The following is a 228,927-nucleotide window of genomic DNA, read 5'->3' on the forward strand; positions in this document are numbered from 1 at the left end:
CACCGTATGGTCCAGCACCGACTGGAAGGTGAGCACCGGCGCCAGCCCGGTGAGGCGGCCGGCGCGGGAATGGCGCTCGATATTGGCCTGAAGCACCTGCGTCAGTTGGAAGGATTCGCGCGCGGCGTGGACCGGGAATGAATTGTACTTGAAGGGGTTGAACTCGGGCGTGATGTTCAGCCACGCCGCCTTGGCGAAGGCCGGGAAGATGGCCGGCAGGCCCGCGAGGCCGGCGAAGCGGGCGAATTCCGTCACCCCCACCATGGGCGACATGAGCACGATGCGCGACGGCGCCACGAGGCTGGGATCGTCCAGCGCGTCGAGCGCGTGCATCAGCGCCAGCGCGCCACCGTTGGAATAGCCGACGATATGCACCGGTTTGCCCGGCCCCACCCGCTTGCGGGCCTCGCGCATGGCGAGGCGGGTGGCGGCGATCCAGTCCTCGTGGCCGATCTCGGTCAGCGACCCCGGCACCGTGCCGTGGCCGGGCAGGCGCAGCACGATGGCGATGAAGCCATGGTCCGCATAGAGCCGCGCCAGATGGCGGTGGCTGTAGGGCGAATCGGTAAGCCCGTGCAGGAACACCGCCGCTCCGGCCGGCTCGCCTTTCGGCTGAAGCACGTAGGTGCGGTTGAAATCCTGCGCGAAGCTCGGCGGATAGATGGGGCTGGCGGCGAAATAGCGGTTGAAGCGGACGCGGTCCTCCGGGTCCACCTTGTCGGTCACATTGGCCTTCACGCCGGCGAAGGCCTTGTCCTCGGCGGCCATGTAGGCGGCAAGGTCCGCGCTCGCCATGGCGCTGCGGCTCATCTCCGGGGGATGGTAGGTGTGCCAGCGCTCCAGCGGCGGGCCGCGCTGGGAATCCACCGCCCGCACCACGAAGATGGTGGCGACCACGGCGAAGATCAGCAGCGCCAGGATTTTCACCGTGCGCTTCGTCCCCCGCCACATGAACCCGAACGCCCCCATTCCCCGTCTCCCCCATCGCGCGGCGAACCTACAGGGCAAAGCCTTGCCGGCAAAGCCGGGACGCCGGAGGCGTGGGGAACAGCTCTCGCGTCCCGGACGCATGCAGCGCCAGCGGAGGGGAGGTATTAACCGTCATCGCCCGGACAAGCCGGGCGATGACGGTGGAGAGCCTGGAGCCCGCAGCCCCGGGATGGCACGGTGGGGTTGCGCTTCGTCCCGCCACGGGACCACCTTCATCCCCCCAACCCCTTGCGGCGGGCGGGTGGCGTCGCTATCTGCGGTTCACGCCCAAAAGAGGCTGCATCGCCATGGAAAACCTGAAGCTCATCGCCCTCGACGAGGAAGACCTCGCCATTTTTTCCGCCCATCTGCAGGATGCGGTGGTGAAGATGGTGGACATGGGCTTCCTGCCCCGGCTGCAGCGCTTCGCCCTGGTGCTGAACCGCTTCGACTGGGACCAGAAGGTCGTCGCCAACGAGACGGTCCGCCGCCGCACCGGCCTGCATTTCGAGCGGGTGCGCGACGTGAAGTGCCGCGGCATGGAGGAGGGGCAGCGCACCGGCGTGCTCAATCTGCTCGCCGTCACCTTCATGCCCGGCGACCTGCCCTCGGGCTTCGTCTATCTCACCTTCTCCGGCGGCGCCGAGGTGCGGCTCGAAGTCGAGTGCATCGAGGCGGGCCTGCGCGATCTCGGCCCCGCATGGGGGTGCACCCATGCCCCCAAGCATCCGGAAGTTGCCGTGCCCCCCGCCGGCGTCGGCGGGAGCGCCGGGCAGGGCTGAACGCCGCCCATTAACCAGGATCGCGACCGCCCGAGGCCGCCCCTATCCGGCGGCCTTTCCGCGTTGTATCGCAATCTGAATCGCCCGTTTGGGACGCGTCCGCATGGCAGAGCGGATCCGATCCTTCTTTCCGGACGTAATAACGTCGCAAAAATCGGTTAGAGGGCCGGATTCCCCCCCGGCAGAGGATTGCAGTTCGCGCCGCCATGTCGTTTCGATCTTTCAATACAGCGTCGGTTTCGACATTGCCGCGGCGTTGGATCCTGATCTACGGAAGTATCATAGTAACGGCCATCGCAGTCTTTGTCGCGATCCTGCAGGCCGATCTCATCCACTCCGTCTTTTTCATCGGCGAGGCGCATGACGCCTGGCATCTCGATGAGCTGTTCGCCGCGTGGATCGTTGCGACCGGCGCGCTCATCGCGATCCTGATCGTCCGCGAAAGTGAGCTGCGCAAGCTCATCGTCCAGCAGCGCGAAACCCTGAAGCTGGTGGACGACGCCTCCGCCTTCGACGGCCTGACCGGCATCGCCAACCGCCTGCAATTCCAGTCGGAATTCGGCCGCGAGCTGAAAGAAGCCTGGCACAAAAGCTCGCGCCTCGCCCTCCTCGTGGTCGATGTGGACCTGCTGCGTTCGGTCAACGAGACACACGGGCATGGCGCCGGCGACGATCTCCTGCGCCAGCTGGCGGCGCGGCTGGTCTCGGTGCCGCACCGGGGCGGCATGGTCGCCCGGCTCGGCAGCGGCGAGTTCGCCATCCTGTTCCCCATGGGGTCGGACGAGACCGAAGAGCTGTTCCGGCTGGCGAGCCGCATCCTGTCGCGGCTGCGCGAGCCGTTCGACTGCAACGGTACCCAGGTGGACATCACCGCCAGCATCGGCATCAGCAAGTATCCGCGCGACGGATCGTCGGCGACGGTGCTCCTGCAATCGGCGGAAAAGGCGCTGCGGCAGGCCAAGGCGGCGGGCAAGGACTGCTATGCGCTCTACGATTCCGGCCTCGACGCCCGCGGCCGGGAGCGCCGGAGCCTGGAAACCGAGTTCCGGCACGGCCTCGAGGCCGGCGAGATCGTGGCCCAGTACCAGCCCGTGGTCTGCCTCAAGACGGGCGAGACGGTGGGGTTCGAGGCGCTGGCGCGCTGGCAGCACCCCACGCGCGGCCTCCTCGGCCCCGCCGAGTTCATCCCCATCGCCGAGGACGAGGGCCTCATCGACCCGCTCTTCACCGCCATGCTGCGCCGGGCGGGCGATGACCTCGCCACCTGGAAAACGCCGCGGACGGTGGCCGTGAACCTGTCTCCGGTTCAACTGGTGGACCCGCACCTGCCGGACCGCACCCTGGCCCTTCTGGAGGAGATGAACATCCCGCCGGGGCAGATCGAGCTGGAAATCACCGAGACGGGCCTGCTGGCGGACTTCGAGGCGGCCCGCAAGACGCTGGTCGCGCTCAAGGAGGCGGGGGTGCGCATCTCCCTCGACGATTTCGGCACCGGCTTCTCCAGCCTGCGCCACCTCAACGAGCTGCCCATCGACAAGATCAAGATCGACCGCTCCTTCACGCGGCGCATCGCCACAGAGGCCCAGAGCTGCAAGATCATCGCCTCCATGCTCAGCCTCGGCCGGGCGCTGGAGCTGACCACCGTCGCCGAGGGCGTCGAAACCCGCGAGGAGGCCGATTTCCTGTTGAGCGAGGGCTGCGAGCTGGGACAGGGCTACCTGTTCGCCCGCCCGCTCTGGCCGCAGGAGGCGTTCGCCAGCGTCAACCCCTCGGGCGCCTGACGTTCAAGGCCGGCGCGGACGGCGGGCGGTTGCGCGGCAAAGGCTGCCGCACCGCTTGGGGCTTCCCTCGCGCGCGAACCTGCTCTAGCAAGGCGGCATGCCGATCCGCCTCACCATCAGCCAGCCCGACTTTCCCGAGCGCTTCATCGAATTCCTCGGCTCCAAGCGCGAGGCGTCCGTGGACGTGCAGGACAAGGTGTCCGCCATCATCGCCGACGTCCGCGCCCGCGGCGACCGGGCGCTGGTGGACCTCTCCCGCACCTTCGACCGGGTGGACCTCGACGCGCTGGGCATCAAGGTGAGCGACGCCGAGCTGGACGCCGCGCTCGCCTCCATCCCGGACGAGACCCGCGCGGCGCTGGAATTCGCCAAGGCCCGCATCGAATCGCACCACGCCCGCCAGAAGCCGGCGGACGAGACCTATGTGGACGCGGCCGGCGTCACCCTCGGCCATCGCTGGACCAGCGTGGATGCGGTGGGCCTCTACGTGCCCGGCGGCACCGCGGCCTATCCCTCCTCCGTGCTCATGAATGCGGTGCCCGCGCAGGTGGCCGGCGTGCCGCGCATCGTCATGGTGGTGCCAGCCCCGGACGGCGTGATCGCGCCGCTGGTGCTCGCGGCCGCGCGGCTGGCCGGCGTGCACGAGGTCTATCGCGTGGGCGGGGCCCAGGCGGTGGCCGCGCTGGCCTATGGCACGGAAACCATCCGGCCGGTGGACAAGATCGTCGGCCCCGGCAACGCCTTCGTCGCGGCGGCCAAGCGGCAGGTGTTCGGCAAGGTCGGCATCGACATGGTGGCCGGCCCCTCCGAGGTGCTGATCCTCGCCGATGGCGACGCCAGCGCGGACTTCATCGCCGCCGACCTCCTCGCCCAGGCGGAGCACGACACCGCCGCGCAATCCATCCTCATCACCTCCTCGCCGGAGCTGGCGGATCGGGTGGAGAAGGCGGTGGAGGGGATGCTCGCCACCCTGCCGCGCGCCGAGATCGCCTCCGCCTCCTGGCGCGACCATGGCGCCATCTTCCTGGTGGACAGCCTCGCCGACGCCATCCCGCTGGTGGACCGCATCGCGCCCGAGCATCTGGAAATCCATGCGGCGAATGCTGATGCGCTGGCCGCGCAGGTGCGGCACGCCGGCGCCATCTTCATCGGCGCCTGGACCCCGGAAGCCATCGGCGACTATGTGGGCGGCACCAACCACGTGCTCCCCACCGCCCGCTCGGCCCGCTTCTCCTCCGGCCTCGGCGTGCTGGACTTCATGAAGCGCACGTCGATCCTCAAGCTCGACGCCGACGCGCTGGAAAAGCTCGGGCCGGCCGCCGTGCGCCTTGCCGCCGTGGAGCGGCTCGACGCGCACGGGCGGTCCGTCTCCATCCGCACCAACAGATGACGGGGAAATAGCGATGAGCAACAAGGCGGAGACAAAGCCCTCGGCCCGGCTCAGCGCCGTGACCCTCGACGAAGCCTCCATCGGCCACGGCGGCAGCCCGGACATCGAGCACGAGCGCGCCACGGCCATCTGGGACCTCATCGAAGACAACAGCTTCATGCCCTGCGGCGATCCCGGCGAGGGCCCCTACCAGCTCTTCATCTCGCTGGCCGACAACCGTCTCGTGCTGGACATCAAGCGCGAGAGCGGCGAGCAGGTGGTGCAGCACCATCTCTCCCTGACCCCCCTGCGCAAGGTGGTGAAGGACTATTTCCTGATCTGCGAGAGCTATTACAACGCCATCCGCACCGCCTCGCCGAGCCAGATCGAGGCCATCGACATGGGCCGGCGCGGCCTTCACAACGAGGGATCGACGCTGCTTCAGGAACGCCTCAGCGGCAAGGTGGTGGTGGATTTCGACACCGCCCGCCGCCTGTTCACCCTCGTCTGCGCCCTGCACTGGAAAGGCTGACCGGCGATGGAGCCCCCTGCGGCGTCCCAGCGCTCAGCGCGGCCGCAATCGGTTCTCTTCATGTGCGGGCAGAACGTGGTGCGCTCGGTGATGGCGTCCGCGCTCGCCCGGCATCTGTTCGGCAAATCCATCTATGTGGGCTCGGCCGGGGTGATCGCGGGTGATCCCGACCCCTTCGTCACGGCGGTGATGGACGAGATCGGCCTCGACGTGAAGAAGCACCGGCCGCAGAGCGTCGAAGACCTCGAGGAATACGAGGGGCTCAATTTCGACCTCGCCATCTCGCTATCGCCCGACGCCCACCACCGCGCGCTGGAGCTGACCCGCACCAACGCCCTCAAGGTGGAATACTGGCCCACCCCCGACCCCACCGGCGAAGGCGGCAACCGTGAGCAGCGGCTGGAGGCCTACCGGAACGTGCGCGACGAGCTGGAGCGCCGCATCCGCGCGCGCTTCCGGCAGCCCTAGGACACCCCGCGCCTCCCCTGCCCCGGCGCCCCCCCGAAAGGTCACGCCTGCCCCGCCTCCTCGGTCGCCACCCGGCCGGAGAACAGCTCCGCCACGAAGCGCGTGTCGGGATGGTGGGCGCACAAGGTGAGGCCGGCGATCAGGATCGGCACGCCGATGAAGGCGCCGGCAATGCCCCACAGGAAAGCGAAGAAGAACACCGCCAGCAGCACCAGCACCGGCGACACCGACAGCGCCTTCCCGGCGAGGCGCGGCTCCAGATAGCTGCCCGACAGGAACTGGATGATGTTGAGGCACACGAACACGAACACCGCCATCTCCCAGCTCTCGAACTGGGCAAGGGCGAAGAGCGTGGGCAGCAGCGTCGCCACGAACGGGCCGATGAAGGGGATGTAGTTCAGCGCGAAGGCGATGGCGCCCCAGGCCAGCGCCAGTTCCAGCCCGGCGGTGAGGGTGAAGGCCCACACCACCGCGCCGGTGGCGATGCTCATGAGCGTGCGCACCGCCATGTAGGTCTGCATCTTGCGGGCGATGTCGGCGAGCGCCGGGGCGAGGAAGGGCGCGCGGCCGGAGCGGGAGAGGCGCTTGACCTGGCTCTTCATGGCGTCCACTTCGAGCAGGCCCAGCAGCACGTAGATGAAGGTGAAGACGAGGAAGCTCGCCATGCCCTGCAGGCGGCCGGACAGGTCCTGGAACAGGCGCAGCAGCCAGCGCACGTCGAAATGCTCGGCCCACAGGCCCGCCAGCACGAAGCCGTGGCCTTCCAGCCAGACCGCCGCCTGGCCATAGAGCGTCTGGAAGCGGGCGGCGTTCTGGAACACCCAGGCGGCCACATGGCTGAAGCCCCACACCACCACCGAGGACACCGCCCCCACCACCGCCAGCGTGATGAGGAGCGTGCCCAGCACGGCCACCATCTTGGGCAGCTTCGCCTCCAGCCGCGCCAGCAGCGGATGCACCACGGCGATGACGAACAGCGCGAAGACAACAGGCGCCAGCAGCGCGCCCGTCACGTAGAGCGCCGCGAACACGACCACCGCCGCCGCCAGCCCCACCAATCCCCGCATCATCCCGCCTCCGGTTTCCCCATGGCGATTACCTGAGGCCGAGACGATTGGCGAGCCTCACGCGGCAAGCGTCACGCGACAAGGATGCGCCGCATGGCCCGAAGCCCGAGGCCGGCGGCGCCTGGCCCGTTGACCAGCGAGAACACGCCGAAGGGCGACGGCGCGTCCGTGCCCTGCCAGGCGAGGAAGCCCATCCATGCCGTGAAGCCCGCCACCGCCCCGTCCTTGGTGACGAGGGCGAGGGGGCCGGAGGCATCGGTCACGTCATGCATGATCCAGCCATAGGCCGTGCGCGGCGCCTTCCCGCCGCCGCAGCGGGGGGAGGAGGAGATGTTGCCCTGCTGGTAGGCGAGGGCCGGGCTCTCCATGCCGCCGTCGCCATGGCCCATGCTGGTCCTGAGGAAGGCCAGCATGTCGGTGCCGGTGGAGACGATGCCGCCCGCGCCGACGCCGGTGAGGCGGGTGGGCGCATAGTCCGCGCGCGGCGGCAGAGGCTGCCAGTTTTTCCGGTAGCCGATGGGCAGGCGGGGCTTCATCCCGGGCCGGAAGATGCCGGTGGCCGACATGCCCATGCCGGCGGCGTAGGCCTTCAGCGCACGCTCGTAGCGCTCGGCGGCCTCTCCCATGCCGCCCTGCCCCGCGCCTGATCCGGCCAGCGCCAGCAGCGACCAGCTGAGGTTGGAATAGGAGTAGCAGCTTCCCGGCGGGAACGGCGGCTGGAGCGTCGCGAGATAGGGGAACATCGTTCCGAAGCTCGCCATCACGCCGGGCGGATGCACCCCGCCCTGATTGTCCTGCGCCAGGCCGGACTGGTAGCGCGCGATATCGGCGAGCGGAATGCGCGCGAGGCCCGGCGAGAGCGCGCGCGGGGCGAGCCAGTCGCCGAGATTACCCTTGAACGGCCCATGCGCCTGATAATGCAGGCAGGCGGTGAACACCTTGGAGATGGAGCCGATGGCGAACGGCGTTCCGCCATGGAGCGTCAGGGGCCGCCCGCCGGGATGGGTGAGGTCCGGCGCGGCGGCGAGGAAGAGCTGGCCGTTGCCGCGCGGATTGACCACGCCCAGCACCACCGCGAGCCGGGCCCCATGCTGCGCACGGGCATTCGCCACCTCGGCGTCCGCCATCTGCTGCAGCGCCTCGAACGGCAGGCGCGGATAGCCCGCGGCGAAGGCCGGGCGGGCCAGCATCCCCGCCGCGAGGGCTCCCTTCAGAAATGCGCGCCGGTCCAGCATCTCCCGCCTCCCTGCCCCCGGAGAATGGCGCGGGGCGCCGCGGATGGCGAGCCTTCGCGTGTATGCAATGCGCATCAGAACCGACGCATCTGCACAAAATTTCGGCCGCAAATGCCCAGCCGAGGCGCAGGCCTTTGCCGGGCGATTCTGGCAAGCCGTTGAAAACAAATGCGCGACGGCTTGGCACGCGGGTTGCTTTTAGAGATGTCGAGTTGGTGGCTAGGGTTCCGGCATCCAAAAGATGCGCTGGTCCGAGAGCTGCCACCGCGACGGGAGACATCCGGCGCGGGTGCACGGCGGGATAAAAGCCCGGGAGACCTCAGTGGCCAAGGAATTGGCGGCACTGGTCTCGCCAATTCCCAATTCGTCGAAGCGAAGGGGAATTTGAATGCGCACTCCGGTTTCGTCCAAACTTCATCGTCTGAAATCCGCGCTCGCGGGGGCTTTCGGCCTCGCCTCGGTCGCCGGCCTCGCGCTCGGCGCCGGCCCGGCCGAAGCCGCGCCGAAGAAGGAATTCAAGGTCGCCTGGTCGATCTATGTGGGCTGGATGCCCTGGGGCTACGCCAACGACACCGGCATCGTGAAGAAGTGGGCCGACAAGTACGGCATCAAGATCGATGTGGTGCAGTTCAACGATTATGTGGAGAGCATCAACCAGTACACGGCCGGCGCCTTCGATGCCCTCACCGTGACCAACATGGATGCCCTCTCCGTGCCCGCCGCCGGCGGCGTGGACACCACCGCCGTCATCGTGGGCGACTTCTCCAACGGCAATGACGCCGTGATCCTGAAGGGCAAGAAGGACCTCGCCGCCATCAAGGGCCAGAAGGTCAACCTCGTCGAATTCTCGGTCTCCCACTATCTGCTCGCCCGCGCGCTTGAGAGCATCAAGCTCAAGGAGCGCGACGTGAAGGTGGTGAACACCTCGGATGCCGACATGGTCGCCGCCTACAAGACCAAGGCGGTCACGGCGGTCGTCACCTGGAACCCGCTGGTGTCGGAAATCCTCACCGACAAGAACGCCCACGCGGTGTTCGACAGCTCCAAGATCCCCGGCGAGATCATGGACCTCCTCGTCGCCAACACCGCCGTGCTGAAGGACAATCCGGACTTCGCCAAGGCGCTGGTGGGCATCTGGTACGACACGACCACCCTCTTCACCGCCGACACGCCGGAAGGCAAGGCGGCGCGCGAGGCCATGGGCAAGGCCTCCGGCACCGACCTCGCCGGCTTCGACAGCCAGCTCGCCGCCACCCGCCTCTTCGCCAAGGCGCCCGAGGCGGTGGCCTTCGTCCGCTCGCCGGATGTGGGCACCACCATGGACCGCGTGCGCAAGTTCCTGTTCGAGAAGGAGCTGCTCGGCTCCGGCGCCAAGTCTGCCGACGCCATCGGCATCGAGCTGCCCGGCGGCAAGGTGCTGGGCGACGCCAAGAACGTGAAGCTGCGCTTCACCGACACCTGGATGGCGATGGTCGCCGACGGGAAGCTGTGAGGCTTTCCACCCCTCTCCCCTTGCGGGAGAGGGGCCGGGGGTGAGGGGTAGGGATCGCTCCGCAGGTGCCGAAGCCGGTTCTCGCGGCACCACACCCCTCACCCCAACCCTCTCCCGCAAGGGGAGAGGGAGCCCGGCGGGGAGCAACACGAGCAATTCCCCACACGTCGCCCGCCGGCTTGACCGGAGGGTCCGTCTCCAGGCCGGGCGGCCATCCCTCCGCCCCGCCGTCTTCCCACCCTTCAGGAGCAGCGCTGATGCGCCTCATCAATGTCAGGCCGGATCGGGGAACGGCGCTGTTCCTTGCCGTCCTCCCGTTCGCCCTGGTCGTTCTCGCCTACATCCTCGGCTCGGCGCAGCGCCTTGCGGAGAACCCGGACGACAAGCTGCTGCCGAGCCTGCCCTCCCTCGGCAATGCCATCGTGAAGATGGCCTTCACCGCCGATGCCCGCACCGGCGACTACCTGCTGTGGACCGACACGTTCGCCAGCATGGAGCGGCTGCTCTCGGCGCTGGCCATCGCCACAATCATCGCCCTCGTCATCGGCGTGCTGGTGGGGATGCTGCCCCTCGTGCGGGCGCTGCTGGCGCCGTTCGTCGCCATGGTGTCCATGGTGCCGCCGCTGGCGCTCCTGCCCATCCTGTTCATCGTCATGGGGCTGGGCGAGGAATCCAAGATCGCCCTCATCACCATCGGCATCACGCCCTATCTGGTGCGCGACCTCGCCATGCGGGTGGAGGAGCTGCCGCGCGAGCAGATGATCAAGGCGCAGACGCTCGGCGCGTCCACCTGGCAGATGATGGTGCGGGTGGTGCTGCCACAGATATTGCCCCGCCTGATGGACGGCCTGCGCCTCTCCCTCGGCCCGGCCTTCCTCTTCCTCATCGCGGCGGAAGCCATCGCCTCGGATTCGGGCCTCGGCTATCGCATCTTCCTGGTGCGGCGCTATCTCGCCATGGATGTGATCCTGCCTTACGTGGCCTGGATCACGCTCATCGCGGTGGCCATGGATTTCGGCCTCGCCCGCGCCCGCCGCGCCCTCTTCCCTTGGTTCGGAGGCGCGAAATGACCGCCATTTCCGTGCGCCATCTCTGGAAGGAATATGGCGAGCAGATCGTGCTCGAGGACATCAGCCTCGAATTCGCGCCGCGCTCCTTCATCGCCCTCGTCGGCCCCTCCGGCTGCGGCAAGACCACCTTCCTGCGCATCCTGCTCTCCGAGGAGACCGCGACGCGGGGCGAGGTGCTGATCGAGGGCCAGCCCATCGCCCGCGAGCCGGGTGCCGACCGGGGCGTCGTCTTCCAGCGCTACTCGGTGTTCCCGCATCTGACCGTGCTGGGCAACGTGCTGCTCTCCGCCGAGATGGCGGAAGCGCCCCTCACCGGCCGCCTGTTCGGCGCCCGCCGCCGGCAGGCGCAGGACGAGGCCCGCGCCCTCATCGAGGAGGTGGGCCTCAAGGGAGCCGAGGACAAATATCCCGCCGCCCTCTCCGGCGGCATGCAGCAGCGCCTCGCGCTGGCGCAGGCCATCATGCGCAAGCCCAAGATCCTGCTCTTGGACGAGCCGTTCGGCGCGCTCGATCCCGGCATCCGCGCCGACATCCACCAGCTCATGCTGAAGCTGTGGAACACCTGCGAGATGACGGTGGTGATGGTGACCCACGACCTCAAGGAGGCCTTCACCCTCGCCACCCGCATCATCGCCTTCGAGCGCCGCCGCAACCGGCCGGAGGAAAAGGCCCGCTACGGCGCCACCATCGCCAAGGACATCGAGGTCTGGCCCAAGAGGATCGCGGGCCAGCTGAAGCTCAAATCCACCGCCCCCGGCCGGGACGACCCGGCCATTTCCTCGGGCACCGGCCGGGACGACCCGGCGCTGAAGACGGCTTGAGGAGACAGCCATGACCGTCAGCGTCGAAACCCAGAAGTTCATCGAAGAGAACAAGCGCCGCTATGAGGAGCTGAAGGCGGCCGGCCAGCAGCACGCCCCCAAGGCCCTGCCCGGCCCCACCCTGCGCGGCTCGGCGTCCATCATGCCCGGCGCGGTGCTGCACACGGAGACCATTCCCGGCGGCTGGTACTGGTCCACGCCGCTGAAGGCGGGCGAGGCCCTGCGCATCCATCTGGCGCACGGGCCGGCGGCGGTCTCCATGATCGCGTGGTCGGCGGCGGACGCCTCCGAGCGGCTGAACTATGCGGACACGGTGAAGGTGCAGTGGACCTCCGCCCTCGGGAAGGGCCGCGTGCTGTTCTCCGACATGGGGCGGGTGATGTTCTCCCTCATCGAGGACACCACCGGCATGCACGATGCGCTGGTGGGCGGCTCCACCCCCGCCTCCAACCGCGCCCGCTACGGCGAGAAAGTGCTGCGCAACACGCGCGACAACTTCATTCTGGAGGCGCTGAAGCTCGGCCTCGACAAGCGGGACATTCCACCCGCCTTGACCTTCTTCGCTCCCGTGCGCACGGATGCGGACGGCGCGTTCCGCTGGATCGACGATGCCCGCCAGACCGGCGATTTCGTGGATTTGCGCGCGGAGATGGACCTCATCGTCGCCCTCTCCAACTGCCCGCATCCCATGGACCCGGCGCCGGACTACGCCCCGCCCCCGGTGGAGGCCATCCGCCACCAGCCGCCCGCCCCCGCCGCGGACGATCTGTGCCGCACCGCCACCATCGAGGCCGTCCGCGGCTTCGAGAACAACGCGCGCTGAGGGAGGACGACATGACCCGGTTCTTTGCTTCTCCCGTCCGCGATGCGTCTTCTGCCCTGCGCGATTACTTCGTCCCCGCCAACGCCCCCTTCTCCTGCCTCGTGAAGGCCGGCGAGAGCGTGCGCATCGTCGATCTGGAAGGCCAGCAGGCTGTCGATACTTTGTTCTACAAGGCCGATGACTTCGCCGAGCGCTATTCCTCGCAAGATACGCTGCGCGTGCAGGGCTCGGCCTATGTCTCCACCGGCACCAAGCTCATCTCCACCGAAGGCAATGTGATGCTGACCGTGACGGCCGACACCTGCGGCCGGCACGACACCTCGGCGGGCGCGTGCTCGTGCGAGGCGAACACGGTGCGCTTCGGCCATCAGGTGAATTATCTGCACGCCTGCCGCGAGAATTTCGTGCTCGAAGTGGCGAAGCACGGCATGACGAAGCGGGACATCGTGCCCAACATCAACTTCTTCATGAACGTGCCGGTGGAGCCTACGGGCGAACTCGCCATCGTGGACGGCATTTCCGGCCCCGGCGACTATGTGGAGCTGCGCGCGGAGATGGATGTGCTCCTCGTCATCTCCAACTGCCCGCAGATCAACAATCCCTGCAACGGCTTCAACCCGACGCCCATTCAGGTGCTCGTGTTCGGCGCGGAGGATTGAGATGTTCTCGAAAATCCTCATCGCCAACCGCGGCGAGATCGCGCGGCGGGTGATCCGCACCGCGCGGGCCATGGGCATCAGGTCCGTGGCCGTGCATTCGGATGCCGACCGCTTCACCCGCGGCGTGCTGGAGGCCGACGAGGCGGTGCGTCTCGGCCCCGCCCCGGCCGCCGAGAGCTATCTGAACGTCGATGCCGTCATCGCCGCCTGCAAGGCGACGGGGGCGCAGGCCGTGCATCCCGGCTACGGCTTCCTGTCGGAGAACGTTCGCTTCGCCAAGCGCCTCGCGGAGGAGGGCATCGCCTTCATCGGCCCGAAGCCGGAGCATCTGGAAGCCTTCGGCCTCAAGCACACAGCGCGCGAGCTGGCCAAGGCGAGCGGCGTGCCCCTGCTGCCCGGCACCGACCTGCTCGACAGCGCCGAGGCTGCCCTCGCTGCGGCCGAGGCCATCACCTATCCGGTGATGCTGAAATCCACCGCCGGCGGCGGCGGCATCGGCATGCAGCTCTGCCACACGCCGGACGAGCTGAAGGACGTGTTCGAGCGCGTCCAGCGCACGGCCCGCGCCTCCTTCGGCGATGCCCGCGTCTATCTGGAGCGTTTCGTCTCCGAGGCGCGCCATGTGGAAGTGCAGATCTTCGGCGACGGCAAGGGCAAGGTCGTGGCGCTGGGCGAGCGCGACTGCTCGCTCCAGCGGCGGAACCAGAAGGTGGTGGAGGAAACCCCCGCCCCCCTCCTCTCCGACATTGTGCGCGCACGCCTGCACGCCGCCGCCGTCCAGCTCGGCGAGAGCGTGAAGTATGAGAGCGCCGGCACGGTGGAATTCATCTACGACCCGGCGCGGCAGGAGTTCTATTTCCTCGAAGTGAACACCCGCCTGCAGGTGGAGCACCCCGTCACCGAGGCGGTGTTCGGCATCGATCTCGTGGCATGGATGATCCGGCAGGCGGCCGGCGAAGACCCCATCGCTTCCGCCGGCCCGCTCTCCCCAAAGGGCGCGGCCATGGAGGTGCGCGTCTATGCGGAAATCCCCCACGCCAATTTCCAGCCCTCCGCCGGCCTCCTCACCGAGGTGAAATTCCCCGCGTGGGCGCGCATCGACGGCTGGATCGAGACCGGCACGGAGGTGACGCCCTTTTACGATCCCATGCTCGCCAAGGTGATCGTCAAAGCGGACGACCGCCCCGGCGCCATCGCGGCGTTGCAAAAGGCGCTCGCCGAGACCTCCATCTGCGGCATCGAGACGAACCTTCAGTATCTCACCGCCATCGCCGCGTCCGACCTCCTCGCCTCCGGCAAGGTGGCGACCACCGCGCTGAAGGACTTCGCCTTCCGCCCCACCAGCGTGGAAGTGGTCGTGCCCGGCGCCCAGTCCAGCCTTCAGGAACTGCCGGGGCGGCTGAATTTGTGGCACGTGGGCGTGCCGCCCTCCGGCCCCATGGACGAACACTCCTTCCGCCGCGCCAATGCCCTCGTGGGCAATGCCGAGACCGCCTGCGCGCTGGAAATGACCGTCAACGGCCCCACCCTGCGCTTCCATGACGATGCCACCGTCGCGCTCTCCGGCGCCCTGATGCCGGCCAAGCTCGACGGCGCGCCGGTGCCGCACGATGCGGCCTTCCCGGTGAAGGCGGGCCAGATGCTCGCCATCGGCACCATCGAGGGTGCCGGCCAACGGGCCTATCTGGCGGTGGCCGGGGCCTTCCAGGCGCCGGTGGTGCTGGGCTCGCGGGCGACCTTCGCGCTGGGCCAGTTCGGCGGCCATGCCACCGGCACGCTGAAGGCCGGCGATGCGCTGCACCTTGCCCCCGCCGCCGCACGCCCCACGGCGCCCGCTGCCGAGGTACCCGCCCCCGCCCCGCTCACCCGCGACTGGCAGATCGGCGTGCTCTACGGCCCCCACGGCGCGCCGGACTTCTTCCAGCCGGACGACATCGCGGACCTGTTCTCGGCCACCTACGAGGTGCATTTCAACAGCGCCCGCACCGGCGTCCGCCTCATGGGGCCGACGCCCCGCTGGGCGCGCACGGACGGCGGAGAGGCGGGGCTCCACCCCTCGAACCTCCACGACAACGCCTATGCCATCGGCGCCATCGATTTCACCGGCGACATGCCCATCATCCTCGGTCCGGACGGCCCCTCGCTGGGCGGCTTCGTCTGCCCGGCGGTGATCGCGCGGGATGAGCAGTGGAAGATGGGCCAGCTGAAGCCCGGCGACCGCGTGCGCTTCCTCCCCCTGCCCCGGCCGGAAGACCCCATCGCCGGCCCGGCTATCATCGGCGCGCCGGAGGAGACCGCCTCCCCCATCCTCGCCATCCACGAGGATGGACCGGTGCGCGTGGTCTACCGCCGGCAGGGCGACGACAATCTGCTGGTCGAGTTCGGCGACATGCATCTCGATGTCGCCCTGCGCCTGCGCGCGCATCTGATGGCCGAGGCGGTGCAGCAGGCGAAGCTGCCGGGCCTCATCGACCTCACCCCCGGCATCCGCTCGCTCCAGATCCATTATGACGGCGCGAGCCTGCCCCGCACCAAGCTGCTCGATGCCCTCGCGGAGATCGAGAAAGGCCTGCCGGCGGCTGAGGACGTGGTGGTGCCGAGCCGCATCGTCCACCTGCCGCTGTCCTGGAACGACCCGCAGGCGGAACTCGCCATGCGCAAGTATCAGGAGCTGGTGCGGCCCAACGCGCCGTGGTGCCCGGACAACATCGAGTTCATCCGCCGCATCAACGGGCTCGAGAACGAGCAGGCGGTGAAGGACATCATCTTCGGCGCCAGTTATCAGGTGCTCGGCCTCGGCGATGTCTATCTCGGTGCGCCGGTCGCCACCCCCATCGATCCGCGCCACCGCCTCGTCACCACCAAATACAACCCGGCCCGCACCTGGACGCCGGAAAACGCGGTGGGCATCGGCGGTGCCTACATGTGCATCTATGGCATGGAGGGGCCGGGCGGCTACCAGCTGTTCGGCCGCACCATCCAGATGTGGAACACCTGGCGGCGCACGCCTGCGTTCAAAGACAACCCGTGGCTGCTGCGCTTCTTCGACGAGATCCGCTTCTTCTACGTCTCCCATCAGGAACTCATGGAGGCGCGCGCCGCCTTCCCGCACGGCGCCTATCCCGTGCGCATCGAGGACAGCCGCTTCTCCTATGCGGACTACGCCGCGAACCTTGCCGCCAATTCCGGCGCCATCGCCGCCGGCAAGGCTCGTCAGCAGGCCGCCTTCGAGGCGGAGCGCGCGCGCTGGAAGGCGGAGGGGCTGGATAGTTTCGTGGTGGAGGACGGCGCCGGGATGCTCGGCGAGGGCGAGATGCCGGACGGCTGCTTCGGGGTTTCCGCCAACGTGCCGGGCAATGTCTGGAAGGTGCTGGTGGAAGAGGAAGCGGTGGTCGCTGCAGGCGACACCATCGCCATCATCGAGAGCATGAAGATGGAGATTTCCATCACCGCCCACGCCGCTGGCCGCGTCCGCGAGATCCGCGCCGCGCCGGGCCGCACCGTCCGCTCGGGCGATGTGGTCTGCGTGCTCGAAACCGTGTGAGGACCAAGATGACCAACGAGACCCCGCTCAGCGGCGCTCGCGCCTCTCTCCCGCCGGATGTGGTGCCCATCGCCGTGGTGGGCGCGCACCTCACGGGAATGCCCCTCAACGGCGAATTGACCGGTGCCGGCGGCGTGCTGGTGAAGAGCTGCCGCACCGCGCCGGACTATCGCCTCTTCGTCCTGCCCGACACCACGCCCCGCAAGCCCGGCGTGGTGCGCGCCCCCGGCTTCACCGGGCCGGGGCTGGAGGTGGAGGTGTGGGCGCTGGACCCCGCCGCCTTCGGCCGCTTCGTCGCCGCCATCCCCGCCCCGCTGGGAGTGGGCAAGCTGCGGCTGGAGGACGGCTCGGAAGTGCCCGGCTTCCTCTGCGAGGCCCATGCGGTGGAAGAGGCGGAGGAGATCACCGCGCTGGGCGGCTGGCGCGCGTATGTGAGCGGAGGGAGGGGTCTGTCTCCGGCCTGAGAACCGCGGGGGGGGGGGGGGGGGCGGCCCTCACCGCCCTCGCGCCCCGGACGCATGCCGCGAAAGCGGAATGCGAGCCGGGGCCCAGCGCAAGGGTCCGCCGAAGGCGCTTCCTGCCCCCCACCGCTCTCAGGCTTTGCCCCGCTACGCGGGAGTCCTGCGCTGGACCCCGGATCGGCGCTCCACCTTCGGTGTCGCTTGTCCGGGGAGCTTAAGGCCCGTTCCCCGAAGGTGAGAAAATCCGTGCTGCGGCGCACGCACCGCCCCCGCCGACGCCCAATCATTACTTCGTGATCCATTAAGACAGCTGAACAAGTGCTGAATCGCCGGCGTCTCCCCACACCGGCGATGCACTGCGGCCACGCCCGAGCCGCCTTTCTTTTCAACATCATGCCCCGAAAACCGGCCCGCCTCGCAAATTGCGAAAGCGTGGCCGCATGTTTACGCTTCGGGAACGTCTTGTTCAGCCCCCATTAAGACAAGTAAAAATCCTTTTATTTCCGTGCTTTAGCAAAGTCTTCATTGGCACCTGCCATCTTCATCGAAGTTGGTTTGAGTAGCAGGTGCGTAGATATGACCGATGCCTATCGGCCGAGGGTCAAATATGTGATCGGGCCGGACGGGGGACCCCTGACCATCGCCGACCTGCCGCCGCCGGATACGCGGCGCTGGGTCATCCGCCGCAAGGCGGAGGTGGTGGCCGCCGTGCGCGGAGGGCTTCTCTCTCTCGAGGAAGCCTGCAAGCGCTACACCCTCACCGTGGACGAATTCCTCTCGTGGCAGGCCTCCATCGACCGCCACGGCCTGCCCGGCCTGCGCACCACGCGCATCCAGCACTACAGGCAGTAAAACCAGCGGCGCCGGTCGATGACCGGCGCCGTGTGGTTTTTGCGTTGCTTTCGCTCAGGCGCCGCGCGGGCTTTTTGCGTGTTTTCGCTCAGGCGCCGCGCGGGCTTTTTGCGTGTTTTCGCTCAAACGCCGCGCGGGCTTCGCCGGGAAGGCGCGAAACGCGCTCCCGCGACGGGGACGCCCTGCCTCAGCCGTGCATCAGCGCGGTGACGTGGGCGGCGGCAGAGGTGGCGAGGCCTTCGAGGTCGTAGCCGCCTTCCAGCAGCGAGACCACGCGGCCCTCGCACTTCTTGTCGGCGATCTCCATCAGCCGGCGCGTGATCCAGCCGAAATCGGTGTCCACGAGGCGCAGCGAGGCGAGCGGATCGCGTACGTGCGCGTCGAAGCCGGCCGAGATCAGGATCAGGTCCGGCGCGAACGAGGTGATGCGCGGCAGGATGCGCGTCTCCATCGCCTCCTTGAACACCGCGCCGTCGTCGCCCGAGCGCAGCGGGGCGTTGACGATGGTGTTCACCGCGCCCGTCTCGCCCTGCGCCCCGGTGCCGGGATAGAGCGGCATCTCGTGGGTGGAGCAGTAGAGCACGCTGTCGTCGGCCCAGAAGATCTCCTGCGTGCCGTTGCCGTGGTGGACGTCGAAATCCACGATGGCGACGCGCTGGAGGCCATATTTCGCCTGCGCGTGCCGCGCCGCGATGGCCACCTGGTTCATCAGGCAGAAGCCCATGGGCTTGCGCGTCTCGCAATGGTGGCCGGGCGGGCGCATGGCGACGAAGGCGTTGGTGACCTTGCCTTCCATCACCTCATCCACGGCGAAGCAGGCGCCGCCCACCGCGCGCAGGGCCGCTTCCCAGCTGCCGGGCGAGAGGATGGTGTCGGAATCGATGCGCACCAGCCCGTCCTGCGGCACGGCCTCGCCCATGGCGTCCACGAAGTCGGCCGGATGCACGCGGATGATGTCCTCCCGCTCGCCGCGCGGCGCGAGATCGCGCACGAGATGGGCGAACTTTTCCTGCTCGAAGATGCGATCCAGCACGCGGAGCCGGTCAGCGCGCTCGGGGTGACCGGCAGGCGTTGCGTGGCTGAGACCAGCAGGATGGGTGACGAGCAGCGTGGACATGGATGGGAACGCCCTCCCTTGGCGCAATCTTTACGTTCTTTATTTTGCCATACCATATTCCAGCAGCACCGGGAGGATGTTGCGCCGGATCAAGACTATTGCCGCCGCACGCCCCAATGGCCTCATCCCTTTGGGTGCGGCGTGGGCCGGATGCGCCCCCCAAAGCCCGCGCGGCGCTTGAGCGAAGACAGCGCAAAACCCCGCGCGGCGCTTGAGCGAAAGCAGCGAAAAACTCAATTCCCGTCCAGGCGGCGAGAAAACACGATGCGCGGCTCCTCCACATAGCCCTCGGCGGCATAGAAGCCGCGCACCTTCTCGTTGTCCGGGCGCACGAGGAGCATGAGCTTGGGGACGGCGCGGGCGCGCAGCCAATCCTCCACCGCGCGCAGCAGCGCCCGGCCGAGGCCCCGGCCCTGCAGGTCCGGCTCCACCGCGAGGTAATAGACCCAGCCCCGGTGCCCGTCGTGGCCCACCATGGCGGAGCCGAGAATGCGACCGCCGTCCCGCGCCACCAGGATGGTGGAATGCGGCCCGCGCCGGGCGAGCGCGATGTCGGCATGGGGATCGTTCCACGGCCGGGTCAGGCCCGCCCGCTCCCACAGCGCGGCCAGCGCCTCGGTGTCGGCGTCGGAGGCATGGCCGATGGCGATGGTGAGGCCGTCGACATCGAGCGTCTGGGTGGTCATTGCGGCAACTCGCTCTGGGAGGGACGGGGGGCGGCGGCGCGGGCGAGGCGGTCGGCGATGGCTTCGCCGAGACCTTCCCGCGGCAGGGGAACGACGGCGATGGCGGGAACGCCCGCCGCATCGAGGCTGCGCAGGGCGCCATAGAGCCGGGCGGCGGCCTCGGTGAGGCTGCCCGAGGGGCTGAGGTCGAGGACAACAGCCGCGCGCGCGATGCCCGGCGGACGGGCACCGGCGAAGGTCAGGAGCGCTTCGCCGGCCATCACCTCGCCGGCGTCGAGCCGCAGCGCCGCGCGCGGGGCGTAATGGGAGGCGAGGCGGCCGGGGGCGGAGGGCGCGGCATCGCTGTGCGAGACGGGGAGCAGCAAGGGCCGGCCCAGCGCCGCCTCGATCTCCTCCCGCGCGAGCCCGCCGGGGCGCAGCAGCACGGGATCGGCGCCGGTGCAGTCCACGATGGTCGATTCGACGCCCACCGGCGTCGGCCCGCCGTCCAGCACCGCATGGATGCGGCCGGAGAGGTCGTCCATCACATGGCCGGCCTCGGTGGGGGAGACATGGCCGGAGCGGTTGGCGCTGGGGGCCACCACCGCACCGCCGAAGGCCGCGAGCAGCGCCCGCGCATGGGGATGGGACGGCACCCGGAGCGCCACCGTGTCGAGCCCGGCGCGGGCGAGGTCGCAGACGCCGGCCCCGCCGGCGAACGGCACCACCAGAGTCAGCGGTCCGGGCCAGAAGCGCGCGGCCAGAAGCGCCGCGTCCGCGTTGAAGGCGCCGAGGCGGCGCGCGGCTTCGGCATCCGCGGTGTGGGCGATGAGCGGGTTGAAGGCCGGGCGACCCTTGGCGGCGTAGAGGGCGGCCACCGCATCCGGGTTCGTGGCATCGGCGCCGAGGCCGTAGACCGTCTCGGTCGGGAAGGCCACCAGCCCGCCCGCCACCAGAAGCCGCGCGGCCGCCTCCACGTCGCCCGGCATATGGGCGTCGAGGAGCCGGGTGGAGCCTTCGGGAGCGGTCACGGCCATGGCTTGAAACCCGCGCCCCCCGACCAATGGGTCAGGGCACGCCTCTTGACGTAAGAGGCCGGCGCCGCGATGTGGGAGACCGGCAATCGCCGTGCTTAGAGCGCGCCCGCCGGGAGCGGTCAAGCCGGCGCCCCAAAACCTCAAGGGAGGGTTCCGTGAGCTATCGCGCGCCGGTGGAAGAGATCTCCTATTTCCTCAAGACCTCCACCTCGCTCCCCGAGCTGATGGCCCAGGGGGTCGTCGACCTCTCCTTCGACGTGGTGGACGCCGTGCTGGACGAGGCCGGCAAGTTCGCCGGCTCCGTCGTCGCCCCCTTCGACCGCGTGGCTGACAAACAGGGCTGCACCATCAAGGACGGCGCCGTGACGACGCCGGAAGGCATGCGCGCCGCCTATGAGGCCTGGACCGAGGCCGGCTGGTGCGGCGTCGCGGCCGAGGAGGAATTCGGCGGCCAGAACCTGCCCACCTCCGTCACCTCCGCGCTCACCGAATTCTGGAATGCCGCCTCCCCCGCTTTCGGCATCTGCGGGGTGCTGACGCTTGGCGCCATCGAGGCGCTGACCGCCCATGGCGCGCCGCAGCTTCAGCACATCTTCCTGCCGAAGATGGTGGCCGGCACCTGGACCGGCACCATGAACCTCACCGAGCCGCAGGCGGGCTCGGACCTTGCCGCATTGCGCAGCAAGGCGGTGAAGCAGGCGGACGGCACCTACCGCATCTTCGGCACCAAGATCTTCATCACCTACGGCGAGCACGACATCGCCGAGAACATCGTCCACCTCGTGCTCGCCCGCTTGCCGGACGCGCCCGCCGGCACGCGCGGCATCTCCCTGTTCGTGGTGCCGAAGTTCCTGGTGAACGAAGACGGCAGCCTCGGCGCGCACAACGACGTGGTCTGCGCCGGCATCGAGCACAAGCTGGGCCTGCACGGCTCGCCCACCTGCACCATGACCTTCGGCGAGAAGGGCGAAGGCGCCATCGGCTACCTCGTGGGCGAGGAGAACCGGGGCCTCGCCTGCATGTTCACCATGATGAACAACGCCCGCCTCGCGGTGGGCGTGCAGGGCGTGGCGGTGGCCGAGCGCGCCACCCAGCGCGCCTTTGCCTATGCGAAGGATCGCAAGCAGGGCAAGGCCCCGGGCGTGGAGGGCTCCGCCCCCATCATCGCCCATCCGGACGTGAAGCGCATGCTGCTGACCATGCGCGCCGAGACCGACGCCGCCCGCGCGCTGTGCCTGAAGACCGCCGACGCGCTGGACCGCTCGCGCCTGCTGCCCGACCCCATCGCCCGCGCCGCCGCGCTGGCCGAGGCGAGCCTGCTGACCCCGGTGGCCAAGGCCTTCTCCACCGATGCCGGCATCGAGGTGTCGTCGCTGGGCATCCAGGTGCATGGCGGCATGGGCTATGTGGAGGAGACGGGCGCCGCCCAGCACCTGCGAGATGCCCGCATCTTCGCCATCTACGAGGGCACCAACGGCATCCAGGCCATCGATCTCGTCACCCGCAAGCTGACCCAGGAGGGCGGCGACGTGGTGAACGCGCTCATCGCCGACTATCGCGAGACGGCGGAGGAGGTCTCCGCCCTCAACGCGCCCGACTTCGGCCATGCCGGCCCGCGCCTCGCCGAGGCGGTGGATGCGCTCGGCCGGGCGACGCGGGTGATGCTGGATCGCGTCGCCGACGAGCCGGCCAAGGCGCTGGCCGCCGCGACCCCCTATCTCAGGCTCTATGCCCGTGCGGCCGGCGGCGCCTTCCTCGCGCGCACCGCCCTCGCCGCCTATGCCGAGCGCGCCGGCGGCGCCACCGATCCCCGCCTCGCCGCCCGCATAGCGGTGGCCCGCTTCTTCGCGGAGAACCTGGCGGTGGAGGCGAAGGGGCTGGAAGAGGCCGTCACCGGCGGCGCCGGCGGCGTGCTGGAAGCGGAAGCGGTGCTGGCGATCGGCTGAGCCCGGCCTCTACTCCGGCGGGCGGCTGTCGGAGCGCAGGCCGGAGCGCGGCAGCATCTGGCGGCGTGGGGTCTCGTGGGCGGCGTCCTCGGCATTGCGGGGGGCAATGCCCACCGCACGCCAGGTGCCGCGTCCCGCGTCCTTCGCCGCATAAAGGGCCGTGTCGGCCTCGGCGATGAGGGCGGCGGCATCCAGCGTGCGGTCGTCCGCCACGGCCATGCCGAGGGAGAACGACGCGGGCAGCACCAGCCCTTCCACCTCCACCGGCCGCGAGAGGTGCTTGTGGAGGCGGTCCGCCATGGCGGCGAATTCTTCCCGGCTCTTGCCCGCGGCGATGATGGCGAACTCGTCGCCGCCATAGCGGGCCACGAGATCGCCGGCGCGAATGGCCGATTGCAGCCGCCGCGCCGCGGTGGTCAGCAGCAGGTCGCCGGCCATGTGGCCGTGCTGGTCGTTGACCGACTTGAAATAATCAATGTCGATGAGAACCACGGCGAACAGCGCGCCGTCGCGCACGAGGCGGCGGCGCGCCTGCTCCAGCGCCCGGTCGAAGCCGGCGCGGTTGGAGAGGCCGGTGAGCGGATCGTGGGAGGCCGCGTGCTCCAGCGCGGCTTCCAGGTGCTTGCGCTGGGAGATGTCGGTGACGGTGCCCACCGCCCGCGTCGGCCGGCCCGCCGGATCACGCTCGACGATCTTGCCGCGCACCAGCACCCACAGCCAGCTGCCATTGCGGTGCCGCGCCCGCATCTCCGCCTGGAACAGGAGGTGGCGCCCCTCGGCATGGTCCTTCAGCGACTTGGCGACGGCGGGCAGGTCCTCCGGATGGACCATCTGGCTGTAGTCCGAGAGCCGCGTCGTCACGTGGTCGGGCTCGAGGCCGAGCATCCGGTGGGCGCGGGCGCTGAAGAACGCGGCGTCGGACGGCAGGTGCCAGTCCCAGATGCCGTCATTGGCGCCTTCCAGCGCATAAGCGAGGCGGCGGCGATCCTCCTGCACCTCGCGCTGCTGGCGGCTGCGCTGGGCCATGATGGCGGCGATCAGCAGCGCCGGCAGCATCACCAGCACGAGCCGCGCCTGCAGGCGCAGCATGGTGACAACGAGATCGGCCGAGGCCTGCGGCGGCGAGACCGGCTGCGGCCACACCTGGGCCATGCCCAGCCCCAGCACCGCGAGGGCATAGGCGCTGGAGGCCACCGCGGTGGCGAACAGGCCGAGGCGGAAGGCGAACCACAGGAGGATGGCACCGCCGAGGTCGCGCAGCAGCGACTCGCCATAATAGGCGCTCGCGGCCAGCGTCGCGGCCAGCGTGAGGCTGGCGAAGGCCAGTTCCTCCTCGCGGGAGAATTTCGGGCGGTTGCCCTCGGAGCCCCGCAGCCCCTCGTCCTCCGCGCGGCCGTGCCACAGCAGGAAGGGCGGCAGCAGCAGCAGCACGCTCGCCATCTCGGGAATCCACCAGCGCAGCAGCAGCGGTCCGAACGTGCCGTTGGTCTCGAGGAATTCGACGAAGGCGGTGATGATGGCGCCCGGCAGCGTGCCGGCCACGGCGACCACGCCGAGGCTCACCACCATGGGCACGCTGCGCAGCGCGCCGCGCTCCATACCCGCGCGCACGCAGCCCCAGCCCACCAGAGCGAAGGTCAGCGCGTTGGCGCAGCCGGTGGCCAGCGCCGAGCCGATGTCCTGCCCCTGCATCGACAGGTGGACGACCATGGAGACGAGGGCGACCACCGTCGCGAGCCGCCCCACCGCATCCCGGAACATGAGGAAATAGACACCCACCGCCAGCGCATTGGTGGGCCAGACCGCCGGATAGACGCCGAGCCGGCGCCCCAGCTCGGTGAAGGCGATGACGAGGCCGCCATAGAACAAGGCGAACAGGACGAGGTCGGTGAGAAGATCGACGACGGAGCCGCGCGGCTCAGGCGGACCGTTGGTCGCCGCCGCATCCAGGGGGGCAGCCGTTTCCTGCGGCGTTGACGGCAGGCCGTCCGCTCCGGTGGGGCTGTCCTTGGCCTCGGGGACCGGCGGCTTCATCGTCGGCGGCCCCACAGGCTGCATGATGTACGGGCGCATCTCACCCTGATGAGGGCTGCCGGCCTTTCGAGCCGGCGCTGGATCACGGCGGAGGATCCCTCCTCTCCCCGTCGCGTGCACGACTTACGCGTCGGCCACTCTGCGTTTCAAGTGACATCGTGGCTTATGGGTTTCGCACGAATCGCAAAATGCAACAAACCGCGGTATCATGCGGTAGGTTCAACGGCCCGAGAAGCCGTCGAAGATGAAATCCGGCGCGCTGGTGTTGTGACGCGAGGGCACGAGGCGGCCGGCCCACAGCATGGAAACGTTCTGCGCATCGGCGAAGGAGAGCACCGGCGCCTCGCCCATGAGGCCGCCGGCTCCGCCCTTGCCGGTGCCGAGGCTGCGCCACGCGACGCGGGCGACATCCGCATTCCCTTCCGTCACATACATGGAGCGCAGGGCGGCGAAGGTGCCGGGCGGGGTGCCGTCGAGCTGGACCTCGAGGCGCAGCTCATCCGAGCCCACCTTGACCACCTGCATCCGCGCCTTGCCGCCGGCCGCGTAATGGAGCGTGAAGGTGCGGGTCTGCGGGGTGAAGCCCACCTCCTTCAGCCGCACGATGGGCCGTTCCGCCTGCTCCACCGGCCCGACGAGGAAGGAGGAGCCATAGGCGGTATCGCGCATGTGGGCCGGCGACATGGGGCGGGCGCGCATGTAGCCGTCCGGCGGGTAGATCACCAGCACCTCCTCGGCCTTGCCGTCCACGCGCATCCAGAGCTGCACCATGTGCAGGCCCTGCGTCACGTCTCCGCCGATGCGGACGGGCACCGTCGCAGCGCGCCAGAAGGAGGGAAAGATGAAGCCGGTCAGCCACATGTCCGGCGTCTCGAAGATGGTGATTCGCTTCGGCGCGGCGGGGGAGGCGGCGGCGGGATTGGGACCCGGCTTGGCACCGGGGGCGGCGGCGGAGGGCGGCAGCGGCGCCTTCGCATCGGCCGGCACCACCGGGTCGCCGGACATGTCGCAGGTTTCCCAGTCCGGCGCGGTGTTGTCGGCCAGGAGCATGCCCACATAGGCGGGGTGCCGGACACTGATGTTGAACTTCTGCACGTCGTCCGACACCAGCTTCAGCGTCACATTGTCGGTCTCGGCGCAGGTGGCGTTCACGCTCTCGTTGCGCACCGTGACGCCGAGGGGTTCCGCGCCTGCCGATGCGACCGCCAGAACGGTGGCGGCGAAGCCGGCAAGAAGCGCGGCGGCCAGCTTGGCGCGGGCGGGCATGGAGGTGCCGCGCGAAACGCTGGGATCGAAGGCAGGCATCACGTTCTCCGCAACTCGGTCGGCCGGGGCTGCGCGGACCTTAGCAGCGCGATCCACCGGCGGGAAAGCGCGACCTCTCCCCGCGGCAGCATTCTGGCCGGCGGCGCAGGCGCGAGGTGACGTAAGGGAAATTCTATTGCGCCCACCCCTCGCAAATCCCGCCGCCCCTCCCATATGTCCGTCGGCACACGCAGCGGTGCGCAAGTCACCGCGCGGGAGGATCGAGGACAGATGTCTAGATTTCGCAAGGGTTCGTGGATGGGTTCGCGCAAGGCTTCCGGGATGGTGGCGGTGGCCGTGGCGCTGGGGCTGAGCCTCGTCGTCGCCGATCAGGCAGACGCCCGGCAGGGGGGCTCCTTCGGCAGCCGCGGCACCCGGACCTACACGACGCCGGCCCCGACCCAGACCGCGCCGAGCACCGCGGCGCCCATCCAGCGCTCCACCACGCCCCAGCCCGGCCCGCAGGCCACCAATCCCGGTGCCCGGCCGCAGACGGCGGCGCGCCCCTCCATGTTCGGCAACGGCTTCGGCGGCGCGCTCATGCGCGGCCTGCTCATCGGCGGCCTCGTGGGCATGCTGTTCGGCGGCGGCCTCGGTGGCATGGCCGGCATTCTGGGCCTGCTGCTGCAGGTGGCCCTCATCGGCGGCGCCATCTATCTCGTGATGCGCTTCCTGCGCAGCCGGAACCCCACCCCCGCCGCCGCCGGCTACGGCCGTTCCATGGCGGGCGGACCGATGCCCGGCGGGCCCAACAACGGCCCCATGAACAACGGCTCCATGAACAGCGGCCCGATTCCGGGCTACGGCGTGGGTGGCGGAATGGGCGGAGGAATGGCCGGTGGCCCGGTTCCGCCCCAGCCGTCCGCGCCCCCGGCCCGTGGCGGCAAGACCGACGAGATCAGTGTTCTGCCGGCGGACCTCGACACGTTCGAGCGCCTGCTCGCCACCATCCAGACCGCCTTCTCCCGCGAGGACCAGGGCGAGCTGAAGGCCAACACCACGCCGGAGATGTTCGGCTTCTTGGGCGACGAGTTGCGCGCCAATGCGGAGAAGGGCCTGCGCAACCAGGTCTCCGACGTGAAGCTGCTGCAGGGCGACGTGGCCGAGGCCTGGCGCGAGGGCATGCGCGACTACGCCACCGTGGCCATGCGCTACGCCATCAAGGACCAGATGGTGGACCGCACCAGCGGCCGCGTCGTCTCCGGCAACCCCGGCGTCGGCGAGACCACGGAGATCTGGACCTTCGTGCGCGAGCGCGGTCCTTTCGGCGCCGGCCCGTGGCTGCTCAGCGCCATTCAGGAGACCTGAGCCGAGCCGCTTCACCGGAGCCGCTTCCGCCCTCCCCGCGAATTCAGAATTTACATCCGCCCGGGTCCACCCCCGGGCGGAACGCGCTATAAGGCGCCCATGCCGAACGTCATCACCGTCTCAGGCCTCAGTAAGACCTACGCCACGGGTCACACGGCCCTGAACAATGTCTCGCTGGACATCCGGCGCGGCGAGATCTTCGCCCTTCTCGGCCCCAACGGCGCGGGCAAGACCACCCTCATCTCCATCGTCTGCGGCCTCGTGAAGCCCACCGCCGGCACGGTCACGGTGTCCGGCTTCGACATCGTCTCCCAGTATCGCGAGACCCGCTCGCGCATCGGCCTCGTGCCGCAGGAGCTGACCGCCGAAGCCTTCGAGAGCGTGTTCGCGACGGTGAGCTTCTCGCGCGGCCTGTTCGGCAAGAAGCCCGACCCCGCCTATGTGGAGAAGGTCATCCGCAGCCTCTCCCTCTGGGAGAAGCGGGACTCCCGCATCATGACCCTCTCGGGCGGCATGAAGCGGCGCGTGCTCATCGCCAAGGCGCTGGCCCATGAACCGGAGGTGCTGTTCCTCGATGAACCCTCCGCCGGCGTGGATGTGGAACTGCGCCGCGACATGTGGCGCCTCGTGCGCGAGCTGCGCGATTCCGGCGTCACCATCATCCTCACCACCCATTATCTGGAAGAGGCCGAGGAGATGGCCGACCGGGTAGGCGTCATCAATCGCGGCGAGCTGATCCTCGTGGAGGAGAAGGCCGCGCTGATGAAGACGCTGGGCAAGAAGAAGCTCTCCGTGGAGCTCAACGCGCCGCTGGCCACCGTCCCGGCGCGCCTCGCCCCGTTCAACCTGACGCTCTCCGACGGCGGCGGCTGCCTGACCTACACCTATGCCACGACCCCCGACGGCGCCGAGGGCCGCGACCACGGCATCGCCGACGTGCTGGAGGCGCTGGCCGCCGAGGGCATCGCCTTCCGCGATCTCCACACCCAGCAAAGCTCGCTCGAGGACATCTTCGTCAGCCTGGTGAGGCGCTCGTGAATCTTCAAGCCATCCGCGCCATCTACACCTACGAGATGAACCGCACGCGCCGCACCATCGGCCAGAGCATCGTCTCGCCCGTGCTGTCCACCTCGCTCTATTTCGTGGTGTTCGGCTCGGCCATCGGCTCGCGCATGTCGGAGGTGGGGGGCGTGCCCTACGGCGCCTTCATCGTGCCCGGCCTGATGATGCTGACGCTGCTGACCCAATCCATCAGCAACGCGGCCTTCGCCATCTACTTCCCGCGCTTCACCGGCACCATCTACGAGCTGCTCTCCGCCCCGGTCTCGCCGTTCGAGATCGTGGCCGGCTATGTGGGCGCGGCGGCGACGAAATCCGTGCTGCTCGGGCTCATCATCCTCGCCACGGCCGCGCTGTTCGTGCCCATGGAGGTGCGGCACCCGTTCTGGATGCTCACCTTCCTGGTGCTCACCGCCGTCACCTTCTCGCTGTTCGGCTTCATCATCGGCATCTGGGCGGACGGGTTCGAGCGCTTGCAGCTCATCCCCATGCTGGTCATCACGCCCCTCACCTTCCTCGGCGGCACCTTCTATTCGCTGGAAATGCTGCCGCCGGTGTGGCGCACCATCACCTTGTTCAACCCGGTGGTCTATCTGGTCGCCGGCTTCCGCTGGAGCTTCTTCGGCACGTCCGACGTGCGGGTGGAGGTGAGCGCGGCCATGACCCTCGCCTTCCTCATCGCCTGCCTCCTCATCGTGCGCTGGATGTTCCGCACCGGCTACCGGCTGAAGAGCTGATCCCCAAGAGGCCCCCATGTCCGAAGACTTTGCCCGCCCCACCTACAAGGCGTTCACCGAGCGCGCGCCGGATATCTATGCCGGCCTCGCCGCGCTAACCAAGGGCGTGGACGCCACCGGCCTCGACAAGGGGCTGACCGAGCTGGTGAAAGTGCGCGCCTCGCAGCTCAACGGCTGCGCCTTCTGCCTGAAGTTCCATCTCGGGGTCGCCCGCAAGGCCGGCGTCGCGCAGGAGAAGCTGGACCTGCTCGCAGCGTGGGAGGAGGCCTCCGCCTTCTCCGCCCGTGAAAAGGCGGCGCTGGCCTGGACCGAGGAGCTGACGCTGCTCGGCACCGGAGCCGCCTCGCAGGACGCCTGGGAGGCGGTGCTGGAGGAATTCTCGGCGGACGAGGCCATGTTCCTCACCGTTGCGATCGCCACCATCAACGCCTGGAACCGGATCGGCATCGCCTTCAATTTCGAGGCGTGAGGGGAAGAATCTGCCAGGGCTGACAGAGCGCCGGTCGATACCCTCACTTCCGTCATGGCCGGGCTTGTCCCGGCCATCCACGTCGGGCCGCAGGGGACCAAGTCAGCGATTCACTCCCGGCCGGACCACGTGGATGCCCGGCACGAGGCCGGGCATGACGCTTGTTGGGGCCGTGAGCGCTGTTCAGAAGCTCTCCCCTCACATCCCGCCCATGCAGACGTACTTGATGTTCAGGTAATCGTCGCAGCCGTACTTGGAGCCCTCGCGGCCGACGCCGCTCTCCTTCACGCCGCCGAAGGGCGCCACCTCGGTGGTGATGACGCCGGCATTCACGCCCACCTGCCCGTACTGCAACTGCTCGGAGACGCGGAAGGCGCGGCCGAGGTCCTTGGTGAAGAAGTAGCAGGCGAGGCCGTATTCGGTGTCGTTGGCGTAGGAGACGGCCTGTTCCTCCGTCTCGAACTTGAACAGCGGCGCCAGCGGGCCGAAGATCTCGTCGCGGGCGAAGGCCATGTCCTGCGTGGCATTGGCGAGCACGGTGGGCTCGAAGAAGGTGCCGCCCAGCGCCGGCTGCTTGCCGCCGGTGAGCACGGTGGCGCCCTTGTCGAGCGCGTCCTTCAGCAGCCGCTCCACCTTGGCCAGCGCCCGCGTGTCGATCAGCGGGCCGGCGACCACGCCCGCGTCCACGCCATTACCCACCTTCAGCTGCTTCGAGGCCTCGGCGAACTTCGCGGCGAAGGCGTCATAGATGCCCGCCTGCACATAGAAGCGGTTGGCGCAGACGCAGGTCTGGCCCACGTTGCGATACTTGGAGGCGATGGCCTGCTCCACCGCGAGGTCGAGGTCGGCGTCGTCGAACACGAGGAAGGGCGCGTTGCCGCCCAGCTCCAGCGACACCTTCTTCATGGTCTCGGCGGACTGCTTCATCAGCAGCTTGCCCACGGGGGTCGAGCCGGTGAACGTCACCTTCTTGACCGCCGGGTTGGAGGTCATCTCGCCGCCGATGGCCGGGGCATCGCCCACCACGATGTTGACCACGCCGGCCGGAATGCCGGCCATCTCCGCCAGTACGCCCCAGGCGAGGCCCGAATAGGGGGTCAGTTCGGAGGGCTTGCACACCACGGTGCAGCCGGCCGCCAGCGCCGCGCCGATCTTGCGCGAGAGCATGGAGGAGGGGAAATTCCACGGCGTCACCGCCGCGCACACGCCCACCGGCTCCTTGGTGACGAGGATGCGGCGGTTGGGCCACGGCGAGGGGATCACGTCGCCATAGAGGCGGCGGGCCTCCTCGGCGAACCAGCGCACATAGGCGGCGGAGCCACCGACCTCGCCCTTGGCCTCGGCCAGCGGCTTGCCCTGCTCGGTGGTGAGGATGAGCGCCAGCTCGTCGGCATTCTGGGTGATGAGGTCGGCGAGCTTGTGCAGCTTGGCCGCGCGCTCGGCGGCGGTGGTGGCGCGCCAGGTCTTGAAGGCCTCGGCGGCGGCCTCGATGGCGCGGCGCGTCTCGGCGGCGCCGGCCTTCGGAATGGTGCCGATGATCGCGCCCGTGGCCGGATTGTTGACCTCGATGGTCTCGCCGCCATCGGCATCCACCCACGCCCCGCCGATCAGCATCTTGTCGCGCAACAGGGTGAAATGGTGGGGCTCGGAGGTGAAGGCGGGCTGGGTGGCGGCCATGGACATGCTCCTTGGGTCTTGCTGCCTCCGGCCGTGGCATGCCGGAGGGCGCGCGCTCGTACCGGGCGCGGCGGCGCCCGTGGGATATACGATCAGCCGGGACCGGACCAGAGGGTCGGTATCAGCGCACGCAGATGTTCAGCGCACGCAGGTGATGGAGTGGAAGGGCACGATCTGCTCCTTCTGCCCGATCCCCACAGCCACCTGGCAGCGCAGATAATCCTTGCCGACGCTCAAAGGGGCAAAGCCGGTGATGGTGTTGCCGCCGACCACCTGGATGATGATGGCCTGACCTTCCTTGTGGCCGACGATGTCGAGCACGGCCTGGCGGAAATCGTCTTCCTTGTTCTGGCACTGCATCGCGTCCCTCCCGTGGGGAACCGGGCGTGCATGCGGCCCGGCGGACCGGCGCGCCTCTGGGAACTATAACGCCGCTTCGGCCGATCCGGTCATGCTCTAAACGCATGCGACATGCGGCGGCCATCTCCCGTTGATCCGCGTCAAGGGCGCCGTTGGGGAAGGGGCTAGAAGTTGAGCGTCTGCCCGCGGGAGCTTTGTCATGCTCAAGATCGCGATTCTCGTTTGGCTCGTGCTTGCCACCACTTTTGCGGGTGCTGCGGTGCTGGCCGTCCTGTCCATCCCTTCGCTGGCCGGGCAGGACATGCGCCTCATCCCCATCGCGGCCGGTGTCGGCGCGGTCGTGGCCATTCCGTTCGCGCTCATCATCGCCAAGCGCATCCTGGCGCTGACGGCGACAAAGGCCTGAGCGGCGCCGGGCGGCGATTCACACCGCGGAGGCGGCGGTTGACCGCCTCCTCCGGCCGCGGCCATTCTTTGCGTTTCCGTGAGGGGCGCAAAGGAAACGGCCGTGGGTTTTGATGTCATGTTGGGTTCGATGACGCTTGAGACCTGGGCGGCGTTCGCCGGGGCCTCGGCCGTCCTCCTCGTCATTCCCGGCCCCACCGTGCTGCTGGTGGTGTCCTATGCCCTCGGGCAGGGATGGCGGACGGCGCTGCCCATGGCGGTGGGTGTCGCGCTCGGCGATTTCACGGCCATGACCCTGTCCATGCTCGGCGTGGGCGCGCTGCTGTCCGCCTCGGCGAGCGTGTTCCTCGCGGTGAAATGGGCGGGTGCGGCCTATCTCGTCTATCTCGGCATCAAGCTCTGGCGCGCGGGCGGGACGCTCGATGCGGCGCCGCGCACGGAACGCTCCGCGCCGCTGAAGATGATGGCCCACGCTTGGCTGGTGACGGCGCTGAACCCCAAGAGCATCACCTTCTTCGTGGCTTTCCTGCCCCAGTTCCTCGACCCGCACGCGGCTTTCCTGCCGCAGTTGCTGGTGTTCCAGGCGACGTTCCTCACCCTCGCCTTCCTCAATGCGCTCGCCTATGCGCTCGCCGCCTCCCGCGCCCGCCGCGCGGTGCGCAGCCCGCGCGTGCTCGGCGCCATCAACAAGGCGGGCGGCTCCCTGCTCATCGGCGCGGGGATCGCCACCGTGGCGGTGCGCAGCGGCAATTCGTGAGGCTCACCCCCGCGCGATGGCGTGGAAGAAGCTGCCGGTGACGCTGCCTCGGCGGCTGCCAGCCAGCCCGAGGGGGCGGCCTTCGGCGTCCGAGAGGTCGGCGAGGGGTTGGTCCTCTCCACGCGAGAGCACGGTTGCATAATGGAATTCGTGGCCGCGCACCCACGCTCCCTCCGGCCCCAGCGGCGAGGGGGCGATGAGGCGCGCCTGCCGGTAGCCCAGATTCATGCGGCGCTTGGCGAAGCTGGTTTCCAGTTCCAGCAGGCCGAGCATGGCATGGCGCACGCCCTCCGCATCCACGAGGCCGGCGCCCAGCGCCATATAGCCCCCGCACTCCCCATGCACCGGCTTTCCCGCCGCCGCAAAGGCATGGACGCCGGCGCGGAAGCACTCCGCCGCCGCCAGCCGTCCGGCATGCAGCTCGGGATAGCCGCCGGGCAGCCAGAGCGCGTCGCAGGAGGCATCTGGCGCCTCGTCCGCCAGCGGAGAGAAGGGCACGATTTCCGCCCCCTGCCCGCGCCAGCCGGCGAGCATGTGGGCATAGACGAAGCCGAAGGCCGCATCCTGCGCCAGCGCGATCCGCTGGCCCGGCGGCGGCAGCAGCGCCTTGCCGTCCCCCTGCCCCTCCCCCACCCCGGCCTGAAGCGGCGCGGCGGCGGCGATGATGCCGTCGAGGTCGAGATGGGCCTCGGCGAGATCGGCCAGCGCCGCGAGGCGGGCCGGCAGGTCGTCCGTCTCCCCCGCCTGCACGAGGCCGAGATGGCGCTCGGGCAGCACGATGTCCGCCGCGCGCGGCACCGTGCCGAGCACCGGCACGCCGAGCGGGGCGACCGCATCCCGGATCATCCGCTCGTGCCGCTCGCTGCCCAATTTGTTCAGCACCACCCCGGCGATGCGCACCGCCGGATCATGCCCGATGAAGCCGCGCAGCACCGCCGCCGCCGTCTGCGACTGGCCGGAGACATCCAGCACCAGCAGCACCGGCAGGCCGAGCCGGGCCGCCACATCCGCCCCCGCGCCGGTGCGGCCCTTTTCCACCGCCACCCCGTCGAACAGGCCCATGGCCCCCTCGCCGATGACGATCTGAGCCCCCTCCCCCGCCAGCCCAGCGAGATAGTCGAGCAGCGCCGGGGGCATGGCCCAGCTGTCGAGGTTCAGCCCCGGCCGGCCGGTGGCGGCGGCATGGAAGGCGGGGTCGATGTAATCCGGCCCGGACTTGATGGCCCGCACCGCCTTGCCCCGCCGACGCAGCGCCGCCAGCAAGGCGAGGGTCACGGTCGTCTTGCCCGAGCCCGAGCGCGGGGCGGCGATGAGAAGGCCGCGGGGCGCATCACTCATGACGCGCACCCTTCCTTGCCGGCACCCGGACGGCTATCACGGAGCCCATGAACACGGGCGACACCGCCGACGACGCATCCGACAGGCCGCTCAAGCGTGGCTGGACCACCGGCACCTGCGCGGCCGGCGCAGCCAAGGCGGCGTTCGCGGCGCTGGTCACGGGCGACTTTCCCGATCCGATCGAGGTGGAGCTGCCCTCCGGCGCCCGCCCGGCCTTCGCCCTCGCCATGCATGATCGCGGCAGTGAGGCGGCCACCGCCGGCATCGTGAAGGATGCGGGCGATGATCCGGACGTGACCCACGGCGCCCTCGTTCGCGCCACCGTGCGGCGCGGCGCTCCGGGTGCGGGCGTGACCTTCGCGGCGGGCGCGGGTGTCGGCACGGTCACGCGGCCGGGCCTGCCCATTCCGCCCGGCGAGCCGGCCATCAATCCCGTGCCCCGCCGCATGATCGCCGCCGGCATCGCGGAGGTCGCCGCCGCCCATGGCGTCGCGGGCGATGCGGAGGTGGAGATTTCCATCGAGGACGGCGCCGCGCTGGCGCTGAAGACGCTCAACCCGCGCCTCGGCATCGTCGGCGGCCTGTCGGTGCTGGGCACCACGGGCATCGTCGTGCCCTATTCCTGCGCGGCGTGGATCCACTCCATCCATCGCGGCATCGATGTGGCCCGCGCCATGGGGCTCGACCACGTGGCCGGCGCCACCGGCTCCGCTTCCGAGGCGGCGGTGGCGAAGCTGCACGGGCTCGACGAGGTGGCGCTCATCGACATGGGCGATTTCGTCGGCGGCATGCTGAAATATGTTCACGCTCACCCCGTGCCCAAGGTGACGGTGGCCGGTGGCGTGGCCAAGATGACGAAGCTGGCGCAGGGTTTCCTCGATCTGCATTCCAAGCGCGGCAGCGCCGATTTGCCCGCCCTCGCCCGCCTCGCTGCCGAAGCCGGTGCGGATGCCGATCTGTGCGCCCGCATCGCCGGGGCGAACATGGTGGCGGAGGCCTTCCAGATCGCGGCGACCGCCGGCTTCCCGCTGGGGGATTGCGTCGCCCGCGCCGCCTGGACCACCGCCGCCCGCGCCCTCGACCGGGCGGATGTGCTGCTGGAAATCACCGTCTTCGACCGCGACGGTGCCCTCATGGGCCGCGCGCCGCTCCTGCCCGCCAAAGGACCCGCAAGGCGCTGAGCGGCGGATCATTCACCACCCCCGCGAAAGCGGCGGACATAGGCGGTGTCATAGAGCGCACTCTCGCGGAAATCCTCCGCAGCCAGCGCCCGCCCCACGAGGATCAGCGCCGTACGCGGGATGGGATCAGCGGCGAGCTTGTCCGCGATATCGCCGAGCGTGCCCCGCACCACCCGCTCGTTGGGCCATGTCGCCCGCGCCACCACCGCCACCGGGCAGTCCGCGCCCAGCACGGGCACCAACTCCGCCACCACAAGATCCAGCGCGTGGATGGCGAGATGGATGGCGAGCGTCGCCCCGGTCTGCGCGAAGGTCGCGAGCTTCTCCGCCTCCGGCATGGCCGAGGCGCGGCCGGAGACGCGGGTGATGACGAGGCTTTGCGCCACTTCCGGCACGGTCAGCTCGCGGCCCAGCACCGCGGCCGCCGCCGCGAAGGCCGGCACGCCGGGCGTCAGCGTATAGGGAATGCCCCGCCGCTCCAGGCGGCGGATCTGCTCGGCCACCGCGCTGTAGACGGAGAGATCGCCCGAATGCAGCCGCGCCACGTCCTCCCCGGCCTCGAAGGCGCGGACATATTCCGCTTCGATCCGGTCGAGATCGAGCGGCGCCGTATCGACGATGCGCGCCCCCGGCGGGCACCAGCCGAGCATTTCGGCCGGCACGATAGAGCCGGCATAGAGGCACACCGGGCAGCGGGCGATGAGATCGCGCCCGCGCACGGTGATGAGATCCGCCGCGCCGGGGCCGGCGCCGATGAAATGGACGGTCAAACCACACCCTCCCGCCGCGCCAGCGCGCAAGTGACGGGGCCGAGCGCGAGGCGCGGACCGAGCAGCCGGCCATGGGCCCCCGCCGCCGCCAGCGCGGCCGTTTCTGCGGCGGAGGGCACGCGCAGCAGCGCCACCACCCGCTCCGAATGGGTCTTGGCCCGGCTGGAGGCGGCTTCCAGCTGACTCTGCGGCACCAGCACCAGAGGCAGGCCGAGCAGCGCCGCCGCCTCGCTGATGCCGGCCTCCCCGCCCTTGATCGCCGGGGTGGCGACGAGGGATACGTCGTCCCGCCCAAGCTCGGCGCGCGCGAGGGCGGCGTCGAAGGCGGCGATCACCTCCTCCACCGACACGCCCCGCTTCGAGCCGATCCCGGCCACGATCATACGCCCTCTCCCGCGTCTGTCGTCTCTCTGGGCTTCTCCCAGCGCCATTGCGTCACCGGCATGGCGGGCCGCCAGCCGGTCATGCCCTTCACCGCCACCGAGCGCGCCAGCGAAATGCGCGTGAGCGTCCCGCCGAGGCGGGCATGGGCGGCGATCAGCAGGGCCTCGGTCTCCAGCGTCACCGCATTGGCCACCATCCGCCCGCCCGGCTTGAGCGCTTCAAGCGCCATGTCGAACACACCGGGCTCGCTGGCCCCGCCGCCGATGAAGATCACATCCGGCGTGGGCAATCCGGCAAGGGCGCCCGGTGCCGCACCCTCCACCACCTTCAGGTGCGGCACGCCCAGCTTATGTGCATTGCGGCCGATGCGGGCGGCGCGCTCGGCATTGCCCTCGATGGCTATGGCCGCGAGGGAGGGATGCGCCAGCAGCCATTCGATGGCGATGGAGCCCGCCCCCGCGCCGATGTCCCACAGCAATTCGCCCCGTCGCGGCGCGAGGGAGGAAAGGGTCAGCGCGCGCACCTCGCGCTTGGTGATCTGCCCGTCATGCTCGAACAGATCGTCCGCGAGGCCGGCAGCGAGCGGCAGGATGGGCGCATCGGGCGCGGCCCGCACCTCTAGCGCCACCACATTGAGGGCGGCCACGTCGCCGAGATCAAAACCCTCGGCCGTGGCGCTGCGGATGCGTTCCGCTGGCCCGCCCAGCGCTTCCAGCACCGTCAGGCGGGAGGCGCCGCAGCCATGAGCCGTGGCGAAGGCCGCCACCTGCGCCGGGCCCTCCCCGTCCGAAGTCAGCAGCAGCAGCCGCGCGCCGTCCTGCAGGAACGACCGCAACCGCGCCAGCGGGCGGCCGTGGAGGGAGACCATGTCCACCTCCTGCTGCGCCCAGCCGAGCCGGGCGGCGGCCAGCGCGAAGGCGGAGGGGGCGGGAAAGGAGGACATTTCGTCCGCCGGCACATGGCGCGCAAGGCTCGCACCGACGCCGTAGAGAAACGGATCGCCCGAGGCCAGCACGCACACCCGCTGCCCGCGCGCCGCCAAGACCCCATCGAGGCTGAAGGGGCTCGGCCACACCCGCGCCTCGCCTTTCACCAGATCCCCGGCCAGCGCCAGATGCCGCGCGCCCCCGATCACGATTTCAGCGGCGGAAACGGCGGCGCGGGCGGCGGGGGAGAGGCCCTGCGCCCCATCCTCGCCAATGCCGACGATGGACAGCCAGCGCCCGGCCGGGGCAGTGTCGGCGGCGATGGAAACCCCTGCCTCAGCCATGACACCCCACATCCTTCTCCTCGGCGGCACCGGCGATGCCCGCGCGCTGGCGACAAGGCTCGCACCGCGCGCCGACATCCGCGTCACGCTCTCGCTTGCCGGCCGGACCGAAAACCCGGCGCCCCAGCCGGTGCCGGTGCGCGTCGGCGGCTTCGGCGGGCCGGCCGGGCTGGAAGACTATCTCAAGGCGGAGGGCATCGCCGCCGTCATCGATGCGACGCATCCCTATGCGGCGCGCATGTCTTTCAACGCCGCGCTCGCCTGCGCGGCGGCGGGCGTGCCGCTCCTCGCGCTGCGCCGCGCGCCATGGCAGGCGCAGCCGGGTGATCGCTGGCGCGAGGTGGCGGATGTGCCGGCCGCCGTGGGGGCGCTGGGGGAGGAACCCCGCCGCGTCTTCCTCGCGCTCGGCCGCAACGAGGTGCGCGCCTTCGAGGCCGCGCCGCAGCACGCCTATCTGGTGCGCAGCGTCGATCCCGTCACGCCGCCGCTCGCCGTGCCGCAGGCAGACTACGTGCTCGGACGCGGGCCGTTCGGCGAAGCGGAGGACCATGCTTTGCTCAAGGCCCATGGCATCGACACCATCGTCGCCAAGAACAGCGGCGGCAGCGCCACCTATGGCAAGATGGCGGCGGCGCGGGCGCTGGACATCGAGGTGATCCTGATCGCCCGCCCGCCGGTGCCGGACGTGCCCGCCGTGGAGCGCCCGGCCGAGGCCGAGGCCTGGCTCGACGGCATCCTCGCTCACGGCGCGGGCGCCGAGCGCGGCGCATAGACGAGGGGCGACTTCCCCTCGCGCGCCACGATGCGAGTCTCGGCGGTGCCGATGAGGACGCAGGTCGCCATGTCCGCCCGCGCGGGATCGGCCTCGGCCAGCGTCGCAAGCGCGATGCGCTCGTCGTCCCGCCCCGCCGCACGGCCGAACACCACGGGCACGGAGCCCGGCAGCTTTTCCCGCAGCAGCTCGAACGCGCGGCCGAGCTGCCAGGGCCGCGCCTTGCTGATGGGATTGTAGAGGGCGATCACGAAACCGGCCTCGGCGGCGAGGGCGAGGCGCTTTTCCACCAGCGGCCAGGGCTTGAGATTGTCCGAGAGGGAGATGGCGCAGAAATCGTGGCCCAACGGCGCGCCGCAGCGCGCGGCCACCGCCAGCATGGCGGTGACGCCGGGGACGATCTCGACGTCCAGCGCCCGCCACTCCGCCGGCCCATGCTCGATGGCCTCGCACACCGCCGCCGCCATGGCGAACACGCCGGGATCGCCGCCCGACACCATCACCACCTTCGCCCCGGCCACGGCCGCCTCAAGGGCGGCAGAGGCGCGGGCGATCTCCTCGCGATTGTCCGAAGGCCGCCGCTCCTGCCCCGGCCGTTCCGGCAGGCGGGCGAGATAGGGCACGTAGCCGAACAGGATGTCCGCCGCCGCCACCGCCTCGGCGGCTTCCGGCGTCATCTGCCGCGCCGCGCCGGGGCCGACGCCGACAACGGTGAGCCGCCCGCTCACGCCGCGCGCTCCCAGCCGGGCACCAGCACGATGGCGAAATAGGGCGCCGGCCCCTCCGCCCGCTCGGCGAGGGGAATGAGCGCGCAATCGGCCATGGTGCCGCGCTCCACATAGACGGCGCGATCGAGCCGGCCGGCAGCGGCCAGCGCGCGGCGGATCTTCGGCAGGTTGCGCCCCACCTTCATGATGACCGCCGCATCCGCCTCGGCGAGGCGGCGGGCGAGTTCGGCCTCATCCAGCGTGCCGGGCAGCACCATGAGCACATCGTCGCCCTGCGCGATGGGGGCGCCGGCTTCCGACCAGCAGCCGGACATGCCGGTGACGCCGGGGATCACCTGGGTCTGGAACCGTCCGGCGAGACGCACATGGATGTGCATGTAGGAGCCGTAGAAGAGCGGATCGCCCTCGCTCAGCACCGCCACCGTGCGGCCGGCCATGAGATGCTCGGCCACCGCGGCGGCGGAGGCGTCGTAGAAGGCGCCGATGGCCGTGCGATAGGCCTCGTCGTGCCGGTGGATTTCGGTGGTGACGGGATAGAGCAGCGGCAGCTCCACCGCGCCCGGCGGGAAGTGCGCGGCGGCCACCGTGCGGGCGTGGCTGACATTGCCGGCCTTGGCGAAATAGCCCACCACATCAGTGCTTTGCAGCGCCTTCACCGCCTTGAGGGTGAGAAGATCGGGATCGCCCGGGCCGACGCCCACGCCGATGAGATGTCCCTTCACAGCCCGGCCCTCGCAAGCGCGTTCACAGCGGCCGACGTGATGGCGCTGCCGCCCAGCCGCCCGCGCACGATGGCGAAGGGCACGCCGCGCGGATCGTCCGCCAGCGCATCCTTGGATTCCGCCGCGCCCACGAAGCCCACCGGCATGCCGAGGATGGCCGCCGGCTTGGGCGCACCGCGATCCAGCATTTCCAGAAGGTGGAAGAGCGCGGTGGGCGCATTGCCGATGGCGACCACCGACCCGGCGAGGTGTTCGCCCCACAGTTCCAGCGCGGCGGCGGAACGGGTGGTGCCGAGCTTTTCCGCCAGCGCCGGCACCGCCGGATCGCGCAGGGTGCAGATGACGTCATTGCCAGCCGGAAGCCGCGCGCGGGTGATGCCGTGGGCCACCATCTGCGCATCGCACAGGATGGGTGCGCCGGCCTGGAGCGCCGCGCGCGCGGCGGCAACCGAGCCGGGGCCGAACACGAAGTCCCGCGCCGCCTCCACGAGGCCGCAGGCGTGGATCATCCGCACCGCCACGTCCTCCTCCTCCGCCGAGAAGCGGGAGAGGTCGGCTTCCGCGCGGATGATGGCGAAGGATCGCTCGTAGATGGCCGTGCCGTCGCGCACGTAATCGAGGGGAAGGGTCATTCTGCGCGGCTCGTCACGTCGTCTTTTCCGGCCCGTCTGTTGTCGCCGTGCCCGCCCACAGGCCCGCCAGATCCAGGCGGGCAAGGAGCGCACGTGTCGTTTCACCCGGATTTCGCCGGGCCGCCAGCGTCGCGGCGAGGGATGCGACAGCGGCGGGAAGGTCCGCCGCCGGCCGCACCGGGCGCGCCGCGCCGGAGGCAGGGCCGTCATGCACCAGTGCGGCGCCGCCGTCCATGCCCACGAAGGCGAGGGTCGTCGGCGCGGGGTGGGCGCAGCCCTTGGTACAGGCGGAGAGGTGCAGAGACACCGTCCCATCCAGCAGCGGCGCGAATGCCTGCGCCAGCACCGGCGCGAGCGCACGGGCCGGGATGTGGGCGGAGGCGCAGGCCGGCGCCCCGGCACAGGCGGCGACGGCGGCGCGGGAATCGTTCGCGGCGGTGATGCAGCCGAGGGCGGCGATGCGCGCGGCGAAGGCATCGACACCGGCTGGCGAAAGCCCGGTGGCGAGGAGCGTGCGCTCGGGTGCCGGGCGCAGGTCCCGCGCGCCGGTCGCTTCCGCCGCTTCGGCAAGGGCCTCGAACTGCGCGGCATCACCCGCCCCGAAGGGCAGGCCAAAGCCGAAGGCCAATGTGCCATCGGCCAGCGGAATGCGCCCCAGCGGCGGCGCGGCTTCGGCCACGCGCGCCCGGCCGCCACATCCTGGCAGATCGGTGGCGCGGGCCGCACGACCCAAGGCGGCGATGGACGCGAGCGCGGCCAATGCCTCGGCCACCGCGTCGCCCTCGGACAGCACGCGGGCCGGCCCATTGCCGATGGTGAGCGCCCAGTGTCCCGGCCAAGCTGCGACGAGGCGCACATCCGCCTTCTGCGCGGCGAGGCTGACGGCGCCGCCGCCCTCCACCACCACCGACACCTTCGGCCCCAGCTTCCCCGCCAGAGGCTGCGCCCCGGCGATGATCGCGGCGGCGAGTGGATGCCCGTCCGCGATCTCGGTCGGGTCCATCCCGCCCAGCGGCGAGACATCCACCGCGAGGCCGAGGCGCGGCGTGATGCCGAGCGCGACCACCGCATCCTGAAGCAGCGGAACGGTCTCGGCGGTCAGCCCGCGCACCTGAAGGCTGCCGCGCGCCGTCACCTCCATCATCCCGTTGCCGAGGCGGCGGGCAGCGTCGGCCAGCCCACGCAGTTGCACTGGCGAGAGCCGGCCATCGGAGGGGACGAGGCGCAGGATGAGGCCGTCGCCGGTCTCCATGGGCGCAAGGAAGGCCGGGCAGGCGCCGCGACGGGTGGGGGGGATCGGCGTCATTCCGCGGCCTCCCGGCCGGCTTCGGCGCGGAGGGCGTCGAGATCGCTGTCGAGATCGTTGCGCCGTGCATGCCACAGGCCGCGCCGCCGCGCATCGGCGAAGCGGCGGGCAATCGCGCGGGCGGCGGCGGGGTTCTGCGCGAGCAGGAAGGCGCGCACCTCAGGGTCCATCACATAGGCCGCGTGGAGGCGGTCCAGCAGCGCGGCGGGCACCTGCTCCGTGGTCTCGGCGAAGGCGACGAGGCGGTCCACCGTCTCCGCCAGCTCCGATGCGCCGCGGGGGCCGTGTCGCATCTGCCCGGCGATGAAGCGGGCGGAGACGCGCCCGTGCACCAGCCGCGCCAGCGCTTCCTTGAGCGGTCGGGCGCGGGGGCGGTCGGGATCGGTCGTGTCGAGCACGACGAGATGGGCCGAGCGCCCCAGCGCCGCGCCGGCCGCCGCGAAGCCGCCCATGAAGGCGGCATCCTCGCTGCCGTCGAGGAGGTCGCGGGCGGCATCGTCAGCGCCATGCACCAGCGCATCCGCTTCGGCGAGCCGCGCCGCGAACAGGCCGGGCGCCGGGCGCGCGGTGCCGTCCGCGCCGCCATAAGCATGGGAGGCGGCGGCGAGATAGGCGTGGCCCAGCTCTTCCCGCGTCTCGAACGCCCCGCGCTGCAAGGTCGCCTCGATGCCCGCGCCATAGGCGCCGGGCGCGGAGCCGAACAGGCGGGACAGGTCCTCCCCCTTGCGGCGGGCCTCGGCGAGGGGGTTTTCCGAAGCGTCCTCGTCGCGCTCCGCCACCGCGCGCACGGCGGCATCCAGCAAGGCGATCTGGGCGGGGAAGATGTCTCGGAACAGGCCGGAGATGCGGAAGGTCACGTCGATGCGCGGGCGGCCGAGCACAGCGGGCGGCAGCACCTCCACCCCCGTGACGCGGCCGGTCGCGGCCTCCCACACCGGCCGGCAGCCGAGGAAGGCGAGGCCCTGGGCGATCTCCTCGCCCCCCGTGCGCAGGCTGGCGCTGCCCCACAAGTCCAGCACCAGCGCGCGGGGCCAGTCGCCCTGTTCCTGAAGAATGAGGCGCACCGCCTCGTCCGCCGCCTTGCGGGCGAGGTCGCAGGCGGTGGGGGTGGGCAGCGTGCGCGGATCAGCGGTGAAGAGATTGCGCCCGGTGGGCAGCACATCCCGCCGCCCCCGCGCCGGAGCACCGGCCGGGCCGGCGGGCACGAAGCGGCCGTCGAGGGCAGTCAGCAGCGCGCGGGTTTCCGCCTCCGCCGAGGCGGCGCGCAGCGGGTCGGCCTCGCCCTCGGCCGTGGCGCCGAAGATGTGGAGGCCGTCCTTCACCGCGAGGTCCTTCAGGTCGCACAGCCACGCATCGATGCGGCGCAGCGCCTCGTCCGGATCGGCGCCTGCGGAAACGCCGGCGGTGGCGGCAAGGCCGGTCTCGGCGGCGGTCTCGACGATGAGGGCGGCGAGGCGCTCGCGGCGGCGGCGGTCGAGGCCGTCGGCCTGCGCATATTCATCCACCAGCCGCTCCAGCCGCTGCTCGGCCTCGCTGAGGCCTGCGGCAGCCAGCGGCGGTGGCAGGTGGCCGATGGTGACGGCGGCGAGCCGGCGCTTGGCCTGCGCCGCCTCGCCGGGATTGGAGACGATGAAGGGATAGACCACCGGCAGCGCCCCCATCACCACCTGCGGAAAGCAGGCCGGGGTGAGCGCCACCGCCTTGCCCGGCAGCCATTCCAGCGTGCCATGGGCGCCGAGATGGACCACGGCGTGGGCATCCAGCCCTTCCCGCAGCCACAGGCCGAAGGCGAGGAGCCCGTGGCGGGGCGGCAGGCTGGCGTCGTGATAATCCGCCCGCCGATCGAGGCTCGCACCACGATCGGGGGCGAAGGCGAGCGTGATAGTGCCGGAACGGGCGTGGCGGAAGCGGAAGGCGCCATCGACGACATCCGCATCGTCCTCCGGAGCGCGCCAGGCGGCGGTGACGGCGGCCTGCGCGGCCTCCGGCAGGGTGGCGAAGAGGCCCCGGTAGGTGTCCAGCGTCAGCGCCGGTTCGGGCTGGAACGCGGCAAGGAGCGCCTTTGCATCGTCGGGCACGGGGCCGGCGCCGTAGCCGGCCGCCGCGAGCGTCCCAAGCATCCGCCGCGCGCTCTCGGGCACGTCGAGGCCCACCGCATAGCCGGCGCGGCCTTCCGCGCCGGGATAGTCCGGCAGGATCAGCGCCAGCCTCCGCTCCGCGCGGGGCGTGGCGGCGAGGCGCACCAGCGCCGCCGCGCGATCGGCCACATGGGCCACCGCCTCCGGCTCGGGCCGGTTGATGGCGGCGGTGAAGGCGAGGTCGGCGTCGGGCGGGGCGAAATCCTTGAAGGAGAGGGCGCCGGCCAGCACGCGCCCGTCCAACTCCGGCAGCACCACGTGCATGGCGAGGTCCGCCGCCGAGAAGCCGCGTGGGCTCCCCGCCCACGCCTCCCGCGCCGTGGTGGCGGGCGCCGCCTGTAGCACCGGCGGGCCGCCTTCCGGGAACAGCTCGGCCGCATCGCCGGCCGCGAAGGCGGTGGTGGTGAGGAGGATGGCGGGGTCCAGCGCCGCCGTCGCCGCCCGCACGGCCGCGCGGGCCTCCGGCGCCTTGAGGCTGGGGACGAACAGGCAATGGGCGGCGATGCCCCGCGCTTCCAGCGCTACAGCCAGCGCATCCACGGCGGCGGTGTCGGCGGCGAGCCATTGGGAGCGGTAGAAGAGGATGAGCGCGTTCGGCCGCCCCTCCCCTTCCCTGCCCTTGTCCCGCCCACGCACCTCCTCCAGCGTCGCGAGGCCGGCGCCGGGGCGGTGGAAGGCGGTGGCCGGCACGGGGTGCGGCACGGGGATGGCATGGGGCGCGGGAAAGCCCGCCGCCTCGCCCATGGCGGCGAGCAGGGCCGCCATGTTCGCCGGCCCACCCGCACGGAAATAGCCGAGCCAGCGGGCGAGCGTATCCTGCGGCAGCGTGGAGAGGGCGGCGAGGCGCGGGTCGTCCTGGTCCTCGCCGGGCAGCAGCGCAAGGGCGATGCCACGGGCGCGGGCCGTGGCGGCCAATTGCTCGGCGCCGTAACGCCACCAATCCAGCCCGCCGAGCTGGCGCACCAGCACCACCTTCGCCTTGGCCGCGATCTTCTCCACCCACAGGTCCACGGACATGGGGTGGCGCAGATCCTTCAGCCGCGCGAGGCGCAGGCTAGGCACCGCACCGCCGCGCGCCCGCCAGGCGGCGGCGAGGGCGATGAGATCGCTGTCGGTGAAGGAGAGGGCCACCATGTCGCCGGGCGGCTGGGCGAGGTCGACCGGCTCGGCCAACTCCTCCATGCTCGTCGATGTGGTGGCGAGGATGTGCATGGGCTAGCCGAGGATGGCCTGTTCCACCGCCGCGCGGTCGAAGCCCTTGAGGCCGATGACCACCAGCGCCCCGCGCCGCGCCTCGCCCGCGCCCCACGCGCGATCGAAATGGTGCGACACGCGCGGGCCGACGCCCTGCACCAGCAGGCGCAGCGGCTTGCCTTCCACAGCGGCGAAGCCCTTCACGCGCAGCACGTCCGGCGTCTCCGCCGCCTTCACCACGCGGGCGGCCAGCGCGGCGGGATCGGCGATCTCGGGCAAGGCGAGGACGATGCTCTCGAACTCGTCGTGGTCGTGGTCTTCCTCGTCGTCGTGATGGGTGCGGCGGGTGTCGATCAGGTCTTCCGCGCCGACGCCGAGGCCGAGCAGCACGGCCAGATCCACCTTGCCGCCGGAGGATCGCACCAGCTTCACCGCGCGCGGCAGGGCGCCGGCCACCGCCTTCTCGGCGGCGATGAATCCGGCCGCATCGAGCAGATCGGACTTGGAGAGGATGACGAGATCGGCACAGGCGATCTGGTCCTCGAACACTTCTTCCACGGGATCGTCATGGTCGAGGCTTTCGTCCCCGGCCCGCTGCGCGTCCAGCGCGGCGAGATCAGGGGCGACGCGGCCTTCCGCCAGCGCCGGGCCGTCCACCACCGCGATCACGCCGTCCACCGTCACCCGGCCCTTGATGGCCGGCCACTGGAAGGCCTGCACCAGCGGCTTCGGCAGCGCGAGGCCGGAGGTCTCGATGAGGATATGATCCACCTTCGGCGCGCGGGCGAGGATCTGGTCCAGCGCCGGCACGAAATCATCCGCCACGGTGCAGCACAGGCAGCCGTTGGCCAGTTCCACGATGGAGCCCTCGTCGCAGCTCTCGATGCCGCAGCCCTTCAGGATCTCGCCGTCGATGCCCACGTCGCCAAACTCGTTGACGATCACCGCGAGGCGCTTGCCGCCGGCATTCTCCAGCACATGGCGGATCAGCGTCGTCTTTCCGGCACCGAGGAAGCCGGTGACGATGGTGCAGGGCACGCGGGCGAGGGAGGTCATCGGGTCTCCTTGGGGAAAAGCGGGGGAATGCGCGCGACCATGCCGCGCTTGAGAGCATCCGGCCGGCCGCGCCAGGGCATCAGGCCGTCTGGCGAGCCTGCGAGAAGCGCGGCGCCGGTGAGAAGGTCAGCGGCGCTGTCGGGGGAGAGGTCGCCGAACACATAGGTCCAGCCATCGCGGCGAACCATGGCGGCGGAGAGCGCGCGCTTGCAATTGGCGAGACAGGAAACGCCTTCGACCGCGACGCCTTCCACCGCGACGCCTTCGGGGAGGGATGCGGCGCAGGCGGAGGCGAGGAGGCGGGCGCCGTCACGCTGGGCGTCGGGTGGGGCGTCATTGCCGGGGGCGCGGCAGGTGGTGCAGATGAGGAGGGTGACGGCGGGGGCGGTTTCGCGCGCGGCTTCTGGCGCAGCTTGGGGCGCGCAGCCGGCTTCCGCGCTGTCGCCGCCCGGCTCGGGTGCTGTGCTGTCGGGAATCGCGCCGCGCTCCACCGAAACGTCCACGGGTGCGAGCGCCCGCGCGCACGGGCTCGAAGGGACGCAATACCGGAGCACCCCGCCCGGCGCGGACCTCGTCGAAGGCAGGTCTCCTGGCTCGCGGTTCACCGCCCCCGCCGCCTTCCCGGATTGCTCCAGTGGCGTCTGGCAGGGGCTCACCGCCGACAGTTGCGGGGGCAGCCGCGGCATTGGGGGGTCTCCCCGCACCGCATTCCCTTTTACGCCCGTGTGGGACCACGGGACCTTCGACGCCGCCACTAAAGGCAGTGGCGGGCGGGATTGTCAAATGAGGGCGTAGAACCCCGGACCAGCGACGGCGAAGCCGGAGCGCCGAGCCGGGGCCCAGCGCAAGGCACCGCCGCAGGCGCTTCAATATCCGGCGGTCTCGGGCTTTGCCCGCTGCGCGGAGGCTCCTTGCGCTGGCCCCCGGCTCTCCTTCCACTCCGCTGCGCTGCGTTGCAGTCGGCCGGGGCGCCCTACCCCTCGATGCGGTCGAAATCGGCGATGCCGCGGGTGGCGGCGCGGATTTCGTCGAGCAGCTTCAGGCGGTTCTCGCGCAGCGCGGGATCGGCGTCGTTCACCGTCACGGCGTCGAAGAAGGCATCCACCGGCTGGCGCAGGTCCGACAGCGCGGTCATGGCGGCCTCGAAATCCTCGGCCGCGACGGCCCTGGAGACGCGGGCCTTCACGTCCTCGATGGCGGCGGCGAGGTGCTCCTCGGCCGGCTCCTTGAGCAGCGCGGCGGAGGTGGGGCCGGCGAAGGCGCGGCCGTCCTTCTTCTCCTCGATGCGCAGGATGTTCACCGCGCGGCGATAGCCGGCGAGCAGGTTCCTGCCATCCTCGGTGGCGAGGAAGGCGGCCAGCGCCTCCACGCGGCGGACGACGAGGAGGAGGTCGTCCTGCCCTTCGAGGGCGAAGACGGCATCGACGAGATCGTGACGGGCGCCGCGGTCGCGGAGGTAGACTTTCAGGCGGTCGGCGAAGAAGGCGAGGAGGTCGGCGCTCTGAAATGAGAGGAGGTCTGCAATCGTTCGGGGATTTGAAGGACCGCTCACTTGATAGATCGGACGTTCGTTGTCTATTTCGCCCTCAGAAACGATTCCTAGATAAAGCTCTTTGTTTGAGGGAGTGGAACGGATGATAGAGATGGCCTCGGACATAGGCGGCAATGTCCCTCCCATAATTTCATCCGGCCAAATCATCTCCATCGCATCGCCCAAACCGACTCTTGAAAAAATCGCCTTGTACCCAGCGTTCTCAGCTCGTTTTACGTAGGTTTGAGTTCGAAAAGCTCGAGCCTGGAATTCAACCGCATCAACCAACCTCAACCGAATCCCATTCTCCAGCACAATCCTAATCACCCCCAGCGCCGCCCGCCGCAGCGCATAGGGGTCCTTGCTCCCGGTCGGCTTCTCATCGATCGCCCAGAAGCCCACCAGCGTGTCGATCTTGTCCGCCAGCGCCACGGCCACGGAGACCGGCGCGGTCGGCACACGGTCGTTCGGACCCTGCGGCTTGTAGTGCTCCTCGCAGGCGGCGGCGACCTCAGCCGGCAGGTTCTCGCCCTGCGCGTAATAGCGGCCCATGAGGCCCTGAAGCTCGGGGAATTCGCCCACCACCTCGGTGAGCAAATCCGCCTTCGCCACCAGCGCGGCCTCCTCGGCCAGCGCCACCGGCGCACCCACCTTGGGGGCCAGCTCCTTGGCGAGGCGGACGATGCGCTCAATGCGCTCGGCCTGGGAGCCCAGCTTCTCGTGGAAGGTGATGGACTGGAACTTGGGCATGCGGCTGGCGAGGCCGTTCAGCCGGTCCGTGTCCCAGAAGAATTTCGCGTCCGACAGCCGGGCGCGGATGACCCGCTCGTTGCCGGCGACGATGGCCGCGCCGCCGTCCGAGGCGACGAGGTTGGAGATGAGGATGAAGCGGTTGGCGAGGCGCCCGGTCTTGGGGTCCTTCAGCACGAAGCACTTCTGGTTGGCGCGGATGGTGGCGCGGATCACCTCGTCCGGAATGTCGAGGAAGCGTTCCTCGAACGATCCCATGAGCACCACGGGCCATTCCACCAGCCCGCACACCTCGTCCAGCAGGCCCTCGTCCTCCACCAGCTCAAGGCCGGCGGCGAGCGCGAGGTCCTTGGCGTCGTTGAGGATGATTTCCTTGCGGCGGTCGCGGTCGGCCACCACCCTGGCGGCCTCCAGCTTCGCCATCCAGTCGTCCAGCCGCTTCACGGTGAAAGGCTCGGGCGCCATGAAGCGGTGGCCGCGGGTGACGTTGGAGGCCTCGATGCCGTCCACCGAGAAATGCACCACCTCCGGCTCATCCCCCTCGGCGCCGAAGGTGGCGACGATGGAATGGAGCGGGCGCACCCAGCGCAGCGTGCCGGCCCCCCAGCGCATGGACTTCGGCCAGGGGAACTTGCGGATGATGTCCGGCACGATCTCGGCCACCACCTCGGTTGTGGCGCGGCCGGGCTTTTCCACCACGGCCACGTAGAAATCGCCCTTCTTGGGGTCGGACTGGATGGTCGCCTGATCGAGGGAGGCCAGACCCGCGCTTTTAAGGAAGCCGGCCACCGCCTGCTCGGGCGCGCCCACGCGCGGCCCCTTCTTCTCCTCCCGCTGGTCGGCCTGACGGCCGGGCAGGCCGTGCACGGCCAGCGCGAGGCGGCGCGGCGTCACGAAGGCCTTCGCGCCCTCGTAGAGCAGGCCGCGCTCCACCAGTGCGTCGGTGACGAGCTTCTTCAGCGCGTCGGCCGCCTGGGCCTGCATGCGGGCGGGGATTTCCTCGGAGAAAAGTTCGAGCAGAAGATCGGGCATCGGTTCGGGCTCGTCCTCCCCATGCGGGGAGGCTGGCGCTTGCGCGCGGCGGGTGAATTTCGCGGCCTGTGCTAGAGCGCGATCCGGGCGGATTGAAACAATCCGCCCGGATCGCGCTCTAAACTCAGGGAAGAGAACGCGTGATCCAATCAGATTGCGATGCAATCTGATTGGCGCGTGCTCTAGTGCCTTTCGGCCGCCGCGTCGAGGGGGCGGGCTCAGTCGAGGGAGCGGCCACGCATCTCCGTGAGCCCCAGCGCGGCGAGGAAGGCCACCACGCCGCCGGCGATCATGAAGAAGGCCGGGGCCATGGCATCACCGGTGAGACTCACCAGCAAGACCGCCACCATGGGCGCCGTGCCGCCGCCGAGGCCGAGGCCGAGATTCCAGCTCAGCCCCACCGCCGTGCAGCGGGTGTGGCGGGGAAACATCTCCACCAGCGCCACCGCCATGGGTCCACCATAGATGGAGACGATCACCGCAAAACCGAGCTGCCCCAGCAGCGCCAGCCCGGCCGAGCCGGAACCCAGCAGCAGGAACAGCGGCCAGGTGAACACGGCAAGGCACAGGAATCCGCCGACGATGAGCGGCTTGCGGCCGATGCGATCGGACAGCGCGGCGAAGCCGAAGCACCCCGCCATCACCACCGCCATGCTCACGGCGTTCAGCTCCAGCGCCACATGGGGGGTGAAATGGTCCTGCTGCTGCAGCCAGGTCGCGAGATAGACGAAGGAGAGGTAATAGGCGATGCCCAGCACGATGTTGATGAGCGTCGCCCTGAGGATGCCGCCGCCACTCTCGCGGAAGGCCTCCACCACCGGCAGGGTCGGCCGGTGCACCGGCTTCACGTCGCGCGCCACCGTCCGGCGCAGGATGAGGGCAAAGCCGCCGAGCAGGCAGCCGAGCAGGAAGGGAATGCGCCAGCCCCAGGCGGCGAGGTCGTCCGCCGACATGAGGCCGGAGACGAGCGCCCCCACCGCCGAGCCCAGCAGCATCCCGCCATTGCAGCCGACGATGACCAGCGAGGTCACCGCCCCACGCCAGCGCAGCTGCGCATTTTCCGCCAGGAAGACGGCGGAGGTCATGTATTCCCCGCCCACCGACAGCCCCTGCGCGAGGCGCAGCATCAGCAGCAGCACGGCGGAGAGCACGCCCGCCGTCTCATAGGTGGGCAGGAGGCCGACGCAGAAGGTTGAGATGCTCATGAGCGCGGCGGAGGACATGAGCGCCGCGCGCCGGCCCAGCCTGTCGCCGATATGGCCGAACAGCACCGAGCCCAAAGGCCGCATGAGGAAGGAGGCCGCGAACACGCCGAACACCGAGAGCATGGCTGCCGTGGGGCTCGACTCGGGGAAGAAGTTGCGGGCGAAGATGCTGGCGAGGAAGCCGTAGACGGCGAAATCGTACCATTCCAGCACGTTGCCGAGCATGCCAGCGGCCATCAGCCGGCGCGAGAGGACGGGCGCGCCGTCGGGCGCCATCCCGCCGGAGACGTCTTCGGCCTCGTTGTGCGCAATGCTGCTCATCAATCCCGTTCCTGCTCCGCTCAAGCGTTAGGGCCATTGGGAAGGTGCGTCCAGCACCCGGCCCCGGCGTTCGGCAAGGGCCACGACGCCCACCAGCGCGACGGCCGCCAGCCCCATCAGATGGACCGCCGGCGCCATGGAGAGGCCGAGGCCGCTCACGAAATAGGTGGCCAGCATGGGCGCGAAGCCGCCGGAGACGCCGATGCCGAGATTCCACGCAAAGCCCATGGCGCTGCACCGCACCGGCGTCTCGAACAATTCCACCAGCAGCGCCGGCAGCGGGCTCGTGACCGCCGCGGCCATCACCGAGAAGACGAGCTGCGCCGCCAGCACTTCCGCCGGGCTGCCGCCGCGCAGCAGCAGGAACAGCGGCCAGGAGAGAAAGACGAAGCCGGAAAGCCCCGCCGCCACGATCCGGCGCCGGCCGATGCGGTCCGACAGCGCGGCGAACAGCAGGCAGCAGATCACCGACACGATCAGCGCGAGGGTGGTGAAGGCAAGGGCGGTCGCGGGGGCAAGGCCGGCCTCCTGCTCCATATAGGTCGGCAGGTAGACAAACAGGAGATAGGTGTCGGCGCCGACGAACACGGTCACCAGCATCGCGGCGACGATGGAGCCGCCCGCCTCCCGGAAGGCCCGCGTCAGCGGCAGGCCCCTGGCCTTGCTGCCCCCGCGATCGCCGGGTCGGCGCCGGCGCAGCACCAGCGCCGTGATGCCGAGCACCGCGCCGAGCAGGAACGGCAGCCGCCAGCCGAAGGCCTGCATCGCCTCCGCCGACAGAAGCGCGCTCAGCAGCGCGCAAACGCCGGAGCCGATGAGCGTTCCGGTCTGCCCTCCTGCCGTGGAGAAGGCGGCGGTGAGGCCGCGATGGCGGGGCACGGCATGCTCGGCGAGATAGATGGAGGAGGTGGTGTATTCCCCACCGATGGACAGCCCCTGCAACAGCCGCAGGATGAGGAGCAGCAAGGGGGCGAGGACGCCGGCGGTCGCATAGGTGGGCAACAGGCCGATACCCACCGTGGCGCAGCTCATGACCGAGACCGAAGCAATGAGCGCGATGCGGGGGCCGAACCGGTCGCCCACATGGCCGAACAGGATCGCCCCCAAGGGCCGCATCAGGAAGGCCGCGCCGAACAGGCCGAAGGCGGAGATGAGCCCCACCAGCGCATCCTCGGCCGGAAAGAAGGTGCGGGCGAAGATGGGCGCGAGGAAGCCGTAGGAGGCGAAGTCGTACCACTCCAAGAGATTGCCGATGGCGCCTGCCGCGAGCAGGCGCGGCGACGCGCCGCCCGGATGGGACGCGCCCGGCGGCCGGATGCCGGACAGGTCACGGGTGCCGACATCGGTGGCGGTCATGGCGGGTCCGGACGGCGGGCGGGTGCGGCTCCGTTTCAGCTACCACCCGAATGGAGGCCGGGGCAATCCCTTACCGCTGACCCTCAGGCCGCGGCGCCGCCGCCCTCTGTCTTCAGCCATGCGGCGCCGCAGGCCTTGGCGAGTTCCCGCACCCGCAGAATGTAGCTCTGCCGCTCGGTGACGGAGATCACGCCGCGCGCGTCGAGCAGGTTGAAGACGTGGGAGGCCTTGATGCACTGGTCATAGGCCGGCAGGGCCATGTCGTGCTTTTCGCCCTTGTCGCCGAAGGCCAGATACTTGTGGCAGGCGGCCTCGGCCATGCGGAACTGCTCGAACAGCATGTCCGTGTCGGCGGCCTCGAAATTGTGCCGGGAATATTCCCGCTCGGCCTGAAGGAACACGTCGCCGTAGGTTGTCTTCTCGGCGCCCTCTCGGCCGTTGAAATTGAGGTCGTAGACGTTCTCCACGCCCTGCACATACATGGCGAGGCGCTCGAGGCCGTAGGTGAGCTCACCGGACACCGGCGCGCACTCGAAGCCCGCGACCTGCTGGAAATAGGTGAACTGCGACACCTCCATGCCGTCGCACCAGCATTCCCAGCCGAGGCCCCAGGCGCCCAGCGTCGGGCTCTCCCAGTCGTCTTCCACGAAGCGCACGTCGTGCAGCTTCAGGTCCACGCCGATGGCCGCCAGCGATTGCAGGTACAGCTCCTGCAGGTTCTCCGGCGAGGGCTTCAGGATGACCTGGAACTGGTAATAGTGCTGGAGCCGGTTGGGGTTCTCGCCATAGCGGCCGTCCTTGGGGCGGCGCGAGGGCTGCACATAGGCCGCCTTCCAGTGCTTCGGCCCCAGCGCGCGGAGCGTGGTCGCGGGGTGGAAGGTGCCGGCACCCACTTCCATGTCGTAGGGCTGGAGCACCACGCAGCCCTGGTCCGCCCAGAATCGCTGAAGGGTCAGGAGCAGCGCCTGGAACGAGCGGTCGGGGCGCATGTGGGCGGGAAGGCTCTCGTCGATCATTTCGGAACAGCTCGCAGCAACGTGACCCCGGCGCGCCCTCCCCGGCAGCGCGGGACAGGGGGCCTCAGGCGCGCGGACACTAGGCAGTGGCTGGGGCGATTGCAACGTGGGCGGGGCAACTTCGCTTTGGCCGGCTGAAAATCGGCACTGAACCGAAATGCGGTCTCCGCGGTTGTCCTGCCGTGCAGTCAATTGGAGGGAGACCCCGCATGAACATCGCAAAGTATGCCATTCCCGTCGCCGCCGCCCTCATCGCCATGACCGGCGCCGCCAGCGCCCAGTCCGGCACCGCGCCCGGCCAGAACCCCCAGCGCGGCCCCGCGCAGGAAGGCGGACGCACCCAGGCGACCCCCGGCCCCAGCGGCAGCGGCATGACCGCGCCCGGCCCCGGCGTGCCGTCCACCCCGCATTCCGGCATGTCCGCGGGCCAGGATACCCACAAGGGACCGGCGCAGGAGGCCGGCCGCACGCAGGCGACGCCCGGCGGCTCGTCCAGCGGCAACGCGCCGGCGATGGACACCACCGGCACGGTGACGCCGCGGTCCGGCACCACGCCGGGCCAGGACACGCACAAGGGTCCGGCGCAGGAAGGCGGCCGCACCCAGGCGACCCCCGGCGGCACGCGCTGAGCGTACTGAGCAAAGAAAAAGCCCCGGAGCCATGCTCCGGGGCTTTGACTTGACGCGCGGCGGCTTCGGTCAGCCGCGGCTGCGGGCGCGGACCATGAAGTCGTCGTAGGTGAACTCGACGATCTGCCACCACAGATAGGCGTTGTTGCGGAACGTCTTCATGTCCTCGTAGATCTTCTTGAAGTCCTCGTTCTTGCCGCCGATTTCCTCGTAAAGCTGCTGCGAGGCCTTGTAGGCGGCGTCCATCACGTCGCTGGGATAGCGGCGCAGCTGGGTGCCGGCCTTCACGAGGCTCTGCACCGACACCGGGTTCTTGGCGTCGTAGCTTGCGAGCATGCTCTCGTTGGCCTGCGCCATGGCGGCGGTGAGGATGGACTTGTAGTTCTTCGGCAGCTCGGCGAGCTTGTCCTGGTTGACGAAGAAGTTGAGGGCGGCGGAGCCCTCCCACCAGCCCGGGAAGTAGTAATACTGGGCGACCTTGTAGAGGCCGAGCTTCTCGTCGTCATACGGGCCGACCCACTCGGCCGCGTCGATGGTGCCCTTCTCCAGCGCGGGATAGATGTCGCCGCCGGCGAGCTGCTGCGGCACCACGCCGAGCTTGGCGAGCACCTGGCCGCCGATGCCGGCGATGCGCATCTTGAGGCCCTTGAGGTCCTCGACAGTCTTGATTTCCTTGCGGAACCAGCCGCCCATCTGGCCGCCGGTGTTGCCACCGGGGAACATCACGACGCCGTACTTCTTGTAGAATTCGTTGAGCAGGTTCATGCCGTTGCCGAACAGGAACCACGCGTTGATCTGGCGGGCATTGAGGCCGAACGGCACGGCGGTGCCGAGGCCGAAGGTCGGGTCCTTGCCCACGTAGTAATACGACGCCGAGTGGCACATCTCGACGGTCTTGTTGGTGGTGGCGTCGAGCGCCTGCAGGCCGGGGACGATTTCACCCGCCGCGAACACCTGGATCTGGAACTTGCCGTCGGTCGCGTCGGCCACCTGCTTCGCCATCAGCTCGGCGGCGCCGTAGATGGTGTCGAGGGACTTGGGGAAGGACGACGTGCAGCGCCACTTCACTTCCGGCGCCGTCTGGGCGATCGCCGGCATGGCCACGGCTGCGGAAGCGGCGACACCCGCGCTGGCGGCGGTGAGGAACTCACGGCGTTTCATGGAGAACTCCCTGGGGCTCTTTCACATCGCAGCGCCGCTTCTATGGGCGGGCCGTCGTACCGCTTTTAGAGCACGCGCCGTTCGGGCTCAACGCGGAGGAAGGTATGAATCGCCGCGCGCCGGGGAAAAAATGCCCCGGCGGCTCAAATTCGCGGCACCGGATCGACCGATGCCGTCGGTGCGTCACTCGATGACGATGCGCGGCGCCTGCCGGGTCTGGGCGGTGGCCTTGTCGAGGGCCGCCTTCACGCCGGTCGCCACATGCCGGTAGGCCGCCGCCTGCGGGCTGTCGGGATCGGAGATCAGGATCGGCAGGCCGGCATCCGACATCTCGCGGATGCGCATGTGCAGCGGGATTTCGCCGAGGAACGGCACGCCCAGCTTGTCCGCCTCCGCATGGGCGCCGCCGTGGCCGAAGATGTCGGACCGGCCGCCGCAATGCGGGCAGATGAAGTGGGACATGTTCTCCACAACGCCGAGGATCGGCACGTTCACCCGCTCGAACATGGCGACGCCGCGTCGCGCATCGATGAGCGCCAGATCCTGCGGGGTGGAGACGATGACGGCGCCGGCGAGGTTCACCTGCTGCGCCATGGTGAGCTGGGCATCGCCCGTGCCGGGGGGCATGTCCACCACCAGTACGTCGAGGGGACCCCACTTCACGTCCTTCAGCATCTGCGAGATGGCGGACATGACCATCGGCCCGCGCCAGATCATCGGCGTGTCTTCCTCCACGAGGAAGCCGATGGACATCAGCTGCAGGCCGAAATTCTCCAGCGGCAGCATGGTCTTGCCGTCCGCCGTGGTCTCCGGCTTCTGGGCGACGCCGGTGAGGCGCGGCACCGAGGGGCCGTAGATGTCGGCATCGAGCAGGCCGACCTTCAGGCCGAGATCCCGAAGCGCGATGGCGAGGTTGATGGAGGTGGTGGACTTGCCCACGCCGCCCTTGCCCGAAGCCACCGCGATGATGGAGGCGACGCCCGGCACGGCGATGCCGCGCGGCGCCGGCGCTCCTCCATGCGCACCGCCATGGGCATGGCCGTGGCCATGGCTATGCGCGGCCGGGGCTGCCGGCGCCTGCTTGCGCTCGGCGGTAAGGGTGACGAGGGCCGAGGCGACGCCCGGCAGCGCCTTCACCGCGTTTTCGGCGGCGATGCGCACATCCTCCCACGCCCGTGCCTGGGCCGGATCGATGTTGATGGAGAGATAGACCTTGCCCGACGTGACCACGACGCCGGACAAGGCCGGCGAGACGGAAAGCGCCACGCCTTCGGGCGTGCGCACCTTCGCGAGAGTGGAACGGACGGTGTCCTCGGAAAGCTCGGCCGTGTGGCTCATCATGTCACTCAACTCCCCGGCCGGGCGGCGCGCATCTGGGGCAGGCGCGGAGGCCGGGCTGGAATGATTTGAAATCATCTTCTGATTCGCACGAGAGGCGGCGGCTGCAAAGCCCGACATATGAGCGCTGCTTAAACGCTAGGCAGAGCTGACGCCGATCTCCCATGCGCATTCTTTTAATCCGGCTGTTGCGGCAGGGCTATATTTCCATTATTCACGAAATATGGAATTGAATCAGGCCGTCCCCGTCTTCTCCGCCCTCGCCCATGAAGGGCGCCTGAGTGCGCTGCGCCTTCTGGTCGAAGCAGGGCCGGAAGGGCTTGCGGCCGGGGAGATGGCGCGGCGGCTCGGCATTCCCCCGAATACGCTGTCGGCCAGCCTCTCCGTGCTCGCCCACGCCGGGCTTGTGACATCGCGCCGCGATGGCCGCTCCATCATCTATGCCGCTCAGTACGAGACGGTGAGCGATCTCATCGCCTTTCTCACCGACAAGTGCTGCGGGGGCCAGCCCGAGCTGTGCGCTCCGGCGGGGCCGGACGCCGGTGCGTGTGCCCCGAAGACCGCGCAGGAACGGCAGCCATCATGAACCAGATCAGCCCGCCCGCCGCCGCGCTCACGGAGGCCCGGCCCGTCGCGGCGTCTCCCGCCTTCGATCTGTCCCGGCGTCTCGCCGCCGAAACCCTCGGAACCGCGCTGCTGCTCGCCATTGTCATCGGCTCGGGCATCATGGGCGAGCGGCTGGCGGGCGGGAACACGGCGATCGCCCTGCTGGGCAACACGCTGGCCACCGGCGCGGGGCTCGTCGTGCTGATCGCCGCCTTCGGCCCGGTGTCCGGGGCACACTTCAATCCGGCGGTGACGCTGGTGTTCGCGCTGCGGCGGGAGATCGGCTGGCCCACGGCCGGCGCCTATGTGGCCGCCCAGCTTGCCGGGGCCGTCGCGGGCGTCCTCGCCGCCCACGCCATGTTCGCCGAGCCCATGGTGCAGATTTCCGGCAAGCTCCGGGACGGCCCGGCACAGGGCTTTTCGGAGGCGGTGGCGACCTTCGGCCTCGTGACGGCGATCCTCGCCACCGTGCGCGTGCGCCCGCAGATGGTGCCGGCCGTGGTCGGCCTCTACATCACCTCGGCCTACTGGTTCACGGCCTCCACCTCGTTCGCCAACCCTGCTGTGACGCTGGCGCGGAGCCTCAGCGATACCTTCGCCGGCATCGCGCCCCAGTCCGTTCCCCTGTTCCTGCTCGCCCAATCGGCGGGCGCCCTCGCCGCCGCAGTCCTGTGCGGCTGGCTTTTCCGCGAGAGATCCCGCCCATGAGCGATTTTCCCGTCACCATCTTCCACAACCCGCGCTGCGGCACGTCGCGCAACACCCTGGCGATGATCCGCGCCTCCGGCGTGGAGCCCACCGTGGTCGAGTATCTGAAGACCGGATGGACCAAGGCGCAGCTCACGGACCTCGCCGCCGCCACCGGCGCGCCCCTGCGCGATCTCCTGCGCGCCAAGGAGCCGCTCGTCGCCGAGCTGAAGCTGGCCGAGCCGGGCGTGACGGATGCGCATTTGCTCGACGCCATGGTCGAGCATCCCATCCTGGTGAACCGGCCCATCGTGGTGACGCCCAAGGGCACCCGCCTGTGCCGGCCTTCGGAGGTCGTGCTCGACCTGCTGGAGACGCCGCCGGAGAGCTTCACCAAGGAGGACGGCGAGGTGGTGACGACCGGTCACTAGGAAGACGGCGGGGCGGGCCGCGACTGGTACGGGAAATGCTTCGCTCAGGTCCCTTGTCGTGAACCCGCCCAAGATCGTCACGCCGACCATGACCGTCACGCCCGCCCATGAAATTCCCCTCGGCATCCGCCGGAAGGCCATCGCGGTTCACGAGGCCGGACACGCTTTGGTGGCCATCCTGCTCAAGCGGGACGTGACCGAAGCGCTGCTGCGTCCGCCGGACGGATTGAGCGGGGAAACGCGGTTCGCCCATGGGGAAAGCGCCCCGCTCGACCTCTCGCAGGAAGCCGATCGGCGCCGGGCGGCCGACGCCATCGTCGTGCTCATGGCCGGGCAGGTCGCGGAGGCGGAATACTGGCGGCGGCACGCCTCGCTCTATTCGCCGAAGGTGAATTCCCATCGCAGCGACGCTGCGGAAGTCCTCACGCTCAAGTCCGGCCTCGCCCTCGGCCCGGAGCAGGATGCGCTGTTCACCGGCTACTGCATCGAGAAGGCGAAGAAGCTGGTGCTTGAGGATGCCGCCCAGGCGGCCATCCAGGAAATCGCCATGCGGCTGTCCGAAACCATGTCGATCCTGCGGACGGAGATGGACGAGATCATCACCCGCCACCGGGTGGAGCTGCGGCAGCCGTCGAGAGCGCACCGCTACTGACCCGAGGCGCAGGGTCAGAACCCCTTGATGCGCTGCACAAATCGCCCCGACCCGATGGTGCGGCGCGTCCGAAAGCGAAAATGCCGTGGGCAAGCCCCGCGCGGCGGGCCTGATCGCGCCCCATCGGTTGCCTTTCCCCTTGAGCCCGGAGCGAGTTTCGCAGACCGTTCAGCGCGCCAGCGAGTCGACGCGCTGGCCTGCATCAGGGCAAGAGGTCTCCATGTCACTACACACCCATGACCCTTCGGACGTGATCGGACGCGCCTGGGCGGTCAAGGCCAGCGCCGTCCTCGGATGGCTGACGGAGATCCCCGCCGCAGTGCTGGTGGTGGCCGAAATCCTCGTGCTGCTGGCGGGCGTCATCTTCCGCTATGCCCTGCACAAGCCGCTCATCTGGTCGGATGAGCTGGCCTCCATGCTCTTTCTCTGGCTGTCCCTGTTCGGCTCGGTGATCGCGCTCAATCGCGGCGAGCACATGCGCATGACGGCCATCGTCGGCATGATGAAGCCGCGCGCCCGCGCCTTCTTCGACATGATCGCCATCGCCGCCGCCGTGGCCTTCCTGCTGATGATCCTCCATCCGGCCATCGAATATGCGCAGGAGGAAGCCTATGTGGTGATGCCGGCGTTGGAGATCCCCAACACCTGGCGCGCCGCCGCCATTCCGGTGGGCACGGCGCTGATGCTGATGGTGGGGCTGCTGAAGCTCGCCCAGCACGCCACCGGCCGCGACGCGGTCATCGCCATCCTCGTGGTCGCCGCCATCGTCGGCGGCTTCTATGCGCTCGGCCCGGTGTTCCGGACGCTGGGCAACTACAACCTCTTGATCTTCTTCCTGTTCGGCGTGGGCGTGATGGTGCTGATGGCGGTGCCCATCGCCTTCTCCTTCGGCCTTGCCACCTTCGCCTACATCTCGCTCGCCACCCACACGCCGAGCATGGTGGTGATCGGCCGCTTCGACGAGGGCATGGGCCACCTGATCCTGCTCGCCGTGCCGCTTTTCGTGTTCCTCGGCCAGCTCATCGAGATGACCGGCATGGCGAAGGCGATGGTCGCCTTCCTCGCCAGCCTGCTCGGCCATGTGCGCGGCGGCCTGCATTATGTGCTGGTGGGCGCCATGTATCTCGTCTCCGGCATCTCCGGCTCGAAGGCGGCGGACATGGCGGCCGTCGCCCCGGTGCTGTTTCCGGAGATGACCAAGCGCGGCGCCAAGCCTGGCGACCTCGTGGCGCTGCTGTCGGCCACCGGCGCGCAGACCGAGACGATCCCGCCCTCCATCGTGCTCATCACCATCGGCTCGGTCACGGGCGTGTCCATCGCCGCCTTGTTCACCGGCGGCCTGCTGCCGGCGCTGGTGCTCGCCATCGCCTTGTGCTCGGTGGTGTGGTGGCGCTATCGCCACGAGGATCTGAGCGGCGTCACCAAGGCGAGCTGGGGCGAGGTCGGGCGCGCCTTCATCATCTCCGTGCCGGCCATCGCCTTGCCGTTCGTCATCCGCGCGGCGGTGATCGAGGGCGTCGCCACCGCCACCGAGGTGTCCACCATCGGCATCGTCTATTCGGTGGTGGCGGGCCTGCTCATCTATCGCCGGTTCGATTTCCGCCGCCTGTTCCCCATGCTGGTGGATACGGCGGCGCTCTCCGGCGCCATCCTGTTCATCATCGGCGCCGCCACCGGCATGGCCTGGGCGCTCACCCAGTCCGGCTTTTCCAACGCCTTGGCCGAGGCCATGCGCGCCCTGCCGGGCGGGTCGGCGAGCTTCCTCGCGGTGTCCATCGTCGCCTTCGTGGTGCTGGGCTCGGTGCTGGAGGGCATCCCCGCCATCGTGCTGTTCGGCCCCCTGCTCTTCCCCATCGCCAAGCAGGTGGGGGTGAACGAGGTGCACTATTCCATGGTGGTCATCCTCGCCATGGGCATGGGCCTGTTCGCGCCGCCCTTCGGCGTCGGCTATTACGCCGCCTGCGCCATCAGCCGCATCAGCCCGGACGCGGGCATGAAGCCCATCGTGGGCTACATGATCGCGCTGCTCATCGGCCTCATCATCGTCGCCGCCGTGCCGTGGATCTCCACCGGCTTCCTGTGACCAGACGGGCTGAGCCACCAACACCCCAAACGCAAACCGGCCGGATCGCAGGGCGATCCGGCCGGTTTTTCATGAGAGGCTAGAGCACGCGCCGATCAGATTGATTCAATTTGATCGGATCGCACTCTAGGACGTCAGCCCTTCACCATCGGGCACTTGCCATCGGCCATGGGGCGGAAGGCGTCCTTGGCGGGGATGGTCTCGACGAGGTTGTAATAATCCCACGGCCCCTTGGACTGGTCCGGCGTCTTCACCTGGAACAGGTACATGTTGTGGATGTGCCGGCCGTCGGCACGCACCTCGCCCTTGCCGAACAGCGGATCGTCGGAGGGCATCTCCTTCATCTTCGCCACCACCTTCTGGCCCTCGGTGGTGTTGGCCGCAGCGGCGGCGCGCAGATAATGGAGCGCGCCGGAATAGACGCCCGCCTGGTTGGCAGTCGGGCGACGGCCGTTCATCTGCGCCGCGAAGCGGTCGGCATAAGCGCGGGTGCCGTCATTCATGTTCCAGTAGAAGCCTTCGGTGAGGAACAGGCCCTTGGCCACCGGAAGCCCGAGAGAATGCACGTCGGTGACCTGCATCAGCAGCGCGGCGAGGCTCTGCTTCTGGGTGAGGCCGAACTCGGCCGCCGCCTTCACCGAGTTGATGGTGTCGCCCACCGCATTGGCGAGGGCCACCACCTGCGCGCCGCTGGCCTGCGCCTGCAGGATGAAGGAGGAGAAGTCCGACGCATTCGGCGGATGGCGGACGGAGCCGAGCACCTTGCCGTCGGGCGACGCCTTCACCACGGCCATGGCATCGGCCTCCAGCGCGTGGCCGAAGGCGTAGTCAGCCGTCACGAAGAACCAGGTGTCCTTCTTCGCCTTCAAGAGCGCAGCGGCCGTGCCGTGGGCGAGCGCCCAGGTATCGTAGGTCCAGTGGACGGTGTTGGGCGAGCACTTCTCGCCGGTGAGCAGCGCCGTGCCGGGGCCGGAGGCGATGAACGCGACGTTGGTGCCGCGCACCACCTCCTGCACCGCCAGCGCCACCGAGGAGAAGGGCACGTCGAGAATGGCATCCACGGTGCCGTCCGCCACCCACTTGCGGGCGGCGGCGGAGCCGACATCCGGCTTGTTCTGGTGATCGAGGGAGATCACCTCCACCTCGATGCCGGGATGCGCCTTCTTGAAATCTTCCGCGGCCAGGCGAGCCGACACGACGGAGCCGGTGCCGGTGGAATCGGCGCCGTTTCCGTTCAGGTCGGTGAGCACGCCGAGGCGGATCTTGTTGCCGGGGATTTCCGCGCGGGCGGGCGTCGGCGCGGCGAAGTGCGCCGCGGCGAGGAATGCGGCGCCCGCGACGAGCGCGAGCCGGGTTTTCCTGAGCATAGTTTTCTCCCTGTGTGTTCTTCTGGCTGTTCTTGAAACCCGCGCGGTCAGTTGCCGCGCACCTCTTCGAGCACCTTCTGCGCCACGTCCATGCGCACGCTGGCCCGCTCCACGAGCAGGCGGGCCACGCGGTCGATCTCCTCGCCCACGGCCCCCGCCATCATGGCGATGTTCTGGGCATGAAGGGCCATGTGACCCTTCTGGATGCCGGTGGTGGCCAGCGCCTTCAGCGCCGAGAAATTCTGCGCCAGTCCCACCGCCGCGATGATGCGGGCCAGCCGCTCGGCGGTGGTGACGCCGAGGATGGCGAGGCACGCGCGTGCCGTGGGATGCACCTTTGTGGCGCCGCCGATGAGCCCCACCGCCAGCGGCAACTCGATGGAGGCGGAAAGGTTGCCGTCCTTGTCCACCTCATAGGTGGTGAGCGATGAATAGCGGCCCGAGCGGGCGGCGTAGGCATGGGCGCCGGCCTCCACCGCGCGGGTGTCGTTGCCGGTGGCGAGCACCACGGCGGAGATGCCGTTCATGATGCCCTTGTTGTGGGTGGCGGCGCGATAGGGGTCGGCGGCGGCGAACTCATAGGCGGAAACGATGCCGTCGCGCACCGCCTCGCCGCCGATGTCGGCCGCCTTCCACACCGCCCGGGCGCGGGCGAGGCGACGGTCGGCGAGATTGGAGAGGATGCGCAGATAGACCCGCCCGCCGCTCCACGCCGCGATGGACGGCGCGAGCTTCTCCGCCATGGTGTTCACCGCATTGGCGCCCATGGCATCGCGGGTATCCACGATGAGATGGGTGACGACCATGGTGCCCGACGGCGTGTCCAGCAGGCGCACCTCAAGATCGCGGAAGCCGCCGCCCAGCGACACCAGCACCGGGTCGCAGGCATCGCACGCGGCCTTGATCTCGTCGCGCTTCTCCAGGATGCGGATGCGCGCGCCGGCCGGGTCCGCCACGTCCACCGCCTGCACCTGCGCGATCATCAGATTGCCGGAGACCGAGGTGAAGAAGCCCGTTTCGTAAACCTGCTTCGCCGCATTGCAGACGGCGGCGACCACGGAGGATTCCTCCGTCGCCATGGGGACCAGCACGTCCTCGCCATCGATCTTCATGTTGGTGGCGACGCCCACTGGAATGTTCATGGTGCCGATGACGTTCTCGATCAGCTTGTCGGCGAGCATCGGATCGAGATTGCCCATGTTGGCGAGGTGCGCGACCTGCGCCTCGTCCAGCCCGGCGAAACCGGCGACGAGATCGAGCCGGTCGCGCGGGCTCAGCTTGTGGAAGCCGGCAATGCGGGAGGAGCGGTTGGAGCCGGCGGCGCTGGTCATCTTGGGGCCTTCCTGTGGTCGCGCGACATCGCCGGGTGGCGGACGCGAGGCAGGCGCGAAGGCAAGCCCGCCGCACCCTTTTCGGGTGGCGCGGTTCCGGCGTTCCGTCCCTGTCTCTTGTCGGCCGCGCGTGGCGTGCCTGTTGGGGCGGACTTTCCGCTGAGGCGAGGGGTACGGCAAGGAACACTTTGCGTTGGAAACGATGCAGCCGTACCCTTCATTTCATGGGTACGGTCGAGCAACTTCTTGAGGACGACGAAAGCCTGACGCGGGTGGACGCGGTAGTCCGCCTCCTGTCGCGCCGCATCGATGCCGGCCAGTTGCGGCCGGGGGAGAAGCTCCCCTCCATCCGCGCCGCCTTCGCGGCCTATGGCGTCTCGCGCAACACGCTGGTGGAAGCCTATGAGCGGCTCGCCGCCTCCGGCCGGATCGAGGCGCGGCCGGGCTCCGGCTTCTATGTGATGCGGACCCGCGCCGCCCCGGTGCGTCCGCCCGCCCCGCCCGCCGTCATCGAGGCGGTGGACAGCGTGTGGCTGCTGCGCGAGCAGCTGGAGCAGCATTACGACGTGCGCGTGGGCGACGGCCGCCCGCCCCCGTCCTGGATGGAAGGCTCGGAGGTGGGGCGCTATCTCAAGCCCATCAACCGCCCCGGCCGCCGCCCCTTTCCGGCGAGCTATGGCAGCCCCTTCGGCTTCCCCCTGTTGCGCGAGGCCATCGCCGCCCTCCTCGCCGAGCGGGCCATCGCCGCCGATCCCGCGCGGGTGCTGCTGACGCAGGGCGCCAATCACGCGCTGGACCTGATCGTGCGCATGCTGGTGGAGCCGGGCGATACGGTGCTGGTGGATTCGCCCGGCTATTATCCCCTCTTCGGCAAGCTGCGCCTCGCCAAGGCGCGCACGCTGGGCGTCCGCCGCACGCCCGAGGGGCCAGACGTAGCGGACCTCGCCGAGAAGGCGGCGCAATCGGGCGCCAAGCTGTTCTTCACCCAGTCGCTGGCTCACAACCCCACCGGCTCGTCCCTGACGCCGGCGGTGGCCTACCGGCTGTTGCAGGTGGCCACCCGCTATGGCCTGCTGGTGGTGGAGAGCGACCCGTTCGCGGACATCCTGCCCGCCTCCCACCCGCGCCTCGCCTCGCTGGACCAGTTGGAGCGGGTGATCCATGTGGGTACCTTCGCAAAGACCCTCTCGGCAAGCCTGCGCTGCGGCTATGTGGTGGCCTCCGCCGATCTCATCGAGCGGCTGGGGGCGCTCAAGATGGTGACGAGCGTGAACTCCTCCGGCTATGTGGAGCGCATCGTCCACGATCTCATCACGTCCGGCCAATATCGCCGCCACCTCAAGCGGCTGCGCGGCCGCGTCTCGGCGGCGACCGATCAGGCGCAGGCGACGCTGGGCCGCCTCGGCCTGCCCATCTTCGGCCCACCGGGCGGCGGCTTCTATCTCTGGTGCGAACTGCCCGACGGGCTAGACGACAGCGCCCTCTCCCGCCGCGCCGCCGAGCGCGGCATCCTGCTGGCACCGGGCGCGGTGTTCCATCCCGACGCGGAGCCGCGCCGGCCATCGCTGCGGATAAACGTGGCCTATGCGGACGACCCGCGCTTCGAGAAATTCATGGGCGAAATCCTCGCCGGGGCCTGATCTCAATCGAAGCCGTAGAGCGCGGATGGATTGTCGATGAAGATGCGGAGGCGGGTGTCCGCATCGGCGCGGTCGAGGCCGAGCAGAAGGGCGGGGTCGAGGTCGTCGGGCATGCCCTCGAACAGCTCCGTGTGCGGCCAATCGCTGGCCCAGAGCAGCCGGTCGGTGCGACAGGCGAGGAGTGCCGCCACATAAGGCGCGAGCGCGCCGTAGCCGTTCGGCCCCCGGCGACACAGGCGGTAGGGCGCGGAAAGCTTCACCCAGAGATTGCCTTCGGCAACAAGCTCCATCACCTCGCCGAAGGGGCCGCCCTCCAGCGGCAGGCCGGGGGCGAGGAAGCCCATGTGGTCCAGCACCACCGGCACCGGGCAGGCGCGCACGATGGGCGCGAGGCTGAAGCCTTCGCCGATGACCGCCTGAAGCTGGATATGCCAGCCGAACGCCCCGATCCGCGCGGCGAGGCGCGCCAGATCTGCAAGGGAAAGCCCGCCGGGATTGCGCCGGTTGATGCGGATGCCGCGCACGCCCGACGCATGGAGCGCGGCGAGTTCAGTATCGCTCACCTCCGGCGCCACCACGACCACCCCGCGCAGACGCTTCGGATCACGCCGCAGCGTGTCGAGCAGGGCCGAATTGTCCGTGCCGTAGACGCTCGGCTGCACCAGCACGGCGCGATCGATGCCCAGCGCCGTCATCACCGGCCGGTAGGTGTCGAACGTCACCGGCTGCGGCGTGTAGTTGCGCCCGGCGACCAGCGGATAGTGCTCGGGCGGGCCAAACACGTGCATGTGCGTGTCGCACGTGCCGGGCGGCAGCACGCGCGCGGCCGACGCCTCCGTGAAGGGGCGCGGCGGCAGGCAGAGCGGGGCGTCGGCACTCATGCGCTCCCCCTCAGCGCGGGACCATGAAGTCGAAATCGCAGCCCTCGTCGGCCTGCAGCACGGTCTGCTGGAACAGCCGGGCATAGCCGCGCTCCGGCAGCGGCCGTTCGGGCACGTCCGCGAGGATGGCGCGGCGGCGGGCGAGTTCGTCTTCCGCCACCAGAAGGTCGATGCGCCGGCCTTCCACGTCGAGGCGGATCATGTCGCCGCTCTCAACCAGCGCCAGCGGCCCGCCCACCGCCGATTCCGGCGTGATGTGCAGCACGATGGTGCCGAAGGCCGTACCGCTCATGCGGGCATCGGAGATGCGCACCATGTCCTTCACCCCCTGCCGTCCGAGCTTTTTCGGAATGGGCAGATAGCCCGCCTCGGGCATGCCCGGCGCGCCCTTGGGGCCGGTGTTGCGCAGCACCAGCACGTCGTCGGCGGTGACGTCGAGGTCGGGATCATCGATGCGCGCGGCCATGTCGGCCACAGAATCGAACACCACCGCCCGGCCGGTGTGCTGCAACAGCCGATCGCTTGCGGCCGCCTGCTTGAGCACGGCGCCGCCTGGCGCGAGATTGCCGCGCAGCACCACCATGGAGCCCTGCGCCTTGATGGGATGGGAGCGCGGCCGGATGACATCCTGCCCGGGCACCTCCTCGGCGTTCGCGACCACCTCGCGCAGGGTGCCGCCGCCCACGGTGGGCGCATCGAGGTCGACGAGATCACCGAGCTGCTTCAGCAGCTTGGGCACGCCACCGGCGTGGTGGAAATGCTCCATGTAGTGCGCGCCGGAGGGCTTCAGATCCACCAGCACCGGCACGTCGCGGCCGATGGCATCCAGCGTCTCCAGCTCCAGCCGCACGCCGGCGCGGTTGGCGATGGCGGTGAGGTGGATGATGCCGTTGGTTGAGCCGCCGATGGCCTGCATCACCACCAGCGCATTGTGGAAGGCTGCCGGGGTGAGCAGCGCGCTCGGCTTCGGACCACCCTCCACCGCGAGCCGCGCGGCGACCTTGCCGCTCTGTTCCGCCAGCCGCACCCGCTCGGCATGGGGCGCGGGGATGGATGCGCTCATGGGTAAAGAGAGGCCGAGCGTCTCGGTGATGCAGGCCATAGTCGAGGCGGTGCCCATGACCATGCAGGTGCCCACGGACGGCGCGAGACGACCGTTCACCGTATCGATCTCGACCTCGTCGATCTCGCCGGCGCGGTGCGCGCTCCACAGCCGCCGGCAATCGGTGCAGGCGCCCAGCACCTCGCCGCGATGATGGCCCACCACCATGGGGCCCACCGGGACCACCACGGTGGGCAGGTCCACGCTCGCCGCGGCCATGATCTGCGCCGGCAGGGTCTTGTCGCAGCCGCCGATCACCACCACCGCGTCCATGGGCTGGGCGCGGATCATCTCCTCCGTGTCCATGGCCATCAGATTGCGCAGGAACATGGAGGTGGGATGGGCGAAGCTCTCGTGGATGGAGATGGTGGGAAACACCATGGGCATGGCCCCGGCCAGCATCACGCCGCGCTTCACCGCCTCGATGAGCTGGGGCGCGTTGCCGTGGCAGGGGTTGTAATCGCTGTAGGTGTTGGTGATGCCGACGATGGGCCGGTCCAGCGCGTCGTCCGAATAGCCCATGGCCTTGATGAAGGCCTTTCGCAGGAACAGCGCGAACCCGTCGTCGCCGTAGCTCGTCAATCCTTTTCGCAATCCCCGCGCCATCCTCGCCTTCCCCGTGCCGATCATCGCCGACCTGAAGGCGGAGAATTTCCCCACCTGATCTGATTGTCAATAATAGATGCCCACAAACGCGACATAAGACGAAAAATGCGCCGTCATTCGGAATCATTATTGACAATAATCCAACCTCCGCCCAGTCTCCCCGCAAACCCCGGGCATAACGGGACTAAGCGGGAGGAACGCGGATGACGAGCATTCGAGGCGTTGGAAAAGCTTCGGGGTGGGGATTGGGGCGAGGCCTGTGCGCGGCGGTTGCCGTTGCCGCGGCGATGGGCGGGGGCCACGCCTTCGCGCAGACCGAAATCACCATGTGGAGCAACTGGCCAGACGAGCCCGCCAAGAAGGAATGGGTGACGGCCCGGGTGAAGGACTTCGAGGCCGCCAACAAGCAGTGCACGGTGAAGCTCAGCTTCATCCCGAAGGCCGACATCTACACCCAGGCGAAGTCCGCCGTGCGCACCGGGCAGGCGCCCGACATCTTCTACATGGAGCCCGACCAGCCGGAATTCCTCGCCGGCGGCTTCCTTGAGCCCCTCGACGGCTACATCGACCTCAACGGCCTCGAAGACTGGGCCAAGCCCGCCTGGACCTCCAAGGGCAAGGTCTATGGCGTGCCGGTGGAGGCCTATACGGTCGAGCTCTACTACAACAAGGATCTGGTGAAGAAGGTGGGCGTGGACGTGCCGGCCTCCTTCCAGCTCACGCAGGCGCAGTTCACCGATCTGGTGAAGAAGGGCGTCGCCGCCGGCATCACGCCGGTGTCGCAGGGCGTGGGCGACCGCCCCTTCCCCGGCGGCCAGCTGCTGTTTGAATCGCTGCTGCGCAAGCTCGGCCCGGACGACTACAAGAAGCTTCTGAACGGCGAACTGTCGTTCAAGGATCCGCGCGTGCAGGAGGTGATGACCTGGGTGAAGGAGCTGGTGGATGCCGGCGCCTATCCCAAGAGCTTCTCGACGCTGAAGCTCGGCGAGTCCCACTTTTACTTCTACAATTCTCCTGGCTCCCTCACCTTCCCCGACCCCAGCTGGTTCACCGGCCGCGCCTTCGCCGCGCCGGAGAAGGGCGGCATGCCGGCGAACTTCCCGCTCGGCATCATGAAGTTCCCGGCCATGGACAAGGGCGCCTGCCCGAACTGCAAGACGCTGGCGGTGGCCGGCAGCTTCGTCATGTATTCCAAGGGCAAGAACAAGGATTGCGCCGGCGCGCTACTCAAATCCATGGCCAATGCCGAGAATGGCACCAAGTGGATCAGCGAGGTGTCGCTGCAGAGCGGGCTCAAGTCCGATCCGGCAAAGATCGTCAGCCCGCACAAGGCCTATTTCGACGAGCTGAACGCCCGCAACAAGGACGTGACCTACTTCTTCGGCACGCCCCTGCTCTACTACCGGGCCAAGTGCGCCGAGACCTATATCCAGGTCATGAACAACGCCTTCCCCGCCGGCCTCATCAGCGTTGCGGATGCGGCGGAGAAGATGGACGCCGCCTGCCTGAAGAAGTGAGCGATGCCCGACGCCATTTCCCTTCGAACCGCGGCCAAGAGCGGGGAGGCGAAAGCCTCCTCGCGGGCCACCCTCGCCGACCCCAGGCGCGCCACGCGGCTGGTCCTCGCCATCTTTCTCGGGCCGGCTTTGCTGGTCTATTGCGGGCTCACGGCCTATCCGGCCTTCCGCACCATCTTTGACAGCTTCTTCACCATCGAGGGCATGGACGCGACCTTCGTGGGCTTCGCCAACTATCGCGAGCTGATGGGCGACGAGACCTTCTGGGTCGCCGTGCGCAACACCTTCATCTGGTCCTTCGTCGCCCCCGTCATCGATGTCGCCACCGGCCTCCTGCTCGCCCTCGCGCTCTATGCCGGCGTGCCGTTCGCGCGCTTCCTGCGCGTCGCCTGGTTCACGCCGGTGCTGCTCTCCTACGTGGTCGTCGCGATCCTGTGGATGTGGATCTACAATTACGACTGGGGCGTGCTGAACGTGATGCTGCGGGCCGTGGGCCTCGGCGATCTCGCCTCATCCTGGCTCGGCGATCCCAATCTCGCCCTCGCCGCTGTCATCGTCACCCATGCGTGGAAGTGGGCGGGCTTCAACATGGTGGTGTGCCTCGCCGCCATCCACTCTTTGCCCAAGGAAGTATTGGAAGCCTCCGACCTCGACAATTGCGGCTGGGGCGCCAAGCTGCGCTACATCATCATCCCCATGCTGCGGCCGACGCTGCTGTCGCTCTACATCCTGTCGTTCATCGGCAAGATGAAGGTGTTCGACCTCGTCTGGATCATGACCCAGGGCGGGCCTTTGTGGGCGACGGAGACGGTCTCCACCTACGTCTACAAGCGCGCCTTCAACTGGAACACTTTCGACCTCGGCTATCCCTCCGCCATCGCCACCGTGTGGTTCCTGGTGGTGTGCGCCGCGGTCATCATCCTCAACCGCGTGCTCGGCTCGCGCGAGCGGCTGGAGTATTGAGATGGCCGCAACCCTCGCCGCCGCCTCCGGCCGCGCGCCGCTGCCGCGCCTGTTCTCGCGGGGCATCCTCGCGCTGGTGCTGGGCGTCTACACCATCTACCAGCTCGGCCCGTTCCTGTGGCTCGCCACCATGTCGGTGCGCACCACGGCGGAGATCAGCGCCGATCCCTATGCCTGGCCGAGCCCCCTGCACCTCGACCAGTTCCGCACCGCCTGGGTGGATTCCGACTTCGCCACCTACTTCTGGAACTCCACCCTGGTGGTGGTCGGCGCGGTGGCGGTGCTCACCTTCATCGGCGCCGCGGCGGCCCATGCGCTGGCGCGCTATCGCTTCCGCGGCAACCGGCTGATCTACGGCATCCTGTTCTCGTCCATCATCTTCCCACCGCAGATCACCCTGATCTCGCTGTACCAGATCCTGGTGGACTACAATCTCTACAACAGTCTGTTCGGGCTGGCGCTGGTCTATATCTCGCTCCAGCTGCCATTGACTGTGTATCTCTTGGAAGGCTTCTTCGCCCGCATCCCGCAGGACCTGTTCGACGCCGCCAAGATGGACGGCTATGGCGACCTCGAGATCTTCTGGCGCATCGTGCTGCCGGTGGGCATGCCGGCCATCGCCACCACGCTGATCCTGAACTTCATCCAGCTCTGGAACGAGTTCCTGTTCGCCGTGGTGCTCATCACCGATCCGGACAAGCGCACGCTGCCCATCGGCATCCGCGCCTTCATGGGCGACCATTTCCAGGACATCGGCATGATCGCCACCGGCGTCATGATCTCGGTCATCCCAGTCATCGTCGTCTACGTCTTCTTCTCCGAAAAGCTGATCCGCGGCATGACCGCCGGCGCGATCAAGTGAGGCTGAATCCAGTGAGGCTGCCATGGCAGTGGTGAAACTCGACAAGATCGTGAAGCGCTATGGCGGCGGCGGGCCCGTCGTGGTGGAGGACGTGGACCTCACCATCGACGACGGGGAGTTCATGGTGCTGCTCGGCCCCTCGGGCTGTGGCAAGTCCACGACGCTGCGCATGATCGCGGGGCTGGAGACCATCTCCGGCGGCACCCTCTCCATCGACGGGCGGGTGGTGAACGACGTGCCGGCCAAGGACCGCGACATCGCCATGGTGTTCCAGTCCTACGCGCTCTATCCGCACATGAGCGTCGCCGACAACCTCGCCTTCGGCCTGCGCCGCCGCGCCATCCCCAACGCCGAGATCGAGCGGCGGGTGAAGGAGGTGGCGGCGCTCCTCGGCCTCGCACCGCTGCTGACGCGCAAGCCCAGCGCCCTCTCCGGCGGCCAGCGCCAGCGCGTGGCGCTGGGCCGGGCCATGGTGCGCGAGCCGCAGGTGTTCCTGTTCGACGAGCCGCTGTCGAACCTCGATGCGGCGCTGCGCGTGAACACCCGCAGCGAGATCATCAAGCAGCACCACCGCCTCGGCTCCACCATGATCTACGTCACCCACGACCAGGTGGAGGCGATGACCATGGGCACCCGCATCTGCGTGATGAACGCCGGCAAGGTGGCGCAGATCGGTGCGCCGCTGGATGTGTATTGGCAGCCGGCCAACACTTTCGTCGCCCGATTCCTCGGCTCGCCGCCCATGAATCTGATGGACGCGACGCTCGCAGCCGCCACGCGCCGCGCGGCGAGCCCGGCGCTCGATGCGCCGCTCGCCCGCTGGAGCGACGGCGTGCTTCAGGCGCGGGACGGCCGCAAGGTGACGCTCGGCGTGCGTGCGGAGGACATGGCGATCGATCCCGCTGCCCTCGGCGGCGCGCCGGGCGGGCGCGTCACCGGGCGCACAATCGCGGTGGAGCCGCTGGGCGCCGAGACGCTGCTTCTGCTGGAACTGCCCGGCGGCGGCGAGATCACCGCCCGACTGCCCCGCCACGTCACAGCGACGCCCGATCAGGAGGTGGTGCTCTTCTTCCGGGCCGACGCCGCCTATCTGTTCGATGCCGAGACGGGCGACGCCATCGCCCCGCTGGAGACCGGCGCTGCCGCCGTTCGCGCCGCCGTGCAGCGGAGGACGCACTGATGGCCGCGCCGCTCCGCGTCGGGCTCATCGGCGCCGGCTGGGTCACCCAGCATCACCTGAAGGGCTGGGCGGCGCTGGGCGAGGCGGCGAAAGTCGTGGCCATCGCCGATCCCTCGCCCGAGCGCGCCGCCGAGCGGGCGGGCGCTTTCGGCATCCCCGCCGTCTTCACCGGCGCCGAGGAGATGCTGGCGACCGGCGGCCTCGATGCGGTGGACATCGCCGCGCCCCGCGCCGTCCATGCCGAACTCGCCCGCCTCGCGGCGCGCCACGGCCTGCCCATTCTGTGCCAGAAGCCCCTCGCCCCCACCCTGCCGGAGGCCGAGCAACTGGTGGCCGACATCGGCGGACAGGTGCGCCTGATGGTGCATGAGAACTGGCGTTTCCGCGCTTATTACCGGCAGGCCGCCGCATGGCTCCGCGCCGGGCGCATCGGCACGGTGCGCGCCGCCCACCTCTCCCTCGTCACGTCGGGCACGGTGCCGGATGCGGAGGGGCGTTTCCAGGCGCTGGAGCGCCAGCCCTTCATGCGCGAGGAACGGCGCATGCTGGTGGCGGAAGTGCTCATCCATCACCTCGATACCCTGCGCATGCTGCTCGGCCCGCTGAAGGTGGAGGCCGCCGCCCTCAGCCGCACCTGCAACGCCATGGCGGGCGAGGATGGCGCCGTCATCCAGCTCTCCACCGCGCACGGTGCCGGCGTCTCCATCTTCGCGAGCTTTGCGGCCTATGGCGTGCCGCCGCAGCAGGCGGACCGTCTGACCATTCTCGGCGACGCCGGCACGCTCAAGCTCGACGGCTCCACCCTCTCCCTCGCCGGCCCCGAGCCGGAGCGGCTGGACTATGATCCTGAGGCGACCTATCTCGGCTCCTATGCTGCGACGATTGCCCATTTCGTCGCGTGCCTTCAGAGCGGCGCGCCTTTCGAGACTTCGCCGCAGGACAATCTGGAGACCTTGCGGCTGGTGGAAGACTGCTACAGGCTTTCCGGATTCGAGACGGCGAACAGGAGCGCCGCATGAGCGAAGCGTCCCTTCCCGCATCGCGGGCCGACGAGCAGGCCGAGGTGCAGCGTCGGCTGGAGGATGACATCATCTTCGGCCGTTTCGCGCCCGGCTCCCGGCTGGTGGAAGACACGCTGATGGCGCGCTACGGCGCCTCGCGGCACTACATCCGGCAGGCGCTGGTGCAGCTGGAGCGCACCGGCGTCGTGCGGCGCGAGAAGAATGTGGGCGCCACCGTCTGCTCTTACTCCGCCGAGGAGGTACAGCAGATCTATGCGGTGCGCGAGATGCTCACCCGGCAGGCCGCACTGATGATCCCCCTGCCCGCCCCGCCGGAGCTGATCGTCCGCCTCAAGGAGATCCAGGCCGATTATTGCCGCCATGCCGATGCCGGCAACCTGCGCGGCATCCACGAGACCAATGACCTGTTCCACCTGACCCTGTTCTCGGGCTGCGGAAACCCCTATCTGGTGCGCACGCTGCAGGACTACATGGGCTATACCCTGCCCATGCGCGCCAAGAATCTCGCCGATCACGCCGGGCTCCAGCTCTCCCGCCGCCAGCACGATATCATGATCGAGCTGCTCGGAGGCACGGACAGCTGGGCGCTGGCGCAGCTCTGCGTCGATCACATGCAATACAGCAAGGCAGACTACCTTGCGCGCACCGCCGGCACGGCGGCCTCGGGTCGATTGGCGATCGCCGACTGACCTCCCCCCTGCCGACATGACGAAGGATGGACCATGGATCTCGGACTGAAAGGCAAGACGGCCCTCGTGCTCGGCGCGGGCGGCGGGCTCGGCAGCGCCATCGCGGCGACGCTGGCGGCGGAGGGCGCGAAGGTGGCGCTGGGCGACATCGACCTCGCCGCAGCCGGTGCAGTGGCGGAGCGCATCGCGGCCGTGGGCGGCGAGGCGATGGCGCTCAAGTTCGACCTTTCCGACCTCGCCGGCATCGATGCGCGCATCGCCGAGATCGAGGCGAAGCTCGGCCCGGTGGACGTGCTGGTGAACAACACGGGCGGCCCGCCCCCCACCCCGGCCGCCGGGCAGGACCCGGCGCTGTGGGCCAAGAGCTTCAACGACATGGTGCTCTCGGTGATCGCCATCGCCGATCGGGTGCTGCCCGGCATGCGCGCACGCAAATGGGGCCGCATTATCACCTCCACTTCCTCCGGCGTGGTGGCTCCCATTCCCAATCTTGCCATCTCCAACGCGCTGCGCCTGTCGCTGGTGGGCTGGTCGAAGACGCTCTCCCGCGAGGTGGCGCGCGACGGCATCACCGCCAACATCATCCTGCCCGGCCGCATCGCCACCGACCGCATCAAGTTCCTCGATGCCAAGAAGGCCGAGCGCGAGAACCGCACCGTGGAAGAGGTGGCTGCGGAAAGCACGGCCTCCATCCCCGTCGGCCGCTATGGCGACCCGCAGGAATATGCCAACGTGGTGGCCTTCCTCGCCGGCACGCCCTCGTCCTATGTCAACGGCTCGGTCATCCGCGTGGATGGCGGCCTCATCGCCAGCATCTGATCGGGTTCATCATGCTTCTCGACGCCAGCGCCTCCGGCCTGTTCCCCATCGCCCCCACCCCGTTCACGCCGGACGGGAAGATCGACGAGGGCTCCCTCGACACACTGATCGCCCGCTATCTCGCGGCCGGTGCCACCGGCGTGACGGTGCTCGGCATCATGGGCGAGGCGCCCAAGCTGGAGCCGGAGGAATCCCTCGCCATCACCGCGCGCTTCATCGCCGGCTTCGGCCGGCTGCCGGTCATCGTCGGCGTCTCAGCGCCGGGCCTCGCCGCCATGCGCTGGCTGGCGCGCGCCGCCATTGACAAGGGCGCGGCGGGCGTCATGATCGCCCCGCCCCCGGCCCTGCGCACGGACGACCAGATCACCGGCTATTACCGGCAGGCCATCGAGGCCATCGGTGCCGACATCCCCTTCGTCATCCAGGACTATCCGCTCACCCTCACCGTGCAGATGACGCCCAAGGTCATCCGCCAGATCGTTGAGGAGAACCCCTCCTGCGTGATGCTGAAGCACGAGGACTGGCCGGGGCTGGAGAAGATCTCGGCGCTGCGCGCCTTCCAGAAGGAAGGCTCCATGCGCCCCATCTCCATCCTCACCGGCAATGGCGGCCTGTTCCTCGATTTCGAGATGGAGCGCGGGGCGGACGGCGCCATGACCGGCTACGCCTTCCCCGAGATGCTGGGCGAGGTGGTGAAGCTGCAGAAGGCCGGCGAGCGGGACAAGGCGCATGACCTGTTCGATGCCCACCTCCCGCTCATGCGCTACGAGCAGCAGCAGGGCGTCGGCCTCGCGGTGCGCAAATATGTGATGATGAAGCGCGGCTTCATCGCCTCCGACGCCCAGCGCAAGCCTGGCTCGGCTCTCTCCGCCACCGCGCGGGCGGAAGTGGACTACCTGCTCTCCCGCCTCGCCCGGCACGATCCGCGCGCGGCGATCTGAGCGCCGAGGCCTGACGTTCTCGATCGCGGCGGCTCCGGCAGACGGGGCCGCTGCGGTTCGTTTTCAAAGCCCCCCAATCACCGCGCCACCCACGTGCCGCTGCCGGCGATCTCCTCGGAAATCCGCCGCCCCGCCTCGATGACCGCGGCGCGGATGGCCGGCGACGCGCCGGCGAGATCCTCCGCCGCCAGCACGAGGCTGACCCCGGCGATGACCTGCTTGTTGACGAGGACCGGCGCCGCGATGCCCGCGCGCCCCTCGGCGACCTCCGAGACCGTCTCCACCACGCCGTCGCGGCGGATGGCGCGCACCTCGGCCTTGAACGCTTTCCAGTCGCCGTGTCCGAGACGGGCGCGGATGGTGTCTTCGTTGTCGAGATAGATGCGCTTCAGCGAGCGGTCATCAAGATGGGCCAGCACCACCTTCGAGGAGGCGCCGGCGAAGAGCGGCATGGCCACGCCCCGCTCATAGGTGGTGATGGGATGGGGGGCGGTGCCATGCTCCTGATGCACGCACATCACCGTGTCACGATAGCGCCGGCAGAGGATCGCCGTCGCGCGCTGGGTGGTCTGGTCAAGCAGTTCGTGCATCACCCGTGAGGCGATGGGGATCAGCGTGTCCCCCTGCCGCAGCAGCCGATCATACTCGATGAAGGCGGGGCCGAGCACATAGCCGGCGCCGATGACGGGATCGAGAAAGCCGGCCCGGCAAAGCTCCTGCACGTCGCGATAGGCGGAACTCTGGGACACGCCCGTTTCCTGGGCGATGTCCTCCACCGTCAGCGGCCAGGGGCGTCCGCGAAACAAACCCATGACCTGAAGAATCCTGCTGGCCAACCTCGCCCTCCCGAAGAATGATACTTTATATCATTCAGTAAGAATTTCGCAAAATTCCTACATGTTGCGAATTATGCTTGAAGGAGATGGAAAGTTCGAGCACTCTTTCGGCAGATGACGCGCGGCAAGACGCGTCCCCCTTCCGGAGAGAGATGATGAAGCGCGTCCTTCCCCGCCTCGTTGCCGCCGCCCTCGCCCTCAGCCTTCCGCTCGCCGGGGCTCATGCACAGGCGCCCAAAACCGAAGTGAAGCTCGCCGTTCTGGCGCCGAGTGCGCTGTTGTGGCTGCACGCCATCGCCGTGGACAAGGGCTTCTACGACAAGCGAAACATCACCGTGCGCGAGCTGCGCGCATCGGACAGCCCGGCGCTGCTTCAGGCGGTCGCCTCCGGCAGCGCGGATGCGGGCATCGCCCTCGGCGATCTCGCGGTGCGGGCCATCGACAAGGGCGCTCCGGTCATCATCGCCGGCGCGGTGCTCGACAAGACCATCCTGCGCCTCTACGGCGCCAAGGGCACCGGCTCCATGAAGGATCTCGCCGGCAAGCCGCTCACCGCGGGCGCGGTCAAGGGTGGCACCGCCAACCTCCTGAAGTATCAGCTGAAGCAGGCGGGCGTGGACCCGGCCGGCGCGCAGATGGTGTCCATCGCCAATTCCCGCGACCGCATCATCGCCATGGGCAACGGTCAGGTGGCCGGCGCGCTGCTCATCGCTCCCTTCGACACCCTCGCCGGGCGCGAGGGCGCCGTGCTGCTCGATGTCTATCGCGAGCCCTATGTCCAGACCCCCCTCGTGCTGAACAAGTCCTGGGGTGAAGCGCCCGCCACGCGCCCTGCCGCCATCGCGCTGACACAGGCGCTGAAGGAGGCGGCCGCCTTCATCGACAATCCGGCCAACAAGGATGCGGCCATCGACGTGCTCGCCGCCTACACCAAGACGCCGCGCGACGTGGTGGAGGATTCCTATGCCTTCATCGTGAAGGAGCAGAAGGCCATCCCCGCCGATCTCTCCGTCCCCGCGGCGGGCCTTGAAAACCTCTACAAGATCGACGCCGCGGTGGGTGGCGATCCCGCGTCACAGGCCTTCGACCTCAAGCGCTACTACGACCCGAGCTACATCGCCGGCAAGTGAGCGGAGCGCAGCGAGAGGAGCCGACACCATGGCCCATTTTCGCGACATGCGGACGCCGGTGACGCTGCTCACGGGCTTCCTCGGATCGGGCAAGACCACCCTGCTCAACGGGTGGCTGCGCGACCCGGCGCTGAGCGACGCGGCCGTCATCGTTAACGAGTTCGGCGAGATCGGCATCGACCATGCGCTGATCGCCGCCAGCTCCGACAACACCATCGAGCTGTCCACCGGCTGCCTGTGCTGCACGGTGAAGGGCGACCTCGTGGAGACCCTGCGCGACCTCACCGAGAAGCGCGCGCGGGGCGAGGTGAAGGCGTTCGCGCGGGTCATCATCGAGACCACCGGGATGGCCGATCCCGGCCCTGTCATCCAGGCCCTCATCACCTTCCCCGTGGCGCGCACCTATCGCCTCGGGCGGGTGGTGACGGCGGTGGATGCGGTGCAGGGCATGGGCACGCTCGACCGCCACGCGGAAGCGCGCAAGCAGGTGGGCGTTGCCGACGAGGTGGTGCTGACCAAGGCGGACCTCGCGGGCGCCGACTTAGCCCCGCTGGAAGCCCGCATCGCCGGCCTTTCGCCCGGCGCGCGGCTGCATCTGTCCTCGCTCACCCACCTCGCCCAGCCCACCCTGCTCGACGGCATCGACCCCGCCGACCCGAACACCCGTCCGAGTGAAGTGCGCGCCTGGCTGCGCGCGGAGGCTTTCGAGGCCGCGGACCCCGTCCAGCACCGCGAGGATATCGGCTCCTTCTGCCTCGCCTTCGAGGATCCCCTCCATTGGGAACACGTCTCGGCGTGGCTCGATGCATTGGCCATCGCCCATGGCGATGACCTGCTGCGGGTAAAGGGCATTCTCGCCATCGCCGGCCGCAGCAAGCCGGTGGTGGTGCAGGCGGTGCAGCGGCTGTTCTCACCGCCGGTGGAGCTGTCCGCCTGGCCGGAGGGGATGGCGGGCTCGCGCATCGTCTTCATCACGCGCGGGCTGTCGCAGGCCTACGTGACCGAGGTGCTGGACGTGATCCGCACCCGCCCGGTGGCGCTCGATCTCGCATCCTGACGCGCCACGGGCCGCATCCTTTTCATATTGGCCCGTGCGGGCCTCGTCCTCGGGAGAGTAGCTTGGATACCATCATCAAGAACGGCCTCGTCGTGACTGCGGACGGCCGCTTCGAGGCCTCCATCGGCATCAAGGACGGGGCCATCGCCGGCATCTTCGAGCCGGGGCTGGAGCCGGCCGCCGCCGAGATCATCGACGCCAAGGGCCTCGCCATCCTGCCCGGCGTCATCGACATGCACTCGCACCACCGCGAGGGTTCGCTGCCGGGCTTCGAATACAAGGACACCATCTACACCTCGACGCTCCAGTGCGCCGCCGGCGGCGTGACCACCTCGGTCGCCATGCCCAACGTGACCCCGCCGCCCAACACCATGGACCTGCTGGAGAAGCAGTTCGCCATCTATGAGCGCGACGCGGTGGTGGACTGGAATTTCAATCCCGCCCCCACCATCCTGGAGGAAGTGCCGGCGATGGCCGCGACGGGCATCGCCGCCTTCAAGTTCTTCATGGTGGTGGACACCGGCCGCTCCTATCCGCACATGCCGGGCATCGGCGTGCATGACCATGGCAAGATCCTGGAGATCATGCAGGCGGCGGCCGCCCACGACGTGCCGCTCATGATCCATCCCCACGACCAGGCGCTGATGGACGTGATCGAGCAGGAATTCTGGGCGCGCGGCGAGCGCGACGCCCTCGCCTACGCCAAGGCCTACGCCGCCCATGACGGCGTGATCTGGGAGACCGCCATCGCCACCCTGCTGCGCCTGCAGAAGGCGGCGGGCTGCCATCTCCACATCCTGCACACCCAGACCGCCGGCTCTGTCCAGCTCATCCGCGAGGCCAAGGCGCGCGGGCAGAAGGTGACGTGCGAGCTGAACCCCTGGGCGCTGTTCCTCGGCTGCGAGTGGGCTGCCATCCAGCGCCTCGGGTCCTATGCCCTGTCCTACTGGGTGCCGGAGAAGAACGTGCCCGGCCTGTGGGAGGGCGTGCGCGACGGCACCATCGACATCATCGCCACCGATCACGCTCCACACACCCGCGAGGAAAAGGAGATCGGCTGGACCGATGGCTGGAAGGCCCATACCGGCACGCCCTCGACCCAGTTCTACCTCTCCATGTTCCTCACCGCCGCCACCGAGGGCAAGCTGCCCCTGGAGCGCGTGGTGGAAGCCACCTCCACCCGCCCGGCGCGCCTGTTCCGGCTCGATCGCAAGGGCGAGATCAAGCCCGGCTTCGACGCCGACCTCGTGCTGGTCGACCTCGAGACAGAATATGAGGTGCGCGACGAGGACGTGCTCTCCCTCGTCGGCTGGAGCCCCTATGCCGGCCGCCGCTTCAAGGGCAAGCCGGTGCGCACCATCCTGCGCGGCCGCACCATCTATCTGGACGGCAAGGTGGTGGGCGAGAAGGGATACGGCAGGCAGGCCGTCTCCACCGCCCGCCACGCGCACAAGGCGGCGGCGGAATGACCGCAGCCGCTCCCTTCTGGCGCAGCGTCTACGACTTCCTCGAAGGGCGCTCGCGCGCCGCAGGTCTCCTGCGGATGCTGATCTCGCTCGCCTTCGTGCTGGTGATCTGGCAGGTGCTGGCGACCTATGTGGTCACCAACAAGCTCCTGCTGGTGCCCCCGGCGGAGGTGTTCCGCGCGCTCGCCAAGGAGAGCGGCAACGGCGCGCTGTGGACCAACGCGCTCGCCACCGTGAGCGCGGTGGCGGCGTCCTTCCCGGTGGCGGTGCTGATCGGCGTCGCCATCGGCCTCGCGCTGGCGTCCAGCCGGCTGCTGGCCCTCACCGCCGGGCCCATGCTGACGGCGCTGAACTCGGTGCCGCTGGTGGCGCTGGCGCCACTGTTCATCGCGTGGCTGGGGCTGGGCTTCGCCTCCAAGTTCGTGCTCGTCACCATCTTCACCATCTTCCCGGTGCTGGTGACGACGGAGACCGGCCTCAAGGCCACCGACAAAGTCCTCATCGAGGCGGCGCGCTCCTTCAACGCCTCGCGCTGGCAGGTGTTCACCACCGTATCGCTGCCCTTCGCGCTCCCCTTCATCGTCTCCGGCATCCGCGTCGCCTGGGCGCGGGCGCTGGTGGCCATCATCATCGCCGAATTCTTCGGCTCCTTCGCCGGCTTCGGCTTCGCCATCCTGGCCGCCGGGCAGAGCTTCGATACCGCGACGCTGCTCGCCTACGTCATCATGCTCGGCATGCTCGGCCTCATGGGCAGTATCTTCTTCGAGTGGCTGGAACGCCGGCTCGCGCCGTGGCGGCAAGAATGAACCAGGGAGTGACCCCCGTGAACCAGATGGCACAGGCTCTCTCCATCGAAGGCATCAACAAGGTCTTCGAGCGCACGGGCAAGCCCTCCGTGGAGGCGCTGCGCGACATCAACCTCACCATCCGGGAAGGGGAGTTCGTCTCCATCGTGGGAGCGAGCGGCTCGGGCAAGTCGACGCTGCTGCGCATCATCGACGGTCTGCTCCCGGCCTCCTCCGGCGTGGTGAAAGTCTCGGGGCACACGGTGACCCGGCCGGGCGCCGACCGCGCCATGGTGTTCCAGCAGGATGCGCTCCTGCCCTGGAAGCCGGTGATCGAGAATGTCGCTTACGGCCTGACCATCGCCGGCACGCCGAAGCGCGATGCCCACGCCACCGCCCAGCGCTTCATCGACATGGCGGGATTGAAGGGCTTCGAGCAGCACTATCCGCACCAGCTCTCCGGCGGCATGCGCCAGCGGGTGAACGTCGCCCGCGCGCTGGCGGTGAACCCGAAGATCCTGCTGCTGGACGAGCCGTTCGCGGCCCTCGATGCCCAGACGCGGGAGATCATGCAGACGGAGCTGCTCAACATCTGGCAGAAGAGCGGCACCACCGTGCTCCTCATCACCCACCAGATCGACGAGGCGGTGTTTCTCTCCGACCGCGTGATCGTCTTCTCCGCCCGGCCCGGCTCGGTGCGCGAGGAAATCCCGATCCCCCTGCCGCGACCGCGCGCGCTGGAGGTGAAGCGCCACGAGGCCTTCGGCGCGCTCGTGGACCGGATCTGGCACCTCATCGAGCACGAGGTGAGGAGCGCGGTCGCCGACAACCGCGCCTGACCCTCCGGCCCGTTGCTCACGCCGCCGGGGCGGCGTCTTCGCGGAAGGCCGCCGCCTGGCGCGCAGGGGCCGACATGCCGGCCCCTGCCTGACACAGATCGAGCGCGCGGGCGAGGCTGCGCTCGATCTCGGCCTTGCGGATGCCGCGCGCGATGAAGACGAGGAAGGACGGCCCGCCGTCGTCCGCGCTCAGATGCGTCGGCGGGTGCATCACATGCTGCACGCCGTGGATGGCCAGCGGCCTGTCCGAGGATGTGGTCCGCAACAGCCCCTTCACCCGCAGGATGCGGTCGCCGTGGGCGTGGAGCAGCGCGGACAGCCAGAGCGTGAAGGCTGGCCAGTCCAGCGCCCCCTCGATGGGCAGCGTGAAAGACGAAACCTCGGAATCATGGTCCGGGGCGTCGGCCAGGAACGGCGACGGCGGGGCATGGAGGCTTTCGCGCCCGGCCAGCACGTCGCCCAGGCGGAACGTCTCGTCCTGAATGTCGAGGATGCGCGCGTCGGGGGAGATGGCACGCACCGCGGCGGCGAGGCGGGCCGTCGGCTCGGCGGCGCGCATGTCGCCCTTGGTGATGACCACCGTATCGGCGATGGCCACTTGCCGGCGCGCCTCAGGCCGATGCTCCAGATTGCGCAGGCCCGCCACCGCATCCACCACCGCCACGACGGAGGCGAGGCGCACATGCGCCTTCAGCCAGGGGTCGCGCGCGAGGGTCGCGATGACGGGCGCGGGATCGGCCAGACCCGACGTTTCGAGGATGGCGCGGCGCAGGCCCCCGCCGGCTCTGGAACCGTCCTTCGCCATGCGCACCAGATCGTGCATCGCCTTGGCGACATCGGCGCGGCGCGCGCAGCACAGGCAGCCGCCGTCGATCAGCTCCACCGCCTCGCTGGCATGCACCAGCAGGCGGTGATCCACGCCCGCCTCGCCGAACTCGTTGACCATGAGGCCGGAATCGCCGCCCTCCGCGGTCTCGATGAAGCGGCGGATGAGCGTCGTCTTGCCCGAGCCGAGGAAGCCCGTCACGACGATCAGGGGCAGGCGCTCATCCATGGGCCGGGGCCTCCCGCCTGGGCGCGATGAAATCCTCGGACAAGGGATCGATGCCGCGACCGGAAAGGCTTTCCGCGATGGGCCAGACATCGCCCAGCGTCGGGGCGATCTTGGTGCGGCCGCGCGCATCGGTGAGCGCCAGCGCCTCCCCGTCCCAATCCTCGCAGACGAGGCCGAGGGGCTGAACCAGCGCATTCAGCATGGCGATGCGCCGCCGGCGCTCCGCGCGATAGTGCAGAATATCCTCGAACGGAAAGCGATCGTCGCGCTGCCGGGCGAAGTCGCTCCAGTGTTCTCCCGCGCCGAAGATGGCGCACACCTCGCACATGCGGCTGCTCCTTCTCGAAGTCAGGCGAGGCTGTCGGGCGCGCCGCCGAGCGGCAGTTCCATGTCCGACAGCATGCTCTGGGTGAGGCATTCGGAAACGCGCTTGCGGGCGAGCCCGGCGTGGGAGCTGCCGAGGGCATCCGCCCGGTCGGCGTCGCGCGCGCGGATCGCCTCCACCATCTCGCGGTGCTCGCGGATGATGTTGCCGATGTGCGCGTCATACGCCTCCTCGGTCGCGAAGCAGTCGTAGGTCATGGCGAGGCGGGAGATGCGCAGATTGGTGGTGAGCAGCTGGAGATAGAAGCGCTCGACCACGCCATTGCGGCAGCAGGCGGCGATGGCGGCATGGAAGCGCCAGTTGATCTCCAGCATGGCCTCGGAATCCCGCCGCGCCGTCGCCGCCTCGAAGGCCTCCCGCTGGGCGTCGATGGCGGCGATCTGCGCCTCCGTCCGCCGCAGCGCTGCCCATCGCGTGACGAGGCGCTGGGAGAGGTCGAAGGCCTCCAGATGCTCGCGAATGTCGTTCCAGCCCATGGGCGCGACCCGCGTCCCCCGGTTGGGCAGGATCTGGACCAGCCCCTCGCCGGCAAGGCGGACGAGGGCCTCGCGCAACGGCGTGCGTGACAGGCCGAGGCGGCTCACCAGCGCCGCCTCGTCGAGGTCCGAGCCGGGCGCGAGGGCCAGCGAGACGATCTCGGCGCGGATCACCTGATAGGCGAACTCGCTCGATCCCCCCTTGGAGATCCCGGCCTTGGGTGCGGTGGGCACCTCGAGAGTGCTGCGTCCGGCGGCACGGGTGCGGCTTCTTTGTGCGTTTCGTTCAGACATCGTTGTTGCATGACTCAATTTATTTTGCATAAGATATGTATAAATAAGCCTTCCGTCAAGCATATAACATCGTGATATCAACGATTTGGAGGGGTAACGGTGCTTTGGCAAGCCACCGCCAACGGGCTGCTTCTGGGCGGCCTCTATGGCATCGCCACCATCGGATTTTCGATGGTCTGGGGCGTCATGGGGGTCATCAACCTGGCCCACACCGGCTTCATCATGCTGGGCGCCTACATCACCTACGGCCTGTTCCGGTTCGCCGGGCTTGATCCGATCGCCTCCATTCCGGTCTCCATGATCGCCATGTTCGCGCTGGGCTATGCGCTGCAGGTGCTGGTGCTGAACCGCATCATCCGCACCAGCCTGCTGCTGTCGCTGGTGGTGACCTTCGGCATCGAGCTGGTGATGGTGGATGCGGTCTCCATCGCCTTCACCTCCGACGTGCGCTCGGTGAATTCGTCCTATGCGGCGAGTTCCATCGAGGTGTTCGGCATCCTCGTGCCGGTGGTGCGCCTCATCGCGGCGGGCTTCTCCGTCACCCTCGGCATCGCCTTCTTCGCCTTCCTGCGCTTCACCCGTGCCGGGCAGATGATCCTCGCCACGGCGCTGGACCGGGAGGTCTCCTCCCTCATGGGCATCAATCCCGAGCGCATCTACGCGCTGACGGCGGGTGCCGGCGCGGCGCTGGCGGGGGCGACCGGCTCGCTCGCCTCCATGCTGTTTCCGGTGATGCCGGGCATGGGCGTCACCTTCCTGAGCGCGGTGTTCGTCATCACCGTTTTGGGCGGCATCGGCTCGGTGGAGGGGTGCATCGTCGCCGGCTTCATCTACGGCCTCGTGCAGGCCTGGGCCGGCTATTTCCTCGGTGCCAATTATCAGGAGATCGTCGGCTTCGGCCTGTTCCTGCTGGTGCTGGCCCTGAGGCCGCAAGGCCTGTTCGGCCGCGCTTTCTTCGGGGAGCACGCATGAGCGCGCCAGCCTCTCCCGCGGGCGCGCGGCGCCGCGCGCTTCTCTTCTGGGCGTTCTTCGCCGCGGGCGCGGTCGTCCTCGCGCTCGCGCCCCTCGCCCTCAACAATTACTGGCTGAGGGTGCTGACCACGGTGTTCATGTACGCCACGGTCACGCAGGGGCTGAACGTCATCGTCGGCCTCACCGGCTATCACGCCTTCGGCAATGCAGTGTTCTTCGGCTTCGGCGCCTATGCCTGCGGCGTCGCCATGACGCTCGGGGCGCCCTTTCCCGTCGCGCTCGTCGCGGCCGTCGCCTTCTCGGCGCTGGTGGCGGGCATCGTCGGCTGGCCCATCCTGCGGCTGCGGGGGCACTACTTCGCCATCGCCACGGTGGCGCTGAACCTTGCCGCCATCCAGCTGGTGATCCAGGTGGGCGGCGTCACCGGCGGTGCCGAAGGCCTGCCGCTGCCGCTTTCGGACCTGCCACCGGGGCCGCTCTACCGCGCCATCTATCTGGTGATGCTGGCCGGCATGGTCGTCTCCACTTTGCTGGTGGCGTTCATCCTCACCCGCCCCTTCGGCTATGCGCTCCGCGCCATCCGCGACGGCGAGCGCGCGGCCGGCGTGATGGGCATCGACACCACCGCCACCAAGGTCGCGGCCTGGGCCATCTCCGCCGGCATCACCGGATTTGCCGGCGGCGTGTGGGCCTATTGGATCACCTTCATCGAGCCGGCGAGCGCGTTCGATCCCGCCATCGGCGTGAAGGCCTACATGATGCTCATCCTCGGCGGCATGGGCACGGTGATCGGGCCGGTGCTGGGCGCCTTCGTGCTGGAATTCCTCTCCACTTTGGTGTGGGGCGGCTTCCTGCAGGCGCACCAGATCGTGTTCGGCGTGCTCATCGTCGTCATCTGCCTCGTCGCCCCCAATGGGATGCTGGTGGCGGGGCGCTCCCTGATCCAGCGGTGGAGGTCGCGCCATGGCGCTGCTTGAGGCGAACGACCTCGAAATCCGCTTCGGCGGCGTGAAGGCGCTGGCCGGCGTCTCCTTCCGCGTGGAGGAGGGCGAAGTGTTCGGCGTCATCGGCCCCAACGGTGCCGGCAAGACCACGCTGCTGAACGCCATTTCCGCCGTCTACAAGCTCAATGGCGGCTCCATCCGCTTCGCCGGGGAGGATGTCACCGGCCTGCCGCCGCATCGCCTTTCCCGCCTCGGCATCGCCCGCACCTTCCAGATCGTGCAGCCGTTCAAGGCCATGAGCGTGCGGGAGAATGTCGCCATCGGCGCCATGTTCGGCCATGCGCGGCTGCGCACCCGCGACGCCTGGCTCGCCGCGGCCGATGCCGCGCTGGAGCGCACCGGCCTTGCGCCCAAGGCCGCCTTCATGCCGCCGCAGCTCACCCTTGCCGACAGAAAGCGCCTGGAGGTGGCCCGCGCGCTCGCCATGGGGCCGCGCATCATCCTGTTCGACGAGGTGATGGCGGGCCTCAACCACACGGAGATCGAACGCATGATCGACCTCGTGAAGAGCCTCAAGCAGGCCGGCCTCACCGTGGTCGTCATTGAGCATGTGATGAAGGCGGTGCTGGCACTCTGCGACCGCATCATGGTGCTGAATTTCGGCGCCAAGCTCGCCGAGGGGGTGCCGGACGACGTGGTGTCCGACCCCAAGGTGGTGGAGGCCTATCTCGGCCAGCGCTTCGCCAAGGCGCACGCCGCAGCGGGAGGAGCACGATGAGCCTTCTCTCGGTCGAAGGCCTCGCGGTGGCCTATGGCGACAGCCGCGTCCTGTGGGACGTGGGCTTCGACATGGCGGAAGGCGAGATTGTCGCCCTGGTGGGCGCGAACGGCGCGGGCAAGACCACCCTACTGCGCGCCCTCACCGGCCTCGTGCCGGTGAGGGCGGGCCAGATGCGCTTCGCCGGCGCGGACCTTAATCCGCTGAAGCCCTATGAGCGCGCCCGGCGCGGCATCGCCATGGTGCCGGAGGGCCGTCGCCTGTTCGCCGGCCTCACCGTGCGCCAGAATTTGAAGCTCGGCGCCACCGCACGCCCGGACCGCACGGGCGAGGACGACGACCTCGCTTTCGTCTTCAAGCTTTTCCCCGAACTGGTTCGGCTGGAAGGCCGGCTCGCCGGGCTCATGTCCGGCGGCGAGCAGCAGATGTGCGCCATCGGCCGGGCCCTGATGGCGCGGCCGAGCCTTCTGCTCGTGGATGAGATGTCGCTGGGCCTCGCCCCGGTCATCGTCGATCGCATCGCGGAGGCCGTGCGCCTCGTGAACCGCGAGCGCGGCATCACCGTGCTGCTGGTGGAGCAGGACGTGGGCCTCGCGCTGGAGATCGCCACCCGCGGCTACGTGCTGGACACCGGCCGCATCACCATCGACGGCCCGGCGGACGACCTTCTGCGGCGCGAGGACATCCGCGCCGCCTATCTCGGCCTCAACTGACGTGCCTCAACCGATCCTTCTGGAGAGCGTGACGTGTCCCGACCCTATGACCTCGTGATCGAAAACGGCACGATCCACACCCCGACCTCCTCCTTCAAGGCGGACATCGCCGTCACCGACGGCAAGATCTCCGCCATCGGCGGCCCCTTCACGGAGGCGGCGAAGCGCGTGGATGCCAAGGGGCTCGCCGTGCTGCCGGGCCTGTGGCACGTCCACTGCCACTTCCGCGAGCCGGGCCACACCTACAAGGAAGACTTCCAGACCGGCTCTGCGGCGGCGGCGGTCGGCGGCGTGACCATGTGCATCGACATGACCAACAACACGCCGCACCCGACCACGCTCGAAGACTACGAGATGAAGAAGGCGCTGGTCGCGCCCAAGGCCCATGTGGACTACGCGCTCTATGGCGGCGGGCTCTATCCCCGCACCGTGGAGGCGCTGGCCAAGGCGGGTGCCATCGGCATCAAGATCTTCAACACGCGCCACATCAAGGAAGTCTATCCCTACATCTCGGAACTCGGCGTGCTCGACCACGGCATCCTGTTCGAGCTGTATGAGGCGACGCGGGACATGGGGCTCGTCGCCTCGGTGCACCATGACGATCCCGAGTGGTGCAAGCGGCTCACCTTCCGCGATTACATCGACAAGGGCCGCACCGATGCCATGGCCTATCACGAGAGCTTCTCGAAGGGCTACATGTACGGCCACGGCATGGTCGCCGGCCTTGCCGCCTCGCTCTATTACGCCCGCATCTGCGGGGTGAAGCTACACGTGCTGCATCTCGGCGTCATGCCCAAGGGCGCCAACGAGATGATCCACCATGCCAAGTTCGACCTCGGCCAGGACGTGTCGTGCGAGCTGGAGCTCGGCACCATGTTCATGAACCGGGCGCAGATGGAGAAGGTGGGTCCGCGCACCTACAACTGGGCCTATGATCCCGAGGCCGGCTGGGACGCCATCAAGGACGGCACGGCCGATATGATCGTGCTGGAGCACGCCCCCCATTCCAAGGAGGACGTGGACCCGGGCTGGAAAGACCTGTTCTCGGTGCCGCTGGGCGTCACCGGCGCGCAGGAATACATCCCGCTGCTCATGAACGCCGTCAACGAGGGGCGCCTCACCCTCAACGACGTGGCCCGCCTCGCCGCCGAGGCACCGGCGCGGCGCTTCGGCATCTTCCCGCGAAAGGGCGTGATCCAGCCCGGCGCGGATGCCGACTTCACCATCGTCGACATGAGCCGCGAGGGCGTGTTCCGCAACGAGGACATGCTCTCGCGCACCGGCTTCTCAAGCTGGGAGGGCATGGCCACGAAGGGCGCGGCCACCCACACCATCGTGCGCGGCACCATCGTCGCGCAGGACGGCAAGCTGGTGGGCGCGCCGGGCTTCGGGCGCTTCGTGCCCGGCACCGCGGCATCCGCCTGACAAACTTAAGAAAACCAAACCTTCCGGGACCAGCAGGAGCGAGATGATGCACAGACGAACTCTGGTGAAGAGCGTGGCCGCCCTCGGCCTCGCCGCCCTTTTCGGCGCCGGTACCGCCGCCGCGCAGGAGAAGATCAAGATCGGCGCCGCCGTCAGCCTCACCGGCAACTTCGCCCGCGAAGGCCATTTGCTGAAGAACGGCTACGCCTATTGGGAAAAGCTGGTGAACGACGCCGGCGGCATCAAGGTCGGCGACAAGAAGGTGCCCGTCGAGGTCATCTATTACGACGACGAGAGCAAGCCGCAGACTTCTGCCCGCCTCACCGAGAAGCTGATTACCGAGGACGGCGTGGGCTTCATCCTCGGCCCCTACTCCTCCGGCATCGCCACCGCCACGGCGGCGATCAGCGAGAAGTACAAGGTCATCACCATGACCCCCATGGCGACGGCCGACAGCCTCTACCAGCGCGGCTACAAATACATCTTCTGTCCCGCGCCGCTGGCCTCGACCACGCTCGACCCCATGCTGGCGCTGCTGAAGACGGTGAAGGACTCGCCCAAGACCATCGCCATCGCCGGCCCCGATGACCTCTTCCCCAACGTGTTCGCCGGCGCCGCGCAGAAGAAGGCGGAGGCCGAGGGGCTGAAGGTGGTCTATTCCACCAAGTATCCGAAGGGCTCGGCTGATCTCTCCTCCGTCGCCACGGCGCTGAAGGAGAGCAATCCTGACGTGCTGATCCTCACCGGCTACGTCCAGGATTCCATCCTGCTCATCAAGACGCTGCAGACGCTGAAGGTGAACCCCAAGCTCATCGGCTTCGCCTTCGCGGTGGGCATCCCGGACTTCCTCAACGCCCTCGGCCCGGCGGCGGAAGACCTCTTCGGCGTGCAGATCTGGGATCCGGCGCTGACCTACAAGGGCCCGGTGGTCGCCGACAGCGCGGCCTATGTGGACGGCTTCAAGAAGCAGTTCGGCGGCGAGGTGCCCACCTACATCACCGCCGCCGGCACGGCGGGCGCGCTGTCGCTCCAGCTCGCCATCGAGAAGGCCGGCAGCATCGATCCCGTCAAAGTGCGCGAGGCCATGCTCCAGCTCGACACCGACACCTTCTTCGGCCCGGTCAAGTACAACGACGCCGGCGTGGACGTGAAGGCCTCCGCGGTGGTGGCGCAGGTGCAGGGCGGCAAGGCCGTGCCGGTCTATCCCGCGGCCATCGCGGCGGCGCCGGTGGTCTATCCGCGCAAGCCCTTCCCGTGATCGTCGACGTTCACGCCCATGCCCTCTCGCGCGATTTCCTCGGCGAACTCGCGCGAGAGGGTGCCTTCGGCATCGAGACGTGTCCCGAAGGCTTCCGCTTCGCCGGCTACGGCCCCCTCGATCCGCTGCTGTTCGACACGACGGGTCGGCTCGAAAGCCTGACGCGGCGCGAGATCGGCCTCCAGCTCGTCTCGCCGCCCCCGCGCGTGGTATCCCATGCCGGCTGGGCGGCGGACGGCGCGTTCGCACGGCGGCTCAATGCCCAGACGCTCGCCGCCGCACGGGAGGGTGGCAAAAGGCTCGGCAGCCTCGCCGTGCCCCCCATCGCGGAGCCGGAGCGCTGCGTGGACGCCATCCGCCGCGCGCTGGACGAGGGACATTTGGGGGTTGCCCTGCCGACCTCTGCGGCGGGGCGCCCGCTCGATGATCCGGCGTTTGAGCCCATGTGGGCGGAGTGCGCGCGGCAGGGCTGCATTGTCTTCATGCACCCCACGTCCGGCGTGGACCGGCCGGCCTTCGGCAGCTTCACCATGCTCCAGCTCGTCGGCTGGCCGTCCGAGACCGCGCTGTGCGTGGCCCGCCTCATCTTCTCCGGAGTGCTGGAGCGCCATCCGGGACTGAAGCTGGTGCTGGCCCATGGCGGCGGCACGCTGCCCATGCTCGCCGGCCGGCTGGACCTTGCCTATGAGGCGCCGCTCTATGAGGCGAACCCGGCGTGCCGTGCCCACATCAGCCGGCCGCCATCCCATTATCTCGGCCAGCTCTATTACGACACGGTGGTGGCGCACCCGACCGTGCTGGACTTCCTGCTGAAGCTGGTCGGCCCCGAGCGGGTTGTCTTCGGCACCGATTTTCCGTTCGAGATCGGCGATGCGGAAGGCGCAAAAGCCCTCGCCGCGCTGGACCGGCAAAGCGAGGAGGTGCGCGCCCGCGTGCTCTCCAACGGCGCACGACTCATGGGCCTCGCCTAAGACTGCCGAGCCGAGGGGCGGGGCTCCGTCTTCGCCGGCCCCGCCCCCGTCTGGGTTGAGATCCACAGGCCGGCGAGGATGGCTGCCCCGCCCACCATCTGCAGCGGCGTGATCGTCTCGCCCAGGAGCGTCGCGGACAGAGCGACCGTCGCCAGCGGCGAGAAATAGAGGAAGGGGCCGGCGCGCGCCGCGCCCACCCGCGCGGCGCCATAGATCCAGAAGAGGTTGCCGAGCAGCGTCGGTCCCGCCGCGATGTAGAGCACCGTCAGCGTGACGGGCTCCACCCTTAGCCCGCTCGTGAAGAGATCCTGCCCGCCGAGAAGGAGAAAGACCGCGTAGACAGGACAGAAGACCAGCACGAAGCCGGCGAGCGCCGTGAGCGCCGTCAGGCTCAGGGCCGAGATGCCGATGGGGTTCTGCCCCAGGCTGTAGGTGTAGAAGGCGAACAGCACGGCGGCGGTGATCGAGCAGAGATTGCCCGCGCCGAAATGGAAGACCGCGAGGCCCGTCGGGAGCCCCTTCATCAAAACCAGTGTGACCCCGGCCATGGCGATGAGGATGCCGACGATCTGCGCGAGCCGCGGGCGCATGCGCCCGACGAAGGTGGCGATCAGCAGCACCCAGATGGGGGTCGTCGCATTCAGGAGGCCGACTTCCAGCGCCGGGCTGAGATAGGCGCCGGCATAGAGGCTGACCGAGAAGAGGCCGACACCCACCAATCCCAGCACCGCGATCCGCCCGGCGTTGCGGCGGATCGCGGCACGCTCGCGCAGCAGCCCAGGCAGAGCGATGGGCAACAGCAGGACGAGCGCGATCGCCCAGCGCCAGAAGACGAGGGAAGGCAGCGGCAGGGCATCATGGATCGCCCGCGCCGCTGCGTGGTTGCTGCCCCACAAAAGGGCCGTGGCCAGCAAGGCGAGGATGGCGGAGACGGGCGCCTTCGCCTCGACCGCCACCTCAGTGACCGGAGCCGCCACCGCCGCGCTGCGACACGTGCCAGGGCAGCAGCAGGCGCTCGCACGCCTCGACGACGAAGAACAGCGCCGTGCCCAGCAGGCCGAGCAGCATGAGGCAGACGAACACCCGCGGGGTGTCGAACTGCCCCTGCGCAGTCAGGATGGCGAAGCCCAACCCCTCCGACCCCGCCACGAACTCGCCCACGATGGCCCCCACCAGCGCGAAGGAGATCGCCACCTTCAGGCCCGCGAAGATGCTCGGCAGGGCGTTGGGAAAGCGGATCTTGCGCAGGATGGCGAAGGACGAGGCGCGGCTGGCGCGGGCAAGGTTCACCATGTCCGGATCCACCGACCTCAGGCCCAGCACCGCGTCGATGACGACGGAAAACAGCGCGAGCATGAGCGCGATGGCGATCTTCGGCTCCACGCCCGTGCCCATCCAGATCACGAACAGCGGGGCCAGCGCCACCTTCGGCACGCTGTTGAGCGCGACGAGGAGCGTATAGACCGTGCGCTCGATGAATTTCGAATGGACGATGCCCACCGCCAGCGCGAGCCCCAGCACCACTGCGAGGCCGAAGCCCGCGAGGGTTGTGTAGAGCGTGAAGGCGGACATCTGGAGGAAATAGCCCGGCGACAGCAGGAATTCCTGCCAGATGACGCTGGGCGCCGGCAGGATGATGGGCGCCGGCTTGAAGACGTAGACCGCCGCCTCCCACAGGACGAGCACGGCGATGAGCAGGCCCACCACCATGCCCACTTCCACCAGCGAGGTGGGCAGGCGCTGGGGCATGGGCGGATCGAGAGTCTCGGTGGCGCCATTCTGGGTGGCGCTGTTTCCAGAACCGCTCATGGGGCATCGTCCTTCAGCACGCCGAGGCTGGCGAAGAGGTGGCGGACACGGGCGACATAGCGGCCGAACTCCGGGCTTTCCCGCATGGCGAGATGCCGGGGCCGGGGAAGATCGATGTCGATGACCTCGACGATCCGGCCCGGATTGCGGTCCATGATGACCACCCGGTCGGAGAGGAAGATGGCCTCGGTGATGCCATGGGTCACGAACACCACGGTCTTGCGCGTGTCCTGCCAGATGCGCGCGAGTTCGAGGTTGAGGTCGTCGCGCGTCATGGCATCGAGGGCGCCGAACGGCTCATCCATCAGCAGCAGTTTGGGATCGCAGAGCAAGGCCCGGCAGATGGCGGCGCGCTGGCGCATGCCGCCGGAGAGTTCCCAGGGATGGCGGCTCTCAAATCCGCCGAGCCCGAAGCGCCCCAGCAACGCCAGCGCGCGCTCGCGCACCGCCGGCCCCTTGAGGCCGGCGAATTCCGCGGTGATGAGCACGTTGTCCAGGATGGTCCGCCAGTCCAGCAGCACGTCCCGCTGGAACACGATGCCCATGTCCCGGGGCGGGGCCGTGAGGACGTCGCCGCCCACGCGGATCGTCCCGGCGCTCGTGCCTTCAAGTCCGGCGATACACTTGAGCAGCGTGGACTTCCCGCAGCCGCTCGGCCCGAGGATGGAGACGAACTCCCCCTCGTTGACCTCAAGGTCGATGCCTTTCAGCGCGGTGACGGCGCCGCGCGGCGAGCCGTAGGTTTTGCGCACGCCGGAGATGGAGAGATAGGCCATGGCATTGGCGTCCGTCATCGAGGCGACGTGCGCGTTCACTGGATGAACTCGTTGGTGAAGTAGGTGGCGGGGTCCGTGCCGGGCTTGATCGCGCCCGCGTCCACCGCCGACTTCGCCGCCTTCGCCCAATCGTCCGGCGACTGGTAGCCGATGGGCTTGCCCTTGGTGTTGGGCGTGTCGAAGAAGTCGATGGTGAGCTTGATCTGGTCGGCCAGCACCTTCTTGTCCAGCTTGGCGTTGGGGCGCTGCTTGATGATGGCGTCGGCCGCCTCGTCGATATGGCCGTCGCGGATGTAGGCCCACGCCTTCTGCTGCACCTGGACCAGCTTCTTCAGCGCATCCTTGCGGGTGTCGATGGTCTTCTCGGTGGCGATGAGGCCGTAGCTCGGGAAGGTGATGCCCACGTCTTCGGCAAGGATGGCCTTGGAGGGCCGGTTGGCGGCGGCCACGGGAATGGCGGAGGGCTCGGTGGACATCAGGCCGTCGGCGCGCTTGGCGGTGTAGGTGCCCCACACGGCAGACGGATCGACGAACATCACATTGACGGTGGTGCGGTCGAGGCCGCCCTGCTTGAGCCAGTAGTCGATGAAGGGCGCCCAGGGGCTGGCGGCGAAGACCACGAGGCTCTTGCCCTTGAAGTCGGCGACCTTGGCGACCGGCGAATCCTGATCGACGAGGACCGCAAGGTCGGTCCGCTTGTCGAAGCCGGCGAAGGCCTTGGCGGTGGAGCCGTTCTCCCGCGCCTGCGGCAGCAGGCCGACCTGGATCTGGCCGACATCCGCCTGCCCCGCATTCACCAGCTGAAGCGTGTTGCCGGAGCCGCGACCGTCCTGAATGTCCACGTCGAGGCCGGCATCCTTGAACCACCCCTTTTCCTTGGCGAGGTGCATGCCCGCATGCACGCCCCAGGGCGAGAAATCGAGACGGATCGTCATCTTCTCCTCCGCCGCGGCAGGGCCGGCGGCGAGCGGGCCGGCGAGCAGGGCGGTGGCGGCGGCAGCCCGGACGAGGCGGGCGGCGATGGACGTCATCTTCATTATTGCGATCCCCTCTTCGGCATCGAAATGAGACTATATGGTCCAATATGCCTTGCAAGAGGATTTATGCACCAATCGCAGCAAATGGTTTGTGCAGTTCGTCTCTTGACGCGAATGAGGATCCTAACTAACCATTTGGTCCAATAACGAAGGAGATATGTCGTGGGGACACTCACCGGCCTGGAGCGCACCTCGACCGGCGCCCGCATCGGCGTCGATATCGGCGGCACCTTCACGGACCTCGTGCTCGCGGATGGACGCGGCGCAGTGTTCCACCGCAAGGTCGCCTCGACCCCCGCGGCGCCCGAGGAAGCGGTTCTGGAGGGCGTCGCCGCCATCATCGCCGATGCCCGGCTGACGCCCGGCGAGGTGACGGAGGTGGTGCACGGCACCACCGTGGGCTCCAACACCCTGCTGCAGAAGGTCGGCGCCCCCACCGGCCTCATTACCACCAAGGGCTTTCGCGACGTGCTGGAGATCGGCCGGCTGCGCACGCCGTCCATGTTCGATCTTCAATGGGAAAAGCCGGTTCCGCTGGTTGCCCGCCGCCATCGCAAGGAGGTGTCCGAGCGCATCGCGGCCGACGGCACCATCCTCGTGCCGTTGGATGAGGCAGCCGTGCTCGAAGCCGCGCAAGAGCTGGTGGATGCGGGCATCTTCTCCTTTGCCGTCTGCTTCCTCAACAGCTACCGCAATCCCGCCCACGAGCAGCGCGCCGCCACCCTGATCGCCGAGCACTTCCCGCAGGTGCGCGTCACGAGTTCCATCTCGGTGCTGCCCGAAGCCAAGGAATATGAGCGCACCAGCACCACCGTCGTGAACGCCTACGTGCGGCCGGTGCTCGAGGCCTATCTCACGCGCCTGGAGCGCGGCCTTGCCGATGCCGGCATCGATGCGCCCCTGCTGGTGTGCAACTCCAACGGCGCCCTCGCCTCCTCTGGCACCGCGCGGGAAAAGCCGGTGTTCTTCATCTCGTCCGGCCGGGCGGCCGGCGTGGTCGGGGGCTCGCGCCTCGGCGCGGCGCTGGACATCAAGGATCTCGTGGTCTTCGACATGGGCGGCACCACCGCCTCCGCCTCGCTGGTGCAGAACGGCGAGCTGACGCGCGTGAGCGAATACGAATTCCGCGCTGGCATCTCCACGCCCAGCCGCTTCATCAAGGCCGGCGGCTACATGATGAGCGTGCCCACCGTGGACGTGGCCGAGGTCGGTTCCGGCGCCGGCTCTATCGCCTATGTGGACCAGGGCGGGCTGATGCGCGTGGGCCCCGTCTCGGCCGGCGCCGACCCTGGCCCCGCCTGTTACGGCATCGGCGGCTCGCGGCCCACGGTGACGGACGCCAATCTCCTGCTGGGATACCTTCCCGCCCAGCTCGCCGGCGGCTCGCGCGCCCTGTCAGTGGAGGCGGCTCGCACGGCCATCGCCCGCGATCTCGCCGACCCGTTCGGCCTCACGCCGGAGGATGCCGCCTGCGGCGTGCGCGACGTGGTGAACGCCAACATGGCCCGCGCCATCCGCGCCGTGACGGTGGAGCGCGGCGTCGATCCGCGCGACTTCACGCTGGTGGCCATCGGCGGCTCCGGCCCCGTCCATGCGGCGGACATCGCGCGCCTTTTGTCCATGCCCCGCGTGCTAGTGCCCGCCTCGCCCGGCGTGTTCACCGCCATGGGCATGCTGGCGGGGGATGTGGAGCGCTATTTCATCCGCCCGTTCGCCGTGAAACTCGCCGATTTCCAGCCGGCCGAGGCCGAGACGGCCTTCGCTACGCTGGAAGCGGATGCCCGTGCCGCCCTCGCCAGCGAGGACGTGGCCGAGCACCTGATTAGTGTGACGCGCGAGGTGGACATGCGCTTCCGTGGCCAGGAAATGTCCCTCTCCGTGCCCTATCTGGCGGACCGGGATGCGCTGCACGCGGCCTTCAAGGCGGCCTATGAGGCCATCTACAGCTACTCCTCCTCCGACACCATCGAGGTGGTGAGTCTGCGGGTGATCGGCCGAGGCCTCAGGCCCGGCAAGATCGACTTCCGCGCCGCCCAGGCTCGTGGGGAAGGTTCGAGCGAACCGGAGAGCATCCGCAAGGTCTATTACGGCGCGGAGCAGGGCCACATCGACACGCCGGTCTATGTGCGCACGCGCTGCCCCGCCCGCATCGTCGGCCCCGCCGTCATCGAGGGGGCGGACAGCACCGTGGTGGTGCCCCCCGGCGCCACCGCCGAGGCGGATGCCCACGCCAATCTCCTGATCACCCTCGCCTGACGGGATCGCGCCATGCTCGACCAGACCGACAAGACCATCGATCCCGTCACCTTCGCGGTGCTCAAGAGCGCGTTCGAATCCATCGTGGACGACATGGCCTACACGGTCATGCGCACCGCCCGCTCCCCTATCGTGCGCGACGTGCTCGATTATTCCGCCACCATGTGCGACGCAAAGGGGCGCATCCTCGCCCAGGCGAAGACGGTGGCGCTGCATCTCGGCGCCGTGCCGGACGCCATGGAGGCGATCCAGCGCCACTATGGCGACGACCTCAATCCCGGCGACGTCATCATCCTGAACGACCCCTATGACGGCGGAATGCACCTGCCGGATATCTTCATGTTCAAGCCCATCTTCGATGGCGCGCAGCACATCGGCTATGCCGTCGTGATCTGCCACCATTGCGACGTGGGCGGCCGCGTGCCGGGTTCCAACGCCTCGGATTCCACCGAGATCTTCCAGGAGGGGCTGCGCATTCCGCCCTTGAAGCTGCTCGACAAGGGCGTGCGCAACAAGACCCTCTTCGACATCATCTCGAAGAATGTGCGCCTGCCCGATCTCGTCATCGGCGACCTTGAGGCACAGCTGGCCACGTGCGCCCTGGGTGAGCGCGAGTTCCTGCGGCTCACCGAGAAGTACGGCATTCCGCTGGTGGAGAAATTCCTTGCGGAGTTCCTGGACTATGGCGAGCGCCTCGTGCGCAAGGCCTTCGCCGCCTGGCCGGACGGCGACTATTCCTTCACCGACTACATCGATGGCGACGGCTTCGACGAGAGCGAAATCCCGATCCATGTGACCATCACGGTCAAGGGCGACCACATCGGCGTGGATTTCGAAGGCTCGTCGCCGCAGGTGAAGGGCGCGATCAATTCGACGCTCTCGTTCGTGAAGTCAGCCACCTACCTCGCCGTGCGCTGCGTGCTGGACCCCGATGTGCCGAACAATGCGGGTCTCTATCGCTGCATCGACGTGAGCGCGCCGAAGGGCAGCGTGCTCAATCCCGAATTCCCCGCGCCCGTCGCCGCCCGCGCCCTCACCGGCTACCGCGTGGTGGACACGGTGCTCGGCGCCCTGGCCGGCATCGTTCCCGAGCGGGTGTGCGCCGCAGGCGAAGGCGGCAACACGGTGGTCTGCCTCGGCGGCTACGACACCGAAACCCGCGAGCCCTTCATCGTGGTCGACATGATCAACGGAGCGCTCGGAGCGCGGGCGACACGGGACGGCATCGACGCGGTGACGAACCCCTCGCAGAACATGTCGAACATGCCGGTCGAGATCATGGAGGCGACCTATCCGCTCATGATCGAGGAATATGCGCTGCGCGACGATTCCTGCGGCGCCGGCCGCACGCGGGGCGGGCTTGGCGTGGTCCGTCAGTATCGCCTGCTGGCCGATGAGGCGGTGATGCAGCTGCGGGCGGACCGCTACGCCCATGCGCCCTACGGCCTGTTCGGCGGCAAGCCGGGCGCGCTCTCGCGAAACCTCCTGTCCGAGGCCGGCAATTTCGAGCTGCTGGCCAGCAAGGTCACGCGCAACGTGACCAAGGGCACAGTGATCCGCCACGAGCAGGCCGGAGGCGGCGGCTATGGCGATCCCCTGACGCGCCCGCCTGAAGCCGTGCTGGAGGATGTGCTGGACGGCAAGATCAGCCCCGCCTATGCCCGCGACGGCTTCGGCGTGCTGGTGGTGAACGGTGCCGTCGATGCCCACGCGACAGCCGCGCTGCGCAGCGCCATGGCAGGGAACGGATCATGAGCATCGTGCCCGGCGATTTTTCCCGCTTCGCCATCAACCAGATCACCACGCCCTCCCTCTCCCTCGCGGAGGCGGTGGACACCTATGCGCGGCATGGGGCTCGCGGCATCGGGGTCTGGAACCAGTATCTGGACGGCATCGCCCCGGCCGCCGCCGGCCGGCTGATCCGCGACGCCGGGCTGTTCGTCCCCTGCCTGTGCACGACGGCGTGGGTCAATCTGGCCGATCCCCTCGCCCATGCAGCGGCCATCGACGAAAACCGCAGGCGACTCGACGCGGCGCACGATCTCGGCGCAGCGTGCCTCGTCGTGGTGCCCGGCGGCCTCGCCACCGGCGAGAAGGACATCGGCGCGGCCCGCAGCCGGGTGGCGGACGCGCTGGCCGAGCTTCTGCCCCATGCCCGCGCCGCTGGCGTCGCCCTCGGCCTCGAACCCCTGCATCCCATGTTCGCGGCCGATCGCTCTTGCCTCAACACCTTCCGCCATTGCCTCGACCTGGTCGAGGTCATGGGCGCGGGTACCGGCATCGTGGCCGACGTGTACCATTGCTGGTGGGATCCGGACTTCGCGGCGGGCCTGAAGGCAGCCGGCGCCGCGCGCATCCTCACCTTCCACCTGTGCGACTGGCTGGTGCCGACGCGCGATGTCTATCAGGACCGCGGCATGGTGGGCGAAGGCGTCATCGACATCGCCTTCTATCGCCGTCTCCTGGACGAGCTCGCATATGACGGCCCGTTCGAGATCGAGATCTTCTCGAAGCTCGACTGGTGGACCCGTGATGCCGCCGAAACGACGCGCATCAGCCTGGAACGGTGCGAGCCGTTCGTCGCACCACGCGCCCAAGCGGCAGTTTGCGGTTGACGGAGCCGATGTCGCGCATCCTCATGACATCATGGTCGAAAAGGAAGGCTCGGTCGTGAGCGAGAAGCCCCGCAAGCGCGATTCCATCGGAACGCAGGACAAGATCCTCGCGGCTGCGCAGATGGAGTTTGCCCGGCGGGGTTACGATGGGGCGCGGGTGGACGCCATCATCGCCCGCGCCAAGATCAGCAAGAACCTGCTTTATCATCACTTCAGCTCCAAGGAGGAGCTGTATGTGAAGGTGCTGGAGCGCACCTACGAGGCCATGCGCCGCCGGCAGGAGGAAATCCCCCTCACCGGCCTCGAACCCGTGGCTGCGATCCGCCGCCTGTGCGACGCGACGTTCCAGACCTTCATCGAGGAGCCCGAGGTCATCGTGATGATGAACTCGGAGAACATCCATCGCGGGCGCCATGTCGCCAAGTCGCCGATCATCCGCCAGCTTTACAGCCGTCTCGCCGGCGCCGTGGACGCCATCCTGCGGGAGGGTGAGCGCAAGGGGGTGTTCCGGCCGGGCGTGGACGCCATCGATCTCTACATCTCCATCTCGGCGATGGGCTATTTCTACATCTCGAACCGATTCACTTTGTCCATGATCTTTGACCGCGACCTGATGCGCCCGGACTTTCTGGAGCAGCACAGGAAGACCATCATCGACATGACCCTCGCCTATCTCACCGAGGGCGCCCCCAACCCGCCTGCGGACGGCGGCGAGGCGCCGCAAGGGGCTTCGGGGAACGCGATGCCCAAACCCGAAATCGCGGCGCCCGGCCGCAGGAAGCGCGTGATCGCCAAGGTCTGACGCCCGCCCGCCGACGCAACAGAGCGACACCGCCCCCGAGGAAGCACGACACGACATGCCGACCCCGCCTTTCACCGCGCCCGATAGCCTTCTCATGGCCGGAGGGCTGGCCACCGCCTTCCGCTCCATTCCGCAGGAGGAGGCGGTCGCCGTCCTCACCCGCCACTTCGGCGTGGCGGGGACTTTGACGCGGCTCGATACCGAGAAGGACGATACCTTCCTCGTGAACGGCGCGCGGGGCCGCCACATCGCCAAATTCTCCAATCCGGACGAGGACCCACGCGAGATCTCGCTGCAAGCCGAACTGCTCGACCACGTGGCCAAGGCCGATCCTCTCCTGCCGGTGCCGCGGGTGGTGCAGACGCAGGCGGGCGAAGCGTTCCTGTCCCACGAAGACGGACACGGGCAGGTGCGGCTGGTGCGGGTGCTGACCTATCTCGAGGGCACGCCGCTCGACCGGCTCGAGGCGACCGGAGAAGAGCGCGAGAAGCTGGGGGCCATCCTCGCCCGCCTGCGTCTGGCCATGGCCCGCTTCTCCCACCCCCACGACACCCGCGAGATCGCCTGGGACGTGCAGCATCTGCCCAAGCTTGCCTTCCTGGTGGAACGGATGGAGGACAGGGACCGCCGTCGCCAGCTCGAACGCGGGCTCGATCGCTTCATCACGCTGCAAGGCCGGCTCGCGGCCTGCCGCACGCAGGTCCTGCACAATGATTTCAGCCGCTCCAACGTGGTGGTGGATCGCGGACGGCCGCAGTTCATCTCCGGCATCATCGATTTCGGCGACGTCGTGCGCACCGCCATCGTCATCGACCTCTCGACCGCGCTTCTCAACCAGCTCAGCCCGGTGGGATCGGACGGCATGTTCGACGCCGGCCGCGACCTGTTGCGCGGCTACCTCGGCGTGGCCGACCTGACGCCGGACGAACTGCAGCTTCTGCCGCACATGATCATGGCCCGCGTGGTGGCCCGCGCGCTCATCACCACCTGGCGGGCGGAGCAGTTCCCCGACAACGCGACCTATATCCTGCGCAACACGCACCAGAGCTGGTCGCAGCTGGACCATTTCCTCAGCCGCTCCATCGAGGAGGTCAGCGAGACCTTTCTCAGCGTTCGACCCCGCATTCAGTCCGCCACGTGAAGGAGGCGTTTCCGACATGACCCAAGTGAAGGAACGCAAGACCAACGTCGGGATGGTGAACGGCTTCGATCCGTCCAACATCTCCGCCCTCGATCCCGCGACACGGGACATGGTGGCGCGCCGTCAGGCGCTGCTCGGCCCGGCCTACCGCCTCATGTACGCCCATCCGGTGGAGATCAAGCGCGCAAAGGGCACCCTTCTCTGGGACAGCGCGGGCAACGAATATCTCGACGCCTACAACAACGTCGTGTCCGTTGGCCACTGCCATCCCCGGGTGGTGGAGGCGGTTTACGAACAGATGCAGACCCTGTGCACGCATACGCGCTATCTGCAGGACGGCATCCTCGATTTCGCGGACGAGATCGTGCCGACCTTCGGCGACCCCATCCGCCACATCATGTTCACCTGCACCGGGTCGGAGGCCAACGACCTCGCGCTGCGGATCGCCATGCACCACACCGGGCGTAAGGGCATCGTCATCACGTCCGAAGCCTATACGGGCAATTCCTTCCTCACCGCCGGCCTGTCGCCGTCGCTCGGGAAGAAGTCGCCGCTCGGTGAATGGGTGCGGCGGATTCCGGGGCCGGATTCCTACCGCATGAGCCACGCGGAGATCGCGGCGACGCTCATCCGCCAGCTGAAATACGAGATCGAGGAACTGGAGCGGCGGGGCGAGGGGCTGGCCGCCTTCATCGCCGATTCCCTGTTTTCGTCGGACGGCATCTATGCCGATCCGACCGACATTCTCGGACCCATCGCGGAGGTGGTGCGCGCCGCCGGCGGCGTGGTGATCGCCGATGAGGTGCAGGCGGGCTTCGGCCGTTCCGGAGACACGTTCTGGGGCTTCCAGCGCCACGGCCTTCAGCCGGATATCGTCACCATGGGCAAGCCCATGGGCAACGGCTTCCCCGTCGCCGCGGTAGCCGTCGCGCCGCACGTCATCGAGCGTTTCGGCAACGAGATGCGCTATTTCAACACCTTCGGCGGCAATACCGTGGCCATCGCCGCCGCGCGGGCGACCTTCGATGTGCTGAAGTCGGAGGGGTTGCAGGAGAATGCGGCCCGCATCGGACAGATGATCCGGGAGGGCATCCGGGAGATCGCCAAATCCGATGAGCGGATCGGCGATATCAGGGGCGCGGGCCTCTATATCGGCGTGGAATTCGTGAAGGACCGATCCACCAAGGAGCCAGACTCAGCGACCGCCCTCGCGGTGGTGGACGGGCTGCGCCAGCGCCGGGTGCTGATCTCGGCGACCGGGTATCATGCGAACACGCTGAAGATCCGGCCGCCGCTCGTGTTCTCGGCGGCGGATGCCGATCGCCTCCTCACCACCCTGGCCGAGACCCTGAAGGCCTTTTGATCGGGCCAGCCGCCGCAAAATCCTTGCGGTGGCTGGGCTTCACCGTCAGGCGGCGGTCTTCAGCGTGTCGGCGATGATCGAGACGATGGTGTCGATCTGCTCCTTCTCGACGATCAGGGGCGGCGACAAGGCGATGATATCGCCGGTGACGCGGATGAGGAGCCCCTTACGGAAGCACTCAACGAAGACGTCATAGGCCCGCGCACCCGGTGCGCCGTCACGCGAGCGAAGCTCGATGGCGCCGACGAGGCCGAGGTTGCGGATATCCGCCACATGCGGCAGGCCCTTCAGGGAATGCAGGGCCTCCTGCCAATAGTCCGCAAGCGCCGCACCGCGGGTCAGGAGCCCTTCCTCGGCATAGATGCCCAGCGTCGCAAGCCCGGCCGCGCACGCCACCGGATGGCCGGAATAGGTGTAGCCGTGGAACAGCTCGATCTGGCTTTCCGGGCCGGTCATGAGGCCATCGTGGACCTTCCGCGAGGCGAAGACGGCGCCCATGGGAATGGCGCCGTTGGTCAGGCCCTTGGCGGTGGTCACGATATCCGGTGTCACGCCGAAATAGTCCGTCGCGAACGGCGTGCCGAGGCGGCCGAAGCCGGTGATGACCTCATCGAAAATCAGCAGGATGCCGTACTTGTCGGCGATGGCCCGCAGGCGCTCCAGATACCCCTTCGGCGGCAGGATGACGCCGGCCGACCCGGCCATGGGCTCGACGATGACCGCCGCGATGGTCTCGGCGCCGTGCAGGGCGACCAGCCGCTCCAGATCCTCGGCCAGTTCGATGCCATGGGCCGGCAGGCCCTTCGAGAAGGCGTTGCGCTCGGTGTCAAGCGTGTGGCGCATATGGTCGGCGGGGATCTGCGGGAAAACCCTGCGGTTGTTGACGAGGCCGCCCACCGAAATGCCGCCGAATCCGACGCCGTGGTAGCCCTTCTCACGGCCGATGACGCGGGTGCGGGTGCCCTGCCCGATGGCCCTCTGATAGGCGATGGCGATCTTGAGCGCCGTATCCACCGATTCCGAACCCGAGCCGGTGAAGAACACGCGGTCGAGACCGCCCTCCTTCCCGCCCGGCGCGATGGCGGCGAGCTTCTCGGCGAAGGCGAAGACGATGGGATGGCCCATCTGGAAAGTGGGCGCGAAATCGAGTTCGCCCAGCTGGCGTGCAACCGCCTCCGCAATCTCCTTGCGGCCATGGCCGGCATTGACGCACCAAAGCCCGGCGGTACCGTCCAGAACCGTGTTTCCGTCGATATCGGTGTAGTACATGCCCTGAGCGCCCGACAGCAGCCGGGGTGCGGCCTTGAACTGGCGGTTCGCCGTGAACGGCATCCAGAAATTCTCGAGATTGGGCTGGTTGGTCCGGACGTGAAGGGTCATGCCGCTCTCCTCATGGCTGCCTTCACATCGGCCAATTGGCGAGACTGAACAAGTCGTTTTCTGAAGCCATCTATCTCATTGAAAATATGTACATCTGATGGCATTGTTTTCGATACTCGCAACACCCGAAACGGGGACCTCCGCCATGGACATCGGGGACCGGCTGCGCCAGCTGCGGCTCCTGCACGGCATCTCCCAGCGCGAACTGGCCAAGCGGACGGGCGTGACGAACTCGACCATCTCGCTGATCGAGTCGAACACCTCGAACCCCTCGGTCGGCGCCTTGAAGCGGATTCTGGAGGGCATCCCCATCGGCCTCGCCGAGTTCTTCGCGTTCGAGCCGGAGGCGCCGAAGCAGACATTCTATGCCGCCGAGGAACTCACCGAGATCGGCAAGGGCGCGATCTCCTATCGCCAAGTGGGCGAGCGCCTGTTCGGCCGCAAGCTGCAGATTCTCAAGGAATGCTATCAGCCGGGAGCCGACACCGGCGTCGTCCCGCTGGTCCACGAGGGCGAGGAAGGCGGCATTGTCCTGTCCGGCCGGCTGGAGGTGACGGTCGACGCCGTGCGGCGCATCCTGGGTCCCGGCGACGCCTATTATTTCGAGAGCCGCCGCCCGCACCGCTTCCGCTGCATCGGCCCGCGCCCCTGCGAGGTCATCAGCGCCTGCACGCCGCCGAGCTTCTGACGGCCTATCCGGCGTGCGCGAGCCAGGCCGGGAAGAGGTGGGCCAGCGCGGCGCTCAGCATCTCCATGGCGATAGCGGCGAGAACGATGCCCATCAAGCGCTTGGAAATGCTCAGCGCGGTCGGAGAGAGGATGGAAGAGAGGGCGGGTGCCGCAGCCATTGCGATGCCGAAGAACACCACGTAGCCGATGAGCCCGAGATAGAACCCCGCCTGCCCGCCCGCGGTGGTGCTGGAGCCGGAGAAGATGATGATTGTCGTCATCGTTCCCGGCCCGATGGAAAGGGGAATGCCCAGCGGGTAGACGCCGAGGCTGGAAGCGGAGCTGAAGGTCTTCTTTTCCGCCTCCGTGCCGGCGTGCGCACTGTGTTCCTCGCCGCTGAGCATGGAGAGCGCGAGGAGCAGCACGATGAGGCCGCCCGCCAGCTGGAAGTGGGTGACATCGATGCCGAACATGCCCAGCACGAACCGTCCGCCCAATGCGCAGACAAGGCAGCCGAGCGCCACCGTCGCGTTCAGCACCAGCATGGTGCTGCGCCGCTCGGCCGGCGAGCGGTCCGCCGTCAGGCTGAGGAACACCGGGATGATCGTCAGCGGATTCATGATGGCGAAGAGCGCCGCGAACAGCTTGGCGGACAGCGTCAGATCGATACCGGCAAAGTTCACGTCGCAAGCCCCCTGCGGCGGACGAGTCAGGATGCCACCGTCCCTAGGTGTTTAATCCCGGCATGTGGTGGGTTGGAGTGAGCGTGAAACATTCTGGCTCTGAAGTCCATCGTTTGGAAACCGGAACGGAGGATCGTCCCCTCGGAAGGCAGGTTGAGGCGTTCCGCCGATGCCGCAGGACAGAGACCACGCGGGACAGCTTCGACGGGAAGCGCCCAACAACCGGCCCTCGCCCCAGAAATATTGCGGCGCAATATTGAATAAATCATGCAGGACAACCATGCGGTGTCGCACCTGTTACATACTCAATAAGTATCGAAACATACCCAGTTGATCTTAGAGAATGCGCCTCCGCGCGTATAGCTTCACGCTGCGGCCATACCCGGGCTGGAAGCGCTCACCTCCCTCCCGGAACACTATGGCGGTGCCTCGTCTCCATCCGGGCCCGCACCATGCCACTTCCCGCGTCGGCGGGGCGACGGCATGCCGAGACCGGGACTCTTCCTGTCGCTGACGGCGCCTCGTTCGCGAACGACGCCACGGCGATGAGCAACAAGCAAAACCATTGAGGAAAGCCCGATGCCAAACCGCCTTCCGCTCACGCGGGATGTCAAGGAGATCATCGACGCTGGGTCAATGACCGGTGCCCGGTGGGCCGTGGTCGGACTGTGTTTCGTCATTGCCCTGCTCGACGGCTTCGACACCCAGTCGATCGCCTTCATCGGGCCGGCCATCGCGCAGGATTTCAAGATGAATCCTGCTGACATGACCTGGGTCATCACGGCCAGCATCATCGGCATGGCGATCGGCGCCATCGGGCTCGGCAGCTTCGGCGACCGATTCGGCCGCCGCAAGGCGATCATGATCGCCATCGCCCTGTTCGGTGCCTTCTCGCTGGCCGGCGCCTATGCGACCTCTCCCACCCAGATCATCGTGCTGCGCTTCCTGATCGGCCTCGGCATGGGCGGAGCGACGCCCTCCGTGCTCGCGCTCACCGGCGAGTACAGCACCGCACCGAAGCGCGGGCTCATGATTACGGCCGTGCTGCTCGGCCTGCCCGCCGGTGCGATGCTGGGCGGCCTCATCGCGGCGAGCTGGCTGCCCTTGCTCGGCTGGCGGGGCATCTTCCTGCTCGGCGGCGCGCTTCCGCTCGCCTTGCTGGTCGTCATCTACGCCCTCCTGCCGGAATCCCCTGCCTTCCTCGTGTCCCGCAACAAGGCCGGCGACCAGGATCAGGCGCGGCGCCTGCTGGCGCGGATGACCGGCCAGATCGTGCCCGCCGACGTGCAGATCATCAGCCCGGTCAAGGTGGAGAACGGCGCATCCATCGCCGGCCTGTTCGAGGCGCGCTATCGCAGTGTCACGCTCGCGATTTCCGCGATCTACCTGTTCAACTGGATTGCGTGGTTCCTGCTGTTGCAGTGGCTGCCCACCGCGTTGACCACGCTGGGCCTCGAGAAGGCGCAGGCGGCGTATGGCACGGTCACGGTCAATGCCGCTTTCATCGCCATGGCGCTGCCGCTGTCGGCGCTCCTGCCCAAGGTTGATCCGCGCAAGCTGTTGACTGTGATGTTCATGGTCGGCATTGCCGTGGCGATCGGCCTCGGTTTTGCGGGCGACCGCTGGCCCGTGGTCTTCGTCCTGATCGCCCTTGCGGGCTTCGGCATCGGCGGCCAGCAGCTCGTGCTGAACTACCTGATCGCCAACGCCTATCCGACGCAGCTGCGGGCCACGGCCACCGGCTGGGGCATCGGCATCGGGCGTTCGGGCGCCATCGTCGGCTCGGCCGTCGGCGGGCAGCTCCTGTCCGGCGCCGGTCCGTCGGGATACTTCATGGCGCTGGCGATCCCCCTCGCACTCGCCGCGTTCGCCACCCTCACGGTGCGCCGGACGTCCAGCGAGGGCGCAGCTGTTCCTGCCGCCTCGCACTGAGTGCGCTCCCGCGGGGCCTCCAGCGGCCCCGCGGGTCTCCGCCCGAGATCCAGCCGCACAGAAGGGGAAAACCCGTGTCGGACCAGACCACCCGCCCTCAACGCTTCGCAGGCAAGAGCCTTGTCGTCACCGGCGCCGCCCAGGGTGTCGGCAAGCAGGTCGCGCTGGACGCCGCCGCCGAGGGAGGCCGCGTGCTGGTGGTGGATCGCTCGCCCATCGTCGCCGAGGTGGCCGCCGAGATCGAGGCAGCCCATGGCGCGGGCCGCGCCGTGGCGATGGTGGAGGATCTTGAGACCTACGCGGGCAACGACCGGGTGATGGCCAAGGCCGATGCCGCGTTCGGCAAGATCGACGTGCTGGTGACCAATGTGGGCGGCGCCATCTGGATGCGGCCGTTCCAGGAGTTCGACGAGCGCCAGATCACGGCCGAGATCAGCCGCTCCCTGTTTCCCACCCTGTGGGGCTGCCGCACCGCTTTGCCCTACATGCTGCGCGAGGGGCGCGGGGCGATCGTGAACGTGTCGTCCATCGCCACCAAGGGCATCAACCGCATTCCCTATTCGGCGGCCAAGGGCGGCGTGAACGCCCTCACCGCCTCCCTTTCGTTCGAACTCGCGGGCACCGGCATCCGTGTGAACGCGGTCGCGCCGGGCGGGGTTTCGGCACCGCCCCGCCGCGTGCCGCGCGGCACCGATCCCATCTCCGAGCAGGACAAGGCGTGGATGCAGGAGGTGGTGGACCAGACCCTGCGCGCCACCCATCTCGGCCGCTATGGCGAGCTTCAGGAGATCGCCGCCGCGATCCTGTTCCTCGCCTCCGACGAGGCCTCCTACATTACCGGGACCGTGCTGCCCGCGGGCGGCGGCGACCAGGGCTGACAGGCGGCGGCCCCGAGCCTATTCGGCGAAGGACGGCCGCGTCGGCAGATTGTGCTCGGCGCTGAGCCAGGGCGGATTTTCCGCATACATCTCCTTGATGACCTCCTTCACCAGATCGATGTAGGGCGAGGTATCGCCCACCCGGTGATAGAGGATGACGGGAGATGTGGCGCGTTCCCCCTCGAGCAACCGGTAATGCACGTCGCTGCGCATCTGCCGCGCCGATGAGGGGATGACGCACAGACCGGTTTCGGCTGCGACGAGGCCGAGCGCGGTCTGAATTTCGCGCACCTCCTGCACCTCCGCCGGCCGGACATCGTGCCCGTGCAGCAGATTGAGCACCTGATCGGCATAGCCCGGGCGCGGCTCTTTCGGATAGACGATGAGCTTCTGGCCGGTCAGCGCACTGATGGGCAGGGGCGCGCTGTCCTGGGCCAGCGGCGTATCCTTGGGGATGGCGACGGTCAGGCGCTCCTCGCGCAGCACGATCTCCACCACACCGGAATCGCTGTGGTGCAGGCGCCCGAAGCCGATGTCGATGCGCCCTTCCTTCAGGGCCGGAATCTGCTGAACGGACATCATCTCCAGCACCTGGATCTCGATATCCGGCGTCCGGTGGCGCAGCTTGCGCACCAGCGAGGGCAGCCCGCCATAGAGGGTGGACGCCACGAAGCCGATGGACAGCACGCTGTTCTGGTTCAGCCCCACGCGCCGCGTCGCCGCGCGCATCTGTTCGACCCGCCCCAGCACCTGCAAGGCCTGCTCGTAGAACAGCCGGCCCGCCTCCGTCAGCCGCACCGGACGGCTGTTGCGGATGAGGAGGGCGACGCCCAGTTCGTCCTCCAGCGCCTGAATCTGACGGCTCAAGGGCGGCTGGGCGATGTTGAGCTGCTCGGCGGCGCGGGTGAAATTGCGCTCCCGCGCAACCCCAACGAAATACCGAAGCTGGCGAAGATCCATCCCACGCCCCCTCCGCGGGCACAATTTTTATGGTCATTTGCGGTATGTTGCGGCGCGGCAAGCTGCCGTTCCATTACATTTTTTCCGACATAATACCCCCTGAGTATAATTGTAAACACAAAAGGTTTTGGACGGCGGCGCCCGTCGTCCGCAAGGTGTCGCCATGAACGCGACCTTTGCACATCCCATCCCGACCTCTGCTCCTGCCCGCGCCGTCATCGAGCGGGTGGAGACGGCGCTGATCGACCTTCCGACCATCCGGCCGCACAAGCTCTCGGTCGCGACCATGAACGGCCAGACGCTGATGCTGGTGCGCGTTCTGTGCAGCGACGGGGTGGTGGGCATCGGCGAGGGAACCACCATCGGCGGCCTCGCCTATGGCGGTGAGAGCCCGGAGAGCATGAAGCTCGCGGTCGATACCTATTTCGCGCCCCTGATGGTGGGCCAGGACCCCACCGCCGTGCGCGCGCTGATGCTGCGCATCGGCAAGATGGTGAAGGACAACCGATTCGCGAAGAGCGCCGTCGAGACGGCACTACTCGACGCGCAGGGCAAGCGCCTCGGCCAGCCGGTGAGCGAACTCCTGGGCGGTCGCCTGCGCTCCCGCCTGCCGGTGGCCTGGACCCTCGCATCGGGCGATACAGCCAAAGACATCGCCGAGGCGGAGAAAATGCTGGAGCTGCGGCGCCACCGCATCTTCAAACTGAAGATCGGCGCGCGGACGCCGGCGGCCGACGTCGCCCATGTCGCGACCATCAAGCGCGCGCTTGGAGACCGCGGCGCGGTGCGGGTGGACGTCAACATGGCGTGGAGCGAGACAGAGGCTGCCTACGGCATGGCCGCCCTCGCCGACGCCGGCTGCGAGCTGGTCGAGCAGCCCGTCGCCACGGCCGCGGGACTGGCTCGGCTGGTGCGCCGCTTCCCGGTGGCGCTGATGGCCGACGAGTCGCTGCAGGGGCCGGAGAGCGCCTTCGAGATCGCGAAAAACGCCGGCGCCGACGTGTTCGCCATCAAGATCGAGCAGAGCGGCGGCCTGTTCCAGGCCCAGCGCGTGGCCGCCATCGCCGATGCGGCCGGCATCGGCCTTTATGGCGGCACCATGCTGGAAGGCGCGGTGGGCACCATCGCCTCGGCCCAGCTGTTCTCCACGTTCGTCAACCTCCAGTGGGGCACCGAACTGTTCGGCCCCCTGCTGCTGACCGAAGAAATTCTCGCCACGCCCCTCACCTACGCGGACTTCGAGCTGGCCGTGCCTGCCGGGCCGGGCCTCGGGATCGCGCTCGATGAGGATCGCGTGGACTTCTTCACCCGGGGCAGGCCCCGCAAGACCACGAGCGTCGCCGTGTAGGGCGCGCCGCACCCGGTTCAACAATTTGCACGAACGCGCAGCCGACCCGGGGCGAATTCAGCCCTGCCGCCGACGAAGCGCAGCATCTCGAGGGAGGATAGCCATGCCAGCGACTGCCGAAAGGACCCCTGATCTCGATCTCCTGCTCGCGACCGCGGTGCAGGACGACAAGGAGGCCGGCGTCTTCCGCTGCCGCCGCGACATCTTCACCAACGAAGAGCTCTTCGAGCTGGAGATGAAGCATATCTTCGAGAGCAACTGGGTGTATCTGGCCCATGAGAGCCAGATCCCCGAGAACAACGATTACTACACCACGTCCATCGGCCGCCAGCCGGTGGTGGTGACGCGGGACAAGGCGGGCGAACTCCACGCCGTCATCAATGCCTGCGCCCATCGCGGCGCGCTCCTGTGCCGGCGCAAGCACGGCAACAAGGGCAGCTTCACCTGCCCCTTCCACGGCTGGACTTTCTCCAACACCGGCAAGCTGCTCAAGGTGAAGGACGAGAAGACCACCCAGTATCCGCCCCAGTTCGCCAAGAACGGCTCCCACGATCTGAAGCGCGTGCCACGCTTCGAGAGCTACCGCGGCTTCCTGTTCGGCAGCCTGAAGGAAGATGTGGCGCCGCTCGCCGACTATCTCGGCGAGACCAAGGCCATCATCGACCTGATCGTGGACCAGGCGCCGAACGGCCTTGAAGTGCTGCGGGGGAACTCGTCCTACATCTATGACGGCAACTGGAAGCTCCAGATGGAGAACGGCTGCGACGGCTATCACGTCAGCTCCGTTCACTGGAACTATGCCGCGACCATGGGCCGCCGCAAGGTGGAAGGCACCAAGGCTGTCGACGCCAACGGCTGGAGCCGGTCCGTGGCGGGCGTCTACGGCTTCGACAACGGCCACATCCTGCTGTGGACCAACACGATGAACCCCGAGGTGCGCCCAGTCTATGGCCACCGGGAAGAGATCGCCGCCCGTGTCGGCCAGGAGCGGGCGGACCTCATCGTCAACCAGACGCGCAATCTCTGCCTCTATCCCAACGTGTTCCTGATGGACCAGTTCAGCACGCAGATCCGCGTCGCGCGGCCCATCAGCGTGGACAAGACGGAGATCAGCATCTTCTGCTTCGCCCCCAAGGGCGAAAGCGCCGAGGACCGCGCGCTGCGCATCCGCCAGTATGAGGACTTCTTCAACGTCTCCGGCATGGGCACGTCGGACGACCTCGAAGAGTTCCGCGCCTGCCAGGTGGGCTATGCCGGCATCTCCGCGCTGTGGAACGACCTGTCGCGCGGCGCGCCCCTGTGGATCGAAGGTCCCGACGAGAACGCAATGCGCCTGGGCATTCGTCCTCTGCTCTCCGGCGAGCGCAGCGAGGACGAAGGGTTGTTCGTGCGCCAGCACGAATACTGGGCGAAGGTGATGCGCCAGGCCGTGTCGCCCCGCGAGACGGGAGTTGCGGCATGAGCATCTCCCTCGAAGCCGCCCGCGCCTTCCTCTATCGCGAGGCGCGCCTGCTGGATGACCGCGCCTGGGACGAATGGCTCACCTGCTACGCGCCCGATGTCACCTATTGGATGCCCGCCTGGGATGACGACGACCGGCTCACCGAAGACCCGCAGTCGCAGATCTCGCTGATCTACTACCCCGATCGCGACGGGCTGGAAGACCGCATCTTCCGCATCAAGACCGAACGCTCCGGCGCCTCCACGCCGGAGCCGCGCACGAGCCACAACGTGACCAATGTCGAACTCATGGCGACGCGGCCGGGCGAGCTCGACGTCAGGTACAATTTCCACACCCTCAGCCATCGCTACAAGGTCACGGACCAGTTCTTCGGAACCATGTTCGTCACCCTGCGCGAGGATGAGGGGCAGATCATCATCGCGGCCAAGAAGATCGTTCTGAAGAACGACTACATCCGCCAGGTCATCGACGTCTATCACGTCTGACAGGCATCGATATCCGACCCAGGGAGGGTTCCATGTCCAGCCATACCATCGCGCTCAATTTCGAGGATGGCGTCACGCGCATCATCGACTGCAAGGCGGGCGAAAAGGTGCTCGACGCGGCGTTCCGCAACAAGATCAACCTGCCCATGGACTGCTCGGACGGGGTCTGCGGAACCTGCAAATGCCGCGCCGAAAGCGGCGCGTATGACCTCGGCGAGGACTATATCGAGGACGCCCTGACCGCCGACGAGGCGGCGCAGGGGCTGGTGTTGACCTGCCAGATGGTGCCGTCCAGCGACTGCATCATTGCCGTGCCGGTCAGCTCGCTCTCCTGCAAGACGGGGCTTCAGAAATTCGCCGCGACGGTGGCGCAGGTGAGCCTCCACAACGACGCCGCGGTGGTCCTGGAACTGGACGTGGACGGCCCGGCGCCCGCCTTCCTGCCGGGGCAGTACGTCAACATCGACGTGCCGGGCACGGGGCTCAGCCGCGCCTATTCCTTCTCCTCCGCGCCGGGCGAGACGCGCATCTCCTTCCTCATCAAGAGGATTCCCGGCGGCCTCATGAGCTCCTGGCTGGCGCGGGCGAAGCCGGGCGAGAGGCTCACGCTCAACGGTCCGCTGGGCAGCTTCTATCTGCGCGACACAAGCGCGCCGCTGCTCTTCCTCGCCGGTGGCACGGGCCTCGCGCCCTTCCTCTCCATGCTGGAAGTGCTCGCCCGCGCCGGCGCGCAGCAGCAGATCCATCTCGTCTATGGCGTCACACGCGATCTCGATCTCGTGCAGGTGGAGACGCTCGAAGCCTACACCGCGCGCCTGCCGGGATTCGGCTTCACCACCGTGGTGGCCGACGAGGCTTCGGCCCATCCGCGCAAGGGATGGGTCACCCAGCACATGCCCGACGACATGCTCCGCGCGGCGCCGGACGTCTATCTGTGCGGCCCCCCGCCCATGGTCGATGCCGTACGCCGGCATTTCGAGGCTACGGGCGTGACGCCCAACTGCTTCCACTACGAGAAATTCACGCCCAACGCGCCGCTGAAGGAAAGCGCCTAGGGCGCGTGCCAGCGAACAAGATCAAACGTGCAAAAGCACTCCGGGGAGGAAACACATGCGAAATATCGATATCACGGATGCCATCGACAAGGCGCCGTTCGGGCGCTTCCAATGGACGGTGGCCGCGCTCTGCGGGCTGCTGCTGGTGGTGGATGGCTATGACGTCTTCGTGGCCGGCACGGTGCTGCCCGCGCTGATGAAGGAGTGGGGCCTCAGCAAGCCGCAGGCCGGCACCCTTCAGGCCTGGGCGCTGTTCGGCATGATGTTCGGCGCCCTCGTCTTCGGCCCCCTCGCGGACAGGATCGGCCGCAAGAAGGGCATCGCCATCTGCTTCCTCCTGTTCACCACGTCCACGCTGCTTGCCGGCTTTGCCAATTCGCCGACCCAGTTCGGCATCTTCCGGTTCATCGCCGGTCTCGGCTGCGGCGGCCTGATGCCGAACACGGTCGCGCTGATGAACGAATATGCGCCCAAGCGCCTGCGCAGCACCATGGTGGCCGTGATGTTCTCCGGCTATTCGGTGGGCGGAATGGTGGCCGCCGGCTTCGGTATCGGGCTCATCCCGCAGTTCGGCTGGAAACCCATGTTCTTCATCGCCGCCGTGCCCCTGCTCCTGCTGCCGCTGGTGCTGTGGAAGCTGCCGGAATCCCTCGGCTTCCTCCTCCGCCAGGGCAAGGAGGCAGAAGCCCGCACGATCTGGGCGAAGGTCGCCCCCTCCGCCCGGCTCGATGCCTCCGACAGGCTGGTGTTCATCGAGAGCAAGAGCGCGTCCGCTTCGGTCATCGAGCTGTTCCGCGACCAGCGGGCGGTGAGCACCGTGATGCTGTGGGCCGCCTTCTTCTGCTGCCTGCTGCTGGTCTATCTGCTGTCGTCCTGGCTGCCCAAGGTTCTGCAGGAAGTCGGCTATGCCGAGACTGCCAGCCTCCTGAGCCTCTTCTCGCTCAATTTCGGCGGCATGCTGGGGGCGATCCTCGGCGGACGGCTCGGCGACCGCTTCGGCCTGCCGCGGGTGGTGGTCGGCTTCTTCACCGCAGCCGCGGTGTCCATCGCGCTCATCGGCTTCGGCCTTCCGGCGCCCCTGCTGTTCGTGATGGTCTTCATCGCCGGCGCCACCACCATCGGCACGCAGATCCTGCTCTATGCCAGCGTGGCGCAGCTCTACAACCTATCTATCCGGTCCACCGGCCTCGGCTGGGCCTCGGGCGTGGGCCGCATCGGCGCAATCGTCGGGCCGACGCTGGGGGGCGTGCTGCTGGCCCAGGAGCTGCCGCTGCAACAGAATTTCCTGATCTTCGCGGTGCCCGCGGCGCTCTCGGCCCTCGCCATGCTGGTGTTCGCGGTGAACGCCGCGCGCCGCACCGCGACGGTCACGGCTGTCGCGACGGCCTAGGGAGCCGCTTCCGCGGCCCGTCATCGATCGGGCATGACGACACCTGAACAAGATCAACCGGCGCAAGGGGCGAACGGAAGCCCTCGCCACCAGACACGTGGAGGACACAAGGATGGGTGTGAAGATTTTCAACGGCAAGGATGTGCAGGACTTCCTGCGGGTCATCGCCAACCTGGACGGGACCGGCGGCAACGAGCGGGCCAAGCAGGTGGTGCACCGCATCGTCTCCGATTTGTTCAAGACCATCGAGGATTTCGACCTGACCCCGGACGAGGTCTGGCTCGGCATCAACTACCTCAACAAGCTCGGCTCGGAGGGCGAGGCGGCGCTGCTGGCGGCCGGCATCGGCCTTGAGCACTACATCGACATGCGCCTCGACGCCGAGGATGCCGAGCTGGGCATCACCGGCGGCACGCCGCGCACCATCGAGGGGCCGCTCTATGTGGCCGGCGCCCCCGAGCAGAAGAGCAAGGCGCGCCTCGACAAGAATCCCGATGCCGACGCCGGCCCCCTGCGGATCCACGGCATCGTCACCGGTCCAGACGGCGCACCGGTGGCGGACGCCCTGGTGGAAGTCTGGCATTCGGATTCCAAGGGCTTCTATTCCCATTTCGACCCGACGGGCCGGCAGAGCGAGTTCAATCTGCGCGGCGCGATCCGCACCGGAGCGGACGGGCGCTATGAGGTGCTCACCCGGATGCCGGCCTCTTATGGCTGCCCGCCCTCGGGCGCGACGCAGACCCTGCTGAACCAGCTCAACCGCCACGGCAACCGCCCGGCTCATGTGCACTTCTTCGTCACCACGGATGCCTTCCGCAAGCTGACGACGCAGTTCAACATCGAGGGCGACCCGCTGATCTGGGACGACTTCGCCTTCGCCACCCGTGAAGGTCTCATCCCCCATGTGGCGGAGCGCACCGGCGGCGCGGCGGTCGGCTTCGAGGAGGACGTCTACCGGGACATCGAGTTCAACATCGAACTCACCCCGAAGGTCGCCGGCAAGGACAACCAGATCGTCGAGCGCGCCCGCGCCGCGGCCTGAGCGAAAGAACCGGCGGCAGCGCGAATGCTGCCGCCGGACACGCACGGGAAGCCACGAATGCCCGAGGACGCCTCTCTTCGACAGCCGCCGACAAGCGCCCACCCGGCGCGGTGGCGCGACGTGCTCTGCGTGCTGCCGCATCGGGACGGCGACCTCGCGCGCCTCGACGAACTGGCGGCGGCGGATGCGCCCGTCGTCACCGTCATCGGCAAGTACAATCACGGCAAGAGCCGGCTCCTCAACGAGCTGATGCGCCGGGACGCCTTCGCCGTGGCCGACCGGCGCCAGACCATCCAGCTGGCCGAGTGCCGGCACGCGGGCGTGCGCTGGCTCGATGCTCCGGGGCTGGATGCGGACGTGGCCGGGGAAGACGACCGGCAAGCGCTCCGCGCCATCTGGCTTGCCTCCGACATTCGCCTGTTCGTCCATGCCGCGCGCGAAGGCGAGCTGGACACTGCGGAACAGGCTCTTGTCGAAACCCTGCGCGCCGACAGCCGCCGCACCCGTTGCGAGACGCTGATCGTGGTCACGCAAGCGGACCAGATGGAAGACGACGACGCGCTCGGTCGCGTGGTGTCCGCCATCGCGGATCAGGTGCCGGGCGCGGGCCTTCACGTCGTCTCCTCCACCCGGCATCGCCGGGGACTGGAAGACGCCAAGACCCTCCTCATTCAGCGCAGCGGGTTTCCCGAGCTGGAGCGCGCTCTGGCGGACGCGCTTGCGCGGGTGCCGGCCGCGCGGGCTCATGAGGCGCGCCTGTTACGGGGCGAAATCCGCGCGGAACTTGAAACTGTCCGGAACGCCGAGGCTGAGACGCTGGCGTCCCTCCGGCAGCAACAGACGGCCCAGCGGCACGCCTTCGACGACGGGCTTGAGACCCTGCTCGCGGTGATCGGCGGGGACATGGAGGAGCTCGTGTCACGCGCCGGCCCGGACCTCGCGCTGGTGGCGGACACCGGCCGTGAGCGCTACGCCACGACCGCGGCGAAGCTGGAGCGCGCGCGCATCCAGGTGGCTTATTCGAGGGCGTGCATCCGCCTTGACGGCTTCCTCGCGGGCCATGGCGTCTCCGGCCTGCCGCAGGAGCAGCAGACCGCCGCCGGCAGCCTCAACACGGTCATGGTGGCGGTCATGGGCGTCTCGGTAAAATTCCGGGCGGACCTGCGCCGCGTGTTCTGCGAGGAAGCTGGGCGGGCGCGTCTGCTGGCGGCCTTCGCCCACTATTTCGAGCTGTCGCGATCCCGGGCGGCGCTGCGGGACAGGATCGGCGAATCCTCCGTTGCACTGGATGCGACCGACCGTGCCCGCGCCACCCTGCCGCCGGACGCCGCGCCATGACGGCGGAGACGATGGACCGCAGCGCCCCCTCGCCGGCGCTCCATGCTCCAGCCACACGCGCGGCGCTGTCCGAGGAACACCATTTCATCGCCGAAGCCGAGGCGATCGCGCTCGGCTCGGACGACCTTCGACCTGCGCTCGCACGTTTGGACGACTGGCTTTCAAGTCTCGGCGCGCGCCTGGCCGGTGCCCGCCTCTCCAGCGCAGCATTGCGGGAGGACAGCGAAATCGCCCGCCGCATCGCGACAGCGAATGCCGTGATCGAGGCCTGCATCTCGGACTGGCCCCGGCAACGCGACGCGCTGCGGCCCGCCGAAGCGCTGGCGCGGAGCCTGGATCAGGCCGTAGTCCTGCTGGTGTTCGGCAAGTTCAATGCGGGCAAGAGTTCGCTCTGCAATCTCATGGCCGACCGCTTCGCGGCCCACGGCTTGGAAGTGAACTCCTTTCAGCTCGATGCCGACGGACGCCTGGAGCCCTGCGCCCGCTTCACGGAAGGCGCGACCGAGACCACATCGCGCATCCAGGGCATCCGGCTGGGCCAGCGGCTGGTGCTGCTCGATACGCCCGGCCTCCATTCCGCCACCGGCGAGCACGCGGCACTCACCCGCCGCTTCGTCGACTGCGCCGACGCCGTGCTCTGGCTCACCAGTTCCTCAACGCCGGGACAGGTGCAGGAACTGGAGGAGCTTGCCGGCGAATTGCGCCGCGCCAAGCCCCTGCTGCCGGTCATCACCCGCAGCGACCGCTATGAAGAAGACGAGATCGACGGCGCGCTGGTGAAGCTCATCCGCAACAAGACCACGGCCGACCGCAGCGGGCAGGAGGCGGACGTGGCGGAGCGTGCGCGCGACAAGCTCGCAGCGCTGGGGCTGGACGTGGCGCTGCTGCGGCCGCCCCTGTCTGTCTCCGTCCATATGGCCCGGGCGGAGGAAGAGAGTCCCGCGGCCATGGCGTCGGCGGGCATGGATCGTCTCTATGCTGCCCTGCGGGCCCTCGTTTCGCCAGCACTGGCCTATCGGAGCCGCAAGCCGGCTGAGGTGCGGCTGCGCCATCTGGACGAAACCGTCCTGGGCAGCCTGCACGTGCTGCTGCGGCCCGCGCTGGAACAGCTGAATGCCGCGCTGGACGACGCGGCAGCCCAACTCGACCTCCGGGGCACGCAGATGCAGGACGATGTATGGCGCGCCATCGCCCCCCTTCTGCCGGACCTGCTCGACGCCCACGCTCCTGAGCGGGATGCAGCTGGCGTCCGCCGCAGCCTATCGCAGGCGCTGCAATCGGCATGGGGCGAGGCGCGGGACGCCCACTTCCGCGACTATCGGCTCGGCCGCGATGGGCAACCTGCCCCATTCGAACCCGCCCCGGACATCGGCTTCGAGGAGATCGTGATCGAGGTGGAGGGGACCCGCCAGTCCGTCGGCGTGGACGCCACGCGCCTGCACGCGGCCCTGGAGCGGGAGATCGAGAATTGGGTGGCCGGGGCGGGCAGCCACGCACGGGAAGAAGGCGCCGCGTGCCTCCGCGATGTGATGGCGGACGCCGCGCGCCTCGATGCCGTCCTTCGCGCCCACGAGGCGAGCCTTCGCGACATCAGGAACGACCTGCGCGCACCGGCTTGAGCGGGCCTTGATTCATCCGGGATGAACGCAAGCCCCGGCAAACGCGCGGCCGGCCGGGCGCATCCATGAACCAGCTTCACCAATCGGTGTGTTTTTCGCGTTACCGGCCTTCGGCGGCTTTCGGCATCATCGCGCCCCTAAAAGACCAAGGCACGATGAGGAGACGACCGTTGAGCGCCCAAGCCCCTGCCACCACTGGCGATATTGCCATTTCCGCCCACCATGGAGCCGCCCAGTCGGCAGCACTCCAGCCCATGGCGCATGCCATCCGCTTCCTCGCGGTGGATGCCATTCTCGCGGCGGGCGAAGGACATCAGGGCGTTCCCCTCGGAATGGCCGAGATCGCGACGGTGCTCTACAGCCGTCACCTCAAGTTCGATCCTGCCGACCCCACCTGGCCCGACCGCGACCGGGTGGTGCTCTCCAACGGGCACGGCTCCACCCTGCTCTATTCCCTGCTGCACCTCACCGGCTATCACCACATCTCGCTGGACGCTGTGAAGAGCTTCCGTGAACTCGGCTCGACCTGCGCCGGCCATCCGGAATACGAGCCCGCCGCCGGCATCGAGACCACCACCGGCCCGCTCGGACAGGGCATCGCCAACGCGCTGGGCATGGCCATCGCCGAAGCCCATCTCAACGCGCGCTTCGGCGACGACCTTATCGATCACCGCACCTGGGCCTTCGTCGGCGACGGCTGCCTGCAGGAGGGCGTGGGGCAGGAGGTGATCCAGCTTGCCGGCCACCTCAAGCTCGGCAAGCTCACATTCTTCTGGGACGACAATGCCATCACCGACGATGGCTCCACCGAGCTGTCCATCTCCGAGAATGTGGCCGAGCGCTTCCGCGTGGCCGGCTGGCACGTGGTGGAGATCGACGGCCACGACATCGAGGCCGTGGACGCCGCCATCCGCGCCGCCAAGGCCGATCCCCGTCCCTCCATGATCGCCTGCAAGACGACCATCGCCCGCGGCATCCCGCGCCTCGAAGGCCAGCGCGGCGGCCACTCCGGCAAGCTGTTCCCGGATGATCGCGCCGCCATGGCGGAGCGCTTCGGCTGGACCGGCGGCAGCTTCGACATTCCCGCGGACATCGGCGCCGACTGGCGCGCCACGGGCAAGCCGGGTGCCGAGACGCGGGCCGCATGGCGCAAGCGGCTCGCCGCCGCCGGCAATGCGGTGCAGGACGAGTTCCAGCGCACCATTTCCGGCATCCTCAGTGAAGGCGCGCGCGAGGCCATCCACGCCTACAAGGCGAAGGCGGCGGCTGAGGAGAAGGCGGATTTCTCCATCGCCACGTCGGGTGACATCGCGGCGGCGCTCTATGAGGCGCTGCCCGACATCATGACCGCCTGCGCGGATCTGGAGGCGCCCACCAACCACAAGCGCCAGCTTTCCGCCTTCACGGCGAAGGACCGGGCCGGCCGCTACATCCATTGCGGCGTGCGCGAGCATGCCATGGGCTCGCTGGCCAACGGCATGGCGGCCCACGGCGGCATCATCCCGCTCGCCGTCACCTACCTGCCCTTCTCGGACTATGAGCGGCCCGCGCTGCGCATGGCCGCGCTCATGGGGCTGCCGGTGAAGTTCGTGTTCAGCCACGATTCCATCGGCATCGGCAAGAATGGCCCCACCCACCAGCCGGTGGAGATCATCGCCTCGCTGCGGGCCATGCCCAACATGACGGTGCTGCGCCCCTGCGACGCCATCGAGGCGGCCGAAGCGTGGGAGATCGCGCTGGAGCACCGCACCGGCCCGGTGGCGCTCATCTTCGCGCGCCAGTCCCTGCCGGCCCTGCGTCGCGATGGCGGCGCGGAGAACCGCTCGGCCCGCGGTGCCTACGTGCTTCAGGAGGCAGAGGGCGGCCCGCGCCGCGTCACGCTCATCTCCACCGGCTCGGAGGTGCAGATCGCCGTGGAGGCCCGTGTGCTGCTCCAGGCGCAGGGCATTCCCACCGCCGTTGTCTCCATGCCCTGCTGGAGCCTGTTCGAGGCTCAGGATGCCGCCTATCGCAAGGCGGTGCTGGGCGAAGGCACGGTGCGCGTCGCCGTGGAAGCGGCGGTGAAGTTCGGCTGGGAGCGCTGGATCGGCGAGGACGGCGGCTTCGTGGGCATGACCGGCTTTGGAGCCTCCGGCCCGGCGGATGCGTTGTACCGGCACTTCGGCATCACCGCAGAGGCCGTGTCCGAGGCAGCCCGCGTGCGCCTCTGAGCCCGTCGCGACAATCAGAAAGAACAACACCATGCACAAGATCGTCGTTCTCGACCGCGACACCATCGCGCCCGAGGTTCAGGTCCGCCGCCCGTCCTTCCCCCACGAATGGGTGGAACATGCCCGCACCAGCGCAAGCGAGGTGATGGAACGGGCGAAGGATGCCACCATCATCATCAACAACAAGGTGGATCTGCGGGCCGACACGCTGGCCCAGCTGCCCAACCTCAAGCTCATCGCCATTGCTGCCACCGGCACCGATTGCGTGGACAAGAAGGCGGCGGCCGCGCAGGGCATCCCCACGGTGAACATCCGGGGCTATGCCAAGGCCACCGTGCCGGAGCACACCTTCGCGCTGCTGCTCTCCCTCGCCCGCTCCATCGTGCCCTACCGGGCCGAGGTGCTGGAGGGAGCGTGGCAGGCGGCGCAGCAATTCTGCTTCTTCACCAACCCCATCGTGGACCTGGCGGGCCGGCGGCTCGGCATCGTCGGCGCCGGCGTGCTGGGCTCGCAGGTGGCCGGCATCGCGCGGGCCTTCGGCATGGACGTGGTGTTCTACGATCCCATGGCGAAGCCGGGCACGGCGGGCGTCGTGAGCCTCGACGAGCTGATCGAGACCTCCCACGCCATCACCCTGCACTGCCCGCTCACCGACGAGACGCGCGGCATGCTCGACATGGCCGCCTTCCGGCGCATGAAGAACCGGCCGATCATCATCAATACCGCGCGCGGCGGGCTGATCATGGAGGAAGACCTGGAGGTCGCCCTCGACGAAGGGCTGGTGAGCGCCGCCGGCCTCGATGTCACCCTGCCGGAGCCCCCGGCCCCCGACAGCGCCTTCATGCGGCTCGCACGGCGGCGCAACGTCATCTGCACCCCGCACATCGCCTGGGCCTCGCTGGAGGCGCAGCAGGCGCTGGCCGACCAGCTCATCGACAACATCGAGAACTTCGTCGCCGGCCGCCCCTCCAACGTGGTTTCGCCGGACTGAGGCGGCTCGCAACGTTTCAGTCTCGCGCGATGCGCCGGCCGGAATCCTTTCCGGCCGGCGTTTTCTTGTGCCCGCACGGACAGGACAAAAAAAGGCCCACCGGCGAACCGGCGGGCCTTCAGGCTAGGGAGCTTGTAACCCCGAGGCGGGGCCCGGTCTGCGCCGGGCTCGCTCTTCAGGGCAGGAAGCCGATGGAGATCCACGGCACCGCGGCCACCACCGCCAGTCCGATGAGCAGCACCAGCATGTAGCCGACGATGGGTTTCATGCCCTCGTCCGGGTTCACGTTGCCGATGGCGGTCGCGCAGTAGTAGCCGACGCCGAAGGGCGGCGCGAAGAGGCCGATGCCCATGGCGAGGATGACCACCATGGCATAGTGCACCTCGTGGATGCCCATCTGCCGCGCGATCGGGAACAGCAGCGGCCCGAACAGCACGATGGACGGGATGCCCTCCAGCACCGAGCCGAGGATGATGAAGGCGAGGATGGAGACCACCATGAAGGTGGCCGCGCCGCCCGGCAGGCCGGACATCACATGGGCGAGGGCCTGCGAAAAGCCGGACTGGGTGAGCGCCCAGGCCATGCCCGTCGCCGCGCCGATGATGAGCAGGATCGCGCCGGAGAGCGCGGCCGTGCTGATCATCATCGGGATGACCCGGCTCCAGTCGAACTGCCGGTAGACGAGCAGGCCCACCACCACGGAATAGATGATGCCGATGGTGGAGACTTCCGTCGCCGTGGCGATGCCCTCCATCACCGCGCCGCGGATGACGAACGGCAGGGCGATGGCCGGCAGCGCGATGCCAGCGGACCACAGGATGTCCTTGGCCGAGACGCGCTTGACGTTGGAGAGGTCGTCGTTGCGGTAGCGGTAGCGCACGAGGAGGCACAGCGCGAGGCCGAGCACCAGAGCGGGCAGAAGTCCGCCGGTGAACAGCGCCGCGATGGACACGCCCGTGACCGAGCCGATGGTGAGCAGCACGAGGGAGGGCGGGATCGTCTCCGTCTGCGCGCCGGTGGCGGCGAGCAGGGCCACGAGATCGCCCTTCTTGGCGCCGCGCTTCACCATTTCCGGGAACAGCACCGGCGTCACCGCCGCCATGTCCGCCGCCTTCGAGCCGGAGATGCCCGAGACGAGATACATGGCGCCGATCAGCACGTAGGAGAGGCCGCCGCGCACATGCCCGAGGAGGCTGGCGAGGAAACCCACCAGCGCCCGCGCCATGCCGGTCATCTCGATGAGCAGGCCGAGGAACACGAACAGCGGCACCGACAGCAGAATGAGGTGGCTCATGCCCTCGTCCATGCGCCCCACCACCACCGCGAGCGGCGTCGTGGTCGTGAAGGTGAGATAGCCCACTGTCGCGAGGCCGAACGAGAAGGCGATGGGCACGCCGGCGAACACCGACGCCGCCACGAGGCCCACGAGGAAGATGAGCAGGTTGTAGTTGCCCAGCGTCTTCAGCCAGGGCGAGGCCACATGGCCGAGACCGACCGCCAGCAGGAGGCAGACGCACACCACGGCCACCTGCTTGGGATTGGCCGCGCGCACCACTTTCAGGAAGCTCACCAGCGCCATGAGGCCAATGCCGATGGGCAACGCAGCCGCCTTCCATGTGTTGGGCACGTCGAGGGCCGGCAGCGTGACGAACATCTCGTCTTCGGCATACTCGATGGCGGGATGCAGCACCGCCACGAGGAACACCAGGGGCGCGGCCAGGGCCAGCGTCTCCAGCACCGATCGAACGCGCGGCGAGGCCATGCTCACCAGCGCGGTCATGCGCATGTGGCTATCGCGCTGGAGCGCCAGCACGGCGCCGAACATGGCGAGCCAGATGAAGAGGACGGACGCAAGCTCGTCCGACCACACGATGGGGCTGTGCAGCGCATAGCGCTTCACCACGCCGACGAAGAGCACGGTGATCTCCGCCAGCACAAGGGCTGCGGCGAGATATTCCACCACGCGGCAGATGGCGGTTTCCACACCGAATACGGCGCGGCGCCAGCCGGTGGGAAGCGCCGGGGGCGGCGCTTCCTCTGTGGCGTAGGCTTCGTGCAGCGCGTGGCTCTCGTCCAGCGCGTGGGCTTCCCCCAGCGCGTGTTTCGGCGGGGGCATGGAGTGGGATACGTGCTGGGACATGTTCACCCCCCGAGCTTGCCGACGGCGGCCTCGAGCAGGCCCCACGCTTCATCGCCATACTTGGCCTTCCACTCGCCGTAGAAGGGGGTGGAGGCCAGCGCCTTGCGGAACTGCTCGCGGTCCACGTCGATGAAGGTGATGCCCTTGGCGGTGAGGTCCGCGCGCAGGCTCTGGTTGAGCGAGGCGATGTCGGCGCGCTGGTCGACCGCAGACTTGTCCAGTTCGCGGGTGATGACGGCGCGGACGTCCTCAGGCAGCGTGCCCCAGGCGCGGCGGTTGCCGAGGATGACGTAGCCGTCCCACACGTGGCCGGTCATGGAGCAGGACTTCTGCACCTCGTAGAGACGGGTGGAAGCGATGATCGCGAGCGGGTTCTCCTGGCCCTCGACCACCTTGGTCTGGAGCGCGGAATAAAGCTCGTTGAAGTTGATGGGCGTGGCGCCAGCATTCAGCGACTTGAACACCGAGGTCAGCATGGGCGCGGGCGGGACACGGATCTTGAAGCCGTTCAGATCCTGCGGGGTGCGGATCTCGCGGGTGGACGAGGTGATCTGGCGGAAGCCGTTGTCCCAGAACTTGGCGGGAGCGACGAGGCCGGTCTTCTCGATCTGCGTCCGGATGTACTTGCCGAGATCGCCGTCCACCGCCTTCCACACGGTCGCGTAGTCGGGGAAGGCGAAGCCGGTGTTGACGATGCCGGAGACCGGAACCAGCGTCGCGAGGATCGAGGTGGAGAGGTTGAAGAACTCCACGCCGCCCGAGCGCACCTGGGCGAGCAGATCGGTGTCGGAGCCGAGCTGGTTGGCCGGGAACAGCTTGATCTCGACGCGGCCGGAAGTGGCCTCGCGGATGCGGTCGAGGGCTTCCTGCGCGCGCTTGTTCACCGGGTGGGTGGGGTCCTGGCCGGTGGCGTACTTGTAGGTGAATTCGGCGGCCTCGCCCCGGCGGGTGAGGATGCTGAACAGCGGCAGCGCGGCGCCTGCGGCCAGCACATGACGGCGGGTCAGGCCGTTTTTGGTCGGTGTCATGGTGTTTTCTCCCTAGTGTGCCGCTTTCGGCGGCTTGGTCGTTTGGAAAGAGGGGACTAGGCCCGGCCCTGGAGGGCGCGGTAGGCGTCGATGACCTTGCTGTCGTCCTTTGTGCCCTTGCCCTGGCCGGAGACGGCGAGGAACATCTGGTGGGCGGTTGCCGCCAGCGGCAGCGCGGTCTTCGCACCGGCACCGGCTTCCATCACGATGCCGAGATCCTTCACGAAGATGTCCACCGCGCTGGTCACGCGCGGTTCGCTCTCCAGCATGCGCGGGCCGCGGTCCCGCAGCATCCAGCTGGAGGCGGCGGAGCCGGAGACGATGTCGAGCATGGCGTTCATGTCGAGGCCGAGGGTCTCGGCCAGCGACAGGGCCTCGCCGGCGACCGCCAGATGCACGCCGCACAGGAGCTGGTTCACCGCCTTGGCGGTGGCGCCCTGCCCGGCCTTGTCGCCCAGCAGGACGACCTTGGAGCCCATGGCGTCCAGCACCGGCTTCACCTGCGTGAACAGGTCGGACGGTGCCGCCACCATGATGGTGAGGCTGCCCGCCTCGGCCCCGACCACACCGCCGGAGACGGGGGCGTCGACGAGGCGGCGGCCTTCGGCCTCCACACGTCTGGCAAGGGCCGCGACGGCGGCCGGCGGGCAGGTGGCCATCAGGATGACCGTGCCCCCCTCGGGCAGATGCGCCAATGCGCCCGCGCCGAACAGGATATCCTCGGCCTGGGTGGCATTCACCACCATCAGCACCGCGGCATCCTGGCCGGCGAAGGCGTCTGCGAGGCTGGCCGCGGCCGCGCCCCCGGCGTCGGCGAGTTTCGCCCCGGCTTCGGGCCGGATGTCGAAACCCGTCACGGCGAAGCCGGCGCGGGCGAGGTTGACCGCCATCGGCAGGCCCATGGAGCCGAGCCCCACAAAGCCGATCTTCTTCATCTTTTCCTCCCGCTCGGCCCGCCCCTCTTGCCGGGGGCTGGAGCCGTATGGATGACTTGAACCCTTCGACTACTTGAGCCAGCCCTTCACCTGCGCGCAGAGCGCGTCGGTGGAGATGCCGTAGCGATCGTGCAGGGTCGGCAGCGCGCCGGCCGCCAGGAATTCGTCGGGCAGGCCGATCATGCGGAACGCGGGGTGGACACCCGCGCGCATCAGGAGCCCCGCCACCGCCTCGCCGAGGCCGCCGATGACGGTGTGGTTCTCAACCACCACCACGAGGCGGCCGGGCTTGGCGCAGGCCTCCAGGATGGTCGCGGTGTCGAGCGGCTTGATGGTGGGCACATGCAGCACGCCCACGTCCACGCGGTCCGCCTCGAGCGCCTTGGCAGCTTCCAGCGCGCGCATGGTCATGATGCCGGACGAGACGAACAGCACCTCGTAGCCGTCGCGCAGCATCTTCGCCTTGCCCAGCTCGAAGGTGTAGCCGTACTCGTCGAGCACGAGCGGCACCTGGCCGCGCAGCAGGCGCATGTAGACCGGGCCCTTGTGGGCGACGATGGCCGGCACCGCCTGCTCGATCTCATGCGCGTCGCACGGGTCGATCACGGTCATGTTCGGGATGGCGCGCATGAGCGCCAAATCCTCGGCCGCCTGATGCGAGGGGCCGTAGCCGGAGGTGAGGCCCGGCAGGGCGCAGACGATCTTCACGTTGCGGTCTTCTTCCGCGATCGTCTGGTGGATGAAGTCATAGGCCCGGCGCGAGGCGAACACCGCATAGGTGGTGGCGAAGGGTGTGAAGCCTTCCGCCGCAAGGCCGGAGGCCGCGCCGAACAGGAGCTGCTCGGCCATGCCCATCTGGTAGTAGCGATCCGGGAAGGCCTGCTGGAAGATGTGCAGGTCCGTATACTTGCCGAGATCCGCCGTCATGCCGACGATGGAGGGATCGTTCTGTGCGGCCGTCACCAGCGCGTGGCCGAAGGGGGCCGGCTTGGTGCGCTGCCCTTCGCCCGCGATGGACGCGATCATGGCGGAGGTGGTCAGGCGCGGCTTGGCGGGGGCGTCCGTCTTGGCGGCGGGAGCGGGGTGAGCCGAAGCGGGTTTCATGCGGGCTTCCTCTCGTCGAGGGCGGCCAGGGCCAGCTGCCACTCATGGGCATCCACACGGATGAAATGGTTCTTGTCGCGCGCCTCGAGGAAGGGGATACCCTTGCCCATGAGCGTGTCGGCGATGATCATGCTGGGCCGGCCGCCATTGGCGGTCTTGGCGGCATCGAAGGCGGCGCGCACGGCGTCGAGGTCGTTGCCGTCCACCCGCTGAACGAACCAGTTGAAGGCCGCGAGTTTCTCCGGCAGCGGCTCGAAGCCGAGCATGGAGGTGGAGGGGCCGTCCGCCTGCTGGTTGTTCACGTCGACGATGGCGATGAGGTTGTCGAGCTTGTAGTGGGCGGCCGACATGATGGCCTCCCACACCGAGCCCTCGTCCAGCTCGCCGTCGGAGAACAGGGTGTAGACCCGGCTGTCCGAACCCTTGCGCTTGAGGCCGAGACACTTGCCCACCGCGATTGACAGGCCGAGACCGAGCGAGCCGCCGGACATTTCCATGCCCGGAGTGTAGGCCGCCATGCCCGACATGGGCAGGCGGCTGTCGTCGAAGCCGTAGGTCTCCAGCTCGTCCTCGGGGACGATGCCGGCCTCGATCAGCGCCGCATAGAGCGCGATCGCATAATGGCCGTTGGAGAGCAGGAAGCGGTCGCGCCCCTCCCATTCGGGGTTCTGGGGCTCGTAGCGCATGGCGTGGAAATAGGCGGTGGCCAGCACATCGGCGATGTCGAGGGCCTGGGCGATATAGCCCTGCCCCTGCACCTCGCCCATGCGGATGGCATGACGCCGGATGTTCCAGGCGCGCCGCTCCAGCGAGACGTTTGAAGGTGAAATGGTCATGTCCCTGTTCCTGTAGAGGAGCGCCCGCGCCGGGACGGCCCCGATCGCCCTGCGACCAGCCGTCCCCAACGCGCCGTGGCGGACCGGGATTGGAGCATTTTCAAGCGAAGCGGTTTCCGGTTCGCGTGAAGAAAAGGCGTAGCGCCAAAAGCCTAGGGTATTTCCGGCGGACCTGAGTTCGCCGGGAATGCCTTAGTGGATCAGCATGCCGCCGTTGACGTCGATCACCGCGCCGGTGACGTAGGCGGACAGGTCGCTGGCGAGGAAGAGATAGATGCCGGCCACGTCGCTCGCATCGCCGAGGCGGTTGAGCGGGATGCCCTTCAGGATGTCCTTGCGCATCTCGTCGGTCAGCTTGCCGCCGGTGATGTCGGTCTGGATCAGGCCGGGGGTGACGCAGTTCACGCGGATGCCGTCCACGCCGAACTCGCGGGCCATCGCCTTGGCGAGGCCGAGCACGCCCGCCTTCGCGGACGAATAATGCGGGCCACCGAAGATGCCGCCGCCGCGCTGCGCGGACACCGACGACATGCAGGCGATGGAGCCGGACTTGCGCTCACGCATGTGCGGGATGAACACCTGGCTGAGGAACAGGACGCCCTTGCAGTTGATGTCCTGGATGCGGTCCCAGCTCGCCTCGTCGATGTCGAGGGTCTTCACCGGCTGGGTCACGCCGGCGTTGTTGACGAGGATGTCCACATGGCCGAACGCCGCGATCACCGCATCGGCGGCCGCCTGGCACGAAGCCTTGTTGGCGACGTCGCAGCCGACGCCGATGTGCTGGGGGCCGAGCTCGGCGGCGGCGGCCTTGGCGGCGGCCTCGTCGATGTCGAGAATGGCGATGCGCGCGCCATGGGCGGCGAACAGCTTCGCCGTGGCAAGACCAATGCCGCGGGCGCTGGCGGCGCCGGAAATGGCGGCGGTCTTGTTCTGAAGCAACATGGTTTCCTCCACGAGGGGCCTCTTTTTGTATGAATGATACTGGCTCCTCTTTCCCCGGCTGAAAAACGCAAAAATTGCGCGAATGGATGAACCATGTTCATCTAAAGCCGTGGGCCGTCCGGACTGCCGTGGCGGCCGCTGTCATGAGGGCTCATCATGAAGCGCCTTCCCCTGTCCGCCTTGCAGGCTTTCGAGTCGGCCGCGCGCCGCGGCTCGTTCCGCGTCGCCGGGGAGGAGCTGGGCATCTCGCCCAGCGCCATCAGCCACGCCGTGCGCAAGCTGGAGGACCTGATGGGCGCCGCCCTGTTCGAGCGGGAAGGCCGGGCGGTGCGGCTCAATCCCGCCGGCGAGGCGCTGATGCGCCATGTGGCGGCGGGATTCGACGAGATGCGGCAGGGCATCGAGATGGTCGGCGCCCGCTCGGTGAACCTGCTGCGCCTGCATTGCGCGCCGTCACTGGCGGCGCAATGGCTGCTCCCCCGGTTGCGCACGCTGCTGGCCAAGCAGCCGGGGTTGGAGGTGCGGCTCGCGGCGGGCGTGGACTACCCGCGCTTCGAGCATGACGAGTTCGACGCCGACATCTGCTACGGCCCGCCGCGGCAGGAAGGGCTGATCGTGGTGCCCCTCGGCGAGGAGACGGTGACGCCCCTGTGCGCGCCGGAAATGGCCGCCCGCATTTCAGGACCGCTGGACCTGCTCGAACACGACCTCATCGAGAGCGACAACAAGCGCGTGCGCTGGAACCACTGGTTCGAATCCAACGGCGTGGCCCCGCCTGGCCCGCGCGGCTCGCGCTTCGACCGCTCCTTCATGGCCATCGCCGCGGCGGTGGACGGGCTCGGGATCGCGCTTGAATCCACCCGCCTTGCCGAGCGCGAGATCGCGCGCGGGCAATTGGTGGCGCCGCTCGCCGGCAAGGCGAACGACGTCATTTATGTCGGCCACTATCTGGTCTTCCCCCGCGCCGCGAAAGCACGTCGGGCGGTGCGCATGTTCGCCAGCTGGATCACGCAGGAACTCGATTTGCCCACGCCCCGCATCTGAGAGCGCAGGCGACGGCAACCGTGGCGTCGGGCGATGTCCGGACATCGCCCGAACATCGCTTCGCAACACAGATTCGAGCTGTCCGACCTCAGGCAATCCTCGGGAGATGCAGCGCGAGGGTTTCTCCCCCACTGCCTTCCACTGCCGGATAGAGCACGCGGACCCGTGGATCGTGGCCGGGCACGATCATCTCCTCCCGGCCCTCTGCCAGCACGCGCGCGCCCCCCCAACCGGCGGCCATGTCGCCGAGGTTGAAGACGATCGGGAAGGGCAGGCCTTCCTGCATGTTGGCGTAGAAGTGGCTGGCATCGCTGGCGAGGACGAGGGGGCCGCGCGCGGTCTCCACACGCACCATCTGCAATCCGTCCGTGTGGCCGCCCACATGGTGGACACTGACGCCGGGCGCCACCTCCCCGTCGCCGGCGTGGAAGCGCACCCGGCCCGCATAGAGGGCGCGCACCATCTTCACCACGTCCTCCACATCGAAGGCGTGGCGCATGCAGGCCACGCACATATGCCGCCCCGTGGCGAAGCCCATCTCCCGTTCCTGCAGGTGGAAGGTGGCGTTCGGGAAGAGATCGAGGTTGCCGGCGTGGTCGTAGTGGAGGTGGGTGATGATGACGTCCCCGACGTCCGCCGGATCGCAGCCGAGATCGGCATAGGCCGTCGCGACATCGCGCAGGATGCGCCGCCCCCGCGGCGGCGTGCCGACCTTCGCAAAGCCGGTGTCCACGGCGATCAGGCGGCTGCCGCTGCGCAGAAGCCAGACGTAGAAGTCGAGCGGCATCGGCGTGTCGTGCGGGTCTCCCGCGCCGATGAAGTTCATGCCGCGCGTGCGCTGCTGGTCGCCGTAGCGCAGGGCGTAGACCTCCCACTCCATCGTTACCTCCCTGTGACCCGCTCTCGTTCAAGCCACTTGCCAGCGGTCTACCCCTCTGTATATTCGACTTCGAAAAAAGAACAGATGTTCTGTCTAGAAGAACGATAGTCGGGAGGAAGCCGGTGGACTCAGAAGACGACGTGGTGGCGCGGCTCCTCCGCCTGCCCGACCTGCTCGAACGCGCGCCGGCCCTTCAGGAGCGCGGCCGCTTCCTCTCGGTTGACTGGCTCGTGGGCATCCCCAGCCGGCCCTTTCGAGTCCGGATCGAGCAGGGACGCATCGTCCGCATGGACGAGGCGCCGAAGGTGATGGCGAACTGGCGTTTCGCCTATCGCGCGCGCCCCGAGGCGTGGATGGAGTTCTGGCAGCCCATGCCGAAGGCGGGCTGGCACGACCTTCTGGCCCTCACCAAGCGGGGAGCGGCGACGCTGGAGGGCGACCTCCACCCCTTCATCGCCAACCTTCAGTATTTCAAGGACCTTCTGGCGCTGCCGCGGGAGGTGCGGGCATGAGCACGACCGTTCCCGCGCGCATCGAGCCCCAAATCGAGCCGATGATCGGCCGCTATGTGACCTTCCCCATCGAAGGCCGGCCGCATCGCGTCTATTTCGAAGAAGCCGGCAGCGGCATCCCGCTCGTCTGCCTGCACACCGCAGGCTCGGACGGACGCCAGTGGCGCCACCTTCTGACCGATCCCGAGATCACGCAGCACTTCCGCGTCATCGCCTTCGATCTGCCGTTCCACGGCAAGTCCAATCCGCCCGAGGACTGGGACGGCACCGAATATCGCCTCACCACGGCGGCCTACACCGCCACCATCCGCGCCTTCTGCGGCGCGCTGGGTCTGGCCCGGCCGGTGGTGATGGGTTGCTCCATCGGCGGGCGCATCGTGCTCAACCTCGCCATTGATCACGCCGCGGAGTTTTCCGCGCTGATCGGCCTCGAGGCGGCGGATTTCCAGCAGCCCTGGTACGACACGGAATGGCTCAACCGGCCCGATGTCCACGGCGGCGAAGCCTGCGCGGCGCTGGTCTCCGGCCTGATGTCGCCCGACCTCCCCCCTGCGCGGCGCATGGAAACGCTGTGGCACTACAAGCAGAGCGGGCCGGGCGTGTTCAAGGGCGACCTGTATTTCTACCGCGTCGATGGCGACCTGCGCGGTCGCACCGCCGCCATCGACACCAAGGTCTGCCCGCTCTACCTGCTCACGGGCGAATACGACTATTCCTGCTCGCCCGACGACACGCTCCGCACCGCCCGCTCCATCTCCGGGGCGCAGGTGACGGTGATGGAGCGTCTCGGCCACTTCCCCATGAGCGAGAACCCCGAGCAGTTCCGCCGCTACATCGCGCCCGTGCTGGACGACGTCCGGCGGCGCGCCAGCCAACCATAACCCAAGAAAGAAAACCGAGGAGGAAACCCAGAATGAAGACAACGAAGAGGCTCGCCGCGGCCGCCCTTGGCATGGCCCTCGCCACCGCCCCCGTCGCGGTACGGGCCGCCGATGACGTGATCCGCATCGGCATCCTGAACGACCAGTCCGGCGTGTTCGCCGACAACGGCGGGCGCGGTTCCGTCATCGCCGCCAAGCTGGCGGCGGAAGACTTCGCCAACGAAGTGATCGGCCAGCGCATCGAGATCATCGATGCCGACCACCAGAACAAGGCGGACATCGCCTCCGCCACCGCCCGCAAGTGGTTCGATACCCAGGGCGTGGATCTGATCGCGGACGGCGCGGCCTCCTCGGCCGGCTTCGCGATCCTGGAGGCGGCCAAGGAGCGCAAGAAGATCTTCATCGTGAACGGCCCGGCCTCGTCGGACTTCACGGGCAAGGCCTGCTCGCCCTACTCCTTCCACTTCACCTACGACACCTACGCTCTGGCCAAGATCACCAGCCAGGCCATCACCAAGGCCGGCGGCAAGAGCTGGTATTTCATCACGGCGGACTACGCCTTCGGCCACGCGCTCCAGCGCGACGCCACCAAGTTCATCGAGGCGGCGGGGGGCAAGGTGGTCGGCCAGGCGGCGCATCCGCTCGGCACCAACGACTTCTCCTCCTTCCTCCTTCAGGCGCAGGCCTCGAAGGCGAACGTGGTGGGCCTCGCCACCTCGGGCCGCGACGTGCAGACCGCCATCAAGCAGGCGGGCGAATTCGGCATCGTCGAGGGCGGGCAGCAGCTCGCCGGCCTCCTCGTCTTCATCACCGACGTGAAGGCGCTGGGCGTGAAGGCCGCGCAGGGCCTGAAGGTGACCACCTCCTTCTACTGGGACCTCACCGACGAGACCCGCGCCTGGACCAAGCGCTTCGAGGCCCAGATGGGCGGGCGTGTCCCCTCCATGATCCATGCCGGCGTCTATAGCGGCGTGAAGCACTATCTGGCGGCGGTGAAGGCGCTCGGCACCAAGGACGGCGAGAAGGTCGCGGCCAAGATGCACGAGATGAAGGTGAACGACATGTACAACAAGGATGTCGTCATCCGCGCCGATGGCCGCGTGCTGCACGACATGTACCTGATGCAGGTGAAGACGCCGGCGGAGTCGAAGTACGAGTTCGACTATTACAAGACGGTCGAGCGCTTCCCCGGCTCCGAATCCTTCCGCCCCCTGAGCGAGAGCGAGTGCCCGCTCGTCAAGCGCTGATCCGCCTTGCCGCGCCCGCGCACGACGCGGGCCGGCTCCCCTGCGAGGATCTCATGAGCCCATTGCCTTTCTTCGTCTCCGGAAAGCCCGTCACGGGCACCGGCCCCACCTTCGTCTCCCGCAACCCGGCGACCGGCGAGGTGAACTATGAACTCTCCGCCGCCTCCGCCGCCGATGTGGACGCCGCCGTCGCCTCGGCGCAGCAGGCCGTGCGGTCCGCCGCGTGGCGCAACATGCGGCCCCACGAACGCGCCCGCATCATCGCCCGCATCGCTGACGGCATGGCCGCCAACGCCGATGAGCTTGCCGCCATCCAGATGCGCGAGAACGGCAAGGTCATCGCCGAGTGCCGCACCCAGGTGGCGAGCGCCATCGCCACCTTCCGCTACTTCGCGGCGGTCTGCGAGACGCTCGGCTCCGAGGTGACACCGGCGCGCGGCGACTACCTGTCCATGACGGTCTATGAGCCCATGGGCGTCATCGCCGCCATCACCCCCTGGAATTCGCCGCTCACCATGGAGGCCCAGAAGGTGGCCCCGGCGCTCGCCGCCGGCAACGCCATCATCGTGAAGCCGTCCGAGGTGACGCCCACCGCCGCCATTCTCGTCGCCCGCATCGCCGCGGAAGCGGGCCTGCCCCCCGGCATCCTCAATGTGGTGACGGGCCTCGGCGGCGATACCGGCGTCGCGCTGGTGCAGCATCCGGGCGTGCGCATGGTGTCGTTCACCGGCGGCACCGGCACCGGGCGCGCCATCGGCCGCATCTGCGCCGACCGGCTCATTCCCACCGCGCTGGAACTCGGCGGCAAGTCGCCGAACATCGTGTTCGAGGACGCCGATCTCGATGCGGCGGTGGCCGGTGTCATGGGCGGCATCTTCGAGGGCTCCGGCCAGTCCTGCGTCGCCGGCTCGCGTCTGTTCGTGCAGAAGTCCGTCTACAACGCCTTCGTCGATCGCCTGAAGGCGAAGACCGAGGCGCTGGCGGTGGGAATGCCCACGGAGCCGGCCTCGAAGATGGGGCCCCTCGCCTCCTTCCCCCACCGCGACCGGGTGGAAGGCATGGTGGACATCGCCCGCAAGGAGGGCGGCGACATTATCGCCGGCGGCCGCCGGCCCGAACAGGCTGCGCTCGCCAACGGCGCCTTCTATCTGCCCACCCTCATCGGCGGGCTGACCAATGCGGCGCGGGTGGCACAGGAAGAGATCTTCGGCCCCGTTCTGGTGATCCTGCCCTTCTCCGACGAGGCGGACCTCGTCGCCCAGGCCAACGACAGCGTCTACGGCCTCGCCTGCGGCATCTGGACGGCCGACTACCGGCGCGCGTGGCGCGTGGCGCGGGCCATCGAGGCCGGCACCATCTGGATCAACACCTACAAGCAGCTCTCCGTGGCGACGCCGTTCGGCGGCTTCAAGGAAAGCGGCATCGGCCGCGAGAAGGGCATTTCCGGCGTCCGCCTCTACCAGCAGGCGAAGGGCATCTATTGGGACATGGGCAAGCTGGTGCCCGAGGAAGGCATGGGACAATGAGCGGCAGCGTCGGTTTCATCGGGCTCGGCGTCATGGGCGAGCCCATGTGCCGCAACCTCGCACAGAAGAGCGGGCGGCCGGTCCTCGGCTTCGACCGGGCGGACGCGCCGCTGGAGCGGCTCGCCGCTTCCGGGGTGACCCGCGCGGCCAGCCTCTCCGCGCTGTCCGAGGCGTGCGACGTGATCTTCATGGCGCTCCCGAGTGGCGCCCATGTGGAGGCCGTGACCCTCGGCGCGGACGGCCTTCTCGCCCATACCCGTCCGGGGCAGGTGATCGTGGACCTCGGCACCTCGCCGGTGGAGCTGACGCGGGACATCGCGGCGAAGTTCGTCGCGGCCGGCGCGCACTATGCGGATGCGCCCATCGCGCGCACCCGTCAGGCGGCCGAGGAAGGCACGCTCTCCATCATGGTGGGCGCGGACCAGCCGACCTTCGACGTCGTTCGCCCGCTGCTCGCCACCTTCGCCAGCGACATCACCCATTGCGGGCCGATCGGAGCGGGGCAGATCGTCAAGATCCTGAACAACATGGTGCTGGTGGAGACGGTGGTGGCGCTGAGCGAGGCGATGGCCACGGCCACGCGCGCCGGGGTCGACGGCAAGCTGCTGTTCGAGACCCTGATGAAGGGATCGGCCGACAGCTTCGCCCTGCGCAACCATGGCATGAAGGCGGTGGTGGCGGAGACCTTCCCGGAGCGCGCCTTCTCCACCACTTATGCCCGCAAGGACATCGGCTACGCGCTGTCCCTCGCGCAGTCCGTGGGGCTGCGGCTGCAAGGCGCGGAACTCGCCGACCAGTTGCTGGAGAAGACGCAGGCCGAGGGGTTTGGCGATCTCTATTGGCCGGTGGTCAGCCGCATCGTCGCCAAATCGAACTGAGGCCCGAGCCGGGGCCGAGACCAGACCGCTCCCTGCGGGCCGTCTCGCACCGCAGGAAGCGTTCCAATTGCCGGCCGCTTCTGCGATCATCCATCGCCCGTTCGGCTCAGGCCGGCGGGCGTACTGGAGATTCGTGTGTCCGAGTCCAAGACCCTCAGTGCGCCTGACGGCGGCGGTGTCGCCGCCGTGGAGCGGGCGCTTACTATCGTCAGCGCGCTGGAGCGCGCGAACGGTCCCGTCAGCCTGGCGGATCTCTCCCGCCTGACGGGGTTCTACAAAAGCACCATCCTCCGCCTCATGGCCTCGCTGGAAGGCAACGGCTACGTCACGCGCCTGCGCGATGGCGGGTATGACCTCGGGCCGGCCGCCTTCCGCCTCGGCATCGCCTATGAGCGGCGCAACGGGCTGCGTGGCCATGTGATGCCGGTTCTGCAGGATCTGGTGGAGCGCGGGACGGAAAGCTCGTCCTTCCATGTCCGGCAGGATGCCGGCCACCGCCTGTGCCTATTCCGGGTGGATTCGCGCCATGCGACGCTCGACAGGGTGGCGGCGGGCGATGTCTATCCCATACGGGTCGGCGCCGGCGGGCATGTCCTGCTGGCCTTCGACGGTGAACCGGGGCCGCGCTACGACGCAATCCGCACCGAAGGCTTGGCGGTATCCCTGGGCGAACGCGATCCCGCCTGCGCGGCGGTTGCCGCGCCCGTATTCGGCCCCGCGGGGCTATTTGGCACGCTCTCCTTGTCAGGCCCACGCGAGCGCTTTTCGCCGGAGCAGGTCGCCATCATGCGCGCCGAGCTTCTGCCGCAGGCGGAGCGGCTGACGCGCACGCTCGGTGGCACCTGGCCCCATTTCCAGCGTCCCACCGGACAGGTCGAGCGCGGCGCCGCCTGAGGGACGGCGACACCGCGCCCGACACCCGCATCCCGGCCTGCGCCGAACGCGAACCGGGACAGGGAGCCCTACTTGAGCGAAGCGCCGGACGCCTTCACCGCGGCGGCCCACTTGCCGCTCTCCTCTTTCATGAAGGTCGCGAATTCGGCGGGCGTGCTGTTGACCACGTCGCCGCCGAGCTGCTCGATGCGGCGGCGCATGTCCGGCTCCGCGACGATCTTCGACACGTCGGCGTAGATCTTCTCCACCAGCTCCGGCTTGATCTTCGCCGGCGCCAGCAGGCCGAACCAGGTGGCGGCCTCGAAGTCCTTGACGCCGGCCTCGGCGAAGGTCGGCACCTGCGGCAGCGCGCCGAGGCGGCGGTTGTGGGCGACGGCGATCGCCTTCACCTTGCCGCTCTCGATGAGCGGAATGACGGCAGTGGCGGTGGCGAGCATCATCTGCACCTGCCCGCCCATGAGATCGGTGAGGGCCGGCGCGTCGCCCTTGTAGGGCACGTGGGTGATGCCGCTCTTGGTCGCGATCTTGAACAGCTCGCCGGAGAGATGCTGCGCGGTGCCGATGCCCGGGGAGGCGTAGTTCACCTTGTCCCCCTCCTTGGCCAGCCAGGCGAGGAACTCGGCCATGTTGGAAGCCGGCACCTGCGGGCTGACAACCAGAACCAGCGGCACCTTGGTGATGAGGGTGATGGGCGCGAAGTCCTTCAGCGCGTCGAAGGTCAGGCCGGGATAGAGGTGCCCCGAAATCGTGTGGGCGGAGGTCGTCATGTACAGCAGGTAGCCGTCCCCCGGCGCCTGCGCCACCGTCCGGGCGGCGATGGTGGTGCCGGCACCCGCGCGATTGTCCACCACGACCGCCTGGCCCCACGCCCCGGTGAGCTTTTCGGCCACGGCACGGGCCACGACGTCGGTGGCGCCGCCGGCGGCATAGGGCACGATCATCGTCACCGGCCGCGCCGGGTAAGTCTCCGCCGAGGCGGGGCCGGCAAGGGCGATGCAACTCGCGAGGCAGCCGGCGACGGCAGCCATCATGCTTCGGAACGACATGTTTCCTCCTGAGCCGCTCTGTGCGGCCTTTTTGTTCTGTTAGACAGAATGATTATTCTTTTTTATAACCGTCGCGAATTCGGGCCGGTACGTCAAGGGGTCGCTTGACGCGGACGGGAAACGCGCGCAGAAATCTGCGCACGACTGTATACAATAGAATGCAACCATGACCGGGCGTATGGCGAGACGGGTGGAGGAGCGGATGACGCGAGAGGGAGCCGAGGCGCAGACGGCAGCTGAAGCCTCCGCCGTGCTGGGCCGGCGCTGGGATGTGCTGGTGGTGGGCGGGGGCAACGCGGCCCTCTGCGCCGCCATCGCCGCGCGGCGGGACGGCGCGTCGGTTCTGGTGCTGGAGATGGCCCCGCGCTTCTATCGCGGCGGCAACACGCGCCACACCCGCAACATGCGCTGCGCCCACGACACCGCCACCGACACCCTGACCGGCCCCTACACCGAGGATGAGTTCTGGGACGACCTGAAGCGCGTCACCCAGGGCCATACGGACGAGGAACTCGCCCGCTTCATGATCGCCCAGTCCAAGGACATGCTGGGCTGGATCACCGAGCAGGGCGTCCGGTTCCAGCCCTCCCTCGGCGGTACGCTGAGCCTCGGGCGCACCAATTCCTTCTTCCTCGGCGGTGGCCGCTCCATGCTGAATGCCCTCTACCAGACCGCCGAGCGGCTGGGGGTTGAGGTGCTGTACGACGCCGAGGTGGTGGACCTCGACATCGCCGACGGCTTCTTCCTCGGCGCCCAGGTGAAGCATGGCGGGCAGCGCCACATGGTGCGCGCGGGGGCTCTGGTGGCGGCCGCCGGCGGGTTCGAGGCCAACATCGACTGGCTCAAGGAATATTGGGGGCCCCCAGCGGAGAACTTCCTCATCCGCGGCACGCCCTACAACCGCGGCACCATGCTGCGGATGTTGCTGGACAAGGGTGTGAAGCCGGTGGGCGATCCCACCCAGTGCCACGCGGTGGCCATCGATGCGCGCGCCCCCAAGTTCGACGGCGGCATCATCACCCGGCTCGACTGCGTCGTGTTCGGCATCGTGATGAACAACAAGGCCGAGCGCTTCTACGACGAGGGCGAGGACTTCTGGCCCAAGCGCTACGCCATCTGGGGCCGGCTCGTGGCCCAGCAGCCGGACCAGATCGCCTACATCGTGTTCGACGCCAAGTCGCTCACCTCCTTCATGCCCTCGCTTTACCCCCCCATCAGCGCGGCGACGCCGGAGGAACTGGCGGGCAAGCTCGGGCTCGACCCGCAGGCCTTCGCCGCCACCGTCGCGAACTTCAATGCGTCCATCGTGCCCGGCGGCAGCTTCGACCACACCGTGCTGGACGACTGCCGCACGGAAGGCCTTACCCCGCCCAAGACCCACTGGGCGCGGCCGATCGATACCGCGCCGTTCTATGCCTATCCGGTGCGCCCCGGCATCACCTTCACCTATCTCGGCGTGCGCGTGGACCGTGAGGCGCGGATGCAGATGGCGGACGGCTCAGCGGCGGCCAACATGTTCGCCGCGGGCGAGATCATGGCCGGCAACGTGCTCGGCCGAGGATATGCGGCGGGCATCGGCATGACCATCGGCAGTGTGTTCGGCCGCTGCGCCGGCACCGGGGCGGCCCGCAGTGTGCGCAACTAGCCGGAGCGCCTCAGTCGAGCTGCAACAGCGACAGCCGCGCCTCCTGCGCGCGCTGGATGTGCAGCCGCGCCGCACGCTCGGCCGCGTCCGGATCACGGGCGGCGATGGCGGCGACGATGGCGGCATGTTCGCTCACCGCCAGCGGCCCGCGCTCGGCGAGCTGGAAGGTGGTGCCCGGCAGCAGGGCCAGGGCATCGCTCAGCTCGTCCAGCATCCGCACGAGGTAGCGGTTGTGGGCGGCGTCCACGATGGCCGAATGGAAACGGCGGTTCAGCTCCGCCAGCCGGCCCGCATCACCGAACGCCGTCTCGAAGGCGGACGAGAGGCGATCGAGCATGGCGATTTCGCTCGGTGCGGCATGCTGGGCGGCGAAGCGGGCGGCCGAACCCTCCAGCACCTCGCGCATGGCGTAGAGTTCGAGCGTCTGGGGACGGGAGATGGTGGCCACCACGAGCCCGGCCGGCGTCGCCTCGATCAGCCCGCGCGCGGTGAGCCGCGCCAGCGCCTCGCGCACCGGCGTGCGGCTGACGCCCAGCGCCCGCGCCACCTGCTCCTCGCGCACGCGCTCGCCGCGCCTGAGGGCACCGGCCCGGATATCCTCCTTCAGGCGCTCGTAGACGCGCTGTGCGCGGGAGAGGCCATCGTCTCCTCCAGCCGTCGCGTCCGCCATTGCGCTCCTCCCCGCTTTCCGACGCGCTCCGCGCGCTGGTCCCTCAAGGGAGTACGGCTGTGCGCAGCTGTATGCAAGACAACTCACACAACAAGGAAGAATTCCAGATGAACGCGCACAGCTCGCCGCTGGAAGAAGCGGCCCGGCTCATGACGGTCTGCAATTCGTGCCGCTATTGCGAGGGCCTGTGCGCCGTGTTTCCGGCCATGGAGATGCGTCGCGCGTTCTCGGCCGGAGATCTCAACTACCTGTCCAACCTCTGCCACTCCTGCGGCGCGTGCTATTTCGACTGCCAGTTCTCGCCACCGCACGAGTTCAATGTGAACGTGCCGCGCACGCTCGCCGAAGTGCGCAACGATTCCTACGCCCATTATGCCTGGCCGCGCCCGCTGGCCGGCCTGTTCCGGCGCAACGGACTCGTCATCGCCCTCATCACGGCGGCATCGGTGGCCGCCTTCCTCGGCGGCTTCATGGCCTTCAATGACCCGACCGTCATGTTCGGCGCCCATGCGGGGCCGGGCGCCTTCTTCCGCCTCATGCCGCACAATGCCATGGTGGCGCTGTTCGGCGGCGTGTTCATCTATGCCCTTCTGGCCCTGTTCATGGGGCTGCGCGCCTTCTGGCGGGACATGGAGAACGGCAAGCCCCTGCCGCCCGATGCGCCCTCCCTCTGGCAGGCCATGAAGGACGCCGGCCAGCTGCGCTATCTCGATGGCGGCGGCGTCGGTTGCATGAATGCGGACGAGAAGCCCACCGACAACCGCCGGCTGTTCCACCATTTCACCTTCTACGGCTTCGCTTTGTGCTTCGCCGCGACCTCGGTGGCGACGCTCTATCACTACCTGCTCGGCCGCATGTCGCCCTATCCGTGGTGGGATCTGCCGGTGGTGCTCGGCACCCTCGGCGGCATCGGCCTCGTGATCGGCCCGGCCGGCCTGTTCATGGCCAAGAAGGCGCGCGATCCCATGATGATGGACGACACGCGCCGGGGCATGGACGCGGCCTTCCTCGCCATGCTCTTCGGCACCGCGCTCACCGGGCTTGCGCTTCTTGTCGTGCGTGCGACGCCGGCCATGGGAACCATGCTGGCCATTCACCTCGGCTTCGTATTCGGCTTCTTCCTGACCATGCCCTACGGCAAGTTCGTCCACGGCCTCTACCGCTTCGCCGCGCTGGTGCGCTACGCCAAGGAGCGGCAGCAGGAAGCCCACGCCACGGGGGAGTGAAGCGGCTCGGCGGCGGGGGCGCACGCCCTCCCCCGCCCACTGGATGCGAAGCATGCGATCGGCGTTGCGATGGCAGACCTTGGCGCCACCTCATCGCCGATCGGGGCAACCTCGATGAAGTCGCACGCGCCCACTATCCATCGCGAAACTGCGGCGGGCGCTTCTCCACGAAGGCGGCCATGCCCTCCTTCTGATCCTGGGTGGCGAAGAGGGCGTGGAAGGTCCGGCGCTCGAACAGGAGCCCCTCGGACAGCGAGGTCTCGAAGGCACGGTTGACGGCCTCCTTGATCGCCATGGTGCTGATGCGGGATTTGGTGGCGATCCCCTCCGCCACGGCCTGGGCTTCGGCGAGCAGCGCCGAGGCCGGGACGACGCGTGAAACAAGGCCCAGACGCTCCGCCTCCGCAGCGTCCATCATCCGGCCGGTGAGACACAGATCCATGGTCTTTGCCTTGCCGATGGCGCGCGCGAGGCGCTGGGTGCCGCCCGCGCCGGGCATCACGCCGATCTTCACCTCCGGCAAGGCGAACCGCGCCGTTTCCGCTGCGATGATGACATCGCACATCATCATGATCTCGCAGCCCCCGCCGAGGGCATAGCCGGCCACAGCGGCGACCAGAGGCTTGCGCAGGTGCGCGATCGCATCCCAGGAGGCGAGAAAGTCCTCGAGGAAGGTCTCGGGATAGCTGCGCCCCGCCGCCTCCTTGATATCCGCTCCGGCGGCGAAGGCGCGGTCCGAGCCGGTGAGAACCACGCAGCCGATGCCGGGATCGGCGCCGAACCCGGCGAGGGCGCGCACAATCTCGCCCACCATCGCCGCGTTCAGGGCATTGAGCGCGTCTGGCCGGTCCAGCGTGATCCAGCCCACTCGGCCGGCGACGCGGGTCTGAATGAAGTCGTATGCCATCGGTTTTCCCATTACTTGCGGTCCGCCCCGATCTGCGCGCGGAAGTCCCGCCAGATGTCGGGGAACCGCTCGGAGAAACTGGCGGCGACCGGTGCGACGGCCTCCCGCCAGGGCTTGAGATCGGTCACGGTGACGATGGCGGCGCCTTTGGCGGCCATGTCCTTGAGGATGGCCGCGTCGTCCGCCTCCATGCGCGCCCAGCCTTCGGTGATGTTGGCGCGGGCCGCCGCGAGCAGCGCGTCGCGATCGGCGGTGGAGAGGCGATCGATCGCGTCCTTCCGCGCCACCAGCACGTAAGTGATCATCATCAGCCCCGGCGCATGGGTGGCCTTGGGCGCGGTCATGCCGAGCTGCGAGGTCCAGGCGCCGGGCGAGGTGAAGACCCCGTCGAGGGCGCCACGCTCGAACGCGGGCTTCATCTCGGGGATGGGCAGCACCACCGGCTCCGCCGAGAGGCGGCGCATGATGTCCTCGTAGGTGCCGGCCCCGGCCACGCGGATCTTCAGTCCCTTGAGGTCCGCCGGGGTGGTGACGCGCTTGTCGCGGAAGACGAAGAGCTGGTCCGCGCCGCGCATCAGGCCGATCACCCGCAGGTCCTGCTTCTGGGCGAGCGTGTCGAGGAGGTCCACCACGCCACGGCGCGCGGCCGGCTGGGCCATGGCGGTGTCGTCGAGGGCGAAAGGCAGGTTGACGAAGCCGAAGCGCGGATCGAGGCGCTCCAGATTGGCCGCATTGACGAAGGTGAGTTCCGCCTTTCCGGCCTTCAACGCCTCGATGGAGGCGAAACCCGGATAGATGGTGCCGCCCGGATTGGCGGCGATCGTCAGCCGGCCCGAACTCGTCCGGGCCACATCCTCCGCCATGGCCGTGAAGTAGGGCACGCGCGGATGATTGGTCGGGATGTCGAAGACGAGCCTCAGCTCCTCCGCCATGGCGACGGCGGGAAGCGCGGCGAGGGGCGCGAGCGTCATCATCGCCGCCACGACAAGGCGGCCGACAGTCGTGGTCATGGCGTGTTCCTCCGGTCTTTGCGCGCGTTGGTGCGCGTCGTTCATCCGCGGCGCGGATTTCAGTAGGGCAGCGGCCAGCGGCGCAGGCGGTCCTTCGCCTTGACGGCGAGGCGGGCGAGGCCGTTCGGCTCGATGATGAGGAAGGCGACGATGAGCGCCCCGAAGATCATCAGCTCCAGATTGGCCAGAACATCCGGCTTCAGGGCCTCGCCGAACAAGCTCGCGGCGTTGGCGATGGCCACGGGCAGGAGCACGATGAAGGCCGCGCCCAGGAAGGAGCCGAGGATGGAGCCGAGGCCGCCGATGATGACCATGAACAGGATCTGGAACGAGCGATGCAGCGAGAAGGCCTCGATCTCCACGTTGCCGAGATAGAGGAACGCCCACAGCGCGCCGGCCACCCCGCAATAGAAGCCGGAGACCGCGAACGCGGTGAGCTTGGCGCGGGTGGTGTCGACCCCGGTCAGTTCCGCGGCCGTCTCGTGGTCCCGCACCGCCATCAGGGCGCGGCCGGCGGAAGAGCGGATGAGGTTTTTCGCCACGAAAGCGAGGGCGACGACCGTCACGAAGGCGACGAGGTAGCGCGACGGCACGGACGAGAAGCCGAAGCCGAATAAAAAGAGCGTCGGGGTGGAGACGACGCCGGAGGGGGTGTTCAGCACGAGCCACGGAATGTGGGTGCAGATCCATTCGATGAAGAACTGGGCGGCGAGCGTCGCCACCGCCACGTAGAAGCTGCGGATGCGCAGGCTCAAGAGGCCGAAGGCGAGCCCCACGGCGCCCGCCACCATCCCCGCCAGCACGAAGGAGACCGGGAACGGCAGCCACGGCAGACGGATGACGAGGTTCACCGCCGCATAGGCCCCCACCGCCATGAAGGCGCCGGAGCCCAGCGAGAGCTGGCCCGCATAGCCGGTGAGGATGTTGAGCCCGATCGCCGCGAGCGACAGGACTAGGCATGGCAGGAGGATGGAGCCGAGCCAGTAGGGTCCGGCCACGAACGGCACCACGAGCGCCCCCGCGGCCACCAGGGCCACCACCGCCCAGCGGTCGAGGGCCACGGGGAAGATGGCCTGCTCCTCGCCATAGGACGTCTTCAGCGCGCCGGCGTCACGGTGGAACATGGGTCAGACCCTCGCGATGCGCGCCGCGCCGAACAGGCCGGCGGGGCGGATGAGCAGGACGGCGATGGCGAGTGCGTACGGAAACCAGTTCTCGATGCCACCGCCGACGAAGGGCCCGAGATAGATCTCGGCGAGCTTCTCGCTGACGCCGATGACGAGCCCCGCCACGATGGCGCCGGCGATGGAGTTGAACCCGCCGAGGATCATCACCGGCAGCGCCTTGAGCGCCACCAGCGTCAGAGCGAACTGCACGCCCAGCCGCGCGCCCCAGACCAGGCCCGCGACGAGCGCGATGAAGCCCGCGGCGCCCCACACCACGGCCCAGATGAAGCCGAGCGGCACGCCCGCCACCTGTGCCGCCTGGGTGTCGTCGGCCACCGCCCGCAGGGCACGCCCGACCTTGGTGTAGGAGAAGAAGGCGGACAGCACCGCCACCAGCACCGCGGCCATGAGCGCGGCGGAGAGGTCGAACTGCGAGATCAAGATGCCGCCGATCTCGATGGGCTCGTCGGAGATGCCGAGGTCGAGCCCGCGCACCTTGGTGCCCCAGATGAGCTGGGCGAAGCCCTCCAGGAAGATGGAGAGGCCAATGGTGGCCATGAACAGGATCATGTGGTCCTGCCCCACGAGGGGGCGCAGCACCGTGCGCTCGATGGCTACCGCCAGCGCCAGCATGGCGGCGAGCGCGAGGAGGAAGGCGACCCACATGGGCAGGCCGAATTCCAGGAAGCCGACGAAGGTGAGCGCGGCGAACAGCACCATGGCGCCCTGGGCGAAGTTGAACACGCCCGAGGCCTTGAAGATGAGCACGAAGCCCAAGGCCACCAGCGTATACATCACGCCCGACAGGAGGCCGCCCACCACCACTTCGAGAAAGAAGGAAAAGTCGCCCATGGTGTTCTCCCTCAGGCGGCTTCGCCGAGGGCGGCGGAGCCGAGATAGGCGGCGATGACTTGGGGATCGGCACGAACCACGTCGGGCGTGCCGTCGGCGATCTTGCGGCCGTAATTGAGGACCGCGACGCGGTCGGACAGGCCCATCACCACGCCGATGTCGTGCTCGATGATGAGGATGGTGGTGCCGAAGCTCTCGTTGACCCGGCGGATGAAGCCGCACATGTCGCGCTTCTCCTCGTGGGTCATGCCGGCCATGGGTTCGTCGAGCAGCAGGAGCCTCGGCTCGGTGGCGAGCGCGCGGGCCAGTTCCACCCGCTTCTGGATGCCGTAGGGCAGGCTGGCCACCGGCGCCTTGCGCAGATACTCCAGCTCCAGGAAGGCGAGGATGCGCTCCGCCGCCTCCCGCTCGCGCCGCTCTTCCGCCGATGTGGAGGAGAGGCGCAGGAGCTTGCCGAGCAGCGAGCCCTCGAAGCGCGCGGCGCGGCCCACCAGAACGTTGTCGATCACGTTCATGCCCTTGAAGAGGGAAACGTGCTGGAAGGTGCGGCCGATGCCCGAGCGTGCGGCGAAGGCCGGGCGCATGCGGGCGCGTTCCTTGCCGGCGAAGGTGATGGTTCCCGAGCGCGGGTGGTAGACGCCGTTGATGACGTTGAGCAGCGAGGTCTTCCCCGCGCCGTTCGGCCCGATGATGGAGAGGATTTCTCCTTCATGGATGGCGAGGGACACGTCGGTGAGCGCCTTCACCCCGCCGAAGGCGACGGCGACGCCGCTGACCTGCATGAGCACGGGGCCGCGCGAGCGGGCTGCGCGCTCCCTCGGCCTTGCCTGCGTCTCGCGTCCAACCGGCGCGAACGGGGCGTCGCGCACCTCGCCCTCCAACGTCAGCTCTTGTGGACCGAAACCATCGGCGGCCAGTTCAAAGGCGCGGATGGCCAGGGACGATCCGGGGAATTCCGCAGCCAGCCGTGCATTCACCCGCTCCACCGCGGCCGATGCCCGGCTCTTTGCGGTGGCCGTGTCCTCTGCGTCAGCAGCAGACGGCGCGAGCGCGATCCGGGTGCTGAGGCCGCCGGGAACGCGGGTGACGCGGGCGCGATCAATGACAGCCTCGCCCCGGAGCACGGCTTCCACGGACCTCAGCAGATGGGCATCGTCGGCCGGGGCACCGGCGCGGGACTGGGGGCTGCCGTCGTCGGCGAGGGCAAGGTCCGCATCGAGCGGCAGACCGTAGGCCGCGAGGCGGCTGGTGGTGGTGGGGTCCAGGATGCCGGAGGAGACGAAGGCCAGACGACAGGCGCCGACACCGAGGGTGTTGCGCAGCGGCGCTCCGAAGGCGAGACCGGTGCCCGGCAGACCCTTCTCACTCGCCCGCGCGAGGGCGCGCACCAGCGGCCCGCCTGCGGACAGGCGAACGCCGGCGTCCCTCACCAGAAGCTCGAACACGCGCGCCGGCGCGGCCAGCACCGTGGGGGCCACTTCCCTCAGATCGTTGGGGAAACTCGCCGGTCCCTCCACGCAATGGACAGAGCAGCCCGAGAGAAGCGGCTGCACCAGGCTGCCGGCGGCGTCGGCAATGCCCGAAACGGGCAAAAACGCCATGAGCCGGTCGGAGGGCGAAAGTTGCAGCCGGGACATGGCCGCCGCGCCGGCGTCGAGGAGGCGCCGGTGGGTGAGAACCAGCGGGCGGGGCGGCCCGTCCACACCGGCGGTGTGGAGAATGAGAGCGGTTCGGCTCCCGTCGACCGTGGCGGCCCGCCAGGCGTACCAGGCCACGGCCTCGTCCTGGGCGGCCTCCGGCGATGGCGCGCATTCGTCGAGACGCAGCACGATGGCGGGCGAGCAGCTGGCGGCCCGCCACGCGCGGGCTGCCTCTTCATTCTCGCAGAGGACGAGGGCGGGATCGACCGCAGGCGCGCCGAAGCGGCGCAGGAATTCCGGACCCACCGGCATCACCGCGGCGCCGAGGCCCTGCGCGGCGAGGGCAGCGGCGTAGAGCTCCGGCCGGTTCTCGCCAACGGTCACGAGCAGGCCTTCGCCGGTGAAGCCTGCGCCATCGAGAAGTCGGGTCATGGCGGCGGTGCGGGCGAGATACTCGGCGAACGTCCAGGTGCGCCAGATGCCGCCGACCTTGTGGCGCAAGGCCGGGCGCGCGGCATGGCGCCGGGCGGTGGCGATCAGGGCGCCGGGCAGCGTGTCCGCGGCGCAAGGATCGGCCCGTTCCGCGGCGCCGGAGGCATGGTCGAAGGCGCGGTTCATGGCAGGAGGAATCCCTTCGTCCATGGAGGATCAGGAGAGCCAGCGCGGGCGACGGCGGGCGGCAAGGCTCGCCCCATCCGCTTCGGCGGAGGCATCGAGCCCGAGATAGGAGGCGCGGATTTCGGGATCGGCGGCGAGCGCGCGCGCCGGCCCCTCGCGCACCACCCGGCCGCCCTCCACGAGATAGCCGTAGGTGGCGTAGCGCAGCGCCACGGCGGCGTTCTGCTCGGCGAGGAGGAAGGTCACCCCGGCTTCGGCATTCAGCTGCTGCATGATGGAGAAGATCTCCTCCACCAGCAGCGGCGCGAGGCCCATGGAGGGCTCGTCGAGCAGGATCATGCGCGGCCGGGCCATGAGGGCGCGGCCGATGACGCACATCTGCTGCTCGCCGCCAGAGAGGAGGCCGGCCGGCTGATGCCGCCGCTCCTTCAGGCGGGGGAAGGTGGCGTAGACGCGTTCGAGACTCTCGGCGACCGCGCCGTCGCTGCGGGAGTAGGCACCGACCTTCAGATTGTCCTCGACCGACAGGGTGGGGAAGGCATGGCGGCCCTCCATCACCAGGGAAAGGCCACGGCGGGCGAGGTCGGACGGGTCGAGCCCGTCGATGCGCGCACCGTCATAGTGGATGGCGCCTTTCGTCACCTCGCCGCGCTCGGAACGCAGGAGGTTGGCGATAGCCTTCATGGTGGTGGTCTTGCCCGCCCCGTTGGCGCCCAGCAGGGCGACGATGCCGCCCCGCGGGACGCTGAGCGTGAGGCCGCGCAGCACGAGGGCCAGACGGGAATACATCACCTCGATGCCGGCGACGGACAGCAAGGGGCCTTGCGCGCTCATGGCGTGCTTCTCCCAAGGGATGGCTCGGGCGCCGGGCGGGCTTGGCAGCCCGGCGCGCGGCAGGTCACGGATCAGGGCTGAACGGGGCCTGCGAGGTCAGTTCGTCTCGCCGGCGCAGTCGCGGGGCGTGATGCCCTTTTCCTTGGCGAACTGGGCGGCGGACGCCTCGATGAGCGGCCGGACCATGGACTGGTCGGACTTGATCCAGTCGGAGATCATCACCCACTTGGCGCCGTCCCATTGCTGGAAGCGGATGGCGCCGTCGCCCTCGTGGTCGGCGCAGGTGACCTTGATCTCCGGCATCAGGCCCTCGAGGCCGAGCTGCTTGATGCGATCGCTGGTCATCACCAGATGCTCGAGCCCCCAGCGCACCTCGTCACCAGTGAGCGGACGGTTGCCGAACTTCTTCATGGCGGTGCGCATGGCTTCCGTCACCGCCACGCCGTGAAGCACGCCGCGGACATAGTAGACCGAGCCGATGCGGTTCTCCTCCACATTGCCCTGGCCCTTGGCGTAGACGTATTTCTTGATGTCCTCGAACACCGGATAGTTTGGCCCGGTGGCGTGGAACTGGGCGGTGATGAAGCCCTTGGCCGCGTCGCCGGCGGGCGTCACGTCCTCCTCCGAGCCCGACCACCACCAGCCGATGATCCGGTCGCGGGCGATGCCGGCGCGGGCGGCTTCCTTGATGCCGGTGGGCGTCGCCGCGCCCCAGCCGCGGAACAGCACCCAGTCCGGCCGATACTGGCGCACCTGCAGCCACACGGCGCGCTGGTCGAGACCGGGCGGCGTGATGGGGAAGGTCGTCACCTCGAAGCCGTAGCGCTTGGCCTGGGCATCGAGGATGGCCTGGGTCTCGCGGCCGGCGGCGAAGTCCATCACCACATTGGCGATCTTCTTGCCCTTCAGCTTCTCCAGCCCGCCCTCGCGCTCGGCCATGTAGCGGATGGTGGCGGTGTTCTCGCTCCAGTAATTGGAGATGAGCGGGAAGAAATAGGGGAAGACCCGGCCATCGGAGGAATCGGTCCGCCCGTAGCCGATGGTGACGGAGGGAATCTTGTCCGCCGTCATGCGGTCGATGAGGGCATAGACGCCGCCCGTGCCGGAGGGCGTGAAGGCCGCGGCGCCGGTCGGCCCCTTCGCCTTCTGGCGCTCATAGCACTCGATCATGCGGTCGGGCTGATAGCCGGTCTCGCACTCCTCATAGACGAGCTTCACGCCGTTCACGCCGCCGTCGCGGGCGTTCACCAGCGCAAGATAGTCCGCATAGGCACCGTAGATGCCCGAGCCGCCCGGCGCGTAGGGGCCGGTGCGATAGATGGCGATAGGCACGAACTGCTCCATCGCTGCACCGGCCGTCGCCACGGGAGCCGCCTGCTGGGCGGCCGCCGGCACGGCGAAACCAAGCGTCGCGACGAGGGCAAGGAGACAGGCCGGCGCGACGGATTTCCGGCGCCGCGGGCTGAAGCATTGAGGCATGGCGTCATCCTCCAGGCCGGAATTCTGGTCCGGCATCTTTATCTGATGATCGGACCATAAATCCAAATTTGCCGCGCCGTCAATCTCCGTATCAAGACGACGTAATTTCCAACCAATACACTGATTATCATATAAATTATCGCAATTTCCTCCACCTGAGGCGGGCAGCTGGTGGAAAATTTTCGCTTGACCGCACGATTTCAGTCGGACAATTTTAGTCCGACAAAAACGAGGCGACGCGTCCATGGTCGAGGCTATTCACGTGCTGGAAGGCGGGGGCACCGCAGAGGGGGACGTCGGCGCGTCCGTGCTGGACCTGGCTGCGCCGGCCGGTGTCGCCCTGCGCAGCGCAGCCGAAAGCCGGGGGCTCGACTGGGCGGCGATCGGGCGTCATCTGGCGGCCCACGGCATTGGTCTCGATCCCGCCTTCGTGCCCCGTCAGTTCACAGGCGGCCTTGCCAATTTGAACTTTCTCGTGCGCGTGTCGGACGGCTGGGCCGTGCTGCGGCGGCCGCCCGATGGCCCCCTGCCCCCAGGCGCGCACGACATGGCGCGCGAGCACCGCATCCTTTCAAATCTCTGGCGGGAGCTGCCGCTCGCCCCGCGCAGCCTGCATCTGTGTGCCGACGCCAGCGTTGCTGGCGCGCCGTTCCAGCTCATGGAATTCCGCCCCGGCGTCGCCCTGCGCGGTGACAGCCTCGCCCCTTTTCCGGCCACCGTGGAGACCGGTGCCGGGCTCTCGCGCATGCTGGTCGAAACGCTTGCCGCCATCCATCGGGTGGACCCGGCCCGCGTGGGGCTCGGCGACCTCGGGCTGCCAGCCGGCTTCTTCGCCCGCACCGCCGCGGGATGGATCGGCCGGGCCGAGCGGGTGGCGCAGGGCGCCCTCTCTCCCGCCGCCCGGGCCGTGGCCGACTGGCTCGCTGCTGCGGACGTTGAGGATGCGCAGGCGCCGACCCTTCTCCATAACGATTTCAAGCTCGACAACGTGCTGCTGGCCCCCGCCACCCGCGCACCCGTCGCCGTGGTGGACTGGGACATGGGCACCCGGGGCGACCCGTTGTTCGATCTCGCGACGCTGCTCAGCTACTGGACCGAGGCCGGCGACCCGCCTTGCATGCACGAGCTGGCGCAGATGCCCACGGCCCGCCCCGGCTTCCTGACACGGGCCGAAGCGGCGGACGCGTACGCCCGCGCCACCGGCCGCGACCTGTCCCAGCTCAAGGTCTACCGCGTGCTCACCATGCTGAAGCTCGGCGTGGTGTTCCACCAGCTCCACGCGCGGCACCTCGCCGGCGAGACGGCGGACCCGCGCTATGCCGGCTTCGGCTCGCTCGCCGAGGCGCTGTTCGATTTCACCCTCGACATCATCAACGACAAGACCTTCTGAAGGCGAGGCCCATGGATTTCGTGCTCCCCCCCGATCTCGCCGCGCTGGAGGCCCGCACCGCGGCCTTCGTGCGCGAGGAGGTGCTGCCCTTCGAGGCCGACCCGCGCCGCACCGCCCACGGCCCCACCGACGATTTGCGGCGTGATCTGGTGGCGAAGGCCCACGCGGCCGGGCTGCTGAGCCCGCACGTGCCGAAGGCCTGGGGCGGGCTCGGCCTCTCCCACCTCGGCAAGGCCGTGGTGTTCGAGGCGGCGGGCTATTCCATGCTCGGCCCCATCGCGCTTGCCATTGCCGCGCCGGACGAGGGCAACATGCACCTTCTCGCCGAGGTGGCAAGCGAGGCGCAGAAGGCCCGCTACCTCGCGCCCATGGCGGCGGGCGAGACGCGCTCCTGCTTCCTGATGACCGAGCCGCATCCCGGCGCCGGAGCGGACCCCTCGTTGCTCAAGACCACCGCGGTGAAGGACGGCGACGACTTCGTCATCGACGGCCTCAAATGGCTCATCACCGGCGCCGAGGGCGCGGCCTTCGCCATCATCATGGCACGGACCCTCGTGGACGGGCGGGACGTGGGGGCCACCATGTTCCTCGCCGACCTGCCGGTGGCGGGCGTACGCATCGTGCGGGCGCTCGACACCCTCGACAGCTCCTTCACCGGGGGCCACGCGGAAGTGGCGCTGGAGAATCTGCGCGTGCCCGCGTCCGACGTGCTCGGCGTCGTGGGCGAGGGCTTCCGCTACGCGCAGGCCCGGCTCGTGCCGGCGCGGCTCACCCACTGCATGCGCTGGCTCGGCGCCGCGCGGCGCGCCCACGACATCGCCACCGACTATGCGGGCCGGCGCGAGGCGTTCGGCGGCACGCTCCTGTCCCATGAGGGTGTCGGCTTCATGCTGGCCGACAACTTGATCGATCTCCACACCACCCGCCTCGCCATCCGCCACGCCGCCTGGCTGCTGGACCAGGGCGAAAAAGCGAACGTGGAAAGCTCCATGGTGAAGGTGTTCGCCTCCGAAGCCATCTTCCGCATCGTGGACCGGTCGCTCCAGGTGCTGGGCGGCCTCGGCATGACGCGGGACACGGAGGTGGAGCGTATCTTCCGCGACGTGCGCGGTTTCCGCATCTATGACGGCCCGTCCGAGGTGCACCGCTGGAACATCGCGCGCCGGCTCGCCCGTGCCGCGTCCGCGAAGGCCCTGCCGGAAGTGAGGGCCGCGTGATGGGCCTCGCCCTTCCCCTGCCCCATCCCGCGCCCATGCCCGGCCTTGCCGGCAAGATCGTCATCGTCACCGGCGGCGGGCGGGGCCTCGGCCGCGCCGTCGCGGAGGGCTTTGCCGCCGCCGGCGCCCATGTGGTGCTCACCGGCCGCAGCGTCGAGACGCTGGCCGAGGCCGCCGCCGCGATCGCCACTCAGGGCGGATCGGCCGAGGGCATCGCCGCCGACGTGGTCAGCGAGGCGGACGTGGAGGCGCTGGCCCGCGCGGTGGTAGAGCGCCACGGCCGCATCGACGTGCTGGTCAACAATGCCGGCATCAACCCCTGGTACAAGACCGCCGAGGACACGAGCCTCGCCGAATGGCGGGAGGTGGTGGAGACCAACCTCACCGGCGTGTTCCTCGCCGCCCGCGCCGCCGGCCGCGTGATGCTGGCCCAAGGCGAAGGCGCCATCGTCAACATCACCTCGGTGGCCGGAAAGGTGGGGCTGGCGCGCACCACTGCCTATTGCGCCGCCAAGGGCGGGGTGGAGCTGATGACCCGCCAGCTCGCGCTCGAATGGGCGAAGAAGGGCGTGCGGGTGAATGCCGTCGGCCCCGGCTATTTCGAAACCGAGCTCACCGAGGGCATGCGCCAGAACCCCAAGCTCGCCGAGCGCGTTACCGCCCGCACGCCCATGGGCCGCTTCGGCCATCCGCAGGAGCTGGTCGGCGCCTGCCTGTTCCTCGCCTCGCCCGCCGCCTCCTACATCACCGGCGCCTCGCTGGCGGTGGACGGCGGCTGGACCGCCGCCTGATCCGAAAGACCAGAGATGAACGCGCTCACCGCCACATCCGCCCCCTTGGCCCTCGCCGGCCTGAAGGTACTGGACCTCACCCGCCTGCTGCCGGGCGCCTTCTGCTCGCTGATGCTGGCCGACCTCGGCGCCGAGGTGCTGAAGATCGAGCAGCCCGGGGGCGGCGACTACAACCGCACCTTCCCGCCGCTGAACCGGGCGGAATCCGGCTCCTTCCTGCTGCTCAACCGCAACAAGAAGAGCCTGACGCTGAACCTGAAATCGGAAGACGGCCGCGCCATCCTCCTCAAGCTGGTGAAGGATGCGGACGTGCTGCTGGAGGGCTTCCGCCCCGGCGTCATGGACCGCCTCGGCCTCGGCTATGACGCCCTCGCCGAGATCAATCCCCGCCTCGTCTATTGCGCCATCTCTGGCTACGGGCAAAACGGGCCGAGCCGGCTCAAGCCGGGGCACGACCTCAATTACCTCGCCGAGGCCGGCGCGCTGCAGCTGTTCGGCAAGGCGGGGGAAGGCCCCATCGTGCCGGGCCTCTCTATCGCCGACGTGGGCGGCGGCTCGCTCATGGCCTCCACGGGAATCCTCGCCGCGCTGCTGGCGCGGGCGACCACCGGGCGCGGGCAGTTCGTGGACGTGTCCATGCATGACGGCGCCATGTCCTGGCTGTCCCTGCACGGCGCCGATCATCTCTTCGCCGGCATCGAGCCGAAGGGCGGCGAGCGGCCCTTCATCGGCCAGGCGCCCTGCTACAATGTCTATGCCTGCGCCGACGGGAAGCACGTGGCGCTGGGCCTCATCGAGACGCATTTCTGGCACCGCTTCTGTGACGCCGTGGGCCTTCCCGCGCTGAAGGACGAGCAGTGGCCGGAGGGCGAGCGGGAGGCGGCGCAGAAGGCCGTCCTCGCCGCCCTGTTCGCCCGCAAGACGCGCGACGAATGGGTGGCGGAACTTGAGGCTGCCGATATTCCCTTCGGCCCCGTCTTCTCCATGGAGGAGGCGTTCGCCGATCCCCACGCCCGACACCGGCAGATGCTGATGTCCATGGAGCATCCGGTGGAGGGCACCATTCCCCAGCTCGGCTTTCCGGTGAAGTATTCCGGCACCCCCTGCGCACTGCGTTCGCCGCCGCCGCTGCTCGGTGAGCACAATGGCGAGGTGCTGGAGGGCCTCGGCTATTCGCCCGAGGAAATCGCCGCGCTCAAGGCCAGCCGAGCCATCTGAGGCACCACGCGCAAAAGACCAGCAAGAGAGCACCAAGAGAGCACAATGCTCCGGGAGGAAACCATGGCCCCCAGCCAGATGGCGCCGACCAGGATGGCGCCCAACATGACCGACTATGCCGAGATGGCCCGCACCTTCCGATGGCAGGTGCCGGAGACGTTCAATTTCGGCGCCGACGTGGTGGATCATTTCGCCCGTACCGCGGACGGGCCGGCCCTCATCTGGGCCAATGCGGCGGGGGAGGAACGGCGCTTCTCCTTCTCGGACATGGCGCGCCTCACCAGCCGCTTCGCTTCGGCGCTGGCGGCGCGCGGCATCCGCAAGGGCGACCGGGTGCTGGTCATGCTGCCGCGCATTCCCGAATGGCAGGTGGCCATGGTCGGCTGCCTGAAGCTCGGCGCCGTGCCCATTCCGTCCATCGAGATGCTCACCGCCAAGGACATCGCATATCGCGTGCGCCATGCCGGCGTGCGGGCCGTGGTGGCCCGGGCCGAACATGCGGGAAAGTTCGCGGATGTGATGGACGAGGTGCCGGTGCGCCTCGCGCTGAAAGGGCCCCTTGGCGGCGCGCCCGGCTTCGAGCCGCTGGAGGAGGCGCTGGCCTCCGGCGACGAGGCCTTCGCGCCAGTGACCGTCAAGGCCGATGACCCTGCCGTCCTCTATTACACCTCCGGCTCAACCGGCCAGCCGAAGGGGGTGCTCCACGCCTCCCGCGGGCTCTACGCCTGGCGCGGCTCGGCCATTTGCTGGCTGGACCTTCGTCCGGGCGACACCATCTGGTGCACGGCCGACACCGGCTGGAGCAAGGCCGGCACCTCCATCCTGTTCGGCCCGTGGAGCTGCGGGGCCGCCAGCTTCTTCTACGACGGCCCGTTCGACCCCAAGGAGCGCCTGCGTCTGCTGGAGCGCTACGGCGTCACCGTCTATTGCGCGCCGGGCACCGAGCTGTTCCGCGTGGTGGATGCGGGCGTTGCCGAGCACGACCTCTCGCGCCTGCGCCACGCCGTCTCCTCCGGCGAGACGCTCAACCCCGCGGTCGCGGCGCGCTGGCAGACGGCGACGGGTGTCCCCATCCTCGAAGCCTACGGCCAGACCGAGACGCTGATGACGCTGCTCAACTATCCCAGCGTCGCCCCGCGCGAGGGCTCCATGGGCAAGCCGCTGCCGGGCCTCGATCTCGCAATCATCGACGGCGCGGGGAACCGCCTGCCGCCCGGCATGGAAGGCGACATCGCCCTTCTCACCCCCAACCCGCAGATGATGCTCGGCTATCTCGACGAGCCCGAGCGCACCGCCAGCGCCCATGTGGAGGGGCCGGAGGGGCGCTGGTTCGTCACCGGCGACCTCGGCATGGTGGATGCCGACGGCTATTTCTACCATCGTGGCCGCAATGACGACGTCATCAATTCCGCCGGATACCGCATCGGTCCCTCCGAGGTGGAGAACGCTTTGCTCGACCATCCGGCGGTGCAGGAATGCGCGGCGGTGGCGTCGCCCCATCCGGAGCGTGGCGAGATCGTGAAGGCCTTTGTCGTGCTCCGCCCCGGCTTCACCGGCGACGATGCGCTGGCGGCCGCCTTGCAGGATCACGTGAAGCGTGTCACCGCTCCCTACAAATATCCCCGCGCCATCGCGTTTCTCGGCGAGCTGCCGAAGACCATGACCGGGAAGGTGCAACGCAAGGTGCTGCGGGACCTGGAGAAGGCCCGCGCCGCCGAGAGGATGGTCCCTGATGTCGCTCGCGCTTGATCCGGTGCAGGTGGAGCCCGCCTTCCGTCTCGTCGCCCGCACCATCGAGGACAAGATCCTGGCCGGCGAGATCGCGCCGGGGGATCTGCTGCCCTCCGAGGCCGGGCTCGCCGAGAAGCTGGGCGTCAACCGCTCCACCATCCGCGAAGCCATCCGCGTGCTGGAGCAGAACGGCTTCGTCCGGCGCGAGGCGGGCCGGAAGAAGCTCTATGCCTCTATCCCCCAGTCCGGCGACATTTCCCGCCGGCTCACGGCGGCGATGGTGCTGCATCAGGTGACGTTCGAGGAATTGTGGGAGGCCATGTACGCGCTAGAACCCGCCGCCGCAGCCTCCGCCGCCCAGCGCAGCGATGCGGCCGACCTTGAGGATCTGGAGCGCAATCTCGAGGAGACGCGCAAGGCGCTGAAGGATTCCACCAGCCTCACCGCCCTCGACATCGAGTTCCACGATCTGGTTGCCCGCGCCACCCGCAACCGGGCCATCCAGATGGCGCGCCTGCCCATCTCCGAACTGTTCTATCCGCCCTTCCTGAAGGTGATGTCGCGCCTCAATGCCGGCGAGCGCCTGCTGGTGGCCCATGAGGCGATCTTCGCGGCGGTCCGCGATCACGACGAGAAGCGCGCACGGGACTGGATGGAGAAGCACATCCTGGACTTCAAGCGCGGCTACGAGCTCGCCAATCTCGACATGGCCACGCCCGTGGATATGCCCGAAAAATGAGTGCGCCCGCCCCCTCCCCCGCTGCTGCCCCGCGCGGCGCGCTTTCGGCCGAGGACGCCATCCGTTCGCGCCGCTCCATCCGCGCCTTCCTGCCGACGCCGGTCGGCGACGAGACCGTCGCGGCCATACTGGAGCTTGCGGCCCGCGCGCCCTCCGGCACCAACATCCAGCCATGGCAGGTGCTGGTGCTGCGGGGCGAACCGCTCGCGGCGCTGACGCGCGAACTCCACGCCCTCTCCCTCGCCGGCGATCCCGGCACGGAGGAATTTGCCTATTACCCGCGGCAGTGGCGCGAGCCCTATCTCTCCCGTCGCCGCAAGGTGGGGTGGGATCTCTATGGCACGCTTGGCATCGCCAAGGGCGACACCGAGCGGATGCGCCAGCAGCTCGCGCGCAACTTCCTGTTCTTTGACGCGCCCGTGGGCCTCATCTTCACCATCGACCGCGACCTGGAGCGGGGCTCCTGGCTCGACTACGGCATGTTCCTCCAGAACATCATGATCGCCGCGCGGGGGGTCGGCCTCGACACCTGCCCGCAGGCGGCCTTCAACGCCTATGGCGCGGTCATCGCGCGTCGCCTCGCCATTCCCGACACGCAGATGATCGTCTGCAGCATGGCGCTCGGTGTCGCCGATCCCGAGGCTCCGGAGAACACCTTCACCACGGTGCGAGAGCCTCTGGAGCACTTCGTGCGTTTCGTCGACCAGATCGCCTGAGCCGCACGCGCAATTTCATCCCCGATCGTTTCGCCCGTCCCGCCGCCGCGGGGCGATCGCCTGCGCATGTCACCTGCGCCCGTCACATGAATGGGGTCATCATGGATCTGAAGGACAAGGTTGCCATCGTCACCGGCGCCGCCTCCGGCCTCGGCAACGCCACCGCACGCCGCCTCGCCGGCCTCGGCGCCCGCCTTGCGGTGGTGGACCTGAAGGAGGCGGGCATGTCGGCCCTCGCGCAAGAGACCGGGGCGCTGGCCCTCGCCTGCGATGTGGCCGACGGCGCGGCATCCGAAGCCGCCTTTGCCCGGATCTTGTCGGAGCGCGGCCGTCCCCACCTGCTGGTGAACTGCGCCGGCATCGCCCCAGGCGCCCGGATCGTGGAAAAGGGCGGGCCGGGCTCCCTCGGCGAATTCGAGCGCATCGTCCGCGTCAATCTCACGGGCACCTACAACTGGCTCCGCCTCGCCGCCGCCGCCATGGTCGAGAACGCGCCGGATGACGAGGGCCAGCGCGGCGTCATCATCAACACCGCGTCGGTCGCGGCCTATGAAGGCCAGATCGGCCAGACGGCCTATGCGGCGGCGAAGGGCGGCGTTGCGTCCCTGACCCTGCCGGCTGCCCGCGAACTGGCGCGCCACGGCATCCGTGTCGCCGCCATCGCGCCCGGACTGTTCGGCACGCCCATGGTGGAGGCGATGACTCAGGAGGTGCAGGACCGCGTCTTCGAGGTCATCCCGTTCCCCAAGCGTCCCGGCCGGCCGGACGAATTCGCCCGCATGGTCCTCAGCATCGTCGCCAACCCCATGATCAACGGCTCTGTGCTCCGGCTGGATGCCGGCCTGAGGATGCAGGCGCGGTAACGTTTGAAGCGTTCGGCCAAACGCGAAGGGGCAGGCCAATTGCTGCCGCTCCCGTCACCCGGCGGCCCCTCTATCGCGGCGGCGCGCAACCGCACATGGCGTTGAGGCCGGCGGTGACGAACCGCACGAAATCCTCGAACAGCGCCGGATCGCCCGCCGTCGCCCGCCCGCCGGACAGGCGTTCGATGCGCTTGTCGGCCACGTACATCAGCAGGGCGCCCACGGCATATTCATAGGCCCAGAGCAGCCGGTCGTGCGGGCAACCGGGAAGCGCGATGGCCATGGCCTCCAGGAAGGCGCGGACCAGCGGATCATAGAAGCGCTCGATGGTCTCGGTGGCTTCCGGGCCGGGATCCCAGGCGGTGCGGGCGACCAGCAGGGAGAAGCTGTCGCCGCTCGCCGAATCGTGCAGCCGCACCACCGGCTCCGCCCACGCGGTGACAATCTCCGCCACCCGCCCTTCCCCGGGGCCACGCGCCCCGATCTCGCGGATGCGGGAGATGCGCTCGTCGAGATTGGCCTGTCGGTGGGCGAAGACGGTGGCGAGCAATTCCGGCTTGCGGCCGAAATAATAGCCCACCAACGCTACCGGCACGCCGGCGCGGGCGGCGATGTCGCGCACCGAGACCGCGGCATAGCCCCGCTCGGCAAAGAGGAATTCCGCGCTGGCGAGAATGTCCTGCCGGCGGTCCGGCCGCTGCGGATCGCCGGGCGCGATTGCCGAGCGGCGCGCGCCCTTTCCCCGTCCGGACGGCGAGGCGGAGCGCCTGGCGGAAGATGGCTTCTTTGTCGTCTCCATGGACCTTTTCTAGCGTTACCGGTGCATCCGCACCAGCCATGGCGTCACGCCGACTTGTACAATTGTACAATAACATATACGACTGTACAAAACGAAGCCTGCGCGATGGGCCGGGAGGACGAGACGCCGTGCCAAGATTCGTCGATATCTCCATTCCGCTGGAAAACGACGTACCCGCCGACCCGCCCTTCCAGCGGGTCCGCATCGACTATTCCGTCCACACGGAAACCGCCGCCACCCTGTGCGCCGCCTTCCCCGGATTGAAGCCCGAGCAACTGCCCGAGGGCATGGGCTGGGCGGTGGAGACGGCCCACATCTCCACCCACAACGGCACCCATGTGGATGCGCCCTGGCATTATCACCCCACCATGGACGGCGGTGCCCGCGCGATCACCATCGACGAGATCCCGCTCGACTGGTGCTTCCGCCCCGGCGTGAAGCTGGACTTCCGCCACCTGCCCAACGGCCATGTGGTGACACCCGCCGAGATCGACGCGGAACTCGCCCGCATCGGCCACACGCTGAGCCCCCTCGACATCGTGGTGGTGAACACCTCGGCCGGCGTCGCCTACGGCCAGCCCGACTATATAGACAAAGGCTGCGGCTTCGGCCGGGACGCCACCCTCCACCTCGTGAACCAGGGCGTGCGCGTGGTGGGCACGGACGGCTGGAGCTGGGACGCGCCCTTCTCCTTCACCGCCCGCCGCTTCGCCGAGACGGGCGATGCCTCCCTCATATGGGAAGGCCACAAGGCCGGGCGCGAGAAGGGCTACTGCCAGATCGAGAAGCTCCACAATCTCGAGGCGCTGCCTGCCACCGGCTTCACCATCAGCTGCTTCCCGGTGAAGGTGCGCGCCGCCTCCGCCGGCTGGACGCGGGCCGTCGCCATCCTTCCCGATTGAATGCTTTCCCAAACGCTTCCCAAAACGCTTCCCTGGCGGAGACATGTCTTGAGCAAGGTCATCATCACCTGCGCGGTGACGGGCGGCATCCACACGCCCACCATGTCCGACGCACTGCCCATCACGCCCAACGAGATTGCCGAGCAGGCCATCGCGGCCGCCGAGGCCGGCGCCGCCATCCTGCACCTGCACGCCCGCGATCCCAAGGACGGGCGGCCCACGCCGGATCCCGCCGTGTTCATGGAATTCCTGCCGCGCATCAAGCAGGCAACCGACGCGGTGATCAACATCACCACCGGCGGCGGCCTGAACATGACGGTGGAAGACCGCCTCGCCGCCCCGTTGAAGGCCGCGCCGGAAATGTGCTCGCTGAACATGGGCTCCATGAACTTCGCCCTGCACCCGCTGGCGAAGCGCTATTCCAACTGGAAATACGAGTGGGAGGAGCCCTACCTCACCGGCACGAAGGACTTCATCTTCCGCAACACGTTCGGCGACATCGAACGCATCTACAAGATGCTGGGCGAGGAGCACGGCACCAAGTTCGAGCATGAATGCTACGACGTGGGCCACCTCTACAATCTCGCCCATTGCCTCGATCAGGGCTGGTTCCGCCCGCCGGTGTTCCTGCAGCTGATCTTCGGCATTCTCGGCGGCATCGGGCCGGACATGGACAATCTGATGTTCATGAAGCGCACCGCCGACAAGCTCTTCGGCAAGGACTATCACTGGTCCGTGCTCGCCGCCGGCCGCCACCAGATGCCGTTCGCGACGCAGGCGGCGATGATGGGTGGCAACGTGCGCGTGGGGCTGGAGGACAGCCTGTTCATCGGCCGCGGCAAGCTCGCCTCCAGCAATGCCGAGCAGGTGGCGAAGATCCGCCGCATCCTGGAAGAACTTGGCCACGAGATCGCCACCCCGGACGAGGCTCGCGCCACCCTCGGCCTGAAGGGCGCCGACAAGGTAAGCTTCTGAAAACCTGAGGAACGCCATGGCCACGCCCAACCCCATCGACGGCTTTACGGTAGACCCCGCCGCCATCGCCTATGTGGGCGAGGGCCTGCAGCGTCCCGAATGCATCCTTGCCGAACGCGACGGCTCCCTGTGGAGCGCGGATGCGCGGGGCGGTGTGGTCCATATCCGCCCGGACGGCACCCAGAAGCTGATCGCGCAGAGCGAGGCGACGCATTTCGCCTCCGCCACCGACGAGGAGACGCGCTTCGTCTCCGGCACATTGCCCAACGGCCTCGCCTTCGCCAGCAACGGCGACATCCTGATCTCCAATTTCGGCACTGACCGGCTGGAGATCATGACCCGCGACGGCCAATCCCGCGTGCTCGCCGACACCATCGACGGCACGCCCATCGGCAAGGTCAATTTCGTGCTGCGCGACAGCCGCGACCGCATCTGGCTCACCATCTCCACCCGCATCAGGAACTGGATGCAGGCCATGAGCCCGAACGTCTCGGACGGCTATGTGGCGCTCTATGAGAACGACCACCTGCGCATCGTCGCGGACGGCTTCTGCTTCACCAACGAGATCCGCTTCGACGCCAACGAAGAATGGCTCTATGTGGTGGAGACGGGCGGCAAGCGGGTGACGCGCCTCAGGGCCCTGCCCAATGGCGATCTCGTGGACCGCGAGACCTTCGGCCCCTCCGACCATGGCGCCTTCATCGACGGCATCGCCTTCGACGCCCATGGCAACCTCTGGGGCACCCATGTGATGACGGACCGCATCTTCGCCATCACCCCGGACGGCGACCTGCGCATCATCCTCGACGACGACCACGGCAGCCCGGCCGGCAAGGTGCTGATGGCCGCCCTGGAGAAAGACGCCGTGACGCCGGAGCTGATGCTCGCCTGCGGCGGCACCATCGCGCCGTGGTTCGCCAGCGTGACCTTCGGCGGGCCGGACCTCAGGACCGTCTATGTGGGCAGCCTGCGCGGCACCCGCATTCCCTTCTTCCGCTCACCGGTGGCGGGCCTGCCCATGGTCCACTGGTGACGGCCGACCAATAAAAAGCACGAACGGGAGGACATTCATGACAGCGAAATTCGGCCCCCTCGCCTTGGCCCTGGCGGCGGGACTTGCCGCGGCTCCGGCGGCGGCGGAAATCTCCGGCGGCACGGTGAAGGTGGGCGTGCTCACCGACATGTCCGGCGTCTATTCCGACATCACCGGCAAGGGCTCACTCATCGCCGCCCAGATGGCCATCGACGACTGCCTGAAGGCCGAATGCGCCGGCATGAAGATCGAGATGGTCTCCGCCGACCACCAGAACAAGGCGGACATCGCCTCCGCTACCGCGCGCAAGTGGATCGATCAGGACGGCGTGGATGTCCTCGCCGACATGTCCAACGCCTCCATCCAGCTCGCCATCGCGCCGCTGGTGAAGGAGAAGAACCGCGTCGCGCTCTTCCCGGGCGGCACCGCGCGCCTCACAGGCGATGCCTGCCAGCCCGGCCATGTGGTGCAGTGGATGTGGGACACCTATGTGCAGGTCGCCGGCATCGCCAACCGCCTCACCCAGCCCGGCACCTCCTGGTATCTGGTGACGGCGGACTATGCCCTCGGCCAGCAGCTGGAGGCGGACGCCAAGACGGTGGTGGGCAAGAAGGGCGGCAGGGTGCTCGGCTCCGTGCGCCACCCCTTCCCGGCGGTGGATCTCTCCTCGCCCCTGCTCACCGCGCAGGGCTCGGGGGCCGATATCATCGCCCTCGCCAACGCCGGCAACGACACGGTGACGGGCATCAAGACCGCGCGCGAATTCGGCATCACCACCTCGAAGCAGAAGCTCGTCGCCTTCTTCCTCACCGCGCTGGACGTGAAGAGCGTGGGCCTGCCGGTGGCGCAGGGAACGCTGCTCTCCGAAGGCTTCTACTGGGACCTCGACGACGGCACCCGCGCCTTCTCGGAGCGGTTCAAGGCGCAGAATGGCAAGATCCCGTCCGCCATCCACGCCGGCGTCTATTCCTCCGTTCTGCACTATCTGAAGTCGGTGGCGGCGACGAAGAGCGATGATGCCGAGACCGTGGTGAAGAAGATGGGCGAGCTGCCCATCAAGGACGACGTCGTGCGCAACGCCAAGCTGAGGCCTGACGGACGCATGGTGCACGATTTCTACGTGTTCGAGGTCAAGTCCCCCGACGCCTCCAAGGGCGAGTGGGACCTCTACAAGCTGGTCGCCACCCTGCCCGGCGACGAGGCCTTCCGCCCGCTCTCCGAAAGCGCCTGCCCGGCCATTATCGCCGCGCGCGGCGAGAAGAAGGCGAACTGAGCAACAACGGGGCCGCGCGTCCGGCACGGCCCCGTAGCGGCTTCGCCCCCTTGCCGCTTTCAAGCGCGTCGCAACGCGCAGCGGGATCGACGTGTGAGAAGTCCGCGGCTTGGAGCGAGAGGTTAACCGCGGCGGGCGGCTCCACGCAGGGTCGGCAGTCCGATGCCCGCAGCATCGAAGCCGCCGTCCACGGCAAGTTCCTGCCCGGTGATGTAGCTTGCCTTGTCACTGCACAGGAAGAGGACCGCCTCCGCGAGCTCCTCCTCCAGCCCATAGCGGGCGAGCGGGATGGCGTCGTGATAGTCGGCGCGGATCGCGGGCGAATGCACCTCTTTCGCCATGGCGGTGTCCACCGGCCCCGGCGCCACCGCGTTGACGCGGATGCCGAAGCCCGCGAGTTCCACCGCGAGCTGCTTGGTGAGGTGCGCGAGCGCAGCCTTGCTGGTGCCGTAGGCGGCCCGCAGGGTCGAGGCCCGCAGCCCGGAAATGGACGTGATGTTGACGATAGCCCCACCGCCCTGACGCGCGATCAGCGGCACGGTGGCTTTGGTGCAGTTGAACGGGCCGGACAGGTTGACATCGAGCACGCGGCTCCACTCTGCGTCCGTCGTCTCGAGAATGGGCTTGAACACGGCGATACCGGCGTTGTTGACCAGCGCATCGAGCCGACCGAACCGGGCGTCGATCGCCTGAACCGCGGCCGCGACCGCCGCCGGATCAGCCACATCGCAGACCAATGCGAGCGTGCGCTCGGGCTCCGCCAGGGCGGCGAAGGCCTCCCGGAGCAGCAGGGGCTCGATATCGAGCAGCGCCACCCGCCAGCCGTCGGCAATGAACTTGCGCGCCACGGCAAGTCCGATGCCGCGCGCTGCGCCCGTGACTAGAGCAACCTTGGGATCTGGGAAGGTGGAGGTTTCGGGCATGACCGTTTCATCGTGGAATGATCTTGCTGAGGCTCATACCCCGACGGTCGGCGAAACGGAATGCCCGCTGCAACAGACACCGCGGCGGGCGTCTCCTGCTTCGGAAGAAAGGCTCGGCGAAGAACGCCGAGCCCTGGCTTGCCGCAACTAGCGGAAATCGCCGGTGGCGATGGGGTCGGAACCCGGGAAGGTCTCCTCGAGCGCCTCGTCGAGCAGCGCCGCGTCGGCGGTGGGATAATCGGTGTAGCCCTCCGGCCCCTGTGTGTACCAGGTCTCCATGTGGTCCGGCGCGAGCGGAATCGCGTGCCGGATGCGGGCGGGCAGATCGGGATTGGCGAGGAAGCCGCGGCCGAAGGCGATGGCGTCCGCCTCGCCCTTCTCCAGGGCGGCCATGGCACGGGCGCCGTCGAAATCGGAATTCAGCACCAGCGGCCCGTCGAACACAGCCCGGATCTCCGGATGGACCGGCGGATGGTCCGGCGTGCCGCGGGTGCCCTCCGGTGGCGGCTCGCGCAGTTCGAGGAAAGCGATGCCGATATCCGACAGGATCTGCGCGGCGTGGCGGAACAGGGGCACCGGATCGGGATCGTTGACGCCCTGGCTCTCTCCGTTGGGCGATAGGCGCACGCCCGTGCGGTCGGCGCCGATCTCGCCGGCCACGGCCTCCGTCACCTCGCGCAGCAGGCGGGCGCGGTTCTCGATGGAGCCGCCGTAGGCATCGGTGCGGTGATTGGCCGAGGCGCGCAGGAACTGGTCGATCAGATAGCCGTTCGCGGCGTGGATCTCCACGCCGTCGAAGCCGGCGAGCAGGGCGTTGCGGGCCGCCCGGCGATAGTCGTTGAGCAGGCCGGGGATCTCGGCGGCATCGAGGGCACGAGCCTCGGCATGGGGTTGCTTGCCGTCATAGGTATGGGCGTAGGCCGGCGCGGTCGTCGCCGATGCGGAAACGGCCTTGGCGCCGTCAAGGAAGCTCGGATGCACGATCCGCCCCATGTGCCAGAGCTGGCACACCATGCGCCCTCCCGCGCTCTTCACCGCGTCCGTCACCGGCCGCCAGGCGGCGACCTGCTCGTCGCTCCAGATACCGGGCGCAAAGGGCCAGCCGAGGCCCTGTCGGCTGATGCCGGTGGCTTCGGAAATGATGAGGCCGGCGCTGGCGCGCTGGGCATAATATTCCGCCATGAGCGCGGTGGGCACATGCTCGCGCGTGCCGCGGCCACGGGTCAGGGGCGCCATGAACATGCGGTTCGGCGCCGCGATGGCACCCATCTGGATGGGATCGAACAAGGTGGGCATGGGTCTTCTCCGGGAGCTCTAGGAATAGCCGCCCTCGGCCGGCGTCGGACTGCGAAAGATGGGGCGGACAATTGGCTGCAGGCGAGAGGTCAAGGGGGGACGACCACACCGGGCGTCCCGGAAGAGCAAAGCGGGGAGCGCTCGCCGAGGCGGCCGCCTGTTGGATCGTGACGGCATGGAGGGTCGTGTCGGGACAGCAGGACACGGCGAGCGTGCCGAAGGCGGCGACGAAGATCAAGGCCGCGGGCGCAACCGCAGTTGCTTGCGCCACCAACCAGCGGCGGCCGGAAGTTCACCGGCCGCGCCAGTCTCCTGAGCACGGCCGCTGACGGCCTCGGCGGGGTCGCGAGCCGCAGCCGTCTCTTCGCCGCGGACCTCGCATCACGGCGTCGCGCCCTCGACGCCTCTCCACATGTCGGCATTCTGGGCGCGAGGTCTTGCTCCCGGACACAGCCTGTCCCGGCGTCCTGATCGGGCACCATCCTGTCGGCGCTCCTCCCCGCGCATTGACCTTCAACGCCGGAGAATGGCGCCGGAGACACCATCAGGAGCGTCGTGTCGGCTTTCCTTTTGGCTTTCCCTCGAATGCGTTCGGACGCCCGCTTCTACGCTGGTTCTCGCCTTTGCCTTGACCAGACGGCTTGGCCTCGCGCGGCTTCTCGAACCCGGCCTTGCCGTGCTCCGCCCTGCCATCGGCAGATTTCCCCTGCGCCGGCCTGTTGCGAAACGTCTTGCCGCGGGGGGGCTCCCCGGATGGCGGAAAGCCGCGCGCCGGCTTCCCCCGGGCGGGCCGCTTCGAAGGCTCCGTAGGCTGGCCGGGCAACACTTCGATGACGACATCGTCGCCATCCGCCCTGCGGGCCGCCTTGCCGAAGCGTTCGGCGGCAGCGAGGCTGACCTCGAAAGCCGTCTCCTCATCGGATATGCGGATGACGCCGATATCCTTGCGCGTCACGTTCCCGCGCCGGCAGATCAGGGGCAGCAGCCATTTGGGATCGGCATTGTTGCGGCGCCCGACATTCAGGCGGAACCAGACACTGCCGGCGCCCGAGCCGCCGTCGAAATCCCGGCCCGCCGCCCGGTCGCGCGCGGCACGGGGCTCACCCGGATCGGCGACCTCCTCCGGGGCTGGCAGGCCGGCCCTGTAGAGGCGCACCAGCGCAGCGGCCAGATGCTCGGGCGAATGCGCGGCGAGCAGCGCGAGGCCGGCGCTGGCATCCTCTTCATTCGGCTCATCGGTGATGACCGCATCGCTCAGCATCCGTTCGTGGTCGAGCTTGCGGATGTCCTCGGAGGTGGGCGGGCCGGACCATGAGGGCCGGATGCCGATCGCCCGCATGAGATCCTCGGCCCGGCGCCGGCGAAACGGCGGCACCAGCAGCACGCTGACGCCCTTGCGGCCCGCCCGGCCGGTGCGGCCGCTGCGGTGCTGCAGGCTTTCGGCATCGTTGGGCAGGTCGGCGTGGATGACGAGGCCGAGGTTCGGCAGGTCGATCCCCCGCGCAGCGACGTCGGTGGCGACACAGACCCGCGCACGCCCGTCCCGCAGCGCCTGCAAGGCGTGGTTGCGCTCGTTCTGGCTCAGTTCTCCGGACAGCGCGACGGCCGAGAACTGGCGCTCCTGAAGCATGGCGTGCAGACGCCGCACGGCCTCCCGCGTGTTGCAGAACACGATGGCGCTTGGAGTATCATAGTAGCGAAGAACATTGACGATCGCATGCTCGACCTCGGTCGGCGCAACGCGCATGGTGCGGTATTCGATGTCGGCGTGCCCGCCTTCGGCTCCCGCCACCTCGATGCGCAAGGCATCGCGCTGGTAGCGCTTGGCGAGCGCGATGATCCCGCGCGGCATGGTGGCAGAAAACAGCAGGCTGCGCCGCTCCGGCGGGGTGGCGTCGAGAATGAATTCGAGATCCTCGCGAAAGCCGAGATCAAGCATCTCGTCGGCCTCGTCGAGCACGGCCACGCGCAGCGCCGAAAGATCGAGGCGCCCGCGTTCCAGATGATCGCGCAGGCGGCCGGGCGTGCCGACGACGATGTGGGCGCCCCGCGCCAGCAGGCGCTGCTCCTGGCGCGGGTCCATGCCGCCGACGCAGGAGACGATGCGGGCTCCGGTCGCTGCGTAAAGCCAGGCGAACTCACGCTGGACCTGGAGCGCCAATTCCCGTGTGGGCGCCACCACCAGCGCCTGCGGCACGCTCGCGAACTCGAAACGCTCCGCGGTGCCCAGCAGCGTTTCGGCCATGGCGAGGCCATAGGCGACCGTCTTGCCGGAACCCGTCTGGGCCGACACGAGAAGATCGCGACCTGACGCCTCGGGCGCCAGCACGGCGAGCTGCACCGGCGTCGGATTGTCGTAGTCTTTTTCCGCCAGGGAGCGGGCGAGCGCCGGATTTGTCGTCAGGAAGGGCACGGCTGGGTCCGCCTATCTCGCAGTATCGTCAGGCGTCGAAGGGTAGCCGTCGGAAAGCATGTGGAACGCCTTCCTAATACCCCGGGAGCCAAGACGCCACAGCCGCCTGGGTGCGCTTCTAAGGCACATGGCGTCGTTTTCGTAAAGCTATGACCCGCCCCGGGACCAACAGCCACCGGTTTCCTGCACGCCTCCTTCCCTGAATTTTGAGGTATGGAGGCCCCGATGAGCAAAGCGAACTTCACGGGGAACGACGAGCGCGACGCCGTCCTTCAAGCCCGTGGTGACGATGACCAAGGTCTGATCGTAGAGCCTGCCTGATATGCATCTTTATAAATACAACAACCGCGTCCGAGGCGGACCTTATGACAATCCGATACTCATCAGGCTGGCGTTTCCCCCCGCGGCGGCGGTGTTGATGGATGTCGAGACCTCCTCCATCAGCCAGTTGAGGCAATAGGCATCAGGATCGTTGAGCAGGTCCTGTGTCGACGCGGATTGGGCCAGCACCAGGGGCCCGCCGAGCGTCGCGATCTTGAGGTTCACCGCACGGACACGCTCAGCCTCGCCCTCGATGAGGGCACCTGAGAACGGGCCGTCGGCCTGCCAATCCGAACTCAGCCTAATCCGGGCGGCGACGGCGGCCGGGAGATCGGAAAGCGCACCGTGCAGTCCGGGCGCAGCATCGACGGCAATGAGATTCCCGGTCGCGAGAGCCGCGGCGATCTGGCGGTAAAGGCCCCGCTCCGTCTGCGGCACGAGGAGGATGAGGCCGCGCGGGTGGAGTGCGTAGAGGTTGCGCTCGCCTTCCGGGCCGGCGAGTTCCTTCTCCACCCCGAGCGCGGAGCGCACCGCGAACTCCCGCGCCGCGTTGGCCTCCGTGCGCAATCCCTTGCGGCTGAGCCAGCTCGCGAAATCGAGCGCTCCCGGGTCGGTGTGTGCCGTGCCCTGCAGCAGCGGCACCGGCGCTTTCCGAACGAGCCGTCCGACATAAAGCGGGCCGCCGGCCTTCGGGCCGGTTCCCGACAGGCCCCGGCCGCCGAACGGCTGGACGCCGACCACGGCGCCGATGATGTTGCGATTGATGTAGAGATTCCCAGCCCTGATGCGGCTCGTCACGTGCTCGATCGTCTCGTCGAGGCGCGTATGGAGGCCGAAGGTCAGTCCGTAGCCCGAAGCGTTGATGTCGTCGATCAGCCGGTCCAGCTCGTCCCGGCGATAGCGGATGACATGCAGCACCGGCCCGAACACCTCCCGCGTGAGGTCCCTGAGGCTTCGCAGCTCGATGATCGTCGGGGGAACGAAGGTGCCGCGTGCGGCGCCGGCGGGCAGGTCGAGCTGCTCCACGCCGCATCCAAGCCCGCGCATGCGCACGATGTGCGCGTTGATCTCGTCTCTGGCGCCTTGCGAGATGACGGGGCCGATGTCCACGCTCAGCCGGTCGGTGCGGCCGATCGCAAGCTCCCTCAGCGCGCCTTTGAGCAGGCGCAGCGTCCTGTCGGCCACCTCCTCCTGCAGGCAGAGGACGCGAAGCGCGGAGCAGCGCTGCCCGGCGCTGTCAAACGCCGAGGCGATGACGTCAGGGACCACTTGCTCGGCGAGCGCCGAGGAGTCCACGATCATGCCGTTCTGCCCGCCGGTCTCGGCGATCAGCGGGATCGGCTTGCCGGTAGAGGACAGGCGTTCGGCAAGCTGCGCCTGAATGAGGCGTGCCACCTCGGTCGAGCCCGTGAACATCACGCCCGCCGTTTCCGGCACCGCGATGAGCGCGGACGCGAAACGCCCGCTGCCAGGCACGAACTGGAGCGCGCCGCGCGGCACGCCGGCTTCATGAAGAATCCGGATGCTCTCGAACGCGATCAGCGGGGTGGCGCCAGCCGGCTTCGCCATGACCGGATTGCCAGCGACGAGCGCCGCCGCGACCTGGCCGGTGAAGATCGCCAGCGGGAAGTTCCACGGACTGACGCAGACGACCGGACCGAGCGGCACATGCGACGGCCCCAGAGTCCGGCGGGCCTGGTCGGCGTAGTAGCGCAGGAAATCGATGGCCTCGCGCGCTTCCCCAACGGCGTTCGCCGCCGACTTGCCCGCCTCGCGCATCAGGATCCCCATGAGGGCGTCCATGCGCGACTGCATGATGTCGGCGGCGCGTTCCAGGCACGCGGCACGCGCATCGGGCGGCACGGCCGCCCAGCCCGGTGCGCCATTGGCGGCAAGGCGCGCCACATGCGCGGCGGCCTCAAGGGGCAGCTCCGTGACTATGCCCACGGTGTCCGTGTGATCGGCCGGGTTCAGGATCGCGCGCGCATCGCCCGCATCCGAGCCGTCCGAAAGCAGCGGAACCGCATGCAGGCCTAGGCGAGCGCCCGCACCGAGCGCGCGGGAGAGCCGCGCAAGCGACGGCTCGTCGGACAGATCGATGCCTTCGGAATTCAACCGCTCGTGCCCGAAGAGCGCGCGGGGAAGCGATATCTGATCGTGCGGCGCCCCGATGACCGGCATCCCCCGGACAAGGTCGGCGGGATCGACCACCAGGTCGTCGAGCGAGACGTTCGGGTCCGAGATCCGGTGGACGAACGAGGAGTTCGCGCCGTTTTCCAGCAGCCGCCGCACGAGATAGGCCAACAGCGTCTCGTGGGTGCCGACGGGCGCGTAGATCCGGCATGGCCGATCGAGATTCTGCGCGCCGACCACCTCGTCATAGAGCGACTCACCCATGCCGTGGAGGCACTGGAACTCATACTGGCCGACGCGGAAATCCGGCCCCGCCAGATGATAGATCGTCGCCAGCGTCTGGGCGTTGTGGGTGGCGAATTGCGGAAATACCGCGTCGCGCGCGTCCAGCAGCTTCCGCGCGCAGGCGATATAGGCGACGTCGGTGTGGACCTTGCGCGTGTAGACCGGGAAGTCCTTCAGCCCGTCAACCTGTGCCCGCTTGATCTCGGCATCCCAATAGGCGCCCTTGACCAGCCGCACCATGATGCGGCGTCCGGAGCGCCGCGCCAGATCGATGATATGATCGAGGACGAAGGGGCAGCGCTTTCCATAGGCCTGGACCACGAAGCCCAGACCGTCCCACCCCTTGAGGCTCTCGTCGAGGCTGAGTTCCTCGAGGATGTCGAGCGAGAGCTCCAGGCGGTCCGCTTCCTCCGCATCAATGTTGAGACCGATGTCGTATCGACGCGCCAGGACTGCGAGGCCACGCACCCGTGGCAGCAGCTCGGCCATCACGCGCTCCGCCTGGGCGCGGCTGTAGCGGGGGTGCAGCGCGGAGAGCTTGATGGAAATTCCCGGGCCGTCGTAGATGCCCCGCCCGTCCGCCGCCGTTCCGATGGCGTGGATAGCGTTCACGTAGTCCGCAAGGTAGCGCTGGGCGTCGTCCGCCGTGATGGCGGCCTCGCCGAGCATGTCATAGGAATAGCGGAAGCCGCGCGCCTCCAATGGACGGGCCCGCTTGAGCGCCTCGCCGATGGTTTCGCCGGTGACGAACTGCTCGCCCATCATGCGCATGGCCATGTCCACGCCATGGCGGATGACCGGCTCGCCGCATCTTGCGATCACCCGGCCCAGCGCCGCGGAAAGGCCGCGGTCGTTGACCGTGGACGTCAGCTTTCCAGTGACGAGCAGCCCCCATGTGGCGGCGTTGACGAACAGCGGACGGTCGCTTCCGAGGTGGGATTTCCAATCGCCCGAGGAAATCTTGTCGCGGATGAGCGCATCCCGCGTGGCGCTGTCGGGAATTCTCAAAAGCGCTTCCGCAAGGCACATCAGGGCCACGCCCTCCTGGCTGGAAAGCGAATACTCCTGCACCAGCCCCTCGACGCCGCCTCCTCTGCGCTTGGCCCGCACGGCGCTGATGAGATGTCGCGCGGTCCGGGCGATCGCGTCCTTTGTCTCCTGCGGAAAGGTGGCTGCCGCCAGAAGAGGCGGCACGCACTCCATTTCCGGACGGCGGCAGGCCGCAGAAATGGCGCGACGCAGGTCGCCCTGCGGGCGGATTGGGGGGGCGAAGCGTGCGAACGGTGCGAGAGCTTCCCCGTCGGTCATGAAAGTCATCGTGTTCGACATCAAGCACACTCAGCGAAGAGGGGATCATCGAAAAATGTGGATGCTTGCCGCGCATCCGGGATCTTGTGCTTTGCTGGGCCGTTCAGATTTTCCGGTCCGACGGTGACGACCGTAAGGATGGCCCGCATTGCAAAGGGCCGAAAGTGCTTCACGAGGTTCGTCTACTCGCCGATGTCGAACGTGCCGCCCCGGCGCGCATCTCGCAGCGCCTTGATGGGGCAGCGGACGGGCTTTGCGGCCGGGACCGCCAGGGGCCAGCTCTACTTCGCATACCGGTCGGACAGGAACGCGAGGGCGGTCGGCCCCTTCGGCGTCCAATCGAGATCGTGCCGGGTCGCGATCCCTCTCATCCGGGTGTTCGATCCAAAAGTGAAGCGGGCCTTCTCATTGCCTAGAACCGCCGACGCTTCGTCGATGGTCCAGCTGCCATCAGCCGGATGCCCGTGCAGGCGGTTGAGGAGACGGACCATGTCGCCGAACGAAACCTCCCCGCTCTCCACGAAGTAGAACGCGCCCGACCGGCCGCGCTCGATGGCCAGATGATAGGCCCGTACGACGTCGTCAATATGGACGGACGAGGTGATGTTCCGTCCGGGCCCGATGTAGCGGGCGCCGGACCGGCTGGCCTGAGCGGCCAGAAATGGAATCTGGATGCTGTCCTTCTTGGCGCCGAGCCCCTCGCCATAGATGAGGCTGTTGCAAAGAACCATCGGCCGAAGCCCCCGAAAGGCGCTGCGCCGCACGGCCGTGTCGATGGCGAGCCGGTGGGCTTTCTGCGGAACCGGCATGAGCGGCGTGCTCTCATCGTGGATCCGGTCGCCATACTCACCGTGCGCATCATCCGCGATCAGGCTGGATCCGCTCGAATGAACCAGGGTCTTTCCGGTGCCCGCGAGGCCCTCGATCAGGGCATCGACCGCCATGGCATGATCCGAACTGGCAGCATTGACGACCACATCGGCGAGGGCGGCCGAGGCCGCCAGGAGCCGGCCGTCATCGAGGCTCCCGATCACGCTCCGGAACCCGGCAGCTTCCATCAGCTCCGCCTGATCCGCACGGCGGACGAGACCGGTGACAGTCGCGCCCTCGGCCTTCAGGCGCGAGGCCACCGAACCGCCGAGATATCCGGTGATCCCGGTGATGAATACCTTCATGTTCAACCTCCGATTACGGCTTTTCCGCCGGAACGCAGGGCGGTCCACGTCGGGCAAGGCGGGCGACGACACCGCCCTGCGACAGGGCGCGGTCGGATGTCATCGCATCGCCGCGGGCCGCACGGGGCGTTGCGGCCGACGTGGGCCGTCTCATGCGACGAGGAAGCCGGCATCCACAGGATCCTCGCGGTTGATCGTCCAGCGCGCCGTGCCCAGCAGGCCCGCGGTGCCTTTCACGGTCGGGCGCACCGCTCGGGTGCCATTCAGGTTGGCCTCGCCGATGAGGCAACCCTCGAAGGTCCCGGACCCGATCAGTCCCTCGGAGCGGATCGGCTGGTGCAGCTTCAGCTCGCCGCGCGCCTCGAACATCGCCATCATCGCGCTGGTGCCGGTGCCGCCCGGAGAGCGATCCAGCTGTCCCGCGGAAAAGACGTGGACGTTCTTGTAGAAAGCACCCTCGATCGTTGGCTCGTGCCAGAAGGTGACGAAGTTGAAATTGTCGATGTGGCTCGAAGCGGGGTGCCGGATTCCCACCTTCTGACGCAACTGCTCTCGCGCGATCACGCCGAGCTGCGACAACTGGGACCCGTTCTCCGGCGAAATCCTGAGCGAGGTGCCGCGCAAATCGATGATGCCGAAGTAATTGCCACCCCAGACGATATCGGCCTTGAGCGAGCCGATGCCGGGCAAATCGAACGGCACGTCCTGGGCCGCGACGTAGGCCGGGACATTCTCGAAGCGGGTCCACAGCACCTGCGGGCCGTCGTTGGCGACCTCGGCCGTCACCAGCCCGGCGGTGGTTTCGAAGCGGATGGTGGTGCGGCCGTTCTCGCCGCGCCGGGCGAGGCCGAGCGCGACCATGGCCATGCCGATGGCGATGGTCCCGTGGCCGCACATGTGGGAATATTGCGTGCCGTCGATATAGATCAGGCCGGCATCGTAATCGGGGCTGGACGGCGGCGTGAGGAAGACGCCGAACATGTCCTTGTGCCCGCGGGGCTCGCGCATCAGCGCGCAGCGCACCCAGTCGTAGTTTTCCTGAAGGTAACGGCGCTTCTCCAGGATGCTCGATCCGGCGGGATAGGGGATGCCGCTGTGGATGATGCAGAGGGGCTCGCCCTCGGTGTGCGTATAGATGACGTCGAAGACATTCTGCAGGCGCATTGTGGACTCCTCGGGACAACAATTGGCGGGATGAGTTAGCGGCTACGCTCCGAGAGCAGGTCGAGGCCGATGGTCAGGTCGAGCAGCACGATGACGACCGCTGCGACGATGATCGTCAGGCCGGAGACGGCGGCAATGGTCGGATCGATCGAGTACTGGACGTAGTTGAACAACTGGACCGGGATCGTGGTCAGCTCGGCGGTGGTGTTGAAGATGCTGAGCTCGACATTGATCCACGACGCGATGAAGGCGAAGGTCGCGCCGCTGGCGACCCCGCTGCGGATCTGCGGCAGGGTCACGAGGAAGAAGGTCGTCAGCGGGGGGGCTCCGAGATCGGCGGAGGCTTGCTCCAGGACGAGCTGGTCGTCGCTGAGCTGCGGCAGCACAGCCCGCAGCGCGAAGGGCATGATGATCACCACATGCCCGACCAGCAGCGCCGGGAAGCTGCGCACCAGTCCGATGGCGCCGCCGTACTGCAACAGCGCGGCGCCGAGCACGACATGCGGCAGGATGAGCGGAGACATCAGCGTTGCCGTGAACAGGCCGCGGCCGATGAAACGATAACGCGCGATGGCGATGGCCGCAGGCACGGCCAAAAACACCGCCAGGATGGTCGCGGCCACCGCCAGCTGGGTGCTGACCAGGAAGGCCGAGACATAGGACGGATCGCCCAGCATCTTGCCGTACCAGGACAGGGTCAGCCCCCGCGGCGGAAAGGCGAGAAAGCTGGTCGTGGTCAGTGATGCCCCGACCAGGACGACAAGGGGCAGCGCGAGATAGGCGAGCGCGGCGAACGAGACAATGCGGACGAGAGCCGAGACCATCTCATGTCCTCCTTGGCTCGCTGAGCCGGCCGGCAATGGTGACGAGCGCCAGCGTCATCACCAGCATCGTCATGCTCAGGGCACCGCCATAGTTGAAGTCGAAGACGGAGCTGTATTGCTGGAAGATCAGCATGGAGAAGACCGTGATCTGGCCGCCGCTGAGCAGGGCCGGCGTTACATAGGCGCTCGCCGCCAGCATGAAGACCATGACCGCTCCGGACATGAGGCCGGGCAGGCTGAGCGGGAAGATGATCCGCCAGAACGTATCCGCGGGCGTCGCGCCGAGATCGGCCGAGGCCAGTTCCACCGCCTCGCCCACCTTCGCGAGGGCGTTGCCGACCGTCAGGACGATGAACGGCAGGAGGATGTAGACGAGGCCGATCAGGATGCCGAGCTCGGTGCCGAGGAAGCGCATGGGCCGCTCGATCACGCCAAGTGCGATCAGCCCGTCATTGACGAGGCCGTTGCGGCCGAGCAGCACCATCCAGCCGAAGGAGCGCACGATGTTGCTGGTGAACATCGGCACGACCAGCAGGATCAGGCAGGCGCGCCGCCAGGGCCGCCACTGGATGACGCGGACGAGATACCAGGCGAGCGGGTAGCCGATCAGAACGCAGGCGAGCGTGGTCAGGATGCTGATCCGGAATGTCACCCACAGCACGTTCCAGTGATAGGCGTCGGCGAGGATGCGGACGTAGTGCGAGAGTGTCGGCAGTCCTTTCGGGGTCGTCAGACTCGCGATCAGGACCACCGCCATTGGCGCCAGGAAGAAGGCGATGAAAAAGCCCGCCGGCAGGATGCAGAGCAGGAGGACCGGGCGCAGCGTGCCGCGCATCACGCATCCCCCGTCACGAGGCGCAGATCGGCGACGCAGATGTTCGCGAAGACGAGTTGGCCGGTGGTTAGCCCGGCCAGGGCCGACGGGGCGAGCCGGGCGGTCAGCGTGGAGCCGCCCAGGGCGAGGGAGGCCATGGCATGGCTGCCGACATGGGCGATGTCGGACACGACGACCGGCAGAGCGAGACGCCCCGGAGCCGGCTCCGTCATGACGACAACATCCTCGGGCCGCAGCACGGCCGTGAGCGCGGCCTGCGGATATTCCGACGAGGCCGGCAGGGTGATCGTGCCGCCGAGCAGCGACAGACTGCCGTCGCCGCGCCTCTCGACCGGGATCAGATTCGCATCGCCGATGAAATCGGCGGCGAAACGGGTCGCCGGGCGGGCATAGATGTCCTGGCCGCGGCCGATCTGCTCGATACGTCCGCCCCTCATCAGCACGATCCGGTCGGCCAGCACCATCGCCTCCTCCTGGTCGTGGGTCACGAACAGGAAGGCGATGCCCAGCCGGTGCTGGATCCGCTTGAGTTCGGTCTGGACCTTCTTGCGGAGCTTCAGATCAAGCGCGCTCAGGGGCTCGTCGAGCAGCAGCAATTGCGGACGGTTGACGATGGCGCGCGCCAGGGCGACGCGCTGCTGCTGCCCGCCGGACAGCTGTGCGGGCAGGCGATCATCGAAGCCGGTCAGACCCACAAGGTCCAGCGCCTCGGTGGCGCGTCGCGCGGCCTCCGCCTTGCCGGCCCCCTGCCGGCGCGGACCGTAGGCGACGTTTTCCACGACGGTCAGGTGCGGGAACAGCGCGTAGTTCTGGAAAACGGTGTTCAGCGGGCGCCGATAGGGCGGCAGCCGCGTCACATCCTTGCCTGCCAGGTGGATGGTGCCGGCGTCGGGCGTGAGGAAGCCGGCGATGCAGCGCAGCAGGGTGGTCTTGCCGCAGCCCGACGGACCGAGCAGGGCGATGAACTCGCCCTGCTCGACGTCCAGCTCGATGTCCGTCAGCGCCGGCTGTCCGCAGAACGACTTGGATAGCCCACTGAGGGTGAGGATGGAGGTGCTCATCCGACGGCTCCGGATCTGGGGCTCGTGCTGCTGGTGTCGGCCAGCTTACTTGCGGGCGATTTCGCGGTTCCACGTATCGACGACGCCCGCGCGCAGCGCGTTGATGTCCGCCCAGTTGAAGAGCATCAGGCTTTTGACCGATCCCGTCTCTCCCCAGGGGAGCTTGCGGGCGGTTTCCGGCTTGACCGAGACGTTCTTCACCGAAGGTCCGAGGTAGAGCTTCTCCGCGAGGCATCCCGACGCCTCGGGCGTCAACGCCTGGTTGATGAACTTTTCGGCGGCTTCCTTCTTCGCGCTCCCCTTCACGAGGTGCAGCCGGGTATCCCCCGCCCAGGCCCCTTCCTTTGGTACGACGAAGCCGATGGGCAGGCCTTTGTCCGCCAGATCCCAGGCGCCCACGTTGAAATGCGCGCCGATGATCGCCTCTCCGCTCTGGAAGGCGTTGGTTGCAGCGCCCGAGGAATCGAAGAACAGGGCGGCCTTGAGTTCCTTGATCTTCTTGAAGGTCGTCGCGAGGTCGCTGGTGGGGACGCCCCCAATCTTCGACAGGAAGATGATGAAGGGCACACCGGACGCGTTGGCGGGCGAGGGAATGGTCACGGCATCGGCGAATGCGGGGTTCCAGAGGTCGTTCCAGGACGTCGGGGCGGTCTTGATCTTCTGCGTGTTGTAAGCGAGCCCGAGCGAGTAATAGCCGGTGCCGACCGCATAGGTCGTGGCGCCGCTGCGGTAGACTGCCTCCGGCACGGCGTTGGCAAGGTTCGGGATCGCCGCCGGATCGAGCGTTTCGACCACATCCGCGGCGAGTGCGAGTTCGCTGATGCCCCCATCCATCCACGCCACGTCGATGGTGGGCGCCCCCTTCTGCTGCTGCAACTTCGACAGGGTGACGGTAGAGGTGCCGATCTCCGCCTTGACGGCGACGCCGGTCGCCTTGGTGAAGGGGTCCGCGATGCAGGCGCGGAAGGCATCCCCCCAATTGCCCCCGAACCAGGCGACGGTGATGGACGGGGGCTGTTGCGCCATGGTCGGAGCGGCGGGCAGTGTCGCGGCGATCATGGTGGTCGATAACAATGCCTTGGCCAGCCGGATGGAAAGGGTCATCGTTGTTCTCCTCTGCCGAGCGTCTTCGCGCTTCTGTGAGGTCATGATGGCGCGCCGGCTGCAAAGCGCACTAGAATGGGCCGGCCTAAAATTTGAACATTCGCGACATGCGCCCCCTGCGTCCTCCCCGTGCCAGCGATCACCCGCCGCCCCCTGCGCCGCCCGCCGCCCGGCTGCGGATCGGCTTCCTGCTGCTCGACAAGTTCACGCTGGCCGCCTTTTCCGGACTGATCGACGTGCTGCGGCTGGCGGCCGACCATGGCGGACGCAGCCGCAAGCTCCATGCGAGCTGGACCGTGATGAGTCTGGACGGCCAGCCGCGGCGGTCGAGCTGCGGGATATTGGTCACCCCGAACGGCGACCTGATGGATCCGGCCAACTTCGACTACCTCGCCGTGTGCGGCGGCAACGACTATCTCAACGATGCATTGCCTGAGAGCCTGCTCGCCTACCTGCGGCGGGCGGCGGCGTCAGGCGTGCGGCTGCTCGGGATCTGCACCGGCACATTCGCCATCGCCAGGGCCGGCCTTGTGGGGCCGCGGCGGGTCTGCGTTCACTGGAACGTGCTCGATGCCTTCAAGCAGCGCTTCCCGAAGGTGCAGGCGGGGGTGGAGCGTCTCTTCATCGACGAGGGGGATCTGATCACCTGTGCCGGCTCCACGGCGGCGATCGATCTCGGCCTTTACCTGGTCGCGCGCCACTGCGGCCGGGACAAGGCTCAGCAGGCCATGCGGCACATGATGCTGCAGCACATGCGGCCGGCCGAGATGCCCCAGCCGCATTTCTATGCGGAGATCGGCCCCCACCTTGACGTCAGGGTGCAACAGGCCGCGCAGTTCATCGAGCAGCGACTGGACAATCCTCCGCCGGTCGCGGCCATCGCGCGCTATGTGGGTGTCAGCCCACGCCAGCTCGAGCGCCTGTTCGCGGTATCCCTCGGTCAGAGCCCGGCCGCGTTCCAGCGCGGCCTTCGGCTCGACTATGCACGATGGCTGATCCTCAACAGCAAGCGATCGCTGACAGACATCGCGATGGGAGCGGGCTTCGCCGACAGCGCCCACCTATCACGGGACTTCAAGACCGCATTCGGGGAAACGCCGCGATCCCTGCGCCGCAACGCAAGCGCAGGCCGGGCGGATGCCGGCAATCCGGGCTGACGGCCTTGCAATAGTCTCTCGCCCCAGCGCGGCGATCCCTTTGCCTCCCCTCCCCCCGCGTCCGGGCGGGAGAAGGCCGAGCTGAAGAACCACGTCGGCTGGCGCGGAAGCCCGTCTTCATACGACGCCTTCGGCGTGAAGAGCGGATCGCTCAGGGCTCGATCCGCTCAATGATGGTCGCGGTACCCAGACCACCACCACAGCACATGGACTGCAGGCCGAACCGCCCACCGCGTCGCTCCAATTCGCCCAGTAGCAACGTCATCAGCCGCGCCCCGGAGGAGCCCAGCGGATGGCCCATTGCAATGGCACCGCCATTGACATTGACCCGCGAGAGGTCGGGCTGGATTTCATCGATCCAAGCCCCGAGCACCGAAGCGAATGCCTCGTTGACCTCGAACAAGTCGATATCGCTGAGCGCCAGCCGGGCGCGGGCGAGGATGCCCCGGGTCGCCGGGATCGGGCCCGTGAGCATGATCTCGGGATCGACACCGACAACCAGCTGCGCATGGACCCGGGCGCGGGGCGTAAGTCCCAGGGCACGGGCCTTGCCAGCGCTCATGAGCAGGAGAGCCGCCGCCCCGTCCGAGACCTGGCTGGCATTGCCCGCCGTCACCCGGCCGTCCGGACGGAAGGGCGGCTTCAGGGTCGCAAGTTTCTCCACGCTCGATCCGGGCCGCACGCCCTCGTCGCGCGTGAGCATCACACCGCCGGCCCCCTCAATGGGGATCATGTCGGCATCGAACCGACCCGCCTCCTGCGCCGCGGCGGCACGGCGGTGGCTTTCCACGGAAAGCTCATCCAGATAGATCCGATCCAGATGCCACCGCTCGGCGATCCGCTCGGCCGCCTCGCCCATGCTGGGCATGGAGAAGCGCTCGACCAGATCCTTCGGATAACGCGCGCCGTAGCGCGTATCGTCATTGCCGCCACGGGTGGCCGACATGATCTCGACGCCGCCGGCCACAACCACATCGCAGACGCCGGAGCGGATCAGCGTATCGGCGAAGTGCACCGCTTGCTGAGACGAACCGCACGCGCGCTGCACGGTGGAGCCCGGAACCGTCACCGGCATTCCCGCCATGAGGAGCGCCGTGCGCGCCACGTTGCCGGCCTGCATGCCCACCTGCGTGGCGCAGCCGGCGACCACGTCATCCACCAGTCCCGGATCGAGTCGGCTGCGCTCCAGAAGGCGGGCGAAGACGTGGCCAAGCAACGCCGCCGCATGCCATTCCCGGAGGGCACCATCCCGGCGCCCGACCGGCGTGCGGACGGCATCAATGATGACCGGTTCATGGTCGCCGACCTCGTGAAACTTCATCTCGTCATTCCTCCTGCCGCGTCAAACGCGCCCGCCTGAGGCGGTTTTCCACATTCACCTGTTCTGCAGCGTCCAGGGCGTGCGCGAGGTCGCAGCGATCGCTGGTGCGAACCATGCGCTTCACCTCGGCCACCAGCTCTGTCGGATGGCCCGCGAGTTCCGTCGCACGACGCGCGACGTCCGGAGCCGCATCGGCACCGGAGGGCAGCACCACGAGACCTGGAATCCTCGCCTCGGCAGCCGTGAAAATCCGCCCGTTGGCGAGCAGGTCGAACGCCACCAGAGGTCCCGCACGCCGCACGATGCCGGGCACGACCAACGCGGGCACCACCGCATGGCGCATCTCGGGGAAACCGAGCCGCGCATCCGCGGCGCACACCGCCACGTCGCACGCGAGCGCCAGGGCGAAGCCCGCGCCCAGGGCGAAGCCGTGGACCTCGGCGATCACCGGCTTGTCGATCTCGCCGGGCGCCTCAAGCAGACGTCGCATGCGGTGCGCATGGGCAGCGGCCACGGCTGCATCGGTGATCCGCGCCGTCTCCTTGAGGTCGGCGCCGGCGGAGAATCCGCCGCCAGTGCCGGCAAGCACCACCACGCGAACCGCGGGATCGGCACCGGCCGCCGCGATCGCCTCGGTGAGCGCACCGACGAGCGTGCCGTCGAGCGCGTTGCGCGCCTCGGGTCGGTCGAGAACGAGCCGTCTTACGCCGCCCGCGTCCTCGACGCGCAGCCTGTGGTCACGGGACATCATTTCCTCCAGCCAGGCGCCCGGACGAGAGCTGTGGTGAGGCGCGCCGCAGGGCCGAATGCAGCCCTGCGGCACCGTCTCATCCTCTCACTTGATGGGGTTTTGCACGTCGACCTTGGCGTAGATCTCTTCCCAAAGGAGGCGCTTGAACGTCGCCTGGTCGCGGCCGTTCTTCTCCAGCAGCCCCCGCCACTTTTCGGCAAGGCGGGTCAGTTCGGCAGCGATCTTCTCTGGATCCTTCACGCCAACCTTTGCGCCCTTCTCCACCGCCGTGGCCGTGTACTTCTTGGCAAAATCCTTGATGAAGGCACCGAACTCGGCATCTCCCTTGTAAAACTTGGTGCCCTTCTTGGTGTACTCGGACACGACTTCCTCATCCTCGTGGATGTAGTTGAAGATCGAATCCGTGACCAGTTGGGGAAGGTTGGTGACGATCGCCTTGCGCTGATCGACGGTCAGGGCATTCCACTTGTCGATCCGCAGGTCGAACAGCGCCGCTCCAAGAAAGCCGCCGAGCGGGTCGAGCAGCACGAACTTCGCCGCCTCGCCGTAGGAGCGCGCCTTCTGGGCGGCGATAGAATGAAGCGCGCAATCGATGATGCCGCGATCCAGCGCCTCGTAGCCTTCGTCGGGGCTAACGTTGACCGGCACCGCACCGAGGGCGCGCGCCAGGTCGGCATAAGCGGAAATGCCGCGCACGCGCTTGCCCTTGAAATCCGAGAGCTTCTTCATCTCGGTGCGGCAGTGGTAGACATAGGGCGTCAGCGCATAGGTGGCGAGAAAGCGTGTGTTGAACTTCTTGTATTCCTCGGTGCATTGCGGGCAGTTGAACAGTTCCAGTTCGTTCAGCACCGCCGTCATCACGAGCGGCTCATCGTTGAGCAAACTGAACTCGGCGAGGAAGTTGTCGACCGGCATTTCGGTGGGAATGTAGGCGCCGACGAAGTACCCGGCATCGGCGATCCCGTCCCGCACGCCGCCCGGAATGTCTTTACCCGACAGGAGAGACGATCCGAAGTGATACTCGAACTTCAGCGTGCCCTTTGAGTCCCGCTCCACATCCTGAAAGTAGCGCAGGAGCACCGGGTTGGTGATGTGCTTTGGGTTAAGATAATTCGCATAGACGATCTTGACAGGGTCGGCGGCTTGGGCGGACGCCGGCATGAGTGCCGTCGCCCCGCTGATGGCAGCCAGACCGGCTGCGAAAAGGACGTGTTTCACTTTGTATCCTCCCGATTTTTCTTCTTCACTTCATTATGTTTGGCAAGAAAAGAGAGATCTCAGGGAAGGAAATGAGAATGATAAGCGTGATGATGTCGGTGACGATGAACCACATCACGCCCTTGAAGATCGTCTCCAGCGGCACAGACTTCCCGACCACGCTCTTGATAACGAAGACATTGAGGCCGACCGGCGGTGTCACAAGCCCGATCTCCAGGTATTTGATGACGAGGACACCAAACCAGATCAGGTTCAGATGGGCCGCCTCCAGCACCGGCAGCATGATCGGCAACGTCAAAAGCATGATGCCGATGGAGTCCAGGAACATCCCGAGGATGATATAGACCACCGACGCGCCGATGATGATGTAGAGCCAGTGCAGCTCCATCCCGTCGACCACATGGGCAACATAAGCCGGCAAGCCGGATACAGCCATGAAGCGCGAAAGCAGGAAGCCGCCGAGCGCGATGAAGAGTATGGTGGCGGTTGAATTCACCGATTCCACCACCGATTCCTTGATCACGCGCCAGTTCAGCGCCCCCCGCAGCGCGACGATGACGAACGTCATCAAGGCACCGCCCGCGGCGGCTTCGGTGGCGGTGAAGATGCCCACATACATGCTGCCGATCACCGCCAGCACCAGCACCGGCAACGGCCACACCGACCCGAGCACCGCCCAGCGGGCCGCCCAGCTCACCGCCTCTTCCACCGGCGGGGCCAAGGCGGGATTCAGCTTGCAGCGGATCGCGATCATGGTCGCAAACATGACCGCCGACAGAATTCCCGGGATGACGCCCGCGACAAGAGCCTGGCTCACCGAGACCTCGGCGAAGATGGCGTAGAGCACCATCAGAATGCTGGGCGGAATCAGCGAGCCGAGCGTGCCGGCGGCAGCCACCGCGCCGGTGGCAAGGCCCGGATCGTAGCGGTAGCGCAGCATTTCCGGGATCGCGATGCGCCCCATGGCCGACGCGGTGGCGACGCTGGAGCCAGAGGCCGCGGCAAACATCGCGCAGGCGGCGGTGCTGGCCACTGCGAGCCCGCCGGGCAGCGCGCTCAGCCACAACCGCGCGGCCCTGTAGAGACTTTGGGTGAGGCCGCCGTGATAGGCCAGGGTGCCCATGAGGATGAACATGGGCACCGCCGACATCGACCAATGGGCGATGAAATTGTAGGGCTGCTCGGCCAGCACGCTCATCGCCGCTGCCGGCCCACGTATGACCAGCATCCCGACCACGGAAACCGAGGCGAGCGCGAAGGCGATGGGCACCCGTACGGCCAGCATCAGCAACAGAATGGCGATCGCAAGAATGCCGACGGTGATCGATGACATGATGTGCCCTTGAAGACGCCGGTTCGGGGAAAGGTGGAGGGGGCGCGGCGTCAGTCGACGTCGAGCGCATGGCCATGACGGGCGCCGCCCGGTGCCGGCTTTCCAAAGATGGCGGCGCGCGCTTCCTCCGCCGCGTTGAGCAGGAGATAGAGCGCAAGCACCAGCGCGCCGGCCACCACCAGCCAGCGGGTCGGCCAGATCGTGACGATCACCGTGCCGACCGCGTATTCACCGGCCCGCGTCATGGCGAGGGCCTTCAAGTAGGTCGCATAGCAGAATACGAGCGTTCCGGCGGCGCAGGCGAGGCAGACCACCGCATCGAGCGAGGCCACGGCGCGTGGCGGCATCCAGCCGGTGAACAGCTCAATGATGACGTGGGCCTTGTCCCGCTGCACGCAGGCCAGCGGCAGGAACGTCACCGCGACCATGAAATAGTTGGCGGTCAGCTCCTGACTGCCGGGCACGGTGCCATTGAACAGGCTACGCGCCACCGCATCGGCGACGACGATCACCATCATCAGCACGATGCTCAAGCCCGCGGCAAGCAGCAGCAGATTCGCTACCGGATCGAGGATCCTGCGCGCCAATCCCATGGGTCCCTCCCGTGTGCGCCAGTCATGCCGGACGCATCGTCGTTAACGCGAACCATAACAAAGCCTTGATACAGATCAACACAATTCGTCCAGATTGATACTTTGAATTCTGGTATTAATCGGCGGATGCGTTTCGCCACAGTCGCCACACGCTCAGCAGCCCCCAGTCATCCCCGGGGCTCTTCCGTCCGTGGAGAAAGCAAAGCGGAACCATGCCTCGCCACGAAGTCGGTCGTGGCGGCACCGGTGCGAAATTCCGCATGCGCGAGCACGGACCGCAGGAACGCGAGATTGCTCCCCACGCCATTGATACACGTCGCCGCCAAAGCATCATCAAGGCGCCGCCGCGCGGTTTCCCTGTCCGGGCCCCAGGCGATCACCTTGGCAATCATGGGATCGTAGAATGGGGTGATCTCGTCGCCCGCCCGAACCCCTGTATCGATGCGCAGGCCGTCGCCCAGTGCAGGAAGATCCAGCCGTGCAAGTCGTCCCGGCGTTGGCAGGAACCCACGGTCCGGAGCCTCCGCATAGATGCGGGCTTCGATGGCATGGCCGACCGCCACCGGCGGATCTGGGATCGCCGCCGAGAGGTCCTCGCCGGCCGCCTGGCGCAGCTGCAACGCCACCAGATCGAGGCCCGTCACCATTTCCGTAACGGGGTGCTCTACCTGGATGCGCGTGTTCATCTCCAGGAAATAGAAGCGCCCGGTCGCGGCGTCGACGATGAACTCGACGGTCCCCGCGCCGAGATACCCGACCCGCGCCGCGAGGCGGGCGGCCGCCGTCCTCAGCCCATGGGAGACCCCATCGGGCAGGTTTGCGGCGGGGCTCTCCTCGATCACCTTCTGGAAGCGGCGTTGCACCGAGCAGTCTCGCTCGGGAAAGGCGATGACCCGGCCGGGAGCAACGCCAAACACCTGCACTTCCACATGGCGCGCGGCGGCGACGAAATGTTCGAGATAGACGCCGTCATCGCCGAAGCTGCGGGCCGCCTGCTCGCGCGCGCGTTCGACGGCGGCCGGGAGATCGGCTTCGGTGTCGACACGGCGCATGCCGATGCCCCCGCCCCCGCCTGTCGCCTTCACCAGCAGCGGGAAGCCCACGGATGCGCCGAGGCCGGGCAGGTTCTCCCCCATGTCCCGGGGCAACCGTCCGGAGCCGGGCAAAACAGGGACGCCCGCATCCTCGGCCCGCGCGCGGGCGCGCCCCTTGTCACCCATCTCGGCAATGATGGTGTCAGCCGGCCCCACGAAGAGGAGCCCGGCGTCCACGACCTTCCGTGCAAAAGAGGGGCTCTCCGAGAGGAAACCGTAGCCGGGATGGATGGCCATGGCGCCGGTGGCGCGCGCGGCTTCCAGGATGGCGTCGGCATCGAGATAGCTCTGCCGCGCCGGAGGGGGACCGATGCGCACCGCCTCGTCCGCCAGCTCCACGTGAAGAGCGTTGCGGTCGGCGTCGGAGTAGACTGCGATGCTTCTCAGCCCGAGGTCGCGGCAGGCCCGCACGATGCGGCAGGCGATCTCGCCGCGATTGGCGATGAGGACACTCTTCATCGATCCCTTCCCGGTTTGGAGCGTGGAGCCGGCGGCCTGGGCCCGGCTGGAATGCGTGCCTATCGCTGAAACGCGAGGGTGGCGTTGCCCTGAAAGACGAGCCTCCGCTCGACCTCGCCTCTCACCGCGAGATCGCAGCAGGGGACGCCCTGCCGCGTCTCCTTCGCCACCACTTCAACGGTCATCACCACCACGTCACCCGGGCGCACCGGATTGAGGAAGCGCCCTTCGATGTCGCGCACGAACGCGCCCGGACCGCCGAACGCAGAGGCGCTGCGCCCGGCGATACCCATGGTCAGCATGCCATGGGCTATCACGCCGGCGAGCCCGGCCTCCCGGGCATAGGCATCATCGTAATGGATACGGTTGAAGTCGCCCGAGGCGCCCGCATACATCACCAGTTGGCGGGTCGTAACGGGATCGCTCGAAAACGTGTCCCGGTCTCCCACGGCCAGTTCGTCGAAGCGCCTCTGCATCGCGCCGCGCCTCAGCGCTGGAGGGTCGAATCGAATGTCTCGTTCAACTCCGCCTGGCCGACGATCTGCGCCGTGCGGTCGTGCCCCGCATGGAGCACATGCGTCTCCAGATCGCGGAGATAGCGACTGAGCGGATACTCGTCGAAAAGTGCAGTCGAGCCGACCGCATGGATCAGCTTGTGAGACAGTTCGAAGGCGACGTGCGCTGCCGTGGACTTGGCGCTCATGGAGAGCAGCTCCGCCTCAACCACCGACCGTGTCTTGAACGCGCGAATGGCGTCGTGGAAGAGCGAGCCGGCGGCATCGAGAGCGATGCGCATCTCGCCCATACGCATCTGGATCAGCTCCGCCCTGCCGCGCCCGCGCTCGATCAGGTATTGGCGGCACCACTCGTACATGCCCTCCGTGGTGCCGAGATAGTTGGCGGTGAAACCGAGATGAAACCGGCCCTGCCAGCGCCCGCGCGGATAGGCGCCGGGCTCGCCGAGGACATGGCTGTCCGGAATGAAAACATTGTCGAGGGTGATGATCGGGCTTGCCGCGGCACGCATGCCGTTGGGCCGATACCAGTCATTGTCGATCGTCACGCCCTTCATGCCGGGCTCGACGATGAGCATCTGATGGTTGTCGAGATAGTTGTTCACGCCATCGATGGCGGCGAAGATGATAGCAAAGCTCATCATCGGACCGTTCGTGGCGTAGTTTTTCTCGCCGTTGAGGATAAACCCTCCATCCACGCGCTTGGCGGAGGTGTTCATCATGTACATGTGCTTGCGTTTGGCCTCGGAGCCCACGAAGCCGGACAGCGACGGACGCTCGAACATGGGCTGGATGAAGCGCTCGCGCTGCTCCGGCGTGCCCAGATCGTTCACCGCCCAGGCGGTGTGGTTCTGCACCTGGTAGCAATGGGCGGTGGAACTGCACCCCCGTGCGATCACGCGCAGGGCCTGCAGATAGGTGGCGGGATCGTCCGTGGTGAGGTTCGAGCCCTTGCCGCCCATCTCCTTGGGGAGCGTCGTGGTCAGCCAGCCGCGGGAGAAGAGCGCCTCGATATTCTCGCGCGGCATATCGCAATTGGCGTCATAGCTCGCGCCGCGCGGGCGAAACTCGCCGATTGCCAGGGCTGCCAGCTCCTTGATGTCGTCGCGCTCCAGCGCATCGACGGGATCGATCATCGTCTCCTCCATTTCCGATTATTCTTGAGAGAGTGGCACCGCCCGGCGATCAGCCGCGCCGCGTCTCCGGGCCGCCGCTCGCATAGACGACTTGCCCATTCACGAATCCCGCCTCGTCGGAGCACAGGAAGCAGACGAGGTTCGCCACGTCGCGCGGCACGCCAACCCGACCAATGGCGATGGTCTTCGCACGCATCTGGCGGTAGGCCTCAGGCTCGTGGCCAAGCCGACGGGCCGTGAGCTGCGTCATCTCGGTATCGATGAAGCCGGGCGCCACTGCGTTCACATTGATGTTGAAGCGCCCCAATTCGAGCGCGAGGCTGCGGGTGAAACCTTGCAGCCCGGCCTTGGCGGTCGAATAGTTGACCTGCCCGCGATTTCCGAGCGCGGAGGTGGAAGAGATGTTGCAGATCTTGCCGTAGTTCTGGCGCACCATGTGACGTTGGGCGGCGCGCGTACACAGGAATGCGCCACGCAGATGAACCCCCATCACGAGATCCCAATCCTCATCTTCCATCTTGTGAATGAGGTTGTCTCTGGTGACGCCGGCATTGTTGACGAGCACATCTATCCCGCCGAGCCGCTGCGCCACCTCTTCGGCCATCGCTTCGACGCTCTCACGCACGGAGACGTCGCAGGCGATGCCCACCGCCTGGGTTTCGTAGGTCGCAGCGATTTCGGCTGCCGTAGCCGCGGCGGTGGCGGCATCGAGATCGACCACCGCCACTGCGGCGCCGTCCTCCGCAAACCTCTCCGCCGTTGCCCGGCCGATACCTCGGGCAGAGCCAGTGACGACCACCCGCCGGCCGGAAAAGCGCTTCTCCCCCATCGCGTCTCTCTCCCATCGGGTCCCTCGCCGCATCTGCCGATACCGGGCGGGACTCCTATTGTTAGGCCATTCTGAGCACGTTCAAATCAGATTGTCACCATTTATATGGTAATAATACATGTCATTGACGCACAAGAATGCTCACAATCTGCAGCTTCAGCGGCTGCGGGGCCGTCTTGATCACGGAGAAGCCGGGCGCCCCGGCTCCGGCGGCACGAGACCGAGGCGTTGCAGCGCCTCGGCGCGAAGCTTGAATTTCTGGACCTTCCCAGTGCCGGAGGTCAGCGGCAGCGCTTCGATGAAAAACACGCGGGCCGGCATCTTGTAGGCGGCGATCTTCGGCTTCAGGTAGCCGAGCAATTCCGCCTCCTGCGCCCCCTCCCCCGTAGCGGGGACCACGAAGGCGATGCCCACCTCGCCATATCGATCGTCGGGCACACCGACGACGGCGCACACCTCCACGCGCGGGTGGCGATCCAGCACCGCTTCCACCTCCGCCGGAGAGACGTTGAAGCCGCGCGACTTATAGGTGTCGCCAAGGCGGCCGAGCAGCGTGACACGGCCGGTCTCGTCCTGCCGTCCCCAGTCGCCGGTGCGCAGCCAGCCGTCAGGGTTGATGGCGCGGGCCGTCTCCTCCGGCTTCTTGTAGTAGCCGAGCATGATGGAATAGCCGCGCACCCAGATCTCGCCCGGCTCGCCGGCGGGCATGGGCGCGAGCGTCGCGGGGTCGATGATCGACACTTCGAGGTCCGGCAGCGGCCAGCCCTGGGTGGCGTGGCGCACCTCGCGCGGGTCGTCCCAGCGGTTGCGGGTCACCACAGTGGTGGTCTCGGTCATGCCGTAGCCGGTGATGGTGCCGGGCACGCCCAGTTCATCCTCCACCTGGGCGAGGATTTCGGGGTCAATGCTCAGCGTATAGGCGAGGCGCAGGGACGAAGTGTCGGTCCTGCGGAAGTCCTCGTGGGCGAGCAGCTGGCGCAGGATCGGCGGCAGCACGTGCATGCCCGTGACGTTCTCGCGCGCGATCGCCGCAAGGCATGCACCGGCATCGAACTGCTCGCCCAGCACGACCTTGGCCCCACGCACCCAATAGGGTGCGATGCCGTTCATCGTGGCCATGGAGCCGAACATGGGGATGGCGAGATAGAGGCAATCGTCCGCGGTCAGATCCACGCGGATGCCGATGTCCCACGCCTTGCGCCACAGGCAATGGGAAATCATCGCCCCCTTCGGCAGGGCCGTGGTGCCGGAGCTGTATGAGATAATGGCCGGGGACGCGGGATCGTCCGCCATGTCCGGCATCGCACCCGAGGGACTGTCGAGCCCGGCCCAGGTGAGAGCCCCGGAATAGCCGCGGTTCGTGTCCTCGCAGATGATCACAAAATCGAGCTGCGGCAAGGCCTCGCCAGCTATTGCGCCCGGCGCTCCGTCGCGGAGGCCGGGGCACAGCTCCGCGAGCGCGACGAGGAAATCGGGACCGTCGCCGGCATCGGTCACGATCACCGCCCGGCAGTCGGACTGGCCGAGCTGGTAGGCAATTTCGTCGCGTCGGAGACGGGTGTTCAGCATCACGCAGACCAGTCCCATCTGCGCGGCGCCGAGCCACGACCAGATGAATTCCGGCCGGTTCGGCATCAGAATTCCGACCTTGTCGCCGGGCTTCAGCCCCAGCGCCGCGAACCGCCGGGACGCGGCGTCGGCCTCGCGGCGGAGATCGGCGAAGGAGAAGCGCTGATCGCGGAACACCAGGGCGTCTCGCTCCCCATGACGCGCGGCAAGCATCGCCAGGGCCTGCGCGTAGGTCGCATTGCGGAACGGATTGCTCATTGTTGTTTCCCTTCCCTCCCGGCGCTCGACCCGCCCTAGGCGAAGGCGCGCCAGTTGATCGTTTCCGGAGAAAGCGCCGCGGCGTGGGGCTGGCGACCCGAAGGTCCGACATGCGACGGCACAGCCCGCCGGGGCGCGGGAGGAATTGTCCGGCGGCCTCGGCGAGGCCGGCCGCCTCCGTAACATCCCTGTATCAATGTAGCCGTCAGATAAGTTACATTATGCTGGACATTGATCTTCGGCCGGAGAACCCGAACGCCATGACTGACGCCGCCGGCGCGGGGGTATGGACACCCGACATTTCGAAGTTTGAAGGCCCGCGCTATCTCGCGCTCGCGGGCGCCATCGCAGAGGCCATCGACAGCGGCGAGCTGCCGCTCGGCGCGCAATTGCCCCCGCAGCGCGATCTGGCCGAACAGCTCGGCGTCACCGTCGGGACGGTCGGACGCGCGTACAACATCATGAAGAAGCGCCAGCTGGTCTCCGGCGAGGTCGGGCGTGGCACCTTCGTCTGCCGTGGGATCGAGGCGACCATCCCGAACTACCTGCCCGAGCGCATGCCCGGCACCATCGATTTCGCCTGCTACCGTTCGCCCGTGGCCGGCCTTTCCGAGGAACTCGGGAAGGCCATGACGCTCGCCGCGGCACGCGCCGCCCTCATGCCGGTGCACAAGTATCCGCCCGCCGAAGGCCTGCTGAGCCACCGCACCGCCGGTGCCCAGTGGATTCGCCGCTCCGGCCTCCAGGTGACGCCCGACCGCGTGATCGCCTGCGGAGGCGGCCAACAGGCGCTGCTGGTGGCCATCAGCGGCACCGTCGCCCCCGGCGAAACCCTCTTGTCCGAAGCGCTCACCTATTCCGGCGTCAATTCCCTCGGCGCGCTGCTCGGGCGCCGTCTGGCGCCTGTGGCCATCGACAGCGAAGGCATCATTCCCGAGGCCCTGGAGGAGGCGGTCGCCACCACCGGCGGGCGCTGCCTCTATCTTCAGCCCACGGTTCACAATCCCACCGCGGCAATGATGTCCGAGAAGCGTCGCCAGCGCATCGCCGACCTTGCGCGCCGCCATGATCTGATCCTCATCGAGGACGACGCGGCCATCAGCGGCATGACGGAGCGCCCCCTGCCCATCGCGCACTTCGCGCCGGAGCGGACGATCTATCTCAGCTCGTTCGGCAAGAGCGTCACCCCGGCTCTGCGCGTCGCCTACATGGCGAGCCCGCCGACGCTCTGCGAACGCCTCGTCCACACGCTTCATGCGCTGATGCTTGCCAACGCGCCGCTGCCGCTGGAGATCGCCGGGACGATGATCGCCGACGGCTCCGCCGACGCCATCGCCCGCCACAACCTGGCCGAGCTGCGTGCCCGCCACGAAGCGGCTCTCAAGCTGCTGGCGGGCTGGAAGGTCTCCAGTCACCCGGCCGCATTCTTCCAGTGGCTGCATCTCCCGGATCACTGGAACGCGGCGGAGTTCTGCGAGGCAGCTTATCGGGAGGGCGTCTCGGTCGTGCCGTCGGACAATTTCACCATCGGCGGGTCGAGGCCGCCCCGCGCGTTCCGCATCTCGGTCAATCCGGCGCAGAAGGCGAGTGTTCTCGCCAAGGGCATCGACATCCTCACCCGACTTGCCCGCGAGCGCCCGCAGCCGCGCATGACCGTGGTGTAGGGCTAGAGCGCGGCCCCCCGGCCGGAACGCCGGCCCTCGGAACCGGCGGCTCATGCGCCGCCCTCCGGCGTCGGCGACTGGCCGTGCAGCGCGATCTCCCACTCGAGATAAGACCGCATTCCGGTCAGCCCACGCTGATAGGGCGGATCCACGATGTCGTCGGCGCCCGCTCCATCAGGCAGGCCTTCCGCGAGCGAAAATCCCGCGGCGCGCCAGGCGGCGATGCCGCCTTCAAGGACATAGATTTCCTCGCGGCCGAGACGTGCCAGCGCGCGTGCGGCGAGAATGGATTGAGCCTCCTCCGCCGATGCGAGCACCACCGTCCGACCCGGCGGGAGTTCCGCCGCCCGAAGCTCCAGCGCGCCGCGCGGCAGCCAGAGCGCACCCGGTATGTGGCCCGAAGCAAGATCGCGGCTCGAACCCACGTCGACCACGAGGGGCCGCGTCTCAGGTGGCGCGTCCAGGCGGCGGGAGAGGTTCGCCGCGTCCAGGAAGGCGCAAGCGGAGGTCGCGGCGGCAAGGCCCAACGGCGTGGCGCGGGCGTAGCCCTGCACGACCCTGCGGCCCGAGTCGCGCCAGGCCGGCACGCCCCCTGCGAGCACATGGACACGCGGGAAACCCATGCGCCGATACCAATAGGCGGCAAGCAAGGCGCGCGCGTCGCCATCGTCCACAAACACCACGTCGGCACCGGGTACGGCGATGAAATCGTCGGCCCGCTGCACCGCCTGTCCGCCCGGAGCGAACGCAGCGCCAGCGATGTGCCCGGCGTCGAAGGCATCTTTCGTCCGAACGTCGATGAGGCGCACATCGGCGGATGGGCGGGCTAGGAGCGCTGAGAGGTCTCGGGGAGAAAGGAAACCGACCCCGTGTGTTCGCGCCAAGCCTTCGGCGCGGGCAACGGCGTGCGCCCAGCTGCCGGACGAAGGAGGCGGCGAGCCTGCCTCCCCGCGCTCCAGCGCGCGGCCATCCAGCTGCCAGCCCATGGTGCCATTCTCAAGCGCAAAGACCGATCGCACGCCGAGCCGCGCCAGAGTGGCGGTACCGATGATAGAGCGCGTGCGGCCGGCGCAATTCACCACCACCGTGTCGCAGTCCGCCTCCAGATCCATGAGGCGAAGCGCCAGCTCGAAGCCGGGTGCAGATCGGGCCGTCGGAATGTGCGCGTCAGCGAACTCCTCCGCGGTGCGGACATCCCGGATCGCGACGCGTACGCCGGCAGCACGGAGGGCGTCGAGCCCCGCCGCATCGATATGGCTCACCCGGTCCTCGGCGAGAACCCGCTCGCCAAAGGTCTTGCACGGCACGTTCACGCCCGTCGCCGGCCGCCCACCACGCGCGCGCCAGCCGGCGAGGCCGTGGGCGAGCACGCTGACACGACTATAGCCGTACCCGCGAAGATCGTCCGCCGCGAGCACGGCGCGACGATCGTCCCCGCCGTCGTCGTACAGCACCACCGGGGTCGCGCGAGCGGGCACCAGTTCCTCCACGCGATACTCGAGCCGGCGACGCGGCAGCGATGTGGCGCCGGGAATATGGCCTCGCTCGTAAGCGCCGTGCTCGCGGACATCGAGAAGCGCCCATTGCCGGCTCGGCCAAGCGTGCCGTGGGTCGGCAAGCGCCGCAGCAAAGGCGACCGCCGTCATCAGGGGGGTGGCGGCGATGGCATCCATCGCTCAGATCGCCAGGGCGGCGCGATAGACCATGACGCGCCGGTGGCGGTAGACCGGCGCGCCGGCCGCATCTCGGCCCTCGATCTCCTGAACCAAAAGCTCCATGGCGCCGGAGCGCGCCTGCTTCTCCTCCACCCCGACAAAGGTGATGCAGCAGGTGAGGATGTCTCCCACCACGATCGGCCTCGCATAGTGAAAGCCCTGCTCGCCGGCGAGCACGCGCCGCCGGTCGAGACTGCGGGTCCACTCGGGCTCTTCGGGGCAGTGAAAGGAGACCGGGAAGGTGGGTGGCGCAATGATGCCGGCATAGCCCTGCGCCCGCGCCGCCTCCATATCGCGGTACACGGGATTGGGGTCGCCGATGGCGTCGGCGAAGCGCCGCACGGCCCCCTTCTCCACCTCGACGATGTAGGGGGCGCTGCGTCTGCCGATCAGCGAGCGGTCGATCTCGACGGTCACGGCGGCCTCCCTCAGGCCTTCTTCCACTGGCTGTTCTCACGCTCGAGGATGGCAGCCGCGATCATGTTCTTGTGGATCTGCATGGTGCCGCCATAGATCGAGCCGCCACGTACCTCGGCATAGCGGTGAACGAGGGGATATTCCTTGGTGTAGCCGTTGGCGCCGAGCACCTGGATGGCGTCGTCACAGATCTCCTTCGCCGCTTTGGCGGTGAACACCTTGGCAATGGAGGTCTCAAGCGGCGCGGGCAGGCCCGTGACCTGGGCCGTCGATGCCGCGCGCATGACGAGCAGGTGGGCCGCATCGAGCTTCACGCGCATGTCGGCCAGCATCCACTGGATGCCTTGAAAATCGCAGATCTCGCGACCGAACTGCCGCCTCTCCTTGGAATAAGCGAGCGCAAATTCATAGGCCGCGCGCGCGGAACCCAGCATTCGCGCCATGCTTCCAAGGCGCTCGGCATTGTAGACGCTGATGAGTTTGCCGAATGCACCTCCATCAAGGAGAATATTTTCCTTCGGCACCCGGCAATCGTCGAAATAAAGCTCGAACAGAAGCTCGTCGGCCATATTGAGCGTGCCGTTCGAATGGCGAAAGCCCGGCGCATCATGCGGGACGATGACGGCACCGATGTCCGACGCCTTCCCCGACGTGCCAAACCGGCAATAGACCAGCGTGAACTCGTTGATGTTCACGAAGCTGACGAACTGCTTGGAACCGTTGAGCACCACGTGGTCGCCATCGATCCGGGCGCGGGTCTTCAATGCGGTGGCGGCCGAGCCGGCGTCGGGCTCGGTAATGCCGATGGAGATGCCGATCTCTCCGCGGCACAGGGGCTCGACGAAGCGCACTCGCTGCTCGGGCGTGCCGTATTCCGCGACGGCGCCAACGGCGCCCGTGGAGGTGCGGTGGCTCAAGCCACCGACGATGGGCGCGCAGGCCTGGAGGGTCTGGATCACCAGCAGCGTATCGAGAAGCGGAAGACCGAGGCCGCCGTGCTCGGGAGGCAGATTGAGCCCAAGAAGCCCCTGCTCCGCCATGGCGCTGCGCAAGCGGCGCACCCCGGCGACGCTGGAATCCGCCACCAGCGGAGCAAGCTTGCGCTCGTACGCACCCTTCGCCGCCTCGATCAGCTCCTTCTGACGATCGGTCAGTTGAAAATCCATCCGGATGTCTTCCTGCCCTGCAGGTGCAGCCGTGGGAGCGGCACCACAATGTATCTATTTTTATAGCCACATTGTGTCTTGAACGTTACCCTATATCAAGGCAATTTTGTATGGATTGCGGGATTGTACCCGCCGCATCCCGTCCACAAACAAAGGAAATGCCCCATGCCGCGCTTTGACGCCGTGTCGGAGGATGACTTCAAGCGCGGCATGCGCCGTCTGGCGGCCGCTGTGAACGTGGTCTCGACCCTTGAGCAGGGACGCCCGGCCGGGCTCATCGCCACCGCGGTGTGTTCGGTCAGCGCCGGGCCGCCCAGCATTCTGGTGTGCGTCAACCGCGGCACGCGCACCCACGGCCTCATCATCGAGGCGGGCGTGTTCTGCGTGAATGTGCTCGCCGCGGACCAGATGCCTTTCGCCCGCCAGTTCCTCTCGCGCGACCCGGCTGAACGGTTCTCCAGCTGTCGCTGGTCGACCCTGGCCACAGGCTCGCCCGCGCTCGACGAGGCGATGACCAATTTCGACTGCGAGGTGTCGTCCCAGTTCAGCTCGGGAACCCACGACATCCTGGTGGGCCAAGTGGTGGCGATGCGGCAGCGCGAGAGCACCAATCCCCTGCTCTATTTCGAGGGAGACTACAGGCACATCGCCCATGGCGAGACGGCCTGAGCGCAGTCACTCTTCAATGATCGCCACCGGCTGGCCTTCGTCCACGCCGTCGCCAGCGGCGACCAGGATGCGCGCGATCCGGCCGGCGCTCGGGGCGGCAACCGGAATCTCCATCTTCATCGATTCGACCACCAGAAGGGTGTCGCCGGCTGCCACCAGACCGCCTTCCGCCACCGCCACCTCGAACACCACGCCGGTGACGCTCGATACCACGTCATGCTCCGCCATGAACATTATCCCCCTGCCTGTGTGGATTGCGCCTGCCCGATGAATATCGACGTGCAATGGTGACAATATGCTGCAAATGCATTTACATGGGAAGAAACAATCTACAACGTCCTCATAAGAGACGACGCGGCCGTGATGGACCGCCGAGCGATACGGGAGCGAAGCCGGGCCCTATGGACGAGGACACGCTGAAGGAACTCGAATCGCGTCGCACATCCGCTCGCGCAATGGGGGGCGCCGCCGCGCTCGCCAAGCTCAAGGCCGCGGGCAAACTCGACGCACGGGAGCGGATCGAGCGACTGCTCGATCCCGGCTCATTCCGGGAAATCGGGCTTCTCGCCCGCAGCCAGCACGGCGCGCTCAAGGCACGCACGCCGGCCGACGGCCTCGTCGCAGGATGGGGCACCATCGACGGGCGGGAGGTCTATGTGGCCTCCGAGGATGCCTCGGTGATCGCCGGAACGCGCGGCCGCGTGGCTGAAGCGAAGAGCCAGCGTGTGCGCGACCTTGCCTTGCGCCATCGCCGCCCCTTCATCGCGCTGATGGAGGCGGGCGCCGGCCGGTTTCAAGAAAATAACGGCGCCATCGCCGCCGGTCTCGGGGCCCGCTTCAAGGAGCATTTCATGCTCTCCGGCCGGGTCCCGCAGGTGGCGGCGGTCATGGGCGCATGCTTCGGCGGCCCCTCCTTCACCGCGCTTCAATCCGACTTTGTCACCATCGTCGCCGGCTCCGGATATATGGGCATGTCCGGGCCGCCCGTTGTGAAGGTGGGTATCGGCAAGGTGGTCTCCGCCGAGGACATCGGCGGGGCCGAGAAGAGCGCCGCAATCACCGGCCAGGCGGATATGCTGACCCGGAGTGATGTGGAGGCGCTTGCGGCGATCCGCGCGTTTCTCTCCTTCCTGCCCTCAAATTGCGATGAACTTCCGCCGACCGTGGCGCCGCGCCCGGCCGCCTGCGACACGCCGGAGGGCGCGCTGCGGCTCACGCAGATCGTCTCCGACAACCATCGCCGCGCCTACGACATGGAGGAGCTGATCCGGCTGATCGTCGACGGCGGCGAGCTGCTCCATTACCGGCAGACCTACGGGCCGAGCCTCATCACCGCCTTTGCCCGCATGGACGGCCAGTCGGTGGGCATTCTCGCGAACAACCCCATGAAGATGGCCGGGGCGATCGACGAGAAGGGCATCCAGAAGGCGCGAAAGTTCGTCGACACCTGCAACGCCTTTCATATCCCCCTGGTGTTCTTTGTGGATTGCCCCGGCTTCATGGTGGGTCCGGAGATCGAGAACCAGCGGATGGTCTCGCTCGCCTCGCGCTTCCTGAACAGCGTCATCGGCGCGAGCGTGCCGAAGGCGACCATCGTCCTGCGCAAGGCGGTGGGCCTCGCCTATCTCGCCATGGGTGGTCGCGTGATGGCGCCGGACGCCATCGTCGCCTGGCCGACCGCGCAGTTCGACGTGATGGGCCCCGCAGCCGGGGTCGAACTCACCTACGGCAAGGAGATCGCCAAGGCAGCAGATCCGGCCGCCCGTCGCCGCGAGCTGCTGGCGAGCGCGGAGGCGCAGGCCTCCGCCTATCTCGCCGCCGAGATGGCCCTGATCGACGACGTCATCGCGCCGGCCGAGACCCGCGCTGTGATCCTTGACGTGCTCGCCCGCACCCGCCCGGGGCGCGAGCCCTCATTCAAGCACCGCATCGATCCATGAAAGCGCACGCGATGAGGCCGCAAACCCCGAGGCAGCCGCTGCCTACATCCTGGGACATTGAAACCGACGTGCTGGTCGTGGGCTTTGGCGCGGCCGGCGCCGTCGCGGCCATCGAGGCGTCTGATTGCGGGGCCCGCACGCTGCTGATCGAGAAGATGGACTTCCCCGGCGGGCTGTCCGTGGTGTCGGCCGGCGGGATCCGCGTGAGCGGCGATCGCGCGGCGGCGCTCTCCTATCTCGAAGCCACCTGCGGCGGGCGGACGCCGCAGGTCCTGCTGGAGGCGCTGGCCGACGGCATGGTGGAAGTGGAAGGCTATATGCGCGACCTCGCCCGTCTCAGCGACGCCAAGGTTCGCGTAACGTCGGCCCTCGGCAACTATCCCCTGCCGGGATACGAGGCGCTCGGCTATTGCGAAGTCGAATCGGTGCCGGCGCTGGAGGACGGCACCTGCTTTCCCCAGGCGGGGCCGGTGAAGAACGGCACGCGCCTCTTCAAGGTACTTGCCGACAATGTCGCGGCACGCGCGGTCAAAGTTCTTATGTCGACCCCGGCACGTCGGCTCCTGACGGACGCCGACGGTTCGGTGATTGGCCTTCTGGCCGAGCACGACGGCCGTCCGCTGGCAATCCGGGCGCATGGCGGCGTGGTCCTCGCCTGCGGTGGGTTCGAGGCCGATGCGGAGATGCAGCGTCAGTACTTCCAGAAGGGGGCCGTGCTGACGGGATCCTTCCGCGGCAACACCGGTGACGGCATCCGCATGGCCCAGGCTGTGGGCGCCGACCTCTGGCACATGTGGCACTATCACGGCCCCTACGGCCTCGTGCATCCCGATCCGGACTACCCGTTCGGCCTCTATCTCAAGGCGGTGCCCATGTGGACGCCGGCCCCCAGCGGGACGCAGACACTGGGCGCCGCGACCCTCGGCACCGATCCCGCGCCGGGAAGAGCCTCCGAGAAGGTCCTGCCACGCCTCGCCTGGATCCTCGTCGATCAGGCCGGCCGGCGTTTCATGGACGAGTATCCGCCCTATCCCGGCGATACCGGCGTGCGCCCGTTCGATGCCTTCGACCCGAAGTGCCAGGGGTTCCCGCGCGATCCGGCGTTCCTCGTGTTCGACGATGCCGGCCGGCGCATGTATCCGCTGGGGCGCTCGGTTCACAACGACCCGCAGCCGAACCTCGGTTGGAGCGCAGACAATGCGCGCGAGGTCGAGGCTGGCATCTTCCACCGCGCCGATACCCTTGAAGAGCTTGCGGCGCTGATGGACGTGCCCGGGCCTGAGCTGCGTGCCACGGTCGATGCCTGGAACGCCGCCGTCGCTGCGGGCCGCGACGCGGCCTTCGGCCGGCTGCCGGAGACCATGGCGCCGATCAGTGAGCCCCCCTTCTATTTCGGGCGGGTTCGCCCCGTCGTCATCAACACGCAGGGTGGTCCGCGCCACGATGTGCGCCAGCGCGTGCTGGACCCCTTCGGCGCGCCGATCCCCGGCCTTTATGCGGCAGGCGAGCTCGGCAGCCTGTTCGGCCACATCTACATGAGCGGCGGCAACCTCGCCGAATGCGTCATCGGCGGTCGCACCGCCGGCCGACAGGCGGCCGAGGCGCGACTTCCCGCCTGACATCGTCCAACGGAGACCGAGGAAGGCGCCCGCCACGTTCGATCGACAGCGTTGCCCCATCTCGCACGAGGTCGGCCGGCGCGGCGGTTCTTGTCCCGCCGCAAGAAAAATACGCTACGGACGGCACCGCGATGCAGCATGTCCGCCACGTGGACAGCCGCGACAATTCGCTGTCGGAAGGCCCTCGCTCATCCTACCCCTCAGGCAAGAATAATATCCGGGAGGATGACATGACTGACGGCGCCCCTGCCCCACCGCGTGCCGAGCAATCCTTTGCGCTTTCCATCTCGGAACGGCCCAGGACAATCAGCCTTCATCAGTAAAACAAGACGCTGGCATCTTGGCGTCGCCGGGACTTTGTTCGCTTGCGCGCGAGTCGCGGGCGGCCCCGGCACGCCTGTATCTGCTTTCAAGAACACAGCCAATAAACAGAGAGGCCCCGAGGATCCATGACACACGCCACTTATCCCCTTTCAGGACAAGCCGCACCGAGTCTCAACAAGGGACAGTGGCGGATCATCTTCCTCGCGAGCCTCGGCGGGTCGCTCGAATTCTACGATTTCATCATCTACGGCATCTTCGTCCAGTATATTTCCGCCCAGTTCTTCCCGACAGATGATCCCTACGTCTCGCTGATCCTCTCCTTCTCGGTCCTGGCCCTCGGCTTCCTGGCCCGGCCGTTCGGCGGGGCGGTGCTGGGCATTCTGGGCGACCGCTATGGCCGCCGGCCGGTCTTCATCGGCTCGCTGGGCCTCACCACGCTCGCCACCATCGCCATCGGCCTGTTGCCGAACTACCAGTCCTGGGGCATTGCGGCGCCGCTGCTGCTGGTGGCCTTCCGCCTCGTGCAGGGCATCTGCCTCGGCGGCGAGCTGCCGGGCGCGGTGACCTATGCGGTGGAGGCGGCGCCCGCCCGCGCGGGCCTTGCCTGCGGCTTCATCATCTTCTGCGTCAATGTGGGCGTGCTCATCGCGACCCTGGTCAATCTCGGCATCCAGTACGCGCTGCCGCCGCAGGATGTGGCGGACTACGGCTGGCGCATCGCCTTCCTCCTCGGCGGTGTCATCGGCCTCATCAGCTTCGCGCTGCGCCGCAAGCTCGAAGAGTCGCCGGAGTTCGTGAACCTGCACGGCAAGGCCACGCGCCATCCCCTGCGCGAACTGATGCGCCATCACGGCCGCTCGGTGCTGGTGGCGGCTGGCGTCGCCGCCATCATCGCCGGATTCAACGGCATGCTCTACGGCTTCGTGCCCGCCTTCCTCGTCAAGACGCTGCATTATCCCGCCCCCGACGTGGCACTGGCCATGACGGTGGCGCTGGTGGTCAGCTCCATCGGCCTCATCCTCGCCGGCTGGGCGGGGGACTTCGTGCCCGGACGCCTCATCCTGCGGGCTGGCGCGCTGGGCATGGTGGTCGTGGTGGTCCCGCTGTTCGCGCTGATGGCGAACCACGGCGCCAGCATCGTCCTGATACTGAGCCTGCTGTCGCTGGTGTTCTCGCTGGCGAGCGGCATCTGGCCGAGCATCCTCGCCGGGCTCTTCCCGACGCAGGTGCGCTTCACCGGCATCGCCTTGTCCTACAATGTGAGCGTCACGCTGCTGTCCGGCTTCGCGCCGCTGGCCGCCACCGCGCTCATCGCACAGACCGGGATGAATGCGGCCCCCGCGCTCTACATCGCGGCGTCCGCGGCGCTGACCTTCTGGTGCAGCTTCCTCATCCCCGCCCGTTCGGCCTCGGCGCTGCCGCCGGCCTGAGGCCGGACCCCACCGCCACCACGACCCACCCCACCCGGAGGACCACCGTCATGGGCGTCATCGCGCTCGGTTATCTCGGCATCCGCTCGGACAGGATGGACGACTGGAACACCTTCGCCTCGGGCCTCCTCGCCATGCAGGCGGTGGACGCGACGCGCACCCAGACGACCTTCCGCATGGACGACCAGCGCCAGCGCCTGTTCGTGGTGAACGAGCCGGGCGCGGTGATCGCCGCCATCGGCTGGGAGGTGGAGGAGAAGGCGGACCTCGACCTTTTCGCCGCGCGCCTCGAGGCCGCCGGCGTCGCGGTGGCGCGGGGCACGCGGTCGCTCGCCGACCGGCGCTTCGTCGAGGACCTCATCACCTTCGCCGATCCCGACGGCAACAGTGTCGAACTGTTCTTCAACCCCATGCGGGCGAGCGACCCGTTCGTGCCCGGCCGCCCCATCTCGGGCTTTCGCACCGGCCCGTTCGGCATGGGGCACGCCGTGCTGCACGCAGTGCGGATCGACGCGCTCCTGCCCTTCTATCGTGACCTGCTCGACTTCCACATCAGCGACTACGGACTCACCCCCTACCCGCTCTATTTCTTTCATGTGAACGGGCGCCACCACAGCCTCGCCATGGTGGGCTCGGGGCAGACCGGCTTTCATCACTTCATGATCGAGTTCAACAATCTCGACGACGTGGGCCAGGGCTACGACCTCGCCGAGCTGGACGAGGGGCGCCTCGCCTACACGCTGGGGCGCCACACCAACGATTTCATGACCTCCTTCTACGCCAACTCGCCCTCCGGCTTCTTCGTGGAGAACGGCTGGGGCGGGCGGGTGATCGATCCGGCCACATGGGAGCCGCACGAGACCTTCACCGGGCCGAGCTTCTGGGGGCACGAGCGCCTCTATCTGCCCGAGGAGCCGCGCGCCCGCCTGCGCAACATGCGCCTCGCGGCAGCCGCGAACGGCCTCAGGTCGCCGGACGTGGTGGACTGCCCCTGGCTCTACAGCCGGCTGGCGGGCTGACCGCCGCCTTTCCGTTCCAAGCCCCCGCGGGACCGCGCTTCCGCCCGCCCGCGGACCCTCTTCATCGCGCCGATGTCCGCCAGGCGGACGCCGGGACCGGCATCATTGCCGGCTGAGACCCGCTCTGGGATCAGTCCGGCCCAAACACGGGGAAAACCATGCCCGAGGCAAACGGCAGCACGCCGGATCCTTTCGACGTCGTTATCATCGGCCTCGGCCCGGTGGGCGCGACCCTCGCCAACCTGCTCGGCCTTCAGGGCGTCTCCACCCTCGTGCTGGAACGCGAGACAGAGGCCTATCACCTGCCGCGCGCCGTGCACTTCGATGACGAGGTGATGCGCGTGTTCCAGACCATCGGCCTCGCGGACGAGATCGTCCCGTCTCTGCGGGTCAATCCGGGCATGCGCTTCGTCGACGTGAACGGCGCGCTGCTGATGGACTGGCCACGCCCGCCGGAGGTGAGCGAATTCGGCTGGCACGCCAGCTACCGCTTCCACCAGCCGGACCTGGAGCGGACCCTGCGTGACGGCCTCAGGCGCTTCGCCAGCGTCCGGGTGCGCACGCGCTGTGACGCCTTCGCCTTCGTTGAGGACGCCGAGGGGGTGACGGTCCGCTATGAGGACCTCTCCATCGGCCGCCTGCAGCAGGCCCGCGCCCGCTATGTGGTGGGCTGCGACGGTGCCCGCTCGCTGGTGCGCCGCGTCATCGGCTCCTCCATGGACGACCTCGGCTTCCACGAGCGCTGGCTGGTGGTGGACGCTGTTCTCCGGCGGCCGAAGCCCGAGCTGGGCGATCACACCATCCAGTATTGCGACCCCGCGCGCCCCGCCACCTATGTGCGCGGCCCCGGCGACCGCCGCCGCTGGGAGATCACCGTCCTGCCCGAGGAGGACGGCCGCGCCGTGGTGCATCCCGAGACCGTCTGGTCGCTGCTGGCGCCGTGGCTGCGTCCGGATGAGGCGGAACTGGAGCGGGCGGCGGTCTATACCTTCCATTCGGCGGTGGCCCAGCGCTGGCGTGCCGGCCGGCTGCTGCTGGCGGGCGACGCCGCCCACCAGACCCCGCCCTTCATGGGCCAGGGCATGTGCTCCGGCATCCGCGACGTGGCGAACCTCGCCTGGAAGCTCGAGGCGGTGGTGAAGGGGCGGGCCGAGGACAGCCTGCTCGACACCTACCAGAGCGAGCGGGCGCCCGACGCCCATGCCTATATCGAGACCGCGGTGCGGCTCGGCGGCCTCATCAACACCTGCGGCACCGAGGCGGCCCTCAACGCCGCCTTCCGCGACGCCGACGGCGTGGCGCGCCTGCGCAGCCGCGTGCCCCAGCTGGGACCGGGCGTCGCCATCGGCCGCGTGGACATCACCGGCAGCCGCTTCGCCCAGCCCCGCCTCGCCGACGGGCGCCGGCTGGACGACGCCGTGGGCTTCGGCTTCGCCCTGCTGTGCCGCGATGCGCTTTGGCGCAGCGCCTCCGAGCGGGTGCGCCAGCGCTTCGAGGCGGCCGGCATCGCCGTCGTCACCGTGGCCGACTGCCCCGACCTCGGCCCGCTGCTGGACGCGGCCGGCGCCGCGGCGGTGCTCGTCCGCCCGGATCGCTACGTGGCCGGAAGCGCGGTCGACGAGACGGACCTTGCCGCCATGGCCGATGCGCTGGCCCCCGCCGCCCCCGCACAGGCCTCTGCCGCCTGATCTCTCTCTCTCATCCCGAAACGTTCAAGGAAAAGGTTTGCCCCCATGAAGTTCGCGTCCTTCACCCATGCCGGCAAGGCCGGCTACGGCCTCGTGACCGATGGCGGGATCGTCGATCTCGCCCGCCGCTTCCCCGAAGCGCCGACGCTGCGCGCCTTCATCGCCGGCGGGCTCGACCGTGCAACCGCTTACGCCGGCGCGCCGGCGGATTTCGCCCTCGCCGACGTGACGCTGGCGCCGGTCATTCCCGACCCGGACAAGATCGTGTGCGTCGGCCTCAACTACCACGACCATGTGGTGGAGACGGGCCGCACGGTGACCCCCAATCCCATGCTGTTCGCGCGCTATGCGGGCAGCCAGGTGGGAGACGGCGAAGCGCTGGTGAAGCCGCTGGAATCCGACGAGTTCGACTATGAGGGCGAGCTTGCCGTCATCATCGGCAAGGGCGGCCGGCGCATCTCGGAGGCCGACGCGCTGTCCCATGTGGCGGGCTATGCCTGCTACAACGATGCCAGCGTGCGCGACTGGCAGCGCCACACCTCGCAGTTCATGCCCGGCAAGACCTTTGCCGCCACCGGCGGCTTCGGCCCGTGGATGGTGAGCGCCGACGAGATCGGCGATCCGACCCGCCTCACCCTCGCCACCCGTCTCAACGGCACTGAGGTGCAGCGCACCACCGTGGACCTGATGATCACGCCCATCCCCACGCTGATTGCCTACACCTCCACCATCCTGCCCCTGTTGCCCGGCGACGTGATCGTCTCCGGCACGCCCGGCGGGGTTGGCGCGCGGCGCACCCCCAAGCTTTTCATGAAGGCCGGCGACGTGGTGGAGGTGGAAGTGAGCGGCATCGGCGTGCTGCGCAACCCCGTCGTCGCCGAGAAGGCCTGAGGCCAGACCCGGCCAGCCCGGCGCCAACCGGGCCGGCCGGGCTGGGCACCGCCCTCCCATCGCGTGTAGCATGGTGGGAAGACCGGTTCGCCCGGCCGAGGGGGAGCGCCGCCGGACCATGGGACAACGACCGGCTGACGATGGCGCGGGGACGCAGGACCGCACCGACAGCGTGCGCGCGCTGCGCCGCGGGCTCGCCGTGCTGCGCCACATCAATGCGGTGGGCAGCACCAGTGCAGCCGCCATCGCCCGCGCCCTCGACATACCCCGCCCCACCGTCTACCGCCTGCTGCAGACGCTGGAGGAGGAGGGCTATGTGGCCTTCTCGGCCTCCTCGTCGCAGGTGCGTGTCACGCGCCTCTCCGCCAGCCTCGGCGACGGCTATGCATCGCATTCCCGCGTGTGCCAGGCGGCCGGGCCGGTGTTCGGCGAACACGGGCCGCGCCTCGTCTGGCCTCTCGACCTGACGGTGTATGAGAACGCCGCCATGGTGATCCACGAGACCACCCACACGCGCAGCCCGCTTTCCATCGACAGGGGCATGATCGGCTATCGCCTGCCCATGCTGCGCACCTCCGCGGGCCGCGCCTACCTCGCCTTCTGCCGGGACGAGGAGCGGGCGATGATCCTCGACCATCTGCGTCGCATCCCCGACCCGGAGGATCGCCCCTTCCTTGAGGAGGCGTGGCTGAAGCGCATGATCGAGGAGACGCGCCGCCGCGCCATCGGAGTGCGCGATGGGGGCGAGTTCCGGCCGAAGACCTCCAGCATCGCCGCACCCGTTATGGTGGATGATCGGGTGGAGGCGGTGGTCTCGATGATCTGGATTCGCACCGCTCTGTCACTGGACGAGGCGATTTCTGCGCATTCGGACGCATTGCTGGGCATAGCGCGGGCCATCGCGCGAACGATCTCCGCGCAGCCGAACGGGGCAGCTCCATAGATAGCCCCCGGGACGGAAGGAACCCGGTCGCGCGACGCCATCGCGTGGCCTGGTGTTCTCCTCGGATCAGGGAGATCTGCCAGACCCGTGTGCAAGTTCCGCGTGCTGACCTCGGTTGTGAATCGGCGTGGAACAAGGCCCCTGTTTGAGCGGGATATCCGCGTCCGAACGAGGCCCCTCTGAGGAGGGGGTCACAGATCGGCCACCGAATGCGGTCCCCTCCCGGGGAACAACATTTCGAAGTGCCCCCCTTCAGGGGCCGCGCGAACCTTATGCCACCACCTTGGCATAGGTCTCGATTTCCACCTTCTGCCAGGGCCGCAGCATCGAGGAGACCTGCACCAGGGTGCTGGCGGGACGGATGGCGTCGAAGTGCTCCAGATGGCCGCGGGCGACCCCGTCCGCGTCGGCCATGTCGCGCACATAGACCACCGTGCGCACCACGTCCGACATGCTGCCACCCGCCTCGGCAATCGCCTTCTCGACGATGGCGAGGATGGCCCGGGTCTGGGTCTCGGCGTCGCTGTCCTCATGCCCCACGGGGGCGCAGGTGCCGGACACATGGATGTCGTCCCCCACCCGCACCGCGCGGGAATAGCCGAACACGCTTTCATAGGCACCGCCCGATGAAATATTGCGGCGGGCGCTGGTCACACTTTGGCTCATCTTTGCTCCACTAGAAGTTATAGGTATCGCGCAGCCGGTACCAGGTCTCGAAGACCGGCACGGCCCGCTTCGCCACGGGATGGACAGGAAAGGCGGGGAAGGCGAGGTCGTCGAAGGCGGTCTGTCCCTCCGGCGCCTCCAGAAGCTGCAGGGCCACCTTGTGGCCGAAATAGGTGGCGCGGGAAACGCCGGTGCCGCAATAACCGAGGGCATAATGCACCCCCGCCCGCGTGCGCCCGAGATGGGGCACCTCGTCATAGGTATAGCCGATGAGGCCGTCCCACCCATGGGTCACGGGCACCTCGGACAGCGCCGGAAAAGTCTGGAGCAGATCGCGTGCGAGATGGGCATAGGCGGCCGGCGCGCGGGCGGAGGCCAGCCGGCCGACCCGTCCACCCCAGACGATCCGCCGCGCGCCCGGCGCCGCGCGGAAATAGGAAAAGACGCGGTTCGTGTTGCCATAGACGCGGCCCCTCGGCATCAGCGCGTCGAACAGAGCGGACGGAATATCTCCCGTGGCGATGAGCCCTGAGCCCACCGGCACGATGCGCCGCCTCAGCTCCGGCAGCATGCCGTCCGTATAGCCGTTGGTGGCCACGATCACCGCCCTGCACCGCACCTGTCCACGCGCGGTGGCGAGTCTGAAACCGCCGGGCTCCGCGCGGATGCCCGTCACCCCCGCCCCGCCGATGACGGACCCGCCGGCGGCGGTGATCCGCGCCATCAGGCCCGCATGATACCGGCCGGGATGCAGGCTCGCGTCGCCCGGCAGAACCGAGCCGCCATGGAACAGGTCCGAGCCGATTTCCTGATGCTGCTCGGCGCGCGGCACCATGTAGCTTTCCACGCCCGCGAACGCGCGAAGGTCCTCCATATCGCGGGCCATGGTCTCGTAATGGGCGGGGCGAATGGCGCCCCGGAAGCGGCCGCAGCGGACGAAGTCGCAGGCGATCGCCTCGCGCTCCACAAGCTCCGCGATATAGTCGAGCATGGCCACGCCCTCACGCAGCATCGCCCGCGCCTTCTCCTCGCCGCGCAGGGCGATGAGATGCCTGACGCGGAACTTCTGGTTGCCGCTGCCGATCTGCCCGCCATTGCGCGTGGACGCGCCAAAACCCGGCACCTCCCGCTCCAGCACCAGCGGCACACGGCCATTGCGCACCAGCGTCAGAGCGGCGGACAGGCCCGTGAAGCCGGAGCCGATGATGACCACATCGGCCACCTCTGGCAGCGGCGCCGCATCGAGGTTCGGCCGCGGCGCGGCCTCCCACCAATAGGGCACGAAGGACAGGCTCGCTCCCTCCGGCACATGGCCGCGTGACAGCTCCAGAAGCGTGGGATGCCGCCCCGTCCCGCTCATGCCAATGGCTCCCCTTCCTTGGACCGCACCCGAAGCGCTCCGGCAGATACTTCATACAAATATGTTGCATCACATGCAAGTTCATTGTAGCCAGATTGGGCGCGGCATCGGCCGATGCCAGCGCGCCCCGGCCCACAGGCGGGCCGCAAAAGCATAGATCCCGCATAAACTTACGACCTTCCAAGCAGGGAATGACGGCTCATGACCGAGCAATGGAGCTTTATGCCCGATGCCCTCGCCACGCCGGCGGGGCTGGACCTGGAGGCCGCGCGCGCCTTCCTCAAGGCGCACAAGGTGCGCTACGTGCTGGCCCAGTTCGTGGACATCTACGGAACCGCCAAGAGCAAGGCGGTGCCGGTGGATCACCTGGACGAACTGGTGGCCGAGGGCGTCGGCTTTGCCGGGGGCGGCGTCAACGGCCTGCGCCTCGCTCCGCACGAGGCCGAGTACATCGTGCGCGGCGACCTCGACACGCTGAAGCTCCTGCCCTGGGCGCCCGGCTATGCGCGCATGATGGGCACTGGCATCGTGGGCGGGCGCGAGCATCCCATCGACACCCGCAACATGCTGAAAGCGCAGGTGGCGCGGCTCGCGGAGCGGGGCTGGACCCTCAATACCGGCATCGAGCCGGAATTTTCGCTGCTGGAGCGCACCGCCGACGGTTCCGTGCGGCCGTTCGACGGCACGGATACCTTGCGCAAGCCCGCCTATGACTATCGCGGCCTGTCCCGCGTGCGGGTGTTCCTGGAGCGGGTGACGGAAAGTCTCAAGGCGCTGGGCATCGACGTCTACCAGATCGACCATGAGGACGCGAACGGCCAGTACGAGATCAATTTCCGCTACGCCGACGCGCTGACCTCGGCCGACACCGTGACCCTTTTCAAGATGGCGGCGGCGGAAGTGGCGCACGAACTGGGCGCGATCTGTTCCTTCATGCCCAAGCCGAAAAGCTCGTTCACCGGCAATGGCATGCACATCCATTGCTCGCTGGCGGACGCCTCCGGCCGGAACGTGTTCCACGATGCCGGCGATGCCAACGGGCTGGGGCTGTCCCCCCTCGCCTACGCCTTCACCGCCGGCATTCTGCACCATGCCAAGGCGCTGACCGCGCTGCTGGCCCCCTCGGTGAATTCCTACAAGCGCCTGGTGGTGGGGCGCACCGCCTCCGGCACGACCTGGGCACCGGTCTTCATCGCCTATGGCGACAACAACCGCACCGCCATGGTGCGCGTGCCCTATGGGCGGATCGAGATCCGGGTGGGGGATTCCGGCATGAACCCCTATCTGGCCCAGGCCGCCCTCATTGCCGCCGGGCTCGACGGGGTGGACCGCGCGCTCGATCCCGGCGCGCCGCACAACGTGAATTTCTACGCCCTCACCCCGGCTGAGGTGCGCGCCCGCGGCATCGAGACCTTGCCGCGCACCCTGTGCGAGGCCGTGGAGGAGCTGGAGGCGAGCGACCTCTTCCGCACGGCACTCGGCGCCGACTTCATCGACGAGTTCGTGACGCTGAAGCGCGAGGAATGGGGCGAATACCACCGCCACGTCTCCGACTGGGAGACCCAGCAATACCTCACCTTCTTCTGATCTTTCTTTCGATCTCTCCAGCAACAGGAACCCTTCCATGTGTGGAATAGCTGGTCTGTTCATCAAGGACCCGACGCTCGAACCTGACCTTGGGCGCCTCCTGGCGCGCATGACCTCCACCCTGCGCGGGCGCGGGCCGGATTCGGCGGGCTTCGCCATCTATGCCGACGCCACGCCCGGCCTCGTGAAGCTCACCTTCGCCGCCCCCGAGGGCACGGACGCGGAGGCCCTCGCCACCCGTCTCCTGGCGGCGCTGGGCGTGGGCGGCATCGCCGCCGTGCGCCATACCCACGCCGTAGTGACGCTGCCCGCCGAGGACGTCGTCCGCGCGGAGGCCTGGCTTTCGGAGGATGCGCCGGAGGCCAGCGTCATGAGCACCGGCAACCGCCTGGAAATCTACAAGGACGTGGGTGATCCCGACGATGTGGCGGCCGCCTTCGCCATCTCCCGGATGGCTGGCAGCCATGGCATTTCCCACACCCGCATGGCCACCGAATCGGCGGTGACCACCGATGGCGCCCATCCCTTCTCCACCGGCGCGGACCAGTGCCTGGTCCACAACGGCTCGCTCTCCAACCACGCCTCGCTGCGCCGGGCGCTGCGCCAGGACGGCATCCGCATCCGCACCGAAAACGACAGCGAGGTGGCCGCCGGCTATCTCACTCGCAAGATGCGTGATGGGGAGAGCCTGGACGAGGCGCTGACCTCCAGCCTGAAGGATCTGGACGGTTTCTTCACCTTCGTGGTGGGCACGGAGAACGGCTTCTCGGTGCTGCGCGATCCCATTGCCTGCAAGCCGGCGGTGATGGCCGAGACCGACCGCTACGTCGCCTTCGCCTCCGAGTTCAAGAGCCTCACGGTCCTGCCGGACATCGCGAGCGCCAAGGTGTGGGAGCCCAAGCCCGCGACCGTCTATTTCTGGGAGCATTCCTGACATGCCCGTCGTCGATCTCGCGAAATCCTCCCTCCGGGAGCTGAACGCGGCCCTGCAACAGCTCGGCCCCACCACAAACGAAACCGATTGGACGGTGCTGAACCCCTCCGGCGAGCACGCCATCGCAGCGGGGGTGGATGCCCCCGTCACCGTCACCATTGCCGGCCCTGTGGGCTATTTCTGCGGCGGCATGAACAAGCAGGCCACCCTGGTGGTGGAAGGCAGCGCCGGCCAGGGCGTCGGCGAGAACATGATGAGCGGTCTCATCCATGTGAAGGGCGATGCCAGCCAGTCGGCGGGCGCCACCGGTCGCGGCGGCCTGCTCATCGTGGAGGGCAACGCCTCCGCCCGCTGCGGCATCTCCATGAAGGGCATCGACATCGTGGTGAAGGGCGGCATCGGCCACCTCTCCGCCTTCATGGGCCAGAGCGGGCGCCTCGTGGTGTTCGGCGAGGCCGGCGAAGCGCTGGGCGACAGCCTCTATGAGGCCCGCCTTTATGTGCGCGGGCCTGTGGCAGGGCTCGGAGCGGACTGCATCGAAAAGGAGATGCGCGACGAGCACCGGCAGGAATTGTTCGATCTCATCAAGGCCGCCGGCGAAGCCGGGAAGGTGGATGTGGGCGAGTTCCGCCGCTACGGCTCGGCCCGCAAGCTCTACAACTTCAACATCGACAATGTGGATGCCTACTGATGAGTGAGCGAGACTGGCTTCCGACCACGCCGCGCAAGTCCGCGACTTTCGACGACTATGCGCTCTCTGAGATCCGCCGCGCGGCGGCCACCGGCATCTATGACATTCGCGGCGGCGGCAGCAAACGCCGCCTGCCCAATTTCGACGATCTCCTGCTGCTCGGCGCATCCATGACGCGCTATCCGCTGGAGGGCTATCGGGAGAAATGCGGCACCGAGGTCACGCTCGGCACGCGCTTCGCCAAGAAGCCCCTGAAGCTTGCCATCCCGATCACCATAGCCGGCATGAGCTTCGGCTCGCTATCGGCGCAGGCGAAGGAAGCGCTGGGGCGCGGGGCGAGCCTGGCGGACACGTCCACCACGACGGGCGATGGCGGCATGACGCCGGAGGAGCGGGGCCAGTCCAGGCACCTGGTCTACCAGTACCTGCCGTCCCGCTATGGCATGAACCCCGACGACCTGCGGCGGGCGGACGCGATCGAGATCGTGATCGGCCAGGGCGCCAAGCCCGGCGGCGGCGGGATGCTGCTGGGCCAGAAGATCTCCGACCGGGTGGCGCAGATGCGCAACCTGCCCAAGGGCATCGACCAGCGCTCCGCCTGCCGCCATCCCGACTGGACCGGGGCCGACGATCTGGAGATCAAGATCCACGAGTTGCGGGAGATCACCAATTGGGAGAAGCCCATCTACCTGAAGGTGGGCGCCTCGCGGCCCTATTACGATACGGCACTGGCGGTGAAGTCCGGTGCTGACGTGGTGGTGCTGGACGGCATGCAGGGCGGCACCGCGGCCACCCAGGAAGTGTTCATCGAGCATGTGGGCATCCCCCTGCTCTCGGCCATCCGCCCCGCCGTTCAGGCGCTCCAGGACCTGGGGATGCATCGCAAGGTGCAGCTCATTGTCTCCGGCGGCATTCGCAATGGCGCGGACGTGGCAAAAGCCCTGGCGCTCGGGGCGGACGCGGTGGCCATCGGCACGGCGGCGTTGACGGCGCTGGGCGACAATGATCCCCAGTGGGAAGCCGAATACGAGCGGCTCGGCACCACCGCGGGGGCCTATGACGATTGGCACGAGGGCAAGGATCCCGCCGGCATCACCACCCAGACACCGGAACTGGCGGCGCGCCTCGATCCGGTGAAGGCGGGGCGCCGCCTTGCCAACTACCTGAAGGTGATGACGCTGGAGGCGCAGACGCTGGCGCGCGCCTGCGGCAAGAACCACCTGCACAATCTGGAGCCGGAGGACCTCGTCGCCCTCACCATCGAGGCCGCCGCCATGGCCCGCGTGCCGCTCGCCGGCACCGAGTGGATCCCCGGGCAGCGGTTCTGAACACCCCGGATCGCGCGGCACCCGCCGGGCCGCCGCGCGATCCGCCTTGAGGATCATTCATTGTAGATGATGATGGACAGGAACTTCGCCCGCTCATCCAGCAGCCGCTCGGGGCCATGAACCACATTGCCGGAGAAGGTGAAGGCGTCGCCCGGCTCCAGGATATAGGTCCGCTCGCCGAAGCGGTACTCCATCCGCCCCTGCAACATGTAGATGAATTCCGTTCCGGGATGGGAGAAGCGCGGCCAGGACAGGCTCTTCTTGTCCATCTCAATGAAGAAGGGTTCAAAGATCTTGCGCGGCCCACGGTCGTAGGAGAGCAGCCTGTAGGTGTGGCCGTGCTTGGTGCCCACCCGGACCACTTCCATCTGGTCCGCTCGCTTGATGAGCTGGGCCATGCCGTTCTGCTGGTCGGTCTCCTGAAACAGCTCGGCCATGCCGATGCCCAGCGCCTCGCACACCCGTTCCAGGGAATCGAGGCTAGCAGCGGCCGCGCCGTTCTCGATGCGGCTGAGCATGGCGCTGGAGATGCCGGCGCCCGCGCTCACTTCCGCCAGCGTCAGATTGGCGGATGCGCGGCGGTTGCGCAGCACGTTGCCGATGCGCTTTTCCAGCGGCACGCGGGCGGCGGACTGCTCGGAAGGGCCGAGGGCAGCCTCGGCGGATCTGGCGCGGCCGGGGGATTTCGCCTTCGTCACGGACTTCGTCGCCTCACCGGCCATTGGCAACGCTGGGACCTTTTCCGTCGATCCGGCCTGCGCGGATGCGCGCGCCGGCGCCTTCGCCTTCATGGCCATCACCAAACTCCCAAGGCCGTTACGTCAAGGGGAAAGCATAGCCGCGTGACGGTCCATTTGTAAGACCTTCCGCTAAGGAAAGAACTTGCGAATGCTGAATTTGCCTGTTGTCAGGCTGCAAAAATTATGCATCAAATGCATGAAATATAATTGCATATAATGCAATCACAGACGGCTCCAACGTAGCCGAACCTTCCAACGGGGATTAGTCATGACACTTGTGTCCAATGCCGAGCGGAGCGGCCACGCCTCCGTCGAGGATGCGACTGGCCTGCATCGGGCCATCGACTGGAAAGGGGCGTTCTGGATCGCCAGCGGCGTTCCGGCCCTTGTGCTTATCTCCATTGGCGGCATGGGCGCCACGGCGGGCAAGCTCGCCTTCCTGGTCTGGGCGCTCTCCGTGCTGATGGGCTTTGTCCAGGCCTATAGCTATGCAGAGATTGCCGGCCTGTTCGCCAACAAGTCGGGCGGCGCGGCCGTCTACGGGGCGGCGGCGTGGCTGCGCTATTCCAAGCTCACGGCCCCCCTGTCGGTGTGGTGCAACTGGTATGCCTGGTCGCCGGTGCTCTCGCTCGGCTGCGCGGTGGCGGCCGGCTATATCCTGAACGCGGTCGCGCCCCTTCCCGTCTTCACGCCCGAGTCGCCCGAGGTGATCGCCTGGCTGAAGATGGCGGCGCATGCGGCGGCCATTGACGGCAAGAGCGCAGAGGAGGCCGCCAAGGTGGCCATCGCCGCCCTCACCGAGGCCGGCACCCCGGCGCTGCGCGCCTTCAAGCTGGTCAGCTTCTCCTTCTTCGGCCTCGCCAATATCGAGATCGGCGCCACCTTCTTCATCGGTGCGGTACTCATGCTGGTGGCCTTCGCCATCCAGCATCGCGGCATTCTGGGCACCGCGCGGGTGCAGATGTGGATCGGCCTCCTCGTGGTGGTGCCCATGCTGATCGTCGGCGTGGTGCCCTTCCTCAACGGCTCGGTCCACGCCGCGAACTTTTCGCCTCTGCTGCCGCCTGCCGGCAGCTGGAGCAACGGCGGCTGGACGCAATTCTTCGGCGCCCTCTTCATCGCCGGCTGGTCCACCTATGCCTTCGAAACCGCGGTCTGCTACACGCGGGAGTTCAAGAACCCCGGCAGCGACACCAAGAAATCCATCATCTCCGCCGGCCTGCTGTGCGTGGTGCTCTACGCGTTGGTGGCCGCCACGTTCCAGGGCTATCTCGGGCTCGACGGCATGACCGCCCCCGACATCGTGGACGGCACCGGCGTCGCCGCCGCCATGGGCAACATGGTCGGCTCCGGCTCCCCCATCATCACCCACCTGCTGGAGATGATGATGATCCTGGCGCTGATCCTCGCCATCATGATGGCCATGGCCGGCTCCTCCCGCACCCTTTACCAGGGCGGCGTCGACGGCTGGCTGCCCAAGTTCCTCGCCCACACCAACGCGCATGGCGCCCCGACCCGCGCCATGTGGACCGACCTCGTCTTCAACCTGGGCCTGCTCACCTTCGCGGCGTCGGATGCGACCGCGTATTACCTTATCCTGTCCATTTCCAACGTGGGCTACATGCTGTTCATCTTCCTGAACCTGCAGGCCACCTGGATTCATCGCATCGACAGCCCGGACATTCCCCGCCCCTACCGGGCGCCCAACTGGCTGGTGGCCTTCAATGCGCTGCTCGGCTTCTTCAACCTGCTGCTCATGGGGGCGGGCGCCAAGGTGTGGGGCAATCCCAACGCGCTCTGGTACGGGCTCGCCTTCGCCCTGGTGATCATTCCGGTCTTCCTCTACCGGCACTATGTGCAGGACAAGGGGCGCTTCCCCGACCACATGCTGGTAGATCTCGACCTGAAGGGACAGGACCTCGGCGCCCGGCGGGCGGGCCTCCTGCCCTATCTCACCTTGGCGGCCGGTGCGGCGGTGGTGCTGTTCGGGCACTTCTATTTCCAGCTTCCCGGCTGAAGCCCCTAAGGCCCACAGGCTCCCGCGCCTACCGCGCGGGAGCCTTCAGACCTCGTAGCACGCAAGAGACCCGTGGGAGCAGAGACCTGTGGGAGCCAAGGGCGCCAAGCCGCGCATCTCATCCCCGGTCGAATATTGGATAAGACGGCATTCGTATGCAGGTTGGAACAGCTTACGAAGCTGACGGGCGGGTCCGAACGCCGCCCAGGATTTGACGGCCATCTCCCGCGCCCAGCCCCCGATCCTCGCTCGCGTACTCAGCGTCGCCAGCCAGGCCCCCTCCCTCACCACCTCATAGTCCGGCCCAGGACACATACACCTAGGTTATCCCACCAGTCGATGGTTCAGGCGCCGGACACGGATGTAGAATGTCCGCCGTCGCCCGCCCGTGGAATGCTTTCCACATCGATCGCGCCGGAAGCGCGCAGATCGGCTTCCCGGCGAGGTGGGCCATGCTTCTTTATACTTACGTTGCACTCGGCGGTGCGGTCGGATCCATCCTGCGCTTCGGATTGAACCGCTCGTTCACCCTCCTGTTCGGCAGCGCCCTGCCGTGGGGGACCATTCTCATCAACATCGCTGGCTCATTCACCATCGGCGCACTCGCGGCGACCTTCCAGGGCGCCGGGTCGTCCGCGCCGAACGAAGTCCGCCAGTTCCTGCTGGCGGGGCTGTGCGGCGGCTTCACCACGTTCTCGTCCTTCAGCCTCCAGACGCTCGACCTGCTCCAGGCCGGCGAGCCCGGGCGCGCGGCGCTCAACGTGGGCCTGTCAGTAACGCTCGGCCTGACCGCGGTGGCACTGGGCTTCATGCTTCCGGGCGCCGTCGCCACGGTCTCGCGAAGCGTCGGTGCGTGAAGATCCCGGTGGCGGGCTCCCATACCAGCATATCACCTCGCCATACCAAGTCCGCACCGCAACTTCCCCACGTCTTATGGCGAACTCAGCGCATCAGACGACAGTCTACAGCGATATTCGAAGGCACACTTCGAGGTGCGAAGCAACGCCGCGCGTTTTTCTCAGGCAAACCATAAAGGAGCAGTCATGACCACGTCCGACAACCTGCCCACTGGGTTCTATAGTGCCCTCGCCCAGGAAACCGCCACTGCCGAGCGCAATGTCTCGGCGAGCAATCCCGGGCCGAAGAACCGCGCCCTGATGGCGATCAACCCCAATTCGGATACGCCCCCGCCCACCGATCATGGCGTGGTCGAGCCCTTCTGGTACTCCTTCGATCTCACCCATCGCCGCATCCAGGACGGCGGCTGGACCCATCAGGTCACTTCCCGCGAGCTTCCGGTCTCCAAGGACATCGCAGGCGTCAACATGCGGCTGACCCGTGGCAGCTTCCGCGAGCTTCACTGGCACCTCGCGGACGAGTGGGCGATCATGCTCTCCGGCCGGGCGCGCGTGACGGTGTTCACGCCGGACGGCGCCATGTTCGTGGACGACGTGGGCGAAGGCGACCTCTGGCTCTTCCCTGCCGGCGCGCCGCATTCGATCCAGGCGCTGGGCGAGGACGGCTGCGAATTCCTGCTCGTCTTCAACCAGGGTGATTTCTCCGAAGAAAGCACCCTGCTTCTGTCCGACTGGCTCAAGCATACCCCGCCGGAGATACTGGAGAAGAACTTCGGCCTTGATGCTGACGCGATCGCCCGCCTGCCCAAGGGCGAGCCCCTCTATATCTTCTCCGCCGAGGAACCGACCAACATGCTCGCGCAGGACATTGCCGAAGTGGCGCGCCACGCGGAGACGCCGAAGGTGTCCTACACCTTCAAGGCGAGCACCATGACGCCCACGCGGGAGAGCGCTTCGGGCACCGTGAAGGTGATCGATTCCCGCAACTTCCCGGCCTCGCAGAAGATCGCATCCGCCATCGTCACCGTGAAGCCGGGCTGCATGCGCGAGCTGCACTGGCACCCCAACGGCAGCGAATGGCAATACTGGATCAAGGGGCGCGGCCGCATGACCGTATTCCCCGGCCAGGAGGCCGCCCGCACGATGGATTTCAGCTCCAACGACGTGGGCTTTGTCCAGAACATGGCCGGCCATTACATCGAGAATACGGGTGACGAGGATCTCGTGTTCCTGGAACTGTTCGTGGCCCCCGAGTTCCGCGACATCTCGCTGAACCGATGGCTGCGCGCCCTGCCGGAGCAGGTGGTGATGGACCACACCCACCTCACGGCCGAGGACATCCGCAAGATTCCCACCGGCCACCACCCCCTCCTTCCGTGACCCGAAAGGATGACCGGCGGTCTTCGGACCGCCGGCCGCCCCGTGCCTTGGGACCGCCGTGCACAGACGGCCGGCAGTAACGGCTCGATCCCGCCAGATCTTCGGCCACCCGTCCGAATAAATCCGCGAGGACGCAATGACGTTTCCTGCTCATCCGCCATCCCCGTCAGTCAGGCCGTTTCCGGCGACTCCTGCGCTGCCGACGTCCGCAATGGCCGCTGCCGTGCCGCTCGATCTCGCCCATCCGGCGGCTTTCGGGGCGGCCCTCACGGCTATCGCCGGATTTCTCGACGTTGTCGCCTATGTGACATTCAGCCATCTCTACGTTTCCTTCATGAGCGGGAACAGCATTCACCTTGGAATGTCTCTCGCGACATTGCGCGTTTCTGATATCGCGGCCATCAGCGGGGTCGTCGCGGCATTCGTCTTTGGCGCGGCGGCCGGGACACTGCTTCAGGATCACGCAGGCCCGCGCCTCCTGCCGCTCGCACTGGGCATCGAAGCCGGCCTTCTCCTCATCGCCGCCGCAGCGTCCAGCGTCACGCATTCCACGCTCTGCCTTCTGCCGGTCGCGATGGCCATGGGCCTGCAGAACGTGCTGCACCAGATGTCGGGCAAGACTTCAGTCGGCAAGGGCTTCGTCAGCGGCGCGCTGGTGCGCCTCGGCCAATCCATCGCCCGGCTGCGTTCGCGAGAGCCGGATCCGTCCGGCACGGCGACCCTTTTTGTGGGCTGGATGGCCTTCGTCGCCGGCGCGGCCGGCGGGGCGCTCCTGATCGCGCCGCTCGGCCTCGTCGCTTGCCTCCTGCTCGCGGCGGGCGTTCTGGTGGCGCTGCTGATCGCCGATTTCCTCTGTTATTGAAGTCGCTTGCACGCTCCACCGCGCTGCCGGCGGAAGACGCTCCACGCCGCGCCACGGCGCCGCCGCGTCACATCTCGCCGTGAACCGCCTTGACGCAGATCACCTCCCATGCGAATAGTGATCGAACGATAAATAAAAATCGTCCGGGAGGATTACATGATCTCAAGGAGAGGATTCCTGGGAGCGACGGCGGCTGCCGTCTCCTATGGCGCGCTGCCCGCGATGGCCCAGCAACAGCCCATTCGCATCGGCATGCTCACGATCAAATCCGGCGCCCTGGCCGCCGGCGGCCGGCAGATGGAGGACGGCTTCCGCCTGTTCCTGCGGGAGCGTGGAGACCGCGTCGCCGGGCGGCCGGTGGAATTCATCGTGGCCGACACGGGCGGCCAGCCGGCGCTTGCCAAGACGCGGGCGCAGGAGCTGGTGCAGCGGTCGGGCGTGCAGGTGGTGGTGGGGCCGGTCGCGGCCTTCGAGGCTCTGGCGATCAACGATTACTTGCAGGAGGCGGAGATTCCGTTCCTGTGCTGCTCGGCTGCTGCGGAAGATCTCACCCAGCGCCGCCTGAACCCCTGGTTCGTGCGCACCTCCTCCACCTCCGCCCAGCCGTGCCATCCGCTTGGCGACTATGTGGCGCGGGAGCTGAAGTACAAGAAGATCGTCGCCATCGCCGATGATTTCGCCTTCGGCCAGGAGCAGACCTCAGGTTTCCAGAGGACGTTCGAGGCGGCCGGCGGCACCCTCGTGAAGAAATTGTGGGCGCCCCTGAATGTCGCGGACTATGGCTCCTACATTTCGCAGATCGGCGAGCCCGATGCCGTCTTCGCCGCCTTCGCCGGGGCGAACGGCCTGCGCTTCCTGCGGCAGTATTCGGAATATGGCCTGAAGGGAAAAATCCCGCTCATCGGCTCCATGACCACGGTGGATGAGGGTGTGCTGCACAGCATGGGTGATGAGGCCATCGGCATCATCTCCGCCGGCTGGTATTCCGCCGCTCTGCCCGGCGAGGCCAACGCGCGCTTCGTCGACGCGCTGCGCAAACAGACGGGCGTCGATCCCGGCTTCTATTCAGAAGGCGCCTATTCGGCCGGCCTCGCGCTGGAGGCCGCGCTGAAGGCGGTGGACGGCAAAATCGAGGACAAGCAGGCGTTTATGAATGCCCTGCGCAAGGTGGATATCAAGGACGATCCGCGCGGGCCGTGGCGGCTCGACAGCTACGGCAATCCCATCGAGAATATCTACATCCGCAAGACGGAACGTCGCGACGGACGGCTGATGAATACGGTGATCAAGACCTACGAGAACGTCTCGCAGTTCTGGACCTACAAGCCGGAAGCCTTCCTCGCCGCGCCGGTCTACTCGCGCAGCGAGCCCACCCGGCTCTGAGCGCGCGACGCCCCGCGCCCCCCTGCCCACACTCTTGCGAGCACGGTTCCATGATCGTCGACGCCCATAACCACGTCATGCCGGAGGCCATCATCCGGCACCTCGAAAGCCGCGAGGATCTGTTCGGCGTGCGGGTCGACCGGGCGGAGGGCGCAACGCGCCTCGCCCACCGCGAAGGCTTCGCTTATCCCCTGTTCGAGGAGTTTCTCACCCCCGCCGCGAAGATCGAGGCGCTGGACCGCCGGGGCCTCGACGCCGCGATCATCTCGCCCTCGCCCACCCTGTTCTTCTACCGCGTTCCGCCGCAGGCGGAGGCGGAGTTTGTGCGGCGCCTCAACGACGAGATCGCGACCTTCGCCGCCGCTGCCCCCCAGCGACTGCGGCCCATGGGCACCCTGCCCATGCAGTCGCCCGACGCCGCAGTCGCCGAGATCGAGCGCATCGTCTCCGACCTCGGCATGCGATCGGTGATGATCGGCTGCCACATCGACGGCGCCGCCCTCTCCGAGCCGAAGTTCAGGCCCGTGCTGCGGCGTGCGGCGGAGCTCGGCGTGCTCATCCTCACCCATCCCTATTACTTCGGAGCCAAGGCCGGTTTCGAGAAATACTACCTCACGAACCTTGCCGGAAATCCGCTCGACACCGCCATCATGGCAGCAGACCTGATTTTTAGCGGGGTGATGGAGGAGCTTCCCGACCTGAAGGTCGCGCTCTCCCATGGCGGCGGCTTCCTGCCCTATCAGATCGGCCGGCTCGTCCACGGCTGGAAGGTGCGGCGCGAGGCGCAGACCATCGCGACCTCGCCCAAGGAGCTGTTCCGGCGTTTCTATTTCGACACCATCACCCATGATGCCGGGGCGCTCGCCTATCTCATCGATCTCGTCGGGCCGGAGCATGTGCTGCTCGGCACCGATATTCCCTTCGACATGGCGGACGAGACCGCGCTGGACACGCTCGATGCCGTGCCCGGCCTCTCCGCCGATGCGCGCGCCCGCATCACCGGCCTCAACGCCTGGGCACTGACCGGCGGCTGACCGCCGCATCCCGACGAAACGGAGACACACATGGCACTCACCCTGGAACCGGCTTCGGCCGGAACGCCCCGTCACGACCCCATCAAGGGCCTGTTCATCGACGGCCGCATGGTCGATCCCGGCCCGCGCGCACTCATGAACATCACCGCCCCGCGCGACGCCACCACCATCGCGCAGGTGATCGAGGCGAGCGCGGAGGATGTGGACCGCGCGGTCGCCAGCGCCGACGCGGCGTTCCGCTCCAAGGAGTGGCGCTCCATGTCGGTGCGCACCCGGGCGCGGCTGGTGAACAAGCTCGCCGACGTGATGGAAGCCCATCTCGACGAACTGTTCGAGCTGGAGACGCTGAACAACGGCCGCCCGGTGCGCGAGACCCGCGCCCAGCTCGCCCGCGTGCCCGACCTCTTCCGCTACAACGCCGGCCTCGCCATGGCGCGGCGCGACGATGTGATCCCGGTGGAGGGCGACTATCTCACCTACGCCCGCCGCCTGCCGGTGGGGGTCGTGGCCAATGTGACGCCCTTCAACCACCCGCTGCTGATTGCCTGCCGCAACCTCGCCCCGACCTTCGCCTCCGGCTGCACCACCGTGGTGAAGCCGTCCGAATACACGCCGCTGACCACGCTGCGCCTCGCCGAGATCTTCTCGGAAGCCGGCCTGCCGCCGGGCGTGTTCAACGTGGTGACCGGCCCCGGCGCCGTCACCGGGCGGGCGCTGTCGGAGCACCCCGGCATCCGCAAGCTGGTGCTCACCGGCGGCACGGAAGCCGGACGCCGGGCGGGCGCGGCCGCCGCCAGCAATTTCGCGCGCCAGACGCTGGAGCTGGGCGGCAAGACGCCGGTGGTGGTGTTCGACGATTTCGACCTCGACCAGGCGGTGAACTATGCCGCCTTCGGCGCCTTCGTCGGCGCCGGGCAGACCTGCGTCTGCGCCGCACGGCACATCGTGCAGCGCTCCATCTACGATGCGTTTGTCGAGAAGCTCGCGGCCAAGGCGAAGGCCATCGCCGTCGGCGACCCCTTTGACGCCGCAACCCAGATGGGGCCGGTGATCTCCGAGCGGCAGCGCGCACGTGTGCTGGAATTCGCCCGCATCGGCATCGAGGAGGGCGCGCGGCTGGTGGCGGGCGGGCGCGTGCCGCCGGCCCTAGCCAACAGCCACGGCTTCTATGTGGAGCCCACCGTTTTCGCCGACGTGGACCCGCGCATGCGCATCTTCCAGGAAGAGGTGTTCGGCCCGTTCACGGTGGTGACACCGTTCGACACCGAGGACGATGCCGTGCGCATCGCCAACGACAGCCCCTACGGCCTCGCCGCCGCCGTCCGCACCCGCGACATCGCCCGCGCCCATCGCGTGGCCGACCGCATCGAGGCCGGCATCGTCTGGATCAACGACCACCACCGCGTGGACGCCGCCTCGCCCTGGGGCGGCTTCAAGCTCTCGGGCATCGGCCGCGAGTTCGGGAAGGAGGCGTTCGACGCCTATTTCGACGTGAAGGCGGTGATGGTCAACGTGGGCGACCAGCCATTCGACTGGTTCGACATGAGCGCCCCCACCCAACGGCTGAACTGAAACCGCCCGCCCCCGCGGCGGCCCCTGGAGATGGCCTCCATGTTCTGGATCAACGGTTTCCTGAACAGCTTCGCGTTCGGCGCGATCCTGTTCCTGCTGGCGGTCGGGTTTTCCCTGATCTTCGGCCTCATGCGGGTCGCGAACCTCGCCCACGGCGCCCTGTTCATGCTGGGAGGCTATATCGCCACCTCCGCGGTGGGGCTGGGCTTCGCGGGGGCGGTGCTGGTGGCCGGGGCGGCATGCGCCGTGTTCGGCGGCATCCTCGAGCGCACGCTCATCCGCCGGCTGGCAGGGCGCGAGCTGGCGCAGGTGCTGGGCACGCTCGGCCTCGCCTTCATCATCGCCGACCAGTGTCTCCTCGTGTGGTCGGGCGACCCCATCGCCCAGCCAGCGCCGGAGGCGCTGCGCGGCGCGGTCGGGTTCGGCGGCATCGTCTTCCCCGCCTACCGGCTGGCTCTGGTGGCGTTGGCGCTGGTGGCATTCGTCGGCATCTGGGCACTGGTGGAGCGCACCACGCTGGGCGCCCGCATCCGCGCGGCGGTGGATGACCGGGAGATGGCGCGGGCCATGGGCATTCCCGTCTCGCGCCTGTTCACCACCGTCTTCTGCCTCGGCGCCGGGCTCGCCGGCATCGGCGGGGCGCTCGCGGCGCCCATCATGTCGGTCTATCCGGGCCTTGATTCCGAAATGCTGCCGCTGGCGCTCCTCGTGGTCATCCTTGGCGGCATCGGCTCGCTCACCGGTGCGCTGGCGGGCAGCCTCGTCATCGGCCTCGTCTACACTTTCGGGCAGATGCTTCTGCCCGATCTCGCCTACGTCATTCTGTTCCTGCCCATGGTGGTGGTGCTCGCCGTGCGGCCCCAGGGCTTCTTCGGGAGGCAAGCCGCATGAAAAACCCTGGCCTCAAGACCCTCGGTATCCTCCTCATCTGCGCGGCGGCGGTTCCCCTCGTGCTGCCAGGGCCGTTCTATCTGTCCATCGCCACGCAGGTTCTGGTCTACGGCCTGTTCGCGGTGAGCGTGAACCTCATCGCGGGCTATTGCGGCATGGTCTCCCTGGGCCACGCCGCCTTCCTCGGCATCGCCGGCTATGCCTTCGCGCTGCTGACGACCAGCACCGGCTGGCCGCTCTGGGCGGCGATCCCGGCGGCTGTGACGCTGTCGGTGGCGGCGGGCGCGCTGTTCGGCCTCGTGGCGCTGCGCACCTCAGGCCTGAGCTTTCTCATGATCACGCTCGCGCTGGGCCAGATCGTGTGGGGCATCGCCTTCCGCTACGTGGACCTCACCAATGGCGAGAACGGCATCTCCATGCCCCGCTTCCAGGGGCTGCTGGCCAGCGGCACGGGGCTTTACTACCTGTGCCTCGCGGTGACGGCGGGCTGCCTCGCGCTCGTCACCATCCTCGCCGGCTCGCCGCTCGGCGCCTCCATGCAAGGTGTGCGCGACCAGCCCCGGCGCATGAGCACGCTGGGCTATGACGTGTGGCGCATCCGCTATGCGGCCTATGTGCTCTCGGCGGGCATCGCCGGCATCGCGGGCGTGCTCTACATGCTGCTGTTCCGCTTCATCAGCCCGCACACGCTTTCTTTGACGGTCTCGTCGGAAGCGGTTCTGATGGTGATCGCTGGCGGGCTCGGCACCACCTTCGGCCCCGTCGTCGGCGCGGCGCTGGTGGTGCTGCTGAAGAATGTCGCCAGCGCCTATACGGATCGCTGGCCGACGCTGCTCGGCCTCATCTTCCTCTTCATCATCGTGGTGGTGCCCGAAGGCCTCCTGCCCGGCGCGCGGCGGCTGATGCGGACCTTCGGCAGCCGCCTGGCCACGCGGCGTGGCCCGACGCCCATTCCCGCCAGCCCCATCAAGGAGGCACGCCCGTGACAGCACTCCGGATCGACGATCTGCACAAGAGCTTCGGCGGCCTGCACGTCATCCAGGGCGTGAACTTCACCGTCGAGCCGGGCGAGCGGCGCCTCCTGCTTGGCCCGAACGGCGCGGGGAAGACCACGCTGTTCAACCTGATCGCCGGCGACCTCAGGCCCACCGCCGGCCAGATCCGCCTCGCCGACCAGGATGTGTCGGACCTGCCCACCTTCCGGCGCGCGGCGCGCGGCATCGGCCGCACGTTCCAGATCCTCACCCTGTTCGCCCGCGAGAGCGTGATCGGCAACGTCATCATGGCCCTGCTGGGTGGACGCCCGCAGCGCTGGAAGCCCTATGGCGCAGTGGCGACGGACCCCGTCTTAAGGCGCGAGGCGCTGGAGGTGCTGGCGCGGGTGCGGCTCGACACGCTGGCCGACCGGCCGGTGTCGGAGACTTCCTACGGCGAAAAGCGCCGGCTGGAGATCGCCATGGCACTGGCGCAGGCCCCGCGCATCCTCCTGATGGACGAGCCCCTGGCCGGCCTGTCGAAGGAGGAGCGCGGGACGGTGAGCGCGCTTCTCGCCGAGCTGCCACGTGACCTCACCATCCTGATGATCGAGCACGACATGGATGTCGCACTCGCCTTCGCCGAGAAGATCGCCCTCCTGCACTATGGCCGCCTGATCGTGGACGGCACGCGCGAGGAGGTGATCGCGGACCCGAGGACCAGGGAGGCCTATCTTGCCCAGTGACGCCGCGCTCTCGCTCTCGGCCCTCAACGCCTTCTACGGCGACAGCCACATCCTGCACGACGTCTCGCTGGAGGTGGCACCGGGGCGCATCCTTGCCCTGCTCGGACGCAACGGCGCGGGCAAGACCACCTGCATGAACGCCCTCGCCGGCCTTCTCCCCACCCGCACCGGGCGGATCGCGCTCAACGGGCGGGACATCTCCGCCTTCTCGCCCGAGGCCATCTGCCAGGCCGGGCTCGCGCTGGTGCCGCAGGGGCGGCGCATCTTCCGCAGCCTCAGCGTGGAGGAGAACCTCGCGGTCGCCCGCTGCCCCCGGCCGCCGGACGGGCGGGTGGCGTGGACGGACGAGGACATCTACGGCCTCTTCCCCCGCCTGAAGGAGCGGCGGCGGCATCCGGCCGGGCTCATGTCCGGCGGCGAGCAGCAGATGCTGGCCATCGGCCGCGCGCTGGTGACCGCGCCGCGCGTGCTGCTGATGGACGAGCCAACGGAAGGCCTCGCGCCGCAGATCGTCGCCGAGGTGGGCGGCATCGTCGGCCGGCTGCGCGCCGCCGGGCTGTCGGTGATCCTGGTGGAGCAGCACATGGCCTTCGCCCTGAAGCTCGCCGACGAGGTGGTGGTCATCAGCACCGGGCGGGTGGTGGACAAGGCCCCGGCTTCGGCCTTCCAGGCCGATCCGGCGCGGCTGGAGGAGCATCTGGGGGTTCACTGAGGGGCGCGAAGAATCGGCCCCTGACCTTCCGGCATCTCGTCGCAGGGTGATGAATCGCACGCGAGCCGTGCTAGGATTGATCGTCCGATAAAGACCGGGTGCCCCCATTGCCGTCCTCAAAAGCCCCCTCCCCCCAGCGTCGTCGCCTTTCCCCTGCGGACCGGGAGCGGGATATCGTGGCGGGGGCCGTGGCCTTCTTCGCCGAATTCGGTTTCGACGGGGCGACACGGGATCTGGCGCAGCGGCTCGGCATCACCCAGCCGCTGCTCTACCGCTATTTTCCCGGCAAGGATGCACTACTCGATCGGGTCTACCAGGAGGTTTACCAGAGCCGCTGGCAGAGCGAATGGGAAACCGCCATCGCCGACCGCTCCATCCCCATCGAGGAGCGCCTGAAGCGCTTCTACCGGGCGTATGCCGCCGTCATCCAGACCTATGAATGGGTGCGGTTGTTCATGTTCGCCGGGCTCAAGGGCCTCGACTTCAACAGCCGCTATCTCGCCTTCCTGCGCGCCCGGTTGTTCGAGCGCATGGTCATCGAGATCCGCGCCTCCAGCGGCCTCGACGAGACCGCCCCCGTGAGCGAGGAAGAGATCGAGCTCATCTGGTCGCTGCACGCGGGAATCTTCTACATCGGCGTGCGCAAGTTCATCTACGGCATGCCCATTCCCGCCGACCCCGAAGCCGACATCGACGTGAAGGTCAACGCCTTCCTGAACGGCGCCCCAGCGGCCTTCGCCTCGGTCATCGGCCCGGCCAAGCCTGCGCGCAAGAAAGCGGCGGTGCGGAAATAATCAATTGATAAATTAATTTGACGGCGGTCAAATTCCGCGTCACTATCTATCATCCGATAAATAATCGGACGGCGTCGCCCAGCCCGGCACAGACCGGCCAACGGCGATCCGACGCGACCACACGCAGGCTCGCGCGGGCCGGCCCTCGCACAGGCGAGCGGCCTGCCGCCTTTCAGGAGCCGAGGGAGGACACCATGCCAACGAACACCCCCGCCGCAGGTCCGGCGGAGCGCCCCACCATGCGCGCCGCGAAGCCCAAGCGCGCCGTCATCATCGGCGGCTCCATCTGCGGCCTCTTCGCCGCGCTCCTGCTGCGCAAGGCCGGCTGGGATGTGGCCGTCTTCGAGCGCATCGGCAGCGAGCTCGCCGGACGCGGCGCCGGCATCGTCACCCATCCCGAGCTGTTCGACGTGATCGGCAAGACCGGCCTCGACGTCACGGAGGCGCGGGTGGGTGTGGGTGTCAGCGGGCGGCGCGTGTTCGGGCCGGACGGACGCATCACCGGCCAGCTCGACCTGCCGCAGGTACTCACCTCCTGGGGCCACCTCTACCGCCTGCTGCGCTCCGCTCTGCCGGACGACAGCTATCACCACGGCCGTAACCTCGTCAGCGTCGAGGACGGGGCCGAGCGCGTGCGCGCGCACTTCGCCGACGGTACCGTGGAGGAGGCGGACCTGCTGGTGGGCACGGACGGCCTGTTCTCCACCGTGCGCGCCGCTTTCCTGCCGGAGGCCAAGCCCACTTATGCGGGCTATGTGGCCTGGCGCGGACTGGTGGATGAGAGCACGCTCTCGCCGGAAACCCGCGCCGCGCTGTGCGGCCACTTCTCCTTCAGCCTGCCCCCCGGCGAGCAGATGCTCGGCTATCCGGTGGCGGGCGCGGATGAGCAGCTGGACGAAGGCCACCGCCGCTACAATTTCGTCTGGTACCGGCCCGCCGCCAGCGACGGCCAGCTGGCCGAGTTGCTGACCGACGTGGATGGCACCCGGCATCCCCTCTCCATTCCCCCGCACCTCATCCGGCCCGAGGTGGTCGCGGGAATGCGCGCCGATGCTCACCGGCTGCTCGCGCCGCAGTTCGCCGAGGTGGTGGAGCGCACGCAGCAGCCTTTCCTGCAGGCGATCCAGGATCTGGAAAGCCCGCGCCTGCGACTGTCGCCCCATGTGGTGATCCTGGGCGATGCCGCTTTCGTCGCACGCCCCCACGTGGGCATGGGCGTGACCAAGGCGGCCGCGGATGCCGCCGCTCTCGCCGCTGCCCTCGCCGACAGTACGGACGTGGAAGCGGCGCTGGCCGCCTTCGAGGCCAAGCGCCTCGCCTTCGGCCGCGCCGTGGTGCAGCGGGCACGGCATCTCGGGGCCTATATGCAAGCGCAGATTCTCGACGAGGAGCAGCGCGCCCGCGCCGAGCGGCACCGGCACCCCGACGCCGTGATGAGCGAAACCGCCGTCGCCACGGGGCTTGCCGCATGAAGCCCGACGGCGCCTTCCCCCCTCGCCCGCACGCGCGGCCCCGCGATGCGGCCGCCCGCATCGAGGCCATCCGGCAGAACTCCAACTTCCGCCGCCTCGCCTCTATCCGCGCCCGGCTTGGCCTCTCCATGGCCGCGCTGATGGCA

The 228,927-nt window shown here is 68.3% G+C and carries 201 protein-coding genes, 2 pseudogenes and 2 riboswitches (2 of these 205 only partly in view); of the genes and pseudogenes, 117 read left to right on the plus strand and 86 right to left on the minus strand.

Going from position 1 to position 228,927, the window contains the following annotated elements:
* Positions 1 to 969, minus strand: partial view of an alpha/beta hydrolase gene (locus V5F74_RS04630; protein ID WP_394006520.1) — the 5' portion only. Its footprint begins 513 nt before the window's first position; the window shows 969 of its 1,482 coding nt (coding positions 1-969); its start codon is at positions 967 to 969; the stop codon falls past the left edge of the window.
* Between the two features lie 308 nt (positions 970 to 1,277).
* Here V5F74_RS04630 and V5F74_RS04635 point away from each other — a divergent pair, with 308 nt between their 5' ends.
* From V5F74_RS04635 to V5F74_RS04655, 5 genes are all read left to right on the plus strand, one after another.
* Complete coding sequence (locus V5F74_RS04635) at positions 1,278 to 1,751, plus strand: DUF2948 family protein (protein ID WP_394006522.1); 474 nt, start codon at positions 1,278 to 1,280, stop codon at positions 1,749 to 1,751.
* A 245-nt stretch (positions 1,752 to 1,996) separates the two neighbouring features.
* Positions 1,997 to 3,532, plus strand: a complete 1,536-nt coding sequence (locus V5F74_RS04640; RefSeq protein ID WP_394006524.1) for a putative bifunctional diguanylate cyclase/phosphodiesterase — start codon at positions 1,997 to 1,999, stop codon at positions 3,530 to 3,532.
* Between the two features lie 97 nt (positions 3,533 to 3,629).
* Positions 3,630 to 4,922, plus strand: a complete 1,293-nt coding sequence (hisD, locus tag V5F74_RS04645; protein WP_394006526.1) for a histidinol dehydrogenase — start codon at positions 3,630 to 3,632, stop codon at positions 4,920 to 4,922.
* Between the two features lie 13 nt (positions 4,923 to 4,935).
* The gene (locus V5F74_RS04650) at positions 4,936 to 5,433 is read left to right on the plus strand and encodes a UPF0262 family protein (protein ID WP_394006528.1); all 498 of its coding nucleotides are present in this window, start codon (positions 4,936 to 4,938) and stop codon (positions 5,431 to 5,433) included.
* A 6-nt stretch (positions 5,434 to 5,439) separates the two neighbouring features.
* On the plus strand, positions 5,440 to 5,901 hold the full coding sequence (locus tag V5F74_RS04655) for an arsenate-mycothiol transferase ArsC (protein ID WP_024279953.1): 462 nt from the start codon (positions 5,440 to 5,442) through the stop codon (positions 5,899 to 5,901).
* A 41-nt stretch (positions 5,902 to 5,942) separates the two neighbouring features.
* On the opposite strand, the gene V5F74_RS04660 is transcribed toward V5F74_RS04655, so the two are convergent.
* A complete protein-coding gene (locus tag V5F74_RS04660) occupies positions 5,943 to 6,971 on the minus strand; it encodes an AI-2E family transporter (protein WP_394006530.1) in 1,029 nt (342 codons plus the stop codon).
* A gap of 68 nt (positions 6,972 to 7,039) precedes the next feature.
* On the minus strand, positions 7,040 to 8,203 hold the full coding sequence (locus V5F74_RS04665) for a serine hydrolase domain-containing protein (protein WP_394006532.1): 1,164 nt from the start codon (positions 8,201 to 8,203) through the stop codon (positions 7,040 to 7,042).
* Positions 8,204 to 8,411: 208 nt separating this feature from the next.
* A riboswitch (guanidine-I (ykkC/yxkD leader) is annotated at positions 8,412 to 8,521 on the plus strand.
* Positions 8,522 to 8,591: 70 nt separating this feature from the next.
* Between V5F74_RS04665 and V5F74_RS04670 the strand changes: the two genes are divergently transcribed.
* From V5F74_RS04670 to sciP, 8 genes and pseudogenes are all read left to right on the plus strand, one after another.
* Complete coding sequence (locus V5F74_RS04670) at positions 8,592 to 9,695, plus strand: putative urea ABC transporter substrate-binding protein (RefSeq protein WP_394006533.1); 1,104 nt, start codon at positions 8,592 to 8,594, stop codon at positions 9,693 to 9,695.
* Between the two features lie 257 nt (positions 9,696 to 9,952).
* Positions 9,953 to 10,765: an ABC transporter permease gene (locus V5F74_RS04675; protein WP_374250761.1), complete on the plus strand. Its 813-nt coding sequence runs from the start codon at positions 9,953 to 9,955 to the stop codon at positions 10,763 to 10,765.
* Complete coding sequence (locus tag V5F74_RS04680) at positions 10,762 to 11,586, plus strand: ABC transporter ATP-binding protein (RefSeq protein WP_374250760.1); 825 nt, start codon at positions 10,762 to 10,764, stop codon at positions 11,584 to 11,586. The genes V5F74_RS04675 and V5F74_RS04680 overlap by 4 nt, the downstream gene beginning before the upstream one ends.
* Positions 11,587 to 11,596: 10 nt before the next feature.
* Complete coding sequence (locus V5F74_RS04685) at positions 11,597 to 12,409, plus strand: urea amidolyase associated protein UAAP1 (protein ID WP_394006536.1); 813 nt, start codon at positions 11,597 to 11,599, stop codon at positions 12,407 to 12,409.
* An 11-nt stretch (positions 12,410 to 12,420) separates the two neighbouring features.
* On the plus strand, positions 12,421 to 13,068 hold the full coding sequence (locus V5F74_RS04690) for an urea amidolyase associated protein UAAP2 (protein WP_394006538.1): 648 nt from the start codon (positions 12,421 to 12,423) through the stop codon (positions 13,066 to 13,068).
* 1 nt (position 13,069) lies between these two features.
* Entirely contained in the window at positions 13,070 to 16,612 is a 3,543-nt protein-coding gene (uca, locus tag V5F74_RS04695) for an urea carboxylase (protein ID WP_394006540.1), read from the plus strand.
* Positions 16,613 to 16,674: 62 nt separating this feature from the next.
* Positions 16,675 to 17,076 (plus strand): annotated as a pseudogene (locus V5F74_RS04700) (allophanate hydrolase-related protein); the annotation flags it as partial.
* Positions 17,077 to 17,649: 573 nt separating this feature from the next.
* The gene (sciP, locus tag V5F74_RS04705; protein ID WP_012113328.1) at positions 17,650 to 17,925 is read left to right on the plus strand and encodes a CtrA inhibitor SciP; all 276 of its coding nucleotides are present in this window, start codon (positions 17,650 to 17,652) and stop codon (positions 17,923 to 17,925) included.
* Positions 17,926 to 18,112: 187 nt separating this feature from the next.
* Here the strand turns inward: sciP and V5F74_RS04710 are convergent, their stop codons facing one another.
* From V5F74_RS04710 to V5F74_RS04720, 3 genes are all read right to left on the minus strand, one after another.
* Positions 18,113 to 19,042: a histone deacetylase family protein gene (locus tag V5F74_RS04710; protein ID WP_029557645.1), complete on the minus strand. Its 930-nt coding sequence runs from the start codon at positions 19,040 to 19,042 to the stop codon at positions 18,113 to 18,115.
* Between the two features lie 233 nt (positions 19,043 to 19,275).
* Entirely contained in the window at positions 19,276 to 19,728 is a 453-nt protein-coding gene (locus V5F74_RS04715) for a GNAT family acetyltransferase (protein WP_051679115.1), read from the minus strand.
* On the minus strand, positions 19,725 to 20,738 hold the full coding sequence (locus V5F74_RS04720) for an L-threonylcarbamoyladenylate synthase (protein ID WP_394007470.1): 1,014 nt from the start codon (positions 20,736 to 20,738) through the stop codon (positions 19,725 to 19,727). Before V5F74_RS04720 ends, V5F74_RS04715 begins: the two co-directional genes overlap by 4 nt.
* Before the next feature lie 161 nt (positions 20,739 to 20,899).
* Between V5F74_RS04720 and V5F74_RS04725 the strand changes: the two genes are divergently transcribed.
* Positions 20,900 to 22,690 (plus strand): acyl-CoA dehydrogenase, encoded by a 1,791-nt coding sequence (locus V5F74_RS04725; RefSeq protein ID WP_394006542.1) that lies wholly within the window; start codon positions 20,900 to 20,902, stop codon positions 22,688 to 22,690.
* 9 nt (positions 22,691 to 22,699) lie between these two features.
* Here V5F74_RS04725 and V5F74_RS04730 read toward each other — a convergent pair whose 3' ends face one another.
* Both V5F74_RS04730 and V5F74_RS04735 read right to left on the minus strand, forming a co-directional pair.
* Entirely contained in the window at positions 22,700 to 24,724 is a 2,025-nt protein-coding gene (locus V5F74_RS04730) for a diguanylate cyclase domain-containing protein (RefSeq protein ID WP_394006544.1), read from the minus strand.
* A gap of 219 nt (positions 24,725 to 24,943) precedes the next feature.
* A complete protein-coding gene (locus V5F74_RS04735; RefSeq protein ID WP_394006547.1) occupies positions 24,944 to 26,029 on the minus strand; it encodes a hypothetical protein in 1,086 nt (361 codons plus the stop codon).
* A gap of 258 nt (positions 26,030 to 26,287) precedes the next feature.
* On the opposite strand from V5F74_RS04735, the gene V5F74_RS04740 reads away from it, so the two are divergent.
* From V5F74_RS04740 to V5F74_RS04755, 4 genes are all read left to right on the plus strand, one after another.
* Entirely contained in the window at positions 26,288 to 27,337 is a 1,050-nt protein-coding gene (locus V5F74_RS04740) for a Tim44 domain-containing protein (RefSeq protein WP_394006549.1), read from the plus strand.
* Positions 27,338 to 27,436: 99 nt separating this feature from the next.
* Positions 27,437 to 28,375 carry an ABC transporter ATP-binding protein gene (locus V5F74_RS04745; protein WP_029557638.1) on the plus strand — a complete coding sequence of 313 codons (939 nt, stop codon included), beginning with the start codon at positions 27,437 to 27,439 and terminating at the stop codon, positions 28,373 to 28,375.
* Positions 28,372 to 29,133, plus strand: coding sequence for an ABC transporter permease (locus tag V5F74_RS04750; RefSeq protein WP_029557637.1), 762 nt, complete (start codon positions 28,372 to 28,374; stop codon positions 29,131 to 29,133). The genes V5F74_RS04745 and V5F74_RS04750 overlap by 4 nt, the downstream gene beginning before the upstream one ends.
* Positions 29,134 to 29,149: 16 nt before the next feature.
* The gene (locus V5F74_RS04755) at positions 29,150 to 29,602 is read left to right on the plus strand and encodes a carboxymuconolactone decarboxylase family protein (protein WP_029557636.1); all 453 of its coding nucleotides are present in this window, start codon (positions 29,150 to 29,152) and stop codon (positions 29,600 to 29,602) included.
* 198 nt (positions 29,603 to 29,800) lie between these two features.
* On the opposite strand, the gene V5F74_RS04760 is transcribed toward V5F74_RS04755, so the two are convergent.
* Together V5F74_RS04760 and V5F74_RS04765 are read right to left on the minus strand one after the other, a co-directional pair.
* Positions 29,801 to 31,279 (minus strand): NAD-dependent succinate-semialdehyde dehydrogenase, encoded by a 1,479-nt coding sequence (locus V5F74_RS04760; RefSeq protein ID WP_051679112.1) that lies wholly within the window; start codon positions 31,277 to 31,279, stop codon positions 29,801 to 29,803.
* A 138-nt stretch (positions 31,280 to 31,417) separates the two neighbouring features.
* A complete protein-coding gene (locus V5F74_RS04765) occupies positions 31,418 to 31,639 on the minus strand; it encodes a hypothetical protein (protein WP_024279974.1) in 222 nt (73 codons plus the stop codon).
* 199 nt (positions 31,640 to 31,838) lie between these two features.
* Between V5F74_RS04765 and V5F74_RS04770 the strand changes: the two genes are divergently transcribed.
* The gene (locus tag V5F74_RS04770; protein WP_029557634.1) at positions 31,839 to 32,045 is read left to right on the plus strand and encodes a hypothetical protein; all 207 of its coding nucleotides are present in this window, start codon (positions 31,839 to 31,841) and stop codon (positions 32,043 to 32,045) included.
* 129 nt (positions 32,046 to 32,174) lie between these two features.
* Positions 32,175 to 32,801 (plus strand): LysE family translocator, encoded by a 627-nt coding sequence (locus V5F74_RS04775; RefSeq protein WP_024279976.1) that lies wholly within the window; start codon positions 32,175 to 32,177, stop codon positions 32,799 to 32,801.
* A 3-nt stretch (positions 32,802 to 32,804) separates the two neighbouring features.
* Here V5F74_RS04775 and V5F74_RS04780 read toward each other — a convergent pair whose 3' ends face one another.
* Positions 32,805 to 34,139 (minus strand): cobyrinate a,c-diamide synthase, encoded by a 1,335-nt coding sequence (locus V5F74_RS04780; RefSeq protein ID WP_029557633.1) that lies wholly within the window; start codon positions 34,137 to 34,139, stop codon positions 32,805 to 32,807.
* Between the two features lie 47 nt (positions 34,140 to 34,186).
* Between V5F74_RS04780 and V5F74_RS04785 the strand changes: the two genes are divergently transcribed.
* Positions 34,187 to 35,320: a cobalt-precorrin-5B (C(1))-methyltransferase gene (locus V5F74_RS04785; protein WP_394006553.1), complete on the plus strand. Its 1,134-nt coding sequence runs from the start codon at positions 34,187 to 34,189 to the stop codon at positions 35,318 to 35,320.
* 8 nt (positions 35,321 to 35,328) lie between these two features.
* Here the strand turns inward: V5F74_RS04785 and cobM are convergent, their stop codons facing one another.
* The 3 genes from cobM to cbiE are packed head-to-tail and all read right to left on the minus strand — an operon-like array spanning position 35,329 to position 37,744.
* On the minus strand, positions 35,329 to 36,090 hold the full coding sequence (gene cobM, locus V5F74_RS04790; protein ID WP_394006555.1) for a precorrin-4 C(11)-methyltransferase: 762 nt from the start codon (positions 36,088 to 36,090) through the stop codon (positions 35,329 to 35,331).
* Positions 36,087 to 36,473: a cobalamin biosynthesis protein gene (locus V5F74_RS04795; RefSeq protein ID WP_029557630.1), complete on the minus strand. Its 387-nt coding sequence runs from the start codon at positions 36,471 to 36,473 to the stop codon at positions 36,087 to 36,089. The genes cobM and V5F74_RS04795 overlap by 4 nt, the downstream gene beginning before the upstream one ends.
* Positions 36,470 to 37,744 carry a precorrin-6y C5,15-methyltransferase (decarboxylating) subunit CbiE gene (gene cbiE, locus V5F74_RS04800; protein ID WP_394006557.1) on the minus strand — a complete coding sequence of 425 codons (1,275 nt, stop codon included), beginning with the start codon at positions 37,742 to 37,744 and terminating at the stop codon, positions 36,470 to 36,472. Before cbiE ends, V5F74_RS04795 begins: the two co-directional genes overlap by 4 nt.
* Between cbiE and V5F74_RS04805 the strand changes: the two genes are divergently transcribed.
* Positions 37,743 to 38,516 carry a cobalt-precorrin-6A reductase gene (locus V5F74_RS04805; protein ID WP_394006559.1) on the plus strand — a complete coding sequence of 258 codons (774 nt, stop codon included), beginning with the start codon at positions 37,743 to 37,745 and terminating at the stop codon, positions 38,514 to 38,516. The two genes, cbiE and V5F74_RS04805, sit on opposite strands and share 2 nt — an antisense overlap.
* Here V5F74_RS04805 and V5F74_RS04810 read toward each other — a convergent pair.
* The 11 genes from V5F74_RS04810 to V5F74_RS04860 form a co-directional block, all read right to left on the minus strand.
* Positions 38,486 to 39,244, minus strand: coding sequence for a precorrin-3B C(17)-methyltransferase (locus V5F74_RS04810; RefSeq protein ID WP_394006561.1), 759 nt, complete (start codon positions 39,242 to 39,244; stop codon positions 38,486 to 38,488). The two genes, V5F74_RS04805 and V5F74_RS04810, sit on opposite strands and share 31 nt — an antisense overlap.
* Positions 39,241 to 39,966, minus strand: a complete 726-nt coding sequence (locus V5F74_RS04815; protein ID WP_394006563.1) for a precorrin-2 C(20)-methyltransferase — start codon at positions 39,964 to 39,966, stop codon at positions 39,241 to 39,243. The genes V5F74_RS04810 and V5F74_RS04815 overlap by 4 nt, the downstream gene beginning before the upstream one ends.
* Positions 39,963 to 40,598 carry a precorrin-8X methylmutase gene (locus V5F74_RS04820; RefSeq protein WP_250166759.1) on the minus strand — a complete coding sequence of 212 codons (636 nt, stop codon included), beginning with the start codon at positions 40,596 to 40,598 and terminating at the stop codon, positions 39,963 to 39,965. Before V5F74_RS04820 ends, V5F74_RS04815 begins: the two co-directional genes overlap by 4 nt.
* Positions 40,599 to 40,611: 13 nt before the next feature.
* Positions 40,612 to 41,904: a precorrin-3B synthase gene (gene cobG / locus V5F74_RS04825; protein ID WP_394006566.1), complete on the minus strand. Its 1,293-nt coding sequence runs from the start codon at positions 41,902 to 41,904 to the stop codon at positions 40,612 to 40,614.
* Positions 41,901 to 45,254 carry a cobaltochelatase subunit CobN gene (cobN, locus tag V5F74_RS04830; protein WP_394006567.1) on the minus strand — a complete coding sequence of 1,118 codons (3,354 nt, stop codon included), beginning with the start codon at positions 45,252 to 45,254 and terminating at the stop codon, positions 41,901 to 41,903. The genes cobG and cobN overlap by 4 nt, the downstream gene beginning before the upstream one ends.
* Before the next feature lie 3 nt (positions 45,255 to 45,257).
* A complete protein-coding gene (gene cobW, locus V5F74_RS04835) occupies positions 45,258 to 46,292 on the minus strand; it encodes a cobalamin biosynthesis protein CobW (RefSeq protein ID WP_029557623.1) in 1,035 nt (344 codons plus the stop codon).
* Positions 46,289 to 46,657, minus strand: a complete 369-nt coding sequence (locus V5F74_RS04840; protein WP_051679452.1) for a DUF1636 family protein — start codon at positions 46,655 to 46,657, stop codon at positions 46,289 to 46,291. The genes cobW and V5F74_RS04840 overlap by 4 nt, the downstream gene beginning before the upstream one ends.
* Before the next feature lie 197 nt (positions 46,658 to 46,854).
* A riboswitch (cobalamin riboswitch) is annotated at positions 46,855 to 47,051 on the minus strand.
* A gap of 214 nt (positions 47,052 to 47,265) precedes the next feature.
* On the minus strand, positions 47,266 to 49,605 hold the full coding sequence (gene glyS, locus V5F74_RS04845) for a glycine--tRNA ligase subunit beta (protein ID WP_394006570.1): 2,340 nt from the start codon (positions 49,603 to 49,605) through the stop codon (positions 47,266 to 47,268).
* A 218-nt stretch (positions 49,606 to 49,823) separates the two neighbouring features.
* On the minus strand, positions 49,824 to 51,131 hold the full coding sequence (locus V5F74_RS04850) for an MFS transporter (protein WP_394006572.1): 1,308 nt from the start codon (positions 51,129 to 51,131) through the stop codon (positions 49,824 to 49,826).
* Positions 51,132 to 51,158: 27 nt separating this feature from the next.
* Entirely contained in the window at positions 51,159 to 52,487 is a 1,329-nt protein-coding gene (locus V5F74_RS04855) for an MFS transporter (protein ID WP_394006574.1), read from the minus strand.
* Positions 52,488 to 52,570: 83 nt separating this feature from the next.
* A complete protein-coding gene (locus V5F74_RS04860; protein WP_394007472.1) occupies positions 52,571 to 53,500 on the minus strand; it encodes a glycine--tRNA ligase subunit alpha in 930 nt (309 codons plus the stop codon).
* A gap of 212 nt (positions 53,501 to 53,712) precedes the next feature.
* On the opposite strand from V5F74_RS04860, the gene V5F74_RS04865 reads away from it, so the two are divergent.
* Positions 53,713 to 54,132, plus strand: a complete 420-nt coding sequence (locus V5F74_RS04865; protein WP_394006576.1) for a hypothetical protein — start codon at positions 53,713 to 53,715, stop codon at positions 54,130 to 54,132.
* Positions 54,133 to 54,201: 69 nt separating this feature from the next.
* Here V5F74_RS04865 and V5F74_RS04870 read toward each other — a convergent pair whose 3' ends face one another.
* Positions 54,202 to 55,293: a TRAP transporter substrate-binding protein gene (locus V5F74_RS04870; RefSeq protein WP_029557616.1), complete on the minus strand. Its 1,092-nt coding sequence runs from the start codon at positions 55,291 to 55,293 to the stop codon at positions 54,202 to 54,204.
* A gap of 183 nt (positions 55,294 to 55,476) precedes the next feature.
* Positions 55,477 to 56,634 (minus strand): Mrp/NBP35 family ATP-binding protein, encoded by a 1,158-nt coding sequence (locus tag V5F74_RS04875; protein ID WP_250166767.1) that lies wholly within the window; start codon positions 56,632 to 56,634, stop codon positions 55,477 to 55,479.
* 220 nt (positions 56,635 to 56,854) lie between these two features.
* On the opposite strand from V5F74_RS04875, the gene V5F74_RS04880 reads away from it, so the two are divergent.
* The 5 genes from V5F74_RS04880 (at position 56,855) to V5F74_RS04900 (ending at position 61,090) form a co-directional block, all read left to right on the plus strand.
* Positions 56,855 to 57,217, plus strand: a complete 363-nt coding sequence (locus V5F74_RS04880; protein WP_394006579.1) for an ArsR/SmtB family transcription factor — start codon at positions 56,855 to 56,857, stop codon at positions 57,215 to 57,217.
* Positions 57,214 to 57,945: an aquaporin gene (locus tag V5F74_RS04885; protein WP_394006581.1), complete on the plus strand. Its 732-nt coding sequence runs from the start codon at positions 57,214 to 57,216 to the stop codon at positions 57,943 to 57,945. Before V5F74_RS04880 ends, V5F74_RS04885 begins: the two co-directional genes overlap by 4 nt.
* Positions 57,942 to 58,355: an arsenate reductase (glutaredoxin) gene (gene arsC, locus V5F74_RS04890; protein ID WP_394006583.1), complete on the plus strand. Its 414-nt coding sequence runs from the start codon at positions 57,942 to 57,944 to the stop codon at positions 58,353 to 58,355. The genes V5F74_RS04885 and arsC overlap by 4 nt, the downstream gene beginning before the upstream one ends.
* 58 nt (positions 58,356 to 58,413) lie before the next feature.
* Complete coding sequence (locus tag V5F74_RS04895; RefSeq protein WP_394006585.1) at positions 58,414 to 59,007, plus strand: hypothetical protein; 594 nt, start codon at positions 58,414 to 58,416, stop codon at positions 59,005 to 59,007.
* A 220-nt stretch (positions 59,008 to 59,227) separates the two neighbouring features.
* Positions 59,228 to 61,090 carry a TRAP transporter large permease gene (locus V5F74_RS04900; RefSeq protein WP_394006587.1) on the plus strand — a complete coding sequence of 621 codons (1,863 nt, stop codon included), beginning with the start codon at positions 59,228 to 59,230 and terminating at the stop codon, positions 61,088 to 61,090.
* Positions 61,091 to 61,224: 134 nt separating this feature from the next.
* Here the strand turns inward: V5F74_RS04900 and V5F74_RS04905 are convergent, their stop codons facing one another.
* Together V5F74_RS04905 and V5F74_RS04910 are read right to left on the minus strand one after the other, a co-directional pair.
* The gene (locus V5F74_RS04905; protein ID WP_250166773.1) at positions 61,225 to 62,457 is read right to left on the minus strand and encodes an ABC transporter substrate-binding protein; all 1,233 of its coding nucleotides are present in this window, start codon (positions 62,455 to 62,457) and stop codon (positions 61,225 to 61,227) included.
* A 47-nt stretch (positions 62,458 to 62,504) separates the two neighbouring features.
* The gene (locus V5F74_RS04910) at positions 62,505 to 63,788 is read right to left on the minus strand and encodes a hydroxymethylglutaryl-CoA reductase, degradative (RefSeq protein WP_394006589.1); all 1,284 of its coding nucleotides are present in this window, start codon (positions 63,786 to 63,788) and stop codon (positions 62,505 to 62,507) included.
* 224 nt (positions 63,789 to 64,012) lie between these two features.
* On the opposite strand from V5F74_RS04910, the gene V5F74_RS04915 reads away from it, so the two are divergent.
* Positions 64,013 to 65,428, plus strand: a complete 1,416-nt coding sequence (locus V5F74_RS04915; RefSeq protein ID WP_394006591.1) for an aminotransferase-like domain-containing protein — start codon at positions 64,013 to 64,015, stop codon at positions 65,426 to 65,428.
* A gap of 2 nt (positions 65,429 to 65,430) precedes the next feature.
* Here the strand turns inward: V5F74_RS04915 and V5F74_RS04920 are convergent, their stop codons facing one another.
* Both V5F74_RS04920 and V5F74_RS04925 read right to left on the minus strand, forming a co-directional pair.
* A complete protein-coding gene (locus V5F74_RS04920; RefSeq protein ID WP_394006593.1) occupies positions 65,431 to 66,309 on the minus strand; it encodes an amidohydrolase family protein in 879 nt (292 codons plus the stop codon).
* Positions 66,310 to 66,319: 10 nt separating this feature from the next.
* Positions 66,320 to 68,017 carry an IlvD/Edd family dehydratase gene (locus V5F74_RS04925; protein WP_029557605.1) on the minus strand — a complete coding sequence of 566 codons (1,698 nt, stop codon included), beginning with the start codon at positions 68,015 to 68,017 and terminating at the stop codon, positions 66,320 to 66,322.
* Positions 68,018 to 68,220: 203 nt separating this feature from the next.
* On the opposite strand from V5F74_RS04925, the gene V5F74_RS04930 reads away from it, so the two are divergent.
* The 8 genes from V5F74_RS04930 to V5F74_RS04965 are packed head-to-tail and all read left to right on the plus strand — an operon-like array spanning position 68,221 to position 76,010.
* A complete protein-coding gene (locus tag V5F74_RS04930) occupies positions 68,221 to 69,534 on the plus strand; it encodes an ABC transporter substrate-binding protein (RefSeq protein ID WP_250166778.1) in 1,314 nt (437 codons plus the stop codon).
* Between the two features lie 3 nt (positions 69,535 to 69,537).
* Positions 69,538 to 70,497, plus strand: coding sequence for a carbohydrate ABC transporter permease (locus V5F74_RS04935; RefSeq protein ID WP_394006596.1), 960 nt, complete (start codon positions 69,538 to 69,540; stop codon positions 70,495 to 70,497).
* Between the two features lies 1 nt (position 70,498).
* The gene (locus tag V5F74_RS04940; protein WP_051679106.1) at positions 70,499 to 71,359 is read left to right on the plus strand and encodes a carbohydrate ABC transporter permease; all 861 of its coding nucleotides are present in this window, start codon (positions 70,499 to 70,501) and stop codon (positions 71,357 to 71,359) included.
* A 22-nt stretch (positions 71,360 to 71,381) separates the two neighbouring features.
* Complete coding sequence (locus tag V5F74_RS04945) at positions 71,382 to 72,539, plus strand: ABC transporter ATP-binding protein (RefSeq protein ID WP_394006599.1); 1,158 nt, start codon at positions 71,382 to 71,384, stop codon at positions 72,537 to 72,539.
* On the plus strand, positions 72,539 to 73,558 hold the full coding sequence (locus tag V5F74_RS04950) for a Gfo/Idh/MocA family protein (protein ID WP_394006601.1): 1,020 nt from the start codon (positions 72,539 to 72,541) through the stop codon (positions 73,556 to 73,558). Before V5F74_RS04945 ends, V5F74_RS04950 begins: the two co-directional genes overlap by 1 nt.
* The gene (locus tag V5F74_RS04955) at positions 73,555 to 74,250 is read left to right on the plus strand and encodes a GntR family transcriptional regulator (RefSeq protein WP_029557599.1); all 696 of its coding nucleotides are present in this window, start codon (positions 73,555 to 73,557) and stop codon (positions 74,248 to 74,250) included. Before V5F74_RS04950 ends, V5F74_RS04955 begins: the two co-directional genes overlap by 4 nt.
* 33 nt (positions 74,251 to 74,283) lie before the next feature.
* On the plus strand, positions 74,284 to 75,069 hold the full coding sequence (locus V5F74_RS04960; RefSeq protein WP_394006603.1) for an SDR family oxidoreductase: 786 nt from the start codon (positions 74,284 to 74,286) through the stop codon (positions 75,067 to 75,069).
* Between the two features lie 11 nt (positions 75,070 to 75,080).
* Positions 75,081 to 76,010 (plus strand): dihydrodipicolinate synthase family protein, encoded by a 930-nt coding sequence (locus tag V5F74_RS04965; protein WP_394006605.1) that lies wholly within the window; start codon positions 75,081 to 75,083, stop codon positions 76,008 to 76,010.
* A 77-nt stretch (positions 76,011 to 76,087) separates the two neighbouring features.
* Here the strand turns inward: V5F74_RS04965 and V5F74_RS04970 are convergent, their stop codons facing one another.
* Positions 76,088 to 76,846 (minus strand): IclR family transcriptional regulator, encoded by a 759-nt coding sequence (locus V5F74_RS04970; RefSeq protein ID WP_394006607.1) that lies wholly within the window; start codon positions 76,844 to 76,846, stop codon positions 76,088 to 76,090.
* Between the two features lie 155 nt (positions 76,847 to 77,001).
* Here V5F74_RS04970 and V5F74_RS04975 point away from each other — a divergent pair, with 155 nt between their 5' ends.
* The 5 genes from V5F74_RS04975 (at position 77,002) to V5F74_RS04995 (ending at position 82,123) form a co-directional block, all read left to right on the plus strand.
* Positions 77,002 to 77,976, plus strand: coding sequence for an ABC transporter substrate-binding protein (locus V5F74_RS04975; RefSeq protein WP_394006609.1), 975 nt, complete (start codon positions 77,002 to 77,004; stop codon positions 77,974 to 77,976).
* Positions 77,977 to 78,004: 28 nt separating this feature from the next.
* Entirely contained in the window at positions 78,005 to 79,033 is a 1,029-nt protein-coding gene (locus V5F74_RS04980; RefSeq protein WP_394006611.1) for a CobW family GTP-binding protein, read from the plus strand.
* 62 nt (positions 79,034 to 79,095) lie between these two features.
* On the plus strand, positions 79,096 to 80,502 hold the full coding sequence (locus V5F74_RS04985; RefSeq protein WP_394006613.1) for a dihydroorotase: 1,407 nt from the start codon (positions 79,096 to 79,098) through the stop codon (positions 80,500 to 80,502).
* Positions 80,499 to 81,305, plus strand: coding sequence for an ABC transporter permease (locus V5F74_RS04990; protein WP_029557592.1), 807 nt, complete (start codon positions 80,499 to 80,501; stop codon positions 81,303 to 81,305). Before V5F74_RS04985 ends, V5F74_RS04990 begins: the two co-directional genes overlap by 4 nt.
* A complete protein-coding gene (locus tag V5F74_RS04995) occupies positions 81,302 to 82,123 on the plus strand; it encodes an ABC transporter ATP-binding protein (protein WP_394006615.1) in 822 nt (273 codons plus the stop codon). Before V5F74_RS04990 ends, V5F74_RS04995 begins: the two co-directional genes overlap by 4 nt.
* Before the next feature lie 16 nt (positions 82,124 to 82,139).
* Here V5F74_RS04995 and V5F74_RS05000 read toward each other — a convergent pair whose 3' ends face one another.
* From V5F74_RS05000 to V5F74_RS05010, 3 genes are read right to left on the minus strand one after another with little or no spacing between them, the layout of a single operon-like run.
* Complete coding sequence (locus V5F74_RS05000; protein WP_394006617.1) at positions 82,140 to 83,177, minus strand: CobW family GTP-binding protein; 1,038 nt, start codon at positions 83,175 to 83,177, stop codon at positions 82,140 to 82,142.
* Positions 83,170 to 83,505, minus strand: a complete 336-nt coding sequence (locus tag V5F74_RS05005) for a hypothetical protein (RefSeq protein ID WP_394006619.1) — start codon at positions 83,503 to 83,505, stop codon at positions 83,170 to 83,172. Before V5F74_RS05005 ends, V5F74_RS05000 begins: the two co-directional genes overlap by 8 nt.
* Positions 83,506 to 83,525: 20 nt before the next feature.
* On the minus strand, positions 83,526 to 84,272 hold the full coding sequence (locus V5F74_RS05010) for a GntR family transcriptional regulator (protein ID WP_250166793.1): 747 nt from the start codon (positions 84,270 to 84,272) through the stop codon (positions 83,526 to 83,528).
* A gap of 159 nt (positions 84,273 to 84,431) precedes the next feature.
* Between V5F74_RS05010 and V5F74_RS05015 the strand changes: the two genes are divergently transcribed.
* Genes V5F74_RS05015 through V5F74_RS05045 form a run of 7 tightly spaced genes read left to right on the plus strand, consistent with a single transcriptional unit; the run spans position 84,432 to position 91,393 of the window.
* Positions 84,432 to 85,304 carry a branched-chain amino acid ABC transporter permease gene (locus tag V5F74_RS05015; protein ID WP_024280023.1) on the plus strand — a complete coding sequence of 291 codons (873 nt, stop codon included), beginning with the start codon at positions 84,432 to 84,434 and terminating at the stop codon, positions 85,302 to 85,304.
* A complete protein-coding gene (locus V5F74_RS05020; RefSeq protein ID WP_394006621.1) occupies positions 85,301 to 86,281 on the plus strand; it encodes a branched-chain amino acid ABC transporter permease in 981 nt (326 codons plus the stop codon). The genes V5F74_RS05015 and V5F74_RS05020 overlap by 4 nt, the downstream gene beginning before the upstream one ends.
* Positions 86,268 to 87,026 (plus strand): ABC transporter ATP-binding protein, encoded by a 759-nt coding sequence (locus V5F74_RS05025; RefSeq protein ID WP_029557586.1) that lies wholly within the window; start codon positions 86,268 to 86,270, stop codon positions 87,024 to 87,026. The genes V5F74_RS05020 and V5F74_RS05025 overlap by 14 nt, the downstream gene beginning before the upstream one ends.
* Entirely contained in the window at positions 87,023 to 87,739 is a 717-nt protein-coding gene (locus tag V5F74_RS05030) for an ABC transporter ATP-binding protein (protein ID WP_250166795.1), read from the plus strand. Before V5F74_RS05025 ends, V5F74_RS05030 begins: the two co-directional genes overlap by 4 nt.
* Before the next feature lie 33 nt (positions 87,740 to 87,772).
* A complete protein-coding gene (locus tag V5F74_RS05035; RefSeq protein WP_394006623.1) occupies positions 87,773 to 89,164 on the plus strand; it encodes a dihydroorotase in 1,392 nt (463 codons plus the stop codon).
* 46 nt (positions 89,165 to 89,210) lie between these two features.
* Entirely contained in the window at positions 89,211 to 90,422 is a 1,212-nt protein-coding gene (locus V5F74_RS05040) for an amino acid ABC transporter substrate-binding protein (protein ID WP_394006625.1), read from the plus strand.
* Positions 90,419 to 91,393, plus strand: coding sequence for an amidohydrolase family protein (locus V5F74_RS05045; protein ID WP_394006626.1), 975 nt, complete (start codon positions 90,419 to 90,421; stop codon positions 91,391 to 91,393). The genes V5F74_RS05040 and V5F74_RS05045 overlap by 4 nt, the downstream gene beginning before the upstream one ends.
* On the opposite strand, the gene V5F74_RS05050 is transcribed toward V5F74_RS05045, so the two are convergent.
* The 4 genes from V5F74_RS05050 to V5F74_RS05065 are packed head-to-tail and all read right to left on the minus strand — an operon-like array spanning position 91,390 to position 95,015.
* Positions 91,390 to 92,370 (minus strand): DMT family transporter, encoded by a 981-nt coding sequence (locus V5F74_RS05050; protein ID WP_394006628.1) that lies wholly within the window; start codon positions 92,368 to 92,370, stop codon positions 91,390 to 91,392. The two genes, V5F74_RS05045 and V5F74_RS05050, sit on opposite strands and share 4 nt — an antisense overlap.
* Positions 92,351 to 93,202 (minus strand): ABC transporter permease, encoded by an 852-nt coding sequence (locus V5F74_RS05055; RefSeq protein WP_394006630.1) that lies wholly within the window; start codon positions 93,200 to 93,202, stop codon positions 92,351 to 92,353. Before V5F74_RS05055 ends, V5F74_RS05050 begins: the two co-directional genes overlap by 20 nt.
* Positions 93,199 to 93,996, minus strand: a complete 798-nt coding sequence (locus V5F74_RS05060) for an ABC transporter ATP-binding protein (RefSeq protein WP_029557579.1) — start codon at positions 93,994 to 93,996, stop codon at positions 93,199 to 93,201. The genes V5F74_RS05055 and V5F74_RS05060 overlap by 4 nt, the downstream gene beginning before the upstream one ends.
* A 17-nt stretch (positions 93,997 to 94,013) precedes the next feature.
* Positions 94,014 to 95,015, minus strand: a complete 1,002-nt coding sequence (locus V5F74_RS05065) for an ABC transporter substrate-binding protein (protein ID WP_029557578.1) — start codon at positions 95,013 to 95,015, stop codon at positions 94,014 to 94,016.
* Positions 95,016 to 95,177: 162 nt separating this feature from the next.
* On the opposite strand from V5F74_RS05065, the gene V5F74_RS05070 reads away from it, so the two are divergent.
* The 6 genes from V5F74_RS05070 to V5F74_RS05095 are packed head-to-tail and all read left to right on the plus strand — an operon-like array spanning position 95,178 to position 103,192.
* A complete protein-coding gene (locus tag V5F74_RS05070; protein WP_394006632.1) occupies positions 95,178 to 97,271 on the plus strand; it encodes a hydantoinase/oxoprolinase family protein in 2,094 nt (697 codons plus the stop codon).
* A gap of 12 nt (positions 97,272 to 97,283) precedes the next feature.
* The gene (locus tag V5F74_RS05075) at positions 97,284 to 99,026 is read left to right on the plus strand and encodes a hydantoinase B/oxoprolinase family protein (RefSeq protein WP_394006634.1); all 1,743 of its coding nucleotides are present in this window, start codon (positions 97,284 to 97,286) and stop codon (positions 99,024 to 99,026) included.
* Positions 99,023 to 99,886 (plus strand): sugar phosphate isomerase/epimerase family protein, encoded by an 864-nt coding sequence (locus tag V5F74_RS05080; protein WP_394006636.1) that lies wholly within the window; start codon positions 99,023 to 99,025, stop codon positions 99,884 to 99,886. The genes V5F74_RS05075 and V5F74_RS05080 overlap by 4 nt, the downstream gene beginning before the upstream one ends.
* Positions 99,887 to 99,941: 55 nt before the next feature.
* Positions 99,942 to 100,688: a TetR/AcrR family transcriptional regulator gene (locus tag V5F74_RS05085; RefSeq protein ID WP_394006637.1), complete on the plus strand. Its 747-nt coding sequence runs from the start codon at positions 99,942 to 99,944 to the stop codon at positions 100,686 to 100,688.
* Positions 100,689 to 100,743: 55 nt separating this feature from the next.
* Entirely contained in the window at positions 100,744 to 101,829 is a 1,086-nt protein-coding gene (locus V5F74_RS05090) for a phosphotransferase (protein ID WP_394006639.1), read from the plus strand.
* Positions 101,830 to 101,845: 16 nt separating this feature from the next.
* A complete protein-coding gene (locus tag V5F74_RS05095) occupies positions 101,846 to 103,192 on the plus strand; it encodes an aspartate aminotransferase family protein (protein WP_394006641.1) in 1,347 nt (448 codons plus the stop codon).
* A 45-nt stretch (positions 103,193 to 103,237) separates the two neighbouring features.
* Here the strand turns inward: V5F74_RS05095 and V5F74_RS05100 are convergent, their stop codons facing one another.
* On the minus strand, positions 103,238 to 104,572 hold the full coding sequence (locus V5F74_RS05100; protein WP_029557571.1) for an aspartate aminotransferase family protein: 1,335 nt from the start codon (positions 104,570 to 104,572) through the stop codon (positions 103,238 to 103,240).
* A gap of 97 nt (positions 104,573 to 104,669) precedes the next feature.
* Here V5F74_RS05100 and V5F74_RS05105 point away from each other — a divergent pair, with 97 nt between their 5' ends.
* Positions 104,670 to 105,260 (plus strand): cupin domain-containing protein, encoded by a 591-nt coding sequence (locus V5F74_RS05105; protein WP_394006643.1) that lies wholly within the window; start codon positions 104,670 to 104,672, stop codon positions 105,258 to 105,260.
* A 4-nt stretch (positions 105,261 to 105,264) separates the two neighbouring features.
* On the opposite strand, the gene V5F74_RS05110 is transcribed toward V5F74_RS05105, so the two are convergent.
* Entirely contained in the window at positions 105,265 to 105,924 is a 660-nt protein-coding gene (locus V5F74_RS05110) for a MarC family protein (protein WP_394006645.1), read from the minus strand.
* A gap of 579 nt (positions 105,925 to 106,503) precedes the next feature.
* Between V5F74_RS05110 and V5F74_RS05115 the strand changes: the two genes are divergently transcribed.
* Both V5F74_RS05115 and V5F74_RS05120 read left to right on the plus strand, forming a co-directional pair.
* Positions 106,504 to 107,856 (plus strand): MFS transporter, encoded by a 1,353-nt coding sequence (locus tag V5F74_RS05115; RefSeq protein ID WP_394006647.1) that lies wholly within the window; start codon positions 106,504 to 106,506, stop codon positions 107,854 to 107,856.
* Positions 107,857 to 107,930: 74 nt separating this feature from the next.
* On the plus strand, positions 107,931 to 108,734 hold the full coding sequence (locus tag V5F74_RS05120) for a 1,6-dihydroxycyclohexa-2,4-diene-1-carboxylate dehydrogenase (protein ID WP_029557567.1): 804 nt from the start codon (positions 107,931 to 107,933) through the stop codon (positions 108,732 to 108,734).
* An 18-nt stretch (positions 108,735 to 108,752) separates the two neighbouring features.
* On the opposite strand, the gene V5F74_RS05125 is transcribed toward V5F74_RS05120, so the two are convergent.
* Positions 108,753 to 109,694 (minus strand): LysR family transcriptional regulator, encoded by a 942-nt coding sequence (locus tag V5F74_RS05125; protein ID WP_374253416.1) that lies wholly within the window; start codon positions 109,692 to 109,694, stop codon positions 108,753 to 108,755.
* Positions 109,695 to 109,857: 163 nt separating this feature from the next.
* Between V5F74_RS05125 and V5F74_RS05130 the strand changes: the two genes are divergently transcribed.
* The 10 genes from V5F74_RS05130 (at position 109,858) to V5F74_RS05175 (ending at position 122,634) form a co-directional block, all read left to right on the plus strand.
* Positions 109,858 to 111,042 (plus strand): muconate/chloromuconate family cycloisomerase, encoded by a 1,185-nt coding sequence (locus tag V5F74_RS05130; protein ID WP_394006650.1) that lies wholly within the window; start codon positions 109,858 to 109,860, stop codon positions 111,040 to 111,042.
* 103 nt (positions 111,043 to 111,145) lie between these two features.
* On the plus strand, positions 111,146 to 112,504 hold the full coding sequence (locus V5F74_RS05135; RefSeq protein ID WP_394006652.1) for a Rieske 2Fe-2S domain-containing protein: 1,359 nt from the start codon (positions 111,146 to 111,148) through the stop codon (positions 112,502 to 112,504).
* A complete protein-coding gene (gene benB / locus V5F74_RS05140) occupies positions 112,501 to 112,989 on the plus strand; it encodes a benzoate 1,2-dioxygenase small subunit (protein ID WP_394006654.1) in 489 nt (162 codons plus the stop codon). Before V5F74_RS05135 ends, benB begins: the two co-directional genes overlap by 4 nt.
* Before the next feature lie 32 nt (positions 112,990 to 113,021).
* Entirely contained in the window at positions 113,022 to 114,044 is a 1,023-nt protein-coding gene (gene benC / locus V5F74_RS05145) for a benzoate 1,2-dioxygenase electron transfer component BenC (RefSeq protein ID WP_394006656.1), read from the plus strand.
* Positions 114,045 to 114,099: 55 nt separating this feature from the next.
* Complete coding sequence (locus V5F74_RS05150) at positions 114,100 to 115,434, plus strand: MFS transporter (protein WP_394006658.1); 1,335 nt, start codon at positions 114,100 to 114,102, stop codon at positions 115,432 to 115,434.
* Positions 115,435 to 115,546: 112 nt separating this feature from the next.
* A complete protein-coding gene (gene catA / locus V5F74_RS05155) occupies positions 115,547 to 116,476 on the plus strand; it encodes a catechol 1,2-dioxygenase (RefSeq protein ID WP_394006660.1) in 930 nt (309 codons plus the stop codon).
* A 57-nt stretch (positions 116,477 to 116,533) separates the two neighbouring features.
* Positions 116,534 to 117,814 (plus strand): GTPase, encoded by a 1,281-nt coding sequence (locus tag V5F74_RS05160; RefSeq protein ID WP_394006662.1) that lies wholly within the window; start codon positions 116,534 to 116,536, stop codon positions 117,812 to 117,814.
* Positions 117,811 to 119,433, plus strand: coding sequence for a GTPase (locus tag V5F74_RS05165; RefSeq protein ID WP_394006664.1), 1,623 nt, complete (start codon positions 117,811 to 117,813; stop codon positions 119,431 to 119,433). The genes V5F74_RS05160 and V5F74_RS05165 overlap by 4 nt, the downstream gene beginning before the upstream one ends.
* A gap of 254 nt (positions 119,434 to 119,687) precedes the next feature.
* Positions 119,688 to 121,643 (plus strand): transketolase, encoded by a 1,956-nt coding sequence (gene tkt / locus V5F74_RS05170; RefSeq protein ID WP_394007473.1) that lies wholly within the window; start codon positions 119,688 to 119,690, stop codon positions 121,641 to 121,643.
* 31 nt (positions 121,644 to 121,674) lie between these two features.
* The gene (locus tag V5F74_RS05175) at positions 121,675 to 122,634 is read left to right on the plus strand and encodes a D-2-hydroxyacid dehydrogenase (protein ID WP_029557556.1); all 960 of its coding nucleotides are present in this window, start codon (positions 121,675 to 121,677) and stop codon (positions 122,632 to 122,634) included.
* A 175-nt stretch (positions 122,635 to 122,809) separates the two neighbouring features.
* Here V5F74_RS05175 and V5F74_RS05180 read toward each other — a convergent pair whose 3' ends face one another.
* The 6 genes and pseudogenes from V5F74_RS05180 to V5F74_RS05205 all read right to left on the minus strand — a co-directional run bounded on the left by V5F74_RS05180 (position 122,810) and on the right by V5F74_RS05205 (position 129,619).
* Entirely contained in the window at positions 122,810 to 124,750 is a 1,941-nt protein-coding gene (locus V5F74_RS05180) for a TRAP transporter large permease (RefSeq protein ID WP_394007475.1), read from the minus strand.
* A 26-nt stretch (positions 124,751 to 124,776) separates the two neighbouring features.
* Complete coding sequence (locus V5F74_RS05185) at positions 124,777 to 125,802, minus strand: TRAP transporter substrate-binding protein (RefSeq protein ID WP_394006666.1); 1,026 nt, start codon at positions 125,800 to 125,802, stop codon at positions 124,777 to 124,779.
* A 56-nt stretch (positions 125,803 to 125,858) separates the two neighbouring features.
* A pseudogene (locus V5F74_RS05190) lies at positions 125,859 to 126,749 on the minus strand (NAD(P)-dependent oxidoreductase); the annotation flags it as partial.
* Positions 126,750 to 126,806: 57 nt separating this feature from the next.
* A complete protein-coding gene (locus V5F74_RS05195) occupies positions 126,807 to 127,841 on the minus strand; it encodes a transketolase family protein (protein ID WP_029557553.1) in 1,035 nt (344 codons plus the stop codon).
* On the minus strand, positions 127,838 to 128,677 hold the full coding sequence (locus V5F74_RS05200) for a transketolase (protein ID WP_024280060.1): 840 nt from the start codon (positions 128,675 to 128,677) through the stop codon (positions 127,838 to 127,840). Before V5F74_RS05200 ends, V5F74_RS05195 begins: the two co-directional genes overlap by 4 nt.
* Before the next feature lie 192 nt (positions 128,678 to 128,869).
* Positions 128,870 to 129,619 carry an SDR family NAD(P)-dependent oxidoreductase gene (locus V5F74_RS05205; RefSeq protein WP_029557552.1) on the minus strand — a complete coding sequence of 250 codons (750 nt, stop codon included), beginning with the start codon at positions 129,617 to 129,619 and terminating at the stop codon, positions 128,870 to 128,872.
* A gap of 156 nt (positions 129,620 to 129,775) precedes the next feature.
* Here V5F74_RS05205 and V5F74_RS05210 point away from each other — a divergent pair, with 156 nt between their 5' ends.
* On the plus strand, positions 129,776 to 130,663 hold the full coding sequence (locus V5F74_RS05210) for a LysR substrate-binding domain-containing protein (RefSeq protein ID WP_029557551.1): 888 nt from the start codon (positions 129,776 to 129,778) through the stop codon (positions 130,661 to 130,663).
* A gap of 88 nt (positions 130,664 to 130,751) precedes the next feature.
* Here V5F74_RS05210 and V5F74_RS05215 read toward each other — a convergent pair whose 3' ends face one another.
* The gene (locus V5F74_RS05215; RefSeq protein ID WP_029557550.1) at positions 130,752 to 131,543 is read right to left on the minus strand and encodes an N-acyl homoserine lactonase family protein; all 792 of its coding nucleotides are present in this window, start codon (positions 131,541 to 131,543) and stop codon (positions 130,752 to 130,754) included.
* A gap of 122 nt (positions 131,544 to 131,665) precedes the next feature.
* Between V5F74_RS05215 and V5F74_RS05220 the strand changes: the two genes are divergently transcribed.
* The 6 genes from V5F74_RS05220 to V5F74_RS05245 all read left to right on the plus strand — a co-directional run bounded on the left by V5F74_RS05220 (position 131,666) and on the right by V5F74_RS05245 (position 137,481).
* Entirely contained in the window at positions 131,666 to 132,055 is a 390-nt protein-coding gene (locus V5F74_RS05220; RefSeq protein WP_156026347.1) for a hypothetical protein, read from the plus strand.
* Entirely contained in the window at positions 132,052 to 132,936 is an 885-nt protein-coding gene (locus V5F74_RS05225) for an alpha/beta fold hydrolase (RefSeq protein ID WP_029557548.1), read from the plus strand. Before V5F74_RS05220 ends, V5F74_RS05225 begins: the two co-directional genes overlap by 4 nt.
* A 32-nt stretch (positions 132,937 to 132,968) precedes the next feature.
* Positions 132,969 to 134,183, plus strand: coding sequence for an ABC transporter substrate-binding protein (locus V5F74_RS05230; RefSeq protein WP_394006670.1), 1,215 nt, complete (start codon positions 132,969 to 132,971; stop codon positions 134,181 to 134,183).
* 53 nt (positions 134,184 to 134,236) lie between these two features.
* Positions 134,237 to 135,709, plus strand: coding sequence for an aldehyde dehydrogenase (locus V5F74_RS05235; protein ID WP_394006672.1), 1,473 nt, complete (start codon positions 134,237 to 134,239; stop codon positions 135,707 to 135,709).
* On the plus strand, positions 135,706 to 136,587 hold the full coding sequence (locus tag V5F74_RS05240) for an NAD(P)-dependent oxidoreductase (protein WP_394006674.1): 882 nt from the start codon (positions 135,706 to 135,708) through the stop codon (positions 136,585 to 136,587). The genes V5F74_RS05235 and V5F74_RS05240 overlap by 4 nt, the downstream gene beginning before the upstream one ends.
* Before the next feature lie 135 nt (positions 136,588 to 136,722).
* Entirely contained in the window at positions 136,723 to 137,481 is a 759-nt protein-coding gene (locus V5F74_RS05245) for an IclR family transcriptional regulator (protein ID WP_394006676.1), read from the plus strand.
* Between the two features lie 68 nt (positions 137,482 to 137,549).
* On the opposite strand, the gene V5F74_RS05250 is transcribed toward V5F74_RS05245, so the two are convergent.
* The gene (locus tag V5F74_RS05250) at positions 137,550 to 138,527 is read right to left on the minus strand and encodes a tripartite tricarboxylate transporter substrate binding protein (RefSeq protein WP_394006678.1); all 978 of its coding nucleotides are present in this window, start codon (positions 138,525 to 138,527) and stop codon (positions 137,550 to 137,552) included.
* A 202-nt stretch (positions 138,528 to 138,729) separates the two neighbouring features.
* On the opposite strand from V5F74_RS05250, the gene tcuA reads away from it, so the two are divergent.
* A complete protein-coding gene (gene tcuA / locus V5F74_RS05255) occupies positions 138,730 to 140,172 on the plus strand; it encodes an FAD-dependent tricarballylate dehydrogenase TcuA (RefSeq protein WP_051679093.1) in 1,443 nt (480 codons plus the stop codon).
* 10 nt (positions 140,173 to 140,182) lie between these two features.
* Here tcuA and V5F74_RS05260 read toward each other — a convergent pair whose 3' ends face one another.
* Positions 140,183 to 140,842, minus strand: coding sequence for a GntR family transcriptional regulator (locus V5F74_RS05260; protein WP_374253448.1), 660 nt, complete (start codon positions 140,840 to 140,842; stop codon positions 140,183 to 140,185).
* 107 nt (positions 140,843 to 140,949) lie between these two features.
* Here V5F74_RS05260 and tcuB point away from each other — a divergent pair, with 107 nt between their 5' ends.
* Positions 140,950 to 142,068: a tricarballylate utilization 4Fe-4S protein TcuB gene (gene tcuB / locus V5F74_RS05265; RefSeq protein WP_029877386.1), complete on the plus strand. Its 1,119-nt coding sequence runs from the start codon at positions 140,950 to 140,952 to the stop codon at positions 142,066 to 142,068.
* Between the two features lie 133 nt (positions 142,069 to 142,201).
* On the opposite strand, the gene V5F74_RS05270 is transcribed toward tcuB, so the two are convergent.
* The 7 genes from V5F74_RS05270 to V5F74_RS05300 form a co-directional block, all read right to left on the minus strand.
* On the minus strand, positions 142,202 to 142,975 hold the full coding sequence (locus tag V5F74_RS05270; protein ID WP_394006681.1) for an enoyl-CoA hydratase: 774 nt from the start codon (positions 142,973 to 142,975) through the stop codon (positions 142,202 to 142,204).
* Positions 142,976 to 142,986: 11 nt separating this feature from the next.
* Positions 142,987 to 143,985 (minus strand): TRAP transporter substrate-binding protein, encoded by a 999-nt coding sequence (locus V5F74_RS05275; RefSeq protein WP_394006682.1) that lies wholly within the window; start codon positions 143,983 to 143,985, stop codon positions 142,987 to 142,989.
* 59 nt (positions 143,986 to 144,044) lie between these two features.
* On the minus strand, positions 144,045 to 145,109 hold the full coding sequence (locus V5F74_RS05280) for a branched-chain amino acid ABC transporter permease (protein ID WP_394006684.1): 1,065 nt from the start codon (positions 145,107 to 145,109) through the stop codon (positions 144,045 to 144,047).
* A 3-nt stretch (positions 145,110 to 145,112) separates the two neighbouring features.
* Positions 145,113 to 146,003, minus strand: a complete 891-nt coding sequence (locus V5F74_RS05285; protein ID WP_374253456.1) for a branched-chain amino acid ABC transporter permease — start codon at positions 146,001 to 146,003, stop codon at positions 145,113 to 145,115.
* An 11-nt stretch (positions 146,004 to 146,014) separates the two neighbouring features.
* Positions 146,015 to 148,261 (minus strand): ATP-binding cassette domain-containing protein, encoded by a 2,247-nt coding sequence (locus V5F74_RS05290; RefSeq protein ID WP_394006687.1) that lies wholly within the window; start codon positions 148,259 to 148,261, stop codon positions 146,015 to 146,017.
* 30 nt (positions 148,262 to 148,291) lie between these two features.
* Positions 148,292 to 149,095, minus strand: coding sequence for an ABC transporter ATP-binding protein (locus tag V5F74_RS05295; protein ID WP_394006689.1), 804 nt, complete (start codon positions 149,093 to 149,095; stop codon positions 148,292 to 148,294).
* A gap of 96 nt (positions 149,096 to 149,191) precedes the next feature.
* Positions 149,192 to 150,574: an ABC transporter substrate-binding protein gene (locus V5F74_RS05300; protein WP_394006691.1), complete on the minus strand. Its 1,383-nt coding sequence runs from the start codon at positions 150,572 to 150,574 to the stop codon at positions 149,192 to 149,194.
* Between the two features lie 244 nt (positions 150,575 to 150,818).
* Here V5F74_RS05300 and V5F74_RS05305 point away from each other — a divergent pair, with 244 nt between their 5' ends.
* From V5F74_RS05305 to V5F74_RS05340, 8 genes are all read left to right on the plus strand, one after another.
* Positions 150,819 to 151,964 (plus strand): phosphotransferase family protein, encoded by a 1,146-nt coding sequence (locus V5F74_RS05305; RefSeq protein ID WP_394006693.1) that lies wholly within the window; start codon positions 150,819 to 150,821, stop codon positions 151,962 to 151,964.
* 11 nt (positions 151,965 to 151,975) lie between these two features.
* Positions 151,976 to 153,181: an acyl-CoA dehydrogenase family protein gene (locus tag V5F74_RS05310; protein ID WP_394006695.1), complete on the plus strand. Its 1,206-nt coding sequence runs from the start codon at positions 151,976 to 151,978 to the stop codon at positions 153,179 to 153,181.
* A complete protein-coding gene (locus tag V5F74_RS05315; RefSeq protein ID WP_394007476.1) occupies positions 153,181 to 153,972 on the plus strand; it encodes an SDR family NAD(P)-dependent oxidoreductase in 792 nt (263 codons plus the stop codon). The genes V5F74_RS05310 and V5F74_RS05315 overlap by 1 nt, the downstream gene beginning before the upstream one ends.
* A 15-nt stretch (positions 153,973 to 153,987) precedes the next feature.
* Positions 153,988 to 155,190: a CaiB/BaiF CoA transferase family protein gene (locus V5F74_RS05320; protein ID WP_394006697.1), complete on the plus strand. Its 1,203-nt coding sequence runs from the start codon at positions 153,988 to 153,990 to the stop codon at positions 155,188 to 155,190.
* Positions 155,191 to 155,253: 63 nt separating this feature from the next.
* Entirely contained in the window at positions 155,254 to 156,939 is a 1,686-nt protein-coding gene (locus tag V5F74_RS05325; RefSeq protein ID WP_394006699.1) for an acyl-CoA synthetase, read from the plus strand.
* On the plus strand, positions 156,923 to 157,660 hold the full coding sequence (locus tag V5F74_RS05330) for a FadR/GntR family transcriptional regulator (RefSeq protein ID WP_024280086.1): 738 nt from the start codon (positions 156,923 to 156,925) through the stop codon (positions 157,658 to 157,660). Before V5F74_RS05325 ends, V5F74_RS05330 begins: the two co-directional genes overlap by 17 nt.
* Complete coding sequence (locus V5F74_RS05335) at positions 157,657 to 158,376, plus strand: nitroreductase (RefSeq protein ID WP_029557529.1); 720 nt, start codon at positions 157,657 to 157,659, stop codon at positions 158,374 to 158,376. Before V5F74_RS05330 ends, V5F74_RS05335 begins: the two co-directional genes overlap by 4 nt.
* Before the next feature lie 101 nt (positions 158,377 to 158,477).
* Positions 158,478 to 159,239: an SDR family NAD(P)-dependent oxidoreductase gene (locus tag V5F74_RS05340; RefSeq protein WP_029557528.1), complete on the plus strand. Its 762-nt coding sequence runs from the start codon at positions 158,478 to 158,480 to the stop codon at positions 159,237 to 159,239.
* A gap of 70 nt (positions 159,240 to 159,309) precedes the next feature.
* Here V5F74_RS05340 and V5F74_RS05345 read toward each other — a convergent pair whose 3' ends face one another.
* Positions 159,310 to 160,038 (minus strand): TetR/AcrR family transcriptional regulator, encoded by a 729-nt coding sequence (locus tag V5F74_RS05345; RefSeq protein WP_051679091.1) that lies wholly within the window; start codon positions 160,036 to 160,038, stop codon positions 159,310 to 159,312.
* Between the two features lie 128 nt (positions 160,039 to 160,166).
* On the opposite strand from V5F74_RS05345, the gene V5F74_RS05350 reads away from it, so the two are divergent.
* From V5F74_RS05350 to V5F74_RS05365, 4 genes are read left to right on the plus strand one after another with little or no spacing between them, the layout of a single operon-like run.
* Positions 160,167 to 160,940, plus strand: a complete 774-nt coding sequence (locus tag V5F74_RS05350; RefSeq protein WP_029557526.1) for a cyclase family protein — start codon at positions 160,167 to 160,169, stop codon at positions 160,938 to 160,940.
* A gap of 48 nt (positions 160,941 to 160,988) precedes the next feature.
* Complete coding sequence (locus tag V5F74_RS05355; protein WP_394006705.1) at positions 160,989 to 161,915, plus strand: BKACE family enzyme; 927 nt, start codon at positions 160,989 to 160,991, stop codon at positions 161,913 to 161,915.
* A gap of 16 nt (positions 161,916 to 161,931) precedes the next feature.
* Positions 161,932 to 162,948 (plus strand): SMP-30/gluconolactonase/LRE family protein, encoded by a 1,017-nt coding sequence (locus V5F74_RS05360; RefSeq protein ID WP_029557524.1) that lies wholly within the window; start codon positions 161,932 to 161,934, stop codon positions 162,946 to 162,948.
* Positions 162,949 to 162,985: 37 nt separating this feature from the next.
* Positions 162,986 to 164,221: an ABC transporter substrate-binding protein gene (locus V5F74_RS05365; RefSeq protein WP_029557523.1), complete on the plus strand. Its 1,236-nt coding sequence runs from the start codon at positions 162,986 to 162,988 to the stop codon at positions 164,219 to 164,221.
* A gap of 122 nt (positions 164,222 to 164,343) precedes the next feature.
* Here the strand turns inward: V5F74_RS05365 and V5F74_RS05370 are convergent, their stop codons facing one another.
* The 10 genes from V5F74_RS05370 to V5F74_RS05415 form a co-directional block, all read right to left on the minus strand.
* Positions 164,344 to 165,144: an SDR family NAD(P)-dependent oxidoreductase gene (locus V5F74_RS05370; protein WP_394006707.1), complete on the minus strand. Its 801-nt coding sequence runs from the start codon at positions 165,142 to 165,144 to the stop codon at positions 164,344 to 164,346.
* A 147-nt stretch (positions 165,145 to 165,291) separates the two neighbouring features.
* The gene (locus V5F74_RS05375) at positions 165,292 to 166,440 is read right to left on the minus strand and encodes an alkene reductase (RefSeq protein WP_081837636.1); all 1,149 of its coding nucleotides are present in this window, start codon (positions 166,438 to 166,440) and stop codon (positions 165,292 to 165,294) included.
* A gap of 544 nt (positions 166,441 to 166,984) precedes the next feature.
* Complete coding sequence (locus V5F74_RS05380) at positions 166,985 to 168,853, minus strand: DEAD/DEAH box helicase (protein ID WP_394006710.1); 1,869 nt, start codon at positions 168,851 to 168,853, stop codon at positions 166,985 to 166,987.
* A 363-nt stretch (positions 168,854 to 169,216) separates the two neighbouring features.
* The gene (gene putA, locus V5F74_RS05385; RefSeq protein WP_394007477.1) at positions 169,217 to 172,921 is read right to left on the minus strand and encodes a trifunctional transcriptional regulator/proline dehydrogenase/L-glutamate gamma-semialdehyde dehydrogenase; all 3,705 of its coding nucleotides are present in this window, start codon (positions 172,919 to 172,921) and stop codon (positions 169,217 to 169,219) included.
* Between the two features lie 260 nt (positions 172,922 to 173,181).
* Positions 173,182 to 174,075, minus strand: a complete 894-nt coding sequence (locus tag V5F74_RS05390; RefSeq protein WP_394006712.1) for an NAD-dependent epimerase/dehydratase family protein — start codon at positions 174,073 to 174,075, stop codon at positions 173,182 to 173,184.
* A 150-nt stretch (positions 174,076 to 174,225) separates the two neighbouring features.
* Positions 174,226 to 175,239 carry a proline racemase family protein gene (locus tag V5F74_RS05395; RefSeq protein WP_394006714.1) on the minus strand — a complete coding sequence of 338 codons (1,014 nt, stop codon included), beginning with the start codon at positions 175,237 to 175,239 and terminating at the stop codon, positions 174,226 to 174,228.
* A gap of 35 nt (positions 175,240 to 175,274) precedes the next feature.
* The gene (locus V5F74_RS05400) at positions 175,275 to 176,063 is read right to left on the minus strand and encodes an ABC transporter permease (protein ID WP_029557516.1); all 789 of its coding nucleotides are present in this window, start codon (positions 176,061 to 176,063) and stop codon (positions 175,275 to 175,277) included.
* 1 nt (position 176,064) lies between these two features.
* On the minus strand, positions 176,065 to 176,898 hold the full coding sequence (locus V5F74_RS05405) for an ABC transporter permease (protein ID WP_394006716.1): 834 nt from the start codon (positions 176,896 to 176,898) through the stop codon (positions 176,065 to 176,067).
* Positions 176,898 to 177,959 carry an ABC transporter ATP-binding protein gene (locus V5F74_RS05410; protein WP_394006718.1) on the minus strand — a complete coding sequence of 354 codons (1,062 nt, stop codon included), beginning with the start codon at positions 177,957 to 177,959 and terminating at the stop codon, positions 176,898 to 176,900. The genes V5F74_RS05405 and V5F74_RS05410 overlap by 1 nt, the downstream gene beginning before the upstream one ends.
* A gap of 45 nt (positions 177,960 to 178,004) precedes the next feature.
* A complete protein-coding gene (locus V5F74_RS05415; protein ID WP_029557513.1) occupies positions 178,005 to 179,063 on the minus strand; it encodes an ABC transporter substrate-binding protein in 1,059 nt (352 codons plus the stop codon).
* Between the two features lie 92 nt (positions 179,064 to 179,155).
* Here V5F74_RS05415 and V5F74_RS05420 point away from each other — a divergent pair, with 92 nt between their 5' ends.
* Positions 179,156 to 180,220, plus strand: coding sequence for a GlxA family transcriptional regulator (locus tag V5F74_RS05420; protein ID WP_245279350.1), 1,065 nt, complete (start codon positions 179,156 to 179,158; stop codon positions 180,218 to 180,220).
* Positions 180,221 to 180,371: 151 nt separating this feature from the next.
* On the opposite strand, the gene V5F74_RS05425 is transcribed toward V5F74_RS05420, so the two are convergent.
* The 10 genes from V5F74_RS05425 to V5F74_RS05470 form a co-directional block, all read right to left on the minus strand.
* The gene (locus V5F74_RS05425) at positions 180,372 to 181,541 is read right to left on the minus strand and encodes a thiolase family protein (RefSeq protein ID WP_029557511.1); all 1,170 of its coding nucleotides are present in this window, start codon (positions 181,539 to 181,541) and stop codon (positions 180,372 to 180,374) included.
* 4 nt (positions 181,542 to 181,545) lie between these two features.
* On the minus strand, positions 181,546 to 182,289 hold the full coding sequence (locus tag V5F74_RS05430; protein WP_197022997.1) for an enoyl-CoA hydratase/isomerase family protein: 744 nt from the start codon (positions 182,287 to 182,289) through the stop codon (positions 181,546 to 181,548).
* A gap of 87 nt (positions 182,290 to 182,376) precedes the next feature.
* Positions 182,377 to 183,510, minus strand: coding sequence for a C4-dicarboxylate TRAP transporter substrate-binding protein (locus tag V5F74_RS05435; RefSeq protein ID WP_156026343.1), 1,134 nt, complete (start codon positions 183,508 to 183,510; stop codon positions 182,377 to 182,379).
* Between the two features lie 25 nt (positions 183,511 to 183,535).
* Positions 183,536 to 184,843, minus strand: coding sequence for a TRAP transporter large permease (locus tag V5F74_RS05440; protein ID WP_029557508.1), 1,308 nt, complete (start codon positions 184,841 to 184,843; stop codon positions 183,536 to 183,538).
* Positions 184,844 to 184,893: 50 nt separating this feature from the next.
* Positions 184,894 to 185,430 (minus strand): TRAP transporter small permease, encoded by a 537-nt coding sequence (locus tag V5F74_RS05445; protein ID WP_394006723.1) that lies wholly within the window; start codon positions 185,428 to 185,430, stop codon positions 184,894 to 184,896.
* Positions 185,431 to 185,603: 173 nt separating this feature from the next.
* On the minus strand, positions 185,604 to 186,989 hold the full coding sequence (locus V5F74_RS05450; RefSeq protein ID WP_029557506.1) for an acetyl-CoA carboxylase biotin carboxylase subunit: 1,386 nt from the start codon (positions 186,987 to 186,989) through the stop codon (positions 185,604 to 185,606).
* Positions 186,990 to 187,048: 59 nt separating this feature from the next.
* Positions 187,049 to 187,465 (minus strand): MaoC/PaaZ C-terminal domain-containing protein, encoded by a 417-nt coding sequence (locus tag V5F74_RS05455; protein WP_029557505.1) that lies wholly within the window; start codon positions 187,463 to 187,465, stop codon positions 187,049 to 187,051.
* Between the two features lie 11 nt (positions 187,466 to 187,476).
* Positions 187,477 to 188,640, minus strand: a complete 1,164-nt coding sequence (locus V5F74_RS05460; protein WP_197022996.1) for an acyl-CoA dehydrogenase family protein — start codon at positions 188,638 to 188,640, stop codon at positions 187,477 to 187,479.
* Positions 188,641 to 188,689: 49 nt separating this feature from the next.
* Positions 188,690 to 189,502 (minus strand): 3-oxoacyl-ACP reductase FabG, encoded by an 813-nt coding sequence (fabG, locus tag V5F74_RS05465; protein WP_394006725.1) that lies wholly within the window; start codon positions 189,500 to 189,502, stop codon positions 188,690 to 188,692.
* Between the two features lie 147 nt (positions 189,503 to 189,649).
* Complete coding sequence (locus tag V5F74_RS05470; protein WP_394006727.1) at positions 189,650 to 191,296, minus strand: class I adenylate-forming enzyme family protein; 1,647 nt, start codon at positions 191,294 to 191,296, stop codon at positions 189,650 to 189,652.
* Between the two features lie 260 nt (positions 191,297 to 191,556).
* On the opposite strand from V5F74_RS05470, the gene V5F74_RS05475 reads away from it, so the two are divergent.
* Positions 191,557 to 192,960, plus strand: coding sequence for an aminotransferase-like domain-containing protein (locus V5F74_RS05475; RefSeq protein ID WP_029557501.1), 1,404 nt, complete (start codon positions 191,557 to 191,559; stop codon positions 192,958 to 192,960).
* Positions 192,961 to 193,010: 50 nt separating this feature from the next.
* Here the strand turns inward: V5F74_RS05475 and V5F74_RS05480 are convergent, their stop codons facing one another.
* Genes V5F74_RS05480 through V5F74_RS05490 form a run of 3 tightly spaced genes read right to left on the minus strand, consistent with a single transcriptional unit; the run spans position 193,011 to position 196,258 of the window.
* The gene (locus V5F74_RS05480) at positions 193,011 to 194,633 is read right to left on the minus strand and encodes a rhodanese-like domain-containing protein (RefSeq protein WP_394006729.1); all 1,623 of its coding nucleotides are present in this window, start codon (positions 194,631 to 194,633) and stop codon (positions 193,011 to 193,013) included.
* 3 nt (positions 194,634 to 194,636) lie between these two features.
* On the minus strand, positions 194,637 to 195,092 hold the full coding sequence (locus V5F74_RS05485; RefSeq protein ID WP_394006731.1) for a MaoC family dehydratase N-terminal domain-containing protein: 456 nt from the start codon (positions 195,090 to 195,092) through the stop codon (positions 194,637 to 194,639).
* An 11-nt stretch (positions 195,093 to 195,103) separates the two neighbouring features.
* Positions 195,104 to 196,258: an acyl-CoA dehydrogenase family protein gene (locus V5F74_RS05490; protein ID WP_394006733.1), complete on the minus strand. Its 1,155-nt coding sequence runs from the start codon at positions 196,256 to 196,258 to the stop codon at positions 195,104 to 195,106.
* A 165-nt stretch (positions 196,259 to 196,423) separates the two neighbouring features.
* Here V5F74_RS05490 and V5F74_RS05495 point away from each other — a divergent pair, with 165 nt between their 5' ends.
* Positions 196,424 to 196,927: a flavin reductase gene (locus V5F74_RS05495; RefSeq protein WP_029557497.1), complete on the plus strand. Its 504-nt coding sequence runs from the start codon at positions 196,424 to 196,426 to the stop codon at positions 196,925 to 196,927.
* Between the two features lie 6 nt (positions 196,928 to 196,933).
* Here V5F74_RS05495 and V5F74_RS05500 read toward each other — a convergent pair whose 3' ends face one another.
* Complete coding sequence (locus V5F74_RS05500; protein WP_029557496.1) at positions 196,934 to 197,155, minus strand: acetyl-CoA carboxylase biotin carboxyl carrier protein subunit; 222 nt, start codon at positions 197,153 to 197,155, stop codon at positions 196,934 to 196,936.
* A 173-nt stretch (positions 197,156 to 197,328) separates the two neighbouring features.
* On the opposite strand from V5F74_RS05500, the gene V5F74_RS05505 reads away from it, so the two are divergent.
* From V5F74_RS05505 to V5F74_RS05535, 7 genes are all read left to right on the plus strand, one after another.
* A complete protein-coding gene (locus V5F74_RS05505) occupies positions 197,329 to 198,867 on the plus strand; it encodes an acyl-CoA carboxylase subunit beta (RefSeq protein ID WP_029557495.1) in 1,539 nt (512 codons plus the stop codon).
* Positions 198,868 to 198,878: 11 nt separating this feature from the next.
* On the plus strand, positions 198,879 to 200,486 hold the full coding sequence (locus V5F74_RS05510) for an FAD-dependent oxidoreductase (protein WP_029557494.1): 1,608 nt from the start codon (positions 198,879 to 198,881) through the stop codon (positions 200,484 to 200,486).
* Positions 200,487 to 200,935: 449 nt separating this feature from the next.
* Positions 200,936 to 202,240, plus strand: a complete 1,305-nt coding sequence (locus tag V5F74_RS05515) for an MFS transporter (RefSeq protein WP_029557493.1) — start codon at positions 200,936 to 200,938, stop codon at positions 202,238 to 202,240.
* A 50-nt stretch (positions 202,241 to 202,290) separates the two neighbouring features.
* A complete protein-coding gene (locus tag V5F74_RS05520; protein ID WP_029557492.1) occupies positions 202,291 to 203,259 on the plus strand; it encodes a VOC family protein in 969 nt (322 codons plus the stop codon).
* A gap of 158 nt (positions 203,260 to 203,417) precedes the next feature.
* Entirely contained in the window at positions 203,418 to 204,947 is a 1,530-nt protein-coding gene (mhpA, locus tag V5F74_RS05525) for a bifunctional 3-(3-hydroxy-phenyl)propionate/3-hydroxycinnamic acid hydroxylase MhpA (protein ID WP_394006736.1), read from the plus strand.
* 45 nt (positions 204,948 to 204,992) lie between these two features.
* On the plus strand, positions 204,993 to 205,838 hold the full coding sequence (locus V5F74_RS05530; RefSeq protein WP_394006738.1) for a fumarylacetoacetate hydrolase family protein: 846 nt from the start codon (positions 204,993 to 204,995) through the stop codon (positions 205,836 to 205,838).
* Between the two features lie 118 nt (positions 205,839 to 205,956).
* The gene (locus tag V5F74_RS05535; RefSeq protein WP_029557489.1) at positions 205,957 to 206,781 is read left to right on the plus strand and encodes a DNA-binding transcriptional regulator; all 825 of its coding nucleotides are present in this window, start codon (positions 205,957 to 205,959) and stop codon (positions 206,779 to 206,781) included.
* Positions 206,782 to 207,051: 270 nt separating this feature from the next.
* On the opposite strand, the gene V5F74_RS05540 is transcribed toward V5F74_RS05535, so the two are convergent.
* Entirely contained in the window at positions 207,052 to 207,447 is a 396-nt protein-coding gene (locus V5F74_RS05540; RefSeq protein WP_394006740.1) for a Rid family hydrolase, read from the minus strand.
* A gap of 10 nt (positions 207,448 to 207,457) precedes the next feature.
* Positions 207,458 to 208,807: an NAD(P)/FAD-dependent oxidoreductase gene (locus V5F74_RS05545; protein ID WP_394006742.1), complete on the minus strand. Its 1,350-nt coding sequence runs from the start codon at positions 208,805 to 208,807 to the stop codon at positions 207,458 to 207,460.
* 201 nt (positions 208,808 to 209,008) lie between these two features.
* Between V5F74_RS05545 and glnT the strand changes: the two genes are divergently transcribed.
* From glnT to V5F74_RS05565, 4 genes are read left to right on the plus strand one after another with little or no spacing between them, the layout of a single operon-like run.
* Positions 209,009 to 210,394: a type III glutamate--ammonia ligase gene (glnT, locus tag V5F74_RS05550; RefSeq protein ID WP_081837630.1), complete on the plus strand. Its 1,386-nt coding sequence runs from the start codon at positions 209,009 to 209,011 to the stop codon at positions 210,392 to 210,394.
* Positions 210,395 to 210,431: 37 nt separating this feature from the next.
* Complete coding sequence (locus tag V5F74_RS05555) at positions 210,432 to 211,328, plus strand: class II glutamine amidotransferase (protein ID WP_029557485.1); 897 nt, start codon at positions 210,432 to 210,434, stop codon at positions 211,326 to 211,328.
* A 1-nt stretch (position 211,329) separates the two neighbouring features.
* Entirely contained in the window at positions 211,330 to 212,019 is a 690-nt protein-coding gene (locus tag V5F74_RS05560) for a GltB/FmdC/FwdC-like GXGXG domain-containing protein (protein ID WP_029557484.1), read from the plus strand.
* Positions 212,019 to 213,347 carry an FMN-binding glutamate synthase family protein gene (locus V5F74_RS05565; protein WP_029557483.1) on the plus strand — a complete coding sequence of 443 codons (1,329 nt, stop codon included), beginning with the start codon at positions 212,019 to 212,021 and terminating at the stop codon, positions 213,345 to 213,347. Before V5F74_RS05560 ends, V5F74_RS05565 begins: the two co-directional genes overlap by 1 nt.
* Positions 213,348 to 213,400: 53 nt before the next feature.
* Here V5F74_RS05565 and V5F74_RS05570 read toward each other — a convergent pair whose 3' ends face one another.
* The gene (locus V5F74_RS05570; RefSeq protein ID WP_394006745.1) at positions 213,401 to 214,144 is read right to left on the minus strand and encodes a helix-turn-helix domain-containing protein; all 744 of its coding nucleotides are present in this window, start codon (positions 214,142 to 214,144) and stop codon (positions 213,401 to 213,403) included.
* A 211-nt stretch (positions 214,145 to 214,355) separates the two neighbouring features.
* Here V5F74_RS05570 and V5F74_RS05575 point away from each other — a divergent pair, with 211 nt between their 5' ends.
* The 14 genes from V5F74_RS05575 to V5F74_RS05640 all read left to right on the plus strand — a co-directional run.
* A complete protein-coding gene (locus V5F74_RS05575; RefSeq protein WP_394006746.1) occupies positions 214,356 to 216,104 on the plus strand; it encodes an APC family permease in 1,749 nt (582 codons plus the stop codon).
* Between the two features lie 368 nt (positions 216,105 to 216,472).
* Complete coding sequence (gene crcB / locus V5F74_RS05580) at positions 216,473 to 216,961, plus strand: fluoride efflux transporter CrcB (protein WP_394006748.1); 489 nt, start codon at positions 216,473 to 216,475, stop codon at positions 216,959 to 216,961.
* A 186-nt stretch (positions 216,962 to 217,147) separates the two neighbouring features.
* Positions 217,148 to 218,341 (plus strand): cupin domain-containing protein, encoded by a 1,194-nt coding sequence (locus V5F74_RS05585; RefSeq protein WP_394006750.1) that lies wholly within the window; start codon positions 217,148 to 217,150, stop codon positions 218,339 to 218,341.
* A gap of 223 nt (positions 218,342 to 218,564) precedes the next feature.
* Positions 218,565 to 219,203 carry a DUF1275 family protein gene (locus tag V5F74_RS05590; RefSeq protein ID WP_038194545.1) on the plus strand — a complete coding sequence of 213 codons (639 nt, stop codon included), beginning with the start codon at positions 218,565 to 218,567 and terminating at the stop codon, positions 219,201 to 219,203.
* 156 nt (positions 219,204 to 219,359) lie between these two features.
* Positions 219,360 to 220,586: an ABC transporter substrate-binding protein gene (locus tag V5F74_RS05595; protein ID WP_374250516.1), complete on the plus strand. Its 1,227-nt coding sequence runs from the start codon at positions 219,360 to 219,362 to the stop codon at positions 220,584 to 220,586.
* A gap of 50 nt (positions 220,587 to 220,636) precedes the next feature.
* Entirely contained in the window at positions 220,637 to 221,620 is a 984-nt protein-coding gene (locus V5F74_RS05600) for an amidohydrolase family protein (RefSeq protein WP_394006752.1), read from the plus strand.
* Between the two features lie 30 nt (positions 221,621 to 221,650).
* On the plus strand, positions 221,651 to 223,192 hold the full coding sequence (locus tag V5F74_RS05605) for an aldehyde dehydrogenase (RefSeq protein ID WP_394006754.1): 1,542 nt from the start codon (positions 221,651 to 221,653) through the stop codon (positions 223,190 to 223,192).
* A gap of 39 nt (positions 223,193 to 223,231) precedes the next feature.
* Positions 223,232 to 224,083 (plus strand): branched-chain amino acid ABC transporter permease, encoded by an 852-nt coding sequence (locus tag V5F74_RS05610; protein WP_250166881.1) that lies wholly within the window; start codon positions 223,232 to 223,234, stop codon positions 224,081 to 224,083.
* Positions 224,080 to 225,069, plus strand: coding sequence for a branched-chain amino acid ABC transporter permease (locus tag V5F74_RS05615; RefSeq protein WP_394006756.1), 990 nt, complete (start codon positions 224,080 to 224,082; stop codon positions 225,067 to 225,069). The genes V5F74_RS05610 and V5F74_RS05615 overlap by 4 nt, the downstream gene beginning before the upstream one ends.
* On the plus strand, positions 225,066 to 225,803 hold the full coding sequence (locus V5F74_RS05620) for an ABC transporter ATP-binding protein (protein ID WP_394006758.1): 738 nt from the start codon (positions 225,066 to 225,068) through the stop codon (positions 225,801 to 225,803). The genes V5F74_RS05615 and V5F74_RS05620 overlap by 4 nt, the downstream gene beginning before the upstream one ends.
* Positions 225,793 to 226,515, plus strand: coding sequence for an ABC transporter ATP-binding protein (locus V5F74_RS05625; RefSeq protein ID WP_394006760.1), 723 nt, complete (start codon positions 225,793 to 225,795; stop codon positions 226,513 to 226,515). Before V5F74_RS05620 ends, V5F74_RS05625 begins: the two co-directional genes overlap by 11 nt.
* 176 nt (positions 226,516 to 226,691) lie before the next feature.
* A complete protein-coding gene (locus V5F74_RS05630) occupies positions 226,692 to 227,309 on the plus strand; it encodes a TetR/AcrR family transcriptional regulator (RefSeq protein ID WP_348550882.1) in 618 nt (205 codons plus the stop codon).
* Positions 227,310 to 227,548: 239 nt separating this feature from the next.
* Positions 227,549 to 228,781, plus strand: a complete 1,233-nt coding sequence (locus V5F74_RS05635) for an FAD binding domain-containing protein (RefSeq protein ID WP_029557469.1) — start codon at positions 227,549 to 227,551, stop codon at positions 228,779 to 228,781.
* A protein-coding gene (locus V5F74_RS05640; protein ID WP_081837628.1) for a DUF485 domain-containing protein crosses the window boundary here: on the plus strand, positions 228,778 to 228,927 show its beginning. It continues 207 nt past the right edge of the window; the window shows 150 of its 357 coding nt (coding positions 1-150); its start codon is at positions 228,778 to 228,780; the stop codon falls past the right edge of the window. The genes V5F74_RS05635 and V5F74_RS05640 overlap by 4 nt, the downstream gene beginning before the upstream one ends.

This window comes from Xanthobacter aminoxidans, assembly GCF_043193615.1.
GTDB classification, from domain to species: Bacteria; Pseudomonadota; Alphaproteobacteria; order Rhizobiales; family Xanthobacteraceae; genus Xanthobacter; species Xanthobacter aminoxidans.

Bases quoted from the DNA above. Each gene is read 5' to 3' on its own strand.
- V5F74_RS04980 (WP_394006611.1), top strand. From the start codon at position 78,005: ATGGCCCATTTTCGCGACATGCGGACGCCGGTGACGCTGCTCACGGGC.
- crcB (WP_394006748.1), top strand. From the start codon at position 216,473: ATGTCCGCCGTCGCCCGCCCGTGGAATGCTTTCCACATCGATCGCGCC.
- V5F74_RS04940 (WP_051679106.1), top strand. From the start codon at position 70,499: ATGGCCGCAACCCTCGCCGCCGCCTCCGGCCGCGCGCCGCTGCCGCGC.
- V5F74_RS04880 (WP_394006579.1), top strand. From the start codon at position 56,855: ATGGAATTGAATCAGGCCGTCCCCGTCTTCTCCGCCCTCGCCCATGAA.
- V5F74_RS05040 (WP_394006625.1), top strand. From the start codon at position 89,211: ATGCACAGACGAACTCTGGTGAAGAGCGTGGCCGCCCTCGGCCTCGCC.
- V5F74_RS05200 (WP_024280060.1), bottom strand. From the start codon at position 128,677: ATGACCATTTCACCTTCAAACGTCTCGCTGGAGCGGCGCGCCTGGAAC.
- V5F74_RS04965 (WP_394006605.1), top strand. From the start codon at position 75,081: ATGCTTCTCGACGCCAGCGCCTCCGGCCTGTTCCCCATCGCCCCCACC.
- V5F74_RS05400 (WP_029557516.1), bottom strand. From the start codon at position 176,063: ATGGTCTCGGCTCTCGTCCGCATTGTCTCGTTCGCCGCGCTCGCCTAT.
- V5F74_RS04670 (WP_394006533.1), top strand. From the start codon at position 8,592: ATGCGCACTCCGGTTTCGTCCAAACTTCATCGTCTGAAATCCGCGCTC.
- V5F74_RS05375 (WP_081837636.1), bottom strand. From the start codon at position 166,440: ATGCCCACCTTGTTCGATCCCATCCAGATGGGTGCCATCGCGGCGCCG.
- V5F74_RS05130 (WP_394006650.1), top strand. From the start codon at position 109,858: ATGAACGCGACCTTTGCACATCCCATCCCGACCTCTGCTCCTGCCCGC.
- V5F74_RS04930 (WP_250166778.1), top strand. From the start codon at position 68,221: ATGACGAGCATTCGAGGCGTTGGAAAAGCTTCGGGGTGGGGATTGGGG.
- V5F74_RS05125 (WP_374253416.1), bottom strand. From the start codon at position 109,694: ATGGATCTTCGCCAGCTTCGGTATTTCGTTGGGGTTGCGCGGGAGCGC.
- V5F74_RS05635 (WP_029557469.1), top strand. From the start codon at position 227,549: ATGCGCGCCGCGAAGCCCAAGCGCGCCGTCATCATCGGCGGCTCCATC.
- catA (WP_394006660.1), top strand. From the start codon at position 115,547: ATGGGTGTGAAGATTTTCAACGGCAAGGATGTGCAGGACTTCCTGCGG.
- V5F74_RS05270 (WP_394006681.1), bottom strand. From the start codon at position 142,975: ATGGCATACGACTTCATTCAGACCCGCGTCGCCGGCCGAGTGGGCTGG.
- V5F74_RS04865 (WP_394006576.1), top strand. From the start codon at position 53,713: ATGAACATCGCAAAGTATGCCATTCCCGTCGCCGCCGCCCTCATCGCC.
- V5F74_RS04675 (WP_374250761.1), top strand. From the start codon at position 9,953: ATGCGCCTCATCAATGTCAGGCCGGATCGGGGAACGGCGCTGTTCCTT.
- V5F74_RS04855 (WP_394006574.1), bottom strand. From the start codon at position 52,487: ATGACCGCCACCGATGTCGGCACCCGTGACCTGTCCGGCATCCGGCCG.
- V5F74_RS05005 (WP_394006619.1), bottom strand. From the start codon at position 83,505: ATGTGCGAGGTGTGCGCCATCTTCGGCGCGGGAGAACACTGGAGCGAC.
- V5F74_RS04925 (WP_029557605.1), bottom strand. From the start codon at position 68,017: ATGGCGCGGGGATTGCGAAAAGGATTGACGAGCTACGGCGACGACGGG.
- V5F74_RS04765 (WP_024279974.1), bottom strand. From the start codon at position 31,639: ATGCAGTGCCAGAACAAGGAAGACGATTTCCGCCAGGCCGTGCTCGAC.
- V5F74_RS05315 (WP_394007476.1), top strand. From the start codon at position 153,181: ATGGGCCTCGCCCTTCCCCTGCCCCATCCCGCGCCCATGCCCGGCCTT.
- V5F74_RS05135 (WP_394006652.1), top strand. From the start codon at position 111,146: ATGCCAGCGACTGCCGAAAGGACCCCTGATCTCGATCTCCTGCTCGCG.
- V5F74_RS04885 (WP_394006581.1), top strand. From the start codon at position 57,214: ATGAACCAGATCAGCCCGCCCGCCGCCGCGCTCACGGAGGCCCGGCCC.
- V5F74_RS04805 (WP_394006559.1), top strand. From the start codon at position 37,743: ATGACACCCCACATCCTTCTCCTCGGCGGCACCGGCGATGCCCGCGCG.
- V5F74_RS05565 (WP_029557483.1), top strand. From the start codon at position 212,019: ATGAGTGAGCGAGACTGGCTTCCGACCACGCCGCGCAAGTCCGCGACT.
- V5F74_RS04660 (WP_394006530.1), bottom strand. From the start codon at position 6,971: ATGATGCGGGGATTGGTGGGGCTGGCGGCGGCGGTGGTCGTGTTCGCG.
- V5F74_RS05180 (WP_394007475.1), bottom strand. From the start codon at position 124,750: ATGCCCCCGCCGAAACACGCGCTGGGGGAAGCCCACGCGCTGGACGAG.
- V5F74_RS05575 (WP_394006746.1), top strand. From the start codon at position 214,356: ATGACACTTGTGTCCAATGCCGAGCGGAGCGGCCACGCCTCCGTCGAG.
- mhpA (WP_394006736.1), top strand. From the start codon at position 203,418: ATGCCCGAGGCAAACGGCAGCACGCCGGATCCTTTCGACGTCGTTATC.
- V5F74_RS04820 (WP_250166759.1), bottom strand. From the start codon at position 40,598: ATGACCCTTCCCCTCGATTACGTGCGCGACGGCACGGCCATCTACGAG.
- V5F74_RS04900 (WP_394006587.1), top strand. From the start codon at position 59,228: ATGTCACTACACACCCATGACCCTTCGGACGTGATCGGACGCGCCTGG.
- V5F74_RS04775 (WP_024279976.1), top strand. From the start codon at position 32,175: ATGACGCTTGAGACCTGGGCGGCGTTCGCCGGGGCCTCGGCCGTCCTC.
- benB (WP_394006654.1), top strand. From the start codon at position 112,501: ATGAGCATCTCCCTCGAAGCCGCCCGCGCCTTCCTCTATCGCGAGGCG.
- cobN (WP_394006567.1), bottom strand. From the start codon at position 45,254: ATGCACATCCTCGCCACCACATCGACGAGCATGGAGGAGTTGGCCGAG.
- V5F74_RS04710 (WP_029557645.1), bottom strand. From the start codon at position 19,042: ATGTCCACGCTGCTCGTCACCCATCCTGCTGGTCTCAGCCACGCAACG.
- V5F74_RS05150 (WP_394006658.1), top strand. From the start codon at position 114,100: ATGCGAAATATCGATATCACGGATGCCATCGACAAGGCGCCGTTCGGG.
- V5F74_RS05455 (WP_029557505.1), bottom strand. From the start codon at position 187,465: ATGCAGAGGCGCTTCGACGAACTGGCCGTGGGAGACCGGGACACGTTT.
- V5F74_RS05235 (WP_394006672.1), top strand. From the start codon at position 134,237: ATGAGCCCATTGCCTTTCTTCGTCTCCGGAAAGCCCGTCACGGGCACC.
- V5F74_RS05280 (WP_394006684.1), bottom strand. From the start codon at position 145,109: ATGTTCCACCGTGACGCCGGCGCGCTGAAGACGTCCTATGGCGAGGAG.
- V5F74_RS04685 (WP_394006536.1), top strand. From the start codon at position 11,597: ATGACCGTCAGCGTCGAAACCCAGAAGTTCATCGAAGAGAACAAGCGC.
- V5F74_RS05285 (WP_374253456.1), bottom strand. From the start codon at position 146,003: ATGGGCGACTTTTCCTTCTTTCTCGAAGTGGTGGTGGGCGGCCTCCTG.
- cbiE (WP_394006557.1), bottom strand. From the start codon at position 37,744: ATGGCTGAGGCAGGGGTTTCCATCGCCGCCGACACTGCCCCGGCCGGG.
- V5F74_RS05310 (WP_394006695.1), top strand. From the start codon at position 151,976: ATGGATTTCGTGCTCCCCCCCGATCTCGCCGCGCTGGAGGCCCGCACC.
- V5F74_RS05390 (WP_394006712.1), bottom strand. From the start codon at position 174,075: ATGAAGGTATTCATCACCGGGATCACCGGATATCTCGGCGGTTCGGTG.
- V5F74_RS05020 (WP_394006621.1), top strand. From the start codon at position 85,301: ATGAGCGCGCCAGCCTCTCCCGCGGGCGCGCGGCGCCGCGCGCTTCTC.
- V5F74_RS04655 (WP_024279953.1), top strand. From the start codon at position 5,440: ATGGAGCCCCCTGCGGCGTCCCAGCGCTCAGCGCGGCCGCAATCGGTT.
- V5F74_RS04910 (WP_394006589.1), bottom strand. From the start codon at position 63,788: ATGACCAGCGCCGCCGGCTCCAACCGCTCCTCCCGCATTGCCGGCTTC.
- V5F74_RS04755 (WP_029557636.1), top strand. From the start codon at position 29,150: ATGTCCGAAGACTTTGCCCGCCCCACCTACAAGGCGTTCACCGAGCGC.
- V5F74_RS04920 (WP_394006593.1), bottom strand. From the start codon at position 66,309: ATGAGTGCCGACGCCCCGCTCTGCCTGCCGCCGCGCCCCTTCACGGAG.
- benC (WP_394006656.1), top strand. From the start codon at position 113,022: ATGTCCAGCCATACCATCGCGCTCAATTTCGAGGATGGCGTCACGCGC.
- V5F74_RS05370 (WP_394006707.1), bottom strand. From the start codon at position 165,144: ATGCCCGAAACCTCCACCTTCCCAGATCCCAAGGTTGCTCTAGTCACG.
- V5F74_RS05360 (WP_029557524.1), top strand. From the start codon at position 161,932: ATGGCCACGCCCAACCCCATCGACGGCTTTACGGTAGACCCCGCCGCC.
- V5F74_RS05515 (WP_029557493.1), top strand. From the start codon at position 200,936: ATGACACACGCCACTTATCCCCTTTCAGGACAAGCCGCACCGAGTCTC.
- V5F74_RS05430 (WP_197022997.1), bottom strand. From the start codon at position 182,289: ATGTCCCGTGACCACAGGCTGCGCGTCGAGGACGCGGGCGGCGTAAGA.
- V5F74_RS04780 (WP_029557633.1), bottom strand. From the start codon at position 34,139: ATGAGTGATGCGCCCCGCGGCCTTCTCATCGCCGCCCCGCGCTCGGGC.
- V5F74_RS05395 (WP_394006714.1), bottom strand. From the start codon at position 175,239: ATGCGCCTGCAGAATGTCTTCGACGTCATCTATACGCACACCGAGGGC.
- glyS (WP_394006570.1), bottom strand. From the start codon at position 49,605: ATGCCCGATCTTCTGCTCGAACTTTTCTCCGAGGAAATCCCCGCCCGC.
- tkt (WP_394007473.1), top strand. From the start codon at position 119,688: ATGGCGCATGCCATCCGCTTCCTCGCGGTGGATGCCATTCTCGCGGCG.
- V5F74_RS05000 (WP_394006617.1), bottom strand. From the start codon at position 83,177: ATGGATGAGCGCCTGCCCCTGATCGTCGTGACGGGCTTCCTCGGCTCG.
- V5F74_RS04745 (WP_029557638.1), top strand. From the start codon at position 27,437: ATGCCGAACGTCATCACCGTCTCAGGCCTCAGTAAGACCTACGCCACG.
- V5F74_RS05535 (WP_029557489.1), top strand. From the start codon at position 205,957: ATGGGACAACGACCGGCTGACGATGGCGCGGGGACGCAGGACCGCACC.
- V5F74_RS05160 (WP_394006662.1), top strand. From the start codon at position 116,534: ATGCCCGAGGACGCCTCTCTTCGACAGCCGCCGACAAGCGCCCACCCG.
- V5F74_RS04740 (WP_394006549.1), top strand. From the start codon at position 26,288: ATGGGTTCGCGCAAGGCTTCCGGGATGGTGGCGGTGGCCGTGGCGCTG.
- V5F74_RS05185 (WP_394006666.1), bottom strand. From the start codon at position 125,802: ATGACACCGACCAAAAACGGCCTGACCCGCCGTCATGTGCTGGCCGCA.
- V5F74_RS05165 (WP_394006664.1), top strand. From the start codon at position 117,811: ATGACGGCGGAGACGATGGACCGCAGCGCCCCCTCGCCGGCGCTCCAT.
- V5F74_RS05330 (WP_024280086.1), top strand. From the start codon at position 156,923: ATGTCGCTCGCGCTTGATCCGGTGCAGGTGGAGCCCGCCTTCCGTCTC.
- V5F74_RS04950 (WP_394006601.1), top strand. From the start codon at position 72,539: ATGGCCGCGCCGCTCCGCGTCGGGCTCATCGGCGCCGGCTGGGTCACC.
- V5F74_RS05210 (WP_029557551.1), top strand. From the start codon at position 129,776: ATGAAGCGCCTTCCCCTGTCCGCCTTGCAGGCTTTCGAGTCGGCCGCG.
- V5F74_RS04680 (WP_374250760.1), top strand. From the start codon at position 10,762: ATGACCGCCATTTCCGTGCGCCATCTCTGGAAGGAATATGGCGAGCAG.
- hisD (WP_394006526.1), top strand. From the start codon at position 3,630: ATGCCGATCCGCCTCACCATCAGCCAGCCCGACTTTCCCGAGCGCTTC.
- V5F74_RS05025 (WP_029557586.1), top strand. From the start codon at position 86,268: ATGGCGCTGCTTGAGGCGAACGACCTCGAAATCCGCTTCGGCGGCGTG.
- V5F74_RS05615 (WP_394006756.1), top strand. From the start codon at position 224,080: ATGAAAAACCCTGGCCTCAAGACCCTCGGTATCCTCCTCATCTGCGCG.
- V5F74_RS04850 (WP_394006572.1), bottom strand. From the start codon at position 51,131: ATGAGCAGCATTGCGCACAACGAGGCCGAAGACGTCTCCGGCGGGATG.
- V5F74_RS04730 (WP_394006544.1), bottom strand. From the start codon at position 24,724: ATGAAGCCGCCGGTCCCCGAGGCCAAGGACAGCCCCACCGGAGCGGAC.
- V5F74_RS05055 (WP_394006630.1), bottom strand. From the start codon at position 93,202: ATGAGCGGTTCTGGAAACAGCGCCACCCAGAATGGCGCCACCGAGACT.
- V5F74_RS05365 (WP_029557523.1), top strand. From the start codon at position 162,986: ATGACAGCGAAATTCGGCCCCCTCGCCTTGGCCCTGGCGGCGGGACTT.
- V5F74_RS05610 (WP_250166881.1), top strand. From the start codon at position 223,232: ATGTTCTGGATCAACGGTTTCCTGAACAGCTTCGCGTTCGGCGCGATC.
- V5F74_RS04960 (WP_394006603.1), top strand. From the start codon at position 74,284: ATGGATCTCGGACTGAAAGGCAAGACGGCCCTCGTGCTCGGCGCGGGC.
- V5F74_RS05275 (WP_394006682.1), bottom strand. From the start codon at position 143,985: ATGACCACGACTGTCGGCCGCCTTGTCGTGGCGGCGATGATGACGCTC.
- V5F74_RS05345 (WP_051679091.1), bottom strand. From the start codon at position 160,038: ATGGAGACGACAAAGAAGCCATCTTCCGCCAGGCGCTCCGCCTCGCCG.
- V5F74_RS04935 (WP_394006596.1), top strand. From the start codon at position 69,538: ATGCCCGACGCCATTTCCCTTCGAACCGCGGCCAAGAGCGGGGAGGCG.
- V5F74_RS05080 (WP_394006636.1), top strand. From the start codon at position 99,023: ATGAGCATCGTGCCCGGCGATTTTTCCCGCTTCGCCATCAACCAGATC.
- V5F74_RS05030 (WP_250166795.1), top strand. From the start codon at position 87,023: ATGAGCCTTCTCTCGGTCGAAGGCCTCGCGGTGGCCTATGGCGACAGC.
- glnT (WP_081837630.1), top strand. From the start codon at position 209,009: ATGACCGAGCAATGGAGCTTTATGCCCGATGCCCTCGCCACGCCGGCG.
- V5F74_RS05585 (WP_394006750.1), top strand. From the start codon at position 217,148: ATGACCACGTCCGACAACCTGCCCACTGGGTTCTATAGTGCCCTCGCC.
- V5F74_RS04975 (WP_394006609.1), top strand. From the start codon at position 77,002: ATGAAGCGCGTCCTTCCCCGCCTCGTTGCCGCCGCCCTCGCCCTCAGC.
- V5F74_RS05075 (WP_394006634.1), top strand. From the start codon at position 97,284: ATGCTCGACCAGACCGACAAGACCATCGATCCCGTCACCTTCGCGGTG.
- V5F74_RS05100 (WP_029557571.1), bottom strand. From the start codon at position 104,572: ATGACCCTTCACGTCCGGACCAACCAGCCCAATCTCGAGAATTTCTGG.
- V5F74_RS05195 (WP_029557553.1), bottom strand. From the start codon at position 127,841: ATGAAACCCGCTTCGGCTCACCCCGCTCCCGCCGCCAAGACGGACGCC.
- V5F74_RS05305 (WP_394006693.1), top strand. From the start codon at position 150,819: ATGGTCGAGGCTATTCACGTGCTGGAAGGCGGGGGCACCGCAGAGGGG.
- uca (WP_394006540.1), top strand. From the start codon at position 13,070: ATGTTCTCGAAAATCCTCATCGCCAACCGCGGCGAGATCGCGCGGCGG.
- V5F74_RS05545 (WP_394006742.1), bottom strand. From the start codon at position 208,807: ATGAGCGGGACGGGGCGGCATCCCACGCTTCTGGAGCTGTCACGCGGC.
- V5F74_RS05105 (WP_394006643.1), top strand. From the start codon at position 104,670: ATGGCATTGTTTTCGATACTCGCAACACCCGAAACGGGGACCTCCGCC.
- tcuA (WP_051679093.1), top strand. From the start codon at position 138,730: ATGACGCGAGAGGGAGCCGAGGCGCAGACGGCAGCTGAAGCCTCCGCC.
- V5F74_RS05225 (WP_029557548.1), top strand. From the start codon at position 132,052: ATGAGCACGACCGTTCCCGCGCGCATCGAGCCCCAAATCGAGCCGATG.
- V5F74_RS04905 (WP_250166773.1), bottom strand. From the start codon at position 62,457: ATGCTCAGGAAAACCCGGCTCGCGCTCGTCGCGGGCGCCGCATTCCTC.
- V5F74_RS05440 (WP_029557508.1), bottom strand. From the start codon at position 184,843: ATGTCATCGATCACCGTCGGCATTCTTGCGATCGCCATTCTGTTGCTG.
- V5F74_RS05475 (WP_029557501.1), top strand. From the start codon at position 191,557: ATGACTGACGCCGCCGGCGCGGGGGTATGGACACCCGACATTTCGAAG.
- tcuB (WP_029877386.1), top strand. From the start codon at position 140,950: ATGAACGCGCACAGCTCGCCGCTGGAAGAAGCGGCCCGGCTCATGACG.
- V5F74_RS05405 (WP_394006716.1), bottom strand. From the start codon at position 176,898: ATGCGCGGCACGCTGCGCCCGGTCCTCCTGCTCTGCATCCTGCCGGCG.
- V5F74_RS05250 (WP_394006678.1), bottom strand. From the start codon at position 138,527: ATGTCGTTCCGAAGCATGATGGCTGCCGTCGCCGGCTGCCTCGCGAGT.
- putA (WP_394007477.1), bottom strand. From the start codon at position 172,921: ATGTCGAACACGATGACTTTCATGACCGACGGGGAAGCTCTCGCACCG.
- V5F74_RS04770 (WP_029557634.1), top strand. From the start codon at position 31,839: ATGCTCAAGATCGCGATTCTCGTTTGGCTCGTGCTTGCCACCACTTTT.
- V5F74_RS05560 (WP_029557484.1), top strand. From the start codon at position 211,330: ATGCCCGTCGTCGATCTCGCGAAATCCTCCCTCCGGGAGCTGAACGCG.
- V5F74_RS05595 (WP_374250516.1), top strand. From the start codon at position 219,360: ATGATCTCAAGGAGAGGATTCCTGGGAGCGACGGCGGCTGCCGTCTCC.
- V5F74_RS05205 (WP_029557552.1), bottom strand. From the start codon at position 129,619: ATGTTGCTTCAGAACAAGACCGCCGCCATTTCCGGCGCCGCCAGCGCC.
- V5F74_RS04785 (WP_394006553.1), top strand. From the start codon at position 34,187: ATGAACACGGGCGACACCGCCGACGACGCATCCGACAGGCCGCTCAAG.
- fabG (WP_394006725.1), bottom strand. From the start codon at position 189,502: ATGCGGCGAGGGACCCGATGGGAGAGAGACGCGATGGGGGAGAAGCGC.
- V5F74_RS05530 (WP_394006738.1), top strand. From the start codon at position 204,993: ATGAAGTTCGCGTCCTTCACCCATGCCGGCAAGGCCGGCTACGGCCTC.
- V5F74_RS04955 (WP_029557599.1), top strand. From the start codon at position 73,555: ATGAGCGAAGCGTCCCTTCCCGCATCGCGGGCCGACGAGCAGGCCGAG.
- V5F74_RS05505 (WP_029557495.1), top strand. From the start codon at position 197,329: ATGGACGAGGACACGCTGAAGGAACTCGAATCGCGTCGCACATCCGCT.
- V5F74_RS04995 (WP_394006615.1), top strand. From the start codon at position 81,302: ATGAACCAGGGAGTGACCCCCGTGAACCAGATGGCACAGGCTCTCTCC.
- V5F74_RS04735 (WP_394006547.1), bottom strand. From the start codon at position 26,029: ATGCCTGCCTTCGATCCCAGCGTTTCGCGCGGCACCTCCATGCCCGCC.
- V5F74_RS05510 (WP_029557494.1), top strand. From the start codon at position 198,879: ATGAGGCCGCAAACCCCGAGGCAGCCGCTGCCTACATCCTGGGACATT.
- V5F74_RS05335 (WP_029557529.1), top strand. From the start codon at position 157,657: ATGAGTGCGCCCGCCCCCTCCCCCGCTGCTGCCCCGCGCGGCGCGCTT.
- V5F74_RS05230 (WP_394006670.1), top strand. From the start codon at position 132,969: ATGAAGACAACGAAGAGGCTCGCCGCGGCCGCCCTTGGCATGGCCCTC.
- V5F74_RS05480 (WP_394006729.1), bottom strand. From the start codon at position 194,633: ATGGATGCCATCGCCGCCACCCCCCTGATGACGGCGGTCGCCTTTGCT.
- V5F74_RS04760 (WP_051679112.1), bottom strand. From the start codon at position 31,279: ATGGCCGCCACCCAGCCCGCCTTCACCTCCGAGCCCCACCATTTCACC.
- V5F74_RS05410 (WP_394006718.1), bottom strand. From the start codon at position 177,959: ATGAGCACCTCCATCCTCACCCTCAGTGGGCTATCCAAGTCGTTCTGC.
- cobW (WP_029557623.1), bottom strand. From the start codon at position 46,292: ATGACCTCCCTCGCCCGCGTGCCCTGCACCATCGTCACCGGCTTCCTC.
- V5F74_RS04650 (WP_394006528.1), top strand. From the start codon at position 4,936: ATGAGCAACAAGGCGGAGACAAAGCCCTCGGCCCGGCTCAGCGCCGTG.
- V5F74_RS05295 (WP_394006689.1), bottom strand. From the start codon at position 149,095: ATGAGCGCGCAAGGCCCCTTGCTGTCCGTCGCCGGCATCGAGGTGATG.
- V5F74_RS05325 (WP_394006699.1), top strand. From the start codon at position 155,254: ATGGCCCCCAGCCAGATGGCGCCGACCAGGATGGCGCCCAACATGACC.
- V5F74_RS04665 (WP_394006532.1), bottom strand. From the start codon at position 8,203: ATGCTGGACCGGCGCGCATTTCTGAAGGGAGCCCTCGCGGCGGGGATG.
- V5F74_RS05490 (WP_394006733.1), bottom strand. From the start codon at position 196,258: ATGGATTTTCAACTGACCGATCGTCAGAAGGAGCTGATCGAGGCGGCG.
- V5F74_RS05500 (WP_029557496.1), bottom strand. From the start codon at position 197,155: ATGGCGGAGCATGACGTGGTATCGAGCGTCACCGGCGTGGTGTTCGAG.
- V5F74_RS05555 (WP_029557485.1), top strand. From the start codon at position 210,432: ATGTGTGGAATAGCTGGTCTGTTCATCAAGGACCCGACGCTCGAACCT.
- V5F74_RS05290 (WP_394006687.1), bottom strand. From the start codon at position 148,261: ATGAACCGCGCCTTCGACCATGCCTCCGGCGCCGCGGAACGGGCCGAT.
- V5F74_RS05415 (WP_029557513.1), bottom strand. From the start codon at position 179,063: ATGACCCTTTCCATCCGGCTGGCCAAGGCATTGTTATCGACCACCATG.
- V5F74_RS05570 (WP_394006745.1), bottom strand. From the start codon at position 214,144: ATGGCCATGAAGGCGAAGGCGCCGGCGCGCGCATCCGCGCAGGCCGGA.
- V5F74_RS04715 (WP_051679115.1), bottom strand. From the start codon at position 19,728: ATGACCACCCAGACGCTCGATGTCGACGGCCTCACCATCGCCATCGGC.
- V5F74_RS05470 (WP_394006727.1), bottom strand. From the start codon at position 191,296: ATGAGCAATCCGTTCCGCAATGCGACCTACGCGCAGGCCCTGGCGATG.
- V5F74_RS04945 (WP_394006599.1), top strand. From the start codon at position 71,382: ATGGCAGTGGTGAAACTCGACAAGATCGTGAAGCGCTATGGCGGCGGC.
- V5F74_RS05175 (WP_029557556.1), top strand. From the start codon at position 121,675: ATGCACAAGATCGTCGTTCTCGACCGCGACACCATCGCGCCCGAGGTT.
- V5F74_RS04795 (WP_029557630.1), bottom strand. From the start codon at position 36,473: ATGATCGTGGCCGGGATCGGCTCGAAGCGGGGCGTGTCGGTGGAGGAG.
- V5F74_RS05605 (WP_394006754.1), top strand. From the start codon at position 221,651: ATGGCACTCACCCTGGAACCGGCTTCGGCCGGAACGCCCCGTCACGAC.
- V5F74_RS04870 (WP_029557616.1), bottom strand. From the start codon at position 55,293: ATGAAACGCCGTGAGTTCCTCACCGCCGCCAGCGCGGGTGTCGCCGCT.
- V5F74_RS05260 (WP_374253448.1), bottom strand. From the start codon at position 140,842: ATGGCGGACGCGACGGCTGGAGGAGACGATGGCCTCTCCCGCGCACAG.
- V5F74_RS05520 (WP_029557492.1), top strand. From the start codon at position 202,291: ATGGGCGTCATCGCGCTCGGTTATCTCGGCATCCGCTCGGACAGGATG.
- V5F74_RS05060 (WP_029557579.1), bottom strand. From the start codon at position 93,996: ATGACGGACGCCAATGCCATGGCCTATCTCTCCATCTCCGGCGTGCGC.
- V5F74_RS05320 (WP_394006697.1), top strand. From the start codon at position 153,988: ATGAACGCGCTCACCGCCACATCCGCCCCCTTGGCCCTCGCCGGCCTG.
- V5F74_RS04875 (WP_250166767.1), bottom strand. From the start codon at position 56,634: ATGATGAGCCACACGGCCGAGCTTTCCGAGGACACCGTCCGTTCCACT.
- V5F74_RS05450 (WP_029557506.1), bottom strand. From the start codon at position 186,989: ATGAAGAGTGTCCTCATCGCCAATCGCGGCGAGATCGCCTGCCGCATC.
- V5F74_RS04990 (WP_029557592.1), top strand. From the start codon at position 80,499: ATGACCGCAGCCGCTCCCTTCTGGCGCAGCGTCTACGACTTCCTCGAA.
- arsC (WP_394006583.1), top strand. From the start codon at position 57,942: ATGAGCGATTTTCCCGTCACCATCTTCCACAACCCGCGCTGCGGCACG.
- V5F74_RS05090 (WP_394006639.1), top strand. From the start codon at position 100,744: ATGCCGACCCCGCCTTTCACCGCGCCCGATAGCCTTCTCATGGCCGGA.
- V5F74_RS05215 (WP_029557550.1), bottom strand. From the start codon at position 131,543: ATGGAGTGGGAGGTCTACGCCCTGCGCTACGGCGACCAGCAGCGCACG.
- V5F74_RS05600 (WP_394006752.1), top strand. From the start codon at position 220,637: ATGATCGTCGACGCCCATAACCACGTCATGCCGGAGGCCATCATCCGG.
- V5F74_RS05425 (WP_029557511.1), bottom strand. From the start codon at position 181,541: ATGAAGTTTCACGAGGTCGGCGACCATGAACCGGTCATCATTGATGCC.
- V5F74_RS05115 (WP_394006647.1), top strand. From the start codon at position 106,504: ATGCCAAACCGCCTTCCGCTCACGCGGGATGTCAAGGAGATCATCGAC.
- V5F74_RS05495 (WP_029557497.1), top strand. From the start codon at position 196,424: ATGCCGCGCTTTGACGCCGTGTCGGAGGATGACTTCAAGCGCGGCATG.
- V5F74_RS05460 (WP_197022996.1), bottom strand. From the start codon at position 188,640: ATGATCGATCCCGTCGATGCGCTGGAGCGCGACGACATCAAGGAGCTG.
- V5F74_RS05340 (WP_029557528.1), top strand. From the start codon at position 158,478: ATGGATCTGAAGGACAAGGTTGCCATCGTCACCGGCGCCGCCTCCGGC.
- V5F74_RS05240 (WP_394006674.1), top strand. From the start codon at position 135,706: ATGAGCGGCAGCGTCGGTTTCATCGGGCTCGGCGTCATGGGCGAGCCC.
- V5F74_RS04690 (WP_394006538.1), top strand. From the start codon at position 12,421: ATGACCCGGTTCTTTGCTTCTCCCGTCCGCGATGCGTCTTCTGCCCTG.
- sciP (WP_012113328.1), top strand. From the start codon at position 17,650: ATGACCGATGCCTATCGGCCGAGGGTCAAATATGTGATCGGGCCGGAC.
- cobG (WP_394006566.1), bottom strand. From the start codon at position 41,904: ATGACGCCGATCCCCCCCACCCGTCGCGGCGCCTGCCCGGCCTTCCTT.
- V5F74_RS05540 (WP_394006740.1), bottom strand. From the start codon at position 207,447: ATGAGCCAAAGTGTGACCAGCGCCCGCCGCAATATTTCATCGGGCGGT.
- V5F74_RS05300 (WP_394006691.1), bottom strand. From the start codon at position 150,574: ATGCCTCAATGCTTCAGCCCGCGGCGCCGGAAATCCGTCGCGCCGGCC.
- V5F74_RS04635 (WP_394006522.1), top strand. From the start codon at position 1,278: ATGGAAAACCTGAAGCTCATCGCCCTCGACGAGGAAGACCTCGCCATT.
- V5F74_RS04915 (WP_394006591.1), top strand. From the start codon at position 64,013: ATGGGTACGGTCGAGCAACTTCTTGAGGACGACGAAAGCCTGACGCGG.
- V5F74_RS05095 (WP_394006641.1), top strand. From the start codon at position 101,846: ATGACCCAAGTGAAGGAACGCAAGACCAACGTCGGGATGGTGAACGGC.
- V5F74_RS05065 (WP_029557578.1), bottom strand. From the start codon at position 95,015: ATGAAGATGACGTCCATCGCCGCCCGCCTCGTCCGGGCTGCCGCCGCC.